The organism is Pseudomonas eucalypticola (genome assembly GCF_013374995.1).
In the GTDB taxonomy this organism is placed as follows: Bacteria; Pseudomonadota; Gammaproteobacteria; order Pseudomonadales; family Pseudomonadaceae; genus Aquipseudomonas; species Aquipseudomonas eucalypticola.
On record NZ_CP056030.1, the window covers coordinates 4,095,599 to 4,326,284 of the forward strand.

General features: G+C 64.3%; 185 protein-coding genes and 2 pseudogenes (2 of these 187 cut by a window edge). 83 read left to right on the forward strand and 104 right to left on the reverse strand.

The window, feature by feature from the left end; translation table 11 throughout:
- The 4 genes in view from HWQ56_RS18020 to gnd are tightly spaced (at most 27 nt apart) and all read right to left on the reverse strand, a layout consistent with a single transcriptional unit that may run on beyond the window.
- Window positions 1–596 carry the 5' portion of a glycoside hydrolase family 15 protein gene (locus HWQ56_RS18020; RefSeq protein ID WP_176571357.1) on the reverse strand. 1,198 nt of this gene lie to the left of the window's left edge, so only the first 596 of its 1,794 coding nucleotides appear in the window; it begins with the start codon at window positions 594–596; its stop codon lies beyond the left edge, outside the window.
- Window positions 597–623: 27 nt separating this feature from the next.
- The gene (locus HWQ56_RS18025) at window positions 624–1,457 is read right to left on the reverse strand and encodes a Cof-type HAD-IIB family hydrolase (RefSeq protein WP_158154644.1); all 834 of its coding nucleotides are present in this window, start codon (window positions 1,455–1,457) and stop codon (window positions 624–626) included.
- Window positions 1,454–2,962 (reverse strand): glucose-6-phosphate dehydrogenase, encoded by a 1,509-nt coding sequence (gene zwf, locus HWQ56_RS18030; RefSeq protein WP_176571358.1) that lies wholly within the window; start codon window positions 2,960–2,962, stop codon window positions 1,454–1,456. The genes HWQ56_RS18025 and zwf overlap by 4 nt, the downstream gene beginning before the upstream one ends.
- The gene (gene gnd, locus HWQ56_RS18035) at window positions 2,959–3,936 is read right to left on the reverse strand and encodes a phosphogluconate dehydrogenase (NAD(+)-dependent, decarboxylating) (RefSeq protein ID WP_158154646.1); all 978 of its coding nucleotides are present in this window, start codon (window positions 3,934–3,936) and stop codon (window positions 2,959–2,961) included. Before gnd ends, zwf begins: the two co-directional genes overlap by 4 nt.
- A 331-nt stretch (window positions 3,937–4,267) precedes the next feature.
- Here gnd and HWQ56_RS18040 point away from each other — a divergent pair, with 331 nt between their 5' ends.
- From HWQ56_RS18040 to HWQ56_RS18110, 15 genes are all read left to right on the forward strand, one after another.
- Entirely contained in the window at window positions 4,268–4,453 is a 186-nt protein-coding gene (locus HWQ56_RS18040; RefSeq protein WP_158154647.1) for a DUF6026 family protein, read from the forward strand.
- Window positions 4,454–4,599: 146 nt separating this feature from the next.
- Window positions 4,600–5,043 (forward strand): SgcJ/EcaC family oxidoreductase, encoded by a 444-nt coding sequence (locus HWQ56_RS18045; protein ID WP_176571359.1) that lies wholly within the window; start codon window positions 4,600–4,602, stop codon window positions 5,041–5,043.
- Between the two features lie 541 nt (window positions 5,044–5,584).
- Window positions 5,585–7,153, forward strand: a complete 1,569-nt coding sequence (gene glgA / locus HWQ56_RS18050) for a glycogen synthase GlgA (RefSeq protein ID WP_158154649.1) — start codon at window positions 5,585–5,587, stop codon at window positions 7,151–7,153.
- A gap of 18 nt (window positions 7,154–7,171) precedes the next feature.
- Window positions 7,172–8,941: a malto-oligosyltrehalose trehalohydrolase gene (gene treZ, locus HWQ56_RS18055; RefSeq protein ID WP_176571360.1), complete on the forward strand. Its 1,770-nt coding sequence runs from the start codon at window positions 7,172–7,174 to the stop codon at window positions 8,939–8,941.
- Window positions 8,938–11,019, forward strand: coding sequence for a 4-alpha-glucanotransferase (gene malQ / locus HWQ56_RS18060; RefSeq protein ID WP_176571361.1), 2,082 nt, complete (start codon window positions 8,938–8,940; stop codon window positions 11,017–11,019). Before treZ ends, malQ begins: the two co-directional genes overlap by 4 nt.
- A complete protein-coding gene (locus tag HWQ56_RS18065) occupies window positions 11,016–13,799 on the forward strand; it encodes a malto-oligosyltrehalose synthase (RefSeq protein WP_176571362.1) in 2,784 nt (927 codons plus the stop codon). The genes malQ and HWQ56_RS18065 overlap by 4 nt, the downstream gene beginning before the upstream one ends.
- A 14-nt stretch (window positions 13,800–13,813) precedes the next feature.
- Window positions 13,814–14,179 carry a DUF2934 domain-containing protein gene (locus HWQ56_RS18070; RefSeq protein WP_176571363.1) on the forward strand — a complete coding sequence of 122 codons (366 nt, stop codon included), beginning with the start codon at window positions 13,814–13,816 and terminating at the stop codon, window positions 14,177–14,179.
- A gap of 149 nt (window positions 14,180–14,328) precedes the next feature.
- Entirely contained in the window at window positions 14,329–16,488 is a 2,160-nt protein-coding gene (gene glgX, locus HWQ56_RS18075) for a glycogen debranching protein GlgX (RefSeq protein WP_176571364.1), read from the forward strand.
- Window positions 16,485–17,486 carry an acyl-CoA dehydrogenase family protein gene (locus HWQ56_RS18080; protein ID WP_176571365.1) on the forward strand — a complete coding sequence of 334 codons (1,002 nt, stop codon included), beginning with the start codon at window positions 16,485–16,487 and terminating at the stop codon, window positions 17,484–17,486. The genes glgX and HWQ56_RS18080 overlap by 4 nt, the downstream gene beginning before the upstream one ends.
- Window positions 17,483–18,241 (forward strand): PIG-L deacetylase family protein, encoded by a 759-nt coding sequence (locus HWQ56_RS18085; protein WP_158158212.1) that lies wholly within the window; start codon window positions 17,483–17,485, stop codon window positions 18,239–18,241. Before HWQ56_RS18080 ends, HWQ56_RS18085 begins: the two co-directional genes overlap by 4 nt.
- A complete protein-coding gene (locus HWQ56_RS18090) occupies window positions 18,238–18,837 on the forward strand; it encodes an SAM-dependent methyltransferase (RefSeq protein ID WP_158158211.1) in 600 nt (199 codons plus the stop codon). The genes HWQ56_RS18085 and HWQ56_RS18090 overlap by 4 nt, the downstream gene beginning before the upstream one ends.
- Before the next feature lie 227 nt (window positions 18,838–19,064).
- Window positions 19,065–19,796 carry an endonuclease/exonuclease/phosphatase family protein gene (locus HWQ56_RS18095; protein ID WP_233270946.1) on the forward strand — a complete coding sequence of 244 codons (732 nt, stop codon included), beginning with the start codon at window positions 19,065–19,067 and terminating at the stop codon, window positions 19,794–19,796.
- Between the two features lie 302 nt (window positions 19,797–20,098).
- Window positions 20,099–20,806, forward strand: a complete 708-nt coding sequence (locus tag HWQ56_RS18100) for an autotransporter domain-containing protein (protein WP_176571367.1) — start codon at window positions 20,099–20,101, stop codon at window positions 20,804–20,806.
- A gap of 150 nt (window positions 20,807–20,956) precedes the next feature.
- Entirely contained in the window at window positions 20,957–22,492 is a 1,536-nt protein-coding gene (locus HWQ56_RS18105; protein ID WP_176572427.1) for an EAL domain-containing protein, read from the forward strand.
- 58 nt (window positions 22,493–22,550) lie between these two features.
- Window positions 22,551–23,108, forward strand: coding sequence for a flavin reductase family protein (locus HWQ56_RS18110; RefSeq protein ID WP_176571368.1), 558 nt, complete (start codon window positions 22,551–22,553; stop codon window positions 23,106–23,108).
- Here HWQ56_RS18110 and HWQ56_RS18115 read toward each other — a convergent pair.
- Window positions 23,094–24,524: an ArnT family glycosyltransferase gene (locus HWQ56_RS18115; RefSeq protein WP_176571369.1), complete on the reverse strand. Its 1,431-nt coding sequence runs from the start codon at window positions 24,522–24,524 to the stop codon at window positions 23,094–23,096. The two genes, HWQ56_RS18110 and HWQ56_RS18115, sit on opposite strands and share 15 nt — an antisense overlap.
- A 225-nt stretch (window positions 24,525–24,749) precedes the next feature.
- Here HWQ56_RS18115 and HWQ56_RS18120 point away from each other — a divergent pair, with 225 nt between their 5' ends.
- A complete protein-coding gene (locus tag HWQ56_RS18120) occupies window positions 24,750–26,306 on the forward strand; it encodes an ArnT family glycosyltransferase (protein WP_176571370.1) in 1,557 nt (518 codons plus the stop codon).
- Between the two features lie 41 nt (window positions 26,307–26,347).
- Window positions 26,348–27,526, forward strand: coding sequence for an aminotransferase class V-fold PLP-dependent enzyme (locus HWQ56_RS18125; RefSeq protein ID WP_176571371.1), 1,179 nt, complete (start codon window positions 26,348–26,350; stop codon window positions 27,524–27,526).
- Window positions 27,527–27,541: 15 nt separating this feature from the next.
- On the opposite strand, the gene cycA is transcribed toward HWQ56_RS18125, so the two are convergent.
- From cycA to HWQ56_RS18165, 8 genes are all read right to left on the reverse strand, one after another.
- The gene (cycA, locus tag HWQ56_RS18130; RefSeq protein ID WP_245217776.1) at window positions 27,542–28,948 is read right to left on the reverse strand and encodes a D-serine/D-alanine/glycine transporter; all 1,407 of its coding nucleotides are present in this window, start codon (window positions 28,946–28,948) and stop codon (window positions 27,542–27,544) included.
- A 139-nt stretch (window positions 28,949–29,087) separates the two neighbouring features.
- Window positions 29,088–30,485, reverse strand: a complete 1,398-nt coding sequence (locus HWQ56_RS18135; protein WP_176571372.1) for an amino acid permease — start codon at window positions 30,483–30,485, stop codon at window positions 29,088–29,090.
- Between the two features lie 302 nt (window positions 30,486–30,787).
- A complete protein-coding gene (locus HWQ56_RS18140; protein WP_176571373.1) occupies window positions 30,788–33,178 on the reverse strand; it encodes a TonB-dependent receptor plug domain-containing protein in 2,391 nt (796 codons plus the stop codon).
- 218 nt (window positions 33,179–33,396) lie between these two features.
- A complete protein-coding gene (locus HWQ56_RS18145) occupies window positions 33,397–34,131 on the reverse strand; it encodes an amino acid ABC transporter ATP-binding protein (protein WP_176571374.1) in 735 nt (244 codons plus the stop codon).
- Window positions 34,128–34,817 carry an amino acid ABC transporter permease gene (locus HWQ56_RS18150; protein WP_176571375.1) on the reverse strand — a complete coding sequence of 230 codons (690 nt, stop codon included), beginning with the start codon at window positions 34,815–34,817 and terminating at the stop codon, window positions 34,128–34,130. The genes HWQ56_RS18145 and HWQ56_RS18150 overlap by 4 nt, the downstream gene beginning before the upstream one ends.
- A 3-nt stretch (window positions 34,818–34,820) precedes the next feature.
- On the reverse strand, window positions 34,821–35,549 hold the full coding sequence (locus tag HWQ56_RS18155; protein WP_176571376.1) for an amino acid ABC transporter permease: 729 nt from the start codon (window positions 35,547–35,549) through the stop codon (window positions 34,821–34,823).
- Window positions 35,550–35,629: 80 nt separating this feature from the next.
- A complete protein-coding gene (locus HWQ56_RS18160; protein WP_158155506.1) occupies window positions 35,630–36,436 on the reverse strand; it encodes an ABC transporter substrate-binding protein in 807 nt (268 codons plus the stop codon).
- A 140-nt stretch (window positions 36,437–36,576) separates the two neighbouring features.
- Entirely contained in the window at window positions 36,577–37,182 is a 606-nt protein-coding gene (locus tag HWQ56_RS18165; protein ID WP_176571377.1) for a sigma-70 family RNA polymerase sigma factor, read from the reverse strand.
- Between the two features lie 307 nt (window positions 37,183–37,489).
- Between HWQ56_RS18165 and HWQ56_RS18170 the strand changes: the two genes are divergently transcribed.
- The 8 genes from HWQ56_RS18170 (at window position 37,490) to HWQ56_RS18205 (ending at window position 48,569) form a co-directional block, all read left to right on the forward strand.
- Complete coding sequence (locus HWQ56_RS18170; protein ID WP_158155502.1) at window positions 37,490–39,817, forward strand: TonB-dependent receptor domain-containing protein; 2,328 nt, start codon at window positions 37,490–37,492, stop codon at window positions 39,815–39,817.
- A gap of 1 nt (window position 39,818) precedes the next feature.
- On the forward strand, window positions 39,819–41,033 hold the full coding sequence (locus HWQ56_RS18175) for a dipeptidase (protein ID WP_176571378.1): 1,215 nt from the start codon (window positions 39,819–39,821) through the stop codon (window positions 41,031–41,033).
- A 221-nt stretch (window positions 41,034–41,254) separates the two neighbouring features.
- On the forward strand, window positions 41,255–41,968 hold the full coding sequence (locus HWQ56_RS18180; RefSeq protein ID WP_176571379.1) for a GntR family transcriptional regulator: 714 nt from the start codon (window positions 41,255–41,257) through the stop codon (window positions 41,966–41,968).
- Window positions 41,965–42,831, forward strand: coding sequence for a sulfurtransferase (locus tag HWQ56_RS18185; protein WP_176571380.1), 867 nt, complete (start codon window positions 41,965–41,967; stop codon window positions 42,829–42,831). The genes HWQ56_RS18180 and HWQ56_RS18185 overlap by 4 nt, the downstream gene beginning before the upstream one ends.
- A 134-nt stretch (window positions 42,832–42,965) precedes the next feature.
- On the forward strand, window positions 42,966–45,434 hold the full coding sequence (locus HWQ56_RS18190; RefSeq protein WP_176571381.1) for a TonB-dependent receptor plug domain-containing protein: 2,469 nt from the start codon (window positions 42,966–42,968) through the stop codon (window positions 45,432–45,434).
- A 52-nt stretch (window positions 45,435–45,486) separates the two neighbouring features.
- Entirely contained in the window at window positions 45,487–46,623 is a 1,137-nt protein-coding gene (locus HWQ56_RS18195; RefSeq protein ID WP_176571382.1) for a MalY/PatB family protein, read from the forward strand.
- Window positions 46,624–47,610 (forward strand): ABC transporter ATP-binding protein, encoded by a 987-nt coding sequence (locus tag HWQ56_RS18200; RefSeq protein WP_176571383.1) that lies wholly within the window; start codon window positions 46,624–46,626, stop codon window positions 47,608–47,610. It begins immediately after the preceding gene.
- Entirely contained in the window at window positions 47,610–48,569 is a 960-nt protein-coding gene (locus HWQ56_RS18205) for an ABC transporter ATP-binding protein (protein WP_176571384.1), read from the forward strand. The genes HWQ56_RS18200 and HWQ56_RS18205 overlap by 1 nt, the downstream gene beginning before the upstream one ends.
- On the opposite strand, the gene HWQ56_RS18210 is transcribed toward HWQ56_RS18205, so the two are convergent.
- From HWQ56_RS18210 to HWQ56_RS18265, 12 genes are all read right to left on the reverse strand, one after another.
- On the reverse strand, window positions 48,570–50,462 hold the full coding sequence (locus tag HWQ56_RS18210) for a formylglycine-generating enzyme family protein (RefSeq protein WP_176571385.1): 1,893 nt from the start codon (window positions 50,460–50,462) through the stop codon (window positions 48,570–48,572).
- The gene (locus HWQ56_RS18215) at window positions 50,459–50,842 is read right to left on the reverse strand and encodes a VOC family protein (RefSeq protein WP_176571386.1); all 384 of its coding nucleotides are present in this window, start codon (window positions 50,840–50,842) and stop codon (window positions 50,459–50,461) included. The genes HWQ56_RS18210 and HWQ56_RS18215 overlap by 4 nt, the downstream gene beginning before the upstream one ends.
- 30 nt (window positions 50,843–50,872) lie before the next feature.
- On the reverse strand, window positions 50,873–52,279 hold the full coding sequence (locus tag HWQ56_RS18220) for an ABC transporter substrate-binding protein (RefSeq protein WP_176571387.1): 1,407 nt from the start codon (window positions 52,277–52,279) through the stop codon (window positions 50,873–50,875).
- On the reverse strand, window positions 52,276–53,112 hold the full coding sequence (locus tag HWQ56_RS18225; protein WP_176571388.1) for an ABC transporter permease: 837 nt from the start codon (window positions 53,110–53,112) through the stop codon (window positions 52,276–52,278). Before HWQ56_RS18225 ends, HWQ56_RS18220 begins: the two co-directional genes overlap by 4 nt.
- A complete protein-coding gene (locus tag HWQ56_RS18230) occupies window positions 53,112–54,122 on the reverse strand; it encodes an ABC transporter permease (protein ID WP_176571389.1) in 1,011 nt (336 codons plus the stop codon). The genes HWQ56_RS18225 and HWQ56_RS18230 overlap by 1 nt, the downstream gene beginning before the upstream one ends.
- Window positions 54,119–55,573 (reverse strand): ABC transporter substrate-binding protein, encoded by a 1,455-nt coding sequence (locus HWQ56_RS18235; RefSeq protein WP_176571390.1) that lies wholly within the window; start codon window positions 55,571–55,573, stop codon window positions 54,119–54,121. The genes HWQ56_RS18230 and HWQ56_RS18235 overlap by 4 nt, the downstream gene beginning before the upstream one ends.
- Window positions 55,574–57,332: 1,759 nt before the next feature.
- Complete coding sequence (locus HWQ56_RS18240) at window positions 57,333–58,739, reverse strand: MFS transporter (protein WP_176571391.1); 1,407 nt, start codon at window positions 58,737–58,739, stop codon at window positions 57,333–57,335.
- Window positions 58,740–58,785: 46 nt separating this feature from the next.
- Window positions 58,786–59,523, reverse strand: coding sequence for a tRNA-dependent cyclodipeptide synthase (locus HWQ56_RS18245; protein ID WP_158158151.1), 738 nt, complete (start codon window positions 59,521–59,523; stop codon window positions 58,786–58,788).
- 122 nt (window positions 59,524–59,645) lie between these two features.
- On the reverse strand, window positions 59,646–60,302 hold the full coding sequence (locus HWQ56_RS18250) for a 2OG-Fe(II)-dependent halogenase WelO5 family protein (protein WP_245217777.1): 657 nt from the start codon (window positions 60,300–60,302) through the stop codon (window positions 59,646–59,648).
- Window positions 60,303–60,345: 43 nt separating this feature from the next.
- Window positions 60,346–61,272 carry an ABC transporter substrate-binding protein gene (locus tag HWQ56_RS18255; RefSeq protein ID WP_176571392.1) on the reverse strand — a complete coding sequence of 309 codons (927 nt, stop codon included), beginning with the start codon at window positions 61,270–61,272 and terminating at the stop codon, window positions 60,346–60,348.
- Window positions 61,269–63,734 (reverse strand): TonB-dependent receptor plug domain-containing protein, encoded by a 2,466-nt coding sequence (locus HWQ56_RS18260; RefSeq protein ID WP_176571393.1) that lies wholly within the window; start codon window positions 63,732–63,734, stop codon window positions 61,269–61,271. Before HWQ56_RS18260 ends, HWQ56_RS18255 begins: the two co-directional genes overlap by 4 nt.
- 183 nt (window positions 63,735–63,917) lie before the next feature.
- Window positions 63,918–65,669 carry a sensor domain-containing diguanylate cyclase gene (locus HWQ56_RS18265; protein ID WP_176571394.1) on the reverse strand — a complete coding sequence of 584 codons (1,752 nt, stop codon included), beginning with the start codon at window positions 65,667–65,669 and terminating at the stop codon, window positions 63,918–63,920.
- Between the two features lie 245 nt (window positions 65,670–65,914).
- On the opposite strand from HWQ56_RS18265, the gene HWQ56_RS18270 reads away from it, so the two are divergent.
- Together HWQ56_RS18270 and HWQ56_RS18275 are read left to right on the forward strand one after the other, a co-directional pair.
- Window positions 65,915–66,709 carry a substrate-binding periplasmic protein gene (locus HWQ56_RS18270; RefSeq protein ID WP_176571395.1) on the forward strand — a complete coding sequence of 265 codons (795 nt, stop codon included), beginning with the start codon at window positions 65,915–65,917 and terminating at the stop codon, window positions 66,707–66,709.
- 54 nt (window positions 66,710–66,763) lie between these two features.
- On the forward strand, window positions 66,764–67,072 hold the full coding sequence (locus tag HWQ56_RS18275; RefSeq protein WP_176571396.1) for a DUF7693 family protein: 309 nt from the start codon (window positions 66,764–66,766) through the stop codon (window positions 67,070–67,072).
- A 26-nt stretch (window positions 67,073–67,098) separates the two neighbouring features.
- Here the strand turns inward: HWQ56_RS18275 and HWQ56_RS18280 are convergent, their stop codons facing one another.
- The gene (locus HWQ56_RS18280) at window positions 67,099–67,302 is read right to left on the reverse strand and encodes a hypothetical protein (protein WP_158158157.1); all 204 of its coding nucleotides are present in this window, start codon (window positions 67,300–67,302) and stop codon (window positions 67,099–67,101) included.
- A 259-nt stretch (window positions 67,303–67,561) separates the two neighbouring features.
- Here HWQ56_RS18280 and HWQ56_RS18285 point away from each other — a divergent pair, with 259 nt between their 5' ends.
- The 7 genes from HWQ56_RS18285 to HWQ56_RS18315 all read left to right on the forward strand — a co-directional run bounded on the left by HWQ56_RS18285 (window position 67,562) and on the right by HWQ56_RS18315 (window position 83,551).
- The gene (locus HWQ56_RS18285; RefSeq protein WP_176571397.1) at window positions 67,562–68,035 is read left to right on the forward strand and encodes a PA2171 family ribosome-binding persister protein; all 474 of its coding nucleotides are present in this window, start codon (window positions 67,562–67,564) and stop codon (window positions 68,033–68,035) included.
- Between the two features lie 362 nt (window positions 68,036–68,397).
- Complete coding sequence (locus HWQ56_RS18290) at window positions 68,398–69,282, forward strand: manganese catalase family protein (protein ID WP_176571398.1); 885 nt, start codon at window positions 68,398–68,400, stop codon at window positions 69,280–69,282.
- 267 nt (window positions 69,283–69,549) lie between these two features.
- Entirely contained in the window at window positions 69,550–78,132 is an 8,583-nt protein-coding gene (locus HWQ56_RS18295; RefSeq protein ID WP_176571399.1) for a GH36-type glycosyl hydrolase domain-containing protein, read from the forward strand.
- A 59-nt stretch (window positions 78,133–78,191) separates the two neighbouring features.
- Window positions 78,192–78,911, forward strand: coding sequence for a Crp/Fnr family transcriptional regulator (locus HWQ56_RS18300; RefSeq protein WP_176571400.1), 720 nt, complete (start codon window positions 78,192–78,194; stop codon window positions 78,909–78,911).
- Window positions 78,912–80,167: 1,256 nt separating this feature from the next.
- Window positions 80,168–81,589, forward strand: a complete 1,422-nt coding sequence (locus tag HWQ56_RS18305) for a sugar porter family MFS transporter (RefSeq protein WP_176571401.1) — start codon at window positions 80,168–80,170, stop codon at window positions 81,587–81,589.
- A gap of 131 nt (window positions 81,590–81,720) precedes the next feature.
- The gene (locus HWQ56_RS18310; protein WP_158154983.1) at window positions 81,721–82,194 is read left to right on the forward strand and encodes a nuclear transport factor 2 family protein; all 474 of its coding nucleotides are present in this window, start codon (window positions 81,721–81,723) and stop codon (window positions 82,192–82,194) included.
- A gap of 130 nt (window positions 82,195–82,324) precedes the next feature.
- Entirely contained in the window at window positions 82,325–83,551 is a 1,227-nt protein-coding gene (locus HWQ56_RS18315) for an EAL domain-containing protein (protein WP_176571402.1), read from the forward strand.
- A gap of 83 nt (window positions 83,552–83,634) precedes the next feature.
- Here the strand turns inward: HWQ56_RS18315 and HWQ56_RS18320 are convergent, their stop codons facing one another.
- Window positions 83,635–84,309 (reverse strand): HAD family hydrolase, encoded by a 675-nt coding sequence (locus tag HWQ56_RS18320; protein WP_158154985.1) that lies wholly within the window; start codon window positions 84,307–84,309, stop codon window positions 83,635–83,637.
- 228 nt (window positions 84,310–84,537) lie between these two features.
- Here HWQ56_RS18320 and HWQ56_RS18325 point away from each other — a divergent pair, with 228 nt between their 5' ends.
- The 3 genes from HWQ56_RS18325 to HWQ56_RS18335 all read left to right on the forward strand — a co-directional run bounded on the left by HWQ56_RS18325 (window position 84,538) and on the right by HWQ56_RS18335 (window position 85,587).
- The gene (locus HWQ56_RS18325) at window positions 84,538–84,702 is read left to right on the forward strand and encodes a hypothetical protein (RefSeq protein ID WP_176571403.1); all 165 of its coding nucleotides are present in this window, start codon (window positions 84,538–84,540) and stop codon (window positions 84,700–84,702) included.
- A gap of 3 nt (window positions 84,703–84,705) precedes the next feature.
- On the forward strand, window positions 84,706–85,029 hold the full coding sequence (locus HWQ56_RS18330) for a hypothetical protein (protein WP_176571404.1): 324 nt from the start codon (window positions 84,706–84,708) through the stop codon (window positions 85,027–85,029).
- Window positions 85,030–85,149: 120 nt separating this feature from the next.
- Complete coding sequence (locus HWQ56_RS18335; protein ID WP_158154989.1) at window positions 85,150–85,587, forward strand: GFA family protein; 438 nt, start codon at window positions 85,150–85,152, stop codon at window positions 85,585–85,587.
- Here HWQ56_RS18335 and HWQ56_RS18340 read toward each other — a convergent pair.
- The 9 genes from HWQ56_RS18340 to HWQ56_RS18375 form a co-directional block, all read right to left on the reverse strand.
- Window positions 85,574–86,092 carry a helix-turn-helix transcriptional regulator gene (locus tag HWQ56_RS18340; protein WP_158154991.1) on the reverse strand — a complete coding sequence of 173 codons (519 nt, stop codon included), beginning with the start codon at window positions 86,090–86,092 and terminating at the stop codon, window positions 85,574–85,576. The genes HWQ56_RS18335 and HWQ56_RS18340 overlap by 14 nt on opposite strands.
- A 2-nt stretch (window positions 86,093–86,094) precedes the next feature.
- On the reverse strand, window positions 86,095–86,376 hold the full coding sequence (locus tag HWQ56_RS29120; RefSeq protein ID WP_245217894.1) for a hypothetical protein: 282 nt from the start codon (window positions 86,374–86,376) through the stop codon (window positions 86,095–86,097).
- Between the two features lie 481 nt (window positions 86,377–86,857).
- Entirely contained in the window at window positions 86,858–87,850 is a 993-nt protein-coding gene (locus tag HWQ56_RS18345; protein ID WP_176571405.1) for a 5'-nucleotidase, read from the reverse strand.
- A 74-nt stretch (window positions 87,851–87,924) separates the two neighbouring features.
- Window positions 87,925–88,230, reverse strand: coding sequence for an NIPSNAP family protein (locus HWQ56_RS18350; RefSeq protein ID WP_176571406.1), 306 nt, complete (start codon window positions 88,228–88,230; stop codon window positions 87,925–87,927).
- 113 nt (window positions 88,231–88,343) lie between these two features.
- Window positions 88,344–90,068, reverse strand: a complete 1,725-nt coding sequence (locus tag HWQ56_RS18355; protein ID WP_176571407.1) for a nitrilase-related carbon-nitrogen hydrolase — start codon at window positions 90,066–90,068, stop codon at window positions 88,344–88,346.
- Window positions 90,069–90,079: 11 nt separating this feature from the next.
- The gene (locus tag HWQ56_RS18360) at window positions 90,080–91,561 is read right to left on the reverse strand and encodes a purine-cytosine permease family protein (RefSeq protein ID WP_176571408.1); all 1,482 of its coding nucleotides are present in this window, start codon (window positions 91,559–91,561) and stop codon (window positions 90,080–90,082) included.
- A 94-nt stretch (window positions 91,562–91,655) separates the two neighbouring features.
- Complete coding sequence (locus HWQ56_RS18365) at window positions 91,656–92,258, reverse strand: ANTAR domain-containing response regulator (protein ID WP_176571409.1); 603 nt, start codon at window positions 92,256–92,258, stop codon at window positions 91,656–91,658.
- A 7-nt stretch (window positions 92,259–92,265) separates the two neighbouring features.
- The gene (locus tag HWQ56_RS18370; protein ID WP_176571410.1) at window positions 92,266–93,402 is read right to left on the reverse strand and encodes a transporter substrate-binding domain-containing protein; all 1,137 of its coding nucleotides are present in this window, start codon (window positions 93,400–93,402) and stop codon (window positions 92,266–92,268) included.
- A 412-nt stretch (window positions 93,403–93,814) separates the two neighbouring features.
- Complete coding sequence (locus HWQ56_RS18375) at window positions 93,815–95,917, reverse strand: sensor domain-containing protein (RefSeq protein ID WP_245217778.1); 2,103 nt, start codon at window positions 95,915–95,917, stop codon at window positions 93,815–93,817.
- A 279-nt stretch (window positions 95,918–96,196) separates the two neighbouring features.
- Between HWQ56_RS18375 and HWQ56_RS18380 the strand changes: the two genes are divergently transcribed.
- Entirely contained in the window at window positions 96,197–97,117 is a 921-nt protein-coding gene (locus HWQ56_RS18380) for a cupin domain-containing protein (protein ID WP_158158094.1), read from the forward strand.
- Here HWQ56_RS18380 and HWQ56_RS18385 read toward each other — a convergent pair.
- The 4 genes from HWQ56_RS18385 to HWQ56_RS18400 form a co-directional block, all read right to left on the reverse strand.
- A complete protein-coding gene (locus tag HWQ56_RS18385; RefSeq protein WP_176571411.1) occupies window positions 97,110–98,012 on the reverse strand; it encodes a LysR family transcriptional regulator in 903 nt (300 codons plus the stop codon). The genes HWQ56_RS18380 and HWQ56_RS18385 overlap by 8 nt on opposite strands.
- A 75-nt stretch (window positions 98,013–98,087) precedes the next feature.
- A complete protein-coding gene (locus HWQ56_RS18390) occupies window positions 98,088–99,533 on the reverse strand; it encodes a cytochrome c (protein ID WP_176571412.1) in 1,446 nt (481 codons plus the stop codon).
- Between the two features lie 4 nt (window positions 99,534–99,537).
- Complete coding sequence (locus HWQ56_RS18395) at window positions 99,538–101,190, reverse strand: GMC family oxidoreductase (protein ID WP_176571413.1); 1,653 nt, start codon at window positions 101,188–101,190, stop codon at window positions 99,538–99,540.
- Window positions 101,187–101,768: a sugar dehydrogenase complex small subunit gene (locus HWQ56_RS18400; RefSeq protein WP_176571414.1), complete on the reverse strand. Its 582-nt coding sequence runs from the start codon at window positions 101,766–101,768 to the stop codon at window positions 101,187–101,189. The genes HWQ56_RS18395 and HWQ56_RS18400 overlap by 4 nt, the downstream gene beginning before the upstream one ends.
- Before the next feature lie 480 nt (window positions 101,769–102,248).
- Between HWQ56_RS18400 and HWQ56_RS18405 the strand changes: the two genes are divergently transcribed.
- The gene (locus HWQ56_RS18405) at window positions 102,249–102,878 is read left to right on the forward strand and encodes a hypothetical protein (protein ID WP_158158089.1); all 630 of its coding nucleotides are present in this window, start codon (window positions 102,249–102,251) and stop codon (window positions 102,876–102,878) included.
- 51 nt (window positions 102,879–102,929) lie between these two features.
- Here HWQ56_RS18405 and HWQ56_RS18410 read toward each other — a convergent pair whose 3' ends face one another.
- Window positions 102,930–104,267, reverse strand: coding sequence for an MFS transporter (locus tag HWQ56_RS18410; protein ID WP_158158088.1), 1,338 nt, complete (start codon window positions 104,265–104,267; stop codon window positions 102,930–102,932).
- A gap of 120 nt (window positions 104,268–104,387) precedes the next feature.
- Window positions 104,388–105,344 (reverse strand): LysR family transcriptional regulator, encoded by a 957-nt coding sequence (locus HWQ56_RS18415; RefSeq protein WP_176571415.1) that lies wholly within the window; start codon window positions 105,342–105,344, stop codon window positions 104,388–104,390.
- Between the two features lie 109 nt (window positions 105,345–105,453).
- Here HWQ56_RS18415 and HWQ56_RS18420 point away from each other — a divergent pair, with 109 nt between their 5' ends.
- The 8 genes from HWQ56_RS18420 (at window position 105,454) to HWQ56_RS18455 (ending at window position 114,251) form a co-directional block, all read left to right on the forward strand.
- Window positions 105,454–106,647: an MFS transporter gene (locus HWQ56_RS18420; protein ID WP_158158086.1), complete on the forward strand. Its 1,194-nt coding sequence runs from the start codon at window positions 105,454–105,456 to the stop codon at window positions 106,645–106,647.
- A 225-nt stretch (window positions 106,648–106,872) separates the two neighbouring features.
- Window positions 106,873–108,561 (forward strand): amidase, encoded by a 1,689-nt coding sequence (locus HWQ56_RS18425; protein ID WP_176571416.1) that lies wholly within the window; start codon window positions 106,873–106,875, stop codon window positions 108,559–108,561.
- Window positions 108,562–108,805: 244 nt separating this feature from the next.
- The gene (locus HWQ56_RS18430; protein ID WP_176571417.1) at window positions 108,806–109,657 is read left to right on the forward strand and encodes an STAS domain-containing protein; all 852 of its coding nucleotides are present in this window, start codon (window positions 108,806–108,808) and stop codon (window positions 109,655–109,657) included.
- A gap of 4 nt (window positions 109,658–109,661) precedes the next feature.
- Window positions 109,662–110,024, forward strand: a complete 363-nt coding sequence (locus tag HWQ56_RS18435) for an STAS domain-containing protein (protein WP_176571418.1) — start codon at window positions 109,662–109,664, stop codon at window positions 110,022–110,024.
- On the forward strand, window positions 110,021–110,425 hold the full coding sequence (locus HWQ56_RS18440) for an anti-sigma regulatory factor (protein ID WP_158158082.1): 405 nt from the start codon (window positions 110,021–110,023) through the stop codon (window positions 110,423–110,425). Before HWQ56_RS18435 ends, HWQ56_RS18440 begins: the two co-directional genes overlap by 4 nt.
- On the forward strand, window positions 110,416–111,432 hold the full coding sequence (locus HWQ56_RS18445; RefSeq protein WP_176571419.1) for an ATP-binding protein: 1,017 nt from the start codon (window positions 110,416–110,418) through the stop codon (window positions 111,430–111,432). The genes HWQ56_RS18440 and HWQ56_RS18445 overlap by 10 nt, the downstream gene beginning before the upstream one ends.
- Window positions 111,425–112,300 carry a sensor histidine kinase gene (locus tag HWQ56_RS18450; RefSeq protein ID WP_158158080.1) on the forward strand — a complete coding sequence of 292 codons (876 nt, stop codon included), beginning with the start codon at window positions 111,425–111,427 and terminating at the stop codon, window positions 112,298–112,300. The genes HWQ56_RS18445 and HWQ56_RS18450 overlap by 8 nt, the downstream gene beginning before the upstream one ends.
- Window positions 112,290–114,251 (forward strand): response regulator, encoded by a 1,962-nt coding sequence (locus HWQ56_RS18455; RefSeq protein WP_176571420.1) that lies wholly within the window; start codon window positions 112,290–112,292, stop codon window positions 114,249–114,251. Before HWQ56_RS18450 ends, HWQ56_RS18455 begins: the two co-directional genes overlap by 11 nt.
- Before the next feature lie 143 nt (window positions 114,252–114,394).
- Here the strand turns inward: HWQ56_RS18455 and gspD are convergent, their stop codons facing one another.
- From gspD to HWQ56_RS18515, 12 genes are read right to left on the reverse strand one after another with little or no spacing between them, the layout of a single operon-like run.
- Window positions 114,395–116,644: a type II secretion system secretin GspD gene (gspD, locus tag HWQ56_RS18460; RefSeq protein ID WP_176571421.1), complete on the reverse strand. Its 2,250-nt coding sequence runs from the start codon at window positions 116,642–116,644 to the stop codon at window positions 114,395–114,397.
- On the reverse strand, window positions 116,641–117,165 hold the full coding sequence (locus HWQ56_RS18465) for a general secretion pathway protein GspN (RefSeq protein WP_176571422.1): 525 nt from the start codon (window positions 117,163–117,165) through the stop codon (window positions 116,641–116,643). The genes gspD and HWQ56_RS18465 overlap by 4 nt, the downstream gene beginning before the upstream one ends.
- Entirely contained in the window at window positions 117,162–117,773 is a 612-nt protein-coding gene (gene gspM / locus HWQ56_RS18470; RefSeq protein ID WP_176571423.1) for a type II secretion system protein GspM, read from the reverse strand. Before gspM ends, HWQ56_RS18465 begins: the two co-directional genes overlap by 4 nt.
- Window positions 117,754–118,770, reverse strand: coding sequence for a PilN domain-containing protein (locus HWQ56_RS18475; RefSeq protein WP_176571424.1), 1,017 nt, complete (start codon window positions 118,768–118,770; stop codon window positions 117,754–117,756). Before HWQ56_RS18475 ends, gspM begins: the two co-directional genes overlap by 20 nt.
- Window positions 118,767–119,486 (reverse strand): general secretion pathway protein GspK, encoded by a 720-nt coding sequence (locus HWQ56_RS18480; protein ID WP_176571425.1) that lies wholly within the window; start codon window positions 119,484–119,486, stop codon window positions 118,767–118,769. The genes HWQ56_RS18475 and HWQ56_RS18480 overlap by 4 nt, the downstream gene beginning before the upstream one ends.
- Window positions 119,483–120,061, reverse strand: a complete 579-nt coding sequence (locus HWQ56_RS18485; protein WP_176571426.1) for a prepilin-type N-terminal cleavage/methylation domain-containing protein — start codon at window positions 120,059–120,061, stop codon at window positions 119,483–119,485. Before HWQ56_RS18485 ends, HWQ56_RS18480 begins: the two co-directional genes overlap by 4 nt.
- A complete protein-coding gene (locus HWQ56_RS18490; protein ID WP_176571427.1) occupies window positions 120,058–120,423 on the reverse strand; it encodes a type II secretion system protein in 366 nt (121 codons plus the stop codon). The genes HWQ56_RS18485 and HWQ56_RS18490 overlap by 4 nt, the downstream gene beginning before the upstream one ends.
- Complete coding sequence (locus tag HWQ56_RS18495; RefSeq protein WP_176571428.1) at window positions 120,420–120,848, reverse strand: prepilin-type N-terminal cleavage/methylation domain-containing protein; 429 nt, start codon at window positions 120,846–120,848, stop codon at window positions 120,420–120,422. The genes HWQ56_RS18490 and HWQ56_RS18495 overlap by 4 nt, the downstream gene beginning before the upstream one ends.
- Window positions 120,849–120,853: 5 nt before the next feature.
- Window positions 120,854–121,264 (reverse strand): type II secretion system major pseudopilin GspG, encoded by a 411-nt coding sequence (gene gspG, locus HWQ56_RS18500; protein WP_176572430.1) that lies wholly within the window; start codon window positions 121,262–121,264, stop codon window positions 120,854–120,856.
- A gap of 22 nt (window positions 121,265–121,286) precedes the next feature.
- A complete protein-coding gene (gspF, locus tag HWQ56_RS18505) occupies window positions 121,287–122,489 on the reverse strand; it encodes a type II secretion system inner membrane protein GspF (protein ID WP_176571429.1) in 1,203 nt (400 codons plus the stop codon).
- A 3-nt stretch (window positions 122,490–122,492) separates the two neighbouring features.
- Window positions 122,493–124,214, reverse strand: a complete 1,722-nt coding sequence (gene gspE, locus HWQ56_RS18510; RefSeq protein ID WP_176571430.1) for a type II secretion system ATPase GspE — start codon at window positions 124,212–124,214, stop codon at window positions 122,493–122,495.
- 57 nt (window positions 124,215–124,271) lie between these two features.
- On the reverse strand, window positions 124,272–124,490 hold the full coding sequence (locus HWQ56_RS18515) for a hypothetical protein (protein ID WP_158158570.1): 219 nt from the start codon (window positions 124,488–124,490) through the stop codon (window positions 124,272–124,274).
- 473 nt (window positions 124,491–124,963) lie between these two features.
- Between HWQ56_RS18515 and HWQ56_RS18520 the strand changes: the two genes are divergently transcribed.
- Together HWQ56_RS18520 and HWQ56_RS18525 are read left to right on the forward strand one after the other, a co-directional pair.
- On the forward strand, window positions 124,964–127,723 hold the full coding sequence (locus HWQ56_RS18520) for a beta-glucosidase (protein ID WP_176571431.1): 2,760 nt from the start codon (window positions 124,964–124,966) through the stop codon (window positions 127,721–127,723).
- 269 nt (window positions 127,724–127,992) lie between these two features.
- A complete protein-coding gene (locus tag HWQ56_RS18525; RefSeq protein ID WP_176571432.1) occupies window positions 127,993–129,006 on the forward strand; it encodes an alpha/beta hydrolase in 1,014 nt (337 codons plus the stop codon).
- Window positions 129,007–129,144: 138 nt separating this feature from the next.
- Here the strand turns inward: HWQ56_RS18525 and HWQ56_RS18530 are convergent, their stop codons facing one another.
- The 9 genes from HWQ56_RS18530 to HWQ56_RS18570 form a co-directional block, all read right to left on the reverse strand.
- Complete coding sequence (locus HWQ56_RS18530; protein ID WP_158154711.1) at window positions 129,145–129,780, reverse strand: TetR/AcrR family transcriptional regulator; 636 nt, start codon at window positions 129,778–129,780, stop codon at window positions 129,145–129,147.
- Between the two features lie 65 nt (window positions 129,781–129,845).
- Window positions 129,846–130,451, reverse strand: a complete 606-nt coding sequence (locus tag HWQ56_RS18535; protein WP_176571433.1) for a LysE family translocator — start codon at window positions 130,449–130,451, stop codon at window positions 129,846–129,848.
- A gap of 251 nt (window positions 130,452–130,702) precedes the next feature.
- On the reverse strand, window positions 130,703–133,030 hold the full coding sequence (locus HWQ56_RS18540; RefSeq protein ID WP_176571434.1) for a TonB-dependent receptor: 2,328 nt from the start codon (window positions 133,028–133,030) through the stop codon (window positions 130,703–130,705).
- A 136-nt stretch (window positions 133,031–133,166) separates the two neighbouring features.
- Complete coding sequence (locus HWQ56_RS18545) at window positions 133,167–134,492, reverse strand: LLM class flavin-dependent oxidoreductase (RefSeq protein WP_176571435.1); 1,326 nt, start codon at window positions 134,490–134,492, stop codon at window positions 133,167–133,169.
- Window positions 134,489–135,226 (reverse strand): ABC transporter ATP-binding protein, encoded by a 738-nt coding sequence (locus HWQ56_RS18550; protein WP_158154714.1) that lies wholly within the window; start codon window positions 135,224–135,226, stop codon window positions 134,489–134,491. Before HWQ56_RS18550 ends, HWQ56_RS18545 begins: the two co-directional genes overlap by 4 nt.
- The gene (locus HWQ56_RS18555) at window positions 135,223–136,032 is read right to left on the reverse strand and encodes an ABC transporter permease (protein WP_158154715.1); all 810 of its coding nucleotides are present in this window, start codon (window positions 136,030–136,032) and stop codon (window positions 135,223–135,225) included. The genes HWQ56_RS18550 and HWQ56_RS18555 overlap by 4 nt, the downstream gene beginning before the upstream one ends.
- On the reverse strand, window positions 136,022–137,011 hold the full coding sequence (locus HWQ56_RS18560) for an ABC transporter substrate-binding protein (RefSeq protein WP_176571436.1): 990 nt from the start codon (window positions 137,009–137,011) through the stop codon (window positions 136,022–136,024). Before HWQ56_RS18560 ends, HWQ56_RS18555 begins: the two co-directional genes overlap by 11 nt.
- Before the next feature lie 196 nt (window positions 137,012–137,207).
- Window positions 137,208–138,143 carry a LysR family transcriptional regulator gene (locus tag HWQ56_RS18565; RefSeq protein ID WP_176571437.1) on the reverse strand — a complete coding sequence of 312 codons (936 nt, stop codon included), beginning with the start codon at window positions 138,141–138,143 and terminating at the stop codon, window positions 137,208–137,210.
- 851 nt (window positions 138,144–138,994) lie between these two features.
- The gene (locus HWQ56_RS18570; RefSeq protein ID WP_176571438.1) at window positions 138,995–139,531 is read right to left on the reverse strand and encodes a hypothetical protein; all 537 of its coding nucleotides are present in this window, start codon (window positions 139,529–139,531) and stop codon (window positions 138,995–138,997) included.
- Window positions 139,532–139,822: 291 nt separating this feature from the next.
- Here HWQ56_RS18570 and HWQ56_RS18575 point away from each other — a divergent pair, with 291 nt between their 5' ends.
- The gene (locus tag HWQ56_RS18575; protein WP_176571439.1) at window positions 139,823–140,383 is read left to right on the forward strand and encodes a hypothetical protein; all 561 of its coding nucleotides are present in this window, start codon (window positions 139,823–139,825) and stop codon (window positions 140,381–140,383) included.
- 256 nt (window positions 140,384–140,639) lie between these two features.
- On the opposite strand, the gene HWQ56_RS18580 is transcribed toward HWQ56_RS18575, so the two are convergent.
- Entirely contained in the window at window positions 140,640–141,131 is a 492-nt protein-coding gene (locus HWQ56_RS18580) for a GNAT family N-acetyltransferase (protein ID WP_318533136.1), read from the reverse strand.
- Between the two features lie 630 nt (window positions 141,132–141,761).
- Between HWQ56_RS18580 and HWQ56_RS18585 the strand changes: the two genes are divergently transcribed.
- Window positions 141,762–142,958: an IS256 family transposase gene (locus HWQ56_RS18585; RefSeq protein WP_176570464.1), complete on the forward strand. Its 1,197-nt coding sequence runs from the start codon at window positions 141,762–141,764 to the stop codon at window positions 142,956–142,958.
- 48 nt (window positions 142,959–143,006) lie between these two features.
- On the opposite strand, the pseudogene HWQ56_RS18590 reads toward HWQ56_RS18585, so the two are convergent.
- Together HWQ56_RS18590 and HWQ56_RS18595 are read right to left on the reverse strand one after the other, a co-directional pair.
- A pseudogene (locus tag HWQ56_RS18590) lies at window positions 143,007–143,291 on the reverse strand (transposase); the annotation flags it as partial.
- A 90-nt stretch (window positions 143,292–143,381) separates the two neighbouring features.
- The gene (locus tag HWQ56_RS18595; RefSeq protein ID WP_176571440.1) at window positions 143,382–143,915 is read right to left on the reverse strand and encodes a GNAT family N-acetyltransferase; all 534 of its coding nucleotides are present in this window, start codon (window positions 143,913–143,915) and stop codon (window positions 143,382–143,384) included.
- 191 nt (window positions 143,916–144,106) lie between these two features.
- Between HWQ56_RS18595 and HWQ56_RS18600 the strand changes: the two genes are divergently transcribed.
- From HWQ56_RS18600 to HWQ56_RS18615, 4 genes are all read left to right on the forward strand, one after another.
- Window positions 144,107–144,595 carry an HIT family protein gene (locus HWQ56_RS18600; RefSeq protein WP_176571441.1) on the forward strand — a complete coding sequence of 163 codons (489 nt, stop codon included), beginning with the start codon at window positions 144,107–144,109 and terminating at the stop codon, window positions 144,593–144,595.
- 197 nt (window positions 144,596–144,792) lie between these two features.
- On the forward strand, window positions 144,793–145,203 hold the full coding sequence (locus HWQ56_RS29505; RefSeq protein WP_425331974.1) for a bifunctional diaminohydroxyphosphoribosylaminopyrimidine deaminase/5-amino-6-(5-phosphoribosylamino)uracil reductase RibD: 411 nt from the start codon (window positions 144,793–144,795) through the stop codon (window positions 145,201–145,203).
- 338 nt (window positions 145,204–145,541) lie between these two features.
- Window positions 145,542–147,698, forward strand: coding sequence for a TonB-dependent siderophore receptor (locus tag HWQ56_RS18610; RefSeq protein WP_176571443.1), 2,157 nt, complete (start codon window positions 145,542–145,544; stop codon window positions 147,696–147,698).
- Window positions 147,699–148,110: 412 nt separating this feature from the next.
- A complete protein-coding gene (locus tag HWQ56_RS18615; protein WP_158154729.1) occupies window positions 148,111–149,106 on the forward strand; it encodes a LysR substrate-binding domain-containing protein in 996 nt (331 codons plus the stop codon).
- Window positions 149,107–149,151: 45 nt separating this feature from the next.
- On the opposite strand, the gene HWQ56_RS18620 is transcribed toward HWQ56_RS18615, so the two are convergent.
- Together HWQ56_RS18620 and HWQ56_RS18625 are read right to left on the reverse strand one after the other, a co-directional pair.
- On the reverse strand, window positions 149,152–150,678 hold the full coding sequence (locus tag HWQ56_RS18620) for an aldehyde dehydrogenase (NADP(+)) (RefSeq protein WP_176571444.1): 1,527 nt from the start codon (window positions 150,676–150,678) through the stop codon (window positions 149,152–149,154).
- Window positions 150,679–150,821: 143 nt separating this feature from the next.
- Window positions 150,822–151,778 (reverse strand): LysR substrate-binding domain-containing protein, encoded by a 957-nt coding sequence (locus HWQ56_RS18625; protein WP_158154731.1) that lies wholly within the window; start codon window positions 151,776–151,778, stop codon window positions 150,822–150,824.
- A gap of 245 nt (window positions 151,779–152,023) precedes the next feature.
- Between HWQ56_RS18625 and HWQ56_RS18630 the strand changes: the two genes are divergently transcribed.
- From HWQ56_RS18630 to HWQ56_RS29125, 7 genes and pseudogenes are all read left to right on the forward strand, one after another.
- Complete coding sequence (locus HWQ56_RS18630; protein ID WP_158154732.1) at window positions 152,024–152,983, forward strand: PhnD/SsuA/transferrin family substrate-binding protein; 960 nt, start codon at window positions 152,024–152,026, stop codon at window positions 152,981–152,983.
- A gap of 17 nt (window positions 152,984–153,000) precedes the next feature.
- Window positions 153,001–154,026: an amidohydrolase family protein gene (locus HWQ56_RS18635; protein ID WP_176571445.1), complete on the forward strand. Its 1,026-nt coding sequence runs from the start codon at window positions 153,001–153,003 to the stop codon at window positions 154,024–154,026.
- 14 nt (window positions 154,027–154,040) lie between these two features.
- Complete coding sequence (locus HWQ56_RS18640) at window positions 154,041–154,886, forward strand: amidohydrolase family protein (RefSeq protein WP_176571446.1); 846 nt, start codon at window positions 154,041–154,043, stop codon at window positions 154,884–154,886.
- A gap of 29 nt (window positions 154,887–154,915) precedes the next feature.
- The gene (locus tag HWQ56_RS18645; protein WP_158154735.1) at window positions 154,916–155,773 is read left to right on the forward strand and encodes an HpcH/HpaI aldolase family protein; all 858 of its coding nucleotides are present in this window, start codon (window positions 154,916–154,918) and stop codon (window positions 155,771–155,773) included.
- A gap of 3 nt (window positions 155,774–155,776) precedes the next feature.
- Window positions 155,777–157,327 carry an acetolactate synthase large subunit gene (locus HWQ56_RS18650; RefSeq protein ID WP_158154736.1) on the forward strand — a complete coding sequence of 517 codons (1,551 nt, stop codon included), beginning with the start codon at window positions 155,777–155,779 and terminating at the stop codon, window positions 157,325–157,327.
- 27 nt (window positions 157,328–157,354) lie between these two features.
- On the forward strand, window positions 157,355–158,233 hold the full coding sequence (locus HWQ56_RS18655; protein WP_158154737.1) for a substrate-binding domain-containing protein: 879 nt from the start codon (window positions 157,355–157,357) through the stop codon (window positions 158,231–158,233).
- Between the two features lie 231 nt (window positions 158,234–158,464).
- Window positions 158,465–158,671 (forward strand): annotated as a pseudogene (locus HWQ56_RS29125) (phosphoenolpyruvate carboxykinase (ATP)); the annotation flags it as partial.
- An 82-nt stretch (window positions 158,672–158,753) separates the two neighbouring features.
- On the opposite strand, the gene HWQ56_RS18665 reads toward HWQ56_RS29125, so the two are convergent.
- Both HWQ56_RS18665 and HWQ56_RS18670 read right to left on the reverse strand, forming a co-directional pair.
- A complete protein-coding gene (locus HWQ56_RS18665) occupies window positions 158,754–159,905 on the reverse strand; it encodes a lactonase family protein (RefSeq protein WP_176571447.1) in 1,152 nt (383 codons plus the stop codon).
- 69 nt (window positions 159,906–159,974) lie between these two features.
- Window positions 159,975–161,282 (reverse strand): MFS transporter, encoded by a 1,308-nt coding sequence (locus HWQ56_RS18670; protein WP_209008683.1) that lies wholly within the window; start codon window positions 161,280–161,282, stop codon window positions 159,975–159,977.
- 290 nt (window positions 161,283–161,572) lie between these two features.
- Here HWQ56_RS18670 and HWQ56_RS18675 point away from each other — a divergent pair, with 290 nt between their 5' ends.
- Both HWQ56_RS18675 and HWQ56_RS18680 read left to right on the forward strand, forming a co-directional pair.
- Window positions 161,573–162,511, forward strand: coding sequence for a helix-turn-helix domain-containing protein (locus tag HWQ56_RS18675; RefSeq protein ID WP_158159239.1), 939 nt, complete (start codon window positions 161,573–161,575; stop codon window positions 162,509–162,511).
- 460 nt (window positions 162,512–162,971) lie between these two features.
- Window positions 162,972–163,961 carry a hypothetical protein gene (locus tag HWQ56_RS18680; protein ID WP_209008684.1) on the forward strand — a complete coding sequence of 330 codons (990 nt, stop codon included), beginning with the start codon at window positions 162,972–162,974 and terminating at the stop codon, window positions 163,959–163,961.
- A 284-nt stretch (window positions 163,962–164,245) separates the two neighbouring features.
- On the opposite strand, the gene HWQ56_RS18685 is transcribed toward HWQ56_RS18680, so the two are convergent.
- From HWQ56_RS18685 to HWQ56_RS18695, 3 genes are all read right to left on the reverse strand, one after another.
- The gene (locus HWQ56_RS18685; protein ID WP_176571448.1) at window positions 164,246–166,162 is read right to left on the reverse strand and encodes a PD40 domain-containing protein; all 1,917 of its coding nucleotides are present in this window, start codon (window positions 166,160–166,162) and stop codon (window positions 164,246–164,248) included.
- Between the two features lie 102 nt (window positions 166,163–166,264).
- Window positions 166,265–167,242: a DODA-type extradiol aromatic ring-opening family dioxygenase gene (locus HWQ56_RS18690; RefSeq protein WP_209008685.1), complete on the reverse strand. Its 978-nt coding sequence runs from the start codon at window positions 167,240–167,242 to the stop codon at window positions 166,265–166,267.
- A gap of 89 nt (window positions 167,243–167,331) precedes the next feature.
- Window positions 167,332–168,597, reverse strand: coding sequence for an MFS transporter (locus HWQ56_RS18695; protein WP_176571450.1), 1,266 nt, complete (start codon window positions 168,595–168,597; stop codon window positions 167,332–167,334).
- A 423-nt stretch (window positions 168,598–169,020) separates the two neighbouring features.
- Between HWQ56_RS18695 and HWQ56_RS18700 the strand changes: the two genes are divergently transcribed.
- From HWQ56_RS18700 to HWQ56_RS18730, 7 genes are all read left to right on the forward strand, one after another.
- On the forward strand, window positions 169,021–169,638 hold the full coding sequence (locus HWQ56_RS18700) for a TetR/AcrR family transcriptional regulator (RefSeq protein ID WP_158156500.1): 618 nt from the start codon (window positions 169,021–169,023) through the stop codon (window positions 169,636–169,638).
- A 545-nt stretch (window positions 169,639–170,183) separates the two neighbouring features.
- Entirely contained in the window at window positions 170,184–170,597 is a 414-nt protein-coding gene (locus tag HWQ56_RS18705; protein WP_158156502.1) for an acyl-CoA thioesterase, read from the forward strand.
- Between the two features lie 66 nt (window positions 170,598–170,663).
- Window positions 170,664–171,809 (forward strand): acyl-CoA dehydrogenase family protein, encoded by a 1,146-nt coding sequence (locus HWQ56_RS18710; protein ID WP_158156504.1) that lies wholly within the window; start codon window positions 170,664–170,666, stop codon window positions 171,807–171,809.
- Window positions 171,810–171,961: 152 nt separating this feature from the next.
- Window positions 171,962–173,332, forward strand: a complete 1,371-nt coding sequence (gene paaK, locus HWQ56_RS18715) for a phenylacetate--CoA ligase PaaK (RefSeq protein WP_176571451.1) — start codon at window positions 171,962–171,964, stop codon at window positions 173,330–173,332.
- 29 nt (window positions 173,333–173,361) lie between these two features.
- Window positions 173,362–173,988 carry a hypothetical protein gene (locus HWQ56_RS18720; protein WP_176571452.1) on the forward strand — a complete coding sequence of 209 codons (627 nt, stop codon included), beginning with the start codon at window positions 173,362–173,364 and terminating at the stop codon, window positions 173,986–173,988.
- Window positions 173,985–174,692, forward strand: coding sequence for a 1,2-phenylacetyl-CoA epoxidase subunit PaaC (locus tag HWQ56_RS18725; protein ID WP_176571453.1), 708 nt, complete (start codon window positions 173,985–173,987; stop codon window positions 174,690–174,692). The genes HWQ56_RS18720 and HWQ56_RS18725 overlap by 4 nt, the downstream gene beginning before the upstream one ends.
- A gap of 29 nt (window positions 174,693–174,721) precedes the next feature.
- Window positions 174,722–176,410, forward strand: a complete 1,689-nt coding sequence (locus HWQ56_RS18730; protein WP_158156512.1) for an alpha-keto acid decarboxylase family protein — start codon at window positions 174,722–174,724, stop codon at window positions 176,408–176,410.
- Between the two features lie 27 nt (window positions 176,411–176,437).
- Here the strand turns inward: HWQ56_RS18730 and HWQ56_RS18735 are convergent, their stop codons facing one another.
- The 5 genes from HWQ56_RS18735 to HWQ56_RS18755 all read right to left on the reverse strand — a co-directional run bounded on the left by HWQ56_RS18735 (window position 176,438) and on the right by HWQ56_RS18755 (window position 182,649).
- Window positions 176,438–177,232, reverse strand: coding sequence for an SDR family NAD(P)-dependent oxidoreductase (locus HWQ56_RS18735; protein WP_158156515.1), 795 nt, complete (start codon window positions 177,230–177,232; stop codon window positions 176,438–176,440).
- Window positions 177,233–177,371: 139 nt separating this feature from the next.
- On the reverse strand, window positions 177,372–178,835 hold the full coding sequence (locus HWQ56_RS18740; protein ID WP_158156517.1) for an efflux transporter outer membrane subunit: 1,464 nt from the start codon (window positions 178,833–178,835) through the stop codon (window positions 177,372–177,374).
- Window positions 178,832–179,902, reverse strand: coding sequence for an HlyD family secretion protein (locus HWQ56_RS18745; RefSeq protein ID WP_176572432.1), 1,071 nt, complete (start codon window positions 179,900–179,902; stop codon window positions 178,832–178,834). Before HWQ56_RS18745 ends, HWQ56_RS18740 begins: the two co-directional genes overlap by 4 nt.
- A gap of 27 nt (window positions 179,903–179,929) precedes the next feature.
- Window positions 179,930–181,492 carry an MFS transporter gene (locus HWQ56_RS18750; protein ID WP_158156519.1) on the reverse strand — a complete coding sequence of 521 codons (1,563 nt, stop codon included), beginning with the start codon at window positions 181,490–181,492 and terminating at the stop codon, window positions 179,930–179,932.
- 236 nt (window positions 181,493–181,728) lie between these two features.
- On the reverse strand, window positions 181,729–182,649 hold the full coding sequence (locus tag HWQ56_RS18755; RefSeq protein WP_158159183.1) for a LysR family transcriptional regulator: 921 nt from the start codon (window positions 182,647–182,649) through the stop codon (window positions 181,729–181,731).
- 175 nt (window positions 182,650–182,824) lie between these two features.
- Here HWQ56_RS18755 and HWQ56_RS18760 point away from each other — a divergent pair, with 175 nt between their 5' ends.
- Both HWQ56_RS18760 and HWQ56_RS18765 read left to right on the forward strand, forming a co-directional pair.
- Window positions 182,825–183,298 (forward strand): universal stress protein, encoded by a 474-nt coding sequence (locus HWQ56_RS18760; protein WP_158159184.1) that lies wholly within the window; start codon window positions 182,825–182,827, stop codon window positions 183,296–183,298.
- A 2-nt stretch (window positions 183,299–183,300) separates the two neighbouring features.
- Window positions 183,301–184,077 (forward strand): enoyl-CoA hydratase, encoded by a 777-nt coding sequence (locus HWQ56_RS18765; RefSeq protein ID WP_158159185.1) that lies wholly within the window; start codon window positions 183,301–183,303, stop codon window positions 184,075–184,077.
- Window positions 184,078–184,164: 87 nt separating this feature from the next.
- On the opposite strand, the gene HWQ56_RS18770 is transcribed toward HWQ56_RS18765, so the two are convergent.
- From HWQ56_RS18770 to HWQ56_RS18795, 6 genes are all read right to left on the reverse strand, one after another.
- Window positions 184,165–187,470 (reverse strand): autotransporter outer membrane beta-barrel domain-containing protein, encoded by a 3,306-nt coding sequence (locus HWQ56_RS18770; RefSeq protein ID WP_176571454.1) that lies wholly within the window; start codon window positions 187,468–187,470, stop codon window positions 184,165–184,167.
- A 175-nt stretch (window positions 187,471–187,645) separates the two neighbouring features.
- Window positions 187,646–190,159 (reverse strand): fimbria/pilus outer membrane usher protein, encoded by a 2,514-nt coding sequence (locus tag HWQ56_RS18775; protein ID WP_176571455.1) that lies wholly within the window; start codon window positions 190,157–190,159, stop codon window positions 187,646–187,648.
- Between the two features lie 245 nt (window positions 190,160–190,404).
- Entirely contained in the window at window positions 190,405–190,962 is a 558-nt protein-coding gene (locus HWQ56_RS18780; protein WP_176571456.1) for a fimbrial protein, read from the reverse strand.
- Window positions 190,963–191,183: 221 nt separating this feature from the next.
- Window positions 191,184–192,080 carry an AraC family transcriptional regulator gene (locus HWQ56_RS18785; RefSeq protein ID WP_176571457.1) on the reverse strand — a complete coding sequence of 299 codons (897 nt, stop codon included), beginning with the start codon at window positions 192,078–192,080 and terminating at the stop codon, window positions 191,184–191,186.
- Window positions 192,081–192,327: 247 nt separating this feature from the next.
- Complete coding sequence (locus tag HWQ56_RS18790; protein WP_176571458.1) at window positions 192,328–192,969, reverse strand: response regulator; 642 nt, start codon at window positions 192,967–192,969, stop codon at window positions 192,328–192,330.
- Complete coding sequence (locus HWQ56_RS18795; protein WP_176571459.1) at window positions 192,962–195,598, reverse strand: ATP-binding protein; 2,637 nt, start codon at window positions 195,596–195,598, stop codon at window positions 192,962–192,964. Before HWQ56_RS18795 ends, HWQ56_RS18790 begins: the two co-directional genes overlap by 8 nt.
- 285 nt (window positions 195,599–195,883) lie before the next feature.
- Here HWQ56_RS18795 and HWQ56_RS18800 point away from each other — a divergent pair, with 285 nt between their 5' ends.
- The 3 genes from HWQ56_RS18800 to HWQ56_RS18810 all read left to right on the forward strand — a co-directional run bounded on the left by HWQ56_RS18800 (window position 195,884) and on the right by HWQ56_RS18810 (window position 198,896).
- Window positions 195,884–196,276, forward strand: a complete 393-nt coding sequence (locus tag HWQ56_RS18800; protein WP_176571460.1) for a DUF2946 domain-containing protein — start codon at window positions 195,884–195,886, stop codon at window positions 196,274–196,276.
- 97 nt (window positions 196,277–196,373) lie between these two features.
- Window positions 196,374–198,449 carry a TonB-dependent receptor gene (locus tag HWQ56_RS18805; protein WP_176571461.1) on the forward strand — a complete coding sequence of 692 codons (2,076 nt, stop codon included), beginning with the start codon at window positions 196,374–196,376 and terminating at the stop codon, window positions 198,447–198,449.
- 60 nt (window positions 198,450–198,509) lie between these two features.
- The gene (locus tag HWQ56_RS18810) at window positions 198,510–198,896 is read left to right on the forward strand and encodes an ester cyclase (RefSeq protein ID WP_176571462.1); all 387 of its coding nucleotides are present in this window, start codon (window positions 198,510–198,512) and stop codon (window positions 198,894–198,896) included.
- A 377-nt stretch (window positions 198,897–199,273) separates the two neighbouring features.
- On the opposite strand, the gene HWQ56_RS18815 is transcribed toward HWQ56_RS18810, so the two are convergent.
- Window positions 199,274–200,773, reverse strand: coding sequence for a CoA-acylating methylmalonate-semialdehyde dehydrogenase (locus HWQ56_RS18815; RefSeq protein ID WP_158154312.1), 1,500 nt, complete (start codon window positions 200,771–200,773; stop codon window positions 199,274–199,276).
- 117 nt (window positions 200,774–200,890) lie between these two features.
- On the opposite strand from HWQ56_RS18815, the gene HWQ56_RS18820 reads away from it, so the two are divergent.
- A complete protein-coding gene (locus HWQ56_RS18820; RefSeq protein WP_158154313.1) occupies window positions 200,891–201,835 on the forward strand; it encodes a LysR family transcriptional regulator in 945 nt (314 codons plus the stop codon).
- Here the strand turns inward: HWQ56_RS18820 and iolE are convergent.
- Together iolE and iolD are read right to left on the reverse strand one after the other, a co-directional pair.
- Window positions 201,823–202,716 (reverse strand): myo-inosose-2 dehydratase, encoded by an 894-nt coding sequence (gene iolE, locus HWQ56_RS18825; RefSeq protein ID WP_199267077.1) that lies wholly within the window; start codon window positions 202,714–202,716, stop codon window positions 201,823–201,825. The two genes, HWQ56_RS18820 and iolE, sit on opposite strands and share 13 nt — an antisense overlap.
- The gene (gene iolD, locus HWQ56_RS18830; protein WP_176571463.1) at window positions 202,716–204,587 is read right to left on the reverse strand and encodes a 3D-(3,5/4)-trihydroxycyclohexane-1,2-dione acylhydrolase (decyclizing); all 1,872 of its coding nucleotides are present in this window, start codon (window positions 204,585–204,587) and stop codon (window positions 202,716–202,718) included. Before iolD ends, iolE begins: the two co-directional genes overlap by 1 nt.
- A gap of 193 nt (window positions 204,588–204,780) precedes the next feature.
- Between iolD and HWQ56_RS18835 the strand changes: the two genes are divergently transcribed.
- The 4 genes from HWQ56_RS18835 (at window position 204,781) to HWQ56_RS18850 (ending at window position 209,070) form a co-directional block, all read left to right on the forward strand.
- Window positions 204,781–206,211: an NAD-dependent succinate-semialdehyde dehydrogenase gene (locus HWQ56_RS18835; RefSeq protein ID WP_176571464.1), complete on the forward strand. Its 1,431-nt coding sequence runs from the start codon at window positions 204,781–204,783 to the stop codon at window positions 206,209–206,211.
- A 12-nt stretch (window positions 206,212–206,223) separates the two neighbouring features.
- Window positions 206,224–207,051 (forward strand): HpcH/HpaI aldolase family protein, encoded by an 828-nt coding sequence (locus HWQ56_RS18840; protein ID WP_158154316.1) that lies wholly within the window; start codon window positions 206,224–206,226, stop codon window positions 207,049–207,051.
- Entirely contained in the window at window positions 207,051–208,040 is a 990-nt protein-coding gene (locus HWQ56_RS18845) for a hydroxyacid dehydrogenase (protein ID WP_158154317.1), read from the forward strand. Before HWQ56_RS18840 ends, HWQ56_RS18845 begins: the two co-directional genes overlap by 1 nt.
- A 160-nt stretch (window positions 208,041–208,200) precedes the next feature.
- Window positions 208,201–209,070, forward strand: coding sequence for a MurR/RpiR family transcriptional regulator (locus HWQ56_RS18850; protein ID WP_199267078.1), 870 nt, complete (start codon window positions 208,201–208,203; stop codon window positions 209,068–209,070).
- A gap of 143 nt (window positions 209,071–209,213) precedes the next feature.
- Here HWQ56_RS18850 and HWQ56_RS18855 read toward each other — a convergent pair whose 3' ends face one another.
- The 4 genes from HWQ56_RS18855 to iolG (HWQ56_RS18870) all read right to left on the reverse strand — a co-directional run bounded on the left by HWQ56_RS18855 (window position 209,214) and on the right by iolG (HWQ56_RS18870) (window position 213,987).
- Complete coding sequence (locus tag HWQ56_RS18855) at window positions 209,214–210,260, reverse strand: ABC transporter permease (RefSeq protein WP_176571465.1); 1,047 nt, start codon at window positions 210,258–210,260, stop codon at window positions 209,214–209,216.
- Window positions 210,257–211,756, reverse strand: coding sequence for a sugar ABC transporter ATP-binding protein (locus tag HWQ56_RS18860; RefSeq protein ID WP_176571466.1), 1,500 nt, complete (start codon window positions 211,754–211,756; stop codon window positions 210,257–210,259). Before HWQ56_RS18860 ends, HWQ56_RS18855 begins: the two co-directional genes overlap by 4 nt.
- A gap of 10 nt (window positions 211,757–211,766) precedes the next feature.
- Window positions 211,767–212,831: a sugar ABC transporter substrate-binding protein gene (locus HWQ56_RS18865; RefSeq protein ID WP_158154321.1), complete on the reverse strand. Its 1,065-nt coding sequence runs from the start codon at window positions 212,829–212,831 to the stop codon at window positions 211,767–211,769.
- A gap of 145 nt (window positions 212,832–212,976) precedes the next feature.
- Window positions 212,977–213,987: an inositol 2-dehydrogenase gene (iolG, locus tag HWQ56_RS18870; RefSeq protein ID WP_158154322.1), complete on the reverse strand. Its 1,011-nt coding sequence runs from the start codon at window positions 213,985–213,987 to the stop codon at window positions 212,977–212,979.
- A gap of 144 nt (window positions 213,988–214,131) precedes the next feature.
- Between iolG (HWQ56_RS18870) and HWQ56_RS18875 the strand changes: the two genes are divergently transcribed.
- Together HWQ56_RS18875 and HWQ56_RS18880 are read left to right on the forward strand one after the other, a co-directional pair.
- A complete protein-coding gene (locus HWQ56_RS18875; RefSeq protein WP_176571467.1) occupies window positions 214,132–214,950 on the forward strand; it encodes an SDR family oxidoreductase in 819 nt (272 codons plus the stop codon).
- 130 nt (window positions 214,951–215,080) lie between these two features.
- Entirely contained in the window at window positions 215,081–216,331 is a 1,251-nt protein-coding gene (locus HWQ56_RS18880) for a sugar MFS transporter (protein WP_176571468.1), read from the forward strand.
- A gap of 6 nt (window positions 216,332–216,337) precedes the next feature.
- On the opposite strand, the gene HWQ56_RS18885 is transcribed toward HWQ56_RS18880, so the two are convergent.
- The 13 genes from HWQ56_RS18885 to HWQ56_RS18945 all read right to left on the reverse strand — a co-directional run.
- Window positions 216,338–217,621, reverse strand: a complete 1,284-nt coding sequence (locus tag HWQ56_RS18885) for a hypothetical protein (protein WP_176571469.1) — start codon at window positions 217,619–217,621, stop codon at window positions 216,338–216,340.
- Window positions 217,618–219,195, reverse strand: a complete 1,578-nt coding sequence (locus tag HWQ56_RS18890; protein WP_176571470.1) for a tannase/feruloyl esterase family alpha/beta hydrolase — start codon at window positions 219,193–219,195, stop codon at window positions 217,618–217,620. Before HWQ56_RS18890 ends, HWQ56_RS18885 begins: the two co-directional genes overlap by 4 nt.
- Window positions 219,196–219,213: 18 nt before the next feature.
- Window positions 219,214–220,515 carry a sensor histidine kinase gene (locus tag HWQ56_RS18895; RefSeq protein ID WP_158155416.1) on the reverse strand — a complete coding sequence of 434 codons (1,302 nt, stop codon included), beginning with the start codon at window positions 220,513–220,515 and terminating at the stop codon, window positions 219,214–219,216.
- Entirely contained in the window at window positions 220,512–221,231 is a 720-nt protein-coding gene (locus HWQ56_RS18900; protein WP_176571471.1) for a response regulator, read from the reverse strand. Before HWQ56_RS18900 ends, HWQ56_RS18895 begins: the two co-directional genes overlap by 4 nt.
- 238 nt (window positions 221,232–221,469) lie before the next feature.
- On the reverse strand, window positions 221,470–221,769 hold the full coding sequence (locus tag HWQ56_RS18905) for a Dabb family protein (protein ID WP_158155419.1): 300 nt from the start codon (window positions 221,767–221,769) through the stop codon (window positions 221,470–221,472).
- Window positions 221,770–221,805: 36 nt separating this feature from the next.
- The gene (mmsB, locus tag HWQ56_RS18910) at window positions 221,806–222,996 is read right to left on the reverse strand and encodes a multiple monosaccharide ABC transporter permease (protein WP_176571472.1); all 1,191 of its coding nucleotides are present in this window, start codon (window positions 222,994–222,996) and stop codon (window positions 221,806–221,808) included.
- Window positions 222,993–224,528: a multiple monosaccharide ABC transporter ATP-binding protein gene (gene mmsA, locus HWQ56_RS18915; protein WP_158155423.1), complete on the reverse strand. Its 1,536-nt coding sequence runs from the start codon at window positions 224,526–224,528 to the stop codon at window positions 222,993–222,995. Before mmsA ends, mmsB begins: the two co-directional genes overlap by 4 nt.
- Window positions 224,529–224,584: 56 nt before the next feature.
- Window positions 224,585–225,655: a multiple monosaccharide ABC transporter substrate-binding protein gene (chvE, locus tag HWQ56_RS18920; protein ID WP_158155425.1), complete on the reverse strand. Its 1,071-nt coding sequence runs from the start codon at window positions 225,653–225,655 to the stop codon at window positions 224,585–224,587.
- Window positions 225,656–225,763: 108 nt separating this feature from the next.
- Window positions 225,764–226,852: a Gfo/Idh/MocA family protein gene (locus HWQ56_RS18925; RefSeq protein WP_176571473.1), complete on the reverse strand. Its 1,089-nt coding sequence runs from the start codon at window positions 226,850–226,852 to the stop codon at window positions 225,764–225,766.
- A gap of 24 nt (window positions 226,853–226,876) precedes the next feature.
- Window positions 226,877–227,872, reverse strand: a complete 996-nt coding sequence (iolG, locus tag HWQ56_RS18930; RefSeq protein WP_158155429.1) for an inositol 2-dehydrogenase — start codon at window positions 227,870–227,872, stop codon at window positions 226,877–226,879.
- 52 nt (window positions 227,873–227,924) lie between these two features.
- Entirely contained in the window at window positions 227,925–228,791 is an 867-nt protein-coding gene (locus tag HWQ56_RS18935) for a sugar phosphate isomerase/epimerase family protein (RefSeq protein WP_176571474.1), read from the reverse strand.
- Window positions 228,792–228,832: 41 nt separating this feature from the next.
- The gene (locus HWQ56_RS18940) at window positions 228,833–229,729 is read right to left on the reverse strand and encodes an intradiol ring-cleavage dioxygenase (protein WP_158155433.1); all 897 of its coding nucleotides are present in this window, start codon (window positions 229,727–229,729) and stop codon (window positions 228,833–228,835) included.
- 45 nt (window positions 229,730–229,774) lie between these two features.
- On the reverse strand, window positions 229,775–230,686 hold the 3' portion of the coding sequence (locus HWQ56_RS18945) for a sugar porter family MFS transporter (RefSeq protein WP_158155435.1). 522 nt of this gene lie beyond the right edge of the window; the window shows 912 of its 1,434 coding nt (coding positions 523–1,434); the start codon falls outside the window, past its right edge; its stop codon occupies window positions 229,775–229,777.

The window sequence follows — 230,686 nt, forward strand, 5'->3', positions numbered from 1 at the left end:
TCGGTCTCCGCCAAGGCCTCCTCGCCATCGAAGGCCTCGCGCACCGCGAGGTTGGAGTCTTGATAGGTCAGCACGAACACCCGGCGCTCGCCCGGGGCCACGGTGAAACGGCTGCCCGTGGCATGGTCCACCGCCTCCAGCGGCGCGGCGCTATGCAGCACCAGCATTTCCGGGCCGGCCACGGCTGTGAGCACTTGGGAATGAGCCTGCTCCACCCACGGCACACTGCTGCCGTAATCGAAGCGGATGACCAGCTCCATGTCGAATTCGACGCTGCCGCTCACCCCCTCGACGATACGCACCACGCTGCTGTGCTCGCCCGGTGGCATGAAATCGATCAGCAAGGCCTCGCCCGTGGCCGTGGTGAAGGTGGTTTCGAGAATCAGCGTACCGTCACGGTAACACCGGCTGGTTTCAGCCGGCGCCACCGGTTGCAGTCGCCAGCGGCCGTTGTGTTCATCGCCCAGCAACGCGGCGAAACACGCCGGGGCGTCGAAACGGGGAAAACACAACCAGTCCAGCGAGCCCTGTTTGTCGACCAGCGCGGCAGTTCTGCAATTGCCGAGCAAGGCATAGTCTTCAATCAATGCGGCCATGGTGGGGTCAACCTTGTGCGGGGGAATTCAGGGGGTGTGCGGTGCCCTCGGCAAAATCAGGTCGCGGATAGCGTCCGCCACGCCCTGTTCGCGGTTGCTGGCGGTGACGTGGTCGGCATGAGCCTTGACCGCGTCGTCCGCCTGGCCCATGGCCACCGAAAGCCCGGCGCGTTTGAACATCGCCACGTCGTTGCCGCCGTCACCCAGCACGGCGGTCTGATCCAGGGGAATGTCCAGGTGCCCGGCCAGTGAAGCCAGGGCGTCGCCTTTGTTGGCCAGCAGCGCGGTGACGTCGAGGTAATAGGATTGAGAACGGGCCGCCAGGGCCTGGCCTTCGATCAGGCCGCCCAGTTCATGTTCCAGCCTTGCCAGCAACTCGAAGTCGCCGCAGGTCGCGACAATCTTGTCGACACGGTCCAGGTAGGGCGTGAAGTCTTCCACCTGCACATAGCTGTAGCCCAGCGCGTCGATCTCCTTTTGAAGGAATTGCGCATCGGGACTGGTCAGCAGCCATTGGTCATCGGCGAACAGCCAGATGGCCACCGGATGGCGAGCGAACAGCGCCAGGCTGGTGTCTACGGCACGCCGGTCGACACTGTGGCGCTCCAGCACACTACCATCGGGCCGGGCCAGGGTACCGCCATTGAAAGCGGCAAATGGCACATCGATACCCAACGTGCGGACGATATCCAGCATTGCCCGGGGCGGTCGAGCACTGGCCAGGCTAAACGCCACCCCGGCCTCGCGCAATTGCCCTACGGCGTCGAGCACGCGTGGGCCGATGCTGTGGTCGGGCAGCAACAGCGTGCCGTCCATGTCGCTGAGCACCAGGCGGATGAAGTCGTCCGGACGCTCACTCATCCCAGGCTGTGCCACGCGCGACCGTCGCGGGCGAGCAATTCGTCCGCCGACTCGGGACCGTCTTCGCCCGCGGCGTAGTGGTCGATCTTGCCACCGTCGCGCCAGGCATCCAGGAAAGGCTGTACCGCACGCCAGCCGTTCTCGATGTTGTCGGCGCGCTGGAACAGCGTCTGATCGCCCGTCAGGCAGTCATAGATCAGCGTTTCATAGCCGGTCGACGGCTGCATCTGGAAGAAGTCCTTGTAGGCAAAGCCCAGCTCGACGTTCTCCATCACCAGGGCCGGGCCCGGACGCTTGGCCATCAGGTCGAACCACATGCCCTCGTTGGGCTGGATCTGGATACGCAGGTAGTTGGGCTGCAGCCGCTCGACTTCGGTGTCGCGAAACTGCGCGTAGGGCGCCTGCTTGAAGCAGATGGCGATCTCGGTGTCGCGTACACTCATGCGCTTGCCGGTGCGCAGGTAGAACGGCACGCCCACCCACCGCCAGTTGTCGATCATCACCTTGAGCGCCACGAAGGTTTCGGTACGGCTGTCAGGGTCGACCTTGGGCTCCTGGCGGTAGCCGGGCTTGTCGCCCTCGCCGGCCGTATACTGGCCACGCACCGAATTCTTCAGGGCATCGGCCTTGGACCAGGGGCGGATGGCCCCCACCACCTTGGCCTTCTCGCCGCGCACGGCGTCGGCACCAAAGGCAGCCGGCGGCTCCATGGCAACCATGGCCAGCAACTGGAACAGGTGGTTGGGCACCATGTCGCGCAGGGCGCCGGTGCTGTCATAGAAATTGCCCCGTGTTTCCACACCCACGGTTTCCGCCGCGGTGATCTGCACGTGGTCAATGTAGTGATTGTTCCAGAACGCCTCGAAAATGCCGTTGGAAAAGCGGCTGATGAGGATGTTCTGGACGGTTTCCTTGCCCAGGTAGTGATCGATTCGGTAGATCTGCTTTTCATTCATGACACTCAACAGGCAGGCGTTGAGTGCCTCGGCGGTGGGCAGGTCGGAGCCGAAGGGTTTTTCGATCACCACGCGGCGGAAGGCATCGGGCTGCTCCTGGAGCAACCCGGCCTGGCCCAGGCGCTGCGCCACTTCACTGAAGAAGCGCGGCGAGGTGGCCAGGTAGAACACGGCATTGCCGGTGCGGTTGGCGGCGATGCGCTCGCCAATCGCCTGGTAGGTGCCATCGTCGAGGAAATCGCCACTGATGTAGCTGATGCGCTTGGCCAATTTAGCCCACAAGGCCGGGTCGAGGGCCTGGTCGGCCCCCTCCGGGTGCTTGCTGCGCGCCTGCTCGATGATGAAATCGTGCAGCTTGGCAGCGAAGTCAGCATCGCTGACCTCGTTGTGGTCGACACCGACGATGTGCAGGCCATTGTCCAGCAGACCGTCGCGACTCAGGTTGTACAGCGCCGGCATGAGCAGGCGCTTGACCAGGTCGCCATGGGCGCCAAAGAGAAACAGCGTGGTGGGGGGTGCTGCGTCTACCTTGGACTTTGCCCGTGTCATTTAGGAACCTCGATATGGCCGCCGAAACCAAAGCGCATCGCCGACAGCAACTTGTCGCCGTAGGTGCTTTCCTGGCGGGAACGGAAACGTGCGAACAGCGAACCTGCCAGCACCGGTACCGGTACGGCCTGCTCCACTGCAGCGTCAATGGTCCAGCGACCTTCACCGCTGTCGGACACCGAACCCGAGTAACCATCCAGCGCCGGGTCACCGACCAGCGCGTCGGCGGTCAGGTCCAGCAGCCAGGAGGAGACCACGCTGCCGCGGCGCCATACTTCGGCGATCTCGGCCAGGTTCAGGTCAAAGCGCTGGTCTTCCGGCAGCGCGGTGCTGTTCTTGGTCTTCAGAATGTCGAAGCCTTCGGCGAAGGCCTGCATCATGCCGTATTCGATACCGTTGTGGATCATCTTCACGAAGTGGCCGGAACCGGCCGGGCCTGCGTGGATGTAGCCGTTTTCGGCATTGTTGTGCTCGCCTTCGCGACCCTTGGTGCGCGGAATGTCACCCACGCCAGGAGCCAGGCAGGCAAACAGCGGGTCCAGGCGCTCGAAGATCTTGGCTTCGCCACCAATCATCATGCAGAAGCCGCGGTCCAGGCCCCACACGCCACCGGACGTACCGACGTCGACGTAGTGGATCTGGCGCTCAGCGAGCGCCTTGGCGCGACGGATGTCATCCTTGTAGAAGGTGTTGCCGCCGTCGATGATCACATCGTCCGGCTCCAGCAGGTCGGCCAGTTGCTGGATGGTGTCCTCGGTTGGCGCGCCGGCGGGCAGCATGACCCATACCGCGCGAGGTGCGTCCATCTGACGCACCAGGTCAGCGAGGTCGGCAGCCTTCACGGCCCCTTCTTCACCCAGTTTTGCCACGGAAGACTGATCGCGATCCCAGACCACGGTCTGGTGGCCTCCGCGCATCAGTCTTCTCGAAATATTGCCGCCCATGCGGCCCAGTCCCACGATTCCCAATTGCATGCCGGTGCTCCACTGATGCGTAAATAGGTGTGTCACACCTTCAAAGCGCTAATGGTCTCAAAGCTTAGTACAGGGTTGCTACAGTTAGTTTCGACTTTCGCCGTTCGTCGGTGGCTTTTTTTTACCTGGGGGGCTGTCATCAAGCGTTCTTCAACGCTGACGGGCACTTGCCGCCACATGGAGAAAAAGACACGTCGACCATGAAAAATAAAAAAGTTCCCTTCACCAGAAAAAGAAATCAGAATCCGCGCCGACAGAGGAACAGCCCCGACTGACAAACGCTCAAGGTCGGCTATCCTCACTGTGAGACATGCCATTTGCGAGGTGAGCAATGGGAACTTTACTGCCAGCAACACGCCCCCAAACCCTCTATGTCACGGTACGCCGCGACGAACTGCGCGAATTGAAAGAAGAACGCGACCAGTTGCAGAAGAAGGTCGCCCATTTGACCCTGATGCTCTTGCAGTCCCAGCAGGACACCGGTATCGCCGGTGGCGCCCAGGCGCAGATCGCCTGACCCTCCCCTGTCCCCGCCCGCCGGCAGGCCTTGGCCTGTCGGCACACGCTGTAACCTTTGCGAAGAACACCTGATACCGGATTGGCGCTAGATTGCCAGCCCTGAGCGTGCCGCATGCCGCGGCGCGCCGTCGCTGGAGTTCGACCGTGAAAGGAATCACGTTGCTTGCCCTGCTGGCCCTGCCATTCGCAGCCCATGCCACCCCCCAGTGTCCCGCGAAACCGGATGTCGCCAGCCTGTTCGACCGCTGGAACGCCGCCCTCTTGACGGGCGAGCCCGCCCAAGTGGCCGCCACCTACGGCGCCGATGCCGTGCTGCTGCCCACCTTGTCCAACCGCGTACGCATGACCCACGACGAACGCCTGGACTACTTTCAGCACTTTCTGGCCAACAAACCCTCGGGCCGCATCGTCAGCCGCACGTCACAGGCTGCGTGCGACAGCGCACTGGACGCCGGCATCTACGAATTCACCTTCGCCACCACCGGCGAGACCGTCCAGGCTCGCTACAGCTTCAATTACCGCTGGGACGGCCAGCAATGGCTGATCGCAAGCCATCATTCCTCGCTGATGCCTGAAGCTGCGCATTGAACAGCGTCCCTCTATAGCAGCTGACGCTGTGAGACCGGGCGCCAGCTCGGGAACTAGACGCCGCAGTGCAGCAGGTCAATCGCGGCGCGGCCTTCCCGAGCTTCGCCCGGTCCCACAGGGGAGATATCCCGGGATCGGCGCCCAATGCGCACACTTCTAGAAATCTCTCTCTAAACAGCAGCCCGCCCAACCCCTTGAAAACAAAGCCTTTGCCAACCCATGCCCGACCGCCAGCGTAGGGCATTACCATCCGTCAGTCGCACCATGACCACAGGGTCGCAAATATTTCCTACACTCAAAACTCAGCCCGCACACCGCTCGGAATCTTCGTTCGCAAAAAGTCGAAACTTCTGAAATCGCGGCAGGTCAGGTTAAAGGTAGGCCATGGAAATGCTGTTCGTCTCCGCGGCCAAACCACCCCACTCCGTCAATTCGCCACCGGCAGGATCGCCGGTAAGCGTTGCGCTTGCGCGCTTGACCGTGGGGCGCTGGATCACAAAACAGGTGCTTGCCACATTGCATTAATGCACGGGAGAGAACGATGATCAGTGCCGCTGTCGAAACCCATGGAGAGCGTTTTAACAAGCAGGAAAGCGAGCCGACACAACTGGCGCAGATCGCTTCGACAGGCAAGATCCATCACGCCGAAGCACGCGGTAACCCCAACCGCCAGAAAGTGCTGTTCGTAACGTCCGAGATCGCCGATCTGGTCAAGACCGGTGGGCTGGGCGACGTGTCACAGGCGCTGCCCCGGGCCATGAGCCCGCTGCACGATGTCAGGGTGCTGATTCCCGGCTACCCGCAAGTACTCAACAGTGACAACCCGATCCACATCGTCGGCGAACTGGGCGGCCACGCTGCGTTGCCGCCCTGCAAGATCGGGCGCATGGACCTCAAGGACGGCCTGGTCATCTACGTACTGATCTGCCCCGAGCTCTATGAGCGCGATGGCACCCCCTACGGCGCCAACAATGGCCGTGACTGGCCCGACAACCACATCCGTTTCGCCCGCCTGGGCCTGGCCGCCGCCGACATCGCCGCCGGCCTGGGCATGGTGCACTGGAAGCCCGACCTGGTTCACGCCCATGACTGGCCGGCCGGCATGGCCCCGGCCTACATGCACTGGCGCGGCCTGAGCACCCCGACCCTGTTCACCATCCACAACCTGGCCTACCAGGGCGTGGTCAGCCGCGCTTGCTGCCCGGAACTGGGCGTGCCGGAACATGCGCTGCAACAGGAAGGCATGGAGTTCTACGGCAAACTGTCGTTCCTCAAGGCCGGCATGGCGTATTCGAGCCATATCACCACGGTCAGCGCCACCTACGCCGAAGAGATCACCACCCCCGAGTTCGGCTGCGGCCTGGACGGGTTCCTCAGCAGCAAAGCCTACCAAGGCTTGCTGGGCGGCATTCCCAACGGTATTGACGACAGCTGGGATTCGGCTACCGACGCGCACCTGGTGTGCCCGTTCAGCCTCAATGACTGGGAAGGCAAGAAGGTCAACGCCGACCATGTACGCCAGCTATTCGAACTGGACGACTCCGATGGCCCGCTGTTCGCCGTGGTGTCGCGCCTGGTCTACCAGAAAGGCCTGGACCTGACCCAGGGCGTGGCCGAGTTCATCGTCAACAATGGCGGCCAGATTGCGATCATTGGCCGTGGCGAGCCCGAAGAAGAACAGGCCATGCGCGAACTGGCGGCCCGTTTCCCCGGCCGTATCAGCGTGCGCATCGGCTTTAACGAAACCGACGCACGGCGCATGTTCGCTGGCAGCGACTTCCTGCTGATGCCGTCGCGCTATGAGCCATGCGGCCTGAGCCAGATGTACGCGCAGCGCTACGGCTCATTGCCCGTGGCCCGCAACACCGGCGGCCTGGCCGACACCATCGAAGACGGCGTCACCGGCTTTCTGTTCAATGAATCCACCGTGGCCAGCTATGAAGAAGCCCTGCGCCGGGCCTTCTACGTGTACAGCAAACCCGAACTGCTGAACGCCATGCGCTGCCTGTCCATGACCCAGCCGTTCAATTGGAGCCAGGCGGTCGAACCCTACGCCAAACTTTACGAGGAACTCGTGCACAAATCGGTGGCCGTATCAGGTAGCCACTAAACGGAAGAGGTTTCACCGATGCCGCTACCGACACCTGAAACCTGGTCACATGGTGCACATCTGCTGGACTCGGGGTTGACCCGCTTCGCCCTCTGGGCGCCTGACGCATTCGCCGTCAGCGTCGAGCTGGGCGATGGCCAGTCCCTACCCATGCTGAGCCAGGACGACGGCTGGTTCGTGATCAACACGCCCTGCCCCCCCGGTACCCCGTACCGCTACCTCATCGACGGCGAACTGCTGGTGCCCGACCCTGCGTCGCGCGCCCAGCAAGGCGACGTCCACGGCCCAAGCCTGGTGGTCGACCCCAACACCTACCCATGGCAATTTCCCGATTGGCAGGGGCGCCCCTGGCACGAAGCGGTGATTCATGAACTGCACGTGGGCGTGCTCGGCGGCTTCGCTGCGGTGGAGAAACACCTAGGGCGCCTGGCCGACCTGGGCGTGACCGCCATCGAACTGATGCCCATCGCGCAATTCCCGGGCGATCGCAACTGGGGCTATGACGGGGTGCTGCCCTACGCCCCGCAGTCGTCCTACGGCACCCCGGAACAACTCAAGCACCTGATCGACTGCGCCCATGGCCACGGCCTGATGGTGATCCTCGACGTGGTGTACAACCACTTCGGGCCGGACGGCAATTACCTGGGGCGCTATGCCAAGGGTTTTTTCCGCCACGACCAGACCACGCCCTGGGGTGATGCCATCGATTTCCGCCGCCCGCAGGTACGCGACTTCTTCATCGACAACGCCCTGATGTGGCTGCTGGAGTACCGCTTCGATGGCCTGCGCTTCGACGCCGTGCACGCCATCGAAGACCCCGGCTTTCTCAAGCAGATGGCTGCCCGCATTCGTCAGCAGGTGGACAGCCCGCGGCACGTCTGGCTCAACCTGGAAAACGAGCTCAACCAGGCCCACCTGCTGGAAGAAGGCTTCGACGCCCAGTGGAACGACGATGGCCACAACGCCTTGCACGTGCTGCTGACCGGCGAGACCGAAGCCTACTACAGCGACTTCGCCGAGCAACCCACTGCCAAGCTCGCCCGTTGCCTGAGTGAAGGCTTCATCTACCAGGGCGAACGCAACCGCCACGGCGAGCCGCGGGGTGAGCCTAGCGCGCACCTGCCGCCCAATGCCTTTGTGCTGTTTCTGCAGAACCATGACCAGATCGGCAATCGTGCCTTCGGCGAACGCCTGACTCGGCTGTGCAGCCCTGAAGCGTTGCGCGCCGCCACCACCTTGTTGCTGCTGAGCCCCATGACCCCGCTGCTGTTCATGGGCGACGAAAGCGGCGCCGAGGAACCTTTCCTGTTTTTCACCAGCCACCACGGCGAGCTGGCTGAAGCCGTGCGTGAAGGCCGGCGTGCCGAGTTCAAGCACTTCGCCGTCTTCGCCGATGCCGAACAGCGCGAACGCATTCCCGACCCGAACGCCGAAACCACTTTCAGCGCCTCACGCCCCAGTGTGGCCGCCGACGACGCCCCTTGGCCCACCCTGTACCGCACCCTGCTGAGCCTGCGCCACCAGCACCTCACCGAACACCTGTCCGGCAGCCGTTCGCTGGGCGCCGAGGTGTTGGCATCAGGGGCCCTGTACGCCCGTTGGCAGTTGAACGATGGCAGCGTGTTGCGCATCGACCTCAACCTCAGCGATAGCCCGGTCTCGACCCGCCTACCGCACCCGCGTCACCGGCTGTTCGACAGCCGCCTGGCGCCGGCCGACAGCCCCGTTGATTCGCAGCCCCCTTTTAGCGCCTTGGTCAGCCTGACCCCTGCCGGAGATGATGCATGAGTGACGAACGCCTGCGGCAACTGGCGGAACAAGCCGGCCTTGCCGTGCAGTGGACGGATGCCAATGGACGGCCACAAACCGTGGCCGACCCCGTGTTGCGCAAAGTACTGGCCGGGCTCGGCCACCCTGCCGACGACGCCGATGCGGTAGAAGCCAGCCTCAAGGACCTGGACCAGGTCCGCCGCGACACCCACCTGCCGCCGCTGCTGACCGTCGACCACGGCCAGCCCCTGGACCTGGGCCACTATTTCGCGCCCCATACGCCCCTGCAAGTGCACCTTGAAAACAGCGCCGTGCTCGACCTACGCCTGGATGCCCGTGGCGCCCTGCCGGGCCTGGTACCGGTGGGCTACCAGGACGTGCGCATCGAAGGCCAGCAATTCACCCTGGCGGTGGCCCCCGCACGTTGCTACAGCGTGGCCGACGCCCTCGGCGAAGCCGCCCCGCGCGCCTGGGGGTTGAGCGCCCAACTGTACAGCCTGCGACGCAGCGGCGACGGTGGTTTTGGCGACACCCAGGCGCTGGAAGCCTTCGCCCGCAGCGCCGGCGAGCGCGGCTGCGATGCCCTGGCCATCAGCCCCATGCACGCCATGTTCAGCAGTGACGCCCACCGCTACAGCCCCTACTCACCCTCCAGCCGGCTGTTTCTCAACGTGCTGTATGCCGCCCCCGGCGCCATCCTCGGCGAACGCGCCCTGCGCGTGGCGCTTGATGACGCTGACCTGGGCGCCACCCTGGAGCAGCTGGAAAAGCTGCCGCTGGTGGACTGGCCTGCGGCGGCCGACGCCAAGTTCCGCCTGCTGCGCTCGCTGTACAATGGTTTTCGCCACGGCGACCATCCGCTGACCGCCGATTTCGCCAGTTTCCGCCACGCTGGCGGCGAAGCCCTGGAAAACCATTGCCGCTTCGAGGCCTTGCAAGCCGACTGTGCTGCCCGTGGTGCCAGCCAGGACTGGCGCCAGTGGCCGGCGCAGTGGCACGACCCCCGCCACCCGACCATCGCCGAGTTCGCCCGCGAGCACGCCGATGAAGTGAGCTTCTACGCCTTCTGCCAATGGCTGGTGGCCCGCAGCCTGGAACGCGCGCACCACGCGGCCAAGGGCAGTGGCATGCGCATCGGCCTGATTGCCGACCTGGCCGTGGGCGCCGACGGCGCTGGCAGCCAGGCCTGGAGTCGCCAGGACGAATTGCTGGCCGACCTCACCGTCGGCGCCCCGCCCGACATCCTCAACCGCGCCGGGCAAGGCTGGGGCATCTCCGCGTTTTCCCCTGAAGGGCTGGTGCGCAACGGCTTTCGTGCCTTCATCGAAATGCTGCGGGCCAATTTCGCCCACGCCGGCGGCCTGCGTATCGACCACGTGATGGGCTTGCAACGGCTGTGGGTCATTCCCATGGACTCGCCGCCCAGCGAAGGCGCCTACCTGCATTACCCCATCGACGACCTGCTGCGCTTGCTGACCCTCGAGTCCCACCGCCACAAGGCCATCGTCCTGGGCGAGGACCTGGGCACCGTGCCTGACGGCCTGCGGGAAAAACTCGCCGCACGGCACATGCTGGGCATGCGCGTGCTGCTGTTCGAACAAGCGCACACCGGGCAGTTCCACCCCGTGCTGCATTGGCCTGACAACGCCCTGGCCACCAGCACCACCCATGACTTGCCTACCCTGCACGGCTGGTGGAAAGCCCGTGACATCGACTGGAACCACAAACTCAGCCTGATCGACGCGCACACCGAGCAGCAATGGCGCGAAACCCGTGAGCATGAACGCCGTGGGCTGCGCCAGGCGCTGGCCCACGACAGCCAGAATTTCGTCGAAGCCGGCAGCGAGACCGACCAGGTCATCGACGCCTGTGTGCGCTTCCTGGGCCACACGCGCGCGCCCCTGGTGCTGCTGCCGCTGGAAGACGCCCTGGGTGTGGAAGAGCAACCCAACCTGCCCGGCACCACCGACAGCCACCCCAACTGGCGCCGCCGCTTCAACGGCGACAGCCAGACCCTGCTGGACGATGAAGACGCCGCGCGGCGCCTGGAACTCCTGGCCTGCGCCCGCCAACAAGCCAATGAGCGTGATCGATGAAGGCCATGACCGGCAGCCTGCGGCTGCAGTTTCACAAAGACTTCACCCTGGACGATGCCGCTGCCCGGGTGCCGTACTTCAAGCAACTGGGCATCAGCCACCTGTATGCCTCGCCCATTCTCAAGGCCCGCCCCGGTTCCATGCACGGTTACGATGTGGTCGACCCCACGCGCATCAACCCGGAACTGGGCGGCGAGCCTGCCCTGCGCCGGTTGGTCAAAACCCTGCGCGAACACGACATGGGCCTGGTGCTGGACATTGTCTCCAACCACATGGCGGTGGGCGGTGGGCACAACCCCTGGTGGCTGGACCTGCTGGAATGGGGCCGGCGCAGCCCCTACTCGGAGTTCTTCGACATTCAATGGCACTCCCCCGACCCACTGCTCGAAGGCCAGCTTCTGTTGCCATTCCTGGGCAATGACTACGGTGCCTGCCTGTCGGCCGGGGAGATTCCGCTGCGCCTGGACGCCGGCGAAGGGCGTTTGTTCATCGAGCACTACGAGCACCGTTTCCCCGTATCGCCCCCCGACTACGCCGACATCCTCAGCCCCTCCGATGACCCGGTGCTGAGCAAGCTGGGCGGGCGCTTCGGCGCACTGGAGCACGACCCCCACGCCTATGACAAAGCGGTGGAACTGCGCGCTGAACTGGCCGCCATCAGCCAGAGCCACACACCGGCCCTGGACGCCCTGTTGCAGCGCTTCGACAGCACCACGGCGCCAGGCTTCGAACGCTTGCACCGCTTGCTGGAGAAACAGCATTACCGCCTGGCCAGCTGGCGTACCGCCGGGGACGATATCAACTGGCGGCGCTTCTTCGACGTCAACGAACTGGGCGGCCTGCGCGTGGAGCGTGCCGCCGTGTTCGAGGCCACCCACGCCAAGATTTTCGAGTTGATCGAGCAAGGCTTGATCGATGGCCTGCGCATCGACCACGTGGACGGCCTGGCCGACCCGCGCGGTTACTGCCGCAAGCTGCGCCGTCGAGTCGAGCGGCTGCTTGACAAGCGTCCGGCCAACGCCGCGGTGGCCCATTTCCCCATCTACGTGGAGAAGATCCTGGGCGCCGATGAGCAACTGCACCGCGACTGGCAGGTGGACGGCACCACCGGTTACGAGTTCATGAACCAGGTGTCGCGCCTGCAACACGACCCCACCGGCGCCGAGCCCTTGGCCGAACTGTGGAGCAGTGTCAGTGGCCGCCCGGCGGTATTTGAGGAAGAAGCGCTGGCCGCCCGCCAACTGGTGATCAACGGCAGCCTGGCCGGGGACTTCGAATCCGTTGCCCAGGCCCTGCTGCAGGTGGCCCGTGGCGACCTGATGAGCCGTGACCTGACCCTCGGCGCCATTCGCCGGGCCCTGCAGGCGCTGGTGGTGCACTTCCCTGTTTACCGTACCTACATCAGCGCCTGCGGACGCCCGGCCGAGGACGAAGGCTACTTCCAGCAAGCCCTGGAAGGCGCCCGCGGCACCCTCGGCGAAGCCGACTGGCCGGTGCTCGACTACCTCGCCCGCTGGCTGGGCGGCGAACCCTGGCGTGACCTGCCGCCCGGGCGCCCACGCAAGCTGCTGCGCCATGCTTGCGTACGCTTCCAGCAACTGACCTCACCTACCGCCGCCAAGGCCGTGGAAGACACCGCTTTCTACCGCAGCGCGGTGCTGCTGTCGCGCAACGACGTCGGCTTCGATGCCGAGCATTTCAGCGCCCCGCCCGAGGTCTTTCACCGGGCCTGCGAAGAGCGTCTGGCGCACTTCCCCGACAACCTGCTGGCCACCGCCACCCACGATCACAAGCGCGGCGAAGACACCCGTGCACGTCTGGCTGTGCTCAGTGAACGCAGCAGTTGGTACCCGGGCCGGGTGAACCACTGGCAGGCGCTTGCCGAGCCGCTGCGCAGCCAGGTAGGGGACAACGTTGCCCCCAGCCCCGGCGACGAACTGATCCTGTTCCAGGCGCTGCTGGGCAGTTGGCCCCTGGGCCTGGCCAGCGATGACGCCCAGGGCCTTGAGGCTTACGCCGAGCGGCTGTTCCAATGGCAGCAGAAGGCCCTGCGCGAAGCCAAGCTCGCCAGCAGCTGGAGCGCGCCCAACGAGCCCTACGAACACGCCTGCAAAGCCTACCTGCAACGCCTGTTGCTGGACCCTCAATACCAGCAGCTGCGCGCCTCCCTGGTAGCGGCGGTGCAACGCCTGAGCGTGGCCGGCGCCCTCAACAGCCTGGTGCAGACCCTGCTGCGCATGACCGTGCCCGGCATTCCCGACCTGTACCAGGGTGCTGAATTCTGGGACTTGAGCCTGGTCGACCCAGACAACCGCCGCCCCGTCGACTACGCTGCTCGTGAGCAGGCGCTGGCCACACCCGCCAGCCCGGTGGAGTTGCTGGCACGCTGGCAGGACGGGCACATCAAGCAGCAACTGATCGCCCGTACCCTGAAGTGCCGTGCCGAGCACATGGCGCTGTTTGCCCGCGGCACGTATCAGCCCCTGCAGGTGCTGGGTGAACAGGCCGAACGGGTGGTGGCTTTCGCCCGCATCCACGACGATGAACTGGCCATCGTCATCGTGCCACGGCTGGCCAGCGACCTGTTGGGGGAGGCCAGCAGCCCGCTCATCGAGGCACCCAAGTGGGGAGACACCCGCATCGTGCTACCTTCTAACTACACTCTGCCTACATTTAAGGGACTTTTTTCAGACGTGGCAGTCACAGCCAATAAGGAACTGCGGCTCGATGCCGCCCTGAAGGATTTTCCCGTCAATCTCTTAGTACAAAGTGACTTGTGATCAGGAGCGTTGAAATGAGTGCCGACGACAAACGTATACGCGAATTCGCCTACCAGATCTGGGAATCGGAAGGCAAACCCGAGGGCCATGAAGAGCGCCACTGGGAGATGGCCCGCAAGCTGGCCGAAGCCGAAGCCCTGGCGCCCACCAAACCTGGCAAGGCCAAGGCTGCGGCCAAGCCCAAGGCCACTGTCAGCACCGCCGACAAGGCCAAGCCAGCAGCCAATAGCGCCGACGGCAGTGCCAAGCCAGCCGCCGCGGCGAAACCCGCCGCCACCAAGGCCGCCGCTGCCCCGAAACCCAAACCCGCCGCTGCCCCAGTGAAAGCGGCTGCTGAGAAGAAACCGCGCTCCAGCGCGAAAAAACCCCCGGCCAGCTGATCCCGGCAACGCTCCCGGTACTCCGGCCAGCCTGCCAGGGCTGCCCGGAGTACTCGTGCGCCGTCACTCGCTTTTAACCACCCGCCTTCCCGGCATCAGGCCGGCACGGCCCGCTATCGCCCTGAATTCGCAGTGCAAAGGACATCGCCATGAGCCGTCAAAAGAAGTTCACCCCCGCCCCCGGCACCGATCCAACCCGTATCCGCGAAGGCCTGCCCTTTCCGCTTGGGGCCACCTGGGACGGGCTAGGGGTCAATTTCGCGCTGTTTTCGGCCAACGCCACCAAGGTGGAGCTGTGCCTGTTCGACTCCACCGGCGAAACTGAGCTCGAACGCATCGAGCTGCCCGAGTACACCGACGAGATTTTCCACGGCTACCTGCCCGACGCCCACCCCGGGCTGACCTACGGCTACCGCGTGTATGGCCCCTACGACCCTGAGAACGGCCACCGTTTCAACCACAACAAATTGCTGATCGACCCTTACGCCAAGCAGATGGTTGGCCAGTTGAAGTGGTCCGAGGCGCTGTTCGGCTACACCATCGGCCACCCCGACGGAGACCTCAGCTTCGACGAGCGCGACAGCGCGCCCTTCGTGCCCAAGTGCCGCGTCATCGACCCCGCCTACACCTGGGGCCGCGACCAGCGGGTCAACGTGCCGTGGGACAAGACCATCTTCTACGAAACCCACGTACGCGGCATCAGTATGCGCCACCCGGCGGTCCCGGAAGATCAACGCGGCACCTTCGCCGGGCTGATGGTGCCGGAGGTGGTGGAGCACATCCGCAAGCTGGGGGTCACCTCCATCGAGCTGCTGCCCATCCACGGTTTCGTCAACGACCAGCACCTGCTGCAAAAAGGCCTGAACAACTACTGGGGCTACAACACCATCACCTTCTTCGCCCCGCACCCGCGCTACCTGGCCAACGGCAAGATCGCCGAGTTCAAGGAAATGGTCGCGCACCTGCACGACGCCGGCCTGGAAGTGATCCTGGACGTGGTCTACAACCACACGGCCGAAGGCAACGAGCAGGGCCCTACCCTGTCCATGCGTGGTATCGACAACGCCAGTTACTACCGGCTGATGCCTGACAACAAGCGGTTCTATATCAACGACTCCGGCACCGGCAACACCCTGGACCTCAGCCACCCTTGCGTGCTGCAAATGGTCACCGACTCGCTGCGCTACTGGGCCACGGAGATGCACGTGGACGGCTTCCGCTTCGACCTGGCGACCATCCTGGGCCGTTACCACGAGGGCTTCGACGAGCGCCACAGCTTCCTCGTCGCCTGCCGCCAGGACCCGGTACTGCGCCAGGTCAAACTGATCGCCGAACCCTGGGACTGCGGCCCGGGCGGTTACCAGGTGGGCGGCTTCGCCCCGGGGTGGGCGGAATGGAACGACCGCTTCCGCGATACCGCCCGGGCGTTCTGGAAAGGCGACGACGGCCAGCTGGCCGATTTCGCCGGGCGCCTGACCGGTTCGGGTGAGCTGTTCAACCAGCGCGGCCGGCGCCCGTACACCTCGGTGAACTTCATCACCGCCCACGACGGTTTCACCCTGCGTGACCTGGTGTCGTACAACGATAAGCACAACGAAGACAACGACGAGAACAACCAGGACGGCAGCAACAACAACCTGTCCTGGAACCACGGCGTCGAAGGCCCCACCGACGACCGCGAAATCGTCGAACTGCGCCTGCGCCAGATGCGCAACTTCATGGCCACGTTGCTGTTCTCCCAGGGTACGCCCATGATCGTCGCCGGGGACGAGTTCGCCCGCACCCAGAACGGCAACAACAACGCCTACTGCCAGGACAGTGAGATCGGTTGGGTCAACTGGGACCTGGACGAAGATGGCAAAGGCCTGCTGCGCTTCGTGCGGCGCCTGATCCGGCTGCGCAATTCCTACCCCATCCTGCGCCGCAACCGCTTCCTGGTAGGCACCTACAACGAAGACATCGGCGTCAAGGACGTCACCTGGCTGGCGCCCGATGCCAGCGAGATGACCACCGAGCAATGGCAGGACGGCAACGGTCGCTGCCTGGGCATGCTGCTCGATGGCCGGGCCCAGACCAGCGGCATCCGCAAGCCGGGCGCCGATGCGACCTTGCTGCTGATCGTCAACGCCCACCACGACGTGGTCAATTTCATCCTGCCCGAAGTACCCGAGGGCGAGTACTGGACGTGCCTGGTGGACACCAACCGCCCCGAGCTGCGCGACCACGAACCGCTGCCCTTCGGCAGTGATTTCCTGGTGACCGGCCGTTCGCTGTTGCTGTTCGAGCTGCACCGGGAAGTGGAAGAATGAACCGCGTGCTGACGGCGACCCTGCAACGCCCGGCGGCTGGCTACCCAGACGCTGCGGCGCTGCACCAAGCCTTGCAGGCGCTGGTGGCCGACGGTCTCGACCGCCTGGCACTGCCCGGCAGCGGCCGCACCCTGGAGCGTTGGCGCTGCCTGGCCGTGGTGGCTGGCCAGGACCTGGGGCTGTGCAAATTCTACGAAGGGCATACGGACGCCCTGGCGATCATGGCTGAACTGGCCGCCCCCAAGGTGGCCGTGGGCAGTACCTGGGGCACCTGGGCGGCCGAACCGCCCAACGCGCGGGTCACCGTCAAGCGCGACGGTGACCGCTACGTGTTGAACGGCCGCAAGGCCTGGTGTTCCGGCGCCGGCCAGCTCAGCCATGCGCTGCTCACCGCCTGGGACGAGCATGGCCAGCAGCAACTGGTGGCCGTGGCGTTGCGTCAGCCCGGCGTCACCGTGGTCAATGAAGGCTGGCAGGCGGTGGGCATGGGGGCCACCGCCAGCATTCAGGTGCAGTTCGACGACGCCGAAGGCACGCGCGTGGGTGGCCCGGGCGAGTACCTGGAACGTCCGGGCTTCTGGCAGGGCGCCATCGGCATTGCCGCGTGCTGGTATGGCGCGGCGCAGCAGCTGGCCCAGCGCCTGCAAGCCTACCCCCGTGACGAACCCCACGCACGGGCGCACCTGGGTGCCGTCGACAGCGCCCTGTTCGCCCTGCGTACCGTGCTGCGCCAGACCGCTGCCAGCGTGGACGCGGCCCCCGACGAATCCTGTGAATACCTGGCCCGGCGCGTGCGCGCCGTGGCCGAGCACGCCTGCGAGCAAACCCTCATTCATGTCGGCCATGCCCTGGGCGCGGGGCCCTACTGCCTGGACGCCCACTTCGCACGCCTGGCCGCCGACCTGCCGGTGTTCCTGCGCCAGAGCCACGCCGAGCGCGACCTGGCGCAACTGGGCGCCCTGGCCAGCCAGGCGAGCATCAGCGAGTTGAACCTATGAAAGCCAACCCGATTGTCGGCCAAGGCACAGCGCCTGAGGCCTGGCAGGCCTGCCCGCTCTTGGCCAGGCTGCCGTTCTGCGAGGTTGACCGCCTGGTACCGGCGGGCAGCCGCGCGGTGATCGTCGCGCCCCACCCTGACGACGAGGTGCTGGGGTGTGGCGGGCTGCTGCAACACCTGCTCGCCCTGGGCCGGCCCGTACAGTTGATATCCGTGACCGACGGTACCGCCAGCCACCCCGGCTCCCGGCAATGGCCGGCGGAGCGGCTGGCTGCCGAGCGGCCGCGGGAAAGCGCCGAGGCGTTGCGGCGCCTGGGCTTCCAGCCCGGGGAACTGCCGTGGCTGCGGGTCGGCCTGGCCGACAGCCAGGTGCCTGCCGGCCAGGCCAGGTTGCAGGCGTTCCTGGAAAGCCACCTGTTGCCCAGCGATGTGGTCTTCGCCACCTGGAGCCACGACGGCCACTGCGACCACGAAGCCGTGGGCCACGCCAGCCGCGCCGCCGCCGAGGTGGTAGGGGCCACCGTGCATGAACTGCCGATCTGGACTTGGCACTGGGCGACCCCTGGTGATACCCGGGTCCCGTGGCAACGAGCCCGCAAGGTCCCCCTGAGTGCAGAGATGCTGGCCCGCAAGCGTCACGCGGCGCAGGCCTTCACCAGCCAACTGCAAGGCGACCCTCAGGCCGGGCTGGACCCGGTATTGTCTGCCACGGTGCTTGAGCGCTTGATGCAACCTTACGAAGTGGTGTTGTTATGAGTGTCGCCGATACCGAGTTCGACCGCCTGTTTGCCAACAATGACGACCCTTGGGCCATGCGCCAGCGCTGGTATGAACAGCGCAAGCGGGCCCTGTTACTCGCAAGCCTGCCGCGGCCCGAGTACCAGTCCATCTTCGAGCCTGGCTGCGCCAATGGCGAGACCAGTGCAGTGCTCGCCCAGCGGTGCCGACGGCTATTGTGTTATGACACCGCCGAGCGCGCCGTGGCGCTGACCCGGGAAAAACTGGCCAGCGTTCCCCATGCCAGCGTCGAACAAGGCCGCTTGCCCGGCCAATGGCCCGTAGGGCCGTTCGACCTGGTGGTGATCAATGAACTGGGCTACTACCTGGACGCCGCCGACCTGGCAAGGCTGATCGAGGCATGCCGTGCCAGCCTCAGCGACGACGGCCAGGTACTGGCCTGCCACTGGCGTGCGCCCATCCAGGGCTGCAGCCTGAACGGCGACGCCGTGCACCAGCACTTGGGCGACGGCTTGGGAATGGCCTCGTTGCTGGAACACCGTGAAGCCGATTTCATCCTGCAATTGTGGGGCCGCGACCCGCGCTCGGTAGCCCAGCACGAAGGCCTGCGCTGACCAGCGGACCTGGCCGCGTCATGAACACCGCGTAGCATCAGCCGCACCGCATGTGCCGCCGACGCTTGCGCCGGCCAAACCACGCTCGTATCCCGGGGAACCGACCTACAGCACCGCCGGTCCCAACCAGTAAGCGCCCTTTCAACCAAGGAGCAACCGTGACCGCCAAAGCCCCCGGCCAGGCCAGCCGCCAGCATCCCCCCGAGCACCCCGTGGCGGTGCACCGCATGCGTATTCTGACCGTCAATACCCACAAAGGCTTCACCGCCTTCAACCGCCGCTTCATCCTCCCTGAGCTGCGCGAAGCGGTGCGCAGCACCGGCGCCGACCTGGTTTTCCTGCAGGAAGTACTGGGCGAGCACGACCGCCACGCCGAGCGCCACCACAATTGGCCGGCCATGTCCCAGTACGAATTTCTGGCCGACAGCATGTGGAGCGACTTCGCCTACGGCCGCAACGCGGTCTACCCTGATGGCCACCACGGCAATGCCTTGCTGTCCAAGTACCCGATCCTGCATTACCGCAACCTCGACGTGTCCATCACCGGCCCCGAGCGCCGCGGGCTGTTGCACTGCGTGCTGCAGGTGCCCGGCCACGAGGAGGTACACGCGATCTGCGTGCACCTGTCGTTGCTGGAAAGCCACCGCCAGCAGCAACTGGGCTTGCTGCGCCAGTTGCTCGACTCCCTGGCCGACGACGCCCCGGTGATCATCGCCGGCGACTTCAACGACTGGCAATTGCGCGGCAACACCACCCTGACCCGCGCCCGTGACCTGCACGAGGCCTTCGAGCACCATAACGGCAGCCTGGCCCGAACCTACCCCGCGCGCTTTCCCCTGCTGCGCCTGGACCGCGTGTACCTGCGCAACGCTACCAGCCACGCCCCCACTATCCTGGGCAACAAACCCTGGACCCATCTGTCCGACCACCTGCCATTGACCGTGGAAGTGCATCTGTAGGGAATGTTTTGGAATAGCCCTATCCCTGGATAGATGCGCAGCTGCTTACCGCGTGCAATTGCAGCGCTTTTTCAATCACTTGCAAGGTGTAAACGGCGCCTTGCACAGCGTTCCGGTTTCTTGACGCCCGGGCACGCATCTCCTTAGCTTCAGGTAACACAACACACAACAAGAAAACACCGACCCACCCCTCTGGCCCGCGTCTTTCAGCGCTTGGGCAAGAGCTGGGCCGCTGGCTTCGGCCGCCTTCGCTGCGACGCACATGGCGTGCTCCCTTGCCAGACCCACACCCGGAGCGCGCCATGAACACCCACCGTCACCCCCTGCTCTACGCCGCCTGCGCCTCGCTTTTGCTCAGCGCCCCCGCCCAGGCCATTGCCGCCGAAGCGACTGATGACCCCCTGGGCCCACTGGTCCTGGGTAACCGTGCCTTCGCCCTCCCTGACGCCACCCATGGCGCCGATCCGGTTGGCCAGTTCACCGTCTTTGCCCGCAGCATGGGCATCGCCTGGTCGGTCAGTTCCCAGGTACAGGACAGCGGCCGCCCCGACAATGCCCGCGCCAGCGCTGTGGCCTTGGGCGGCACCGTGGCGTTCGTGCTGGGGGAGAATTGGTCGTTCGAACCCCAGGCACAGTTGATCAATCAGCAGTGGCTACCGGGCCTCGGCGAGCAGGGCCCCCGGTTGCCCAGCGGCGATGCCCAGCCTGGCTGGAGCGGTCGTCTGGGGGCTCGTCTGGCTGGGCACTACCAGGTAGGCAACACCGCCGTCGAGCCCTTCCTGCGCACCAGCCTGACCTACAGTTTCAGCAACGACAGCCCCATTGCCCTGGCCCAGGTGGACAAGATCAACAGCAGCCGCAACCCCACCGCCGTCGCCGTCGGCCTGGGCCTGGTGGCGCGCATGACACCCACGGTGAGCCTGTTCGTGACGGCCGACTACAGCAGCCCCAGTGACGAGAATGACCTGAATGGGCTGATCGGCGATGTGGGGGTTCGGATGCGGTGGTGAACGGCCCGGCAGGCGGACACGGTGAGGGCAGGCCCGCTGTGCCTGTGACCTCACCCCATGCGCGTTGTGCCACCGAGCGAAGATCGTTCCACCATCGCCGCCCAGACCGTCTATGCTCCTTGGCATTATTCACCGGACCCCGCCCGCACGATGCCGTTTTTCCCCGACTCCCCCCGCCCACGCCGCCCCCTTCGCCTGCTCGCCCCGTGGCTTGCGGGGGCCCTGCCGCTGGTACTGGGCGTTGGCATCCTGTACTGGCAGGCCGAACGCGACCTGGAGGCCAGTGCCAGCAACACCGCCAACCAGGCGCTCGCCCAGTTCGACCTGATGCTGGACAACGTCGCCGCTGCGGCCAATGAGCTTGCGCCCCTGGCCGGCCAGCCCTGCGCCGAGGTGACCCTGGCGCTGCGCGAGCAGGTCACGCGCCGGCCTTTCGTGCGCTCCACCAACCTGGGATTGGACGACCACCTGTATTGCAGCTCGCTGTTCGGCGATATCAGCGAGCCGATCAACCCCGGCGATTACGCGGATGGCCGCCTGTGGCTGATGGACGGCAACCCGGTCACCCCTGGCCAGGCCCTGTTGGTGTACCGCGCCGCCCAGGATGAACAGACCGCCCTGGCCACCCTGGACGGCTACCACCTGGCCAACGCCCTGCGCATGATCGGCCGCGATCAGCCGGTGCTGCTGCAGGTGGGCAACAGCTGGCTGGCGCCCAATGGCAGCGTGCATGACGCGCCGTCACCGGCGTTCGCCGTGGCGCCGACGCAGCTGGCCTCCAGCCGCTACCCACTGAGCGTCAGCACCGGGTACCCGGCCGGTGCTACCTGGCAGTGGGTGGCTAGCCATCCGCTGCTGCTGGCCCTGGTGGTCTTCCTTGCCCTGGTGGCTGGCGGCGTGTGCCGCTGGCTGTTGCGCCGCGCCCATTCTCCCCGCGCGGAACTGGCGCGGGCCCTGGATGCCAATGAATTCATCCCCTACTACCAGCCCGTGGTGCGCGGCATCACGGGCCGGTGGGCCGGCGTGGAAGTACTGATGCGCTGGCAGCACCCTCGCGAAGGGCTGGTCCGGCCGGACCTGTTCATCCCCTTCGCCGAGCATTCAGGCCTCATCGTGCCCATGACCCGACACCTGATGCGCCAGGCCGCCAATGACCTTCGCGCCCACGCAGAACGCCTGGAAGACGACTTCCACGTGGGCATCAACATCACCGCCGAGCACTGCCAGGATCTGGCGCTGCTGGACGACTGCCGGGACTTCCTCGCCGGCTTCGCCCCTGGCCGGGTCACCCTGGTGCTGGAGTTGACCGAACGCGAATTGATCCGCCCCACGCCTATCACCCACCAGTTGTTCGAGGCCTTGCACAACCTGGGGGTCATGATCGCCATCGACGACTTCGGCACCGGCCATTCCAGCCTGGCGTACCTGCGCGAGTTCAAGGTGGACTTCCTGAAGATCGATCAGAGTTTCATCGCCACCATCGGCAAGGACGCGCTGTCAGGCCACATCGTCGACAGCATCATCGAGCTGTCGGGCAAACTGGACCTTGGCATCGTCGCCGAAGGGGTGGAAGACACGGTGCAGCGCGACTACCTGGTGGAACGCCGCGTGGAGTTCCTGCAAGGCTACCTGTTCGGCCGGCCCGTGCCCCTGCACGCACTGATCGACCAGTTGCCGGCGCCATGAGGGAATTTTCCGTGCGTGACAGCCACCAATGAAGTGAGCTCAACGCGCGGAGGCGGCAATGCCCAAGACCAAGCACTCCTTTCCGGTGTCCAACGTTCGACACTTCCTGGAACCCGGCCCCATCGTATTGTTGTCATCCCAGTGGCAAGGCCAGCACAACATCATGACCCTGGGCTGGCATATGGTGATGGAGTTCACCCCGTCGCTGATCGGCTGCGTGATCTCTAGCGCCAACCACTCGTTCGACCTGGTACGCAACAGCGGCGAATGCGTGATCAACCTGCCTGACGCGAGCATGGTCGATGTGGTGGTGGGCATCGGCAATTGCCGCGGCACCGAGGTCGACAAGTTCGAGCACTTTGGCCTCACGCCGGCCACGGCCAGCAGCGTGCAGGCGCCCATGATCGAGCAATGCCACGCCAATTTCGAATGCCGGTTGCATGACGATGCGATGATCGAAGGCTACAACCTGTTCATCTTCGAAGTGCTCAAGGCCCACGTCGCCGAACGTCCGGCACAGCCCGAGACCTTGCACTACCAGGGAATGGGCCAGTTCATGCTTTCAGGCAAGAGCATCGACCGGCGGCGACTGTTCAAGTCCTCAATGCTGACGTGAGCGGTCGGTGCCCACGCGGCCTTGCAGGAAATAATACACACGCGTACCCACCGCGAGCTTCTCCATGACCACCAGGCCGTTCCCCGGCTCATCCTGGCGCTCCATCACGGCCACATTGCCCTCCTGCTGCGCCAGGAAGTGTGTCAGCGCCTCTTCAGTGGGCAGAGCGGGTAGCAAACTGCGGCTGTAAAACACCCCTGCCCCGGCCAGCCGCTCGCTGGGGGTGGCCAGCGCCACGGTATGCCCCTGCGCCTGCAAAGCGCGTATGCGCTCGGTCAGTGGCAGGAATGACTCCGCCTGGTCCGCCTGGGGAATCACCCACACCGCCGCCAGGTACGCCAGCACGACCACCGCCATCAGTCCCGTGGCCGCCGCGCGCCAACCCTGCCAGCGGGCCAGCAGCACGTTGGCGTACTCAGCCGCGATGACCGCCGCAGGCGGCGCCAGGGCCATCAGGTAAACCATGCGCTTGCTCGACGCCAGCGTCAGCAGGGCAAACTGAGCCAGCAGCCACAGGCTGAAAAACATCAGGTGAGGCTGCACGCGCCATTGTTTGCGAAAGTGCCACAGGCCCAGGTAAACCAACAGGTTCCAAGGCAGGAATGCCTCGGGCAGCTTGCCCAGGTAGTAATGGAACGGCTCGAAATGCCCAGCTTCGCTGAACGAGCCGTTGAAGCGCCCGACGCTGTTGGCCCACAGCACGTCGTTGAGTGCCTGGGCACCGCCCTGTTGGTACAGCAGGGCCAACCAGACCGACAATGGCACCAGCCCCACCAGGGTCAGGCCTGCCGGCCACAGCCAGCGGCCCGGCGCCAAGCGCCGGTCGCGCAGGGTCTCGGCCAGCAGCCAGGCAAAGATCACCACCCCCGGCAGCGCCAACCCCAACACGCCCTTGCTCAGGGTGGCGACGGCGATGCCGGTGATGAACATCAGCGCGCTGGCCGCAGAGCGCTGGCGGCTGGCCAGATAGAAACCCAGCAGCGCCAGGCTCACCCCCAGGCTCAGCAATGAATCTTCGCCCACCTGGCGAACGTTACTCCAGAAACTGGCGCTGGTGGCCAGCATCAATGCCGCCGCCGTGGCCACCGCCATGGGGCGGTCCAGGCGGCGCAACGTGATGAACAGCAGCAGTACGCTGAACAGGCCGGCCAGCGCCGAGGCCAGCCTGACCGCCCAGGCACTGGGGCCGAACACGGTCATGGCGGCGCTGTCCAGCCACAGGCTCAGCGGCGGCTTTTCCAGAAAAGGCTCGCCATTGAGACGTGGGGTTACCCAGTCCCGGTGCAGGTACATTTCCATGGCAATGCCGCCCACCCGAGGCTCGGTGGAACCTTGCAGCGGGTGATTGCCCAGGCCTGCGAAAAACAGCAGCGCGGTGATCAACAGGAGCAGCGCGAAACAGCGTATCGACTTCATGCCTCGGTACCTGAACACAAAGAACTTCAGGGTACGGCAGCGCTGTGAAAAACCGGTGAAAACCTGGTCAAGGCGCGAGCGATCTGCGCGAAATGCTGTAACGCTTTTTTCTCGTTTCGCTGACGCAAAGCCAACGCCTGCCTCCCTAGGCTATGCCTGAAATACCGGTGGCCGGGCTCCCCGACACGCCTTCGGCCGGCACAATGGCACGCGGATACCTTCACCATGCATACCGTCCCTCGTTTCCTGCGCTCTGAGCGCGGGGCTCTGGCCCTGCTTCTAGGCTTCTCCGCCGTTGCCCTGCTGCTGGGGCTGGGCCAACGCGAGCTGTGGGGCGCGGAAACCCGCTGGGCCAACATTGCCTTGCAGATGCTGCAGACCGGCGACTACTTCGACCCCTACCTCAAGGGCACGGCCTACTACGACAAGCCCTTGCCCTCCTACTGGCTGATTACCTTCTGCGCCAGCCTGTTCGGTGGCCTGGGGCACTGGTCGCTGCGCCTGCCTTCGGTGATCGCGGCGTGGCTGAGCATCTGGCTGGTGTACCTGCTGGGCGAACGCCTGTTTCGCCGAGGCACGGGGTTGATCGCCGGTTGGCTACTGGCTACCACGTTCTACTTTCTGGTGTGGGCGCGAGTGGCCACTGCAGACGTCCTGACGGTGTTCGGCGTACTGGCGGCGGTCTGGTGGTACTGGCGGGGGCCGCTGGACACCCGGTTTTCCCGCTATGCGACGTTTTTCCTGATACTGGCCCTGACATCGCTGCTCAAGGGGCTGATCGGCTTCATCCTGCCGGTTCTAATGCTGCTGCCACATCTGCTCGGCGAAGGGCGCTGGAAAGCCCACCTCAACAGGCGCGTGCCGCTGGCCATGGCCTTGGCCGGGGCCTTGTACATGTTGCCGTTTCTGCTATCGCACCTGTACGGTCAGCCAACCTATGGTGAGAGTGGCCTGGCCCTGGTGGTACGGGAAAACCTGGTGCGGTTCTTCCAGCCGTTCGACAACTTCGGCCCGGTGTACACCTACGTGCTGTACCTGCCGGTCTATACCCTGCCCTGGGCACCTTGCTGGGTCATCGCCTTGTGGCTGGCCCTGCGCAACTGGCGCCACGCCGATATCAACGTGCGCTGGCTGGTGATGGGGCTGGGCCTGATGTTCCTGTTTTTCACTGCGTGCGGCAGCCGCCGCAGCTACTACGTGCTGCCACTGGTGCCCTTCGCGCAATTGCTGGGCGCTGCGTGGTTGAAGGAATACCTGGCGACCCATCCCCACCACGTGCCCCGCTGGCAGCGAGGCATCGGCGCCAGCGCGCTGGTGATGGTAGTGCTGGTGGGCGTCGCCTACCCATGGAGCAATGGCAACGGTGGCATCATCGCGTTCGGCCGCGAAGTCCAGGCCCGCGCCAGTCAGCAAGCGCCCTGGCAGCAATGGCATCTGGTGATGATCGAGGTGGACAACAAATTGCCCTTGTACGTGCAAAACCAGGGCGCGCCGTTCACCTACATCGGCGAAGACGAAGATTATCCCCGCCAGGGCACCAGTGCCGACTTCATGGCCTGGCTGGCCAAGCGCACCGGCCAGGCCTGGGACCCGGCGCGCACACTGATCTTCACCCAGTACCCAACGCTGAAGGACCTGCCCCTGCGTTACCTGGCCGAGGACCATGACCTGGTGCTGACCCGCCCGGACAACGGCGCGCGGCTACTGCGAGCCCACGATAACCAGAGCGTGGCGTTCATTCCCAGGCACGTAACGGCAACGGTGGCCGAGCGCCAACCCTGACTGTTAAGGTGGGCGCTCATCCCCCGCACAGATGAGCCCCCATGCTCGACATCAACCGCTTGCGCGCCGACACCCCGGGCTGCGACCCGCTCATTCACCTCAACAATGCTGGCGCCTCCTTGTCGGCTTCGGTCGTGGGCGCGGCGATGGCACGCCACCAGCAACGGGAGATCCGCCTGGGTGGCTACGAGGCCGCCGACGCCGCCCAGGCCGAAACCGCGGCGGTGTACGGGTCCGTGGCACGCCTGCTCAATGCGTGCACCGAAGAAATCGCCCTGGTCGACAACGCCACCCGCGCCTGGGACATGCTGTTCTACGCCCTGCCCCTCAAGGCCGGCGATGTGGTGCTGACCTCAGCCAGTGAATACGCCGGCAACTACATCCCTTACCTGCAGCTCAAGCGACGGCTGGGCATCCAGATCGAGGTACTGGCCAACGACGAGCACGGGCAGGTCTGCCTGGCCGCGCTGAGGGCGCGCTTGCAAGGCCCGCGCGTGGCCCTGGTGTCGCTGCCGATGATCGCCAGCAACGGCGGCGTGCTGCAGCCAGTACAAGCCATCGGCGCCCTGTGCCGCGCCGCCGGTGTGCTGTTTTTGCTCGACGCTTGCCAGGCCGCTGGGCAGGTGCCGCTGGATGTTCGCGCCATCGGCTGTCACATGCTCACCGCCACCAGTCGTAAGTACCTGCGCGGGCCGCGCGGGGTCGGTTTTCTCTACATCGAACAGGCCCTGTGTCAGCGCCTGGAACCCACCTTTCTGGACCTGCACGCGGCCACCCTGGTGAGCGCCGACGCCTTCGAGATGCGCGGGGATGCACGGCGCTTTGAAAGCTGGGAGTGCAACTTGGCGGTCCGGCTGGGCTTTGGCGCCGCGGTGGACTATGCCCTGGACCTGGGCATCGAGGCCTTGTGGGCCCGCATTCAGTACCTGGCGGGCTACTTGCGCGCGGCGCTGCACACCCTGCCCGGCTACCAGTGCCAGGACGTGGGCCAGCCGTTGACGGGGCTGGTGACCTTCACCGGCGAACGACACGCCCCTGCCGCCATCCAGCACTCCCTGGCCCAGCTGCCCCGGCGCATCAACGTCTCGGTGTCGGGTGCGAGCTCGACCTGGCTGGACATGCGACAGCGCGGCCTGGAGAGCGTGGTGCGCGCTTCGGTGCACGCCTACAACACCGAGGCCGAGCTCGATAGCCTGGTCGAAGCCCTGCGCAGGTTATAGGCCTGGCGTTCTACTTCACTGCCCCACGGCCACCGTCCCACGCCGGCGCACGAGCGGATAAGCCAGCGCCAGCACCACGAACCACAGCGGCGCCGCGCACAGCGCCTGGCGGGTGTCATCCTTAAGGGTCAGCAAACCCAGGATCACCACGAAAAACCCGAGCACCACCCAGCACATCGCTCGCCCACCCGGCATCCGGTATTCCGAAGCGGCGTGCAACGCCGGACGCTGCCTGCGATAGGCCAGGTACGACAGCAGAATGATCGACCAGACGAACATGAACAGCAGCGCCGACAAGGTCGTCACCAGGGTGAAGGCTTCCATCAGGTTGGGCACCAGGTAGATCACCACCACCCCGAACAACAGGCACAGGCAGGAAAACAGCAGGCCGTTGGACGGCACCGAGCGTTTGGACAGGCGCTTGAAAGCGCGCGGCGCATCCCCCTCCAGCGCCAGGCCGAACAGCATGCGGCTGGTGGAGAAAATACCGCTGTTGGCCGAGGATGCCGCCGACGTCAGAACCACGAAGTTCAGGCACGCGGCCGCGGCCGGGAAGCCCGCTATCAGGAACAGCTCGACGAAGGGGCTCTTGTCGGCCACCACTTCGCGCCATGGGGTCACCGCCATGATGGTCACCAGCGCCAGCACATAGAACAGAATGATGCGCACCGGGATCGAATTGATCGCCCGTGGCAGGGTATGGCGCGGGTCCCTGGTTTCGGCCGCAGTGGTGCCTACCAGTTCCAGACCGACGAAGGCAAAGATGGAGATCTGGAAGCCGGCGAAGAACCCCATCCAGCCGTGGGGGAACAGACCGTCGTCATTCCACAGGTTGGCCAGGGACGGCACGTGCCCGTCGGGCGAAGGCGATGCCGTGCCCACCAGATAAACCCCGGTGGCCACCAGCAAGGCAATCGCCACCAGCTTGATCATGGCGAACCAGAACTCGACCTCACCGAACAGCTTCACGGTAATCAGGTTGAGCGACAGCAACAGGCCCACGCATGCCAGCGCCGGCGCCCACTGGGGCAGGTCCGGAAACCAGAAATGGGCGTAGGAAGACACGGCGATCACGTCAGCGATGCCGGTGACGATCCAGCAGAACCAGTAGGTCCAACCGGTGAAGAAGCCCGCCCACGGCCCCAGGTAGTCCGTGGCGAAATCGATGAACGACTTGTACTGCAAGTTCGACAGCAGCAACTCACCCATGGCGCGCATGACGAAAAACAGCATGAAGCCGATGATCATGTACACGAAGATGATCGAGGGGCCGGCCAGGCTGATGCTCTTGCCCGAGCCCATGAACAGGCCGGTGCCGATGGCGCCGCCCAGGGCGATCAATTGAATGTGGCGGTTGGACAGGTTGCGTTTCAGGCCCGTCGAATCGTGGGGGCTGGGCGTAGTCGCCATGGGGTCGGTCATGGGGGATTTCCAGGCAGGTGCGGTACAGCGTGGTGGGTCAACGGCCAGATAGCTAGCCAATGTCAGCCGTGTACCATGCCACGGAAACCGTTCCAGCTCCAGCCATGCGGGCGCGGCGCACGGCCGCGCCCGGCGAAGCTCAATGGCCCTGCGGCACGAGTGGTGCGTAATCCTTGCCGCGAGGCTTGCGCCGCAACAGCCCGATCAGCAGCATCGCCCCTGCCACCCCGCCAGTCATCAGGGTTTCGTAGCGGTACGCTGGGCTGATCAGCATGTAGCCCAGCACCAGACTGATCAGCGCGATCACGAACCAGGTCAGCCACGGAAACAGCCACATCTTGAAGGCCAGGGGCTCGCCCCGCCCCTCGAGGATGCCGCGCATGCGCAACTGCGACACCGCGATCACCAGGTACACCAGCAGGGCAATGGCGCCGGTGGTGGACAACAGGAAGCTGAACACCGTGCCGGGGGCCGCATAGTTGACGAAACAGCCGACAAAACCGGCCAGGGTCGAGGCCAGCACCGCCACGGTGGGCACGCCACTGCGCGACACTCGGCGGACCAGGGCGTGTGCCTCGCCGCGAGCGCCCAGGGAGTAAAGCATGCGCGAGGCGGTGTATAGCCCCGAGTTCATGCAACTGGTGACGGCCACCAGCACCACGATGTCGACCATCAGTTTGGCCCCCGGTACGTTCAGTATTTCCAGCGCGCGTTGAAACGAGCCTACCTGTAGCAACCGAGGGTCGTTCCAGGCCACCAGTGAAACGATGAAGAATATCGAGAACAGATAGAAAATCGCGATGCGGTAGACCACCAGGTTGGTGGCCTTGCGAATTTTTTCCTTGGGGTCGGCGGTTTCGTCGGCGGCAATGGTGACGATCTCGGCGCCGAAGAACGAGAAAATGGTGACCAGCACCCCACCCAGCACGGCGCCAAAACCATTGGGCATGAACCCGCCGTTGCCCAGCAACTGGTCGACACCCGAGACTTGCGCCAACGGCCAGTGGCCGCTGATGCCCATCAGGCAGACGGCAATGAACGCGACGATGGCGATCACCTTGACCAGGGCGAACCAGTACTCGAACTCACCGTAATGCTTCACGCTGATCAGGTTGGTGCAGGACAGCACCAGCATGATCAGAAACGCAAACAACCAGGAAGGTACCGCTGGCATCCAGGCATGCAGGATGTCGGCGCCAGCGATGGCCTCCACGGGAATGATCAGCACCCAGAACCACCAGTACAGCCAGCCAATGGTAAACCCCGCCCACGGCCCGATGGCCTGCCCGGCATAGGTGGAAAACGAACCACTGTCGGGGTTGGCGATGGCCATTTCACCGAGCATGCGCATGACCAGCAGTACCAGCAGGCCGGCGATGCCATAGGAGACCAGGATGGCGGGCCCCGCGGTGGCGATGGCGTTGGAAGAACCGATGAACAGGCCGGCACCGATGATGCCGGCAATGGAGATCATGGACACCTGACGCGACGTCAGGCCCTGTTTGAGCGCACGCGGCTCGCGACGTGGACGGGCCATAGTTATTCCTTTTCATTGATTTCGGGCGGCAGCGAAAATGTAATGAGGCTTTTTGTTATGGGGCATGGCTTGAACGAACAACGCCCCCATACTCACTTAACTTTCGCAGGCCCGACAAACGATGTTTATGCACCAGGTGATTCCATGGCGGAATGATGACAGCGCAATAAATCCGTCAGGCATGAATGAATGGAATGTCGATAATCTTTTTATTCTTGAATGGCGGCTTCGCTGGATCACGCTGGCGAGCCAGGTCCCTTCGCGGGGGCCGGCTTGCCAGCGCGGTGGCCGAAAGTCTGGTATTACCAGCTATACCCCACTTTCGCGTAATAGAAAGCGCCACTGTAGCCAAAGGGTGAATAGGTGCTGTACGCCAGGTTGCCACCGCTGGAGGAATAATCGCTGAGTTTGGCCGGGTACTTATCGGTCACGTTGTCACCGCCCAGGGTAAACAGCCAGTTCTTGTAGCGATAGTCCACCGCCAGGTCCAATACCCACGCGGCCTGAAAGTGCTGGTCGTTGACGGCATCGGCCTGGTAACTGGTGTATTCGCCGTAACGCACCAGGGTACTGTGCAAGGCCCAATTGCCGTAGTTGAAGTCGTTGCCCAGGGTCAATTTATGCTCGGGCGTGGTGTCCCCTAGCAGGCCATTTTTCTCGCGGCGGTCAACGCGTTGCAAGTTCACCCCCAAGGCATCGAGCACCGCCGGGTTGGCTTTGACGTCGGTGACTTTGGTGTGGTTGTAGTTGTAGCCCAGGGTACTGTTCCAGCGAATACCGTTGTCGAACTGGTAGCGGTAGTTCGCTACCAGGTCGATGCCGTTGGTGCTGGTGTCCACCGCATTGGTGAAGTAACGGGCGCTGGTGTAGTTGATGTTCCCTACCCCATTGGCCTGCAGGTAGGCGATGGCGGCGTTGTTGAGCACCAGGTTGGACGACAACGTGATGCGGTCGTCGATGTCGATGCGGTACACGTCCGCCGTCACCGTCAGGTTGTCGGTGGGTTGCAGCACCAGGCCCAGGCTGTAATTGCGTGATTTCTCCGGTTTCAGGTCTTCGGCGCCCAGCAACTTGGCCACCTGGCTGTTCGCCGGGAAGGTACCGGCTTCCTGCACCGTGTTGCCGATCAACTGCGACGAGGTGTAGGTGAAGTTCTGCTGGGCCAGGGACGGCGCGCGGAAGCCCGTGGAGATACTGCCGCGCAACGCCACCTGAGGGGTGAAGGCGTAGCGCGCCGACAGGGCGCCCGTGGTGTTGGCGCCGAAGTCGCTGTAGTCCTCGCGGCGCACCGCCGCCGAGCCACTGAGCTTGTCGGTGAAGTCGGTCTCCAGGTCCAGGTACTCGGCGACGCTGTGGCGGTTGTAGCTGCCCGCGTCAGTGTCACGGAAGCCGCCCAGGCCGGAGCTGCCGGTCTGGTAGTACGAAGCCGGGTCGCCGGACTTGATCTGGTAGTCCTGGTCCAGGTACTCGGTACCCACCGACAGCGACACCGGGTTGGCCAGCCAGCCCAGGCGAAATTCCCGCGACAGGTCCAGGCTTAGCTGCTTCTGGTCGTTCTCCAGGGTGCCGTTGTAGAAGTGGGTGGGCGTCGCCAGGCCCAGCGAGGTGTTGATGGTCCGGGTATTGATCTCGTAGCTGTTCTTCCCATAGTTGGCCGACAGGTCGTAATGCCAGTCGTCCAGCCACTGGCCGCGCACGCCCACCACCAGCGACGTGTCTTCCAGGGTGCCGCGGATCAGCGGCAGGTAACCGTTGGGGTACAGCGCCGCCAGGTTGTTGGACGCGTTGCTGGCCCGGTAGAACGCCGCCGTCTCGCCGGTGCGGTGGCTGTAGCCGCCGAAGCTGTAGAGCTGGGCATTGTCGTTGAGGTCGAACTCGCTGTTGAAGAACAGCTTGCCGTCCTTGGTGGCCGGCTCGCCCTGGCGGAACACGTGCTGGCCATAGGTGGTGGAGCCGATGCTGGCGGTGCGGTAATCGTCGCCGGCACGGTCGGTGTAATCGTTGTTGTCGCCCTCCCCCGACAGGTTGAAGAAGCCACGATCGCCCAGGGCGAAACCGGCGTTGCCGTCCACCTCGCGTTGGATACCGTCGCCCTTTTTATAGCTGCCGTACTTGGTCGACACCGAACCACCGTGGTTGGCGTCCTTGAGGATGATGTTGATCACCCCGGCGATCGCGTCGGAGCCGTAGCGCGCCGACGCGCCGTCGCGCAGCACTTCGATGTGGTCGATGGCCGACATCGGAATGGCGTTCAAATCGGCCGGTGACGAACCACGGCCCACGGCCCCGCCCAGGTTGACGAAAGCCCCCGTGTGGCGGCGCTTGCCGTTGACCAGCACCAGCACCTGGTCGGGCGACAGCCCGCGCATCTGCGCCGGGCGCGCCAGTTCGGCGCCGTCCACCAGGCTCGGGCGCGGGAAGTTGATGGACGGGATCAGCCGCGCCAGCACCGTGCCCAGCTCGCTGGAGCCGCTGCTGCGCAGGGTGTCACCGGAAATCACATCGATGGGCGACAGCGACTGGCTGGCGGTGCGTTCCTGGGCACGGGTACCGGTGACGATGACCCTGTCCAGCGTGCTGTCCTTGCCGTCGCTGGCCTCGCCGTCGGCCAGGCTGGCGACGCTCCAGCCACCGCCCAGCACACTGGCTGAGACCAGCGCCGCCGTCAGGGTATTGAGTTGAAACCTGTGCATGTACCGCTCTCCTGTGATCCTCACCCGGGGCATCGAGTACCCAGGGCCGAACGAGCGATCCGTATGGCGAACGGTGGCGGTCATCCTTGACGTTGTTTGATGTGTGTCGGCAGTCCGATTGCCATATAGCATATGGCTACAATGTATAAATTTTAAATAACTTTATTGCATAGGTGAGGGCATATGGCTATCGCGCTGCCTCGTGGCACCCGAGCCAATCAATGCGCCAGGATGCGCGACAGGAACGCCTGCGCCCGCGGCGAACGCTGGCCCAGGTCACCGAAGAAAGCCTCGGCGCTGCAGTCTTCCAGAATCTGTCCCTGGTCCATGAACAGAATGCGGTCGGCCACCTTGCGTGCAAAGCCCATTTCGTGGGTCACACACAGCATGGTCATGCCGTCGCGGGCCAGTTCCACCATGACGTCCAGCACCTCTTGAACCATCTCCGGGTCCAGCGCCGAAGTGGGTTCGTCGAACAGCATGCACAGCGGGTCCAGGGTCAGCGCGCGAGCAATCGCCACTCGCTGCTGCTGGCCGCCAGACAACTGCGCCGGGTACTTGTGGGCATGGGCCGCCAGCCCTACCCGGTCCAGCAACGCCAGGGCACGCTGGCGGGCATCGACAGGCGAGCGCTTGAGCACCTTCTCCTGGGCCAGGGTGAGGTTGGCCAGCACCGACAGGTGCGGGAACAGCTCGAAATGCTGGAACAGCATGCCCACCCGCGCCCGCAGGGCCGGCAGGTCGGTGCCCCGGGCGCCGGGGTCGATACCGGCCACGGTCAGGCGCCCGCCATCGTAGGGTTCCAGGCCGTTGACCAGCTTGATCAGGGTGGACTTGCCCGAGCCTGACGGCCCACAGACCACCACGACCTCGCCTTTGGCCACCCGGGTGGTACAACCGTCGAGCACCTTGAAGGTACCGTAGTGCTTGCTGACGTTTTCAAACTCGATCATCGGTGACTCCGCGACGGAACGCGCCGGGCCAGCCGATGGGCCAACCCCTGCAGGGCGCTGCAAAACAGGAAATAGACCAGGGCCACGAACAGGAAGATCTGGACCGGGTGCACCATGACCCGGTTGCTGACCTGGGTGGCCACGTAGGACAACTCACCCACGCCGATCACATAGGCCAGCGAGGTGTCCTTGATCAGCGAGATCCACTGGTTGAGGAACGAGGGCAACATGATCGGCAGGGCCTGGGGCAAGATCACCAGGCGCAAGACCTGGCCTGGGCGCAGGCCCAGGGCCTTGGCCGCCGCCCACTGGCCCGCAGGCAGGCTGCCGATGCCCGCCGCCACGCCATGGGCCAGGTAGGCACCGCCGATCAGCGACAGGGCACATACCACGGTGGCCAGGGCCGGGACGTCGACGTGGAAAAGGATGGGCAGCAGGAAGTAGGCCCAGAACATCAGCATCAGTACCGGGATGGCCCGCAGGAAGCCCAGCACGCCCACCAGTACCCAGCGCAGCCAGCCGCGGCTGACCACCAGGGCAATGCCCCAGGCCAGGCCCAGCACCCCGGCGGCGATGCCTGATAACAGGCTCAGCAAGAGCGTCAACGCGGCGCCACCCAAGGGCCCGTCGGGATAAGCGCCCCAGGTGAAGTACCCGAGGTTATCGATGATGACCGAAAAGTCCATGGTTCACGCGACCCCGCGACGGTAGTGGCGGCTGTGCTGGATCAATTGCCCCACGGCCTCGATCACCGCGATGCTGAGCACATACAGCAAGGTGGCGAAGCCGAACGCCTGGAAGGTCTTGAAGGTTTCCGTCTCCACTTGGCGCGACGCATAGGACAGGTCGGCCAGACCGATGGCCATGGTCAGGGAGGAGTTTTTCACTGCATTCATGTACTGGCCCAGCAACGGCCCCAGCGCCGTGCGCAGGCCTTGAGGCAGAATCACGTGGCGCCATACCTGGGCGGGACGCAGCCCCAGGGCCAGGCCCGCCGCGCGTTGTTCCTGGCGTACCGAGTCGATACCGGCGCGCAGTTCCTCGGCGATGAACGCCGTGGTGTACAGGGTCAGGCCCCAGAAACCGGCGATGAACTCAAACGACGGCCAGTCCAGGCTGACCGCCCCCAGGGCCAGGCTGCGCGGGGTGTTGAGCCAGCTTACCCAGGCTTCCGGCAACAAGGCGGTGACGCCGAAATACCAGAAAAACAGTTGTACCAGCAGCGGCGTGTTGCGAATCACCAGTACATACAGCCGGGCAGGTGTCGACAGCCAGCGGGCCGGGGCAGTACGGGCCAGGTAGAGCAATGCGCCCAGGCCCGTGGCGACCACGCACACCAGCAACGACAGGCCCAGGGTCAATAGAAAACCATCGAACAACCAATGCAGATAACGGGGTGCGAGCAGTTCACCGAACATGAGGGTGCTTATCCAGATCAAGCAGAAACAGGCCCGCGCACCAAAGTGCGCAGGCCAATTGACGAACCGCGGGGGTCAACTCAGGACTTGTCGCCGATCTTGAACAGCCGCGCCAGCGGGGTGTTGGTCTGCGGCCCGAACCAAGTGTCGTAGATCTTCTGCGCCTGGCCGTCCTTCTCCAGCTCAACCAGGGTCTGGTTGACGAAATCGGTCAGCGCCGTCTCGCCCTTGGGCAGGCCCACGCCAATCAGGTCGTTGGAAATGGTGAACGGCGGTACTTCGTACTTGTCGCGGTCCGGCACGTTGGCCAGCAGCCCGATCAGCTTGGGGCCGTCCTGGGTAATGGCCTGGACGTTGCCGTTGCGCAGCGCGGTGAAGGCGAACGGGGTGTCGTCATAGGCCACCACCTTGGCGCCGGGGAATTTCTCCCGCAGCACGCCTTCGTTGGTGGTGCCTTTGTCGACGCCCACGCGCCAGGTGTTCAACTGATCCTGGGACGTGAGGGTGCCTTTCTTGACGATGAACTGCTGGCCCGACGCAAAGTACGGGGTACTGAAGTTGACCTGCTGGGCACGCTCAGGGGTGATGGTGAAGTTGGCCAGCACCAGGTCGACCTTGTTCGACACCAGCAATGGCACGCGGTTGGCCGGGTTGGTGGATTGCAGTTGCAGCTTGACGCCCAGCTTGGCGGCGATGGCCTTGGCGTAATCCACGTCCAGGCCTTCGATCTGGTGGGTCTTGGCATCGACGAAGCCGAAGGGCGGGTTGCTGTCGAAGGCAGCTACGCGCAACACACCGGCTTTCTTGATGTCTTCCAGGCGGTCGGCATGGGCGATGCCGGACAGCAACGCCAGGGACAGTGCAGCAAGGGCAGTCAGTTTTTTCATGGAGTGTCGACTTCCTGTATGGGCAGTTGGGCGAAGCGCCCGAGGCAGGAAGTCTTGCAGCACGGCAAAAAAACCAAAAGGAATATAATATTATTTGTTAATGCTAAAAAGTAATAACCGTAGCAGCGGACCTGGCCGCGTCATATACGCTGCGCAGCATCAGGCCTGCAATGCGCCAGCACGCCCCGCTGGACACGGCCGCAGCGGCCACGCTGCTGATCCACGGTCGCTGGACCAACAGAGGCCGCCGGCGAATTGAAACAGCCCAGCGCCAGGGTCTTCAGTTGGTGGATACGCCCCAGGGACAAGCCCAGGTGCAGGCTGATCTGCGCATAGGTCATGCCCTCCAGCTGGCTGTGCACGAACACCGCCTTGGCCTGCCCAGACAGGCCGTCGAGCCGGCGGTCTATGGCGATCAGGCTTTCCACCAGCATCAGGTGCTCCTGGGGCGAGGCCTGCAGGCATTCAGGGCCTTCGCCCACCTCGTCCAGCCAAGCCTTTTCCTGATCGCGGCGGCGCCAGCGCTCGTACATCAGGCGCTGGGCGATGGTGGTCAGCAGGGCGCGCGGCTCGCGAATGGCGCCGGGGTCGGGCAGCATCCAGACCTTGAGAAAGGTCTCCGCGGCCAGGTCTTCGGCGCTGTGGCTGCAGCCCGTACGGTAGGCAAGCCGGGTACACAGCCAGGCGTAGTGTTGCTGGAAAATCTGCCCGATCAGTCGGGTCTTCAGTACTGCGTTCGAATCCATAGGTCCATCGTCTTCATGGACTGCACACGCCAACGGACGAGAAGGTGGTGGGCCTGCCGGGTTGAGGTTGACCTGCGTCCTGCAGGTGCCGCCAGTCTGCCCCAGCCCGAGGCGCGGGATAAAAGAACAAAAAACCTGATAATGACGCTATTTGATTATAAAAAAATGTACATGTTCTAAGGGGCAAACGAAACAATCTAGAACACCACTGAAAACTTTCCCCTCTCGTTGCTCAAGGTGCTCGAGGAGCTCGCTCCCCGAGGCCACGCCAGGCCTTGTCCCCTATAGCCATTGCCAAGGACAGACAATGACCCTGCCCTCTCGTAAATTCCTGCCGTGGCCCACCCGCCAGGCCCCTCGCCTGCTCGGCGGCCTGTTGCTGGGCAGTCTGTTCGCCGACCCCGCGTGGGCCGCGGACGACAACACCACCGAACCCCGCCTGGACAAGGTGGAAGTGGTGGGCGCGCGCGTCACCGAGGCCAGCGCGGCCATCGGCGAAGACAAGATCAGCAATACCCTGGCCATTTCCCACCAGGCGCTGTTGTCAGCGCCGGCCGGCACCTCGGGGCTGAAGATGCTGGAGAACCTGCCGGGCTTCAACGTGCAGGTCAACGACGCCCTGGGCCTGTACGAATTCGGCAACTCGGTATTCGTGCGTGCCTTCAACCTGCAGCAGATCGGCTTCTCCATCGACGGTGTGCCCCTGGGGCGTACCGACCAGTTCGGCGGCAGCCCTATCTACCGCTACGTCGACAACGAGAACACCGAGCGGGTCACCGCCTCCACCGGGGCCGGTGACGTGTCCCAGGCGGGCTATGCCTCTCTGGGCCCGTACGTGGACTATCAGACCAGCAACCCCACCCCCACGCCCGGGGCCAACGTCTCCTATACCCTGGGCAGCGACAGCCTGCGGCGCAGTTTCGTCAAGCTGCAGAGCGGCGAGTACCAGGGCCTGTCGGCGTATGTCAGCCGTTCGAAAATCGACGGCGACCTGTGGCGCGGGCCGGGTACCATCGACCGCGAACACATCGAGGCCAAGGTGCGCTACCGCTTCGGCGACCATAACGAAGTGTGGCTGCGTTCGGTGTACAACTCGTTCTACGACTACGACTCGCCGTCCATCACCCTGGCCCAGTACCACGGCACCGCCAATGACCCGTTCGGGCGCTCGGGCCGCGACTTCGCCTACCTGGGCAGTGTACCCACCCTGGCCGAAACCGTGCCGGGGGTGCGCTACAGCAACCCCAACTACAACCAGTACTATAAGCAGGCGGTGAACCAGCGGCGCGATACCCTGACCAGCCTGGGCGGTACCTTCGAGATCAGCCCGGACCTGACGAACTACACCACCCTGTACTACGAAGCCAAGAAAGGCTTCGGCGTATCTCCCGAGTCCTATGCCACTTCACTGGCCTTGCACAACGCCGAAAGCAATGTCGCCGGGCTGTATGAGCCCAATGGCGTGCAATACGGCCTGTCGTCCCTGAGCGGCCACCGCTTCGGCGGGTTGACTGGCCTGCGCTGGAACGTCGGCCAGCACGAAATCGACACCGGCCTGTGGGCCGAGACCGACGTGTTCAACCGCCAGCAGGCGCGCTACAACCTCACGGATGGCAGCCCTGACGGCGAGCCGCTGCTGGATGAGCCCGTGCACTTGCAGGGGGACTTCACGTCCACCCGCAACTCGCTGCAGTTCCATGTGAAGGACACCTGGTCCCTGCTGGACGAACGCCTGCGCCTTCAATACGGGTTCAAGAGCCTGAACCTGGACTACCGCATCGAGGGCTACCGCAACGCCGGCGACTACATCAACGAGCGCCAGCCCCGGCTGAGCACCGAATGGAACGACGCGTTCCTGCCGCAGGTGGGCCTGGTCTACAACCTCACCGGTGACAGCCAGGTGTTTGCCTCGTACTCGGAAAACATGGCCCTGCCCCGCGGCGCCGATGACATCTACCGGGCCGGCAGCCCATCGGTACCGGCGCCCGAGGCGGAGCGCTCGAAAAACTACGAAGTGGGCTACCGCCTCAACCACCCCACCTTCAACGCGGCGTGGGCACTGTACCGCACCGACTTTGACAACCGCCTGCAGTCGTTCGCCTCGCCGGTGCCGGGCAGCAGCCAGGTTGAAACCTACTACCAGAACGTCGGCAAGGTGGTGGCCTACGGCAGTGAACTGAGCGGCCAGTGGAAACCCCCGGTGCTGGGCAGCAAGGTGGTGTTCAACGGCAGCGCCACGTACAACAAGTCCACGTTCAAGAACGATGCCGCGGGCCTGTCCCTGCGCGGCAACGACGTGCCCGACAGCCCGCGCTGGATGGCTCAAGCCGGGGTCACCTACGAGCTGGCGCCCTGGGCGTTGCTGAACTTCACCGGGCGTTTCACCGGCGAGCGCTACAGCAATTTCACCAACACCGAATCGGTGCCCGGCTACACCGTGTACAGCGCCTACCTGGACCTGGGCGGCCAACAAGTGCACTACGGCCCGCTGAAGAACGTCAAGCTGCGCTTCAACCTCGACAACCTCTTCGACAAGGACTACCTGGGCTACATCTACACCACCAGCGACGGCGCGGCGTCGTACCGCCCCGGCTCGCCACGCACCTTCCAGACCACCCTGAGCATGGAGTTCTGATATGCACCTGCGCCTTTGCGCCCTGACCCTGGCCTTGCTGCCCTGGCTGGCCCACGCCGATGACACGGTAGTGAGCCCCGCCACCCTGGCCTTGCACCAGCGCTTACTGGTGCTGGACAGCCACCTGGATACCCCCCTGGACCTGACCCGCCCCGGCTGGGACATCACCCAACGCCATGACTACCGCCAGGACGGTAGCCAGGTGGACGTGCCGCGCATGGTCGACGGCGGGCTGGACGGTGGCTTCTTCGCGGTGTACACGCCTCAGCAACCGCTGACCGATGAAGGCCGCGCGTACGCCAGCGCCTATGGGCTGGCGACGTTGACACGCATCCGCGACATGATCGACCGCAACCCGGACACCTTCGCCCTCGCGCTCACCCCCGAAGACGCCCGGCGCATCGCCGCTCAGGGCAAGCGCGTGGTGTTCATCAGCATGGAAAACGCCGAGCCGCTGGCCGCCGACCCGGCCCTGCTGAACACCTACTACCGCCAAGGCCTGCGCATGCTCGGCCTGGTGCACTTTGCCGACAATGAACTGGCCGACTCGGCCACCGCCCTGCCGCACTGGAAAGGCCTGAGCCCTGAAGGTCGGCAACTGGTGACCGAGGCCAACCGCCTCGGCATTCTGCTGGACGTGTCCCATGCCAGCGACGCGGTGTTCGACCAGATACTGGCGCAGTCCACCGCGCCCATCATTGCCTCGCACTCCAGCAGCCGCGCGGTCAACCCGCACCCGCGCAACCTCGATGACGGGCGCTTGCGCCAACTCGCCGCCAAAGGCGGCGTGGTGCAGGTCAATACCTACAGCGACTACCTGGTACCGCTCAAGCCCAACCCGGAGCGCAACAAGGCCCTGGCCGCCCTCGGCGCACGCTTCCACAACCTGGCCGCGCTGAGCCCGGAGCAGAGCCATGCGCTATACCAGGATTACCACGCGATCGACACGAAGTACCCGCAACCCAAGGCGGACCTGGACGTGTTCATGAAGCACCTGCTGCACATTCTGCAGGTGGTGGGGCCGGAGCATGTGGGCATTGGTGCCGACTGGGATGGCGGTGGTGGCGTGACGGGGCTGGAGGACGTCAGCCAGTTGCCGAAGATCAGCCAGCGCCTGCTGGACGCCGGCTATAGCGAGAAGGACCTGGCCAACATCTGGGGCGGCAACCTGCTGCGCGTGCTGCAGGCAGCGCAGGATGGGGCGGCCAAGGGGTGACAGTGGCCCGGCCGCTACTGGGGCGTGTGTGCCGCGTCGGTGGCCTGCGCGTTCGGGATGCGGCCAGGTCCGCTGGTGTCTGCGGCCGGATCAGGGATAACCCCGGTAGCCTCGCCATTGAGCTCGATCTAACCATAGAACCACACGTTCCAAGCCCCACCGTGCCTTAGATATTTTCCGTGATATATTACGAAAAATATCTACCAGGAATGGATCTGTTCATGGCCAGGCACGCCACCCCACCCCTCGACAAACAGGCCGTTACCGCGCGCTCAGGCAAGTCGCTGACTGAGCAGGCGTACGCCGCACTGCGCAGCCAGATCATCACTTGCCAGATGCCGCCCGGGCTGGAAGTGTCTGAGCAAGAGCTGTCCGAACGCCTGGAGATGAGCAAGACCCCTGTTCGCGAGGCGCTGATGCGACTGTGCCTGGAAGGCCTGGTGGAGAGCTACCCGCGCCGGGGCTACCGGATTGCTCCGGTGACCATCAAGGCCATCAACGACCTGTTCCACATTCGCGCGGTGCTGGAAGGCGATGCCGCGGCGCTGGCCGCCCGCCATCTCAAACCCGACGATTTCGCCGCGCTGGAAACCCTGGCCGATGCGTCCTACCGGCTGGAGGAAAACAAGAGCCGTGAAGATTTCGTCGACGCCAACCGCGAGTTTCACCTGGCCATCAGCCAGGCTTCCGGCAACCCGCGCCTGCATGCGCTGGTGGTCAGCCACCTGGAGGAAGGCGAGCGCTTCTTCCACCTGGGCGCCCAGGCCCGCGACATCAATTCCGAGACCAACCGCGAGCACAACGACCTGCTCGATGTACTGCGCTCGGGCGACCCCGATCAGGCCCGCGCCGTGATGAGCCAGCACATTGAAAGCACCCGCAAGGGCCTGCTGCAGTCATTGATGGCCGCCGAATACCCGGACATCTCCCTATGACCACTACCGCCCTTTCACGCCACCACGTACTGATCAGCGCCGCGCAACTGGCCGCCGAGCTGGCCAGCGTCCAGCCGCCAATCGTGCTCGCCGTGCACAGCGCGGACACCGACAGCGTGGTGCCCCGCGCCGAGCGTCAACGCATCCCCACGGCGCAGGACAGTGACCTGGCCAAAGACTTCGCTGCCCCCGGTGGCGGACGCCTGGGCTCGCGCCCTCTGCCCACCCTCGTCGAGCTGGAACAGAAGGCGCGCGCCTGGGGCATTGGCCACAGCAGCACCGTGGTGGTGTATGACCACGATGGTGGGCTGCAGGCGGCGCGCGCCTGGTGGACCCTGCGCTGGGCCGGGCTGACTCGGGTACGCCTGCTCGATGGTGGCTTCGACGCCTGGCAGGCCGCCGGCCTGTCCACTGAAAACCTTGCCGGGCCGGCACCCGCCCGGGGCGATGTCACCCTCAGCGCCGGCCACCTGGCGCAACTGACCGCCGCCCAAAGCCGCCTGCTGGCCCGCGACGGTGTACTGCTGGACACCCGCATCGCGCCCAACTACCAGGGCGGCCCCAGCGTGGACGGGCAGCCACCGCGCGGGCACATTCCCGGGGCGCTCAACCTCCCGGCCGCCGAGCTGCTGCAGGCCGACCGCACGTTCCTGGACAACGACGCCCTGCGCGCCCGCTTCCTCGCCCTGGGCGTGGATGGCACGCGCCCGGCGGGGGTGTACTGCGGCGCCGGTGTATCGGCCGCGCACGCCATTCTTGCGCTGGCCTGCATCGGTGTTCAGGCACCGCTGTACGTCGGTTCCTGGTCGGCCTGGAGCGCCGACCCCGAGCTACCTGTTGCACAGGGCTCGCAGCCCGGCTAGGGGCTGAACCTTGCTGTACCACCCAACCCGCGCGGCAACCACGACGCGGGACGGGTTTCTGCGCCCAGATGACCCTACACAGGAAAAGGGAGCTTTTAAACGTTCCGTTGCACCTTTAGGGGAGTTACACCTTCATGAAGCCAACCGGCTCCGGTCTTTCCAGGACCACCACACTGGGCTTGCTGCTGTGCGCCATCAACAACCCGGCCGCGGCACTCGCCGCCCAGGCGAGCAGTGACGACAGCACCAGCAGCGCCGACACGCAACTGCAGAAAGTCGTGGTCACCGGCACCCGCCAGACCGGCCGCACCGTGGCCGAGTCCCTGGCACCGATCCAGGTCATTTCCAGCAAGGAGCTGCAGTCCAGCGGCTACTCGGACATTGGCAGCGCCCTGAGCGCGCTGCTGCCCGCGGTGACCTTCCCGCGCTTCAACCAGGGCGCCGCCGGCCTGCAGCGGCCGTTCATCCTGCGCGGGCTGTCGCCCAACCAGGTGGTGGTGCTGGTGGACGGGGTGCGTTACCACACCTCCGCCACCGTCAACCTCAACAGTGACCTGGCCCGCGGCTCGGCGCCTGTTGACGTGGCGTCGATCCCGACGTCGGCCATTGACCACATCGAGGTGCTCACCGACGGCGCCTCGGCCCAGTACGGCTCCGACGCCATCGCCGGGGTGGTCAACATTATCCTCAAGCACGGTGCCACCCCTGGCGCCAACAGTATCGAAGCCGAGTTCGGCAAGACCAAGGAAGGCGACGGTATCCACCGCAGCCTGGCAGGCAGCTACGGCCTGGACATCGGCACCGACGAACACCCCGGCTGGGCACGGTTCTCGTTCAATGCAGCGAACCTCGACGGCACCAACCGCGCCCAGTTCGGCGACCAGAACGCCCAGACCGCGGCGGCCGATGGTGGCTATGCCTACCAGAACCGCGGCGATTCACCGGAAACCGACTACCAGGGCGCGCTGAACTTCCATTACCAGCTGTCCCCGGACATCACCACTTACGGGAACGTGATTCTGGGCCAGCGTGAAGAAACCACCTACGGTAACTACCGCACCCAGAACAACAGCCGCAACATCAAGGCCATCTACCCCAACGGCTATCTACCCGAACAGGTGGTGACCAGCAACGACCTGCAGACCACCCTGGGCTTCAAGGGCCACAACGCCGCCGACTGGGACTGGAAAACCTACGCCAGCTACGGCGAGAACGAGGTGAAACTCAACGCCTGGAACACCCTCAACGTTTCCTACTACAACAGTTACGGCTACAGCCCTACCCACTTCTACCTGGGTAAATACACCTCCACCGACGCCCAGGTGGGCACCGAATGGAGCAAGGAATTCAAGCTAGGCTTTCTGCCCAACCCGTTGTCCTTCACCTGGGGCGCCGGCGTGCACCGCGAGGGCTACAAGATCGGGGCCGGCGAGCCGTCGTCCTATTACGCGCTCAACGGCTCGGCGGCTGGTGCGCAGATCCGCACCGGTACCACCCCGGACCAGACCGGCAGTTGGAGCCGCGACAGCCTGAACACCTTCGTGGACCTGGAAACCGACCTCACCGACAAGCTGTCCGTAGGGCTGGCGGGGCGTTACGAGGACTACAACGAAGGCGTGGGTTCCACCTCTTCGGGCAAGCTCTCGCTGCGCTACCAGTTGACCAATACCCTGGCCCTGCGCGGCACCCTGTCCAATGGTTTCCGCGCCCCGTCCCTGGCTCAACAGCATTACCAGTCCATCAACACCAGCATCGTCAACCAGCAGTTGACCCAGTCGGGCACCTACGCGGTGGACAGCGCCGCCGCGCGCGCCCTGGGCGCACAGGACCTGAAGCCGGAGAAATCCAATAACCTGAGCCTGGGCCTGGTGTGGTCGCCGACCCAGGACTGGGACCTGACCGTCGACGCTTACCAGATCACCATCGACAACCAGATCCTCTATTCCGACAAGATCCTGATGCCTACCGGTTCCGCCCTGTCCGACTACTTCAACGGTACCGTGCCGGGCCAGCAGGTGACCGCCGCGCAGTTCTTCGTCAACGCGGCCAAGACCCAGACCCGCGGCATCGACCTGGTCAGCAGCCACCGTTTCGACCTGCAGGAATTCGGCAAGCTGAACCTGTCGGCCAGCGCCAACTACAACAAGACCCGGGTGCTGTCGATCAACAACAGCAACAGTGTGCTCAGCCAGTACTCGCCCTCGTCCCAGCTGTTCGGGCCGGGTAGCCAGAGCCTGCTGACCGACGCCACACCACGCACCAAGTACTCGCTGACCGCCGACTGGAGCTATGACCGCTGGAGCGTGATGGTCAACCAGACTCGCTATGGCGCCGTGACCCGCTCGCCCTCCTCCTACCCCTACGCGGCCGGGATCGAGCCACAGCGCTATGCCGCACGCTGGATCACCAACGCGTCGGTCAGCTACCGCCTGGGCAACTGGACCCTCACCGCCGGAGCCGACAACCTGTTCGACCAGTACCCCAGCAAAGTCAAATCCAGCAACGACCAGTACCTGCGCAACGAGCTACCCTACGACACCGGCCTGTCGCCCTACGGCGCCAATGGTGCGTTCTACTATACCAAGCTGAACTACACGTTCTGACCCCACCGGGGGTGGTGGCCAAGCCGCCGCCCCCGCCGACGAGATTGCCCGCATGACTCACGATTTTGACCGCCTGTGGGACCGCTACCACACCGGTAGCCGCAAATGGGCGCAGTACGGTCCGCAGGTGCTGCCCCTGTGGCTGGCCGACATGGACTTCGCCGTGGCGCCAGCCATTGTCCAGGCCCTGGGCGAACGCCTGCAGCATCCGCTGCTGGGCTACAGCGTGGCCCAGGACGAGCTGCGCCAGACCCTGGTTCGCCACATGGCCCAGGCCTATGACTGGACCATCGACGCCCAGGACCTGGTGTTCCTGCCTGGCGTCGAACCCGGCATCAGCATGGCCCTCAAGGGCCTGGTGGCTCCGGGCGCGGGGGTGGTGGTGCAAACCCCCAACCATCAGCCGCTGCTGTCGTCCCCCGGGTATTGGCAACAGACGCCGGTGCAACTGCCATTCGAAGCCGACGGTAGCGTCGACCCGGCGCGCCTGGCCAGCGCCACCCGCGGCGCCGGCGCGTTCCTGCTGAGCAACCCGCACAACCCGCTGGGCAAGGTCTTCGAGCGCGCTGAGTTGCACGCCATCGCCGACGCCTGCGTGGCCAACGACCTGGTGCTGATCAGCGACGAGATCCATGCCGACATCCTCTTCGACGGCCGTCGGCATACCCCCATCGCCGCCCTGGGGCCGCAGATCGCCCGGCGCACGGTCACCCTGATGTCAGCCAGCAAGGCCTACAACATTGCCGGGCTGAAGACCGCCTTCGCGATCATCCAGGACCCCGAGCTGCGCCAGCGCTTCAACGCCAGCCGCCAAGGCATGGTCGACAGCGTCAACGTGCTGGGCCTGGTGGCCACCCAGGCCGCCTACGCCCAGGCCGGCGACTGGTTGCAACAGGCCAATGCCTACCTGCAAGGCAACCGTGACTTCCTCGTCGCACAACTGGCCCGGTGCTTTCCCGGCATCCACTTGCACAGCCCCCAGGGCACCTTCCTGGCCTGGCTCGATTGCCGGGCGCTGGAGCTGGGTAACCCGCAGCAGTTCTTCCTGCAGCAGGCCAAGGTTGCCCTCAGTGACGGCCGGGACTTCGGCCCAGCCGGCGCTGGCTTCGTGCGGCTGAATTTCGGCTGCCCGCGGGCCCTGCTCGCCGAGGGCCTGGACCGCCTGCAGGCCAGCCTGCAGGGCCGCTGAATGAACGCCCCTGCCCCGTTGCTGCAGGTCAGCGACCTGCACACCTGCTTCCACAGCCGTCGCGGTCCCCTCACCGTGGTGGCCGGGGTCGACCTGGCCGTGTACCCTGGCGAAGTGGTGGCGCTGCTGGGTGAGTCCGGCTGCGGCAAGAGCGCCACTGCGTTGTCGCTGATGGGCCTGATCCCACTCCGCAGCGGCCAGGTGAGCCAGGGCCAGATCCTGTTCAATGGCCAGGATTTGCGCCAACTGCGCCGTCGCCAGCTCGACGAGGTGCGCGGTCGCGACCTGGCGATGATTTTTCAGGACCCCATGAGCGCCCTCAACCCGGTGCTTAGCATCGGCCGGCAACTGCGCGAAACCCTGTGCCGGCACCTGCCGCTGGATGCCCGGGAGGCCGACCAGGAGGCTTTGCGCTTGCTCGCGGAGGTGGGCATTCCCCACCCCGCCGATTGCCTCAAGGCCTACCCTCACCAATTGTCCGGCGGCCTGTGCCAGCGGGTAATGATTGCCATGGCCGTCAGTTGCAACCCGCGCCTGCTGATCGCCGATGAGCCCACCACCGCCCTGGACGTGACCGTGCAGCGCCAGGTCATGCACCTGCTGGACGGCCTGCGCCGGCGCCGGGCCATGGCGTTGCTGTTGATTACCCATGACCTGGGGGTGGTGGCCCAGTATGCCGACCGGGCCCTGGTGATGTACCTGGGCCAAGTGGTTGAACAGGGCCCGGTGCAACGGCTGTTCGAACGCCCGGCCCACCCCTACACCCGTGCCCTGCTGGCGTCGATGCCCGACATCGATGCCAGCCCCGCACGCCTCCCGGGCCTGGCCGGGCAGGTGCCCGACCTGCACCAGCGCCCGGTGGGCTGCGCCTTCGCCGCGCGCTGCGGCCACGCCGATGACCGCTGTCGGGCCGAACGCCCGGCGCTGGCCGCGCTGACGGCCACGCGCCAGGTGCGCTGCTGGCACCCCTTGACCGAGTCCGCCTGATGAGCAATCCCCCCCTGTTGCAGGTCCGCAACCTGCGTAAACACTACACGCGCCCAAGCCGTGGCTGGCTGGCGCCCCCCGTGCACCACCGGGTGGTCGACGGCCTGGACTTCGACCTGGGGGCCGGCGAGACCCTGGGCCTGGTGGGCGAGTCAGGATGTGGCAAATCCACCACCGGCAAACTGGTGATGCGCCTCACACCCGCCAATGGCGGCCAGGTACACCTGGACGGCGTCGATCTGCTGGGCCTGCCACTGAAACAGTTCAACGCCTGGCGCCCGCAGTTGCAGATGGTGTTCCAGGACCCCGGCGGCTCGCTGAATCCGGTCTATACCGTAGCCCAGTCCCTGGAAGAACCACTCAAGGTGCATGCTCCGCACCTGAGCGCCAGCGATCGCCGCGACCGGGTGGCCGAGTTGCTGCAGCAGGTCGGCCTGGCCAGCAGCCACGGGCTACGCTACCCCCATGAGTTTTCCGGTGGCCAGCGCCAACGCATCGCCATTGCCCGCGCCCTGGCCCTGCAACCGCGAGTGATCGTGGCCGATGAGCCCGTGTCGGCACTGGATGTGTCGGTACAGGCCCAGGTGCTCAACCTCATGCAGGACCTCAAGGAACGCCACGGCCTGGCCTACCTGTTCATCGCCCACGACCTGGCGGTGGTACGGCACATGAGCCAGCGGGTCGCAGTGATGTACCGCGGCCGTATCGTCGAGAGCGCCCCGTGCGAGGCGTTGTACCGCACGCCCCTGCACCCCTATACCCGCTTGCTGCTGGAGTCGGTGCCCCGGCTGCGGGGAACGCCGACCACCGCCGTCGTGGCGATGCCCCAGGTACCGAGCGGGCCGGAGGCCTGCGCCTTTCACGACCGCTGCCCACGGCGCACCGCCCGCTGCGCCGAAGCCGCCCCGCTACTGCGCGAGGCAGCGCCGGCCCATAGCGTGGCGTGCCACCACCTGTGATCAGCCGGCGTTGACCACCACGCGGAAACCGTTGCCACGCCAGTAACCCTCAGGTTCCAGGCTGCCACGGTAGGTGCAGCAGGCCTTCCACGCCGGGCTGGAGAAACAGCCGCCGCGCAGTACCCGGCGCACCTCGGCCGGGGCATCCGGGGCTTCGCGGCCATCTTCCGCGTAAGGGTAGGCAAACCGGGGCGTGGCCATGTCCTCGCCCCACAACGTGGTAGTCCATTCCCAGACCTGCCCGCACAAGTCATCGCAGCCCCACGGCGAACGGCCAGCGGGGAACAGCCCCACCGCGCAAGTATCGTTGAGCGCCGCTTCTTCGCCATTGCCATGGTCGGGTGCCCAAGGGCCAGCCCAGGGATAGACATCGGCCTCTACCGACTCGGGCTGCGGGCCGCGGGCCGCGTATTCCCACTGCGGCTCACTGGGCAGGCACACCGTGTCGGTGGCAGCGATACGCCCTTGCGCCCGCCACTGCGCCGTCAACCAGGCGCAGTAGGCCATGGCGTCATGCCAGGTCAGGTCGACGGCCGGGGCATTGGCGCGCTCAGGCAAGCGGCCCTGCTCGCTGCGCCAGGGGCGGCCGGTGGCGGCGACAAAAGCCAGGTAATCCCGGTTGCACACCGGGGAGCGGCCGATCCTGTACGCGGCCATGGGCATCTGGCTCACCGGGGCCGAGTTGGCATGGCGCAGCGAGCCCAGGGTCAGGGTGCCCGCGGGCACTTCGACCAGTGCCTGCAAGTCGCGTGGGTCGCCCCAGCGCGCCAGCCATTGGGCAGCACTGACCCGCGACGCCAGGGGCTCGCGAGCGGTTTCAACCATGACCCGCAGCGCTGCCAGCAGCGTCTGGCGCGCAGCTGCCGAGGGTGCTGGCACCTGCTGGTGCAAGGCGCAGGCCAGCAACAACCCGGCCGCGCCGGCGGCAGGCAAGGCGCTGATCAGGTCATCAACCGGCACACCGGCCCTCAACCGCTCCTGGGCCAGATACAGCAGCGGCTCGGCCCAGCGCTGTGGTTCGCGGCGCAGGTGTGCGGCCAACACCGGGCCATCAGCCCCACGCCAGCGCCCCACCGAGAGCAGGTCCTGAACGTAGCGGCTGCGCAGCAGAGTGGTATCGCCAGCGGCCCGGGCGCCACGTTCGGCCAGGGCCAGTTCGCCAGGCGCGTCGCCCACCCCCAGCGCCAGGGCAAACGCTGCCGGCCGCGACAGCAGATGGGCGTCGCCGCGGGCCGCGAAGGATTCGGCCAGGGCCGGCCAGCGCTGGGCGATGAACGCCCGGCGCTGCTCGGCCTGCAATGGCAACAACCCGTGCCGTTGCCACTGCGCCGCCAACCCCCACTCGCGGCACGGCTCGCTGCGGCCCAGCAACAGCATGCGCAGCCGCGGAAAAGCCATCACATAAGGGGCTGCCTGGTTGAAGAACGTCTCGGCTTGCCAATGTTCTGCGCCGTCGATGATCAAGGTAACGGTGTACCCGGCCTCCAGGGCCGCCAGCGCCAGGCCACCCTCCTCGGCCAGCAGGCTGCTCAGCGTCACGGGGGCAGTGACCTGGTGGTACACCGGCAACACCGCCTCATCCCTCGCCAGATGGCGGAGCAGATGCCGGGCAAGGGTGCTCTTGCCACTCCCGGCCGGGCCGTGCAACAGCAACAGCGGCGCCTCGTCCACCAGTTGCGCGGCGCTGAAGTACACGGGCGGGCCCTTCTGCTGGTCGGCGACGAACGCACGCAAGCCCTTGGCCGCGCGGTCCTCATGGGTGTAGTCGAGCAGCAGCGGTACGTACCCGTCGGCCAGCGCCACCGGCTGCCCGGCCACCCGGTAAAGCGCCTCGTCAGCGCCCCGTGCCTGGCAGCGCGCGCGCCACAGGCACAGCCGTTGAGCCAGGTTCATCGGAACAGCTCGGCCACGGCCGGGTTGTGAAAGCGCTGGATCTCCAGGGCATACCCAGCCGGGTCCTCAAAGAAGAAATGCTCACAGTACGTCCCTCGCAGGATCGGCGACAGCCCCGCCACGCCCTTGGCCTGCAAGCGCTGGTGCCAGCCTTCGACGTCCTCGTCCACCAGGGTCAGCAATACTGCGCTACGGGGTTGAGCCTTGAGGTGGCCACGCTGGCCGTCGACGATGCCGAAGTAACTGTGCTCGCCCAGGCGGTAGATGCGGGCCACGCCCTGGTCCAGCACCAGCTCCAGGCCCAGCACCTGCTCGTAGAACTGGCTGATGGGCGCAAGGTCGTCGTAGTAGAAAAAGGTGATCGGGTAACGCGATGCCATGGTCGTCAACTCGTGTGCGGGAAGGGTTGGTCAGGGATGAATCAGCAGGTCGCCCTTGGCCCCCAGGGCCAGGCCAGCCAAGCCTGGGCGAACCCCGGCCACCACCACCGGGTGGAACAGGTACAGCCACGGCGGGTTGTGGTTCAGGCGGCGCAGGCACTGGCCGTAGGCCTGGGCACGCAGCCGCGCATCCAGGCACTGGTTGGCCTTGAGGATCAGGGGTTCGAGGGCCGGATCGTGGTAGCCCTGCCACCAGCTGCCGCGCACCTGGCTGGAAATCTTGTCGTTGAGCACCCGGAAAGTGCTGTGGGGCGAGGAGTCGAAGATAGCCACGTCGCCCATCTGCTTGCGGCCGATCTGACGGGCGTACTCGGGGCGGTCGGTCTGAACCTCGATGCGCCCGCGCAGGCCCACGGCCTGCAAGGCGTGCAGCACCTGTTCGGTGATCTGCAGGGCTTTTTCCGGCATGTATTCGGGGCTGCGCAACACGATCTCGGCGTTGCCGCCCACCTGGTCGAGCAAGGCCCGGGCCTTGGCCGGGTCATGGCTGATGGGCGCGATGCCGGCCTCGACGAAGCCGTTGTGCCAGGGGCTGACCACCGTGGCGGCCGGCTGGCCCAGGCCCTGGAACAGATCATCGATGATCGCCTGCGCGTTGACCGCGTGGTTTACCGCCAGCCTTGCCAGGGGGTGCTGGAACAAGCCGTCCGCGGCGTTCAGGTACTGCATCACCGACAGCGTATTGAGCTGGCGCAGCCAGGTCCAGGGCGCCCGGAAGTCCAAGGGCCGCTCACAGCGTTCCAGGTGGGTGGCGACGTCCACATCGCCTGTGGTCAGCCATTCATGGCGGGCCTGCGCGTCGGCGCAGGCGCGCAGTACCAGATACCGAGGCCCCTCGCCCGCGGCCACCCGTTGCAGGCATGCCTGCTGGCCGGCGGTGAACGCCGTGACCCGGTAAGGCCCGGTGCCCAGCACCGGTGCCTGCTGCTCATCGAAGCGGCAAATGAAGAACTCCGAGAATATCTCCAGAATATCCGCCACCGGCGTCTCGCACTGCATGCCCAGGGTGGTATCGCCCAAGGCGCTGAACCGAACCTCGCTCAGGTAGCGGGCATACGCCCATGGCATGCCGAAGGTATCGGTGGACTGCAGGATACCCTCGATGAAGGCCAGGATATGCTCGGCGCGGCAGGCCACGCCGTCGTGAAACCGCGCACCTGGGCGAATCTTGAAACGCCACTGACGGCCATCCGCCGATACCTGCCAACTGCCCAGCAGGCCGGGCGCCACCTGCCCGTTCTGCCAGCGGCACAGTGGCTCCATCACCAGGTTCTTCAGGGTCAGGATGCTGGTGTCGTCGGTGACACGGTGGGGTGGGAAGAAATCGACCTTTTCCAGGGCAATGGTCAGGGTCTCGGGGGCGGAACGTGCACTCATCGTGAACTCCGTGTCTTGGGGTTCGACCAGCTGGCCAGGGCGTCGCCGATCAGGTTGAAAGCCAGCACCGTGGCCAGGATTGCCAGCCCCGGCGCCAGGGCGATCCACGGCGAGCGGTCGAGGTATTGCAGGTTGGCGGCCAGGTCCGCCCCCCATTCGGCCTGCGGTGCCTGGGCGCCCAGGCCCAGGTAGCCGAGGCTGGCGGTCTGCAGGATGGCGCTGCCCACGGCCAGGGATGCCTGCACCAACAGCGGCCCCAGGCCATTGCGCACCACGTAGTGCCAGAGAATGTGAGGGTGAGGCAGGCCCATGGAGATCGCCGCGTCCACATAGGGCCGCGCACTGATGCTCAGCGCCTGGCCGCGCGCCACCCGGGCGAAACCGGGGGCCAGGCTGATGGCCACGGCCAGCATGGCATTGACCAGGCTGGGGCCCAGGCAGGCGGCCAGGGCAATGGCCAGCACCAGCGAAGGGAACGACAGCAGCGCATCCACCAGGCGCATCATCAGCGCGTCAACCCAGCCACCGCAGTAGCCGGCCAGGGTGCCGAACGTGGCGCCCACGGTGAACGCCAGGGCCACCACCGCGCAGCCGACCGCCAGGGTATAGCGCCCGCCGTACAGCAAGCGGCTGAGCACATCGCGGCCAAACAGGTCGGTGCCCAGCCAGTGCCGGGCGTCGGGGGCGACGAAGCGCTCGCTGACCGCCAGGGTATTGGGCCCATAGGCCAGCCACAGCGGCACCACGGCGATGCCGACGAGAATGGCCAGCAGCATCAGCGCCCCGACGACCGCCAGGCGGTTGGTGCGGGCGAAGTAAACCAGTTCGTGCATCAGTGCCCCCTGTGGCGCAAGCGCGGGTCCGCCACGCCGTAAAGCAGGTCGACCAGCAACGACACCAGCATGTACAGCAACGCGAACACCAGGGTGGTGCCCTGCAGCACCGGGTAGTCGCGGTTATGAATGGCATCGAGCATGAAGCGCCCTACCCCCGGCCAGGCGAACACGGTCTCGGTAAGGATGGCGCCGCCGAGCATGTCGGCGAAATGCAGGCCTATGACGGTAATGGCCGGCAGCAAGGCGTTGCGCAGGGCATGCACGCCCACCACCCGCCATTCGCCCAGGCCCTTGGCCCGCGCGGTACGCACGAAAGGTTCGCCCAGTGCTTCGAGCAGGCTGTTGCGCACATAGCGCGCCACCACCGCGGCCAGGAACGAGCCCAGCACCAGGGTGGGCATCAGCAGGTGCAGGCAGGCGTCCCAGGCTGCGGCAGGCTGGCCAGCCAGAAGGAAGTCGAGCGTGGCCAGGCCGGTGACCGGCTCGGTGATGTAATAAGGGCTGGTGCGCCCTGAAATGGGCAGCCAGCCCAAGTGAATGCTGAACAGTGTCTGCAGCATCAGCGCCAGCACGAAGGCTGGCATCGACACGCCCGCCAACGACAGCACGCGCAAGGCCTGGTCCAGCAGGCTGTCGACCCGCATGGCGGCCACCATCCCCACGGGGATCCCCACCAGTAGCGCCAGCAGCGTGGCCAGCACGGTCAACTCCAGGGTAGCCGGTAGACGCCGGGCGACCTCGGTCAGCACGGGCTGCCCGGTCTTCAACGACATGCCCAGGTCACCGTGCGCCAGGCGCCCCAGGTAGGCGCCGAATTGCACGTACAGCGGCTGGTCCAGCTGCAACTGGCTGCGCAGTGCGCTGATCTGCTGCTCGCTGGCATCGGGCCCCAGCAGCGCCACCGCGGGGTCGCCAGGCAGGTTGCGGGCCAGGGTGAAGATCATCAGCAACACCAGCACCAGCACTGGCACGGCGGTCAACAGGCGACGGCCGAGAAAACTGTTCACGGTGCGGGGCCCTCCTTGTACACCGACCAGTACTCAACCAGCGGCGGTGCGCTGTTGAGCGCCAGGCCCTGCACCTGGGGGCGCTTGAACAGGATGAGGTTGTTGCTGAACAGGTACACTGCCGGCACCCGCGCCATCAGCTGCTGCTGCAGCTGGCTGTACAGTTGCTTGCGCAGGCTGGCGTCGGCAACGCTGCGGGCCTGCACGATCAGGCCATCCAGCGCCGGGTCGGGCGGCATGCGAAATGTCATGGCCGAGCGCGCCAGGCTCGACATATAGCCCTGGGTAATATGGGCATCGGGGTCGTTGTACCAGGGCTGGCGACCGTCCAGCGCGATATCGAAATGACCAGCCACGTGACGGGCGCGCAACAGCGAGAATTCGCTCTGCTCGATGCGCACGTCAATGCCCACTTCAGCGAAGTTGGCCTGCAGGAAGGTGGCCACGCTGGTCCACATCGCGCCCTGGAAACCATACAGGGTCAACTTCAGCCTGCCCGGCGGGTAACCCGCTTCGGCCAGCAGTTGCCGGGCCTTGGCCGGGTCATGGTGAAAGGCCGTGGCCTGCATGGCTGGGTCGAACGCCCAACTGGCCGTGGGCAGCGGCCCGTACACACGCTCCACGACACCACCGAGAATGCCGTTGACCAGGCCGTCGTAGTCCACCGCCCAGGCCATGGCCTGGCGCACCCGCAGGTCGTGCACGGGGCTGTCAGGGTTGTCGTTGTTGAAGTCCAGTTGGCGGATGATCTGGCTGCGCGCCTGCACGACCTGCACTTTGTGGTCTTCGGCGAAGGCCTGGATGTCATCCGTGGGAATGGTAGCGAGTTGGCTGATGGGTGGGCTGACATCGACCCCGCCGTAGCGCAATTCCAGGCGCCGGGTGGAGGCATCGGGAATGACTCGGTAGACGAGCCGCTGCAAGCGCGCAGGGCCGCGGAAATAGTCGTCGTTACGCTCCAGGATCAACTCGTTGTCCGGGCTGTAGCGGCGCAGCCGGAAGGCCCCGGTACCGCTGGGCTGCTGGCCGGGGCGCAGGCCGGCGACCTTGACGACCGCCGCCTGGGGCTGGGCCAGCAGCGCCGCGAAGGTGGGCATGGGTTCAGCCAGGTCAATGCGCAGGGCCAGCGGGCCGGTCACCTCGATACGCTCGATGGCCCTGAAGCTGGCGGCCAGGAACGGGTTAAGCCGCGCGGCCCGGTTCAGGGATTGTTGCACCGCCTGTGCGTCCAGTGCCGTGCCGTCCTGAAACCGCACGCCGGGGCGCAGGGTCAGGCTCAGTTGACGGCCATCGGCGCTCAGCGCCCACTGGCTGGCCAGCCGGCCTTCCAAATGATCGAACGCCGGCGGCGCCCACGCCAGCAGAGTATCGAACAGGTTGAGGATGACTTCACTGCCCACCGGTTCCGCCTTGTTGGTGGCCGGATCCAGCCCCACCGGGTCGGAGGGCACGGCTATGACCAGAGTCTGCAGTTGCGCCTTATCGTCCGGGGCCTGGCACGAGGCCAGACATAGCAAGGCAAGAAATAACGCTAGACGGCGCAAGCAGAGAACCTCGGAAGGCGTGATATTCCTTGTAATATATCAGTGGGTGTGGGTGAAGGTTAAAGAGCAATAAGTGCTTAAGTTATAACGGAAATGGTTTTTTTGGGGGGGTGCATGGCTTGATTGTTCTGGCGCCCTTGAGACCGAGCGCCGCCCGCGCAGCGCTTCGCGAGCAAGGGCGCCAGAAGAGTCAAGCCATGCACCTATCAGCCCCAACCCGGGTGTAAGACAGGCCCATCGGAGGTTCTTCGATATTCCTCGCTGGGGATTGCATCAGGGCGTCCATGCGCTAGGCGATGGTGTTGTGGCGTTCTTGAGATCGAGCGCCGCCCGCGCGGCGCTTCCCGGCCAAGGCCGGTCCCACATCTGTTTCGGGCCAATTTTGCCTGTGAGATCACCGCGACCGCCTTATTGGCACCCACACAGATCTGCGGTGAACCTACAAAGCGGACCAAGTGATGCCACAGACATAACTGGCCCGAAACAGATGTGGGACCGGGTTTACCCGGGAAGCGCCGCGCGGGCGGCGCTCGGTCTCAAGGGCGCTAGAAGAATCAAGCCATGCACCTATCAGCCCCGACCCGGGTGGAAGACAGGCCCATCGGAGGTTCTTCGATATTCCTCGCTGGGGATTGCATCAGGGCGTCCATGCGCCAGGCGATGGTGTTGTGGGGTTCTTGAGATCGAGCGCCGCCCGCGCGGCGCTTCCCGGCCAAGGCCGGTCCCACATCTGTTTCGGGCCAATTTTGCCTGTGAGATCACCGCGACCGCCTTGTTGGCACCCACACAGATCTGCAGTGAACCAACAAAGCGGACCAGGTGATCTCAAAGGCATAACTGGCCCGAAACAGATGTGGGACCGGGTTTACCCGGGAAGCGCCGCGCGGGCGGCGCTCGGTCTCAAGGGCGCTAGAAGAATCAAGCCATGCACCTATCAGCCCCGACCCGGGTGGAAGACAGGCCCATCGGAGGTTCTTCGATATTCCTCGCTGGGGATTGCATCAGGGCGTCCATGCGACAGGCGATGGTGTTGTGGCGCTCTTGAGATCGAGCGCCGCCCGCGCGGCGCTTCCCGGCCAAGGCCGGTCCCACATCTGTTTCGGGCCAATTTTGCCTGTGAGATCACCGCGACCGCCTTGTTGGCACCCACACAGATCTGCAGTGAACCAACAAAGCGGACCAGGTGATCTCAAAGGCATAACTGGCCCGAAACAGATGTGGGACCGGGTTTACCCGGGAAGCGCCGCGCGGGCGGCGCTCGGTCTCAAGGGCGCTAGAAGAATCAAGCCATGCACCTATCAGCCCCGACCCGGGTGGAAGACAGGCCCATCGGAGGTTCTTCGATATTCCTCGCTGGGGATTGCATCAGGGCGTCCATGCGCCAGGCGATGGTGTTGTGGGGTTCTTGAGATCGAGCGCCGTCCGCACGGCGCTTCCCGGCCAAGGCCGGTCCCACATCTGTTTCGGGCCAATTTTGCCTGTGAGATCACCGCGACCGCCTTATTGGCACTCACACAGATCTGCAGTGAACCTACAAAGCGGACCAAGTGATGCCACAGACATAACTGGCCCGAAACAGATGTGGGACCGGGTTTACCCGGGAAGCGCCGCGCGGGCGGCGCTAGATCTGAAGAGCAACACAACACCATCGCCCAACACCCAAGCCCTACACCGAAGCAGCCCGCAGCGCCCCCGCCCGCAGCAACCATCGTTGCCCCACCCACGACAGCAGCATGGCCACCGCCAGGGCAACCATCACCGCCTGGTAGCCCTGCAACAACGCCCCCGGCGCCGCCACCTGGGCGGGGCCTGTGTAGTGGTGCAACAGGCTGACGCCCAACGCCAGGCCCAGGCCACCCCCTACGTTGTGCAAGGTCATCAGCGACCCGACCGCCACTGAACCGAACTGCTCGGGCACGGAACTCACCCCCAGCACGGTCGAAGGTCCCAGCAGGCACGCCCAGCCCAGGCCCATCACGGCAAACGCCGCCAGCACATACGCCAGTGATGTCTCGGCGCTGAAGGCGATCTGCAACAAGGCCGATACGGCGAACAGCAGCAGCCCAGTCTGGATCAGCACCGCCGGGCCCTTGCGGTCTACCAGGCGGCCGACCCACGGCGACAGCAGCGCCACGCCCAGCGTGGTGGGCAATAGCAGCAGGCCGCTGGCCTGGGTGTCGGCACCGCGCACATGGGTGAGGTACAACGGCATGACGAAAAACGCCACGCAGTAAAACACCGCCAAGGTGAAGCTGGCAGCCACCGCCGCCACAAAGCGCCGGTTGACGAACAGGTGCAGGTTGATCACCGGCGAAGCCACACGCAATTCCACCCACACGAACAGCCCCAGCACCACCACCGCCACGGCCAGCAGCCCAAGGCTCAGGGGCGACCCCCAGCCCCAGGTGCCGCCCTGCACGATCAGCAGCACCAGGCTGGGCAAGCCAATCAGCAGCAAGGCCGCACCGGCCCAGTCCAGCCGGGCGTCCTGCTCATCGGCACGGGACTCGTCGACGTTGAGGGCGATCACCACCAAGCTGAGCAGCACGAACGGCACGTTGATGAGGAAAATCCACGGCCAGCCGAATGCCTGGGTCAGCACGCCGCCCAGCACCGGCCCCACGGCCAGGCCCACGCCGTTGAAACCGAACAGCACGCCAAACGCCTTGCCCTGTTCCTGTGGGGCGAAGGCCTGGGCGACGATGGCCCCCGATGCCGTGTACAGCACCGCGCATGCCAGGCCCTGGGCCACGCGCGCACCGATCAGCAGCCACGGCCCCGACGCCAGTCCCGCCACCAGCGAAGCCAGCCCGAACACCACCAGCCCCAGGGATAGCACGCGCTTGCGGCCATGCAGGTCGGCCAGGCGGCCCACCAGTACCATGAAGCTGGACATGGCCAGCAGGAAGGCATTGATCACCCATTGCAAGGTATCGACCGACACGTCCAAATGCGCTTGCAGCGCCGGCAACGCGGTGTTGACGATGGTAAAGTCCACGCACCCCAGGAAGCTGGCGATGCTCACACCCGCCAGCGCCCACCACTTGCGGTGCCCGTTTGTTGAATGACTCATGGTTAACTCCAGACAAGGCCGGGGCGACGTGCCGCCTCAGCGCTATTCAAATGGCAAACGCGGCAGTGGCCCAGATCGGCCGGCTCACTGCGGGCACTGGCTGGTCAACCACGGCAGCGCGTTTCTTGAATTTCAACGACAGCCAGTGGCCGTGCGCCGGGTGGTGCGGTTCGACGAACAACTGCCGCGTGGCCGCCATGGCGCGGGTCATGGGCTGGGGGTAGACGACGAAGTCGATGCCCTGGGACGCCCACAGCGGCATGATGATCGGGCATTCCTCGATCAGGTAGTTCAGGCAGCGAAACCGTGCCTCTTCAAGGTCAGCCTCGGGGTCGCGCTTGTGCAGGCGGTCGAGGAACAGGCCAATGGTGCCGTTGACCTCGGCACGGTAATCGCGGTTGTTCTCGTACTCGAACTGCACCCGGTCCAGCAGCGGCCGGTAACCGGGGTCGAGCAAGCATTCCTCCCAGCGCAGAATCCTGGTCACCGTGGCCAGGCGATTGATCGCCCCCTGGTTGCGTGCCAGCCACTGCTCGCCCGAGGCGGCGCTGACCTTGTACACCTCCTCGTAGCTGTAATTGCTGAGGTTATGGCGCTGCAGGATATCGGCCACGGCAATGGTGCAGGAGGCAAAGCCCTGGCGGTTGACCAGGTCGATGGTGGCTTCGAACTTGCCACCCTCGTGGTAGTCCTGGCCGACGCTGATCAGCAACAGGGCGTGCTTGCCCCGGTAGTCATGGGTCAGGTCCGTCTCGAAGGCCGCTTTATAAGTAGCGCTGCTCATGGTCTAGCTCCAGAAGATCAAGGGGGATTGCTCGCCGAAATAACCGATGAAGCTGGACAGGGTTATGCGCGGCGACGTGTGCACGGGGCGTACAGCGTGGATGAAGCGTGGGTTGATGATGATCAGGTCGCCGTCCTCGGGCGGGTGGTGAAATCCGCGGGCCGCAGGCGGTCGCGGTCGATGCCGTAATGGCGGTCACTCTTGAGGGCCAGGTATTCGGGCGCCGTGGGGCGGATGTCCCATACCTCCAGCTCGCCGCCCTGCTGGGGTACCTGCAGGTAGATGTTCACCGACAATTGCGCCTGCAGGTTCACCTGCAAGTGCGCGGGCAGGTTCCACTCCAGCTTGTCGATGTGCGGGCACAGGTCGATGCCCGGTTCCTGGTAGCGACACACGCCGGTGAAGCATTTCTGGCCGTCCACATCCAGCAGGTGCGCGCCCCGCGGCCAGGCTTCGTCCAGGCGCAGGCGAAACTCGTCGATAGGCGACACATAGGGTTTGAACGCGTTGCGCACGCGCTGGATATTGGCCCGCGCAGCCTCGTGGTAGGCCTGGCGTACCTCGTCGGTCTTGACCTCGGCATAGGCGATACCCAACCGGGTGAACTCCCGGGCATGGCCCAGGGCTCCGCGCTCCGGATGGTCGAACAGCTGCGCGCGGGCCGCCTCCAGGCTCGGCTGGCTGACGAAGCCAGGAATGCGAATGCCATAGACGCGGTGCGCCAGCAGGTCCTGGATCAGTTGCGGTGCAAGCGCATCGGCGCTGATGGTAGCGAGCATTTACCTTCCTCCTTGGCAGTCGAACCAAGCCCCAATGCCGGGCTCAGTGGTCAAAACGGTTGTCGAAATACGCCGGGGCGTCGACGCGCCGGTTGATGATGTGTTCGTCCAGGTACAGGTCCGCTGCGGCCTGCAACTGGCTGACGACCGTCGCGTCGATGGCGATGCGGTGCGGTTTGGATTCCAACGTGGACAGCCGGTGAAACTCGGCCGGCAACCCCGTGTGCGCCGATTGCTGGCCGGCGTAGGCGTCGACATTGCGGTTGGCCCACTGGTAGGCGCGGTCGATGCGCGCCAGCAGGTCGGCGATCAGCGCCTGCTTGCTGGCGATGGCCTTGTCGTTGGCGACGATCAGCACGTTGCCGGCGAACAGCTTCTCGCCGCTGGCGAGCACGCGGGCATGGTCCTGCAACTGCACCATGCTGGTGTAGGGGTCCCAGGTGGCCCAGGCGTCGGCGCGACCATTGTCCAGCAGCAGCCGCGACTCCCCTGGGGGCAGGAAAATGAACTGCGCATCGCGGCTGTGCAGCCCGGCCTGACGCATGGCCGCCAGCGCCAGGAAATGGCCGATGGAACCCCGGGTGGTGACGATCCGCTTACCGGCCAGGTCGGCGACCTGATGCAACGGCGAATCCTGCTTGACCACCACCGCGACCATGGTCGGGGTCACCTGCAGCTTGATCACCGCCACGGTGTGAATCGGCGCCTTGGCCGCCACCGCGAAAATGAACGGCGCATCCCCCAACGCCCCTACGTCAGCGGCGTCGGCGCCCAGCGCCTCGGCGATCGGCGGCGCGGCCGGGAATGAGGAAAACTCGATGCGGTACGGCAGGTCGTCGAGTTCACCCGCTGCCTGTAGCAAGATCTTCAGCGAGTCTTTCTGGCTGCACACCCGCAGTACGTCCTGGCCCTGGGCCGACCCGGCCAGCAACAGCCCGGTCAGCAGCACCCACTGCCAGACGCGGTTCAAAACGCCACGCTCACGCGGCCGTAGTAGAAACCACCGCCGAAGCCGTAAGGAGAAAACATGCCGTACTCATAGGTACCGGCCCAGGTGCGAATGCCCTTCTTGTCGGGGTACACGTCGAACAGGTTGTTGGCCCCCAACGCCACGGTGACGTGATCGGTAAGGTCATAGGCCACGTCCAGGTCGGTGATCCACTTGGCGCTGTAGGTACGGTCGTTCTCCGGCAAGTTAGAGCCTTCGGTGTACTGCCCGTAGCGAGTCAGGGTCAAGTTGACGTTCCAGGCCGCCACCCGATAACGGGTGTTGGCGATCCACTTGTCCTTGGGGGTGGCGCGCGTAAGGTCAATCTGTTGCTGGCGGTCGAACAGCACGTAGCCGGCGCCCAGGCTGGACAGTTGCGCAGGGTTGTCCGCCAGGCTGCGGATGCTGTTCTTGTTGTGGTTGTAGGCTAGGCTGAATTTAGCCTCGCCGTAGGCTTCCAGCGGCTGGGTGTACTCGGCTACCACGTCGACGCCCTGGGTGCGGGTGTCGGCGGCATTGGCGTAGTACTGCCCGGCCAGGTTGGCGGGCAAGCCATTGGCGACCAGGATGCTGGACACGGCGGAGCCGCTGAGTACGCCGGTCTGCAGGATGCGGTCATCGATGTCGATCAGGTACCAGTCGGCGGTCATGCGCAGCCGCGGCATAGGCTCGGCGGTCAGGCCCAGACTGTAGCTCATGGAGGTTTCCGGCTTCAGTGCCTTGGCGCCCAGGGCGATGGCTTCCGCCGAGTCGGGGCGCATCTGCTTGGTGCGGACCACGCTGGTGGCACCGCCCGCACCGAACTGGGTGATGCTGCTGGTGGTGGAAAACTCTTCCTGGGCCAGGGACGGCGCGCGAAAGCCCTTGCTGACGGCAGCGCGCACGGCATAACCGGGGAGGAATTCGTAGCGGGTAGTGAACTTGCCACTCGTGGTTTCACCGATGCCCTGGTTGTAGCTTTCATGGCGCACCGCGGTCCCCACGTACCAGTTCGGGGTCAGGTTCAAGCCCAGGTCCAGGTAGCCTGCCGTGCTGTGTCGGTCGGCGCGCCCGGCGTCCTCGGGGCTGGTGCCAGCCACGGAAAACAACCCCGGGTCGGGCACACGGCCGGCGAAGGGGCCCGTGGGTATCACGTAGCTGCCCTGGTTATAGGAGCTGGGCTCGCCCTCCTCCAGGGTGAATTGCTCCCAGCGGTATTCGACGCCGACCGAGGTCTGCAGCGGGCTGCTCCAGCCGATGTCCAGGGCGCGGGTGAAATCCAGGTTGTTGGTCCACTGGTCGAAGATCTCGTTGCCCAGGTGAAAGCGCTGCTGGCTGAAGTCGGGCCCGTTGGAGATGTTCAGGTTGTTGTCGGTATACAACTGCGCGCGGTCGCGACCGTAGCTGCTGGACAGGTCCCAGTCCCAGCCGCTGACCAACCCCTTGAGCCCGGCAGTGGCCTGGTAGTCCACTTCCTCGATTTCCCGGCGGGCCTGGCCGCCATTGCCGTACGGCGCGCCCTCCACGCCGGCCAGGCTGGTGATGTCGGTGGGCTTGCGGTGGCCCAGGTCCTTGTTGCTGTTGCGGTAGCTGAGGGTGGAGAACGAGTACAGCTTGAGAGCGTCCTGCAACGGCAGCTCCAGGTTGTAGGCGGTGCTGGCCGTGCGGTCGCGGCCCAGACCGTATTCGTTGCCCCAGCCATGACGGTTGCTTTCGCGCGGGTCCGGGGTGCCGTCGGCCTGGTTGAAATACAGCTGGCCCGTGGCCCCTGCATCGCGGATATAGGGCTCCTGCACCTTGCCATCCAGCGACAGGTTGAAGAAGCCGCCGTCGCCCAGTGGGCTGCCAATATTGGCGGCCTGGTGGCCGGTGGTGCCATCGCCATCGTAGTACTGGCCGAGGGACGTGTCGGAACTGGCGCCCTGTGCATCGCGCTTGAGAATGATGTTGATCACCCCGGCGATGGCGTCGGAGCCGTATTGCGCCGCAGCACCATCGCGCAGCACTTCGATACGCTCGACCGCGGCCGTGGGGATGAGATCCAGGTCCACGGGGGCCGAAGCGTTGCCGACGCGGGCGTTGTTGTTGATCATCGCCGTGTTGTGGCGGCGCTTGCCGTTGACCAGGATCAGCACCTGGTCACCTCCCAGGCCGCGCATGCTGATGCCGCGAACCAGAAAACCGGTACCGCCGCCGTTGAAGGTGGGCACGTTCATGGAGGGAATCAGGCGCGCCAGGATTTCCTTCAAGCCACTCTTGCCGGTGGCCGTCAGTTGTTCGCTGGTATAGACATCGATGGGGACCGGGCTGTCGGTCAGGGTGCGCTGCTGGGTACCGCGCACCCCGGTGACCACCACGGTATCAAGGGCATCCTCTGCCTTGATCGGGACGCTGAGGGCGCTGGCCGCCAGCAGCAGGCCGGCGGCGGGCAAAGGACGAAACAACACACGGGCAGTTTGGCTCATCAGTGGCAATCCGTTTGATCATTCTTTTTATCCTTGACGCCCTGAGGCGCCGACTGTGATCCCGTGGTTGGGTGGAATGATCTTAGGATCCAACTCTTAATGAGAGAAATACATAAAGCTCATAAGCTAATATTAATTTTCAGATACGTTGTTTTACTTGACATTCAGCTGCCAACTGAATGCTCAGCCAACCAACTTGAAGGTCAAGGCATTGTCTTCGCACTGGCGGGTGAAATGCTCCACCCCCAGCGGCCGGCTGAGGAAAAACCCTTGGGCTTCCTGGCAGCCGTACTCGCGCAGCAGGCTCAGGCAACGAAAAGTCTCGATGCCTTCGGCCACCGTGCGGTACCCCAGCTCGGCCGCCAATTGCAGCACCGAGCGGGCGATGACGCGGTTGCGCGGGCTGGTTTCAAGGTCGGTGACCAGTGACTTGTCCAGCTTCAGGATATTGGCGGGGATTTCATGCAGGTAGGCGAAATTGCTGTAGCCAGTGCCAAAATCGTCAATCGCGACATCAACGCCCAGCTCGCGGATCTCGGTCAACTGCGCGATGACCCGTTTGTCCGCCCTGATCCATTCGCCCTCGGTGATCTCTACCTCCAGGCGGCGGGGGGCGATCCGGTGCCGACGGCACCCATCGGCCAGCACCGCGGCGATGTCCAGCCCCTGGAAGTCCTGGGGTGAAAGGTTGAGCGACAACCGAATATCGCGGTCAGCCCAGCCGCTGAGGTCCGCCAGCGCCCGGTCCACGACCCAGCGGGTGACCGCGCTGATCTTCCCGGCACCTTCGAGCAGCGGAATGAACTCTGCCGGCGACAGCCGCCCCAGCCTGGGATGGCACCAGCGGATCAATGCCTCGGCGCTGAGCACCGCACCATCCTGCAGGCTGAAGCGCGGCTGGTAATCCAGGTAGACATCACCATTGGCCAGCGCCTGGGGGAAGTCGTTGAGCAGATCCAGGGCGCGGCGCTGGGCCCCGTCCTGTGCTTCGTCATACACCGCCCAAGCCCGTTGACGGTTGGCGTCGATGGCCAGGGACTGGCTGGCTTTGCCCATCAGGCTGACCACCGTCTGGCTGCCGGTATCGCACGTGGCCAGGCCCACCCGCAGCACCTGGTCGCCAAAGGGCTCGGTCACCAGGACCAGCAGCGCGCGAAACAGCTCCTGGTGTCGGCGCGCGGTACAGCTCAACTGCAGGCAAAAATCCCGTTCGCCCACGTGATACAGCTCAGCGACCCCCTCCAGGCGCCGCCGCAAACGCTCGGCGACGTCGCGACGCCATTGCTGCAGCGCCAGGCTGTCAACGTCTTCAAGTGACCGGGTGACGGGCAGGTCCTGCACCTGAATCACCACCACCAGGCGCACGCAGTCGAGGCTCAGCGGCAGCTCGCGGGTGTCCAGCAACATCTGATGCACGTTAGGCAGACCGCTGACGGCGTCACGGTACTTGAGCAACTGGCGCTGCTCGATCTGTACCATGACCAGCTCGGCGAAATCCTCGAGCGCCGCCACCTCCTCGGGTTCCAGCTCGCGCGAGGCTTTGTCCACCAGGCACAGGCTGCCCAGCACCAGGCCCTGGCGGTTGCGCAACGGCGCACCGGCGTAGAAGCAGATACCCTCGGCGGCGGTGACCAGGGCGTTATCGACGAAACGGGGGTCGCGCCGGGCGTCCGGCACCTGCATCACGCCTCGTTGGGCGATGGTGTAGCGGCAGAACGATTGCTCGATAGGCGTCTGGCTGGGGTCGAAACCCACCCGCCCGGCGAACCACTGACGGTCTTTTTCCACCAGCGAGATCAACACCGTGGGCACACGGAAATGCGCGGCCGCCAGCCGGCACAGGCGGTCGAAGTTTTCCGTGCCTGCGGTTTCCAGCCATTGCAGGGCATGGACGGCGGCGAGGCGGGTCTTCTCGGGGTCTGACCAACTGCTCATGACAACGTGTTCCTGAAACGGGCGTGAAGTAGATGATAGCCAAATGATATCTATCTGTGTGTGCCTTCAGAGTACCGTTGGGCCGGAAGGTTTCCAGCGGCCCCTGCGCTTCGTAGAAAAACCCGCCATTTGGTCTGCACGCCCTGACACAGACCTTAGGCGCATTGACATGGACGCAGGCGAATTTCGACCTATGCTGGCAGAAACCAAAAACACACGTGTCACGGTATCTTCGAGTGACTGCCATGATTCATCCGAGCCGACCGCGCCGCCGCCCAGGCCCGCACGCCCTGCTGCTCTTCTGCGCCGGGTGGCTGACGGCCGTGCTCGGCGGCACGTGCCAGGCGGCCGCCGCCAACCCGGTCGACCTGTACCTGCCCGACGCCCCGCCCCTGAGCATGCCCGGTCCGGCCACCGGGCATGGCATCGTCGGCGATGCCACGCTCAAGGCGGCAGCGCTGGCAGGCGTGGACGTGAACCTGATCCTCCAACCCTGGCCGCGGGCGCAGCTGAGCGTGCGCGACGGCAGCAACCACCTGATCATCCCCCTGTCCCGCACCCCGGATCGGGAAGCGCATTACACCTGGATCGCCCCCATCATGAGCATGGACCGAGCGTTCTTCAGCCTTGGGGCGCCCGTGGACAGCTTCGAGCAAGCGCGCAAAACCTATCGGCGCATCGCCGTGGGCATGGGCAGCGCCCAAGAGCAGAAACTGCGCGACGAGGGCTTCGCGGATGGCCAGATCTACCCGGTGAAGATCGGCGAGAACCCCGCCCAACTGCTGTTGCTGGGCCGCGTGGATGCCTGGTTCAACGGCGTTCCGGAAACCCGCTACATCTGGCGCGGTGTGTCTGATCGCCCCTTGCAGATGAGCCCGCCACTGATGAACACCGACCTGTACCTGGCCTGCTCCAGAGTGTGTGACGCAGCACTTGTGCAGCGCCTGCGACGGGTGATCGAGGATTTGCGCAACGACGGCACCCTCAAGCGCATCGCCGATGCGTACCTGGACGAAACCTCAGGGTCGCTGGCGAAATGAACGGCGCTGAACACTGATATTCTGTCGCCCCTGCCCCCGACACTGAACGCCATCATGACGATCGAACCACCCGCCCTCACCGCACGGGATGTCGCGCAACTGCTCAGGGAAGCCGTCTTCGGGCGGCTGGCGATGAGCGCGGCTCACGAGCCCCCACGCGACGACCGTGTACTGGTCACCATTGAAGGCTGGCGCCTGACGCTCGACTGGGCCGGCGATGAAGTGGGCGTCTGCACCGAATGCCTGGGCGCCGATGGACGCAGGTGGCAACTGGCGGGCGGTGATCGGTATGGCACCGATCCGGTGGCGTTGTTATCGACGTGGGAGCATGGAGCGCTGGGCCGGCTGCTGAAGGCGTTGTGAGGACTCACTCCACTACCCTGGCATGATCAGCCTTCAACAATCACGATAAAGTCCATTCCCGGCACATCCTGCAACTGGATCTTCACCGGCACCCCCGCAAACTCTTCACCTGCGTATTCCTTGGCCCGTGTCACTGCGTCCACGGCCGCTTTGGACCACAGGTGTAACTCCACGACCTTCTCGCCATCGCGGCGGTGTTGCGCGATCTCATCAACGATACGTTGCTTCATGCTGTTTCCTTTGAGTGAAGGGCCGCGACATGCCGGCCCTCATTGGGTGGTGATGATACCACCGCCGCTATCTGCACTTCCTGGCACCGTCAATCATGCATTGTGCACGGTAGCGTCATCCTGTGTGCTCGTGTAACAGGTTGATAATCATGGGTATTGGCATGTGCACAAGGGTGGAACGAGATATGCACGACCTCAAGTCCTGCAGCGCCAGACCACCCAAGCGTCTGGCCTGCCACCCGTGAGAGAGGACGTGACAATGAATGCAATCGACCTGCTGAAGGCTGACCATGAGCGAGTGAAGGCCATCCTCAATGAACTGAGCGAGTCCACCGAGCGCGGCGTGAAGAAGCGCACTGACCTGCTGGCAAAACTGGAAAGGGAAATCACGCTGCACACCCAGCTCGAAGAAGAGATCCTGTACCCGGCGTTCAAGGCTGCCGGCAGCAAGGAGCAGGACGTGATGTACTACGAGGCCAAGGAAGAGCACCGCACCGTCGACTCGTTGGTACTGCCCGACCTCAAGAACACCGACCCCGCCACGCCCGAGTTTTCCGGACGGGTAAAAGTCGTGAAAGAGCTCCTCGAACACCATATCGAAGAGGAAGAGTCGGAAATGTTTCCACAGGCCCGCAAGTTGCTGGGTAAAGCCCTGCTGGACGAGATGGGCAAGCAGATGGAGGCTGCCCAGACGGCGTTCAAGAAAGGTTCACGCCACGACGCCGCCGCTTGACCCCTGCCCCTGCCCGGCGCCGCGCCGGGCAGCACCCACCGGCTGCCCCGAGTCGGCAGTATTCCGCTGAGTTCCATACGCCCCCGCCTTGCCCCTCTGCGCAACACAATCAATGACGCTATTCACCCACGTTGCTTATTGCTGAAACCATGGGAAAACGACCGCCAGTCCGATTTCCCTGCCGGGCGTGACCGACAGTCAGCCCAAAGGGATTAACTGTAACGGCAGGTATCGTTCCCGTCGGTCTCGTCGCGCCAAGATAAATGTAATACCCGGCAACTTTGCCCACTCGGACTTAGTGTGAACAGGGTATTTGCCATTTCGGCGAGGCCCGGGTTCACCCGGCCTGAGAGGTTCCGACCATGTTCCTGCACAATAAAAGACTGCAATACACCGTACGCGTCGCCCAACCCAACCCTGGCCTCGCCAACCTGCTGCTTGAGCAGTTCGGTGGCGCCCAGGGTGAATTGGGGGCCGCCGCTCGCTACTTCACCCAAGCGCTGGCCGAGGATGATCCAGGCCGCAAAGACATGCTGCTGGACATCGCCACCGAGGAGCTCAGCCACCTTGAGATCGTCGGTTCGATCATCGTCATGCTCAACAAGGGCGCCAAAGGCCATCTGGCTGAAGGTGTGGATAAAGAAGGCGAGCTATACCGCGCCATCAACGGGGCGGGCAACGACTCGCACATTACCGCCCTGCTGTATGGCTGCGGCGCACCGCTGACCAATTCCGCCGGAGTGCCCTGGACCGCGGCCTACGTCGACACCATCGGCGAGCCCACCGCCGACCTGCGTTCCAATATCGCCGCCGAGTCGCGGGCCAAGATCGTGTATGAGCGGCTGATGAACGTGACGGACGATCCTGGCGTGAAAGAGGCGCTGGGTTTTCTGATGACCCGTGAGATTGCCCACCAGTTGTCCTTCGAAAAAGCCCTGCACGCCATCCAGCCGAACTTCCCCCAAGGCAAGCTGCCCGGCATGCCGGAGTTCACCCAGGTGTACTTCAACTTCTCCCAGGGCGAGGGCGACATGCGTGGCCCATGGAACCAGGGTGAAGAATGGGAATTCGTGGAAAGCCCTGAACCTGCCGTGGACGGCGGTGACGGCGGCGCCTCGGTGCAATTGGACGAAGAGGACGCCGCGCTGTTGTCGCAGCTCAGCGACCGCACCCAGTCCGACCCCACCAGCGACCCGATTACCGGCGCCGACCTGGGCTCCGGCGGGCAACCCGAGCCCGAGCTGTAAAAGCGCCTTGGTGCCCGCCGACCTCTGTAGCTGACACCGCATGCGCCGCCGACGCGGCCTTGCGGCCAACGCTGAAGGCCGGCGCGAGGTCTGTCAGGTGCACCGCTTTCGGTGCGCGTCGAGCCGCTTCATATGTTCGCCAGCGCACAGACAGCCAAGCCCTTCCCCACCCACACTCAACGCTGAAGAGCGGCGCCCGGCCCTGGGCCAGTGACGCCCCCTCCCACCCGGCGCCAGGGCCTGCCCGCGCCCCAGGCCGAAAAGTGTATGAGCATAAGGACCGGCGTACAGCGGCTGTTTTCCCTCGCCATCAGCGCGTGGCGCAGCGATGGTTTCTTCAAACCCCGATTCGAATACGAACCTCTTCTGCGCGCCGAACTGTTCAGCGCCGAGCAAATGGCCAACCATGGCATCAGCCTCGCCGGCCAGCACCGGCTCACCCCCTCGCGTGGCCACGACGCTTTGCTGCGCCGGCTGGTGGACAACGAGGTTGTGCTCAAGCGCAGCTGCGCGGCGTTGGCGCAGGCGCAATTGTCGCTGCGCCGGGCCACACCGGCCGCCGAATGGCTGCTGGACAATTTTTTCCTGGTGGAAGACCACATCCGCACCGCCCGTTCGCACCTGCCCAAAGGCTACAGCCGCGAACTGCCGCGCCTGGCCTCGGGGCCGTCCGCCGGCTTGCCCCGGGTGTACGATATCGCCCTGGAAACCATCTCCCATGGTGACGGCTGGGTCGACGAAAAAAGCCTGAGCCGTTTCATTGTCGCCTACCAGACCGTGATCCCCCTGGCGCTGGGTGAGCTCTGGGCGGTGCCGATCATGTTGCGCCTGGCGCTGATCGAAAACCTGCGCCGCGTGGCGTCACGGGTCATGGCCAATGCCAATGACCGCAACCTGGCCGATGACTGGGCCGAGCGCCTGATCGAGACCTGCGAAAAAGACATCAAGAACGTGGTGCTGACCGTGGCTGACATGGCCCGCTCGGCCCCGCCCATGACCAGCGCCTTCGTCGCCGAGTTCACTCGCCGCCTGCAAGGCCAGAGCGCGGCGCTGGCGTTGCCGCTGAACTGGATCGAGCAGATGCTCGCCGAAAGCGGCTCCAGCATCGAACGCCAGGTGCAGCTGGATGCGCAGCAACAGGCCGCCGACCAGGTGTCCATCGGCAACAGCATCAGAAGCCTGCGGCTGTTGTCGGCGACCGACTGGCGCGAGTTCGTCGAAGCCTTGAGCCTGGTGGAAGAGGTGCTCGTCCAGGACCCGGCGGCGGTGTACCCGGCCATGGACTTCAGCACCCGCGACAGCTACCGCCATGTGGTCGAGCGCCTGGCCCGCCGCGCCCCGGCGCACACGGAAATCCAGGTGGCCCAGGCGGCCATCGGGCTGGCGTCGCAAGGCGCGGGCAGCGATGTGGCCCGGCACGTCGGGCACTTCCTGATCGGCGCCGGCCTGCCCCTGCTGGAGCAACGGCTGGGGGCCAGGGTGCCCTACAACGAACGCTGGAAACGCCTGCTGCAGCAGTCACCGCTGCTGTTCTACCTGGTGCCGGTGGGTTTTCTCACCGGGCTGTTCGCCTGGCCACTGCTGGCGGCTGCGCACCGCGAAGGCACGGCCCTGGCAGCCATGGCAGGGCTGGCCATTGCCAGCCTGATCATGACCAGCAGGCTGGCCATCAGCCTGATCAACTGGCTGGTCAACCACAGCCTGGCGCCGTTGACGCTGCCGAAAATGGACTACGCCCACGGCATCCCCGCTGACGCTCGCACCCTGGTGGTGGTGCCTACCCTGTTTGCCAGTTGCGCCGACGTGGACGAACTGGTGGAAAGCCTGGAAGTGCGCTTCCTGGCCAACCGCGACGCCAACCTGTATTTCGCCCTGCTCAGCGATTTTTCCGATGCCGCCAACGCCCATGAGGCCGGTGATACGGCATTGCTGGCCCATGCCGCAGCGGCCATCGGCACCCTCAACCAGCGCTACGACGCGGGCCGCTTCTTTCTGCTGCACCGCCCCCGCCTGTGGAACCCCGGCGAAGGGGTATGGATGGGCCACGAGCGCAAGCGCGGCAAGCTCAACGAGCTCAATGCAATACTGCGCGGCGGCGCCACGGCCGCCTTCCAGCTGATTGTCGGCGACCTGGCGCCCCTGCAAAGCGTGCGCTATGTGATCACCCTGGACACGGACACGCTGCTGCCGCGCGACGTTGGCCGCCAGTGCGTGGCCGCCATGATGCACCCCTTGAACCGGCCCGTGTTCGCCGCCGGCACCCAGCAGATCATCGCCGGCTACGCCATGCTGCAACCTCGGGTGGGCATCAGCCTGCCCAACGGCACACGTTCGCTGTATGCCCGGCTGTTTGGCAGTGACGCCGGGGTCGACCCTTACACCCGGGCCGTTTCCGACGTGTATCAGGACCTGTTCCACCAGGGCTCGTTCATCGGCAAGGGCATCTACGAGGTGGACGCCTTCACCCATGCCCTGGAAGGCAGCCTGCCCGACAACCGCATTCTGAGCCACGACCTGATCGAAGGCTGCTACGCCCGCGCGGGCCTGCTCAGCGACGTGCAACTGTACGAGCAATACCCGTCGCGCTACAGCGCCGATGCCCGGCGCCGCCACCGCTGGATACGCGGCGACTGGCAACTGCTGCCCTGGACCTTGCCCTGGGTGCGCGATCCCCGAGGCGCCTGGGCTGCCAACCGGCTGAACGTGATGGCACGCTGGAAAATCTTCGACAACCTGCGGCGCAGCCTTGAGCCCCTGGCCCTGTGGCTGATGTTCACCTGGGGCTGGTTCGCCAGCAGCCAGCCCCTGGCCTGGACCCTGGCCGTGGTAGGGCTGATGGTGGTGCAACCCCTGCTGCGGGCCCTCACCGATGCGCTACAGCCCGCCGAGGACGTCCCCTACCGCCATTACCTGCGCGCCCTGCTGGCCGACCTGGGCCGCGAACTGGCACGCGCCGGGCTGACCCTGGCGTGGTTGCCTCACGAGATGTACTACAGCGTCGACGCGCTGCTGCGCTCGCTGTGGCGCATCGGCATCAGCCACCTGCGGCTGCTGCAGTGGCAGCCCTCCCGCGAGGTGGAACGCAGCACGGCCCGCAGTTCGCTACCTGCCTTGTATGGGCAATTGTGGGTCGGTCCGGCCCTGGCCTTGGCCTGCGCGGCCTTGTTGCTGAACGACCCGCAGCGCCTGGCGATCAGCGCACCGCTGCTGCTGGCCTGGTGCCTGGGGCCGTGGCTGGCCTGGTGGCTGAGCGCGGCCCCTGCCGCCAAGGTGTTCGCACCTTCGGCCGAAGAGTGGCGCCTGCTCAAGGTGCTGGCCCGCAAGACCTGGGGTTTCTTCGACCACTACGTGGGCCCCGAGGACAATTGGCTACCGCCGGATAATGTCCAGGAAGCGCCCAAGGCCGCCATCGCCCACCGCACCTCCCCCACCAACATGGGCATGGCCCTGCTCGCCCACTTGGCCGCCCACGACTTCGGCTACCTGAGCACCGACCGCCTGCTCGCGCGGCTGGCGGCCTCGCTGGACAGCATGGCCGGGCTGGAACGCCACCGCCGGCACTTCTACAACTGGTACGACACCCGCACCCGCGCGCCGTTGGCGCCCCGCTATGTGTCCACCGTGGACAGCGGTAACCTGGCCGGGCTGCTGCTCACCCTGCGCGGCGGCCTGGTGCAACTGGCGGACGCCCCGCTGTTCGGGCCGCCGCTGCTGGCTGGCCTGCGCGACACCCTCGACTGCCTCACCGACGACCACCTGGAGCCACTGCGCCCGCAGCTGGAGCAGACCGCCATCACCCCAGCCGCCCTGCTGACCTTGCTTGCGGACATCCGCGCCCGAGCCAACGGCGGCAGTACCGATGACGACCGTTACTGGCGCGCGGCGCTGGCCCGCCAATGCGACGATTGGACCGACGCCCTGCAAGGCTATGGCTTGCCGCCCACCCTGGCCGTCGCCCCTTCCCCGCCTGCCACGTTACGCCAACTGGCCCACCTGAGCCTGACGGACTGGGCGCCCGAACACCACCAGCAGGTCAGCCGGGTGCAAGCCAGCGCCCGGGCCCGCCTGGCCACGGTGGCGCGCCTGGTGGCCCTGGTGGATGACTTGGCCGTGATGGATTACAGCCTGCTGTATGACACCGACCGCGACCTGTTCGTGATCGGTTACAACGTCGACGAACACCGCCGCGACAGCGGTTACTATGACCTGCTGGCCTCGGAAGCCCGCCTGACCCACTTTATCGCCATCGCCCAGGGCCAGGTGCCGCAACGCGCCTGGTTCACCCTGGGCCGGCTATTGGGGGAAAACGCCGGCGTGCCGACCTTGCTGTCCTGGACCGGCTCGATGTTCGAATACCTGATGCCCTTGCTGGTCATGCCCCACTACCCCGGCAGCCTGCTGGACCAGACCTGCCGCGCGGCAGTGGCTGTGCAGATCCGCCATGGCCACGCCCTGGGTGTGCCCTGGGGGGTATCGGAGTCGGGTTATTACAGCCTCGACGCGCACCTGAACTACCAGTACCGCGCCTTCGGCGTTCAAGGCCTGGGGCTCAAGCGGGGGTTGAGCAACGACATCGTCATCGCGCCCTATGCCAGCGTGCTGGCGCTGATGGTCGACGCCCCTGCTGCCAGCCGCAATGTGCAGCTGCTGGCCCGTCAGGGCCTGGCCGGGCGGTTCGGACTGTATGAAGCGCTGGACTACACCGAAGCGCGCTTGCCGCGCGGCCAGCGTTTCGCCGTGGTGCAGTCGTTCATGGCCCACCACCAGGGCATGAGCCTGCTGGCGCTCACCAGCCTGCTGCTGGGCCAGCCCATGCAACGGCGCTTCGAGGCCGACCCGGCCTTGCAGTCGGCCCTGCTGCTGTTGCAGGAGCGCGTACCGCGCGCCACGGTCCCCTATCTGCAGACCGCCCATTCTCCCGTGCTGGGTGAGAGCGGCCCGGCCCAGGACAACGGCGTTCGCCTGTTCGTCGAACCTGGCCACAAACGACCCGCCGTGCAACTGTTGTCCAACGGCCGTTACCACGTGATGCTCACCAGCGCCGGGGGTGGCTACAGCCGGCGTCACGACATGGCCGTGACCCGCTGGCAGGAGGACGTGACCCAGGACAACTGGGGGACGTTCTGCTACCTGCGTGATGTGCGCAGCGGCGCGTTCTGGTCCACCAGCCACCAACCCACGCTCAGCAACACCGACCACCACGAAGCGATCTTCAGCGATTCGCGCGCAGAGTTCCGCACCCGCAACCTGGGCGTCGACAGCCACCTGGAAATCGTCGTGTCACCGGAAGACGACATCGAGCTGCGGCGCCTGCACCTGACCAACCGCGGCACCAGCGCGCGCACCCTGGAAATCACCACCTACGCCGAGGTGGTGCTTGCGCCCGCCGCCAGTGACGCCATGCACCCGGCCTTCAGCAAACTCTTCGTGCAGACTGAATTGCTGCCTGCGTTGCAGGCCATCGTCTGCAGCCGCCGGCCACGTGACAGTGGCGAAGCCCAGCCTTGGCTGTGTCACCTGTTGGCAGCCCATGGGGTGGACATCGAGGCGATCTCCTACGAAACCGACCGTGCCCGTTTCATCGGCCGCCAACGTACCCTGGATGCACCAGCAGTGCTGGATGCACACTGCGAACGGCTGTCGGGCACCGCAGGCGCCGTGCTCGACCCGGTGGTCGCGATACGCTGCCGCATCACCCTGGAACCGGAGCAGAAAGCAACCATCGACCTGGTCACAGGCATGGCCGACAGCCGCGATGGCTGTCTGTACCTGATCAACAAGTATCGCGACCGCCACTTGGCAGACCGAGTCTTCGACCTGTGCTGGACCCACAGCCAGGTGTTGTTGCGCCAACTCAACGCCACGTTGGCCGACGCCCGGCTGTTTGAACAGATGGCCTCGTCCGTGCTGTACGCCAACGCTGCCATGCGCGCTGACAGCACCGTGCTGGCCGCCAACCGACGCAACCAGCCCGGCCTGTGGGGCCAGTCGATTTCCGGTGACCTGCCCATCGTGCTGCTTCAGGTTCACAGCCTGGACAATATCGAGCTGGTGCGCCAGGCCATCCAGGCCCATGCCTACTGGCGGCAGAAAGGCGTGGCGGTGGACCTGGTGATCTGGAACGAGGACCAGGCCGGCTACCGCCAGCAACTGCAGGACGGCATCATGGGCCTGATTACTTCCGGCAGCGAGGCCAGCCTGCTGGACCGCCCGGGCGGCATCTTCGTGCGCCCGGCGCAACTGATGGCCAGCGAGGACCGCCTGCTGGTGCTGTCGGTGGCGCGGCTGATGCTCAGCGATGGGTTGGGCACCCTGGCCGAACAAGTGCACCGGCGCCGGGTATCACCGGTGCATGCCCCCTTCACCGCCAACCGCAGCGAGCGTGCGCGGCCCCAGGCCGCGAGGCCGGTCACCGTACCGGTGCTGCTGGGCAATGCATACGGCGGCTTCAGCCTGGACGGCAGCGAGTACCTGATCACCACCACGGCCGATGCGCCCACGCCTGCGCCGTGGGCCAACGTGCTGGCCAACCCCTACCTGGGCACCGTGGTGTCGGAAGCCGGGAGCGCCTACACCTGGGCGGAAAACGCCCACGAATTTCGTCTCACGCCGTGGCACAACGACCCGGTCACCGACCGCAGCGGCGAGGCCCTCTACCTGCGCGACGAGGAGAGCGGACACTGCTGGTCGCCCACGCCGCTGCCGTGCCCCGGCATCGGCCCTTACCGCACCCGCCACGGCTTCGGCTACAGCGTGTTCGAGCATGAGGAAGATGGCCTCTACAGCGAGCTGTGGGTGTATGTCGCACTGGACGCACCGGTGAAATTCTCGCGCCTGCTGTTGACCAACCGCTCCGGCCGCCCACGCTCGGTCTCGGTCACTGGCTATGTGGAATGGGTGCTCGGCGACCTGCGCGGGCGCTCGGCCATGCACGTGGTGACCGAATCCGACCCGGTCAGCGGCGCGCTGTTCGCCCGCAATGCCTTCTCGGTGGAGTTCAGCGAGCGGGTGGCCTTCTTCGACTGCGATACGCCTGAGGCCGGCGTCACCGCAGACCGCACTGAATTCATCGGCCGCAACGGCACCTTGGCGGCCCCCGCGGCCATGCGCCATGCCGGCCTGTCCGGGCGCCGCGGCGCAGGCCTGGACCCTTGCGCTGCGCTCCAGATCCAGGTGGAACTGGCACCCGACAGCAGCCAGGAAGTGGTGCTGCGCCTGGGCGCGGAACGTTCCACCCAGGCCGCCAGCCAATTGGTGCAGCGCTACCGCGGCCGGCACACTGCGGCAGCCGAGCTGCTCAAGGTGCGCGAGCACTGGCGCGAGGTGCTGGGCGCGATTCAGGTCGACACCGGCGTGGCCTCGGTGGACGTCATGGTCAACGGCTGGCTGATGTACCAGGTGATCGCCTGCCGGTTCCAGGCCCGCAGTGGCTACTACCAGTCAGGTGGCGCCATCGGCTACCGCGACCAATTGCAGGACAGCATGGCGATGGTGCACGCCGACCCGCAGGCGGTGCGCGCGCACCTGTTGCTGTGCGCCAGCCGCCAATACGTGGAAGGCGATGTACAGCATTGGTGGCACCCGCCCCTGAACCGGGGCGTGCGGACCGGTTGCTCGGATGACTACCTGTGGTTGGTGGAAGCCACCTGTCGCTACGTGGAGGTCACCGCCGACCTGGGCGTGCTCGATGCCCCGGCCGGGTACCTGGAAGGCCGCGCCCTGGGGGCCGGCGAGGAGTCCTACTACGACCTGCCCGGCAGCGCGCCGCTGAGCGAGTCCTTGTATCAGCACTGCGTGCGGGCCATCGAGCACAGCCTGCCGCGCGGCGTACACGGCTTGCCGCTGATGGGCTGCGGCGATTGGAACGACGGCATGAACCGCGTCGGCCACCTGGGGGCCGGGGAAAGCGTGTGGCTGGGCTTTTTCAGCTACCGGTTGCTGGAGCAGTTCGCCGTCCTCGCCCGCCGCCACGGGGACCCTGCCTTCGCCCAGCGTTGCCGCGATACCGCTGGGGCATTGGCGCACCACCTGGAACTCAACGCCTGGGATGGCGCCTGGTACCGCCGCGCCTGGTTCGACAACGGCCAGGTGCTGGGCGCGGCCGGCAATGCGCAATGCCGTATCGACTCCATCGCCCAAAGCTGGGCGGTGTTGTCCGGGGCCGGGGCCGCGAGCCGCCAGGTGCAGGCGATGCAATCTCTGGATGAGCACCTGGTCAAGCGTGACATCCGGGCGGTGCTGCTGCTGGACCCTGCGTTCGACGGCGGTGACCTGGACCCCGGCTACATCAAGGGTTATGTCCCCGGGGTGCGCGAGAACGGCGGGCAGTACACCCATGCGGCCGTGTGGGCCGCCATGGCGTTCGCACAGCTGGGCGATGCGCCCCGGGCCTGGGAACTGCTGAACCTGATCAACCCCGCCAACGCGACGCGCCTGGATGTCTACAAGGTCGAGCCCTACGTCATGGCCGCCGATGTCTATGGCTGCGCCCCCCATGCCGGGCGTGGCGGCTGGACCTGGTACACCGGCTCGGCCGGCTGGATGTACCGGTTGCTGGTCGAGTCGCTGCTGGGCGTGCAGCGCACCGGCACGCTGCTGCGCCTGGAGCCGCTGCTGCCCGAAGGCTGGCCGGGCTTCACCCTGCACTACCGCTTCGGCGCGGCGCTGTACCATTTCCAGGTGCTGGCGGGCAGCGCTGCCACGACTACGATGACCCTGGATGGCACGGCACTGGGCAGTGGCGCGCTGCCCCTGGTCGACGATGGCGCCGAGCACTGGGTTCAGGTCGACTGCCGTGCCCGCTCGGCTTGCCCGCAGCCGCTGGCCCTGGCTCCGACCTTCGACGAATGACCCGCCGGGGGGCACAAAGGAGTACCCTGAACCCTCCACTGTTGCCAGGGTGCCCTGCCATGCCCGAGCCACGCGACAACCGCCTGCTGGCCGCGCTGCCTGCCGCTGACCTGCAGCGGCTGGCCCCGCACCTGGAGGTATTCACCCTCGGGCTGGGCGAGGTGTTGTATGAACCGGGCGACACCCTTCGCCATGTGTACTTTCCCGTGGACGCCATCGTCTCGTTATTGCACGTCACCGAGAGCGGCGCTTCGGCGGAAATCGCCGTGGTCGGCAACGAAGGCATGATCGGCATCGCTCTGTTCATGGGGGGCGAAAGCACCTCCAGCCGCGCCGTGGTGCAAAGCGCCGGTGCCGCCTTGCGCCTGCCGGGGCCTACCCTGAAGAAAGAATTCAACCGCCACGGCGACCTGCTGCTGTTGATGCTGCGCTACACCCAGGCCTTGATTACCCAAATGTCCCAGACTGCCCTGTGCAACCGCCACCACTCCATCGACCAGCAACTGTGCCGCTGGTTGCTTCTGTCGTTGGACCGGCTGCCGGGAAACCGCCTGACCATGACCCAGGAACTGATCGCCAACATGCTGGGCGTGCGCCGCGAAGGCGTGACCGAAGCGGCGGGAAAGCTGCAGCGCCTGGGCGTCATCGAGTACAGCCGCGGGCAGATCACCGTCCTGGACCGCACACGGCTCGAAGGGTTGAGCTGCGAGTGCTACAGCGTGGTCAAGACCGAGACCGACCGCCTGCTGGGCCAGCCTCCCACACCGCCCACCCTGTAGGACCAGGCGACGCGAACCTCCAGATCCTGCGCGGTGCCCTTTTCCCGAACTTCGCCCGGTCCCACAGTGAAAAAGCCCACTCCCGCAGCCCACCCTGTGGGGCCGGGCGCCAGCTCGGGAAGCCGGCGACGCGAACCTCCAGACCCTGCGCGGTGCCCTTTTCCCGAGCTTCGCCCGGTCCCACAGTGAAAAACCCTACTCCCGCAGCCCACCCTGTGGGACCGGGCGCCAGCTCGGGAAGCCGGCGACGCGCACCTCCAGGCCGTGCGCGGTGCCCTTTTCCCGAGCTTCGCCCGGTCCCACAGTGAAAAACCCTACTCCCGCAGCCCACCCTGTGGGACCGGGCGCCAGCTCGGGAAGCCGGCGACGCGAACCTCCAGGCCGTGCGCGGTGCCCTTTTCCCGAGCTTCGCCCGGTCCCACAGTGAAAAACCCCACTCCCGCGGCCCACCCTGTGGGACCGGGCGCCAGCTCGGGAAGCCGGCGACGCGAACCTCCAGGCCGTGCGCGGTGCCCTTTTCCCGAGCTTCGCCCAGTCCCACAGTGAAAAAGCCCACTCCTGCAGCCCACCCTGTGGGGCCGGGCGCCAGCTCGGGAAGCCGGCGACGCGAACCTCCAGGCCGTGCGCGGTGCCCTTTTCCCGAGCTTCGCCCGGTCCCACAGTGAAAAACCCCACTCCCGCGGCCCACCCTGTGGGACCGGGCGCCAGCTCGGGAAGCCGGCGACGCGAACCTCCAGGCCGTGCGCGGTGCCCTTTTCCCGAGCTTCGCCCAGTCCCACAGTGAAAAAGCCCACTCCTGCAGCCCACCCTGTGGGGCCGGGCGCCAGCTCGGGAAGCCGGCGACGCGCACCTCCAGGCCGTGCGCGGTGCCCTTTTCCCGAGCTTCGCCCGGTCCCACAGTGAAAAAACCCACTCCCGCGGCCTACCCTGTGGGACCGGGCGCCAGCTCGGGAAGCCGGCGACGCGAACCTCCAGACCCTGCGCGGTGCCCTTTTCCCGAGCTTCGCCCGGTCCCACAGTGAAAAACCCCACTCCCGCAGCCCACCCTGTGGGACCGGGCGCCAGCTCGGGAAGCCGGCGACGCGAACCTCCAGGCCCTGCGCGGTGCCCTTTTCCCGAGCTTCGCCCGGTCACCCCCCCCAAACTGGCAACACGCCACTTTCCACACCAAGGCACGGAACTCCCAGCGCCGCCATCGCCCTAACCTCGAAGCCGGTAAAACTGGCACAACGCCGATTCCAGAGAGGTTGCACTGCATGTCATCCACCACCACGCCCTACGCCGCAGGTGAAGTCAGCGAGCAGAAAAGCGCTGCTCGCCGCCTGATATTCATCTCGGTACTCGTGGCCACCATGGGCGCACTCGCCTTCGGCTATGACACCGGCATCATCGCCGGTGCCTTGCCCTTCATGACCCTGCCGGTCGATCAGGGTGGCCTTGGCCTGAACCCCGTCAGCGAAGGCTTGATCACCGCGTCGCTGATCGTGGGCGCGGCCTTCGGTTCCTTGGCCAGCGGTTACCTGTCCGACCGCTTTGGCCGCCGCCTGACCTTGCGCGTACTGGCAGTACTGTTCATCGTCGGCGCCCTGGGCACCGCCGTGGCCCCGTCAATTGCGTTCATGGTCGCCGCCCGCTTCGTGCTGGGCATCGCCGTGGGCGGCGGTTCCGCCACCGTACCGGTGTTCATCGCCGAGATCGCCGGCCCTTCCAAACGCGCACGGCTGGTCAGCCGCAACGAACTGATGATCGTCAGCGGCCAGCTCCTGGCCTACGTGCTGAGCGCCGTGCTCGCCGCGCTGCTGCACACCCCGGGCATCTGGCGCTACATGCTGGCGATCGCCACCGTGCCAGGCCTGTTTCTGCTGATTGGCACTTTCTTCGTGCCGGCCTCGCCACGCTGGCTGGCCTCCAAGGGCCGCTTCGATGACGCCCAGCATGTCCTGGAACAACTGCGCGACAGCCACGCCGAGGCCCACCGCGAAGTCGAAGAGATGAAAACCCAAGCCAAGCAGGCGCATAAACGCGTGCCCGTGGGCGAGTTGCTGCGCCAGCGCTGGGTGGTGAAATTGCTGTTCATCGGCGTGGGCCTGGGCTTCACCGCCCAGTTCACTGGCGTCAACGCGTTCATGTACTACACCCCCATCATCCTCAAGCACACCGGCATGGGCACCAACGCCGCGCTGACCGCCACCATTGGCAACGGCGTGGTGTCGGTGATCGCCACCTTGCTGGGCATCTGGGCCATCGCCCATTACGGGCGCCGCAAGTTGCTGATGACTGGCCTGGTCATCGTCATTCTCGCCCAGGCCAGCCTAGGTTCGGTGTTGCAGTTCATGCCGCAGAACCTCACCCAGAGTTACGCCGCGCTGGCCTGTATCCTGGTGTTCCTGCTGTTCATGCAAATGTGCATCGCGCCGGTGTATTGGCTGCTGATGTCTGAACTGTTCCCCATGCAGGTACGCGGGTTGCTGACCGGCGTGGCCGTGTCCATGCAGTGGCTGTTCAACGCGACCGTCGCGTTCCTGTTCCCGATCGCCATCAGCTCCCTGGGCAACCCTACGTTCTACGTATTCGCGGCCATCAACCTGGGCTCACTGCTGTTCGTGGCACTGTGCCTGCCGGAAACCCGTGGTAAATCGCTGGAGCAGATTGAAAAGCACATGAAGAAGGAGCTGTAAGGTCTCGGGCGGTATGGGCCTGCCATCGTCAAGCGGTCAGACCCGCTGACACAACCCGCTTGACGATGGCATCATCAGGGCGGTCAACCAACTCCCCCGTTGATCCCTGCCCGCCCGCCGAGGCCCTTGCCATGACCGATACACAGCGTCCACCCCTGCCCCCCTTCACCCGGGAAACCGCCATCCAGAAAGTCCGTGCCGCCGAGGACGGCTGGAACACCCGCGACGCGGCCAAGGTTGCCTTGGCCTATACCGAAGACACCTCTTGGCGCAACCGCGCCGAGTTCATCGAAGGGCGCGCCCAGGCGCAGCAGTTCCTGGAGCGCAAGTGGCGCAAGGAATTGGACTACCGGTTGATCAAGGAGCTGTGGGCGTTTACCGACAACCGTATCGCCGTGCGCTATGCCTACGAATGGCATGACGACTCGGGGAACTGGTTCCGCTCGTACGGCAACGAGAACTGGGAGTTTGCCGCCAATGGCCTGATGCAACGTCGCTATGCGTGCATCAATGACCTGCCCATTACCGAGGCCGAGCGCAAATACCGCTGGCCATTGGGCCGCCGGCCCGATGACCACCCGGGGTTGAGTGAACTGGGGCTCTGACGGCGCGGGGACGTTTTTACAAACCCGGACGTTTATTCAAGACGCAGGGCATGCAGGGCGGCCACAGTCAACGCGCCCCCTGTGCCTGCACCTTGAACGCCATGGCGCAGGGCTTCGCCAGGAGCCGCCCATGTACGTTGTCGAAAGACACCCCGATTTGCCCTCTTCCCGGCCATCGGCCCTGAACCGCCATCACGCTTATCTGCACGTGGCCATCATCAACCATTTCCACCTGCGTTGCGCCTACGGGCCAGACGTCGGGTGCGCAGCCATGCAACAGCTCGCCGAACGGCTGGGTGCCTGGGGACACGTGACGCACCTGTCAGCTGGCCATTGCCTGCTCAGGGTTGCGGCCAGTGAAACACTGCGCCTAGCCGAGGACATTCTGGTGCAATGCTCCTTCAGCCCCATCGAGCACCTGGGCATCACCTGCCTGCTGGCGCTGGCCGTTGGCCCGGTGGACTACGACGGCCACCCCGACGCGCTGCTGACCATCGAGTCCAGTACCCTGGGATGGTGCCCATCACTACCTGCCGTGCAATACACCGAGCAATGGCGTGCCAGTTACCAGGCCCATATGCAGATCGCTCTGGACTTTGTACAGGCCCTGCGCGGCGGCCACGTGGGCCTGGCTTTCCAGCCGGTCAAACAACCCCATGACACCCGCACCGACTGCTACCGGGAAGCCTTGTTACGCATAGGCGCGCCGTCAAGTTGCCAGGAGGCGGGCCCGGCGGACGTCATCACCAGTTTGGAGACGCTGGGGCTGGTGCGCCTGCTGGATTACTGCGTAATCAGCAAAGCCATCGCGTTGTTGCAGGCCGACCCTACCGTGAAAATAGGCTGCAACCTCTCGGCTAAAAGCGCAGTCAACGACAGCTGGTGGCTGAGCACAGTGGCCGCCCTCAGCGACCAACCCAAGCTGGCCAAGCGCCTGGTGCTGGAGCTGACCGAAACGGTGGCACCCGACGCGCTACCATTGACCGCCCGTTTCCTCTCCCGCCTGAAAGCACTGGGCGCGCACCTGGCGCTGGATGATTTCGGCACCGGGGCCAGCGGATTCGCGCTGGTACAATGCATCCCCTTCGACATCATCAAGTTGGACCAGCGCTACCTGCAGAACGCCCGCCTGAGCCTGGATGGCAAGGAAATGCTGCACAGCCTGGTCAACATCTGCAAGCGCCTGGCGCCCGAGGTGGTCATTGAAGGCGTGGAAACCATCAGCGACCTCATGCAACTGAAACCGTACCGTGACAACGTGTGGACACAGGGCTTCTTCACCGGCAAACCGCTGGGGTGGGTGCAACTCGAGGATCCGACACAGGCGGCCGAGCAAGGACGTTTGAACAGCCCATGACCCGAGGGGGGGCTGGCAGCGTGATTGTCCAGGCAATGCGCGATGAACCCTCCCACGCTTCACCCGGCCCGGCGCGGCATGCCTTATGGCCGCGACGCCACCTCTTCCAGGCGGTTCAGCAAATCCAGCGCATCTTCATAAACCCGCAGCGCCCCCGCCCGCTCAAGCTCCGAGATGTCATAGCCACCCGAGAGCACACCAATCCCGGTGGCCTTGCAGCGCCGGGCCGCGAGCATGTCCCAGATCGCATCCCCCACCACCAGGCACTGGTCGATCGGCACCCCCATCCGCTCAGCGGCCGCGAGAAACAGCGCAGGGTCCGGCTTGCCGTACTTCACCTCATCACGGGTGATGAGCGTCACCTCGTCCAGCGCCAGGCCCAGGGCCTTCAGGTTGATGGTGGCAGTGTCACTGCCACCGCTGGTGGCGATGCACCATTTGAACCCACCCTGGGTCAACGCCTGCAACAACTCGACGGCACCTGGCAGCGCAATGATCTGGCCCTGCAGCCGCTCGTAGGCCTTGGCGTGGTGTTCGCTCAGGCGCTTGGCCTGGGCGTCATCGATCTGCAGGCCTGTCTCGCGGCACAGGGACTTGAGCATCAAACCACCGCTCATGCCGATCTTGCGATGGATGCGCCACATCGCCAACGGGATCTTCTCAGCGTCCAGCGCTTCCTTCCAGGCGGCCACGTTCTGGTAGACGCTGTCGGTCAGCGTGCCGTCGAGGTCGAAGATGAATGACGTTTCCAACTGCATGGTCAACACTCCAGCATTCAGGGGGCCGCTGGCGGATCGGGTTTGACCCGCCATGGCGGCGCTACTGGATTCGAAACCCCAGGGCGGCAGGCGTTCAGTCTTTCGCGCCAGCGGGTTAGGCACGAGCAGTAACGCATCTGGCAACATTGGAATCCGATTGAATCCCCGGCAACGACGGCGGTCGGTTACTAGGAGAGCATGACGACGATAACCCAAAGGAGGCGCCCAATGAGCCTATCGATGACTATCTTCAGCATGATTGCCGCCTGGTTGGCGATTGCCTTTGCCATGTTGTGGGGCATCCTGCGCATCGCCCGCCGGCATGCACCCGCCGTGCCTGTGCCAGTGCGCCGTGAGCGTACGCCGCTGGTGCCCCGCCACGCGACGGCCTAGGACATGGCGTGCGCCCACCCCACCACGCCTGATGGACGTTATTTCGTGGTGAAAGGGCAACTGTGGCGGTGCTCCAACCCGGCGTTGGATGAAGCGACTCGCTCGGGGCTGGTCACGCAATTGATGGCCGCGCGGCGGGCGGTGCGGGCTGCCAAGGCGGCCCAGGATTCGGCAGGTTTGCGTATCGCACGCGCTGCGGTACAGGAGGCCAAGGTCGCACTGGGAGAGCGTGGCGCGCCGTGGTGGAGCGATGGAAGTCCGGACTTCAATCGCAAACGGATAATGAACACGCCCTACGCACTGTGGTGGCAGGCGCTGGAAGCTTGATGTGCACCCACGGCTCCAGCGCGACGTTCTCTCGGCGCAGCGGTATAGCATCACTCAGTGCGCCGCCCCCCTTCGCCCCTGCCGGAGTATGATTGGCGGGAACCCGCCAGGAATATGGACATGCCCACCGGACAATGCCTTTGCGCCAGCGTCAGATTTTCCCTTGAGACCGCGCCGCTGTTTTTCTACCGATGCCACTGCTCCCTGTGCCGCCGACAGACCGGCACCGGTTACAACTGTGCGACCATCGTCACTGCCGCCAACTTTCACTGGCTGGCCGGGCAGGCCGACATCAACCGTTGGCAGAAGCCCAGCGGCTACCGCAATGACTTCTGCAAGCAGTGCGGTACGACAGTACCCAATCCCTTGCGCGGCTTGCCGTACGTGTGGGTGCCACTGGGCTTGCTGGACCCGCAGAGCCATTCCATGACCTGCATTGGCGACTATTGCCTGAACGATGCGATGCCATGGGATACCTTGCGCTCAGACGTTTGCCTGGAGGGCGCCCCGGCATCGGTGGAGTCGCTGATCGCTGCCCTGGGGGTCAGCCCGCTGTAGCAAGTGCAACGGATTCGGGAGAAATTCGATCGAGCTCCTTCCTGATATTCACCTGCATGGCGACGCGGGCGACTTCAAGCATTCCCTGAGAAACAGAATACCCTCCCTTTCCCTGAAACCAGGCCAGCACTTCCGCAAGGTGCCAGATTGAGGCCCTGCCCTCATGGACAGGAGAGGGAAAGCTGATCGAATGAACGCTAACCAGCTTGCGCATCCCTTGTCGTGACATTCCGACGACCTCGGCCATGTCAGTCAATCCCACAAGATCCGGGGTGGCCTCAATCAAAGTAGCGCCCGGTACTGCACGGCGGACCGCCGCAAGAGCGCTAGCGACAGCTTCGTTCGCCGAGCATGCCTCACGAATGAACGCCAATGCCAAACGTCCGGGTTGCCCGAGCCCGACTATTGCGTCGTCGCAGCCTTCCACGGCCAAGCGCTCCAACATATCGTCGTCTCCCCCGGCCTGCGTTGAAAGCTGATACTTAAGCGTGAATGTAAATTCCATCTCTATCCCTCCGAATCGGCACCCTCTGGACCTGACTCGCTATCGCAGCGCGCAGTGCAGTTGTCTACCACCCGGATCAATTGTCTGGCGTGGTTGGTGGGGTTTTTAGGCGTGCACCACACGCTGACGATGCAAAACTCGCCACACCGGCACTCAGCGTCGTTGTAAGGGCAATAAATCTTTCCCCAGCAATGTCCCCCACTTTCATGGATTCGCCATCCCCGAGACTCGGCATACCGTAACGCGTCTTCCACTTCTTTTTTCAAATGCCTGGAACGGCTCATCATCTGCTCTCCAGTGTGGCCACACCGCCAAAGGTTGTCAATCGACAACCTCCGGTAACACCGCCCGGCAAACGTTAGGCCGTTGTTACAGGGTTTCAAAAGTGGCCGAGAGATTAAGCCTCTTTGAGTCGAGCAGTCAGCAACTCCCGCTCAGATTTGTGTTACGAGAAATCTGAAACTCGATCTCGACGGCTGCATAGCCATTATTGAGTATCCGTGAATCCGGCCAGCGCCCAAATGTCGGCAAAAGTAGCGTATCGGGATGTTCCCGAAGGACGCGTTCTCACCACCTTCCCGGCCCTGGTCCAAGCGATCAAGACCTTGGAGGTGCAGGCAGCCGACACCGTCGGAGATACTCGGGAACGGCACTGCGCGGTGTGACTGGAAGAACGCAGCGCCTGCTTCCCGAGCTTCGCCCGGTCCCACAGAGGGAATCCCGCTACCGCATTCACCCTTGCGGGCCCTCAGCGCACTTCAGCTATCAGGCCAGCCCTGCCCCCGCGTCTGACGCGGGAACCGCCACCTCATCCGAAGCCGGCGGCGCAACAGCCTTGTTGGCTACCCCGAACGGTACATGCACCATCGGCAAATTACCGGCGGGCGACTGCAGGTGGCTGCGCTGGTCGTCGAAGAACATGTGCGGCCTGAGAATGGACAATACCCTGGCCTTTTCCATCCCCCCGAGGAAAAACGACTCGTCGGGCGACACGCCCCAGTTTTTCAGGGTGGTCACTACCCGCTCGTGGGAGGGCGCGTTGCGGGCTGTGACGATGGCAATGCGCAGGATGCGCTGGTAGTCCGGGCACTGGGCGATTTTTTCATCCTCCAGGGTGCGGATCAGCGACAGCTTGCGGAACAGGTCTGCCAAGGGCCCGGGCTGATGCGGGATGGCCTGGTGCGCGCGCTCGTAATCCTGGAAGTCGTCGAGGTTGTCGTTCCGCTTGTACACGCTTTCGGCTTCGTCGTCGGCGATCACGCCGTCGAAGTCGAAAGCCACGCGCAGCTCGGTGTCTATTTCGTCATCGACAATGCGCGTGGGCAGCACCAGGCCTGCCGGGTAACTGGCATCGATGGCGCGCTGCACGTCCGGTTCGTGGGCACTGAGAAACAGCGACGCGTTGAATGCCGGGATGTATTCGTAGGGCGAACGGCCAGACATGAACGCGGCACGGGTGATATCCAGCCCGTAGTGGTTGATGGAACGGAACACCCGCAAGCCGGTTTCAGGCGAGTTGCGTGATAACAGCACCACTTCCACCGGCAACTGCTCGGGAAATGCCTTGTTGATGCTCAGGAAGCGGCGAATGAACGGAAACGCCACGCCTTTGGCAAAAGGCGCGTCGATGTTCTGTTCCTGATGCTGACGGTATGCTTCCACCCCCTGGTTTTCGTAGATGTCGTCGGAAACGGCAAGGTCGAACAATGCGCTGGAGGCAACGCCGACGACCAGTTTTTTCTCGATGGGGTAAGGCATGGTAGGTTCCTGAATGGCAGACGTCCCTCAACCCTGCAGCGGCCGCCAGGCCGCGACCCACGCGTGTAGCTTGACTACTCAAGTACAGGGCGCAAGAAGCTTCGCTCATAGCTCACGATGAATTTCAGCTCAGTGGCTTCCTCCACCAGCTGTATGCATTCCGGGTCCTGCGCCGCCTGCTGGCGATACTGCTCGTAGTCCGCCAGGCTGGCAAAGCTGAACACACAGTAAGCGATGTTGTTGGCGCCCTCAGCCGGCAGGAAATAGCCATGGTGCTGGCCCCCAAAGCGTACCACCAAGCTGATCCACCGGCGCGAATAGCGCTCGAAGGCTGGCAGTTGATAGGGGTCGATGATGTATTTGACGTGGCAGGTGATCATGGGGTCATTCCTTTGATGTGAATGACATTATGCCGTCCTGCGCGCTGGTTTGGCAGACTCGCCCAACACCTCGCTGACCCGGTGCAGGGCCGAAGCCCTGCACCCGACGGTTCTCAACGCGCTACTTGCCACAACACTCCGTACTGGTGCGCCTGGCGCATCAGCACCAGGTCTTTGCGTCGCACCACGCTGGTGGGGTACGGCGTGTCCAGGTTGCTGGTGTCCATCCGCGCCACCGCATGGCCCCGCTCGCCGGTGACAATCACCTCCTGGCGCGGAAACGCGAAGGTGTCCGGGCCGAATACGCCGCTGGCGCCAAAGCTTCCCACCGCCGGGTCGAGGCTGTTGGCGAAAGCCAGGAACAGGTTGTTTTCACCGGCCCGCACCCGGCCCAGGTGCCAGTGGTACGGGTCCGCGCCCGTGGGGATCGGCGCCGGATGGGCGATGGCCGTGCCGGAATGGGCACCCGGCAAGGGCGCCGACAGCGCCGCCGGGCAGGCGACCAGGTCGCAGCCGCGCAGGGCCAGCACCCTGCCTGCTTCGGGTACCAGGCAATCGTCACCAATCAGCAGGCCGACCCGCCCCAGCGGCAGGTCGAGGGTTTTCCACGCGGTTCCGGGCGTGGCCCAGGCCTTGTCGCCCTCGCTCAGGTGCAGTTTGTGGTAATGACCCACCACCCCTTCAGGCCCCACCACCACGGCACTGTTGTACAGTGCCTGCCCTTCGGCGAGCACCAGGCCCGCTACCAGGTGGACTCGCAGCTCTATGGCCAGGTTCAGCAACGCGCGGACCTCGTGGCCATCCAGTGCCAGAGCGCTGGTGTGGTCGACATAACCGCCACTGAGCGACAGCTCTGGAAAGACGACCAACTCAGCACCCTGGGCCTTGGCGGCCCGAGCCTGCTCGGTGATGGCACGCAGATTCGCCGCGGTATCGCGGCCCGGTGCGAACTGCCCCACTGCAACAGCGGACACCTTGCCCTTGGCCCGCGGCGACAGGCCGTACAGACCGAAGAAATCCAGCGGGTTCCAAGCGTAGGCCGGCTGCGCCAGCTCCTTGTACAACGCTGGCCGACGCGCTGCCATGACCGTGGGCTGGCGATCACGCACGCGCGCCAGGTCCAGCTTGCCAAACAGCAAACCGTCGCCTTTATCGAGGATGCCCTGCACGTGACCATCCGGCTCGATCACACAGGTGCCACCACTGAACTGCACACCGCGCTCCTGGCCCCAGCGGTTGCTTTCCACCAGGTAGCAACCGTTTTCGAATGCCCGGTTGATCCAATACGGCGCCGGCGTGCGCTCGGCCAGCCAGTTGCTGACGTGGCAGATCACGTCCGCACCGCCCAGGCCTGCCAGCCGGGCGGTTTCCAGGAAGTGGATGTCCATGCAGATCAGCAGCGCGATGCGGCCAATGGGGGTGTCGAACACCTGGTGGCCCAGGTCACCGGACGCGGCCCATTTCGGTTCGCTGATGTAGGGGTGGGTCTTGCGGTGCTTGCCCACCACGCCCTGGGGGCCGATCAGCACGGCGGTGTTGTAGTAGAGGTCGTCCACCGGGTCGACCTCGGGCATGCCGATGACGAGGTGGCATCCGTACTGCCGCGCCAGCCGGGCAAAGCGTTCGGTGGTAGGGCCTGGGATGGTTTCCACATAGGGCGCTACTTCTTCGCGGTCCTGCCAGCAGTAGCCGGTGGTGCCCATTTCCGGGGTGACGATCAGTTGCGCGCCGGCGCGGGCGGCCTCCTCCACCCATTCGCTGAGGCGGTCCAGGTTGCGCGATTTCTCGAACAGGGTGGGTTCGAATTGCACGGCAGCGACATTGAGCAGGTTATTCATGGTTGGCTTCCTCAGGCGGCAGTCGAACGGGTGAGCGGCTGCGGGCCGCTGTAGGTGTGGGACGGTTGCCACTGGGTGGCCATGTCCTGGGGAAAGTTGCTGAAGTAGTAGCGGCCACGGGTTAGCAGGCTGAGCGCTACGTGCAGGACCGGGCCCACCAGCATGGCGATGAAGGAGGCGTAGTACATGGGGTAGGCGCCAAGGATGCCCGCCGCGCCGATGGCCACGGCGATCAGCAGGCTGAACACGCCGCAGGGGTTCCAGGAACGCAGGTGCTCGCGGCGGAACTCGACGAAATCACTGGGGGCCAGGTTCAGCACTTTGCGGCACACCAGGTAGTCGGCGAGGATGATGAACACCCAGGTGTTGGTGAGAATGCCGGTGATGGCCAGGAAGGTACCGGTGTATTGCAGCACGTTGAACACGTAGAACACCACGCCCACCAACCACACCACCAGCATCCACCACTGGCGGCCCGGGCGGTAGTTCAGGGTCATGTCCATGGTGTTGGACAGGGCGATGGAGCCGGAGTAGAGGTTCATCACGTTGATGCGGATTTGCGTGACGATGGCGAAGATCACCCCGATCAGGCCCAGCACGGTGGGGAAGATGAAGCCGGGGTCCATGGCCTGGGCGAAGGCGTCGCCCTGGGTGATGTGTGGAATCAGGGTATACGCCAGGTAGGCACCACTGAGCATCACCGCGACGATGGGCAGCAACATGCCCAGCATGATGGTGGCCGTGCCCTTGTGGCTGATGGTCGGCTTGGCGAAACGGCCGTAATCGGTGGCCATCAGGCCCTGGAACACGATCTGCCCGTTGGCCATGTTCATGACCATCCACAACGCAGTCGCGCTGTCCTGGCTATGGGGCATCCAGCCGGCCGGGCCCACGGCGTCATAGTTGTGGGTGAGCTGGTACAGGCAGAAGGCGAACAGGGCGATGAAGATCGGCCCCCCCCAGGTCTGCAGGAACTGCATGGACGACATGCCCTTCCAGGCGAACAGCACGGTCACCAGGCCAATGCCGGCGAAAATCGCCACGCCGGCCAGCGAGCCCACCTCCACCCCCGCATAATGGGCGATGGCATGGGAAACAATGGTGCCCTCGAACAGGAAGTAGAAAATGAAGTTCACCGCATAGATCAGCGAGGTGAACGCCGAGCCCATGTAGCCAAACCCCAGCCCTCGGGTCAGCAGGCTCAGGGACAGCCCTTCCTTGGCCGCCAGTTTCATCACGCAGGCGCCGATGAGGGTGGCGAACACCACCATGTACAGGATGGGAATGAGGATCTTCGGCCAGCCCACCTGGTAGCTCATGTCGGCGCCCAGGCTGAACCAGAACATGGCGGTGGAATTGCCCAGCAACACCAGGATGATCGCCGGGATGGGCCAGCGGTAACGGCTGGGCACACGGCCCACCGCGTAGTCTTCCACCGCTTCGGCTTCGGTGATGTCCTGGGGGCCCTGGAACCAGTCTTTCAATTTGCTCATGGGGTAAACCTCGTTTTTCGGGCGTGCGAAGGCCCGGACCGCGGCTGGCCGCGATAGCGTGTGTGGGGTCAATCAAAGGGGTGACGCGGGGGTATCAGGGAGGCGCGCGTTCGGGGCTGTCGTTGTCGATGATCTGCTGCGCGACCACGTCCATGCTGCAGCGCTGGGCCATGGCGTCACGCTGGATGCGCTGGTGGGCCTGGGGCTCGCTGAAACCGTGGCGGGCCATCAACAGCGTCTTGGCCATGGAGATGCGCGACACGGCGGACTGGCGAATTTCCAGCTTGCGGATCTCCGCCAGCATGGCCACGCGCCGGCGCCAGAACGAGCGCGCGATCAGCAGCTGGGTGAGCAGGCCGAAGGGTCTCAGCGGCCGCTCGATCACCGCCGCGGGCTGGCTGAGCAGCACCAGTTGCAGCATCGAGGGGTTTTCATAGCCGACGATGGCGATGATCGGCGGGGCCTGTTCATCCAGGTTGTCCACCAGGCGCTCGATGGCCGGGCGCTGGTCCAGTTCGATGGACAGCAGCACGACGTCGACGCCCTGGGGCAGACGCTCGGGCACCGGCCATCGTTGCTGCACCTCGCAGCCGATGCGTTGCAAGTGGCCCAGCACGATCTGCGCTTCGGCGTCCTGCGGATGCAGCACCAGCACGCGCAGGCCCTTGAGTTCACTCAGCAGGTTGGCAGTGGTCATGGCCGCCTCACTCGTTGCTGTCGAGCAACAGTTCGATCAGGTACGGGCTGGGGTGCTCCTGCTGCTCAGCCTGTTCCAGTATTTCGAAGCGGCCGTTGGCATCAATGCGTGCCAGCCGTGGCCACAGCCAGGTGTGGTGGTTCTCGGCGTCGATGCGCACCGGGCCCTGGGGCGCCTCGAAGGTCGAGCCAGCCAGGGCCGCGCGCAACGCATCAAGGTCATTGGGCGCCGCCTTGCGGGCCGCCTGGGCGTACAGGTGCACCTGGAAGTACGCTGCCTCCGCCCCCGCGGTGATCGGTGCATCGGCGCCGTAGCGATGGCGGTAACGGCTCACGAAACGGCGGCTCAGCGGAGTGTCCACGGTATCGAACCAGGGCGCGGCGCAGATGTGCCCGGCGCTGACGTGCGCGGGCATCATCGCCACTTCCGCTTCGGTGGTGGACAGGCTGATGATGGGCCGCTGCGCCGGGTCGAAACCGGCTTCGTGGTACGCCCCATACAACGCGGGAATATCGCCGCCCACCACCGTCGAGTAGATCACATCGGGTCGGGTTTCACGCACCCTTGCCATGACGCTGCGGCACGCGTCGATACCGGCGCCGAACGGCAGGTAGATTTCGTCGACCACTTCACCGCCCGCCTGCTCGAACAAGTCACGCATGATGCGGTTGGACTCCACCGGGTACACATAGGGCACGCCGACGAACAGCACCCGGCGGCCGAAATGCTTCAACGCATGGCGGGCCAGCTGCAGGGAATTCTGGTTGGGTGCAGCACCGGTGTAGTAGACAAAAGGGGAATATTCGAAACCTTCATACAGGGTTGGGTAGAACAGCAACCGGCGGCGGCTCTCCACCACCGGTAACACTGCCTTGCGGGTACTGGACATGTGCGTGCCGAACAGCACCTGCACACCGTGCCGGTCACACAGCTCCAGGGCGGCCTGGCGATAGCTTTCCGGAGTAGTGCCGATGGGCAGGCTGACGGCTTCAAGCGGCACACCGTTGATGCCGCCCTGTTCGTTGACTTCATCAATGGCCAGCAGCGTCGCCTGGGCCTGGGTGGCCTCCACGGCGGCGGTCATGCAGGTGCTGGAAAACAGCAGGCCGACCTTCAGGGTCGCGGGTTGCGGGAATGTGGGCATCGGGGGTCTCCGTCATACCAGTCAACGCTGCCGGGGCGTGGCGCAACAGGCGCACGCAGGCGGAACACGACCAGTATGGGGAATGGAACCGGGCAGGGACATGCCTGATTCAGCACCGACGACGTTGTCGGCAAAGCGAGGTGTCGGCACCTGCGAGGAATATCTGCATCGTTGGAGATATTCAGCCTGTCGGAGCAGGCCGGGTGCGTCGATGGGATATTAGACAGCAAATTGCGGGCCAATTCCCCCTCCACCCGGGCGCAGCATGCCGAGGCGCCTAGGGCAAGGCTATCCGGCCGCGCACCAACGGTGGCCGGCCACGCTTCCCCCACCAGCAGACACCGCCCTACGCATCAACGTGGTGCGTGAACACATGAACATGCCCTCCCCTGAATCACCGTGACCTGATTGTTCACAGGTAAAAGGCGGCGCCCGGGTCCTGGCAACGCTTACTGGCCGGTACCGGGCGGCCAAAATAGTACCCCTGGAAGTGCGAACAGCCTTCCTGGATCAGCTGCTGCATCTGCTCAGCGGTCTCGACCCCCTCGGCCGTGGTCTTGATCAACAGGCTGTTGCTCATGCCCGTGATAGCCCGAATGATGGCCAGCGCCTCCTTGCTGTTCTTCATTTCACGCACAAACGACATGTCGATCTTGATCCGGTCGAACGGAAACGAACGCAAATACCCCAGCGACGAGTAGCCTGTGCCAAAGTCATCCAGGGAAATGGCGACCCCCAGTGCCTTCAGCGCCCGCAGGGTGTCGACGTTACTCTCGTTGTCCTCGAGCAAGACCGACTCGGTAATCTCCAGCTCCAGCCGTGCAGGCTCAAGACCCGCGTCACTGAGCGCCAGCGCTACGGCATCCACCAGGCCCGGGTTCTTGAACTGCACCGGCGACAGGTTCACGGCCACGGTCTGGCGCGTGCCCCAGCTGGCGGCTTCCTTGCAGGCCAGGTTGAGGGCGCGGTTACCAACTTCATGGATCAAACCGGTTTCTTCGGCCATGGGAATGAAGTCCATGGGCATGATGGTGCCCTTGGTGGGGTGCTGCCAACGCAGCAGTGCTTCATACCCGCTGACCTCGGCACCGCCGTGGGTGACGATGGGCTGATAGTGCAAATGCAAGTGCCCCAGGTGCAGCGCCGTGCGCAGGTCAGTCTCCAGGGTGCGGCGGTGACGGGCTGCCTCGTCGAGTTGAAACTTGAAGCGCTCGAAGCGGTTGCGCCCGTTGCGCTTGGCTTCATACAACGCCATGTCGGCATAGCCCATCAGTTGCTCGGGCTTGTCGTGGTCCTGTGGCGCCAAGGCGATACCCACGCTTACCCCCACCGTGCAGCTATGCCCGTCAATCAGGAACGGTGGGCGAACGGCCTGAATCAGGCGCTGGGCCATCAGTTCGGCGGCTTCCGCTGTCTCCAGCTCCGGGAGGATCACGGCGTATTCGTCGCCGCCCAGCCGGGCCAGGGTGTCGGCTTCGCGCAGCTCCATTTCCAGACGGCTGCTCAATGCCCGCAGCAACTTGTCGCCGATACCGTGGCCAAGCGAGTCGTTGACGTTCTTGAAGTCGTCCAGGTCCAGGCACAGGGTCGCAGTCATCCGCCCCGAACCCTGGGCCTGCACCAGCGCATCCTTGAGTTTCTGGTGAAACAACACGCGGTTGGGCAACCCGGTAAGCGCGTCATGGTGCGCCATGTGGTGAATCCTGGCATTGGCCTCCAGTTCCACCGTGACGTCTTCCGCCACGAACAGCACATACTCCGCGCCGGTGCCGGGGTCCTGGTTGAGGACCGTGCGGCTTCTGAGCGTGCGGGGGCCGCGGTTAGTGCTGACCCGAGTTTCCACCGTCTTGATGGCGCCGATGTTCAGGTCCTGGCCCATTTGCTGTTCGATGTACGCGGCGGTGTCCGCCGCCAGCGCCTCGCTCATCCGCAGCCCCACCATGCTGGCGCCATTAGGCACGAACAGCGCCTCGGCCTGATGGTTGGCCAGCAGGACCTTGTGGCTCTGCACGTCCTTGACGATAACGCTGGCCGGAATGTTGGATATCACCGAATCCAGGAACCGCGACAACGACGCCATTTCGGCGCTGTATTGCTCTGCACGGACATTGGCCTCCAGCAGTTGCAGTTCCTTGTCGCGCCGCTCGGTGATGTCCCGGGTCACCTTGGCGAAACCGATGACCTGGCCGTCGTCATCGTACACCGCATCAATGACCACACTGGTCCAGAAATGCGAGCCGTCCTTGCGCTGGCGCACCCCCTCGGCCTGGAAGCGCCCTTCTCGGCGGGCCGTTTCCAGGTTGTGCAGCGGCAGCCCGGCGGCGCGGTCCTGGGGGGTATAGAACAGCGAAAAATGCTGGCCGATGATCTCGGCGGCCTTGTAGCCTTTCGCACGTTCGGCGCCGGGGTTCCAGTTCGTGACAATGCCTTGCGGGGAAAGCATGTAGATCGCGTAGTCCACGACACTCTGCACAAGCAGGCGGTACATGGCATCGGAGGCGTCGGTGAACTGCATTTACGGGTCTCGAGCGGGTGGTGGGGCGCTATGGCGTGGGGGGTTGGGAGAAACGGGACTGGCCTGAGCGGTTGATGGCATTATGCCGGCTGACGTGACCTCGGGGTATAGCCCGAAAGTACCGGTTACGGCACGGTCCGATGGCGTCGATCGCGCAAGCCTCGGCATGGGCTGGGCCTTTAGCGTGCCCTTTGCACACAACAGCTGTGCCCACCGGGGCATTAATGCCGCGCGCGCTCCTTCGTATAGTGGCTGCACCACCGACAAAGGAGCCTGACCATGAACAGTGCCTTCACCCCCACCACGACCGTGGACGCCGAATACTTCGAATACAGCAAGGCCGCCAACCCCATCAGCGCCAAGCTGATCAGCCGTGTGCCTTACCACAGCTTCGCGGCCGCGCTCTGCGCCGACGGCCCGTCGCGGGTGGTGCCCCTGGACCTCAGCGAACACCTGGGCTGCGCCGGGCCCGCCACTGGCCCGGGGCTGTGCGCCAACTTCATTCGCTTGAATGCCGGCGAGCGCCTGCGCCTGTCGCCCAACGCCACCTCACAGGTGGTGTACGTGATCGCGGGCGCCGGCAGCCTGCGCCAAGGGGACAGTCAATTGGACTGGTACCAGGGTTGCTTCATCGCACTGCCCGGCCTGCACGCCACCGAGCTGAGCGCCAGTGCCGACAGCCGCTTCTATTACGTGCACGACGAACCGCTGCTGCGCTACCTGGGCGTGACGCCCAGCGAGGATCGTTTCAGCGCCACGCTCTACCCCGCCGAAGTCGCCAATGCCAAGTTGCGCGAGGCTGCCGACGACCCGCGAGCCCAGGACCGCAGCCGCATCAGCATCCTGCTGGGCAACCGGCATTTCCCCCAGACCCGCACCGTGACCCACGTATTGTGGGCCATGTACGGGATCCTGCCGCCAGGCTCGGTGCAAAAACCTCACCGACACCAGTCCATCGCCCTGGATTTCATCATCGATGCACCCCAGGGCTGTTACACCCTGGTGGGCACCGAACTGGACGACGCCGGGCAGATCCGCAACCCCACTCGCGTTGACTGGGCCCCCGGCCTGGCCTTCGTCACGCCCCCCGGGTACTGGCATGCCCACTACAACGAATCGGATCGCGAAGCGTTTCTTATCCCCATTCAGGACGCCGGGCTGCAAACCCACCTGCGCGCCCTGGACATCCGCTTCAGTTGAGCCAGTACGGCGGCGTGCCGATGCGTTCGACCATGAAGTCGATGAAGCTGCGCACCTTGGACGAAACGATCCGTTTGGGCGGGTAGACGAACCACAGCGCCGCTTCGCCCGAGGGCACCTGCCAGTCCGCCAGCCAGCGTTGCAGGCGGCCACTGCCCAGGCCGTCAGCGGCCAACCAGCAGGGCAACAGCGCCACGCCCAGGCCCTGCTCCACGGCCAGCCGGCGGGCGTCCAGGTCATTGATGCGCAGCGCACCCTGCAGGGTCACTGTCACACGGGCGTGTTCACGGCAGAACACCACCTCGTCGGCAGCTGGCGCGCCCAGGATCGCCGGGTAGTCCGCCAAGCGTTGTGGCGCCTCGGGCGCGGCATGCCCCGCAGCGAAGGCCGTGCCCACGCACAGCACCCACTGTTCACTCGCCAGCTTGCGTGCCTTGAGGCCGGAGTCGGGCAAGGTACCGCGACGGATCGCCAGGTCCATGCCGCTCTCGATCAGGTTCACCCGCGCGTCATCCAGCACCAGCTCCACCTGGATATCCGGGTAGCGCCGCTGGAAATCCCCGAGCCAGGGCAGTACGTGGTGGCGGCAAAAGGCCGGTGGCACGCTGACCTTGAGCAGGCCGCGCGGGTGCTGGTTCAAGGCGCCCGTAGCGGCGCGCGCCTGTTCCAGTTCCGCCAGCACCCGCCTGGCGTGGTGCAGAAACGTCTGCCCGCCTTCGGTCAGGTGCAGGGTGCGGGTCGAGCGGTTGAACAGGGCGATGCCCAGGTCCTGTTCCAGGTCCTTCACGTAACGCGACACCGTCGAGGCCTTGATTCCCAGGCGCTCGGCGGCGCGGGAAAAGTTGTTGCCGTCGGCGGCCTCGATGAAGGCAGTCAGTGCGGCGAAATAATCCACGGGAAAGCTCCATTGGCCGGGGTCCCGCCATGATGGCATGCATCGCACGATGTTGGCGGGACCGAAGGGGGCCGGTCAGGCCGACCCGGGCACGCGCCGGCGGCGCAGCCACCAGCCCAGCAACGCCAGCACCGCCACCCCACCCACCACCATGGCCGGCACGATGTACGGCTGCACCACCGCCAGCAATGGTTTCTCGCCCCCTTGGCGAGCGATCATCACATCATGGGCGCTGACGGCATGGGACGGGTTGCCGAAGTTGCGCAGCACGTAATTGGCGATGTCGGCGATCTGCTGGTCGTTCAACTGCGCCACATAGCTGACCTCGTCGAAACGTGGCATCAGCACATGATGCCCAGCTTCCTGGCGGTCCACGCCATACAGGATGGCGGCCACCAGGTTGGCGGAATTGGCCATGCCGGTGGCGGTGTTGTGGAATAGCGACGGGTAGGCCTGGTTGGCACTGCCCTGCCCGCCCGGCTGGTGGCAGCTGGCGCAGTAGCCGCTGTACAGCTGGGCGCCAGTACGCACGCTGTCGTGGGCATTGGACGGCGCCATGCCGCGCACCTGATCTTCACCGCTATGGGCCGAGCCGTACTCGTACGCTGGGCGCACCTCACCTTCACTGCGCACAGACGCGGTGCTCTTGAGGTACGCCGCGATGGCCTGAAGGTCGGTATCCGGCAGGAATTGCAGGCTGTTCTGCACCGCCTCGGCCATGCCGCCGCCCGCCTGGTTCTTGCCCTCGGCATGGCCGGTGCGCAGGTACTGCACCAGCTCCGCGTCGCTCCAGCCACCAATGCCGCTGACCTTGTCGGAGGTGATATTGGGCGCGTACCACGGCCCCACCATGCCGCCGGACAGGGCTTTGTCCTTGATCTCCGCCATCAGCGGGTTGCGCGGCGTGTGGCAAGCGCCACAGTGTTCAAGGGTGTTGGTCAGGTATTCGCCGCGCACCAGCTCCGGGGTTGGCAACGGCGCTGCCCGGGTGGTGCGGCTGTCGAGGAACAGCAGGTTCCAGCCGGCCATGGACAGGCGAATATTGAAGGGAAAGTTCAGCGCCGTGGTCGGCGCCGGGGTGTCGATAGGCGCCACCGCGTGCATGAAGTAGGCATACAGCGCCGCCACATCACTGTCACTCATGTGCACGTACGAGGTGTAGGGCATCGCCGGATACAGGTAACTGCCGTCGGCGCGCACGCCATCGCGCACCGCGTGGGCAAACTGCGCCTCGGTGTAGTGGCCGATGCCGGCGATTTTCGACGGGGTGATGTTGGTGGAATAGATCGACCCGAACGGCGAGTTGATCGCATAGCCGCCGGCGAAGGACTGGCCGCTGTCAGGCACCGTATGGCACGCCATGCAATCGGCCGCCACCGCCAGCCGGCGGCCCTGCTCTTCCTGGGACAGCACGCCGCCAACGGGCGTCACCGCCGGAGCCGGCACGGTGTCCTGGGCACGGGCCAGGCCCGCGACCGCCAGCATCGCCACCAGCAGGTGGGCTTTGAAGGTAAAGGTCATGTGCTCAACCCCGCGCCAGTGCTTTGCTCATGTCGTCGGCGGCCTTGATCGCCAGCGCCGCCATGGTCAGGGTGGTATTGACGACGCTGGCCGAGGCCATGGCGCCGCCACCGGGCAGCCACAGGTTGGCATGGTCGTGGGTACGGCAATCGCCGTTGACCACCGAATCACGCGGGTCGTTGCCCATGATGGTGCCGCCCATGATGTGGTTGTTGGCGTTCAGGCTGGTGGTGATGACCAACTCGGTGGCGCCGAACAGGCTGCCAATGTGCTCCAACTGCGCATGGGCCGCCTCGGCGCCCTTGCGCACGTAGTCGCCCACGTCGTAGTAGATATCCGGGCACGCCAGGCCATGGGGGTCCTTGCGGGTGGCGCTCAGGGTCAGGCGGTTGTTGGGGTCCGGCAACGGCTCCAGGCTGATGGAGAGGTCGACGCCGTGGGTGGAGCGACGGCGGATCTCGGCCTCCAGCGCCTTGCCCACCAGGCCCATGGCCAGGGCTTGTTCGGTGGCCTTGGCGACCTGGGTGATGTTGTTGAGGATCATCTTGTTGGCCGAGTACTTGGCGCGGAAGTCACCATCACGCGGGCCGACGATGCAGCTGCTCTGGGCCGGGCCGCGGCCAATCCACAGCGGTTCGTTGGCCAGGAACGAACAGTGGAAGCCGGAGTGGTCCATCATGTTGCGCCCCACCTGGTCGGACGAGTTGGCGATACCGTGGGGGTTGCGCTCGTTGGCCGCCAGCAACAGCAGGCGCGGGGTTTCCAGGCTGTTGCAGGCCAGGGCGAAAACCTTGCCGCTGGCCTTGTGCGACGTGCCATCAGGGCTCAGCCAGTGCACCGCGGTCACCCGGTTGCCTGCATCGGTGTCGATCTTGTAGACCACCGCTTCGGTCAGGGCCAAGGCACCGTTGCGCTCGGCTTCCTCCACGGTGTGGATGGCGTTGTACATGGCGCCGATCGGGCAGATAGGCTGGCAGTTGTTGTTGCCACAGCAGGTCGGCCGGCCTTTCCACGGACGCGTGCTACGGCCCTGGGGAATGGGGATGTGCTTGTAGCCGTGGGCATTGACCACTTCCGCGAAGCGCTTGTCACCGTAGCCCCACGGCACCATGTCCATGGGGTACGGCTGGCTGCGCTCGCGCGGGCTTTGCATGTCCGGGTCGCTGGGACCGGCCACGCCCATGGCTTGCTCGGCGCGGCAATAGTAGGGTTCCAGTTCGTCGTAGCTGATCGGCCAGTCACGGCCCACGCCGTATTCGGACTGCATGCGCAGGTCCACCGGCAAGTGCCGCCAGCACGAGGCAGCCCAGTGCCAGGTGGTGCCGCCCAGGGTGCGCAGGTAACCCTGCTGGAAGCTGCTGCCGCTGGGGCCGCTGAGCCCCACGTAGTTGTTCTTCGGAAAGTACAGCGGCGCGGGTGCGTGTTCGGCTTGCGGGTACAGGCCCTGGAAGTCCGAACCGATGCGGTTGTCGAACGGCATGTTGCGCCAGTTCTCCACCGCCTGGGCGCGCTGAATGCGCAGGCCCGCTTCGAGAATCAGCACCGAGTGCCCCTCGGCCACCAACTGGTTGGCGATCAACGCCCCGGCCACGCCGGAACCCACCACGACCACGTCAGCGGTCACGTCGCCATTGGCGTCAAATACCGGCTTTCTCATGCTGCGCTCCTCGGGCCGTAGATCGATGCACTGGCATCGGGAATGGCGGCGGTCCACCACAGCGGGCCATTGCCGCAATAGGTGGGCACGATCAATCCATCGCTGGCGGGGCGGTACATGAGCGCATCCTTGTAAGTAATCAGCACCGCGTCCTGGCCGTGGCCGACGGTGCCCTTGAACCACGCCGCCACCAGGGCCAGGGCGGCATCTGCTTCATTGATCTGCCGCGCGGCAGCCAACAGCGCCTCGGCGCTCTCGCGGTTGGCCGGCACGGCGGCCAGCGTGCTCAGGTTGGCCAGGGACGCAGCCATGGTCGGCTGCCTGGCTACCAACGCCTGGGCGATGCGCCCGGCGATCAGCGGGTCGAGGTCGTCGTAGCCCGTCAGCACCTGGGACACCAGGAAAAAGCCGTGCGCGTCCACCTGCGGGCCGGCGGCCTGGGCCAACGGCGACCAGCCCAGGCTGCTGGCCATGGCAGCCTGGAGGGCGGCCACGGCAAAAGCGGTCAGCACCGTGCGGCGTTTGAGCGGTGCGTGCCACGGGGAGGGTTGGGAAGCATCAGGTTCAGGGGCTTGCATGGGTATTCTCTCGGTCAGGCAAGGCGTGGCCACGGGGGTCCGGGCGCTGTTATTACTGGACTGAAACCGGTTTCAGAGGCACGCCAAAAAAAACCTGCTCGGGGCTCCGGGCAGGTCTTCCATGGGTGTCGAGGGTGGCTTCCAGCCAGCGGCCGCAAACGTGTGCGGCAGAGTGTCGCGCAGGGTATACCAAAGCGCTGGCGACGCAAGATTAAATTGCTTACATCTTTGGTAAATCACTGTTTCGAAAAGGGTAATGATCCGCTGTGGGCATCGAGCGCGCCAGCCTACCGGCGCGTGCGCCAGGCCTGATGCGGCAAAGACTGGCGTCAAGCGGCGACCTTCTGCCGCTTTCTTGACCGGGTACGCAGCCTCGGCAACGGCTGCTCCCCGTGAACACTGGCCCAAACCCCATGCCCCCATCCTTGGCACTCATCTTGCTGCACGTGACCACCACCCGACACACTCAGGAGGTGAAGGATGTTCATCACCAACAGCACGACACAGCACATCGCTGTGAAAACCCCTGCCGCGGCGACGTTGACCGCCGCGGACAAGGACCAGTACACCACGGTCGCCACCTCGGCGACGCCGCTGACCGCGACGACGTCCAGCAGCACCGACGATTCGGCGCAGACCAGCAGCGACAGTTCGAGCTACGACGAAGCCTTTGCCAGGATGATGGTCAACCTCAAGGCTGCGACCGCCAACACCACTGACGACACCACCGAGGCCCAGGCCGCGACGGCGTCGGTAGCCTCGGCGGTGGCCGCCGCTGACAACAGCGGCGTGCAGACCACGACTGCGGCGGCATCGGACTCGCAAGCCAATGCCGCGAGCCTGGCCGTGGCCGCGTCGGATTTGACCGGCAGCACCAGCAGCACTGCCAGCTCGGCCAGCGATCAGTTCCAGCAGTACATGAGCGAGAGCGACGCCGAGAAAATGCGCCAGGAACTGACGGGTGTCAGCAAGGACGAGTATGACGCCATGACGCCTGATCAACAGGCCGCCGTGGACAAGAAAGTCGCCGACCTGACCAAGGAAAAGACCCAGGTAGCGCAGGACACCATCAACACCAAGATCGCCATGCTCAAGGCCGAGATGGCCTGATCACGGTAGCGCACTGCCCCCTGCCCGGTTTTACCGGGCAGGGGTAGTCGTTCAGCCTCGCAGCAGGCGCTCTGCCGCCACCGGCTTGAGCCGCGGCGTCAGCAGGTGAATGACCACGATCGCCACCAGGTAGGCACTGCCGGCCACGATGAAAATCGGCTGGTAGGACTTGAACACGTCCAGGATATAGCCGTTGTAGGTGGTCATCAGCATGCCGCCCATGGCGCCCGCCGTGCCGCCGATACCGATCACCGACGCCACCGCCTGTTTCGGGAACAGGTCGGAAGGCAAGGTCATCAGGTTGGCCGACCACGCCTGGTGCGAAGCCGCCGCCAGGCCAATGATGGCCACCACCAACCACAGGCTTGAGACGAACTGGGCGGTGACAATAGGGATCACCGCCAACGCGCAGAGCAGCATGGTGGTCTTGCGCGCCGCGTTGGCGCTCCGCCCGTTCTTCAACTGCCGGGACGAACCCCAGCCACCCAGTACCGACCCCACGTCAGCCAGCAGGTACACCGCGATCAGCGGCGGGCCGAAGGACTTCAGGTCCAGGCCATAGGTCTTGCCCAGGAAGTCCGGCAGCCAGAACAGGTACAGCCACCAGATGGGGTCGGTGAGAAATTTGCCGGCCGCGTAGGCCCAGGTTTCGCGAAAGGTCAGCAGCTTGAACCAGGAGAATTTCGCCGGTGTAGCGTCGACCGGCAGCGATGGGTCGGTGTCGCTCTGGATGTAGGCCAGCTCCTTGGCACTGACCTTCTCGTGCTGTTGCGGGCTGCGATACATCAGCATCCAGGCGATCAGCCACAGCGCGGTGACCACGCCAATGGAGATGAACGCCGCGCGCCAGCCCCAGGCCAACGTGATGGCCGGCACCAGCAGCGGGGTCACGATGGGGCCGAAGGCGGTGCCGGCGTTGAAGATCCCGGTGGCCTGGGCCCGTTCCTTCTGCGGAAACCATTCCGACACGGCTTTCAGGCTGGCGGGAAAACTGCCCGATTCGCCAAAGCCCAGGGCAAAGCGCGCCAGAGCGAACTGCGTCACTCCCTGCACCAGCCCGTGGCCGATGCTGGCCAAGGTCCACAAGGTGAACGCCAGGGCATAACCGATGCGCACACCGACCTTGTCGATGATGCGCCCGAATGTCAGAAAACCAATGGCATAGGCGCACTGGAACCAGAACACGATGGTGGCGTAGTCGGTCTCCGACCATTTCAGGTCGGCGGTGAGGGTAGGCTTGAGGATGCCGATCATCTGCCGGTCGATGTAGTTGATGCCGATGGCGACGAACAACAGCGCACAGATGGTCCAGCGGTAACGGCTGGTGAGGGGGCGTGACGCGGACGGGGCGGCCTGCGACTGGGGCGCAGGCCCGATATCGATGGTCATGCTGCGGCTTCCTGTTTTTGTTTTTATGGGTCCACTCGACAGCAGGGCGGTGGATTTGTATGACATCGTATGACGAGCATTGCAGGGTGTCAAATGTCCGCTCTGGGCGCCTGTGCGGCTTCAAATCTTCGCTGGCAAACCGGCGCCAATAGTATGACCGTGACTGCCCCAGGGGGTCAGCCGCTCGCCAAGGTACGACAACAGCGCCTGCACCTTGGGCAGGTTCTCGCGGCTTTTCAGCCATACCAGGTTCATGGGCAAGCCATCGGTGGCCAAGTGCGGCAGCACTTCCACCATCGCGCCGCTGTCCAGGTGTTTCTGCGCCAGCCAGGTAGGCAACTGGGCGATACCCAGGCCCGCGAGCACCGCCATGACCTCGCCTTCGCCATCGCCCACCGCCACGTGGGGGTGCATGATGCGTCGCTCCAGGTCCCCCGGTTGGCTGCCCTTGAAATACCAGGGGTTGACCATGCCGTCGTTCTGGCCGTAGCCCACGCATTGGTGGTGCTCCAGGTCAGGCGCCGACAGCGGCGTGCCGTGCTCGCGCAGGTACTGGGCCGAGGCACAGAAGATCAGCCGTTGGGTGCCGAAGAAACGGTGGCCCACGGCCGATGACCAGGCATCCGACCCCCCCAGGCGCACGACGATGTCGATCCCTTCGTGCACCGGGTCCACAAAGCGGTCGGAGAATGAAACGTGAGGCTGCAAGCGAGGGTGCTGGCGGACGAACTTGAGAATCAGCGGCAGCACATGCAGGCGCCCATACGACGCTGGCAGGTCGATGCGCACCTTGCCGTGGGGCTCCGTCTGTTCCAGGGCCAGCACGCCCTCCACCTCTTCCAGGTCCGACAATACGGTGGCGCAGGTGCGGTAAAAGGTCTGGCCGGCTTCGGTCAACGCCAGGCGCCGCGTGGTGCGTTGGAACAGCCGCGTGCCCAGGCGCGCCTCAAGGCGCGCGACGCTTTTGCTCACTGCCGAACCCGTGAGGTTCAGGCGCTCGGCGGCGGCGGTGAAACTGCCCAGGTCCGCCACGGTGACGAACACATCCAGGCCCTTGAGGCGTTCAGAAGAATACATCGGCACCCTCATTGATGAATTTGATTCAGATCAGATAGTCGTAAATGCCAAAGATGAACATGAATTTCTCCAATAGCCTAGTCGCATCTATTATTGGAGCACCCTGTTCATGTCCTCGCCCACGCTGGCCCACGCCACGCCCACCGCCCCTGCCACTGCGCACACGGGGGTACCGATCCTGATCATGATGGTGGCCGCGTTCATCATCGTGACCACCGAATTCCTCATCGTCGGCCTGCTGCCCGCCCTGGCCCGCGACCTGAACATCTCCATCGCCCTGGCCGGCCAGGTGGTGACCTTGTTTGCCTTCACGGTGATGCTATTCGGACCGGTGCTGACCGCACGTCTGGCCCACGTGCCACGCAAGCAGCTGTTCACGGCGATCCTGCTGATATTCGCGGCCTCGAATGTGTTGGCGGCGTTGTCCACCAACATCTGGATGATGGCGGTTGCCCGCTTCATACCCGCCCTGGGGCTGCCGGTATTCTGGGGCACGGCCAGCGAAACGGCCGGGCAATTGGCCGGGCCGGGCAATGAAGGCAAGGCCGTGTCGAAGGTGTACCTGGGTATTTCCGCGGCGCTGGTGTTCGGTGTGCCGCTGGGCACCGTGGCGGCCGATAGCATCGGCTGGCGCGGCAGCTTCTGGGTATTGGCCGGCGTGTCGCTGCTGATCGCGCTGCTGATGCACTGGCGCATGCCAACCCTGCCCGCCTCGCCCAAGGCTGACCAGGCAGCGCCGCAGACTGCCATCCTGCGCCAGCCACGTTTCCTTGCGCACGTGCTGCTGTCGGTCGTGGCGTTCACGGCCATGTTTACCGCCTACACCTACCTGGCCGACCTGCTCGAACGCCTGGCCGGCATTCCCCCCAGCCAGGTGGGGTGGTGGCTGATGGGCTTCGGCGCGGTGGGCATGCTGGGCAACCAGTGGGGCGGCAGCCTGGTGGACCGGCGGCCGCTGGGGGCGATGGTGCTGTTCTTGCTGGTGATGGGCGCAGGCATGCTGGCCGTGGTGCCCCTGGCAGCGAACCACCTGGGCCTGGTGGCCGCGCTGGTGGCCTGGGGCATCGGCTACACCGCACTGTTCCCGGTGTGCCAGGTGCGGGTCATGCAGGCCGGCGGCAGCGCCCAGGCACTGGCGGCGTCGCTGAACATCTCGGCCGCCAACGCCGGGATTGGTCTGGGGGCCATCGTCGGTGGCGTGGGCATTCGTGATTATGGCGTGGGTTCGGTGGGGGTGATCGCCACCGCACTGGCAGCCGTGGCCGTGGTCATCGCCCTGTTGATGATGCGCCGCAAGGGCTGACGTCGGCACGATGCTGCCCGACATCGCGACGGGCTGGCGGGTTTACAGACTTGCGACACTCTACCCTGCCAGACCGCCGCTGGAGCCTCGCCCCCGGTGCCCCGGGGAGCAACATGGTGTTAAATAGTCGTTCAGGTTGTCTGTACCCAACCTGTGGCCCACGCCCCAGCGACGAGAATTGTCTATGAACACCCACATCCCCGCCTTCCTGCCAGTGGTGCCCGCATGATCGAGGTCACCGAAGTGTCCATCGCCCACTTGCGAACCGCCCTGGAATCAGGCCAGACCACCGCCGTGGAACTGGTGCAGGCGTACCTGGCCCGCATCGACACCTACGATGGCGAGCTCAATGCCGTGGTAGTGCGCAACCCCCAGGCGCTGGCCGAAGCCCAGGCTTCGGACGCCCGCCGCGCCCGTGGCGAAACCCTCGGCCCGCTGGACGGCATCCCCTACACCGCCAAGGACAGTTACTTGGTGAAGGGCCTGACGGCCGCTTCAGGCAGCCCGGCCTTCGCGGATCTTGTCGCCTACCGTGACGCTTTCACCATCGAGCGCCTGCGGGCCGCCGGCGCCATCTGCCTGGGCAAGACCAACATGCCGCCCATGGCCAATGGCGGCATGCAGCGTGGCGTTTATGGCCGCGCCGAAAGCCCCTATAACGCGGGTTACCTGACCGCGCCGTTCGCCTCGGGCTCCTCCAACGGCGCCGGCACCGCCACCGCCACCAGCTTCGCCGCCTTCGGCCTGGCCGAGGAAACCTGGTCCAGCGGCCGTGGCCCGGCTTCCAACAACGGCTTGTGCGCCTACACGCCCTCACGCGGGGTGATCTCGGTGCGCGGCAACTGGCCGCTCACGCCGACCATGGACGTGGTCGTGCCCTACGCCCGCACCATGGCCGACCTGCTGGAGGTCCTGGACGTGGTGGTGGCCGAGGACCCGGACACCCGCGGCGACCTCTGGCGCCTGCAACCCTGGGTACCTATTCCCAGCGTCAGCTCGGTGCGCCCGCCCAGCTACCCGGCCCTGGCCGCGCAGCCGGCGGCGTTGGCGGGCAAGCGCCTGGGCGTGCCACGCATGTTCATCAACGCTGACCCCGAGGCCGGCACCGCTGAAACGCCCGGCATCGGCGGGCCCACCGGCCAGCGCATCCATACCCGCGCCAGTGTCATCGACCTGTGGCAGCAGGCACGCCAAGCCCTGGAAGCCGCCGGCGCCGAGGTGGTGGAGGTCGACTTCCCCCTGGTGTCCAATTGCGAAGGCGACCGCCCCGGTGCGCCGACGGTGTTCACCCGTGGGCTAGTGTCGCCCGAGTTCATGCACCATGAACTATGGGACCTGAGCGCCTGGGCCTTCGATGACTTCCTGCAGGCCAATGGCGACCCACACCTCAACCGTCTCAAGGACGTGGACGGTCCGAAGATTTTCCCCCACGACCCCGGCACCTTGCCCAACCGTGAAGGCGACCTGGCGGCCGGCATGGACGAGTACGTGCGCATGGCTGAGCGCGGCATCACCCCGTGGGACCAGATCCCGACGTTGCCAGACGGCCTGCGCGGCCTGGAACAGACCCGGCGCATCGACCTGGAAGACTGGATGACCGCCCTGAAGCTCGACGCCGTGCTGTTTCCCACCGTGGCCGACGTGGGCCCGGCCGACGCCGACGTCAACCCGGCCTCGGCGGACATCGCCTGGAGCAATGGCGTGTGGGTGGCCAACGGCAACCTTGCGATCCGCCACCTGGGTGTGCCCACGGTCACCGTGCCCATGGGCGTGATGGCCGACATCGGCATGCCGGTGGGCCTGACGTTCGCCGGCCGTGCCTATGACGACTCGGCGCTGCTGCGCCTGGCGTCGGCGTTCGAAGCCACTGGCAACAAACGCCAGGTCCCTCCGCGCACACCGCCGCTGGGCTGAGGCCGCATGGTCGCGTGGTGTCAGGCATACACCACGCGACATGGCGCGGCCAAGTCCGCGGCGTGCGCGTAATGTGCCTATTCGACCGAGACTCCAGAACACCCCCCTGCGCGACCCGCTGCGCCGCAAGAAATTAAGTTTCACCCGCACAACTAATTTCCCCCCCTATTGTCACTGTTTGACTAATAATCAGTGCGGCGCGAAAGCGCCCCACCGAGTAGAAAACACCGAGGAGCACACGCACATGGCAGCACTGCAGCAACGTACCCTGGACGCCCTGAACAAAGCGCACGCCGATCTGGTCGCCCAGTGGTTCAAGGATCTGGAAAACACCGGTGCCACCCGCAACCTCAAGGACGACGAAGTGCGCAAGCAGTGCGGCGAATTCCTGGGCCTGGTCACCCAGGGTTCGCAGAACGGTGATTCCAAGAACCTGGCCAGCAGCAACTGGGAGCCCGCCCGCCAGTTCCTCGAAAAGCTGTCCCATAGCCGCGCCATGGCCGGCCAGGACTCGCAGCAGACCGCCGCGTTCATCTTCTCCCTCAAGGGCCCGTTGTTCGGCCTGCTGCAACGTAAATTCGAAGCCAGCCCTGCGACCTTGGCCGACCAGCTCTGGGAAATCTCCGAGCTGCTGGACGGGTTGGGTATGCACACCATCCGCACCTTCCAGAAATCCCGTGAAGCGGTGATCAAGCGTCAGCAGGAAGAACTGCTGGAGCTGTCCACCCCGGTGGTCAAACTGTGGGAAGGCGTGCTGGCCCTGCCAATGATCGGCACCCTGGACTCCCAGCGCACCCAGGTGGTGATGGAGTCGCTGCTGCAGCGCATCGTCGACACCGGTTCGGAAATCGCCATCATCGACATCACCGGCGTGCCCACCGTGGACACCCTGGTCGCCCAGCACCTGCTCAAGACCGTGACCGCCATCCGCCTGATGGGTGCCGACTGCATCATCAGCGGCGTGCGCCCACAGATCGCCCAGACCATCGTGCACCTGGGCCTCGACCTGCAGGGCGTGGTCACCAAGGCCAACCTGGCCGACGCCCTGGCCCTGGCCCTGCGCCGCCTGGGCGTGACCGTCGGCAAGGCGGTCTGAGCCTATGGATCGCATCCCTATTCTGCAGATGGGCAGCTTCCTGCTCGTCACCATTCAGGTCGACATGCATGACCAGCTGGCGCTGACCTTGCAGGACGACCTGTCCGAGCGCATCAGCCGCACCTCGGCGCGCGGTGTGTTGATCGATATCTCTGCCCTGGACATCGTCGATTCGTTCATCGGCCGCATGATCGGCACCATCTCGGGCCTGTCACGGATCATGGACGCCGAGACCGTGCTGGTCGGCATGCAGCCTGCCGTGGCCATTACCCTGGTGGAGCTGGGCCTGACGTTGCCAGGCGTCAGCACCGCCCTCAATGTCGAGCGCGGCATGAAACTGCTGCAAGACCGAGTGGCTACGCAATGACCGTCCTCTCCAGCGGCACCCAACCGGTACGCATCGAGCAGGACGTGGTGCTGGCCCGCCAGACCGCCCGCAAGCTGTGCACCGACTGTGGCATGCGCCTGATCGACCTGACCAAGCTGGTGACGGCAGTCAGCGAGCTGGCGCGCAACACCATGGTGTATGGCGGCGGTGGCGACATGGACTGGCAGATCGTCGAGCAGAACGGCCGCACCGGCCTGCGCCTGACCTTCCGCGACGAAGGCCCCGGCATCCCCGACATCAAGCTGGCCCTCACCGATGGCTGGACCTCGGGCGGCGGCCTGGGCCTGGGCCTGACCGGGGCGCGCCGGCTGGTGGACGACTTCGAGCTGGACACCGCACCGGGCGCGGGCACACGGGTGACCATTACGCGATGGACATGACGTTCCCGAGTGCCCTCACCCAGGTGCTGGTGATGGAAGACAGCAGCCAGATCGGCCATGCCCGGCGCACGGCGCAGAAGCTGGCCGAACGCCTGGGCTTCGACGAAACCGATGCCGGCCGGGTGGCTCTGGTGGTCACCGAGCTGTGCAGCAACATCCTCAAGCACGCCGGCCATGGCGAACTGCACCTGCGCACCCTGCCCCGGCCCGACGGCGCCGGGGTGGAGGTCATCGCCGTGGACCGCGGCGCTGGCTTTGACCGCAGCGCCTGCCTGGCCGACGGATTTTCCACCGGCGGTACCCAAGGCATCGGCCTGGGTGCCATCGACCGCCAGGCCCAGGTGTTCGACCTGTACGCCGACGAGCGCGGCGCCGTGGTGCTGGCGCGCTTCTGGCGCCGGGGTGACAAGGCCCCGGACCTGGCCATTGGCGTCAGCCAGCATTCGCTGCACGACGACCCGGCCTGCGGTGATGCCTTCCAGGTGCACGTCAGCGACCAGGGCATCAGCGCCGTGGTCATCGACGGCCTGGGCCATGGCGAAGACGCCGAACATGCGGCCCGCGCTGGCACCCGGGCCTTTGCCCTGGCGCCGTTCAGCAACCCCGTGGGGTTGATGGAGGACATGCACCAGGCCATGAACGGCAGCCGCGGCGGCGCGGTGGCGGTGGCCCAGTTCGACGCCAGGGCCGACCGTCTGGAATTCGTCGGTATCGGCAACATCGGCGCCACCCTGCTGGCCGCCGACCGCAGCCGCGGGCTGGCCTCGCACCCGGGCATCGTCGGCGGCCAATACCGCAAGGCCCAGGGCTTCGACTATGCTCAGGTCAGCGGCCAGTGCCTGATTCTCTACAGCGACGGCCTGCAATCGCGCTGGAACCTGCGCGAGTACCCAGGCCTGATTTTCCGCCACCCCGCGGTGATCGCCACGGTGCTGCACCGCGACTTCTGTCGCGGGCGCGACGATGTTACCGTGCTGGTCATTACCCTGGAGCTGCCCAATGCCTGAACTTCCCACCCTTTCCAACGCCGCCTACGAGGCGCGCATTGCCCAATTGGAAAGCGAAGCACAGGCCCTGCGGGTCGAACTGGAAGAAACCAACCAGGGCGTGCTGGCCCTGTATGGCGAACTGGACAACCAAGCCGAGGAACTGCGCCAGGCCTCGGACCTCAAGAGCCGCTTCCTGTCCTACATGAGCCATGAATTTCGCACCCCGCTGGGCTCGATCCTGAGCATCGCCAGCCTGCTCAGCGACGAGCTCGACGGGCCGCTGAGCCCCGAGCAGCACAAGCAGGTGGCGTTCGTCAGCGGGGCAGCGCGCGAGCTCAGCGACATGGTCGACGACCTGCTGGACCTGGCCAAGATCGAAGCCGGGCGCATCAGCATTTCGCCGGCCTGGTTCGACATGTTCGACCTGTTCTCGGCGCTGCGCGGCATGTTCCGGCCCATTGTCGACATGTCCCAGGTGGACCTGATCTTCGAAGAGCCGGTGGGCCTGCCGCGGCTGTACAGCGATGACAAGAAGCTGGCGCAGATCCTGCGCAACTTCATTTCCAACTCGCTGAAGTTTACCCAGCGCGGCTACGTGCGTATTTCGGCCAGCCTGGAGAACGAACGCGAGGTACGCTTCGCCGTCAGTGACACTGGCATCGGTATCCCCCCCGAGCTCCACGACACCCTGTTCGAAGACTTCAGCCAGGTGGACTCGCCGCTGCAGAAACGCTTGCGCGGCACCGGCCTGGGCCTGTCGCTGTGCAAGCGCTTCGCTGCGCTGCTGGGCGGCCAGGTGGGGGTTACCAGCGAGCCGGGCGTGGGCTCGACCTTCTATGTGATCATTCCGCTGGCCATGGCCCAGGACACTGCTGATGAAGGATGAACCCAGCCTGCTGATCGTCGATGACAACAGCGCCACTCGCTATGCCCTGCGCCGGCGCCTGGAGCGGCATGGCTACCGCTTGCAGGAGGCTGGCACCGGTACCGAAGGGCTGGCGCTGATCGCCGCGCAGAGCTTCGACGCACTGATCCTGGACGTCAACCTGCCGGACATGAGTGGCTTCGACATCGTCCGCCAGCTGCGCGCCGACCCGCGCACGGCGCTGCTGCCGGTGATTCATGTGTCGGCGGCGTCGATCCAGACCGGTGACATCATCACCGGCCTGGACAACGGTGCCGATGCCTATCTGATTCACCCCGTGGACCCGGACGTGCTGCTGGCCACCCTGCGCACGTTGCTGCGGGTGCGCGACACCGAACACGCGCTGCGCGAGAGCGAAGCGCGGTTCCGGGAAATCTTCGTCAACATCGCCGCCCCCATCGCGGTAATGGACGCCACCCTCGATGTGGTGGAATGCAACCAGGCCTTCACCGACCTGATTCAGGACAACCTGGGTAGCGAGCGGCTGCAGCACTGCTTCGCCGCCGACCAGGACGACGTGCTGAACGAACTGCGCCTGCGCCTGGCCATCGGCGAGCGCTGGCGCGGCACCCTGAACATGCGCGTCGACGGGCAGCTGCGCGAGACCGAGTGGCAGATCAGCCCCTACCGCACCCCGGGGCACAGCCTGGTGTTCGTCGAGGACGTCACCGAGCACCGCCAGCGCGAGCGCTCGCACCGTCAGGAGCTGGACAGCGCCAACGACCAGCTGGCCAAAGAAGTGGCCGAGCGCGCCCGTACCGAAGCGCAGTTGCTGCAAGCGCAGAAAATGGACGCCCTGGGCAAACTGACCGGCGGCATCGCCCACGACTTCAACAACCTGCTCACTGGCATCATCACGGGCCTGGAGCTGATCAAGAAACGTATCAGCGAAGGTCGTAACGATGCCGTGCTGCGCTATACCGACGCGGCCCTGGGCTCGGCCACCAGTGCCGCGGCGCTGACCCACCGGTTGCTGGCCTTCGCCCGCCAACAACCGCTGGACACCCGCGCCACCGACGTCAACGAACATATCCTGTCGCTGGAAGACCTGCTGCGACGTACCATCGGCGAGCACATTCAGCTTGAGCTGGACCTGACCAGCAAGGCGGCCATCGCGCTGGTCGATCCGATCCAGCTGGAAAGCGCGGTATTGAACCTGGTCATCAACGCCCGCGACGCCCTGCCCAGCGGCGGCCACGTTCGCGTGAGCACCTTCGCTGCCCGCTCCCACGGCGACCTGAAACTGGCCGACGGCGCTTACGTGGTACTGAGCGTGCAGGATGACGGCGTGGGCATCGAGCATGGTGTGATCGGCAAGGTATTCGACCCTTTCTTCACCACCAAGCCACTGGGCCAGGGTACAGGCCTCGGGTTGTCGACCATTTACGGCTTCGCCCACCAGTCGGGCGGTGACGTGCGCATTCGCAGCGTGGTCGGCCATGGCACGGAAGTCACCTTGCTGCTGCCCGCCGGGCAGGACGCCGACCTGCAAGATAGCGTGCCCCTGCCCCAGGCCCACAACGGCCATGGCGAACACATCCTGGTGGTGGAAGACATGGCCGCGGTGCGCCTGTTCGTCACCGAAGTGCTGGTGGACAGCGGCTACCGCTGCACCCAGGCCGAGGATGTGCACCACGCCGTGCAATTGCTGCACAGCGACCCCAGCATCGACCTGCTGCTGACCGACGTTGGCTTGCCGCACATGAGCGGCCGCGACCTGGCCGACATCGCCCGCCACCACCGTGCCGAACTGCCGGTGCTGTTCATGACCGGCTATGCCGAAAACGCCGTCAGCCGCCAGCACTTCCTTGGCCAGGGCATGGACATGGTCATCAAGCCGTTCCAGATCACCGAGCTGGTCAACAAAGTGCGCCGCATGCTCGACACCGCCCCGCAAATCCCACAGGTGTAGCGGCCTCGCGCCGCAGCCTGCTTGTAGCGCGTAGCAGCGGACCTGGCCGCGTCACGATCACCGCGCAGTGTCAGGCACACCGCGTGTACCGCCGGCGCGGCCCATGCAGCACCGTAACGACGTAGCCAGCAAGCGCCCAGGGGTCAAGGCTTGATCAGTTGCATCTGCTGGCGATAGTCATCGGTCACCTGCCGCGCCTGGCTGTTGCTGGTGACCACCCGTGGCGTGATCAGCACCAGCAACTCGGTACGGTCCTTGGACTTGGTGGTGCTGCCGAACAACCAGCGCAGGCCCGGGATGCGCCCCAGGTAGGGCACGCTGGAGGCGGTTTCGCTGTTGTCCTGCTTGATCAACCCGCCCAGCAACACGGTCTGACCACTCTGCACCGCCACTTGGGTCGACACCGACCGGGTAGAAATATTTGGGTTGGTCTGGGTGGTGGTTTCACTGCTGGTGTCCGCATCACTGACCTGCTGCTGCACATCCAGGTATACCAGGCCACCCGGGTTGATACGCGGGGTGACGTCGAGGATTACGCCGGTCTGCACGTATTCGACGCTGCTCAGGGTGGTGTCGGAGGTACTGGTATTGACCGTGGTCTGGCTGATGGGAATGTTGTCGCCCACTTGAATCTGCGCTTGCTGGTTGTTCATGACCACCAGCGACGGCGCCGACAGCACCTGGGTGCGGCCGGTGGTCTCCAGCGCATGCAGCGCCACTTGCAGGTTGCTGCTGACGAACGAGTAGAACAGCGAATCGGTCGACCCCAACCCTGCCCCGCCACCGCCCAATGCGCCTTGGCTGCCGCTGGTGTTGGCCACCGTGGTGCTGGAAGAGTTGCCGGCCAGCTTGCCCAGGTACCACTGCACCCCCAGGTCCAGTTCACCGCTGAGCTTCACTTCCAGAATGCGTGTTTCGATCTGCACCTGCATGGGCGGGTTGTCGAGACGCTTGATGGCCGACTCGATCTCTTTCCACTGCGCCGGCCGCGTGCGCACCAGCAACTGGTTGCTGGCTTTCTGCGCGGTGATGCGGGTGCTGTCGTCCAGGCTCTTCTGCTGGCCGCCGGTCGTGGCGCTGGCGGCGCTGTCGTCCTGCTGGTCGTCGCCGTCGCTGTCGTCGTCGCCGTTCTGCATCGAGTTGTTGTTCAGCGAATTGCCGCCACTGAGCCCTTGGGTCCCGGTGCTGGTCAGCCCCGAGGTGCCGGTTGAACCGATCCCTGAACTGTTGCTGCCATTGAGCGATGACAAGGTCGTGGTGCGCAGGCCAGGGGCGACCTTGGCCGCGCTGTCGTCCTTGATCTGGCCGTTGCCGTAGATCTGGCGCAGGTACTTGGCCAGGTCGGTGGCCTTCATGTTGCGCACGTCGTACACATACATCTGCGGCTCGTTGCCGCCCCCTTCGTCGATGGTCTTGATCCAGTCGCCCACTTCGCGCAGGTACTCAGGCTGGGCCGAGATGGCCACCACCGAGTTGGTGCGTTCGTTGGGCAGGAACTTGACCATGCCCGCCAGTGGCATGCCGCTGTCGGGGCCGAACATTTTCTGCAGTTGCGGCATCAACTCGGCCACCGAGGCGCGCTGCAGGCCGTAGACGCCGATGGACATGCCCTTGAGCCAGTCGACATCGAACGTGTCGATGGTGTCCTGGTAGTTGGCCAGCTCTTGCGGGGTGCCGGCCAGGCTCAGCACGTTGCGCGAGGGGTCCACCAACAGGAAGGCGTTGTCGCGGGCGAACGGCTTGAGCAGTTTCTGCATCTCGGTGGCCGAGATGTACTTGAGCGGGTACAGCCGCGCCGACAGGCCGTCGGACGGCTGCGACACGGTCATTTCCGGCACCAGCTTGCCGGCCACGGCCTGGGCGGCTGGCAAGATCACGTAGCGGTTGCCCTGGCGGATCATGGCGTTGTTGGTCCAGGACAGCAGGGTTTCCAGAATCGACAGCGCTTCTTTCTTGTTCACCGGCTTGGACGTGGAAAAGCTGACGTCACCGGTCACGCCCTGGGCGATGCTGTAGTTCTCGTGCAGCAGGTCGCCCATCACCGTGTTGATCACCGCCTCGATGGGCTGGTTGGTGAAGTTGAACACGATGTCGCCACCGCCCTCCTCGCTAGCGCCCCTTGCCGCCACAGGTGGGCGCACGAAGCGCTGGCTGCCGTTGAAGAGCTGCCGTTGCGGCGCCACCGGGCCGCTGTTGCTGGCGGGCATGGCCGGCGCCTGATCGACCACGGGCTGACGCTGGTCGCCGGTGCCGTTGAGCGCCTCATGCATCAGGCCTGGGTCATTTTCAAAGGGGTGGTTGGGCGAGGTTGCACAGCCGCCGAGGGCGACGGCGGTGGCCAGGCAAAGCAAAGGGGTGCGCAACGGGGTGACTCCAGTGGCAAGCAATTTCATGGTGCGGTTACCGGCGGCAGCGTGAGCATGGCCGCGCGTGAAGGGGCTGGGAGACGCGGCGCCGGCAAGCGCAGGCTGCGGGTTTGGCCCTGGCGGCCGAACTGCGCCGCCAGGGGGGAAAGCTGTTGCAAGGTCCAGCCATTGGGCAAGGCCTGGCCTTCGGCGACTTTCAGGCCGTGGCCGCTGGCGTCGCGCAGCAAGGCCAGCTTGAGGTCGCCATTGATCATTACCCCGGTGAGCACCAGGCCGGCCAGGTCGGCGCCAGGCCCCTGGACGGTCTGATCGGGGCTGCGATCGGTGCTGAAAAGGGGTTTTTGCCAGGCGTCTGCCAGGCTGTTCAGTTCAACCACGGGCAATGCCTGGGCCGTGGTGTGCTTGCTGGCAACCGGGGGCCGGGCCGCGGCTGGCGGCAACCAACCCGGGTCGCGACCGGCGCCACTGAGCACTGCCCCTGTGGCCAAAGCAAGGCCGCCAACAACCAGCAACAACCCCGCACGCACCAGGCTCACGGTCAGTTTCATGGGGCCTCCTGGGCGGCGGCGGCCTTGGGCAGGTAGCCGCGCACCAGCAGGTGCACGGTCAGGCGCCCGGCACCCCCGGTGGCCGGCGCGTTGCTGGCACGACGCACGCTGAGGGCATCGACGAACAGGAACGGCCGGTGGAATTCCAGGGTGTGCAACAGGGCCATCAACGGTTCGATACCGCACTCCAACGTCAGGCTGACCTTCACCTGGCGGTACGGCTGGGCGCTGTCCTGCTCCGGGGTGATGGGCATGCGCTGGGTCAGGGTGCAGCCGGCACCCTGGGTGGCCTTGGCCTTGATCAGGTCGGCGATGCGCTGCATCAGGTCGGCCGCTACGGCGCTGGGGTCATCGCCGGGCAGCAGGCTGGTGCTGCTGGCCGGATCCTGGCGGGCACGCTGCAACTGTTTATCCAGCAGCGGGCGCAGCGCCAATTGCCCGGCATAGCGTTGCTGCTGTTCACGCAGTTGCTGGATCTGCCCATCGATATCACTCAATGGGCCGGTGAACCAGCTCTGCACCAGCAGCCAATACAACCCGGCCAGCACCACACCCAGGGCGATCAAGGCCGCGCCGCGGCGTTCACGTTCAGTCAGCGCGCGCTTCATGGGCAGCCTCCTGATGCAAGTGCGCGCGCAAGGCGAAATGGTCCTTGCCGCTGTCGCTGTCGGGCTGTATGACGCCCTGGAACTGTGGGTCATCCAAGGTGTGGCACTGCTTCAACTGGCCGATCAGGGCACTGGCACGGGTGCTCTGGCCGGACAGCGCCACTTCGCCGCTGTCGTTGATTTCCAACTGTTCAAGCCAGGTGCCGTCAGGCAGGCAGTGGCTGAGGTCGGCGATGACACTGGCCAGCGCCGGCTGCGCGGCCTTGCGCTCAATCAGGTACTGGGCCGCGCCCTGGGTGTTGGCCAGGGTCTGGCGCACTTGCTGCAATTGGCTGATCTGCGCCTGTTGCTGGTGCACCTGCGCCTGCATCTCGATCAACAGGGCTTCGCGCGATTGCAGCCACAGCACCATCAGCGTCAGCAACAACGCGGCACAGGCCAGCAGCAGGCCCTGATTGAAGCGCCCACCGCGGGCCCGCCGCGGGCGCTGGGCCTCGGGCAGCAGGTCGACACCCAGGCGTTCGCCGTCGCGGACGTCGATGCCGTGCAGGTTGATGCCGGCGCAGGTTGCCAGAATCTGCTCCAGGCGCTCACGCACCATCACCACAAGACGCACCTTGACGCTGGTACCGCCCTGCCCCAGCACCTGGGCGCAGAAGTGCACCTGGTCGGCCCGATAGGGGGTGTACCTGTCCAACTCGAAACCCAGCACCGTCTGCAGGTCACGGGCGGCCCCCAGGGGCAGGCTCAGGGTCTGCACCAGCACCTCGCCGCGCGGCAGCACCAGCAGCCGCGGCACGCTGTCAGTGACCGGTTGTTCCAGCGGCCAGTGCAGCACCTGCAAGGGTGCGCTGCCCGACAACCGCGCGCGCCAGGCAGGGGGCAGCACGCCCAGCAGTTCATCGCGCCAGGCTTGCCACAGGCGCTGGGCGGGGCTGGCGTGCCAGCGGCGATGCAGCGCGGCGCGCCCATCGGCGTAGAGCGTGTTCAGGTTCATTCTTGCCAATGCAGGACCCGATACGGTCGGGCCCCCTCCGTGGACGGGTTGAGTAACAGGGTCACGACCAGTGCCGCGCTGAAGCCACCGGGCAACTGTGCGACGCTGGTCAAGGTCAGGATCGGGCCGGGCTCGGCGCCGCTGATGTTCAGGCTGGGCAGGCCAAGGGCACGCCGCAGCCAGGGTGTGGCGAGGGCCGGGTCGGGGCTTTCCTGGCCACTCCACAGCGTCACCTGAGGGGCCGCGCAAGCGAACAACGCCTGGCTCATGCCCGGCAACTGGCGCAGCTCTTCCAGCACCCGCAACGGCGGCTGGCCGTTGCCCCGGCGCTGGTCCAGGGCCGCCCCCAGCGCACGTGCCTGAACCGCGCCGCCGCAGGCCTGCAGCAAGCGCACCACATCGGCCGTGCTGGCGGCATTGAGGTCGAGTTTGCCGCGCTCGCTGACCACGCTGACCTGCACCCGTGCGCGCTCGAAGGCCAGTTCATGGGCACGGCCATCGGCGGCCCAGGCACGCTGCTGCGCCGGGTCGGTCAGGCTGACCACGGCCAGGTTGACTCCGGCCTCGGCGGCCAGCAGCGCTTCGGTGTGCTGGCGCTGCCACAGGGCCTGGCGGCTTTCCAGTTGCACCCAGCCCGCGAGCCCGGCGAGCAGAAGACTCAGCAGCGCCAGCACCCACAGCACCAGCAACAGCGCCACGCCCTTCTGTCGCGTCATTGCCCGGCCACCGTCGACAGGTCCAGGCGCAGGGTCACGCTTTCGACGGTCCACGGCACCGGGCCGGCCAGTTGCGCATCGATACGCACGGCGCGGGGCAAGCGCCCTGGCCATGGCCAGGTGGACAGCCAGTCGCTCAACTGCCCCTTGGGTGAATAGCCGCGGTAACTCAAGTGCAGCCCGCGCACCTGGTGCAGCAACACCTGGGGCTCGCCCCAGGCTTGACCGCCCTGGGTGATGGCCACTTCCAGGCGTTGGCCGTGCAGGCTCAGGGTGTGCCAATAAATGCCCCCACCCAGGTTCGCGGACAGGGGCGCCATGAACGCCATGGCTTGCTCGCTGCCGACGAACACCCGCTGCTGGCCATCGTCCAGGGGCAAGGCCTGGCCAACCGCGCAGCGCAAGAAGGCCTGAGCCGCGCGCACCTCGTCCAGGCGCTCGGTGTAATGTTCCGCCTTGGCCACGGCGCGGTTGGCGCCCAGGATCGCCCCGGCCACCAGCGCCAGCAGCACCCCCAGCAGGCTCAATACCAGCAGTATTTCCAGCAAGGTGAAACCCCGTTGCCGCGCCTTCATTGCGCCGCCTCCGGGCCGAGCACCTTGAGGGTACCGAAGCGCGCCTGGCGCTGGCCTTCGCGCACCCGCACGTCGAGCTGAAACAGGCGCAAGCGGTTCGCCGCCACCGGCAACCCGCGAATATCCAGGTGCCAGCGGATGCCACCCGCCCAGGTGCCGTCGCGGCTGCCGGGCTGCAATGGCCCGTCAGCTTCTTCGTCGAGAATCGAGCGTGCCGCGGCACTCAGACGGTCACTGGCCTGCACCTGCTTGAGCGACCGTGCGGCCTGCCCGAAGGCCACCAGCAACACGGCGCTGCACAGCGCAAGTACCGTCAGCGCCGCGAGCATTTCCAGCAGCGTGAAGCCCTGCTGCAGCTTCATCGCACTGCCTGCAATTGCACGGTACCGGTCAGCCAGGACACATCGATGCGCCAGCGCCGGGCGCCGTCATTGAGCAACAGGTGGCCGCCGCTGGCACCGCCGTCGGGGTAGAACTCAAACGCAGCGCCCAGGTCGGCAGCGGTGTGCAGTTGCAGGTTGAGGTCCGCAGGCCATGCGGCTGCGGGTTTGCCGGGTGCTTCAAACACACGCTGCTGAAGGTCGAAGCGCGTGCGTGCCGGCTGCCCCGTGACGATGGCGCGCACGCGGGTAGCGCGCAGGGCTTCGACGATCTGCACCACGGCCTTGCGCTCACTGGCACTGTGCAACCCGCGCTGCAGGCCATAGCCCACCAACCCCGCGGCCACGCCGATCAGCACGATCACCACCAGCATTTCCAGCAGCGTGAAGCCCCGGGCCCTGTGCATCAGCGTTATTCCCAGTTGCCCAGGTCAGCGCTGTAGCCGTCGCCGCCGGGTTGGCCGTCCTGGCCATAGAAGATCAGGTCGAAGCTGCCGTGCTCACCGGGAAAGCGGTAGCCGAAGGCATGGCCGAACGGGTCTTTGAGGTCCGACGGCTTGGCGTACGGGCCGGCCCAGTTGCCGCCGTTGCTCGGCTTGGTCACCAACTGGTTGAGGTTGGCCGGCGGCGAACCCACGTCCAGCGCGTAGCTTTCCACCTTCATGCTCAGGCTGGCCAGTTGCGCCTTGCCGGCGCCGTACTTGCCCTTGTCGACGTTGCCGCCCACCTGGCGCACGACGATGGTGGCGACGATGCCCAGCAGCACGATCACCGCGAGCATTTCCAGCAAGGTAAAACCGCCCTGGCGACGGGCCGACTTCATGGTTTTCATGGGGTTGGTTCCTTTAAATGTTACTGGTGAGGCTCATCAGCGGCAGCATGATGGCGAGCATGATCACGGCGACCATCACGGCCATGACCACGGTAAGGCTGGGCACCAGAGCAGCGAGCAGGCGGTCGATGCCGCGCTTGGCTTCGACGTCGAACACCTCGGCGACTTTCAGCAGCATGCTGTCCAGCTCGCCGGCCTGTTCGCCGACGTCGATCATCTGGATCGCCAGTTCCGGCAGCAGCGGTTGCTGGCCGAACGCACTGGACAACGTGCCGCCACCCTTGACCCACTCGGTGGCGTGTTCGACCTGGGCGACGACGGCGCGGTTGCTGCACACCTGGCGCACGATCTGCAGCGCCTGCAACAGCGCCACGCCGTTGCTGAGCAAGGTGCCGAGGGTGCGCGCCAGGCGGGCGGCTTCGATGCGTTGCAGCAACGGGCCGATGACCTTGATGCGCAACAGACGCCGGTCGTTGCGCTGGCGCCGGGCCGGGTCGCGCAGGGCGATCGCCGTGCCCCAGACGACCACGATGAACCCGGCAAGCACCATCAGGCCCCAGGCGCTGAGGAACTCGCCCAGCGCCAGAATCACCTGGGTAATCAGCGGAATCGGCACGCCCAGGTCGCGGAAAATCGGCACGAACTGCGGCACCACGTAAGCCAGCAGCAGGGCCAGGGAACCCAGCACGCCGACGATCAGGAAGGCCGGGTAGATCAGCGCGTTGATCACTTCGCCGCGCAGGGTCTGGCTGCGCTCCAGGTAATCGCTGAGCTGGCGCAGGGTGTTTTCCAGGGCGCCGCCGGCCTCGCCGGCACGGACCATGCTGATGTACAGGGTGGAGAACTGCCCGCCCTCCTCTTCCAGCGCCTGGGACAAGGGCTTGCCGGCTTTCACCTGTTCGCGGATGCGCTCGATCAGGGCGTGGGCCTTGGGCGCCTGGGTCTGCTTGAGCAGGATGCCCAGCGAGCGTTCCAGGGGTTGGCCGGCGCCCAGCAGGGTCGCCAGTTGCTGGGTGAAGCTGACCAGTGCCGCGCCATTCAACGCGCCGCGGTTCAGGGCCCGGCGCAGGCCAGGTCCGCCCAAGGCATCGACCTGCACTACCAGCAGTCCACGTTTTTGCAACAGCGCCACGGCGCCCTGCTGGTCGGGCGCTTCAATGCTGCCCTGCTGGCTGGCGCCATCGTTATCCAGGGCGCGGTACTTGAAATGAGCCATGGCTTATTCGCCGCGCGTTACGCGCAGCACCTCCTCCAGCGAGGTGATGCCCGCCACGGCCTGGCGCAGGCCTTCTTCATACAGTGTGCGCAGCCCGCCGCGACGGGCGGCCTGCTCCAGCGTCGCAGCATCGGCCTGGCGCATCAGCAGGCTGCGCAGCTCTTCATTCATCACGAGCAATTCGGTGATGGCGCTACGGCCGAAGTAACCACTGCCGGTCGCCGACACGGCGGGTTTGTAGAGCAGGATGGGGCGCTGGTCGGTGAAACGGTCCAGGCCATGTTCGGCCACCAGCTCGGCCGGCGCTTCGAACGGGATGCGCGTGGCCGGGTCCAGGCGGCGCACCAGGCGCTGGGCCAGAATGCCCTTCACGGTCGAGGCAATCAGGTAGCTCTCCACGCCCATGTCCAGCAGGCGGGTGATACTCGCCGCGGCGCTGTTGGTGTGCAGGGTGGAAAGCACCAGGTGGCCGGTCAGGGACGATTGAATGGCGATGCGGCAGGTTTCCAGGTCGCGCATTTCGCCGATCATGATCACGTCCGGGTCCTGGCGCACGATGGAGCGCAGCGCCCCGGCGAAGTCCAGGCCGATGGCCGGCTTCACCTGAATCTGGTTGATGCCTTCCAGTTGATACTCCACCGGGTCTTCCACGGTGATGATCTTGCGTTCGGCCGTGTTGAGGCGCGACAGCGCGGTGTACAAGGTGGTGGTCTTGCCCGAGCCAGTGGGGCCGGTCACCAGCAGGATGCCGTGGGGGTTTTCCAGCACATCGAGGAAGCCTTCCAGGCGCTCGCCATCGAACCCCAGGCTCTGGAAATCGAAGCTCACCGTTTGGCGATCGAGCAAACGCATCACCACGGACTCGCCAAAGCTGGTGGGCACCGTCGACACCCGCAGATCCAGCTCCTTGCCCTGGATGCGCAGCATGATGCGCCCGTCCTGAGGCAAGCGGCGCTCGGCGATGTCCAGGCGGGCCATGATCTTTACCCGGCTGATCACCGCCGCCGAGGAACTGGACGGCGGCGCCTCGGCTTCGTGCAACACACCGTCGATGCGGTAACGCACCTTGAGCTGGCTTTCGAACGGTTCGATATGAATGTCCGATGCGCGCTGCTCCACGGCCCGCTGCATGATCAGGTTGACCAGGCGGATGACCGGGGCCTCGCTGGCCAGGTCTTTCAAATGCTCGATGTCTTCCAGCGCCCCGCTGTCTTCGTCCAGCGTCTCGATCAGCGAGCCCATGGCCGAGCGCCCCTGACCGTAGTAACGCTCGATCAGGCTGTCGATCTCGTTGCCGGGGCCAATGGCCAGGCGCACTGGCGCCGCACAGGCGTGGGCCACGGCTTCGAACGGGTACGGGTTGCCGGGGTGGGCCACCAACAGCTCGACGCCCTGTTCGTCCCAGGCCACCGGCACCACACGGTAGTGGCGCAGGAAACGTTCAGTGAGCGGCGGCACGCGTTCCAGCGTGCCAGGCGCCTGTTCGGCGAGCATCAACGGCACGGCGAGCAAGGCTGACCAGGCCCGCGCCAGTTCCAGCTCCGACACCAGCCCCAGCCGCGTCAGCAACGCTGGCAATTCGCTGTCGTCGTCTTCGGCGGCCAGGCGGCGGGCACGCTCCAGGTCGACGGCCTTGAGGCCGGAATGGCGCATCAGCCATTGGCACACCTGAGCATCGTCGGGGGCGGCGGGAAGGGTCGGGGAAGTGTCAGGCACGGTGGGCAACTGTATCTGGGGGCCAGGGCATCAGCGACGATGCCCGGCCGGATGAAACGCGGAGGGTCAGTTGGCGGTTTTCTTCGCCGTGGTGTTCAGCGGACGGCCGCCTTTCTTCGACTCGTTCTTGTGTTTCTGGGTGGCCTTGGTGTCGTGGCTCTGGGTCATGACGGTGGAGTCGGAAGCGCCGGAGGCGGTGGACGCGTCAGTGGAATCTGCAGCGAAGGTGGCGCCGGCGAACGACAGGCTCAGGGCTGCGCAGGCCGCCACGAAAGACAGTTTCATAACAAGTAACTCCATTGAGCGGAAAATAAGAAAGTTCAAATAGCCATCACTGAAAGTTGAACTGCGACAATAGCGCACAGTGCCAGCTTGAAGAACTAGCGAACCGAGACAAGCACCCTCGAAATCGCTAAACCCATCGACCAGTAGGTTTTGCAATGGTTCACACATCCGGACACAAAATCACGAAAATCGACGAAAAAAACCTTTCGATTGACAAGAGACGACAACAATTGTCTTAATTTCGCCGCTATCGGGGCTGATTCAGGCTACAAACGATAGCGTAATAATGGCACCTCCTATATAGACAGAAAGCATGACAAGTTGATTTAACTTGTTTGAAAACATGGTCCGCACAGCGCCCTTTTTTGCAACTTGGCAATCAGGGCGATGGCCGCGTTTTGTCTGGAGAAAGTGCTCAGCCCACCCGGGCAGGCACCGCCGTATATGGACACCACTGGCCGTTGGAGTAACACATGAACAAACGTAGAACCTTGGGCGCGCAATCGGCGCTGGCTCTGCTGGCCTTGGCCATTTCACAGGTACACGCCGCCGACCCTGCCCAGCAGCAAGCGCGTGAAGCACGAGCCGACAAGGCAGCGCAGCAGACCCTGGCGAAAATGACCCAGGAAGAAAAGCTCAACTACCTGGCCGGCACCGGTGGCTGGGACGTCAAGCCGCTGACCCAGTACGGCATCCCGCAAATCTACGGTGCCGACGGCGGCGCTGGCATTCGCTACACCAGCAACGGCAATGACCAGGGCGTGGTCTACCCCGCCGGCCCGAACATCGCCGCCACCTGGAACCCGCGTCGCGCCATCGACTTCGGCCGCGCCCTGGGCTATGACGCCGCTACCGGCGGCTACCAGTACGTGACCGGCCCAGGCATGAACCTGTACCGCACCCCCTACGGCGGCCGTGCGTTCGAATACCTGTCCGGTGAAGATCCGTTCCTGGGCGCCAGCCTGGGCCCTGCGGTGATCAACGGCATCCAGGCCCGTGGCGTGTGGGCTGAAGCCAAGCACTTCGCCGCCAACGACCAGGAGACCAACCGTTTCACCCTCAACGAAACCATCCCCGAGCGCGTGCTGCGCGAGATGACCCTGCCCACCTTCGAATCGGCGTCGAAGAACGGTAACGTGGCCATGATGATGTGCTCGTTCCAGAAGGTGAACGGCGACTACGCCTGCGAAAGCAAGCACATGATCGGCGAAATCCTGAAAAAGGAATGGGGCTACAAGGGCTTCGTGCAGAGTGACTACAACGCCATCATCACCGGGATCACCGCGGCCAACGCCGGCACCGACCTGGACATGATGGGCTACCAGATGAACGCCACCGCCCTGACCCCGTACGTGGAAAACGGCCAGCTCAGCGCCGCCACCATCGACGACAAGGTGCGCCGCATCCTGCGCCAGATCTACCTGTTCAAGTTCGACAGCAAGACCCCGTCCACCGTGCACAACATGAACAGCGCCACCAGCAACAAGACGGCACTGAACGTGGCCCGTGAAGGCATCGTGCTGCTGAAGAACAAAGGCGACGTGCTGCCGCTGGACGCCAAGAAAGTCAAGAAAATCGCCGTGGTCGGTAATCTGGCCAAGTACGCGCCGCCGACCGGCTTTGGCAGTGCCAACGTCGAGGCCACCCAGTACATCAGCGAGCTGTCGGGCATCGCCCAGACTGCGCCGAACGCCAAGGTCGACTTCATCGACGGCCTGTCCCTGGACCCGACCGTGTCCACCTGGAGCCACACCGACAGCAGCACCGGCAAGAACGTGGCCGGCCTGACCGCGGAGTTCTTCACCAACGCCACGTGGTCCGGCGACCCTGCCGCCACCCGCACCGACACCCACGTGAACATGGACTGGTCCAGCGACACCGACCTGCCCACCAATGGGGATACGTCCAACACCTCGGTACGCTGGACCGGCCAGGTCACCCCGACCACCAGCGGCGACCAGGTGTTCAAGGTGCGTGCCGACGGCGCCGTGCGCCTGTGGGTCAACGGCCAGGAAATCATCAACAACGGCGACGGTGAGCACTTGCCCACCAACAGCATCCCGCCGACCATCCCCGTGTCGGGCAAGATCAAGCTGGAAGCGGGCAAGGCCTACGACATCAAGCTGGAATACTCGCGCCGCGACGGCTACCTCTCCACCATGGGCGGCATGGTCGGCGTGCAGATGAGCTGGGCGTCCCTGGCCGCGCCACAAGACCTGTCCAAGTACGACGCGGTCGTGGTCGCCGTGGGCAACAGCAACGAATACGAAGGTGAAGGTTTCGACCACGGCTTCGACCTGCCTGAATACCAGAACGAGCTGATCAACAGCATCGCCAAGGTCAACCGCAACACCGTGGTGGCCATGCACGGCGGCACCGGCCTGAAGATGAGCGACTGGATCGACAACGTGCCGGCCGCGCTGCATGCCTTCTTCCCTGGCCAGAACGGTGGCCAGGCAGTGGGCGAGATTTTGTTCGGCAAGGTCAACCCGTCGGGCAAGCTGCCGATCAGCATCGAGCGCAACATCGAAGACAACCCGCTGTACGCCGACTTTCCGAACTACGACAACAGCGGCGCGCTGACCGAAACCAGCTACAAGGACGACCTGTTCCTGGGCTACCGCGGTTACGAGAAGAAGCACACCAAGCCGCTTTATCCGTTCGGTTACGGCCTCTCGTACACCACCTTCGGCTACAGCAACATCAAGGTCACCCCGGGGACCGCAGTGGGCAACGTGCCGATCAAGGTGTCGTTCGACCTCACCAACACCGGCAAGCGTGCCGGCGCCGAAGTGGCCGAGCTGTACGTGGGCCAGCAGCACCCGAAAGTCGAGCGCGCCCTCAAAGAGCTGAAAGGCTACAAGAAGGTGTTCCTCAAGCCGGGTGAAAGCAAGCGCGTGACCATCGAGCTCAACGACCGCTCGCTGGCCTACTACGACGAGAAGAGCAAGCAGTGGGTGGTCGACGCCGACACCTTCGACCTGTCGCTGGGTGCTTCGTCCCAGGACATCAAGCTGCACGCCAAACTGGTCAACCCGTTCCGCCAGGAACTGTCGACCACCACCAGCAACCCGTTGCCACGCGCAGCGCTGAAGGCCACCCAGGTGACCTTGCCAGCGATCAACACCGGCGGCCTGTACGACCAGACCGACAGTGAGGACGCCGACACCAGCGACAGCGGTGACTACGACACCACCTCGACCACCACCCAGGGTTCGGCCAGCGGTAACTGATACACCTGCCGGTCCGGGTGCTCGCCGCCCGGACCGTAGCAGCGGACCTGGCCGCGTCCGGCCGCCACGCGGTGCATCAGGCAGTGAGCGGCGGCTGGGACGCGGCCAGGTCCGCTGCTACGGCGCCTATTATCCCCACAATAGAATCAATGATTTCCTTTTTCGGCTAATTGTCCCCTCAAGGGCAACTTCGTACAGTGTCCCCCATGCCGCGCACCCACCCCTCGGGTCGCCGCCAACACCGACCGAACCCTTGAAGGAACATCACCATGACCCTGCGCGCCACCCTCACCGCTTCCCTGCTGGCCCTGTCCATCGGCAACGCTGTCGCCGCCGACAACCAGGCCGAACATCACACCCAAGCCTTCCTCGACGCCCTGAACAGCAGCGGCGGCAAGCCACTGGAGCAACTGAGCCCCAAGGATGCCCGCGCGGTACTCACCGGTGCGCAGCAATCGGTGAAGGTCGACCTGTCGGGCACCGAGGTCAGCGACAAGACCATCCAGGCCGACGGCCAGGCCATCCAGTTGACCATCGTGCGCCCCGCCCATACCAAGGGTGACCTGCCGGTGTTCATGTTCTTCCACGGCGGCGGCTGGGTACTGGGGGACTACCCTACCCACGCACGGTTGATTCACGACCTAGTGGTGAATTCCGGCGCCGTGGCCGTCTACGTGGACTATACGCCTTCACCTGAAGCCCACTACCCCACCGCCATCAACCAGGCCTACGCCGCGACCCGCTGGGTGGCCGAGCATGGCCAGCAGATCGGTGTGGACGGCAAGCGCCTGGCCGTGGCCGGCAACAGCGTGGGCGGCAACATGGCCGCGGTGGTCAGCCTGATGGCCAAGGAACAAGGCACGCCCGCGCTGCGCTTCCAGCTGTTGCTGTGGCCGGTGACCGACGCCAGCTTCGATGACGCCTCGTACCAGCAATACGCCGAAGGGCACTTCCTGACCCGGAACATGATGACCTGGTTCTGGGACAGCTACACCACCGACGCCGCCCAGCGCGCCGACATCCACGCCTCGCCGCTGCGTGCCAGTGCCGAACAGCTCAAAGGCCTGCCACCGGCCCTGGTGCAGACCGCCGGCCTGGACGTATTGCGCGACGAAGGCGAAGCCTATGCCCGCCACCTGGACGCCGCCGGTGTCGAGGTCACGGCAGTGCGCTACAACGGCATGATCCACGACTATGGCCTGCTCAACCCACTGAGCACGATTCCCGAAGTAAAGGCCGCCATGCGTCAGGCCGGTCAGGAGTTGAAGGTGCACCTGAACTGAGCCCGCTCCCGCGGCCAACCCTGCCTGTAGCAGCGGACCTGGCCGCGTCCCATCCGCCGCGCAGTACCAGGCACCCCGCATGAATACTGCCGAGGCCTGCGAGCAACCCCACCAATAGGTCCCACAGCCATAGTGTGGCTATCCCGCGCGAATGGACGCGTCCAGGTGCGCCAGGTACTCATCAAACCGCGCCACCAGGTCCAGCCCTTCGGGAAAGCGCAACCACTGCAACTGCAACCCGTCCATCATCGCCAGGCATTCCTGCACCACCCCGCCCAGGTCGACATCGGCACGCACCTCGCCCAATACAACCAACGCCTGCAACTGGCCCACCATGCGCGCCTGAATGGTCGCGTAACGCGCCTGGAACCAGGCCCACGCCGGGTGGCCCTCCACCAGGCTTTCGGCGTTGAGCATGCTGAAGGCACGAATCACCCCCGGTGCGGTGGCGTTGGAACGGTTGATGGCGCTTAGGCTGCCGAGCAACCCGCTCAGGGTGGCCTCGCCGCGCACTTCATCGGCGATTTTCTGGCTGACCTCGTCGCGACGGTCCAGCACCGCCATCAGCAGCGCACTCTTGTTGGGGAAATGGTGCAACACGCCGGCCACGGAGATGCCGACCAGCTCGGCGATACGCGCAATCGACGCGCCACCGTAGCCCTCCAGGGAAAACATTTGCAGGGCAGCGTCGAGCAGTTCCTCGCGGCGCTTCTCGCCCTTGGGGGCGCGCCGCTGGCGCGGCGCGGGCTTGGCAGGTTGAGAATCTGAAGTCATGAACAGCATCTTGAGTTCTTTTTCGAGCCGACACCGTAACGTGATCGGCCTGCCCACGGCAAATCTCAGGCCTTGAGCAACGGGTACAACGAAGCCACCAGCATCAACGCCATGGCCCAATTGAACAGGCGCAGCCAGCGCGGCTCACTGAGCACATTGCGCAGCGCACTGCCGCAACTGACCCACACGCACACACTGGGCAAGTTGATCAACGCGAACAGCGAAGCAATCACCAGTACGTTGCTCACATACCCCTGGGACGGCACATAGGTGGTGATGGCGCCGATAGCCATGATCCATGCCTTGGGGTTCACCCACTGAAACGCCGCAGCCCCCAGAAAGCTCATGGGCCGGGGCGCCTCGCTGCTGTCGCCCGAGGGCGGACCGGAGTGGGCGATCTTCCACGCCAGGTACAACAGGTAACTCGCCCCCGCCCAGCGCAACAGGGTGTAGGCCCACGGCAGCACCTTGAACACTTCCGCCAGGCCCATGCCCACCGCAACCACCATCACCATGAACCCGATGCTTACGCCCAGGGCATGGGGAATGGAGCGGCGGAAACCGAAGTTCACGCCGGAGGCCAGCAACATGGTGTTGTTGGGGCCCGGGGTGATGGACGACACGAAGGCGAACAGGGCGGATGCGTACAGCAGGTCGAGGGAGGACAGCATGGCGGCGAACTCGGGTGGTTGGGCCGTGTGACAGTAAAGCATTGCAGGTTGGGGGCTGAGGTACAGCCAAATTAAATTGCACCTGTACAGTTTTATTTTTTTTTGTTAACGGCATAACAGATGTGCGGTGGGTGAACGCTGCGCGCTGACTTGCAGCGCTTTGGCCATCAGGGCGCGCGCAAGTGCTACCTATCCAAGATCCGGCTGCAGGTATTGCACGGCTGACAATGTATGAACTGGGCGCGGTGCTATCAGAAGTCATATCGTAACGTCACCCCGGCGGTTCTGGGGCTGCCGATGGAGCCGCTGTAGGCGCCGTTGGACACTGCCGATGCGGTCAGGTAGTAATCCTTGTCGGTAAGGTTGCGTACCCATAGCGACACGTCTGCCTGCCCATCGCCCACATCGAAACGCACGCCGGTGGACGCATTGACCAAGCCGTAGGCGTCGATTTTCGAAAGCGCCGAATTGTCCAGCGTGCCTTCTGCCGCTGAGCGGTAACTGTACGAGAGGTTCGCGTAGGGCTGCAGGCCGTTCGCCAGGTTCCACTGGTAATGCCCGCTGGCGTTGGCGATCCATTTCGACGCCCCGACCACGGCGTGTCCCGACAGGTCGCAGGTGGCCGCTGCGTTGACGGTACTGACTTCGCCTGGGCAAGGGGCGTTTTTGAACGACAGGTAGGTGGTGTCGTTGTACGAGCCGTTCAGGTTCAGGGTCAGGCCTCGCACCGGCAGCCAGGTCAGATCCAGTTCGGCGCCGCGCGAGCGCACGGTACCGGCGTTGGCCAGTACGGTAACCGGCGTCGCCGAGGCGGCGGTGATGACACGCGTGGAGGCCTGGTAGCCGTTGACGCCCATCCAAAACAGGTTGGCATTGACCAGCAGGCTGCGGTCGAACCAGGTGCTCTTGAAGCCCACCTCGGCGTCATTGAGGCGTTCGGGGCCAATCACGAGGCTGTCGCTATCCATGCCGCTGGACGGCACCGCCAGGTTGATGCCGCCGGACTTTTCGCCGTGGGCCAGCGAAGCATACGTCATCAGGTTGTCGCTGAGGTGATAGCTCAGGCTCAGCAAGCCGGAGGGCGATGCGCTGTGCAAACCGAATTCGCCGGACTGATACCCGCCCATCTGGGCTTGGCGACTGGCTTGCAGCGCGGTGCTGAGCGTTGCGCCGCCGGTAGGATCAAAGCGATGCACGTCGGCGGTTTTTTCCTCATAAGTGCCGCGGATGCCCGCGGTCAGATCCAGGCGATCGGTGAGGTGCCAGTTGCCCTGGGCGAACAGTGCATAGCTATCGGTGGTGACTTTGCCATTGGTCTGCGTACTGACATTGTTGTAGATGTCGCGGTTGACGCCGGTCAGGAACAGGTCGGCATCGGGGCCATAATCGGCGAAGTTGCGGTTGCCGGTGTCCTGCCGGTAAAGGTAAGCACCCAGCACGTAGTCAAAGGTCTCGCCCACGGGCGAAGCCAGGCGGATTTCCTGGGAATACTGGCGCGTGGTGACCTCGGTGCCGCTGTCCAGAATTGCCGGCTGGTCAGTGAGGTCGGCGTCGTTGTGCGGCAGGAAGTGCCAATAGCGGTAGGCGGTAATGGACGTCAGGCGATAACCGCCGTCCAGATTCCAGTTGGCCTCCAGCGAGCTGCCGCCCTGGAACACCGCGAGCGACTGCGGCGAGTCGATGTTCACGTTGCCGTCGCGAGCATAGTCGGGGTTGGCGCCGATCAGGGTGGCGCGCTGGCGGAAGCGGTCCGAGGCACCGTATAGGGTCAGGACGCCATTGGTGGATTTTTCCTGGTTGTAGTCGGTGATCCAGCGCAGGCTGAAATCATCATCGGGCTGGAACAGCAGTTGCCCGCGCAGGCCTTCGCGCTCACCGCCATTGAAACTACGCCCATCGTGTTGGTTGTCCACGTATCCATCGTCGCGGGTGCGATAGAACGACACGCGCCCGGCCAGAGTGTCGGTTAGCGGGCCCGACACGGTGCCCTTGGTTTGCGCGTAGCCGTATTCGCCACCGCTCACCTCCAGGCTGCGCTCGGGGGTAAACGTGGGTGCGCGGGTGCTGATGTTAAGCACGCCGGCGGTGGTGTTCTTGCCGAACAGCGTACCTTGCGGGCCGCGCAGCAGCTCGATCTGGTCCAGGTCCAGCAGATCGAAGCTGGCCATTCCAGGGCGCGACAGATAGACGTTGTCGATGTACAGCCCAGTGCTGCCCTCCAGCCCCTCGCCCACCTGGTTGTTGCCGATGCCGCGCACGGCGATGTTGGAGACTCGGGACTGGCTATAGGCGATGTTGACGCTGGGCAGCGCCTGTTGCAGGTCCTGCAGGCGGTACAAGCGCTGATTTTCAAGTGCCTGGCCGCTGAGGGTGGTCATGGGCGTGGGAATGTCCTGGGCGTTTTCCTCGCGACGGCGGGCGCTGACCGTGACAGTTTCCAGGTGGGTATCGGCCTGGGCATCGCCCGTAGCCGGGGTGTCCGCCCAGGCCGGCAGTTGAATCAGGGCCAGCAGCAAGGCTGCGCCGGGACGACGCGCAAACGGCGCGGCAAAACGTGGGTTGACCTTCAAGCGAAACATCCTTTGCGCCCAATGGCGCTATCGGGAATGGACAGGGGCTGGCCGAATGCCGGGCAGCCGACATCACTTTCCCAGGGCGAGGGTCAAGCGTGGTGGAAGTGCCCGTGAACCAGGCCACGGGCAGCCTGTGCGGCGGCTAGCCGAAGAAACGACTGGCCGGCCTGGCCAGGCCGTAGCGCTGGCGCAGGGTGTGTTGCTGATAAGCGGTGCGGAACAGCCCGCGCTGTTGCAGCAACGGGATGACTTCGTCGATGAAGGTTGCCAGCATCGCCGGCATGATCGGCGGCATCAGGTTGAAGCCATCGGCAGCGCCATTCTGGAACCATGTCTGCATGGCGTCGGCGATCTGTTCGGGGGTACCGGCCAGGGTGTAGTGACCGCGGGCGCCGGCCAATCGTGTCAACAACTGGCGCAAGGTGGGCCGCTGGCTGCGCACCAGTTCCACCACCACCCGCGCACGGCTTTGGGCGGCCTGCACGCCGTCGGGATTGGGCAGGTCATCGACGCTCAGCGGCAAGTCCAGGGGCAGGCGCGAAAAGTCATGCCCGCCGAAGCGCGCCGACAACCGAGCAAGACCGGTTTCCAGTGCGGTCAGGGCGTTGAGCTCTTCCAGCAACTGCCCGGCCTGCTGGTCGCTTTCAGCGACAACAGCGCTCAGGCCCGGCAGCACCAGCAGCTCATGGGGCTGACGCCCGACCTCGTGCACCTGTTGCTTGAGCGAGCGGTAGAAGGCCTGGGCCGTCGGCAAATCGGGCTGGGCGGTAAACACTGCTTCGGCATACTGGGCGGCAAAGCGCTGACCGTCCGCCGAGGAGCCTGCCTGGAACAGTACCGGATGACGCTGCGGCGAGGCGGGAATGTTCAAGGGCCCACGTACCTGGAAATGCGCGCCGCGATGATTCAGGGCAGCAATCCGTTCAGGCTGCAGGTACTGGCCCGCGCTGCGGTCATCCAGCACGGCGTCGTCGGCCCAAGTGTCCCACAGCCCTTTCACCACCTCCATGAACTCGAAGGCGCGGGCGTAGCGTTCAGCGTGCGGTGGCTGGTGGTCGTGGCCGAAATTGGCCTCTACGCCGTTGACCCACGAGGTGACGATGTTCCAGCCGATGCGGCCCCGTGACAGGTGGTCCAGCGCCGCGAACTGCCTGGCCAGGTTGAACGGCTCCATATAGGTGGTCGACGCCGTGCCGATCAGACCGATATGGCGGGTGGTCGCGCTGAGCGCCGCCAGCAGGGTGATCGGCTCCAGTGGCGTGATGGGTGAATGGCCCTGGGTATCGCCGACCGCCAGCACGTCGGCCAGGAACAGTGAGTCGAGCAAGCCCTTCTCCGCCATGGCGGCCAGCGCCTGGTAGTGTTCGACGTCGGTGAGCGAAGTGGACGGCGCCAGCGGATGGCGCCAGGCCCCCTCGTGGTGGCCACGGCCGAAGACAAACAGGTTCAAATGCAGTTGACGGTTCATGGTTGGATTACCTGAAGGGAAGCTTCATCAACGCCCAGGCTTTGCAGCAGTGCGTCACGGCACAGCGCAAGCTGGGGGTGTGCGGTACTACGGGGGTGGGCCAGCGTCACCGGCTTGTCGTCAACAATGCGCCCGCCATCGAGCACCACCACGCGGTCGGCCAGCAGCAACGCTTCGTCGATATCGTGGGTGACCATCAGCACGGTCAGTTGCTGGCGCTGTACCACTTGGCGCAGCAGGGCCTGCATCTTCAGGCGGGTCAGCGCATCCAGCGCGCCGAAAGGCTCGTCGGCCAGTAGCAGGCGAGGCCGGCGCACCAATGACCTGGCCAGCGCCACGCGCTGTTGCTCGCCGCCGGACAACTCGCCCGGCCAGGCACCTTCGCGCCCAGCAAGGCCGACCATGGCCAGCGCCTGGCGCCCGGCCAGTGCCGCGCCCGTGCCTGGCAAGCCCAGGGTGACGTTGGCCAGCACGCTCTCCCAAGGCAGCAGGCGCGAGTCCTGAAAGAGCACGGCCCTGGGCGTGGGTGCGGTGATGCTGCCCTGCCCCTGCACCTCGCCGTCCAGGCCGGCCAAGGCGCGCAACAACGTGCTTTTGCCCGAGCCGCTGCGGCCCAGAATGGCGACGAACTGGCCAGCCGGAATCTGCAGGTTCAACTGGTCCAGCACCCGGCATGTACCGAACGCACGGGTCAGGCGGTCGATGCTGACCGGCAAGGGCGTGAAGGAGGTCATGAGCCGATCACCTTGCGGTAGCGCAACACACGGTATTCCACCACCCGCACCAGCCGGTCACACACCAGGCCCAGCACCATGTACGTCACCAGCCCGACGACGATCACATCAGTCTGGCCGTAGTCGCGGGCACGGTTCATCAAATAACCGATGCCCTGGGTGGTGTTGATCTGCTCCAGCACCACCAGGGCGCCCCAGCAAATCGTCACCGCAAAGCGCAGGCCGACAAAGAACCCCGGTAGCGCGCCCGGCACCGCCACCTTGCGGATGAAAGTCCAGCGGTCAAGGTCCAGCGTGTGCGCCAGCTCCACGTAACGCAGGTCGATGCCCTTGAGCGCCGCGTGGGTGCCCAGGTACACCGGCAGGCAGACACCGCCTGCGATAAGCGTGATTTTCATGCCGTCGCCAATGCCCAGCCACAGAATGGCCAAGGGGATCAGCGATAGCGTGGGGATGGCGCGCTTGATCTGCACCACGCCATCGATCAGCGCATCGCCGAGGCGCGTCAGCCCTGCGACCAGCGCCAGTACCAGGCCCAAGGTGACGCCAATGGCCAGCCCGGACAGCGCACGCCGTGCCGAGGCCAGCAGGTGCGGCCATAGCACGCCATCGGCCAGCAGACGGTAGCCAGTGGTCAGGGCAGTGGACGGTGGCGCCAGCACCTTGGGCGATAGCCAGCCCAGCTGGGCGGCCAGCTCCCAGGCCACCAACAGCAGGCAGGGGCCCAACAACGAAGCGCCTTTGCCCAGGGGCGCGGGCACCAGCCGACGTGGCCGGTGAACGGCTTGCGCGCGGTCAACGGGCATTGACTGCCTCCTGCTGTTCAGCTTCCCGGGCAAACTCCAGATCAAATTCGTCGCGAGCCTGCAGATGTGCCGGCAAGTCGCCTGCCGCATAAATCAGATCGATCACCGCCTGCTGTGTGGGGATAAGCTCGGCCAGCGTCGGCACAGTGAGGTTGCCTTGGGACTCGACGATGCGCTGCGCATCCGCGGGGTCCAATTGCTGGCGCTTGACGTAGTACGCCTGGGCCCACGCGTCAGGGTGGGCCTGGGCCCATTGGTTGGCCGCGATCCAGGCTCGGCGCAGTTGCAGCAAGGCCTGGCGTTTGGCCGGGTCCTTGAGTGCCGATTCGCTGGCGTACAGGTAGTTGATGTCACTGGGCAGTCCCTGAAGGTGCTGCTCGGGGACAAAGCGCGCCAGGTGGTCGGCGCCCGTGCCCACATAGCGGCTGAAGTGCGGCTCGATCAGTGGTGCCACGTCCACCTGCCCACTGCGCAGGGCATCGGGAAAGTCACTGACGCGCAGTGGCACCAAGTGCACATCCTGGGGCGTGAGCCCAGCCTTGCGCAACGCGGCCAGCACGAAGGTCTGCCGTGCAGTGCCTTCGGCGTAGGCGATTTTCAAGCCTTTGAGGGCCTCCAGGCGCGGCACTTCCAACCCGGCGCGAACGGCCAGTTGGTAAGCCGGGCGGTCGTGGCTGACAGCGGCTATGATGCGCACCGCCTCCCCTGCGGCCTGGGCTTGGACGGGAGGGGTGCTGCCAGCGATACCGACGTCGATTACCCCGGCGCGGAAGGCTTCGAGTATCGCCGGGCCACCGGCGAAATTGGCATAGCTGAGTGCTGGCGGCTGCGATTGGGTTTCACCCCAACGCTCGAGCAAGGCTTGGGTGGCCTCGTTCTGGTCGGCCAGGGTGAGCGCTGGCGCGGCCTGAGCGGCGGCACACGCAAGCGCCAGCAGCAGCCCGGCGGTGGCCGGCCACAAGGGAAGGGAAACATGCATCGGTGCGCTCCTGCTCCAGACCGCCCACGGCACGGGCAGTCGAAGAAAACATCAGGGGCAAATCCAGCGTAGGGTATTGTCCGCGGCCTGCCGGGTGACAGGTGGGAGCACTCTAGCGATCAGTTTCGCTTATGTGAAATTCGAATAACTACTAAACCAATAACCATTAAAAATTATATATGGAATAACCTAATCGTTATGCCATCCCGCGCGCCGCTTCCCGCGCGCATTCCACCACTGCGCGTACAGCCGAGGTAGCCTCGGTGCGCGTATGGAACATCCACACCGACGGCAGAAAACGCGCGCCGGGCAATGCCAGCACGGCAAAATCCGCCGTGATTTCCGGCGCCAGCGCCGCGCCAAGGCTCATCATGCCCAACCGGGTACCGCCTGCCAGCATCGAGCGGTAGACCTCCCGGGAGGTCGTGCGCACACTCCCAGGTCCTTGGCTCAGGCTATTTTCCTGCATCCAGGTGTTCAAGGCTTCGAAGGCCGGGGACTCGGTGGGCGGCAATACCCAAGGCTGTCGATCCAGGTCCTGAGGCAGCAGGTGCTGCTTGTGGGCCAGCGGATGAGTGCGACTGCAGATGATCACCAGAGGATCTTCGTAGAGCAGTTCCCCCGCCACAGCCGGGTCGGCGAACTGCGGCGGCACGGCGCGGCTGAACAACACGTGCAGGGTGCGGTTGACCAGTGACGTATAAAGCTTGTCGCTGGTCTCGCTGAGCAGATTGATCGACACCCCGGGTGCGCGCTCCTGCAGCAGCGTCAATAGCGGCGTGGCCAGGCTTTGCATCACGCTGGGCACCGCGCCGATAGTGATCTCGCCCCGCAGGCCCGCCGACATGCTGCCCAGCTCCTGCCGGGCCTGCTCCAGCTGGAACATCACCTCCCGCGCCCGGCCAAGCAAAATCTGACCCGCTTCGGTGAACACCAGGCCATTGCTGACCCGCCGTACCACGTCCAGGCCCAGCCCTTCCTCAAGTTCCGCCAACTGACGGGACACCGCCGGCTGCGTGACGCCCAGCTTCTGCGCAACCAGACGTACCTGGCCCCATTGGCCGAGCATCACCAGCACGCGCAGGTGGTGGAGTTTGAGGCCACGGCTGAAAAAACGCTCGAGTAAGTCCATGCTATGTCCAGAATCACCGGTGGGAATCGCTTGAAATGCAGATAACAAACATTAGGTCCAGAACAATGACTTGTGCCTTACCCCTGGACACCGGTCTGAGGCTGCTCGGAAGCAGGCCGACATGAGCCAGGCCAAAGGCGGCGACAACCCAGCAGATGCTGAACCACCTCTGCTGTATTCTCCAGCGTTACGATCGTCGGAACCGAGCCTGGCCAGATCCGCAGGTGTCGAACATCGTCGGCGTTGGTAAGTTCACCCTTCAATCCCCGAAAATTATAAAAAGCACGCCCAACAATTCAATAAGAAGCAATGGATACGCGACACACAGCACCCATCGCACCATAACCTGAAGCGCCCTCCCCTTAGACTTACCGTACAACTCATACGATGTTATAAACATAACTAAAGCGGGCAGCACCCCAAGTAAAAGCAACGAAGCCATCACCTACCCTCCAAACATTATCCCCAAGCCCAGCATCACAGACACCCAAAATCACCAAAATGGCAAAACTGATGAAACGCAGGATGCACCTGGATAGCGAGTCAGCAGAATCGTCTTCGCTATGGCCAATGCTTCCGCTGGAGAAGGGTATCCTGGGTTAATCATCTGAATGCATCCTTGCCATCGTCGTGCCTGGATCATCTCATGCGTCGAGTTTGGGTCAAGCAGCATGCCATGTCTGCTAAGATAAAGCGTTCAGCATCCACAAAAAGAAATTACCGGAGCCAAACGCCACCAGCGCAACGATGTGAACGACCACCCTGGTGATTATCGCCGTATTGTAGTTGAGGTGCTGATGTCCGATGGCAGCAGCCAGCATCGGGCACAAACTGCTGCTCCAGTTCTTTTTCTAAAAATCGAAACGCTGGTCAAACACTAACTGTTCACCCACCATCACGGTGCATTGGCGGGCCACTTCAATCGGCATCACCTTGCCCAGCAACGGCGCCAGCGCCTTATTGAATACTTTCTCGCAGGCGGCGTCTTCGCTGAAGGCTTGGGAGTTACCGGCCGCGTCGGCGGTAATCCGGCAGGCTGTCACCAATTCGGTGGGCAACTCGTTCAATGGCACCTTCCTGGCGCCGACGCCGTGCAACTCGATCAGCTCGCTGCACGCACCTTGGGCCGGACCTTCCTTGATGGTTTTGGTGAAGGCGACGCGTTGGTAGTCATCGCCGGCGAACAGCACCTGATCGTTGACCGTTACGCGGTACTGTGAGGGTTTGAAGGCAATGGTCTTGATACAGAACTGTGTGGCGACCGGTTTGCCATCAATCTCAGTTGTGGTCGCTTTGCAGCCTGGGGTGGCATGGGTGAAGGTGGTATCGGGCGAACTGACGCAACCGGCCAGAGATAGCAGGCACACACCGAACAGCATTGTTTTCATGAGACTTCCTGTGCTCAAACATACATACCGCCTCCAGCAGGCGGCTCCGGAGACGGATCTTACCAGCGACAGGGGCAAAAAGCAGTCTCACGCGAAGGGCAGCCACAGGCAGGAGCGGTCGGTCATGACAGCAGAAAACCGGCTGGATTCACGTTGCGTGATTTGGCGATCAGGACCTGCCATACCTCACGCACTCCTCGCCAATACGGCACAGCCCGCAACTGCTATTCAATGCTTCCGTATAACTAATTGGGTCTACGCTTGACTGATCATTAGCCGGCAGGTGGCCTCATGAGTAACTTTCCTATCGTTGCAACAGTGCTTTCGATGTTGTTGGGTCTTTCTGTCACCCGCCTGCTTCTTGGTGCATTGACGGTTTTCCGCATCCGTCGAACAGCGGCTACCGATTGGGTTGCTCTGGTTTGGGCCGTAATGCTTTTTACGACACAGCTAGATTTCTGGTGGGCTGTAAATGCACTACCTAGCGTAAAAGAGTCATACTCATTTCCAGAGTTTTTATTACTGGTCTTATTAGCGCTCTCGCTATTCGTCTCTGCCGCCCTACTGCTACCGAGCCGCAGTGAGGACGAGCAAAATGGCCTCCGCATTTACTTTGAACAAGATGGCAGATATGCACTACTTTCTCTATCAACTTATCTATTTCTCGGCCTTATTGTAAATATTCTCCTATTCAAAGCATCTCCCCTATCGCTTTGGGCTGCCTTGGATGTAATGATGATTGCCCTTCCCGTCTGTGCTTTTTATGCCAAATCACGAAAATGGTACTCTCTTATCGCCATTGTTTATGTGCCACTTAACGCGATAGACATGGCCATATCACTTGCAAATTAAGCTCGCATTGAGTGTTCGGAATTAACGGTAGCACCCAGAATTCCGTCGGACTGAGCTGTGGGCTCCTAGTGACAGACAGGGGGCGACCGCCGCAGTTGATTCGAACCGTGCCGACTGCACTCACCGTACAACGCGTGGTGTAGGCCAGCTGTGTGACTGGTCGACTGCTGCCGTCTGCGTAGGGCAGCAAAGGGTCGGTCGCAGCATTTCGTAACAGGCAGAAATCGGCCGGAAGCGAACCCCCATCGAACGCCCCTCATGCGTGACGCTTATACGTCAGGTAATCATGGGCACCGATACCGGTGCATGAAAACCCCGCCTTCTCGTACATCCTCCTCGCGGGGTTATCAGGTCGCACACTCAACCGCAGCTGCGTGAATCCGTGCCGTGCCGCGTCCTGTACATAGGCCTCCAACAGGGCCATTCCCACCCCGCTACGCCGATGTTCTGGACTAACATGGATAGTGCAAAGTTCTGCGTAACTCTGATCAGGTATCCAGAGTGAGTAACCCGCGAAGGCATTACCCATGAACGCGACGTTCAGACGGTCAAAATTCTCTACCCAACGCGTCAGGTGCCGTTCCAGTTGGGCTCGCCACGATGCTTCATGCTCGGGCTCCCAACAGCGGATATAGCTCTCCTCACCTCTGTAGATGGCCGGAAGATCGGTAACACGTGCTTGTCTGAGTTGTAGTGCCATTCCATTAGCCTTTGATGACGTGAAGGTATGGTATGGCCTTCCTGACATTTCGCAAAGCCTCACGGTGGGTCCCACCAGTGGCTACCAGGCAGTCGTGAAAGGCAACTAACGGTCAATAGCAACCCTTCGACCCAACCCCCAAGTCCATGCAATTACGCACAGGTTACCTTCCAATGGTAGCTAGCTTGAAATCAAGCCGGGGCTCTCGCCGATAAAGCTATAGCCAGTGCGAACACACCAGAATTTCGGTGACACCATAAATCGGGAATGAGTGTGAACCAGCCCCATGCATGTATGCCTCTTTTCCGAGCAAAAAAGCTAGGTTGACGATGAATACCACTACACCAAGCCAGCAGCCCAAGCCAGGTTGAAGGCGTCCTGACTTGAAGTAGAAGAAGAGCCTGCACATGGAGGCCTCTGGCAGATGAACTCAGACGAGAAAGCAAGAAAAACCGTGTCCGATATGTTCGAACACGGTGCGAGACTCCCGGCGATGAAGTGGGTAGAGTAACTCAGCCGATATCGACCTTCATGGCAATGTCCCAGCTCGCGATCGTGTCCCAGGAAGTGGTGTAACTAAACCAATCGAAGGCGCCCTGCGGGCGAAAGAGGTTGGTCATCGTGGTTTTTGGCTAACGTTGAGTTTGCGAAGACCTAACACTCACCAGGGAAACCACGATGACCAAACCTACTATCGCATTGACCGAGTTGGTTGAGAAAGGGGCAGATGCTGATCTGCTCAAGCAAATGATCCAGTTCGTTGCCCAGCGCATGATGGAATTCGACGTCGAGAGCCTGTGCGGTGCCGGGTTCGATGTCAAAAGTCCTGACAGGCTAAACAGCCGCAACGGCTACCGTGATCGCCTCTGGCAAACCCGCGCCGGCGATGTTGATCTGAAGATCCCCAAGCTGCGCCAAGGCAGCTACTTTCCAGGCTTTCTGGAACCACGGCGTACTGCCGAAAAAGCCATGGCAGCGGTGATCCAGGAGGCGTACATCCAGGGCGTCTCGACGCGCTCAGTGGACGAGCTGGTCAAGGCGATGGGGATGTCCGGCATCTCAAAAAGCCAAGTGTCACGGCTGGCCGGCGAGATCGATGAGCGCGTACACGCCTTCCTTGATCGCCCGCTTGAGGGCGACTGGCCTTACCTATGGATCGACGCCACCTACGTCAAGGTCAGGGAGGCCGGCCGTATCGTGTCGGTCGCCGTCATAATCGCCGTGGCTGTGAACACCAACGGCGGCCGTGAAGTACTGGGCATGAGGGTTGGGCCTTCGGAAGCCGAGCCGTTCTGGACAGACTTCCTGCGAAGCCTGATGCGGCGTGGGCTCCGAGGCGTGAAGCTGGTCATCTCTGATGCTCACGAAGGGCTCAAGGCCGCAGTTTCCAAGGTATTCCATGCGACTTGGCAGCGCTGCCGCGTGCATTTCATGCGCAATGCCATGGCCCACGTCGGCAAGGGTCAGCGGACGATGGTGGCGGCGCTACTTCGCACGGTGTTTGCCCAGGACAGCCGTCAGGAATGCCACCAGCAATGGCGCCTGGTAGCTGACCAGTTACGTGAGAAATACCCAAAGATCGCGACGCTTATGGATGGCTGCGAGGATGAAGTGCTGGCGCACATGGCCTTCCCCAAGGCGCACCGGCAGCAGCTGCACAGTACTAATCCGTTGGAACGGTTAAATGCTGAAATCAAGCGCCGCACCGAGGTCGTGGGTATCTTCCCGAACGATCCAGCCATCACTCGCCTAGTCGGGGCGATGCTGCTGGAACAGAACGACGAGTGGTGCCTGCAAAGGCGCTACATGCAGTTGGAGGCCTTCGAGGCGGTCAGCGATAATCCACAGGCCAAGCTGTCGGCCGTGATCAACTAAACGGCAAACTCAGTGGCTCAAGCCTTGATGAGTTACACCACTTCCTGGGACACGATCGAACCAGCGATACGCCAGGTTCAAATGGGCCTCTTCACACAAGCGCCGTTCGGAGCGAATGCCATAGCAATAGCCCACGACTAGCATGCGGATCATCAGCTCAGGATCAATCGAAGGACGCCCAATCGGGCTGTAAAAATCGGTGAGATAATGGCGCAGTTCGCTCAAGTCGAGGCACTGATCAATGCTGCGCAGAAGGTGATTGGCGGGGATGTGATCTTCAAGGTTGAACGAGTAAAACAGCCGATCCTGCCCACTCGATAACTGTCCCATCATGCTGCGTATTCTCCCGCTGGCCGACGGGTATATTTTGCCGCAAGCCAGACAGGAGCGATACGAGCCAATCAAGAATGACCCGAATGGGCGTTAATTTTCGCAGGTATCGTTTCGTAGATCGTGCCACATATGGACTTTCGAAACGAATTGCTGCCCTACTGCTACCGCCAAAGGCTCTATTCCAAATGGCTTGAATCCCATTCGCTCATAGAGCCCTTGTGCACCTCGATTGCCCTCGGTGACGGTGAGCTGAACGAGCAAAAGCTGAGACTGGGATTTCGCATAGGCCAGGACGCTGCGCAGCAGTTTATATCCGATGCCTTTCTCTCGATGAGCGAGTGGAACGTACATTCCGAAGAGCGTGGATTTGTGGCTGGCCTTCTTTCTTCTTTCAACAGAAAGTCCAGCGACTCCAAGCAAATCCTCACCCTCAAACGCAGCGAACACCACATCGGCAGCATCAGATCCACTATTAAGCCTTTTCTCCCACCAGTCGATGGGTAAGGCTTCGCGCTCGCCGACATCGGAAGTAAAAGCGTCGGGATGAAGGCGATAAGCCTCAAGCATTAGCGCTCGATACGACGAGGCATGATCCGGGGTCAATCGTTTAATTATCGTGGTCATCGAAATCACATTTCATGGTTGTGCACTGATTATGTTCTTTCTAGGCCCACGGCGACAGGGACGGAGATGCTTGAGTTTTTCAACAGAATCGGTTGACAGCAGACGCTCCAACACAGCGGATCTTGCACAAAAGTTGAAGCTGCAGAGTACACGAGTGATACCCTGCATTGATCCAGCTTCAGGACCGTCACATGGATATACCGCCGCGCTTCATCATTCATGAGTCCCCCCATTGGGTTGTCAATCACCGTTTAGACAGCGCTCTGCCGGGCTATGTAATGCTCAGTGCAAAGCAGATGACAAACTCGCTGGCCGCCCTTGGGGCTCAAGCGCTGGCGGAGCTGGGAGCCTTTCAGGCCAGCATCCAGCACGCCATCGAAACCCTCCTGCATCCACAGCGTTTGTATATCAGCCGTTTTGGTCATGAGGCGGGCTACTCCATCCATTTTCATTTCATCCCGATTTACCCTTGGGTTGAGACACTGTTCTGGCAGAAAGAGAGATACAGGACGCTCCAGGCGTTTGGATCCCGTGATAACGCGGAATCTCAAACGGACGGTGCAGAATTAACACTATTCGTATGGCGCGAGTTTTGCGAGCGTCCTGAGCCACCCATGGCGCAGGGCCCGTCTGTTGATCAAGCCATCAACATGCTACGCGGTGCGTTAGGGGCTGTATGAGATGTATTCCAGCGAAGGCCAGGCAAGGCGAAAACAGGCGAGGAAGCGGAGTTTATGTGTTGTAAATGAGCATTCCTAGCCTGTTTTCCACGCAGCATGGCCGAGCTGGGATGCGCTTCGTACAGAGCCTGGCAAACCCGGGGCGGAGCATTCACATCTAGGTGAGGCGAAGGATGACAATGGATCACTCAGCTTACATGCTGCAAGCGCTTGAAGTGTCACAACAGGCACGGCCCAAGTGCAGTCCGAATCCGCCTGTCGGGTGTGTGATCGTACAAGGCGGCCAGGTCGTTGCCACGGGGTACACGCAGTCGCCCGGCCATGCGCATGCAGAGATCGATGCCATGAGCAAGCTGACAGGTTCACTCGAGCATTGCACATTGTATGTGACTCTCGAACCCTGCTCTTTTCACGGACGCACACCCGCCTGCGCACTCCAACTGATAGAGCGGGGGGTCAAGAAAGTGTACGTGGCAATGGTGGACCCCCACGTCAAAAACCAGGGAAAAGGCATTGCACTGCTCAGGGCCGCGGGGGTTGAAGTACAGGTTGGGCTGGAGCAAACCGAGGTGTCGAAGTACCTTAGGCCTTATCTTTTATCCGTGTGAATGTCGAACACACCTCTCGGATAGCGGACGATTTGACCTCTGGCTACGGGGCTTCCGCCTTACAAGTCCGCCATTGCTGGCTCCTTGTAGCCGATTTCTGTCCTCCTCGAACGGCCATTACGGATCGAACCGAGCCTCAGGACTTCGCGTCAGCTTCTGAAGGCACTGCGCGCACTGCATTTAAATCGTCCCTACGCATTTTCGCTCGTTTCATTTGATTAAAATCAATTACAATTGCGAATTATTCGCACTATCAATTGTTTTAAGGATGAACGGCCATGGCGGTTTCGGTTTTCCCCTCAACCCTTCCGATTCTGGCGCAGTGCTTGTGCCGCCCCATGCAAATGGCCGGAGTCGGCCTGTTACTGGCCAGTTCACCAGCCTGGGTAATGGCGGCCGACGCCAGCGCTGGTCAATCTGCCGATGCCGGCCTGACCCTGGACAACATCGAAATCAAGGCGGCCCCGCAGGTTGAAACCGGCGACGGCCCGATCAAGGGTTACGTGGCCAAGCGCACTACCACCGGCACCAAGACCGATACCCCGATCAACGAAATTCCGCAGACCATCTCGGTGATTACCCGCGACGAAATGGACCAGCGCGGCGTTCAGGACTTCAATAGCGCCGTGGCCTATACCCCCGGCATTCGCGCCATCGACTATGCCGGGGGCCAGGGCGCGCCCGACATTTTCCTGCGTGGCTTCCGCGCGTTCAACCTGTTCGGTATCTACCAGGACGGCCTGCGCACTGGCTTCAACCAGTACGACACCAATTTCGAAACGTTCGGCCTAGAGCGCATCGATGTGGTCAAAGGCCCGGCGTCGGTACTCTACGGACAGATGTCGCCCGGTGGTGTGGTCAACCTGACTAGCAAGCGGCCCCAGGACGAAGCGATCCATCACATTGAGTACCAGGCCGGCAGCTATGGTCGCCAGCAGTTCGGCATCGACCTCAACGATCGATTAACGGACGACGGCAGCCTTATCGGCCGCCTGGTCATGCTGCGCCGCGACAGCGGCACCCAGGTCGATCACTCGCCGGACAACCGCACCTACATCGCCCCGTCGATCACCTGGAAGCCCAACGACAGTGACACCCTGACCGTTCTGGCGGCCTACAACAAGACCGTGACCGGCGGTTCGGAACAGAGCTTTCCGTACATCGGCACGGTCCAGCGCAGCCCCAGCGGCCACATCGACTCCGACACCCACCTGGGCTGGCTGGGCAGCTACTACCACGTCGAGACCACATCGATCGGCTCGATCTACGCGCACGATTTCGCCAATGGCTGGAAATTCCAACAGAACCTGCGCTACATGCATTCGGTGGTGGGCTTCCTCTCCAGCGGCCCGGACGTGGTGCTCAACCCCGATGGCCGCACCCAGGACATCGGCCTGCAATACCGGCCTAAAAGTAGCAATACCTTGCTGATGGACAACAACATCCAGGGCAGCTTCAACACCGGAGCGATCCGCCACACGCTGATCACCGGGATCGATTATTCCCATTACAGGGCCGAGGAAACCCGGCTCAACGGAGACCCTGAAGACGCTTTCAACAACCTCGACCTGTACAACCCGGTCTACGGCGGTGCGCCGGTATGGTTCGACTCGCTGCAACGTGACACCCGCTCGAAAATGCAGCAGGTGGGCATCTACGTGCAGGACCAGATGAAAATCGATCGCTGGGCGCTGACCATCGGCGGCCGCCAGGATTACGCCCGTGACCACGAAGAGGATGCGGTCAGCCAGTCCAGCGGTACCCAGAACGACCATAAATTCACCGGCCGCATCGGCCTGGCTTACCTGTTCGACAACGGCGTGACCCCGTACGTCAGCTACAGCACCTCCTTCCAGCCAAACCCGGACACCGACATCAACAATAAATTGTTCAAACCCACCACCGGCAAGCAATTCGAAGTGGGGGTGAAGTACCAGCCCGAGGGCTACAACGCCTCGGTCACGCTGTCGGCTTTCGACCTGACCCAACGCAACGTCTCCACCGCCGACCCGGTCAACACGGGCTTTTCAGTGCAGACCGGGGAGATCGAATCCAAGGGCCTGGAACTCGAAGGCAAGGCCAGCCTGAACGAAAACCTCAACATGATCGCGTCCTACGCCTACACCCACACCGAGATCACCCAGGACAACACCTACGAGGGCAACACCCCACGCAACATCCCGCGCCATACCGCCAGCCTGTGGCTCGACTACAGCGTTCTCAGCGGCCCGCTGGACGGCCTGGGCATAGGCGCCGGCGAGCGCTATGTCGGCTCCTCGCAGAACCAGCAGAACACCTTGCGTACCCCGCAGTACTTCCTCACCGACGCGACCCTGCGCTACGACCTGGGCAAACTCGGGCTGACCGGAACGAAAATCTCGGTGACCGCCAATAACCTGTTCGACAAGCACTACTTTGAACCGGGCTACTACGAGGATTCGGTGTTCTACGGCAACCGCCGCAATGTGATAGCGACCCTGGGTTACGATTTCTGATTGGCCGCCACCCCTGGAAAAGCCCGCGCCGGATTACCGGCCCGGGCTTTTTTATTTATGGTGACCCGCAGCCGGCCTCGGTGTGGGCATCAGGCATCAAGCGGCCGCGGCCCTCATAAGCGCAGGTCTCTGATCAAGGTAATAAAGCAAACCTCCCCCCTCAGGAAAAACCTTCAAACCGAGGCAGTAGCTATACGCCCTTAACCATTGCCTCAAACCCACCGACTTTTTTCTCAATGGTGACCGCAACGATACACGCGCAAGATGCCAGCGCACCTTCTTGCTTGGAAAAACCCCGAAAAGCGTGCAAGCAAGCCAAGCATCCCCCCTGACACCTTCAACCGCTCGGTACGCTTCCAGGCGTAGACGCGTTTCGCTTTCGGAGCACCTTGAAACAGCTGAGGTACACATTGTGAAACGTCTCGACTGGTATCTGCAGATCAACCTGAAGGCGCGACACTTGCGCCTGCTCATGGCGATCGACACCTACCGCAACCTGACCCAGGTCGCGGAGGTCACGCATGTCACCGTGCCTGCGGTGTCCAAGTCACTGGCGGAGCTGGAGCGTGGCCTCGGCTTGGCTTTGTTTTCACGTACGACACGGGGCTTGATGCCCACGCCGTATGGCGAATGCCTCATTCGCCATGCCCGCACGATGCTGGGGATACTGCACCAGGTTCGCGATGAACTGAAGGCCCTGAGCTCGGGTGCCGAAGGCAAGGTGCGCATCGGCATGCTGCCTGCGTCCGCTTCGGTGCTGGTGCCGCAGGCGCTGGGTTTCCTCAAGCAGCAATCGCCGGGTACCAATGTGACGGTGATCGAAGGCACCACCGAGTCGCTGCTGCCGGACCTTTGGCAGGGCCGTCTCGACCTGGTCGTGGGTCGCCTGCCGCCGCCGGACACGCTCGGCAGTTTCGAGGAAAAGGAACTGCTCGAAGAGCCGGTCGTGCTGATGACGGGCCGTGACCATCCGCTCGCCCAAAGGAAGACCCTGGAATGGTCGGACCTGTGCGACTACCCCTGGATCCTGCCGCCACCGGGCTCGATCCTTCGCGATCCGCTGGAGCGGGCCTTGGAAGCGAATGATGTCCCGTTGAGCAACAACTACATCGAGACGCTATCCATTCACGTTGTACGCGCCCATTTGCAAGTGTCGGATTTCATCGCGGTCATGGCCGAGTCGCTGGGCAATGATCCTGTGCAGCCTTTTCACAAGCTGCCATTGAGCTTGCCGCGGCTGCTGCGCCCCACGGGCGTGTTGTGGAACCGCAACCGTGGCCTGACGCCCAGCGCGCAACTCATGGTTTCGTGCCTGCAAGCGGCGGCCGAGTCCCTGCTCATGGACCTCGCTGCCACGCCCTCCCCGACCAGAGCCAAGCGCCCCCGTCCAGCAGCGGGCGCAAGCTGAGTGATTGAAGGGGCGCCGCTAAGCGCCAGGGTACGTTGCCGGTGCTTACTGCAGATCCTTCGGCAATACGCTGTCCGGGAGGTTCTGGTAGCAGACGGGCCGCAACCAACGCCGAATCGACAGCGTGCCGACCGAGCTAGCACCGAAGTTGGTGGACGCCGGGTAGGGGCCGCCATGGACCATGGCATCGCAGACCTCGACCCCCGTGGGGAAACCGTTGACCAACAGACGCCCGGCCTTGCGTTCCAGGATCGGCAGCAAGTCCCTGGCTATCGCAGCATCCGCTTCGTCCATGTGGAGGGTGGCGGTCAGTTGCCCGGTCAGGAACTGGGCGACTTCGCGCATTTCTTCGAGGCTTTCCACGGTCACGATCATGCCGAGCGGACCGAAAACCTCTTCGGCGAGCAGGTGATTGCCCAGCCATTCCCGGGCGGTCACGCAGAAGAGGTTCGGCGTGGCGTCGCGCACGTCGCAGGATGAGTTCAGCAGCGACTGCACGCCGGTTTGTGCGCCAATGCGGTCGCGCCCGCTGCGGTAGGCCGCCGCGATACCGGGGGTAAGCATCGCCTGCGGCGGGGTGTGGCTGAGGGCCGAGCGGGCGGCCTCGGCAAAGGTAACGCCATCGGCGCCACGCATGACCACGGCGATGCCAGGGTTGGTGCAGAACTGCCCGGCCCCCAGGGTCAGCGACGCGGCCCAGCCCGCACCGATTTCCTCGCTGCGCGCAGCAAGCGCGGCCGGCAGCAAGAACATCGGATTGACCGACCCCAGCTCACCGAAAAACGGGATCGGGTCGGGACGCGCCATGCACAGGTCGAACAGCGCACGGCCACCGCCCAGCGATCCGGTAAAGCCCACGGCCCGAATCAACGGATGCTGGACCAGTGCTTCGCCCACGTCGCGCCGCCCGCCTTGAACCAGCGAGAAAACGCCTGGGTGAACACCGCAGCGAGTGATGGCGGCGACCACCGCCTGCGCGACGATTTCGCCAGTACCGGGGTGCGCGGAATGCCCCTTGACCACGACGGGGCAGCCCGCGGCGAGCGCCGACGCGGTATCGCCCCCTGCCACCGAGAACGCCAGCGGGAAGTTCGAGGCACCGAACACCGCGACCGGGCCAATGGGACGCTGCATCAAGCGCAGCTTCGGGTTGGAAGCGGACTGAGGGTGGGTCAGGTCGCTGTCGGTGCGGCGATCCAGGTAGTCGCCTTGACGGATGTGGGCCGCGAATAAACGCAACTGCAGCACGGTTCGTCCGCGCTCGCCGATGAGCCGGGCCGTCGGCAACCCGGTCTCCTGGGTGCCGATCTCGGTAATGAGCTCGGCCCGAGCCTCGATCTCCTCGGCAATAGCCTCCAGCAAGCGCGCGCGTTCTTCGCGGCTGCTGTAGCCGAAGGAGTGGAAAGCCGCTTCGGCGGCCCGGCAGGCCTGGTCGACCAGCGCCGGCGTGCCGACGGAGAATGAATGCGCCGGGCCGTGGGCCGGGACAGAACTGAACTGGGCTGGCGTTGCGATTTGCGCACCCGCGATGAAGTGCTCCCCGTGGGGGACGAAAGACGATACGACGCTCATGGGGCATCCTTTATCCAGGTATCTGATGAGGGACCTGGTACACGCTGACCAGGCGTGCCGATAGTGTCGGTGCGCCCGCCAGGGGTCCATTGAAAAAAGCCACCCAGGGTTTGAGCGCCTGGTTAACGCCTGGCGCAGCGCTGCTACGCGTGCGCCATGTCGCCCAGACGCGCCGATTGCTGGCGGGCTGCCTCCTCCAGGCACCGGACCATCTGCTCGGCGCTGGGTGTCAGGCCACGGTCGCGATTCCACAGTACGCCGACCGGGCGAACCAGGCGCGGCAGGCTCAATGGCAAGACATGCAGCGGCTGCACCGGATCACTGGCGATCGACACCGCCATGATCGCAATGGAATCGGAGACCCGCAGCTGGGCGCGAACCACATGAATCGAGAGCGTCTCGATGTAGTCGCTGCTCAGCGGGACGTCATTGGCTTCCAGCACCCGCTCCAGCGGATCGCGCAGCAGCGAGCCCGGGGGCGGCAATATCCAGGCGTAGTCGCACAGGTCCGACCACGCCAAGCTCTTCTTGCGGGCCAGGGGATGATGCAAACCTGTCATCAGTACCACCGGCTCCTCGAGCAATTCCCGCTCCTCGAAGCTGCCGAGGGTGCCCGGGGCAGGCAAGCGGCCGACCACCAGGTCCAGGCGGCCCTGCCAGAGTTCGGGCAGCAGCGCCTCGGTCGTGCCCTCGATGATCGTCACGTTGGTACTGGGCGAGCGTTGCTTGAGGAGGCTCAGCGCCTGGGGCAGCAGCACCGAGGCCGAGGCCGGTAGCATGCCAATGCGGATCTTGCCCTCGGCCCCGGAACTCAAAGCCTTGAGCTGGTCGCGGGCGTCATGCAGCACGGTCAGCATCGACCGCGCGTGCCGGATCAGGCAGTCACCATAGGGGGTGGGCATCAAGCCCTGCGGGGTGCGGGAAAACAACGCGAGCCCAAGGCCGCGCTCGAGTTCGGTCAACGACTTCGACACCGCCGGCACGGTCACATGGGTGACTTCGGCCACCTGGGTCAAGTTGCGGTACGTGTCGATGGCCACGAGCAGGCGCAGGTGCCGCGCCTTCAGGTTGACCTGCAGGTACCAGTCGAACTCTGCCATGCGGTGCTCCTCAGTAGCTTTACCATTTCGTTAAGCCTAACCCATTTTTACTCAATCGACCGGTGCGCAACTCGCGCGCACCATACGAACGCGTCCACCGCCAAGCAGATAGCGACGAGGTAAAACCCGGTGGATGCCCTGTTGCCCTTCAAGGCCCGCAGAGACCTTGGCGCTACTCCCGGCAGAGGCACAACCGCACCGTTGCGAGTAGTCGTTTGACAACAATCACCACTCAGGAAAGATCAATGTCAGTTCATCTCAAGATTGCTATCGCCGACCATCCCCACACCGCCGCGATCCGCAGCGGCGCGATCAAGATCGAAGGCGTGGATGCCGAGTTCGTCACGGTCAAGCCACAGATCGCCGCTTTCCGTCGCATGGTCCGCGATGTCGAATTCGATGTCTGCGAAATCGCCCCGACCACCTACATCATCGCTCGCGCCCATGGTGCTCCCTTCGTCGCGTTGCCGATCTTCGTCGTGCGTCGCTTCCACCATTCGGGGCTGTTGGTGCGCCCGGATGCTGGTATCAAGGCGCCGAAAGATCTGGAAGGCAAGAAGGTCGGCGTGCGCGCCTACTCGGTGACCACCGGCGTGTGGACTCGCCAGGTGCTGATGGACGAGTTCGGCCTCGACGCGAGCAAGGTCACCTGGGTGGTCGACGACGAAGAGCATGTGACCCAGCTCAAGCTGCCCGCCAACGTTATCCACGCCACCCGTCCATTGGCGGACATGATGGCTGACGGCGAACTGGCTGCGGGGTTTGGCGGCGCAGCGGGTATTGGCCGTACCGGCAACCCTACGGACGGCTGGAAGGAAGTGGCCGCCGACTATCCCGATCTGTTCCCGAACGCGGCTGAAATCGAGGCTGAATACTACGCCCGGACCGGCGTCTACCCCATGCACGGCACCATCGTGGTCAAGGACTCGATCCTCGCCGAGCACCCCTGGGTGGCCACGTCACTCTACAACGCCTTCGAGCAGGCCAAGCAGGACTACCTTGCCCGCCTCGACAGTGGCGATGCCACCAGCGAGACCGATAAAAAATACCTCGAACTGCGCAACGTGGTTGGCCACGACCCGCTGCCCTACGGCATCGAAGCCAACCGCAAGACCATCGAGGCACTGGAGTCGACCGCCTTCGAACAAGGCCTGACGCCCCGCCGCATGTCCATGGGCGAGCTGTTCGTCGATCCTCAGGCCTGAATTTTCCGGAGCAGATTATGATCATTGATTGCCACGGTCATTTCACCACCGTACCCGCTTCGTTCCGAGAGTGGCGCGCCAAGCAGATCGAGTTCGCCGACGACCCGCTCAACGCACCGCCACTGTCTGGCGCCCATGTGACCGATGAACAGATCCGCGAGGGCGTCGGCAACGGTCAGTTGCGCCTGCAGAAAGAACGCGGTGGCGACCTCACACTGTTCTCGCCGATCGCCGGCCTGATGAGCCACCACCTGGGTAACGAGCGCACCAGCCTGGAATGGGCGGAAGTCTCCAACGATCTCGTGCGCCGTGTCTGCGACATCTACCCGGACAACTTCGTGCCGGTCTGCCAGCTACCCCAGTCGCCACTGGCGCCGCCGAAAAACTCCATTGCCGAGTTGCGCCGTTGCGTAGAGGAGATGGGCTTCGTCGGCTGCAACCTCAACCCTGACCCGAGCGGCGGCTACTGGACCGGCACGCCGATCACCGACCGCGAGTGGTACCCGCTCTACGAAGCCATGTGCGACCTGGACGTGCCTGCCATGGTTCACGTGGCCGCCTCATGCAACCCCTGCCACCACGGTACCGGTGCGCACTACCTGAACGCCGACACTTCGGTGTTCATGCAACTGCTGCAAAGCGACCTGTTCAAGGACTTCCCGACCTTGCGCCTGGTCATTCCCCACGGTGGCGGCGCCGTGCCCTACCACTGGGGTCGCTACCGCGGTATGTCGCTGGAGATCGCCAAGCGCCCGCTCGAAGGCCTGCTGGACAACATCTTCTTCGACACCTGCGTCTACCACCACCCGGGCGTCGAGTTGCTGACCAAGGTCATCCCCACCAGCAACGTCCTGTTCGGCTCGGAAATGGTCGGCGCCGTACGCGGCAGGGACCCGGACACCGATCAGTACTTCGACGACACCAAGCGTTATCTGGATGCCTGCACGGCGCTTTCCGATACCGACCGTCACGCCATCTTCGAAGGCAACGTACGGCGCGTCTATCCGCGTCTCGACAAGCATCTGAAGGCCAAAGGCAAGTAAGGCAGGGACAGAGCATGAACATTATCGATATCCACCCACACATCATCTCCGACGACGAGAAGCGCTACCCGCCTGCCCCGCTGTTCGGCAAGCGGTCGGACTGGTCGCAGGAGCGCCCCAGCACCGTCGAGACACTGGTCCAGGCCATGGACGACGCCGGCGTGGCCAAGGCCGCCATCGTGCACTCGTCGACCACCTACGGATTCGACAACAGCTACGTGGTCGACGGCTGCAACCAGTACAAGGGGCGGCTCGTCGCCGTTGGCTCGGTGGACATGCTGGCTGACGACGTGCCGGCCGTCATCACCTCCTGGGTCAACAGGGGCCTCGCTGGCCTGCGCATCTTCACCGGAGGCTCGACCAAAGACTTCGACCCCAGCGAGCTCGATAACCCCAAGTCGTTCAAGGCCTGGGAAATGCTCGCGGAACTGAAGCTGCCGATGTGCATCCAGACCGGCCCCACTGGCCTGCCCTATGTACGGATGCTGGCCGAGAAATTCCCCGGGGTAAACATCATCCTCGACCACCTCGGCCGCCCGGACGTGCTCGATGGCCCGCCCTACGCCAATGCCGCCGGCCTGTTCGCGCTCGCCGACCTGCCCAACGTCTACCTGAAGCTGACGCCGCGCATCTTCGGCGATGTGGAAAAGGACAAGGCCAGCGCCGAGACCTTCTTCCCCCGGGTCGTCGAAGCCTTCGGTGCACAACGCATGGCCTGGGGCTCCAATTTCCCCACCTCGCCAGGCACCCTCAAGGACATCCTTGCGACAGCCAAGAAGGGCCTGGCCTGCCTCACGGACGAAGATCGCGCGTGGATCTTCGGCAAGACCGCGCTAACCCTGTACCCGGCCTTGCGCTGAGCCTGACCCCATTGGATGAGGAAGTGAACATGAGCAACACACGTCTCAACAGCATCATCGGTGCGTTCGAGGCCGGCAAGCCGGCCTACATGGCCTTCGCCAAGCTGGACAAGCAGACCGCCATGGAAATGAGCGACTCCCCGTACGACGGCATCGTCTACGAGATGGAGCACAACCCGTACGATGTCAGCGCCCTCGGCGATTCATTGCAATACATGCTGAGCCGCAAGCAGATCGCCGAATCGGGTTCGGTGGCGCCACGGGTGACCCCGATCGCCCGCATCCCCGCCAACGGCATCGAGATGAACCAGACGTTCGCCAAGCAGGTCCTGGATCGCGGTTGCTATGGCGTGATCTGGCCGCACGTGGCCACCGTCGAGCAGGCCTACAACGCCGTCGCCTCCTGCCGTTACGCCCGGCCCAAGGGCGCGGCGCTTTATGAGCCAAAGGGCGTACGCGGTGACGGCCCGGCCAACGCCGCGCGCTACTGGGGCCTGACCATGGCCGAGTACTACGAGAAGGCCGACGTCTGGCCTCTGGCGCCCCAGGGCGAAATCCTGGTGGGGCTGATGTGCGAGAGTACCCAGGCCATCGACAACCTGGACGATATCCTCGCCAACGTGCCCGGCATCGGCTTCATCCTGATCGGCGAAGGCGACCTCAGCCAGGAACTGGGCTTCCCGCGCCAGTACGAGCACCCGCAGGTCCAGGATGCGATGCGCCGTATCGTCGAGACCTGCCGCAAGCACGACGTCATCGTCGGCAACCCGCATGTGACGGCCACCAACCATCGGCGCCTGCTGGACGAGGGTTACCGCGTGCTGCTGTCGGCCCCCAAGCGTTCCTACGGTGTCGTTGGCCAGGCTCGCGAACTGGCGGGGTACTGACCGATGAATGGCGCAGAGACGCTCGTCTCGACCCTGACCGACCAGGACGTGGACATTTGCTTTGCCAACCCGGGTACGTCGGAGATGCATTTCCTCGCCGCGCTCGGTGGCAACCCGCGGATGCGCAGCGTGCTGTGCCTGTTCGAAGGGGTAGCCACCGGCGCTGCCGACGGCTGGTACCGGATGAAGGACAAGCCAGCCTCGACGCTTTTGCATCTGGGGCCTGGCCTGGCCAACGGCCTGGCGAACATCCACAACGCCAAGCGCGCCTCGTCGGGCATGGTCAACATCATCGGCGAACATTCCACGTCACACCTCAAGTACGACCCGCCGTTGACCTCTGACATCGAAGGCCTGGCACGCCCGCTGAGTCACTGGGTACGCCGCGCGGAATCAGCGGAGTCCATCGCCTGGGACACCACCCAGGCGGTGGCCAAGGCCAGTGAGCATCCCGGCCAGATCGCCACCCTGATCCTGCCGGGCGACTCGTCGTGGCAGCAGGTCAGCGCAGCGCCTGTGCTGCCGGCACCTGTGGCCGCCCGGCGCAAGGCCCCGAGCAGCGAACGCGTCGAGCATGTCGCGCGTGTACTGCGCTCGGGCGAGCCGACCTTGATCATTCTCGCCAACAAGGCTACCCGTGGCGGCGCACTGGAAAAGGCCGGGCGTGTGGCCGCGGCCACCGGGGCTCGATTGGGCTCGCAGTTCTTCACCGCGCGTATCGAGCGCGGCGCGGGGTTCGTACCGCTCTTGCGCATTCCCTACGCGGTGCCACAGGCCATGGCGTTCCTCAAGGACTTCAAGCACATCATCACCGTCGAGACGCGCGAGCCCGTGGCGTTCTTCGCCTACCCGGACAAGCCGAGCCTGCTCAAGGCCGAGGGCACGATGGTGCATGAACTGGTAGAAGCGGACGAGGACAGCGAACTGGCGTTCGACATGCTGTTGCAGGCGCTGGGGGCCACTGGCGTGTCCGCGATCGTCCAGCCGCGCATCCGCACTGAAGTGCCCACCGGCGCGCTCAACCCCACCAGCATTGCCCACGCACTGGCCGCGGCCATGCCCGAGCAGTGCATCCTGGTGGACGAGTCGCTGACCACCGGCCGCGAGTCCATCGGGCTGACCCTCGGCGCGCAGCCCCATGACCTCATCAACAACATGGGCGGCTCCATCGGCTACGCCACGCCCGTGGCCACCGGCGCGGCGCTGGCCTGCCCGGACCGGCGGGTGTTCTGCATGGTCGGTGATGGCAGCGCGATGTACACCATCCAGTCGCTGTGGACCCAGGCGCGGGAAAACCTCAACGTCACCACGATCATCTTCGCCAACAACACCTACGCCATTCTCAAGGCCGAGTACGCCAACATGGGCGCCGGAACCCCCGGGGAGCGCGCGCTTTCGATGATCGACATCGACCGCCCGCGCATCGACTGGCAGGCGATGGCGAAAAGCATGGGTGTCCCCAGCGTCGCCGTGGATAGCGCTGAAGGTTTCTACCGGGCCATAGCCAATTCCACCCGCGAGCCGGGCCCCTGCCTGATCGAAGTCAAACTCTGAACCCGTGCACATTCCAAGGAGATTCCCATGGCGCTGACCTTGCGCACCAACCTGGCTGATTATCCGGTCACCAAGGCGATGAAGGACGGGCGAGTGAAGTCCGACCTCGTCACACTCGACTACTGCGGCCCTACCCCGGCGCACAACGGCTTCAAGGCCATGGTGCGCGAGAACCAGTTCGATGCCGGTGAACTGGCCATCGTCACGTTCCTGCAGGCCAAGGCCTATGGCAAACCCTATGTCCTGCTGCCTGCGCCGATTTCGGGGCGGTTCCAGCATCACTGCGCCGGATTCAACATCGACTTCGGCCACCTTGACCCCAAGGACATCGAAGGCAAGCGCGTGGGTGTGCGCACCTATTCGCAGACCACCGCGCTGTGGATTCGCGGCGTACTGCGCCATGAGTACGGCGTCGACCTCGACAAGGTCACCTGGATGACCCTCGGCGACGGCCACCTGGCCGAATACCATGACCCGGCAAACTGCGTCCGCCTGCCGGCAGGCTCCAGCATCCCGCAGATGATGCTCGACGGTGAGCTCGACGCAGCGCTGCTCGGCGAAGACATGCCCAAGGACCCACGGGTACGCACCCTGGTACCCGATGCCCATGACGCCGCCAAGGCCTGGTACCAGCGCGAAGGTTTCGTGCCCATCAACCATATGTTCGCCATTCACCAGGACATCTCCCGGCAACACCCCGAGGCCGTGAAAGAGATCTACCGAATGATTGCCGAGAGCCGCGCGCTCACCGAGGGCGGCGCGCCTGCGGTGTTCCCGCCGCTGGGTCTGGAGGCCAACCGCAAGGGCCTGCAGACAGCGATCGACTGGGCACTCGACCAGAAGATCATCCCGCGCGCCCTGTCGGTTGACGAACTGTTCGACGACGTTACCGGCAGTCTGGGCTAAACGCCGCCGAGCTTACCCTCCATCGACCCAAGCGCAGTGCCGGAGCACTGCGCCTCCACACCCCTCGACCGAGGGCACGGGGGGCGCAGTGTTCCGGCGTGCCTGTTGGTCCCCCCCCCGCTGGCGCCCTGCCAAGACCTGTTCATTCACCCCGGGGCTTATACCCCCGGCACAAGGACGAATGGCAAGATCCTCAACGTGGTGGGGTTTCACTGTGTTCCCCAGCGGCACTGGGGCGAGGGTGCGGTGTTCAACCTGGGAGGTGGGTGGTGCACAAAGACCATTGACTAGAGCCAGAAGAACGAACGGATCATCTGGGACGCGATCCGTTTTGGCGCCCTCGTCGAGAACGTCGTCCTGGGCGAAACCTGCACAGCCGATTACGCCGATACCCGCCTGACGAAAAATGGCCGGTGCGCGTATACGCTGGCGCACGTCTGACTGAATGCATCCCGGCGACGCTCAGGCGCGGCGGTTTTCACTGCCGCCTGAACAAGCGGGGAGGCAGTTCGTACCACGCCTAGGGTTTGCCCACGCTGCCGAAATGGGCAAATACCGGCTCAGGAATGTGCGCCTCGAAACCGCTTGGCGCGAGCTTGCCTGATCGGCCATCGATCTTGAAGGACGTCACATTGTCGGATTTCAGGTTGGCCACCACCAGCCAGTGCCCGGCAGGGCCGATAGCCAATTCCCACGGGTATTTGCCACCCGAGCTGATCCGTTGGATGGGTTTCAGGCATGAGCCTTGATCGATGCGATAGACCACCAGCGTGTCCGTGCTTCGATCGGCGACGTACAGGTATTTCTCGTTGGCGCTCAGTTTCATCGATGAGGCGCTTTTCGGCCCGGTAAAGCCTGAGGGGAAGGTATCGACCGAGGCGCCGTAACTCAGCGTATGCGTCTCAGGTTTCCACGTCACGCAGCGCACCTGCGCTGAGAGCTCGGACAGCAGGAACCCGTGGCGTCCATCCCGTTGAAACTCGATCCCTCTGGGCCCGGTGCCGGGTGCCATCTGAACGAAGGGCGTGGCGCCTTTGCTCAATTGGTTGTCTTTGCCTTTTACCTGGTAGATGAACACTCTGTCGGCGCCCAGATCAGGCACCAGTATGTCGTGTGTCTGTTGCACCAGCGTGATGCTGTGAGCATGGGCCTGTGTCTGCCGGGGGCTTGGCCCGTTTCCAACGTCCGCAAGCACCGAGCTCGCCGGTTGAAGACTACCGTCGGCGGCAAGCGGCAAGACCGCCACCTGCCCGCCTCCGTAATTGGCCACGATAAGGCTGTCATGGAACGGGCTGTAGACCATGTGCGTAGGCCCACTGCCGCCCGAGCCGACGCGGTTGAGTTCCGTCAACCCACCGGACGCCTGATCCACCTTGAAGGCGACTACCTCGCCATTCGCCTCGCCGTTGTTCCCGACTTCGCTGACGCTATAGAGATGGCGCCCGGAAGGGTCTTGAACAAACCAGGTGGGCCGAACCACTTTCGCCGTTTTTCGTAGGTCCGAGAAGCTGCCGTTTTCAGGGTTGAACACGGCGTCATAGATGTAATCACCATGGGTGCCAACATAGACCCGTGCCTGGCTGTTGCTGTCCGGCGCCGCAGACGCGGAAGAAAGACTCAGCGCGAACAACAGCCCGCTGAAGATCTGTTTTTTCAGGATGTCCGTACCCATGATCGTTGTCTCCTACTCGTTATAGTTATCAGTGGCCAGGAAAACGCCGCGCCAGGCTGAAGCTCAGGTTCAACCTGGGGTACGGGCGATGGGATGGGGGACGGCAACGGCGCCGCCGACGTCGGGGTCGTTGATCTTCGGTGCCCACTCGCGCCTCATCAGGACCAGGGTGCTGACGGCCCCCAGGAACAGGAAAACGAAAATCGCCACCATCGGCAGGGTGTAGCTGTGGCCGATATGCAACAGCCAGCCTGACAGGCTGGCAGACACACCGCCGGCCAGGCTCGTCGCCACCTGTTGAAGCCCGGTGTTCAAGCCAGTGGCCTGCTTTGGGATCAGCGTCAGCTTCACCAGGGCGAGGTTGTTCGTCGTGACCAGGCCGACCAGGGTCAGGGAGAGCACGTTCCAGAACAGTGCCATCGATACCGTCGACGCATAAGCGCCGAACAGGGCGGTCATTCCACCGGTGAAGCCCACCACCATGAAGGACTTTCGCACCGTCACCGCGTCATGCCCGCGCAAGATCAAGCGGTCAGCCGCCCACCCGCTGAGCCCGGCCGCGATCGCGACGCCACAAAAGCTCAGCGCGGTATAAAAGCCCGCCTGGTTCAATGACAGCCCCCTTTGTTCGACGAGGTAGGCCGGCATCCATGTCATGCAGAAAAATGCAAAATAGGCGTAACAGAAGTTCGTGATCAACCCGCCCCATACCACCGGGCTGACGAGCAGGTTGCGCAGTGGCACCGTTGCCGCGTAGTGGGTTCTTTTCGCTAACTCGGCGCGGTCCGGGAAGTCGTTGCGAACCAGCATGAACCAGGGCATCAGCCACACCAGGCCGGCCAGCCCCGTCACGATGAACATGACATTCCAGGAGGTTCCGGCAATGAGCCAGGCCGCCAGCGGCGCGCCCAGTGCCGGCCCCATCTTGCCGCCAATCGCATAGATGGCCAACGCAGAGCCCTTCTGCGCTTCTTCGAAGCGGTTGGCTATGTACCGATAGGTCGCCGGGACCACCACGGCCTCGGCTGCGCCAATGACGACGCGCACGACAACCAGCGCGCCGAGCGAATCCACAAGGCCGGTGGCCGCTGCCGCGACGCACCAGAGAAAAAAGCAGACGGCGTATGGCCATTTCACGCCATAGCGGTCAACCAACCAGCCCATGGGCAGTTGCAGAACACCGTACGCCCAAAAGACTGATGAACCTATCCAGCCTCTCTGGACATGGGTCAGGGTAAAGTCCTGGATGAATCGAGGGTCGGCTATCGCCGCCGACATGCTGGTCCGGTCTGTCCAGGCAATCATCAATCCCACTGCCAGCAGAACGACCACGGCCCAGCGGTTTTCCAGGCGCTCTGGTTTCTGGATACTCTCCACTGCTTCCTCTCAGACCTGTTTTTATTGTTGTCAGGCAAGACGTCCCGCGACCTGCTCGAACCACGGCTGCAGGGAGGTTTGGCGAAGATCATCAACCTGGCCCACTGTGCGGTCCAGTGAGTTTTGCGGCACTTGTGTTAACCAAACGGTAGACACCGCAACGCGTGTTCGCGTGGTGGAAGGGCATCGGCCATCCGACCGTTCAGAGAGGGTTTACTTTCTGCGCAAGGCTATGATTTGCTAATTGGCATTCCCCGGGTCGGCACGTTGATCTTCGCCAAGGAGACGTTATGACGCACAGTTCGAAAACACACTATCGACGCGAGGCAGACACCCAAGTCACGCTCAAGACGGTGCCGAAGGTTCGTTTGTACGTTGAGCCCCGGGAGGAGAAAGAGAAATGGTTCGTCAACATCGGCCACGTCACCGACCGGGGCCGCTGGCGGACTGAACCCCACGCGCACCCGGGGTACGGCCAGCTCATCTTCGTTCGCAGCGGCCACGGTGTCATGAACCTCGAAGGTGCGAGTGTCCCGTTCGAGGGTCCGTGCGTGCTGCTGCTGCCAACGGAATGCGTGCATGGCCTCGATTATGAAAGCGACGTGGACAGATGGGTCGTGACCATCGAGGTGTCTTTCCTGACCCAGCTCTACGCCCGCCTGCACGAGTTCATCCAGTTGTGGTCCCTGCCCCGGATGATCACGTTGCCGACCACGGCTGGCGCGGCAACCGAGTTCCTCTTCCTGATCACGCGGCTGGCGCAGGAACTGGAGGCCAGGACATTCGGTCACGTGGTGGGCGCCGAGGCCCTGTTGACCCAATTGTTCCTGATGCTGGTGCGGCGCACCCGGCTCGATCAGCCTGATGACGGCGGTGCCTCTCGCAACGAGATCTGCCTGGCAGAACGTTATCGTGAACTCATCGATCAGCATTACTGGCAAAACCTGCCTTTGCAGGACTATGCATCGATGATGGGCGTGTCGGTGGTGCAGTTGCGCGCCGCGTGCGTGGCTGCCACGGGGCAAAGCCCGACGAAGATGATTCACGCGCGTATCGTCACCGAAGCCAAGCGGAACCTGATTTTCGGCGAAATGGCCATTGAACAGATCGCCTTTGGGCTGGGGTTTTCAGACGCCGCGTACTTCACGCGCTTTTTCCGTCGGGAAGTGGGGCAGGCGCCCAGCCAGTTCCGCGCGATGACACGAGAGCAATCCCAACGGACGCAATAGGTCTGCAACGCGAGGGAGTGGCTTCGGGTTCTACCTTCGGGTGGATCGCGAAGCCGCCCTTTCATTAGCGTCGTTCTGCTACGCCCCACCTGCCCTCGCCGCCTTCACATGCCGCGCGCAAATCCATCTTTAGTTGCACACGATATCCCCACGCAAAAAATGCCAGCGAATCTCACTTTTGTGTAAAGGCATACGCGGGGTCACCCAATAGTATTCCTCCCTAGCACCCCACAATAATCATCCCGTACCGGACTGATCAGCTAGTTGCACTTGCCGCGACCGTATCCTGCGTCGAAAACAACCCTGTCTGGCCGATCAATACACGTCCCTTTCAATGGAGACAGACTATTACCTTCCTATAAAAACCGCTATTCGCCGCTAATCCGGCTTTTATTGCACCGACAATAAAGTCGAACGAAACGTGTTCTATAAAAATAACAAAATCTATACGGATGGCTACATGAAGAATATTTTCAAACCCTTGCCCACGCTGTGTCTCGGCGTGGCCATGTACTGTTGTCATAGCGAGTTTGGTTTTGCTCAAGAGGTGATGGACGCACCGACGCTGACCACTTCGCCGCAAGCGCAACCCCCTCAACAGACGCCGGACGCTACTAACGCACCGCACACTTTTCCGGACCTTGCGAAGTTGAATGAACAGGTCGGCAAGCCTCCAGTGTCGTGGAACGACACCTTTATCGGCTATCGCGTCGGCAACAACTTCCACTTCCCGGGTGTTCCTGACAAGATCAAACAGAATATCGGCTACCTCACCACGACCGGTGGCTTCAGGTATGGCAGCTACGCGTTCAACGTCGATTACCGCGTATCTGACTCGGCGAACCCGGAAGCCGGCGGTCCGAACAACGGAGGCGCGCAGGAGGTATATAGCGTCGGGCGTGTCACGGCGAGCGCCAGCAAGATCTTTGGCCGACAGGTGGGTGCTGGGGTGATCAGCGACGTCGGCCTGACCGGTGGGTATGAGTTCGGCACCAAAAACGATGCCTACGCCCAGCGGGCCCGTATGCTTGTCCTGGGGGGGACGGTGGAGTTCGCCCTGCCACGCGGGTACTGGAACCTGACGGCCGGTGTGCGGACCGAGAGCAACCACAACGGGATCGTCGGCGTGGACGTGGATTACGACACCGCCTGGCACCTTGAGAGTTCATGGCTGTATCCGTTCCGCCTGGGCCCGGTGCCGTTGATATTCCGCGGTTTTGCAAGCAGCACGGGCCCCAAAGGCAAGGATGGTTTTGGCGTTCAAACCAAGACCGAATACCTGACGCGCGCTTCGTTGCTGGCCGACGTCGGCTCATTCGCCGGTTATCCACGCACGGTCTATGCCGGCGTCGGTTACGAGTACTGGAAGAACATGTTCGGCACGCCGAGCGATGAAGCAGTCAACACCAGGACGTCGACACCGATGCTGCAGTTCGAAGTCCATTTCTGATCGATTGCTGCGGCGGGCCAGCCCTCCAAAAAAGGTTCTTCACGGAATCCCGGGAAGGTTGTCGCGCCACGGCAGATTCACAGTGAGCAAACAGAGCGGACCAGGTGATGTCCCAGGCATAACTGGCCCGAAACAGATGTGCCTGGGACATCACCTGGTACTCTCTGTTTGTTCACTACAGATCTTCGAAGGCACAACCCACTTCCCCTTCAATCCCTGAAGTACCCCAAAAAAAACGCCGTGCTTTCGCACGGCGTCGTCATTATCGCTCACCCAAACCCGGCTTATGGATTCGGCACGTACAGCGGCATCGAGTCTTCCCACAACGTATCGGAAGTAGCGTGCTGATCGGAGCCATCGGCGTTCATCACCCAGTTCTGGCCGTCAGGCTGGAACGTGTTGTCGTACAGCGCCAGTTCATCTCGAAAGCCATAGACCCCCGAGCTATAGGCAATGCGACCGTCATACAACCACACCGCGTGTCCCTGGTTCGCACCCGGGGTGGTCAGGCGGGTGACATCGGTGCCATCGGGTTTGATCGTGTACACGTCGTAATGAAACTGGTTCGGGTCGGTCGGGTTGACTTCCTTGCGGGTAAAGACAATTTTGCTGCCATCCGGCGACCAGCCTGGCAGGTTGTCCGGCTCGGTCGTCAGCACCGTCGTCTGGCGTGTAGCCACATCCAGAATGCGCAACCCCTGGACCTTGGGGCTCCACACGCGGTACACGATCCGCTTGCCGTCCGGCGAGTAGCTCGGGAAACCTGCGTTGATCGAACCGTCGGTCAGGATTTCCGGCTTGCCGTCCATGCTGCCGTCGGCCTTGATTCGGGCAATGCGGCCCGGCCCCATGCCTCGCGTGAAGAACCAGTCGCCAATGCCGAACGCCACCCATTCGCGATTTGGCGACCACGTGGGCTGGAACGCACCGGCCAGGCCCTTCTGCACCATGTCGGCGGCCAAGCCGCTGTTCGCCGGGTCGTAGATGCGCTGGTACCCGCTGAAGTCCGGGTTGATGACGGCAATCGACGAGCCCATCGCCTTCTCGGTGTACACCAGCTTCTTGCGATCCGCCGACAATTGCGGGAACACATCGATGTAGCGATAGGTCCACGCCGGGTCGAAACTGAACATCGGCGTGCCATTGGGATGGGCCGGCCGCATGGTGATCTTTTCGTAGACCACCTTGGTACCGTCAGCCGAATAGTGCGGCGAGCGGATCCCCGTGTTCGCGGTCGTGCGGGATGTCCCTGCCGTGGTGTAGAGACCTTCCGCATCGCCGCCCTTGACGTGATAAGCCAGGTTGGTGGCCGAAAGATACTGCGGGAACACCTTGAGACCGGGCGTCGACGTCAACGTGGCCCGCGTCAGCGTGGACAACTCCACCGACTCGATCTGCGAGCTGACCTTATTGATCAACTCCGGGCGGTGCGCGCCCCAGGTGGATTCCACGGGCGTTTCATAAAAGGCGACGCGTTTGCCATCCGGCGACCAGGTGGGCGACCCTTCGTCAAAACCCGGGTTGCTGGCAATCTTTTTCCAGCTCGAGCCATCGGGATGGATGATATAGATGCTGCTTTCCTGGGTGCGCTCCCAGCCGACCGGCAGATTGTGGCCGCGCCATTGCGAGCCGATATCGGACGCCAGGGCGATCCACTTGCCGTCCGGTGACCAGGTCGGGCGGAAGAAGCTGTGCGGCTTGCTCGGGTCGAACGGGATATCGCCGGTGACGTTCTTCAACGCGCCGGTGGCGATGTTCAGCGTCCAGATGTTGGTGGTGCCGAACGCGTCCTTGCCGCGACGCGAGGAAACGAATGCGATGACGTCGGGGTTGGTGGGCGAAAAGGCCGCTGCGTCGTCGATGGCGATGTGATCGGTCAATTTCTTCAGCTCGGTACCGTCGACTTTCACGCGATACAGATTGGCTTCGCCAAGACCGTCCCGCTCCGACGTAAAGACGACCCACTGACCATCTTTCGAGAAAGAAGCGTGGTAATCGAAGCCTGGTGTCTGCAGCAGTTTATGCTCGTCGGTACCGTCGGCATTCGCCACGTACAGGTCGGACGTCACCGGGCCCAGCCGGTTGACCAACGCCGTGCCTTGCGGGGTAGTCGCCGCGTGCGCGCCCGCCGAGATGACAATACAGGTGCTCCAAATCGCTGAACAAGCCGCGAGCGTTTTTACAGGCGATTTCAAATACACAGCCAATGCCTCCGTTATTATGCTTGGTTGAGCGGTGTGTACGACACCCGCCCAACGGCCTCCTGCGTCGCTATCCAGACAACGCGCGGTGTTTGCTTTTCCTTACTGCAACGCCTCGGATTCAGGCTGCCAGTACATGAAGCCCATGCCTTCACCCGTTCCCGCGGGGGTTCGCCAGCACGGCACGTAATCCACCAGGGTCATCTGGGCGCCGGTCTCCTCCAGGGCTTTCATCACGCTCACGTACAACTTGATTTCCGAAGTGCCCGACTGATACGAACGCTCGTCCACCGACGCCAGCCCTTCGTAGTCGTACTCGGCCAGCATGTTCATGATGCGTCGGTCGAACGCTTCGTCATTGACGAAGTGCGACAGGCCGCCGGAGGCAAAGATGCCCACGCGAACGTCTTCGGGCCACGCAGTGATGGCGTCGCGCAGCACACGGCCGAATTCAATGCAGCGCGACATCGATGGCTGGGTCGGCGGGTAGAAGCAGTTCATGATGATCGGCACATTGGGCGGTGGGTTGTCCGACATGATCTGGTGGTAGACGAAACTGTAGGCATGCGGCACCACCGGGTATTCCGGCGCGGGCTTCATCCACACGTTGGTGGGCCAGGCGAACAGATCGGTGAGGTCGAAGTGCTCGCCCTGGAAATACTTGATCAGGTACGTTGCCAGCTCCGGGTGACACGCGTGGGTCACCGGGTGATCGGGGGCGTAGACCGAACGCTGCGGCGGCCCGTTATGCACTTCTGCGCCGGTGTAGATGGCGATCGATGGCGAAAAATCAGTGAAGATTTCCTTCTGGTCCTTGCCCAGGATGATGGCCACGTCGATGTTCGCATCGCGATAAGCCTGCGCCATGACGTCCAGCGCGGTGCGGCAGCGAGCGGCGCGCTGGGTACGTTCCTCCAGGGTCAGGAATGGCGCGAAAGCCGCGCCGCGATGCGCCTCCAGTTCCGGGTAGGTCCACGTGCGATTGCGGTACCACAGTTCCGGGTTATTGCGATCACGCTCACCATTGTTCAACCAGTCCTCTGGCGCCTGGCCCAGCATGCCGCTGTGTGGCACTGCCATTCCGAATACGATTTTTGCCATGCAATCAATACCCCATTCTGTGTGCCGGCCCACCGGGCCGGTAGTGGATTCGCTAACGATGACGAGTGCTACGCGCTACGCAGTTGCCCGCGTGGTTCGCTGATTTTGGGTGCCCATTCGGGGCGATACAGGACGAGGGTCGCGAACGCGCCGATCAGCAGAAACGCCAGAATCACTTTCATCGGCAGGTCGTAGCTGCCACTCGATTGCAGTAGCCATCCTGAGAGACCGGCCGCCACGCCGCCGGCAAGGCTTGTCGCGAGCTGCTGCACGCCCGTCACCAGCCCGACCATCTGCTTGGGGATCAAGGTCATGCGCGACAGCACCAGGTTGTTGGCTGTCGTCAAGCCGAGGCACGAGAGAGAAAAGGTGTTCCAGAACAGTGCCATGTTCTGCGAGGGCGCATAGGCGCCGAGCAACACGGTGCCGGCGAGGGTAAACCCTGTGACAACGAAGGCCTTGCGGACCCGCACGGCGTTGTAGCCCCGGGCGATGATCCGGTCCGCTGCCCAGCCCGCCAGCACCGCGAACACGGCGATGCCAGCAAAGCTGAAGAACGTGTACAGCCCCGACTTGGAGATCGACAGGCCCCGTTGCTCGACCAGATAAGCGGGCATCCAGGTCATGCAGTAGAAAGCAAAGTAGCCATAGCAGAAGTTGGTGATCAGCCCACCCCAGATGACCGGGCTGCTCAGGATGCCGTGCAGGCTTACCGTCCGTGCATGACTCGGCACCTTCGCCAGTTCGTGCCTGGACGGCAAATCGTTGCTTACGGTCAGCAGCCAAGGGATCAGCCACACCAAGCCGACCAGGCCCGTGGCGATGAACATCACCTTCCAGGAATAACTCACGATCAGCAAAGCGGCCACGGGCGCACCAACGGCCGGGCCCAGCTTGTTGCCCATGGCGAGGAGGCCCGCAGCGAGGCCGAGGCGGCCCTCATCGAAATGGTTGCGTATCCAGCGGTAACTGGCGGGAATCACGATGGCCTCGGACACGCCGATCAGTAACCGCAGCGCGATCAGGCTTTCCAGTGCATGGACCACGCCCAGCAATATCGTGAAAATGCACCACGCCGCGAAGGACACGGCATACGGCCATTTCACGCCATAGCGGTCGGCCACCCAGCCCATCGGAACCTGGAACAGGCCGTATGACCAGAAGAAGGCCGAGTTGAGCCAACCACGGTCGAGGCTGGTCAACTGAAAATATTGAATGAAGGAGGGATCCGCCAGCGCCGACGAAATACTGGTGCGGTCGACGTAGGAAATAAGGACGCCCAGCGCAAGCAGTGCGAGCACTGCCCAGCGGGATCTACTTGTCAGGGTTTGCATTGTTTTTATTAACCTGTAAGCGATTGTGTCGACCATTATTTCCCGAATCAATATCCGCGGCCCTACACAAAAGTCACTTTCACCGGTACTTTTCATGTGCAGCGCCGCCTCCCGCGCCCGGGCTCAGGATGAAAATCCAGGTAACGGTGGATGGAAGCGCTTTCCCCCAGTGACAAACGAACGTGATGACGCGATCCACAACAATAAATTGCGTCCCAGGCCATTTCAAAACACCCCCTCCCCAGCAAAGAATCCCCTTGTGCGGCACGCCTTGCCCAGGCCGTCGCGCGCAGAGATTGTGCCGGCACAGGTGCCCAATGACGGGCCCGGCACGATCGCCACCCATGCGTATAGCTACTATCGGAGATAATTGTGAAACGCATCCCCACACCCCGCAAAATTCCGACTCAAGCGCGGTCCAGAATGATGGTCGAAGCCATACTCACGGCCACCGCCCACATCATCGTCAAACACGGTTACCAAGGCACCAACACCAACCTGGTGGCGCAACTGGCAGGCGTCAGCGTCGGCTCGCTGTACCAGTATTTCCCCAACAAGGATTCGCTGATCGCGGCGTTGCATCAGCGGGAGGCGCAAACGCTGGCGGAGATGATCCGCGACATCACCGCCCAGTACCCGCAGGTCAACAGCCTGCATGAGCACCTGTCGCTGCTGGTTCGCACCCTGCTCAGCCATTACCGCGAGGAAACGCAGTTGCTGCGGGTGCTGGAGAAGCACTTTTCAGCGCTGATCGACCAGCCTTGCGAGCAGTTCTACAAAACCGAGATCCCCAACTTGCTGCAGACCATGCTCCAGCGCTGGCAGGATTCGCTATGGCGGCCCAACCTGCCGATGGCTGCCTGGATGACCGCGCACATGATTCGCTCGATGCTGCAGGCCTACGTCGTGGAGACGCCGCAAATCGCCCCTCGGGATATGGAGCAGGCGATCGTCCGCTCATTGATGGCGCTGCTGTGTGGCACCGAAGGCGACGTCCGCGAGCCGGGTTCCGAGCCTGCAGCCCGTTTCGCAATGCCCTGAAATACCGCAACCCGTTAACAACAAGACCATCGAATTCGGCTCGGGCCCCTTATGCCCCGCCTGCCCGACGGCATAGGCCGACGGCACGCTCGACGACAGCCAACGATGGCGTCAGATAACGGTTAGCCCGGCCCAGTGGGCCTGGCTGACCACCCCTATGGCCTGGGGCCGAAGGATTGGGCAACTGCCTGCCTACCTCGGCCCCGGCGCCATCGCCGCGGGCGGCTATCCGTGGCAGCCCGTCCTGGATGAAAACGCGAGTAATCCCCCCCGTTTCGCCGTTGCGCGCCCCCGACTGGAAAGTTTTCATCTTTGCCCGTCATTGCGCGGACCGCCGCCGCACGGGCCCGCCAGAGGTTGCCGGGGTAGGCATTGGCCCCCTCGTTTGCATGCCTTGCCGCCTGAATGCGAGTAGCTATCATCCGGCGCACTCCCTAGCATTTAACACAAGCCTGGCGCTGACAACGCAGCGGGCCAAACGTTCTTCCTGTGTCGGCGCCTGCCCTTTCAGACCTTCCGGTCATTTCGCCAAGAGGATACATGCGATGGGTAACAAAGGATTCGATACGGTCATCGAAGTGAAATACCGCGATACCGACTCCATGGGCCACGTGAGCAGCCCGGTGTACTACGACTACCTGCAGCATGCTTACCTGAGCTACATGCACAACCTGCTGAACCTGCCCAAGGATCAGAAGCTGCCGCACATCATGATCAAGACATCGTGCGAATACGTGCAGCCCGCCATTTACGGCGACACGCTGACCGTGGCCAGCCGCGTGGTGAAGTTCGGCACCAAGAGCTTCGAGATGGAACACATCATGCACCGCCACGACGCGGAAAAGACCGTCGTTGCCAAGGGCCAGTCCATCCACGTGATGTTCGACTACGAGCAGAACCGCAGCACGGTGGTACCGGAACACTTCAAGCACCAGGTGGCGACCTTCCAGGAAGCCTGACGCGCACGGCTGCGCCCCTTCGCCGGCCAATGCCGGCGAAGCCCTACCCCAAGAAGGACTTTGCACATGAATCTATCCTGGAGCGACGCCTCCCGCGCCGTGATCGAACGTTATCGGACCCTGGGCGCGGAACTGGCCGCGGCGCGCGCCGGCACCCCCGAGGGGTTCGACTATGCAGGCTGGAAGCGCCTGACCGACAGCGGCCTGTGGAAGCTGGTCATCCCGCAAGCCTACGGCGGCCAGGGTGAAGACTGGTGGGCCTTCACGGCCGCGCTGGAAGGGCTGGCAACCTCCATCCGCACCCCCGAACTGCTGTTGTCGGTGATCGCCCAGGCCGGCATGGTCCGGGCGTTGATGCTATACGGTAGCGAAGAGCAGAAAGACCGCTACCTGGCGGCCATCCTCAACGGCGCCATCAGCGCCACCGGTATCGCCGAACCCGGCACCGGCACCGACGTACGCAGCATCGCCACACAGATCACCGCCGAAGGCGATGGCTACCGCCTGGTGGGCAGCAAGTACAACATCGCCCACGCGCCCATCGCCGACTTCACCCTGGTGGTGACCAAGGTGGCCGGCGCCGAAAAACAGAACATCGCCCTGGTGCTGATCGACAAGGACACCCCCGGCCTGCGCCGTGGTGAACCCGACAGCAAACTGGGTAACCGCAACCTGCCCACCGGCGCACTGTTCTTCGACAACGTGCCTGTGCCGGCCAGCCAGGTATTGGGCCAGGTGGGCAAAGGCCTGCAGCAGTTGATCAATATCATCTCGCTGGGCCGGGCTTACTACGGCCTGGTGGCCGTCAACCTGCCCGCCCCCTTCATTGGTGAAGCCCTTGACTATGCGGCGAACCGCCAAAGCTTCAAGAGCGCGATCGATACCCACCAATACGTGCAGAAGCGCCTGGTGGACCTCACCATCGGCATGGAGCGCAACCGCTGGATGGTCTATGCCGCGCTGCATCAGTTGCTGACCCGGGACCCGCAAGCCCTGCTCAGTTGTTCGATCGCCAAACTGGGCGCCTCCCAGGACTTCATCGACAGCGCCCTGAGCCTGCTCAAGCTGTATGGCAGCCTGGGCTACCACGAAGGGCCGGTGTCCCAGCTGGTCAAGGATGCACTGGGCTTCGCGGCCGTCGGCGGCACGGAAGAGATGCACCAGAAGAACATCTTCAACCAGATCCTGCGGCTTCACGGCACCCACGCCTGAGCACACCCCTGCGAGGACGCGACCCGACGAGGTAGCGCCCGCCGTTCATTTTAATAAGACCCACCCTGCCTGTGTACACCAGCCCGCCTGCGCCCGCGCAGCGCAGGCTGCTGCGTGCGCGGCGGGGTGGGTCATTGACTGGGTACGAGACGATGAACGAACCACTCAAGCAACCAGGCGCGGCAACCACGCTGATTCCCCAGGCGCTGCAACGGTCGGTTATTTCAACCCCCTACGGCGACGAGCTGGAGCATGCCAGCATCGACCAGTTGCGTGACTTCCAGCTCCAGCGCCTACGCTGGACCCTGGACCATGCCTATACCCACGTGCCCTGGTACCGCGACCGTTTCCACCACCTGGGCGTGCACCCCTACGACCTGCATGACGCCGCCGACCTGGCGCAGTTCCCATTGACCACCAAGGCCGACCTGCGGGCCCACTACCCCTTTGGCCTGTTCGCCGTGCCGATGGATGAAGTGGTGCGCCTGCACGCCTCCAGCGGTACCACGGGGCAACCGACCGTGGTCGGCTATACCCGCAACGACATCGACGTCTGGTCGTCGCTGGTGGCCCGTTCCATCCGCGCCGCCGGCGGCAAACGCGGTGACCGCATGCACATCGCCTATGGCTACGGCCTGTTCACCGGCGGCCTGGGCGCCCACTACGGTGCGGAGAAACTCGGCTGCACCGTCATTCCCATGTCGGGTGGGCAAACCGCTCGCCAGGTGCAACTGATCCAGGACTTTCGCCCGGACCTGATCATGGTGACGCCGTCCTACATGCTCAACATCGCCGAGGAAATCGAGCGCCAGGGCATCTCGCCCGAAGCATTGTCGCTGCGCGTGGGCATCTTCGGCGCCGAACCGTGGAGCGCCACCATGCGCCAGGAACTGGAAACCCGCCTTGGCATCCAGGCGCTGGACATCTACGGGCTCTCGGAACTGATGGGGCCCGGGGTCGCCATGGAACACCTGGACACCAAGGACGGCCCGACGCTGTGGGAAGACCACTTCTACCCCGAGATCATCGACCCCGACACTGGCGAAGTATTGCCCGATGGCCAGTTCGGCGAACTGGTGCTGACCACCTTGAGCAAGGAAGCCCTGCCGATGGTGCGCTACCGCACCCGTGACCTCACGCGCCTGCTGCCGGGCAACGGCCGGGCCATGCGCCGGCTGGACAAGATCACCGGGCGCAGCGATGACATGCTGATCATCCGCGGCGTGAACGTGTTCCCCACCCAGATCGAAGAGCAACTGCTGAAAATAGCCGCCCTGAGCCCCGTGCACGAACTGCATGTACGCCGCGATGGCCACCTGGACACCCTCACCGTAAACGTCGAACTGCGCGCCGAACACGCCGGCTGGACGCCCTCCCAGCAACAGGCCGTGTCCAAGGACCTGGCGCACCGCATCAAGGTACACGTGGGTATCAGTACCCACGTGGTCGTGCACCCATGCCAGGCCCTCAAGCGTTCGGAGGGTAAATCCAGCCACGTGCTGGACTATCGTCAGCCCGCGTGAATGCGCAGCCGCCCGCAGGAAGATGCCCGATGCCAAACTCCTCTCCCATGCAACTACGCCCTGCCTTGCCCGTTGGCCCAGGCGTGATCGAACAGGCGCTTGAACATCAGCTTCAGCGCCTGCTGCCCACCCACCACTGGTTGTGCCGTGCGCCCAGTTTCAAGCGCAAGCAACAATGGTTTCGCCGGCTGCTGGACGAAACCAGCCATGCCGTGCAGTTGCAGGACAGTGTCGACAACCCGCCCGCCCGGGCGTCTGTGGCCACACCCTGGGCGCGACACCTGGCAGCACCGCCACCGGGTACGCTGGCCGATTTTGCCGTGAGCAGTTGGTTGCTCGACAGCGTGAATCCGGCACTGCAACCCGATCACCAGGCCCACCCCGGCTTCGCCAGCGCCTGCGAGCGCATCGAACGCCGGGCTATTTTCCATCGCCGCCAGGCATTCGAGCTGTTGCTGACCATGACCCGGCAACAGCAGACGGGCCTGGGCGGGCAGGTGCAGGCTGCCATCGACCGGCAGTGGCCCCACCTGTTGGAACGCCTGGCAGGCTGGCCCCAGGAAGAGCGTCAGCGGTTCATGGCCCGCACCCTGGAACAACTGCACTTTCTTGGCTGCCGCGCCGGCACGGCGCAGGCCGGGGAGCCTAGCCCATGACTGAAACCACATCCGTGCTCGACACCCTGTTGCAGCTGGGCGACAGCGCACTGATCGCCAGCCAGCGGCTATGTGAGCGCTTCGGCCAGGCGCCCACCCTCGCCCAGGACCAGCAATGGCTGAGCATCGGCCTGGAATTGCTGGAGCAATCGCGCCAATGGCTGGAATACGCCGCCGAACTGCTCAATGACGGCCGCAATGCCGACCAGCTGGCGTTCCTGCGCGACGCCCGGCAGTTCCACAACCTGGTGATGCTCGAGCAGCCCCAGGACAACCCACTGCAGGCGGGCCTGTGCCACTGGCTCTACGACGGCTGGCACCAGGCACGGCTAATCACGTTGCAAGGGTCGCCGCTGCCGTTGCTGGCCATTACCGCGCGCCGTGCCCTGCCCCAGGTGCGCGGCCACTGGGAGCATTCCAACCAATGGCTGCTGGACGCCAGCACCCAGGACCGACCCGGCCTGCAGCAGGCGCTCGACCAGCTCTGGCCCTTGTGCCGGGGCGTGCCACCGGACAGCCATGACCGCGATGAAAAGGGCATCGACCGCAGTTGGCGCATGCCGCTCAAGGCTGCCCTGGCCCGCGCCGGCCTTACCCCGCCACGCCGGGTGCCGGCCGCCCCATCGCGTGACCACGCCCATTTGCAGGCCGTGCTGCAACCCCTGCAAGGCGTAGCGCGCACTGCCCCCCATCACCGTTGGTGAGCTGAACCCACCACTCAGGACTATCGATCATGGACATGACCATTGGCGACTTTCTATTGCGCCGCTTGCGCGAACTCGGCATCAACCACCTGTTCGGCGTACCGGGGGATTACAACCTGGCGTTTCTGGAACAGGTGGAAGCCCGGGACGACATTCACTTCATCGGCAACTGCAACGAACTCAATGCCGCCTACGCCGCCGACGGCTATGCCCGTACCCGCGGTTTCGGCTGCCTGCTGACCACCTATGGCGTGGGTGACCTCAGTGCCCTCAATGGCGTGGCCGGTGCCTACGCCGAACGTGTGCCGGTGGTGCTGGTCTCGGGCGCCCCGCCCCTGCACGCCATCCTCAACCGCGCCCTGCTGCACCACACCCTGGTGGATGGCAACTATGACAACGTGATGGTTGCCGTGCGCCAGTTCACCGTGGCCCAGGCGCGCATCACCGTGGAAAACGCCACCGCGGAAATCGACCGCGTGCTGCTGACCTGTTTCCGCGAACGCCGCCCGGTGTACCTGCAGTTGCCCTCGGACCTTGCCACCCTGCAGGTCGAGGTCCCCGGCACCCCGCTGGCACTGCGCGAAACCCGCAGCGATCCTCAGCAACTGGGCGAAGTGCTGGAACGCTTGCAACAGCGGCTGGCCAAGGCGGCCAACCCGGTGCTGCTGGTGGACGTCGATGTGGCGCGCTTTGGCCTGACCGAACAAGTGCTGTCGCTGATCGAGGCCCGCGGGCTACCGTTCGCCAGCATGGTGCCGGCCAAGGCCGTGCTGGATGAACACCACCCTCTGTTCCTGGGCACTTACGTGGGCGCCGGCTCCGCCCCCGCCGTACGCACGGCTGTGGAAGGCTCGGATTGCGTGATCGGCCTGGGGGCGTGTTTCGCCGACGTCAGCACCGGCTTGTTCTCCCAGCAACTGCAGGCCGATGCGTTGATCCAGCTGCACCCCTACAGCGCCTCCCTGGACGGCCTGAATTTCAATGCCGTGGCCGTCGGCCAGGTGCTGGACGGGCTGATCACCACGACCGTCAAGCGCACTGACACCCCGGCCACCCCGGCCGTCGCGCCGGCCCCCGCGTGGCAAGCCGAGGCCGACAGCCCCCTGAGCCAGGCGCGGTTCTGGACGCGCATGGGCAGTTTCATCCGCTCCGGTGATGTGATCATCGCCGAGAACGGCACCTCGGCCTCCGGCCTGGGGGGGCTGCGCATGCCAGCGGCGGTCACGTATATCAGCCAGCCGCTGTGGGGCGCCATTGGCTACACCTTGCCGGCCCTGCTGGGCACACAGTTGGCACAACCCTCGCGCCGCCAGTTGCTGTTCATTGGCGATGGCTCGTTGCAGGTGACCGTGCAGGAACTGTCGAGCCTGCTGCGCCTGAACCTCAAGCCGATCATCTTCGTCATCAACAACGATGGCTACACCATCGAACGGCTGATACTGGGGGAAAACTCCAGCTACAACGACATCAACCCGTGGCGCTACGCCGAGCTGCCGAAAGTGCTCGACACGCGCCAGCGGGCGCGCTGCTTCACGGTGCATACCGAGGCGCAACTGGAGGCCGTGTTGAACGACCCCCAGGGGCCTGATGAGTTGCTGTTCATCGAGGTGGTGATGGAGCGCATGGACGCCCCCGATTCACTGCGGCGCTTCGCCAAGCTGTTCGCCGACTTCGATTACGGTGTGCGCCCCGCACGGCAGGGTGTGCCGGTGAACTGAAGGGGGAGTTCCCCCCCTGTCATCGCGTCAGGCAATCGCCCGCACCACGCCGCCGTCCACCCGCAGCGCTGCCCCCGTGGTAGCGCTGGCCTGGCGCGAAGCCAGGTAGACCACCATGTTGGCCACCTCTTCGACCGTCGCCAGGCGACGGATGATCGAGGTGGGCCGGTTTTCGGTGATGAAGTCACGCTCCAGCGCTTCGCTGCCCACGCCTTTTTCCTCCGCCATCTGCTGGAAGAAACTGCCGACGCCTTCGGAACGCGTGGGCCCTGGCAGCACGGCGTTGACCGTCACGCCGGTCCCGGCCAGGGTTTCGGCCAGCCCGCGGGACACCGCCAGCAAGGCAGTCTTGGTGGTACCGTAATGGACCATTTCGGTGGGAATCTGCAAGGCCGACTCACTGGACAGGAACATCACCCGGCCCCATTGCGCCGTGACCATCTGCGGCGCGTAATGGCGCGACAAGCGCACCGCACTCATCACGTTGACATCGAAGAAGTGCTGCCACTCCTCATCACTGATATCGAAAAAGGCTTTGGGGGCGAAGATGCCCAGGTTGTTGACTAGGATATCGGCCCTGGTCACCCGCGCAAACAGCCGGCTGGCGCCGTCAAGGGTGCTCAGATCCGCAGCCACGCCAATCAGCTTGGCGCCCGGCAGCTTGCTCTGGATGTGCTTGATGGCCTGCAGGACCCGCCCTTCGGTACGGCCGTTGATCACCACCTCGGCGCCGGCCTCGGCCAGCCCGGCGGCAATGGCAAGGCCGATGCCGGCGGTGGAGCCACTGACGATCGCACGCTTGCCGTGGAGAGAAATATTCATGGTTACCTCGCTGGGGTGGGAAATCGCTGGAAAGGGCCCGCGGCACGCACGTCAACGCACGTAGCAGCGGACCTGGCCGGGTCACAAAGACCGCGCCGCGCCCGGCCCACCGCATGCGCCGCCGACGCGGCCATGGCCGCTACAAGGGCTTGGACGCCTGGCCGTTGGTGGCCACCGGCAGCATCGATTGCCAACCGCCGCCCAATGCCTTGTAAAGGTTCACCCGTGCCAGGGAGACGCTGGCCGAGCTGTCGACCAGTTGCTCCTGGTTGCTCAGCAATGTCGCCTGCACGGTCAGCACGTTGAGGAAATCCACCGCCCCGGAAACGTATTGGTGCTGCACGGTATCCAGGGCAACCTGGCTCTGGCTGACCGCCTCCGCCAGACGGTCACGGCGCAGTTGCTCGGCGTTATAGGCGACCATCACGTCATCGATGTCATGCCAGGCCTTGAGCACCGTCTGCTGGTACTCGATCGCCGCTTGCTGTTGCTGTGCTTCACGCAGCTTCAACATGCCACGCAGCCGCCCACCCTCGAAAATCGGCAAGGTGAACTGCGGGCCGAACGCAAAGGCATGGGAACTCCAGGAGCCGAAGTTGGACAGTTGCAAGGCCTGGAAACCCACACTGCCGGAGAGGCTGATGCGCGGGTAGAAGTCGGCCTTGGCCACGCCAATCATGGCCGTGGCTTCATGCAGGGCGGCTTCGGCCTGGAGAATATCCGGGCGCCGCTGCGCCAATTCCGAAGGCAGGCCCATGCCCAGGCGCTCGGTACTCACCGGTACGGGCGCGGACTTTTCCAGCTGCGCCTGCAACGCCCGTGGCGCCTGGCCCAACAACAGGCTCAAGGCATTGATCAGGCGCGCCTGCTGTTCCTCCAGGGTCGGCAGGCGGGCTTCGATAGCGGCCACCTGCGCTGAAGCCTGGGCGATGTCCAGGTGGGTGGCGACGCCGTCGTCGAAGCGCATCTGCGACAGTTTCAGGCTGTGCTGCGACACGCCCAGGTTATCGCGTATCACGGCCAGGGTTGCCTGGGTGGCGCGCAACCGGATGTAGTCGGCAGCGGTCTCGCTCAACACACTGAGCAGCACCCCGCGCCGGGCATTTTCCGACACCTGCACGTTGGCGTTGGCTGCCTCGACTTCACGCCGGATACCGCCCCAGAAGTCCGGCTCCCAGGAGGTCTGCAGGTCGGTCTGCCACAGGTTGAAGGCTGAATGCCCCTCCTCGTAGGAAGGGTCGTTGAGGCCCACGGCGCTGTTGCGGGCGCGGCTGTATTGGCCGCTGAGGCCCACCGAAGGGTAGCGGTCGCCACTGACCACTTGCCGCGTGGCACGGCTTTGCAGCAAGCGGCTCGCGGCCACTTTCAGGTCCAGATTCTGCTCCACCGCCTGCTGGATCAGCGCACTGAGCTGGGGGTCGTTGAAGCTGTCCCACCAGCGTTCACCCAGGCTTGCATCCACCGCCTGGCTGGGCGCGCGCGGGCCTTCGACCGGCAGCCACTGCACTTCGCTGGTGGGCACCGGCCGCTTGAAATCGGGGCCAAGGGTGCAGGCACACAGGCTCGCCGCCGAGATCATCAGCACCATCGTTTTCAGACTCATCGTGCGGTGACCTCTTTGGCCCGGGCTTGATCGTCATGGGCGCTGATGCGAATCCGCGCTTCCACCGACATGCCCACCCGCAGCCGGCTGGACAGCGCCTGGTCGGCGTCCAGCACGATCTTCACCGGGATGCGCTGCACCACCTTGGTGAAGTTGCCGGTGGCGTTGTCCGGCTTGACCTGGGCAAAGGTCACGCCGGTGGCCGGTGCCAGGCTGTCCACGTGGCCTGTGAGGTGCTGGTCGCCAAAGGTGTCGACGCTGATATCGACCTGTTGCCCGGGCACCACGTGGGTCAGTTGGGTTTCCTGGAAATTGGCCACCACATAGGCCTGCTGCAACGGCACCACCGCCAGCATCCGCGCGCCGGGTTCGACGAACGCGCCGACACGCACGGCGCGCTGGCCAACGATGCCATCGATGGGCGCCACGACTCGCGTGTAGGACAGGTTCAGGCGCGCAATGTCCTCCGCGGCCTTGGCATGCTTGAGGCCGCCTTCGGCGCCGTCGACCTGGGCGGTGAGAATTTCCACCTGCTTGCGCGCGGCCGCCAGTGCCGCCGTGGAGTTGGCCAGGCGGGCCCGGCCCTGGTCGACCTGGCTGCGCGATTGCTGGGCGTTCTGCACGGTGCCGGCACCCTGCCCCGCCAGGTGGTTGTAGCGCACCCACTCATGCTCGGCGAAGGCCAGTGCCGCCTGGTCGGCCTGCACGCTGGCCTGGGCCTGGGCAATGATCGAGGCCTGGCGTTCCAGCGTCGCCTTGGCGTTCTGGAACTGAGCCTGGGAGATCAGGGTCTGGGCCTGGGCCGCCAGCAGCGCTGCCTGGTAGTCGCGGTCATCGATATGGGCCACTTCCTGCCCGGCCTTGACCCATTGGTTGTCTTCCACCAGCACTTGGGTAATGAACCCCGAGACCTTTGGGGCGACCACTGTGTAGTCGGCCAGCACGTAGGCGTCGTTGGTGCTCTGCGAGCCCGAGGCACCGAACACCGCGGGCCAGGCCAGGTAAAGAATCCCGGCCACCGCGGCCACGGCCACGGTGATCAGAATGACGGTTGGCTTCTTGGTCATCATCACGACTTCTCTCTTGAAGGTTGACTACGCCACCGCGCGCGGTGGGTAGATACGGGTAGGCACGAAAGGGATCAGCACAATCAGCACAGCCGCCACCATGCCCATGTACAGATACAGGTCGGCGCTGGTCAGCACCTGGGCCTGGGCATGCAGGCGCCCGGCCAGGGTAGGATCGTTGAGGTCGGCCAGGGGCGAGTTGCCCAGGCTGTCCACCAGCATCGTCGAGTGAAAGTGCTGGCGCGTGGTGGTCAGCCACTCGATCAAGCCGCTGGCCACCACCGAAGCCAGGCCTTTGACGGTGTTGAACCACGAGGACGCCAATGGCCCTTCAGGCGGGGTCATGCCATTGGTGGCCAGCATCAGCAGGGGAATCACCGCCATCGGCTGGCCGAAGATCTGCAGGCATTGCATCAGGTAGAAATTGTCGCGAATCCACTGCGAAGTCATCAGGCTGCCGACCATGCACGCCGCGCACAGCAGCGCCAGGCCGACGGCCAGTACCCAGCGGCAATCGACCCGGCGGATGTTGCACAGGGCCGCCACCAATGGCAGTGCCAGCAACTGCGGCAAGGCCACCACCAACAACACCGGCGCCGTCTGCGCCGGACGGTAGCCTTGGATGTGCGCCAGGAAGCTGTAGGGGATGATGATGACGCCGGAAAGCACTACCAGCACGCCGCCCAAGGTGATCAGCGAATGGGTGAGGTTGCGGTTGCTGAGCATCTGCAGCTTGAAGAACGGCAGCGGGTGGGACCATTCGTTGATCATGAACAGCACCATCAGCACCGCGCCGCCACCCAGCAACCAGCAAATGAGGGTGGACTCGAACCAGTCCATGCGGTCGCCCAGGGAAATGCCTATGACCAGGGAACAGATCGCCGGCAGGCCGAGCATCAGGCCGCGATAATCGAACTGCTTGAGCCGCTCCAGGCGCAAGGGATCCTGGGGCAAGCCGTAGGCCACGCAGGCCATGGCCACCAGCGCCGGTGGAATGATTTGCCAGAAGATGGCCTGCCAGGGTGCGTATTCGGTCCACAACCCGGCCAGTGGCAAGCCGATGCTGGGGCCGAAGGTGGCCGTCAACGCGTACCCCGCCAGCCCATAGAGCTTGATGTTGGGGGGCAGGAAACGCAGCGCCACGCTCATGAGCATCGGCGGCAAGGCACCGCTGGCCGCCCCTTGCAGGGTGCGCAACACCATCAGGCATGCCAGGTTGGGCGCCAGCGGGCACAGCACGCCCAATACCGCGAAGGCGCCGATGGCGCACAGGGTGAAGCGGCGCAGGGTGAAGGTGACCGCGCACCAGGGCGCGAACGCCATGGCCGAGACCGAGGTGGCTGAATACAAGGCGACCAGCCACGTGCCTTCATCCGACCCGATGTGCATGGCGCCCCGAATGTCGGCCATGGCCAGCTTGGTGACCATTTCGTTGACCCCGGCCAGCAGCACGGCCAGCAACACCCCCACCAGCCCGATGACGATACGCAGGCCGAATGGCTGGGCCACCGGCGGTGCAGCCGGCTTGGGCGGCGCCACGGGTGCAGCGGCCGCAGGAATCTCAAGCGCCTGGGCGCCGAGCGCAGTCATGGTCCCACCCGGGTCGGGCGGCGGCGAACAATGGCAAGGGGCATGGCTTCATGGCTCCGGAAAAAGGTTCCGGTGGATTCTATGAAGCGCCAATGCTGACGAAAACTGACATATCGGAAGGTTACTACTGCACCAGACGCACGTATGGCCAGGGTGCCTTAATGTGCGAGGCGGTTCGCGGGGCAGAACCACTGCCCCAGCGGCTCGCCCCCTCCGTCGCCCCCCGCCCCAGGGGCTCAGTCAGGCTGATGCCCGGGCAATTGCAGCTCACACGCCTGCTTGAGGGTGCGGCGCAGCCAGCGGTGCGCGGGGTCATTGTCGAACCGGGGGTGCCAGGCCTGAATGATGACCACGCTGGCCAGCGACATGGGCAGGTGGAACGAGCGCAAGGGCAGCCCAAGCCGGGCGACGCTCCATTGCACATGCTCGGGCAGCGGCAAGATCAGGTCGGAGCCCGGCAGCGAGAACATCGCCGAGTGGAAGCTGGGCGTGATCAGCGTCACCCGCCGCTCCAGGCCCATGGCGGCCAATGCCGTGTCGATCGGGCCGGTGGCGCGGCCACGCCGCGACACGCTGACCTGGTCATAGGCGGCGAAGCGCTCGGGGGTGATTTCGTCGTCGAACAGGGGATGGTCCACCCGCGCCAGGCCCACGAACGAGGTGGTGAACAGGTTCTGTACCTTGATCTCCGGGCCAAAGGGCCGCATGGCGCTGATGTACAGGTCGATGCGCCCCTCGCGCAGCGCGTCGTCTTCGCCCTCGCCTTCCGGCACGAAGCGCAGCACCGTATTGGGGGCGTGCTCGCGCATGATTTCCATCAGCTGGCCACCGAAGGCGGCGATGAACACATCGTTGGCGCGCAGGTTGAAACAGCGCCGCAAGGTGGACAGGTCGACCTCTTCGCGTGAACTGAACACCACCGCAGCCTGCTCCACCAGGCTGCGCACCCGCCCGCGCAGGGCCAAGGCCCGCGGGGTGGGGACCAGGCCGCGGCCGGCACGCACCAGGATGGGGTCGTCCACGGCCTGGCGTATGCGCGTCAGCGTGCGGCTCATGGCCGCCGGGCTCAGGTTCATGCGCCGCGCCGCGCCCACCACGCTGCCCTCATCCAGCAAGGCGTCCAGCGCGATCAACAAGTTCATGTCCGGCAGTTGCATGGCCCATATCCTCCAGGCGTTGCTTCAATAGTGGCATTGCGCTCCTCGCGTGGCGGGACCTTACACTTTTTGCAACGGATTGCAAAACACGCAACTAGTCATTGTTCAGCACGCCATTTACCAGCCGGGTTTTTTCTCTGAACAATGCGCCCATCGCTGACAGCCCGGACACACCATGACCACGAATGTATTGATCGCCATCGATGGCAGCGACCAGCGCCACGCCGTGATTGACCTGGCGGGCCGGTACCTCTCGCCCTCGCGGCATGCCCTGAAGGTGTTGCTGGCGGTGGACCCGTCCTTCTCGCTGACAAGCGAAAACGACCACATTGCCCGCGCCGATGAAGTGGAATACCCGGCGGCCAGTGAACAGCAGCATGCCGCCAACCGCTTGATCCAATCCGCGTGCGACGCCTTCCAAGCCGCAGGTTTCCAGGTGCAGGGCGCGTTGGTCCAGGGCGAGCCAGCCGACGTCATCGTCAACCGCGCACACGCCCTGGCCTGCGACCTGATCGTCATGGGCCACCGCCACCTGAGCTGGTTCGGCAAGGTCGTCGACCCATCCGTCAGCGCCCGGGTCCTGGATGCCGCGCGCTGCCCGGTACTGATTCAAACACGCTCCACAGCCGACGCCACAGCGGAGAAATGATCATGCCCCTGCACTACCTCGAACTGGAAACCCACGAAGCCGTCGCCCTGATTCGCTTCAACCGGCCCCAGGTGCTCAACGCGCTGTGCGCCGCGATGATGGCCGAGTTGGCGGGTGTACTCGACCAGCTGGAGCAGGACCACGCCATTCGTGCCGTGGTGCTGACCGGCACCGCCGAAGCATTTGCCGCCGGTGCCGACATCAAGGAGATGCGCGACCTGACGTACATGGATGTATACCGCGCCGACTTCGTCACCGTGGACTGGGAACGCATCGCCAGCTTCCGAAAACCCATCATCGCCGCCGTCGCCGGCTTCGCGCTGGGTGGCGGGTGTGAAATGGCGTTGATGTGCGACTTCATCCTGGCGGCCGACAATGCCCGCTTCGGCCAACCGGAAATCAAGTTGGGCACCATCCCCGGCGCCGGTGGCAGCCAGCGCCTGGCACGCTTCGTGGGCAAGTCCAAAGCCATGGACATGGTGCTGACGGGCCGCACCCTGGACGCCCAGGAGGCCGAGCGCTGTGGCCTGGTCAGCCGTGTGGTCAAGGCCGATGAGCTGGTGGATGAAGCGCTGCTGACCGCTTCACGCATCGCCAGTTATTCGGGCCCGGTCTGCATGCTGGCCAAGGAAGCGGTGAACGCAGCGTTCGAGACGACGCTGGCCGAAGGGGTTCGCCAGGAGCGCCGCCTGTTCCACTCCACCTTCGCCATCGACGACCAGAAAGAAGGCATGGCCGCCTTCAGCGAAAAACGCCGGGCGCAATTCAGTCATCGCTGATCGGTAGCAGGCGGCGGGCACTTCAGGTCCAGCGCGTGCGCCCACGGCGCGGCCATGGCCGCTGCGAGAGCAACGGTGGGACGCCTGTTACCACTGGTATCGGTACCCGGCGTTCAGTGCCCACGGGCGCTTGAGGGCCGGGCTATCGCTGGTTTCGATGTCGGCGTACACCTGATGGCCGGCCCCCAGGGACCCGGTCAGCCCGGCACCGGCGTACCAGCCCCCACCATTGCCATCAGGGTGGCTGGCGACCGTGTTGGTCCTGATGCGGTTGCGTGCCGTGAGGTCCTGGGTCCAGCCAAATGCAAGGTAGGGTTGCCATGCGGCATCACCCCGCAGCTGGCGCCCGATGCGTGTGCCAGCGCGCAACTGGGTGGCGACTCCCGAACTGGCGTCAACGTGCAGGCCATTGCTCAAGGCGTAACGATCGCCACTGGCATACAGCGCGGAAAACTGCACCTGCGGTTCGATGAACCAGTCGTGGGCGAGCGCCCACCGCTTGCCTGTTTCCAGCGAAACCCCGGCACCGTGGCTGCGCGAGTGGCCGGTGACCCTGGCGCCGTCACTGGCGCGCACGTCGAGACGCGTGGACCAGCGGTTGAGGGTCACCAGGCTATCGGTGTACCAGCCCGAGTCGTCCAGGTAGGTGGCATAGGTACCCACGTAGGCACTGTCCAGCTTGCCGCTGCCTTCGCCGCTGAAACGGCGATCGGCCTGGCTATGGCCGAGCAGCGCCCCCAGTACCCAGGTGCCACTGGCCGTGCTCAGCCGGGCGTCGGCGCCCAGCTGAACGCCGTTGATGTGCTGGGAAAAGTCACGGCCCACGCCATTGTCCAAACGCTGATGCTGGCCGTAGCTGCGCAGCCACAGGCCCTGCCCCGCGCCGCCGTTGCGTAGGTCACCCACGCGCTGAATCAGGCTACCGCGTTCCGCGTCCCAGGTGTCGCGCAATGTAGCCAGGGCACTGCTGTTGATGGCCGCGCTGGCCGCCGTGGACAGGTTAACCGGTGTCGGCGGTGTCGGCGTGGGCGGCGTGGGCGGTGTCGGCGTGGTCGGTGTCGGCGTGGGCGTCGGCGTCGGCGTCGGCGTCGGTGGCACAGGGGGCAACAGAGCTTCAGGGGGCTCGACAGGCACGGTCGGTTCAGGCGGTACGGGCACGCCCGGGTCAGTCGGTTCACCTGGCTCAGGCGTCGGTAAGAGCTGCCCAACGTTGACCAGGTTCCAGTTCACCCCGGCTATGCCCTCCTCCTTGCGCAAGGCATAGCGATACGTGCCGGCGTCCACCAGCGCGCCGCGGTTGGCCAGGGTAAAACGCCCGGGACCGCCCTGACTTTGCACCAGGGTCAATCGCTGGCCACCGGCGGTGGGCTCGGCGCCGCTGTTGCGCACCAGCAACTGATTGCTGCCCATGATCTGGCCGCCTACCTCCACGCGGTCGCCACGCTGTTCGCCCAGGTCGGTGTTCATGGCGTAATAGCCATCGCCCGTCAGGTTACCGGCCACACGCAGGTTCATGAAACCCCCGCTCGGGGCCGCGGCGAATGCCACCACGCCATCGTTGTTCAGGGCGGCCAGGGCGGAGTCGCCGCGCAGCCGCCAGGCACTGGTGGCATCGATGTCCACGCCGCTGGCCTGTGGACTGTCGCGCACCGCGCCGTCCAGTGTCGACGCGTCACGCAGGTTCATTTCCAGGGCGCCGGCGTCCACTTGCACGTCGCCCTGCAGCCACGACGCGCTGCTGTCGAGGGTGACCTTGCCAGCGGCGACCCCGTTCGCGGCGTCGGTGAGCCACAACACGCTGCCCCCATCGCCCGCGCTGCGCCCTGTGAGCTGGCTGTTGGTGAGGCTGGCCACCAGGCTGCCGCCGGACACCCGCACGGCGCTGGCGTCTTGCGTGCCCACCACGCTATCGGTGAGGGCCAGGTGGTTGGTCACCCCTGCCTCGGTGGCTTGGCTGACAATGCCATAGGCTTTCGCGCCCTGGGTGCGAAGCGACGAGGCCTGCAGGCTCATGCTGGCGTCATTGCTGATCGCCAGGCCATAGGCAGATGCCCCTTGAGTGACTACCTCGGTGCGCGTCGCCTGCAGCGTTGCTTCGCGACCCGCGGCGAACAGGCCATGGGCCAGATCGCCGTGGGTCAGTACCTGGCTGTCCTCCAGGCTGATATGCGCCCCCGGCAAACGCGCCACCGCCCCCATGGCACCCTTGCCGTACGTTTCCACGGCCACATCGCGTACATCGAAGGTGGCGCGGGGATCGGTGCCGGGGTCCTGGTTACCCACCATATCGGTCGAGGCGTACAGGGCATAGGCCGAGTCCCCGTGGGTGGTGAGGCTGCCGCCGTTCATGGTGAACGCCCCGGCGCGGTTATCGACGCCGGTCGCCAGGCGCCCCCAGGTTTCCAGATCGCTGCCTTGCACATCGGCCCGACTGCCGCTGCCCGGCATCCAGATCGCGGAGCCGGAGTCACCCCGGGTGGTGACCTGGGCGTCGGTCATGTGCAGCACCGATTCCCTGGCGTTGAGGTTCACGCCGTTGCCCGTCTGCGAGGCAATGCGCGAATGGCTGACCGTCGCTTGGCCGCCGGGCTTGAGGCCCACGGGCCGGATCAGGATGCCATCGCCCATGGCCTTGAGGCTGCCATTGCTGAAGGTGAACACGCCCTCCTGCATGTCCACACCTTGGGCCTTGTGGGACTCGGCGGTAACGCCGTCGGCCCGGATCACGGTACCGGCGTCGGTCATGCCAAACACCGGCGCATACTGGCCATAGGTGATCGCCGTGGTGTCGTGCAACTGCACCTGGGCGCCGTCCTGGGCGCGGATGGCATAGGCAACGTTGCCGGTACTGGACACGGTGGCGCCGTCGGCGCTGATCGTGGTGCCAGCGCCCATAACCGACACCCCATCCGCCATCATGCCGGTGGTACTGACGACGCCACCGGTGAGTTGCGCCGCGCCCCCGTTCGCCACCACCACGCCCCGGCCACGCGCACCGTTGGTGATGACGCTGGTGGCCTGCAACCGCAGCATGCTGCCGGCACCGCTGGCGCTGGCACCGTCGCCGAAGTAGCCATTGGCGATCAGGGTCGAGCGCTCCAGCGCCGCCTTGCCGCCGTTCAGGGCCTGCACGGCCACCACGGCGTCGTTGTTGGTGGCGGCTGTAGCCCTGACATCCAGGCCCAGGCCGAGAAAATCATTGGGCGCGCCGCTGACATTGATGGTTGGACCCGCGCCGCTGTGGGTAACGTGGTCGCCATCCAGGACCAGGGATTGCCCCGCGCTGGAAGAGAGATCTATCTGGTCATATTCGGCAGCCGATGCCGAGATCATCACGGCCAACATTGCGTGGCCGACTGCCACGCTGCTGAACCTGCGTTGGAACAGGGTCATTCATTGACTCCTCAAGACGGTACGTCTGCATTGACGACCAGCGTCGCCAGGTGAATCGAGCAGGACAATCTTGCGGACAGGGCCAATGAACGGTCTTTGATAAACGGCCGCGCTTGTTCAAAAGTGCGGCTGATGTTGCGCCAGGGAGCCTTGCGCCAAGCTGCTCATGGGCTGCTCATCGGCTACTCAAACCCGAGCCTGCGGCATGAATGCACGGCGCCTGGGCGCTCACCATGGGGTGACCTGCCCCGCGTTCGCCCAGGCGGTAGGCAATCTGGCAACTGGAGCCCCCCTGCAGGTTGACCGACAGGGTGCCGGCATCGGCGATACCTTGTACGAAGGCATTGTTGCCCTGGCCCACCACGCCTACCACATTGCCACCGGCATCACGTACGTCAGCCCCGAACGGCAAGGCAATATGCCCACCGTTGGTGATATGGATCACGGCCGATTGTCCGACGCGCGTCTTGAAGTCCAGCTTCACGATGGCGCCGGCGTAGGGGGCGACCTGCTGTGTGGTGTTTTGGAAAGTAACGTCCATGGAGCTGCCCTTGGGGTCCAGGTTGATGGTATTCATGCGGTACGGGGACAGGTAAGGCATTACCCCATAGCCACGCTTGTCCAGCTCCAGGCCGGACAGCCCGCCAATGGTCGCGCCCTCGCCGCCCGGCGCCGATACCACGGCAATGGTCTCGCCGGTGGTGGGCGACAGGGTCACCCCACCGCTATGCACCACCATGCTGCCATCGCTACCCAGGGAATATGCCTTGTAGTCGCTGCCTTGCTCGTAAGAGCCGCGCACCGTGCTGCGGCGGCCGCGGTACTGGGCATTCACACTGCCAGAGCTGGAGGTGTTGCTATCGCTGGCCTGGGCCACGCCATAGCTCAGGCGCCCCGCCTCATCGGCCGTGCCGCTGAGGTAGTTGCGCAACGTGCTGCCCTGCCCCGGCGCTGTGGTGTACTGGGTGCTCAAGCTCGGCGACCGGGTGCTGCTGCCCAGTGGCAAGGTCAGGCTGAGAAAATACTGGGTTTGCGCGCCGGCGAATTGATCATCGTCTCGGCTGGCCGACAGGCTGTAGCTGACATCGCCCAGGTGCCCGTTGAAACCCACCTGGAATTGCCGGCTGGATGTGTCCATGCCGCTCCAGCGTTTGCTGCTGGAGCCGGTCAGGAACACCGAACCATAGCTGCCCACGGGCTGGTCGATGCTGATGTCGAAGCGATCGCGTTCGTTGCCGTTCCACAACCAGTCCTGCCGAAAAGCCGGGTCTTTGACCTGCGCGCGGGCATCGACCGCCTGCGACAGGGTCATGTACCTGGATGAGGAGTAGCGGTACGCGGCCAGGGTGACATTGGTCTTGGTATCGGTGAGCATCTTGCTGTAGGCCAGCTTCACGCTGCGCCCGGACGCCGAGCCCTGGCCATTGCCCAGGTCGGTGTGTTCCTGCGTCAGGTCCAGGGAGAATGCCCCCATCGGCGTGTTCAGGCCAGCGCCGAGCAGCCCGGCGTGAAAGCCCTCACTGGCCTGGAGACCGCCGTAACCGGTCAGGTAGTTATTGAAGCCGTAGTGCACCGTGCCCTGTAGCAGGTGGGCGTCGGAAGACAGGGCCTGGTTATACAGTTTACCGGCCACCAGTTCATATTGGCTGCGCCCCGGACGCAGCAGGTTGGTCACCGACGAATACGGCACGGCGAACCGCCGCTCGCCGCCGTCCGCCTCGGTGACCACCACATTGAGGTCACCGCCATAGCCAGTGGGGTACAGGTCGTCGATCACGAAGTTACCCGGGGTCACGGTGGTCTGGTAGATCTTGATATCGTTCTGCCAAACCTCGACCCGCGCGTTGGTGCGGGCAAAGCTGCGAATGGTGGGCGCGAAGCCGATCTGCGAGTCCGGGAACATGCGCTCGTCCGATGCCAGGCTGGCACCGCGCACGGCCACGCTGTCAAAGCCCACGCCCTTGGTATTGATCTCGCCCAGGGTGACCAGGCTTTTAAGCCCCGCCACCGGGCGCTGCACGTAGGTCGACAACCGGTTCCACTGTGCCTTGGTGCCATTGGTCCAGGTGACATTGGCATTGTGCCTGAACTGCCACAGGCCCAGGTTGAACCCGCCGCGCAACCCCAGGTAGGCAGAATCGGTGCTGCCGAAGTCATCATTCTGGGTGCCGAAGTAGTTCAGGTTGTAGTCCAGCTTCGCCGCAGTCACGCCCGGGTCCCAGTATTGCGCCTCCACGTACCCACGGGGCACGCGGCGCAAGCTTGCCTGGGGAACCTGCAGGTAGAGTTTCTGCTCCGACAGGTCGGCGTAGGCGATGGCGTTGGGGATGGCCGCGGCCACGGTGCGGCACCCCTGGCCCTCGGCCTGGGGTGGAGTGTCGATGCCGATGCGGCGCATTTCGGCCATGGTGAAGCAGGCTTCGGCAATGTTGCCGTGGCCCACATCGACGAATTCGATGCGTGCCCGGGAGGCCTGCTTGCCGTTCAAGTAGATGTCCAGGTCATAGTGCCCTGGCAACACGGGATTACCTTGCTGGTAGCGCGACATGTCCAGGTGCTTGGCATTGCCCACCAGGAATGAGCTGTCGAATTGCGCGTCCGGATGGACCGTCTGCGCGGCTGCCGGTGGCAGTGCCGATTGCGCCGCCCAAGCGGGCTTGGCTGGCCAGTGGAACACGAGACACAGCACGGCCCAGAATCGCAGGGTCGAACCGGAAGTCGAGGCGCGCGGAAACCTTCCGCCCACGCCAGGAGAGCGAGCTAAACAGTTCATATTCATCACAACAACGTGGCGGGGGTTTGCAAGCATTTGACGGCGTTGTTACCGACGCGTATGACTCGACCGTTTCGTGTGGGGTCAAGCAGCCAGCCATTGAGGAAAGCGAGGCGCACTGCCGGGATACCCCTGCATGGAGCGCACGCAGGGGTATTGGCTCAGTTGTAGCTCAGTTGATATTTAACCTGGCTCTTGACCAGGCCCGCCGTCGATGCACCGGTGGCGTAGTACTGCACGCCGTAGGTCATTTCCGCGGCTTTGTTGATCAGCGCAAAGCTCTTCGCCGCGCCGGCATCACCGGGTTTGATCACGCTGTTATCATCGATGTTGAACAATTGCAGGCCCACTTGCGTGGCAGCGGTGGCACCGCTCAGCTGGTTCTTCAACAGGCCGGTGCTCAAGTCCACCAGGCTGGCGTCGTAGAGGAACTGCGCGCGTACGTTCTGTACCGACGCCGAGCAATTATTCACGGCGATGCGAAAGTTCAACGGCACAGCGGTATCACCGGCCTGCGCCAGATCAGCCACTTTAGCGGTGGCCAGGTCTACCGTGAAGTCACCGTTGGAGCCGGTGGTGACTTCACAGGTTTCGTCGGTCACCTTGCCATTGAAGGTAATGGTTCCCGCATCTGCCGCAACAGCGGCTTGCGACATCAGGCCAAGCCCGACCAGGCTCAATACCGCGCTGCCCAAAGACACTTTAAACTGCTTCTTCATCACGTCTATATCCATCCAGAAAGTTTCAGACAAACGCCATCCGCGTTCCGCGTGAAGTGCACCCCTTATTGCCATCGGCCTCAGGCTGCATTCATGACGGCACGACAATTATCGGTACTGGGTCTTTATCGGTCTTTTAGAAAATGCCGCACTTTGTAGAAACAGCGCTTTATTTTTTCAATCGGTACAACACTGTATTTCAAGTTGCACAACAAGCCCGTTCAACGGCGCTCGTCCCGATAACTTGACGGGGTTATTCCCATCAGGCTCTTGAAACTTGCGCACATATGCGCGTGGTCCGAGAAGCCGCACTCGTGGGCGATATCGCTGAGGGTCGACGCCTGGCTTCTGAGTAACTCGCAAGCCTTGGTCACCCGCTCCAGCATCACGTATTGATGAGGCGTCTGGCCCAGGGTGGCCCTGAACTGGCGGATGAACGCCGAACGGCCGAGGCCGGCGATGGCAGCCAGTTCCTCCACCCGCAGCGGCGCACTCAGGTTGGCGCGCAAATGCGCGATGACAGGGTCGAATGCCTGCATCCGCCGGGCGCTGCCCACCTGGCCGCGCCAGGCATCGCGCAACTCCAGTGTATGAAAAGCAATGGCCCGTGCCAGGTGCTCGGTCTTCATGGCCGCCACACTGCCGGAGTGGTCCATGGCCCGCTTGATGCTGCGCAGCATCAGGCTCAGGCCGCGGTCCTGCAGGCCGAACATGGAGATCAACGGCAGGCGCAACCGCTCACCGGGATAAACCGGACTGCTGGCCACTTCTTCGAAGACTTCGGCGCGGATGAACACATGCAGCACGCGGGTGGCATTGGCCAGCTCCACCTGCAGGATTTCCTTGGGCCCGGTGACCACGATGCTGTCGGGGCGCAGCAATCCGTGCTGGCGTCGAAAGTTGTTGTGCAGGGTGATCTTCAAGGGCCGCAATGGCACCACGAACCACAGGTCGCGGGTTCTTTTGTAGGTGGCCTGGTGGGGCATTTCATCCGTGACTTCGGCATAGACCGTCTTCCACCCCAAGCCTGCGCTGGACTTGAGCAAGGACATGCCAGGGTGAAGCGCGAGGGGCGTATCGCTGCGGCGGTACTCATGTTGAAGGGGGTATTGGGGCATGGCAGGGGTCCTGAGTAAGCGGGTGCCATCCCACCGGTCCAGACTCGTTGCATTCGCAATGGCAACCGCGCGAACGGGTTCTGCGTCGTGGCGCCGATGACGCTGGCGGCGTTATCCGGTCAATTCTGCGGTTCAGGGTGAAGGGCGTCTTTAAGATAAATCTGAAAGTGCCCGTCAAGGGGCCGGGCCTGGGGCTGACACCTGCCGAAGGACAGCGAGCGCCGGGTGATGCAGCCCGCCAGAGCCGTCAAGGGAACAGGCTGGCATTGGCGCAGAACGTCAGCAGCGCCTGGTCATTGTCCACCGCCAGCTTGCGCATGGCCGAGATCTTCTGGGCGCTGACGGTCTTGGTACTGCGGTTGAGCAACAAGGCAATCTCCCGGCCACTCATGCCGGACACGAAGTGGCGCAGTACTTCATACTCCTTCACCGATAACCGCGCGACCCGCGCCTGCACGTCAGCGGTATCCGACCCCGCCGGCGAGGTACCTGGTCCGCGGTACACACGCCCGCGCGACAAGGCGCGCAGGGCCACCATGATTTCGTTGAGGTCGCCACTTTTCGAGATCACCCCGGACACCCCCAGGTCATAGAGGCTGGACAGTATCAGCGGGTTGGATTGCATGGTCAGGATGAGGATGCGCGTGTCCGGAAACTGGCGGCGCAGGTAGTCGATGAGCTTCAGGCCGTCGCCGTAGGTGTCGTCACCCGGCATGGTGTAATCGGTGATGACCACCTGGGGCGCATGCGCCTGGTAGAGCCTGACCAACTCGCTGGGCCCATGGGCAGTGCCCACGACCTTGAAGCGGCCGTCCCGCTCGATGATTTCCTGCACCCCCATGACCACGATCGGGTGGTCATCGGCTATCACGACACTCATTCTATTCATGACTTTCAAATCCATTACCAGTGATCGAAGGCGTGGGCTCACCGTTTGCCCCAGGCGTGCCATCGCCCGGCGCTTTGACCAGCAGCCGTTCAATACGCTCCACCAGCACGGCGAAAGCGGGCGGCAAGGGCTGCTGTTCAGGCCATTGGGCCAGTTGCCTTTCAAGCGCTTCGCAGGCTTGGCTCAGGGCATGCGCCTTGACCACGGCCAAAGCACCGCACAGGCGGTGCAACTGTTGCCCCAGCGCAACCCGGTCGAGGCGCAGCGCGGCATCACGCAGCACCTGGATATCGGCGCGCAGGGTGTGGTCGAACAGGGCGCGCAGGGCTGGGGACAACTCGACGCGGTCCACAGGTGGGGCAGACGGGACCGGGGCTGGCATTGAACCATCGCCTGGGGGACACAGCCGCAGCAGTAGCTGATGCAGGTCACCCAGGCTCACCGGCTTGACCAACCAGGCGTCCATGCCGGCTGCGGCGACCAGCGCGGTCCCTTCATGCCCGGTACCGGCCGTGAGGCCCACCATGGGCAGCGCGGCGCCTTGGCGGCGCAGTTCATTGGCCAACTGGTAGCCCGTCATCAGCGGCATGTTGACGTCGGTCAACAGCACGTCGAACGCCCCTGGCGCCCACTGCGCCAACGCCACGCGGCCGTTCTCGGCCAGGGTCACCCGACAGCCCAGCGTCTGTAATTGCTCCTGAAGCAGTGCCCGATTCAGCGGGTTGTCCTCGGCGACCAGCACCCGCAACCCAAGCGGGGTGAATGTGTCGCCCTCCGAGGCTCCGGGTGCGGCCAATGGGCGTTGCCGGTTCAGCACGGCCTGGGTGACGCTGAAGGTGAAGGTACTGCCCACGCCTGGCTGACTGGCAACCTGCAGACGCCCGCCCATCAAGCTGGCCAGGCTCGCGCAAATGGACAACCCCAGCCCCGTGCCGCTGATGGTGTGTTCGGGAGCATGGGCCTGGTAGAACGGTTCGAACAGCCGGCGCTGTTGCTCGGGGGCGATGCCCACGCCGGTGTCGGTGACCTGCCAGTGCAGGACCGCGCTGTCAGCCACCACGTCCGCCTTCACCTGCAAGGCCACGCTACCGGCCTCGGTGAATTTCAGACCGTTACTGATCAGGTTGTTGAGGACCTGTCGGGTACGCAGCACATCGCCCTGCACCAGGCCAGGCACATTGTCGTCGACACGCAGCTGCAGGTGCACGCCCCTGCCCTTGGCCATGCCCGCGTAGCCGGCCACTACTTCTTCGGCCAGTGCATGGGGGTCGAACGCCGCATACGCCAGGGTCATCTCGCCGGCCTCGATCTTGGACACGTCCAGCGCATCGCTGACCAGGTGAAGCAATGTGGTGCAGGATTGCTCGACGACCTTGAGATGGTGGTGTTGGCGAGGGTTCAGTGCGCTTCGCCCCAGCAGCTCCAGGGTACCCAAGGCGCCATAGAGCGGCGTGCGGATTTCATGGCTCATGGTCGCCAGAAACCGGGACTTGGCGGCGCTGGCGGCATCGGCGCTGCGCTTCGCTTCGGCGACCATCTGGTTGGCCTGGCGCGCAGGCCAGACGACCTTGCGCGAGTACCAGCGCGTGGCCGCCCAACTGCCGAAAAGGCTCATCAGCAGCAATAGCGCACCGCCCAGCAACTGCCATTTGGCATAGCCGAAGAAATGCTGGTAACCCAGCTGGTACAGCGCTACCCAGCCGCCAGCCGCCGCGCCGCCGACCTTGAACACAATGCCCTGCGCAGCGAAGTTCAAGCCCTGCGCATAGTCATCCGCCCGCCCCACCGCGTCCATCAGCGAATTACCCCGGGGGGATTGCAGCTGCAATTGGTCGTACAGCGGGCGCTCCCACACCTGCTCGGGGTTGTTCAGGCGTTCCAGGTCCAGCAGGGTCACGGCCACCACGCGGCGCTTGAGGTCCGGCGCCCACCACAGGGCGTCAGGCAGCTTGAACGCAATGTAACCCAGCAGCTCGCCAGGCGTGTGCGAGCGCCCCCAGCTTACCCCTTGGTTCACCGCCGAAGGCGCCTGGGTCTGAAGCCCGGCGTGGATCTGCGCCACGGTCGGCAGGTAGCTGCCCAGGGTCAAGGGCGGGCGACCGGCGAAATGCCCCAGTGCCGGCACCGCCAGGCTGGTGTTGCCCTGCGCGCCCATGACGAGCAGCTGCGGCGCCGGATACGCCGAGGTGCTCCAAAAACTGCTGTAGAAGGTGGCCAGCAGCATCCCCAACGTGAAGTTGCCCGGGTTCGGTTCATTGCGGGCATGCTGCTGGGCCAGGGTGAAGGGCATGGAAAAGGTGAACTGCCGCCCTTCGTAGACACGCGCGTCGCTGGTTTCGGCCACCAGGGCGTGCTGGGTTTGCAGCCCCTGGGCGGGCTGGCGGCTTGGCGCGTGGTCGCCGTGCTGCGCGATCTGGGTCAGGAAGTCTTCGTGCTGGCGGATGTCGCCCATCAACCGGTTGAAATGCAGCGATACCTTGTTGCGTTCCTCGGACACCACCCGGCTCAGGGCCCAGGTGCAGGCTGCCAGCATCAACAGGTTCAGGAACACCGCGCAGAGCAGCACGGTGTTGAGGCGCAGCGAGGTGGTGGCCAGCTTGCGAATCAAGCGGTAATTGTATTCCGGCATGGGGTTACATCCGTTCAGAGGGAAGGGGCTGCCGACCCTGTACGGATTTTCAAGCGCGGGGGCGGTTGGACGGTCTGACTGGGCACGTGGGGAGGGCCAGCCCGCCGTCAACGAATGGCCATTGGAGTTTATGCGGCTTTTGCGACCGGCGCCTGCTTCCCGGGTGAGGCGATTTTCAGGTGCGATTATATCGCGGGTTGCGCCGCAGGCATCCAAACACCGCAAACCGCTGTCTTACCACACCCACCTGCGGCTAGAATGCGTCCCCCGATGACGGACGCCCGCATGCTCTCACGTCGACACCTCAGCCACTGGCTGGCCTGCATGGCCGTGCTGGTCAACCTGCTGGCCATGCCCCTGCATGCCCGGCAGATGCAGCTGATGGAGGGGATGCCCACGGCAATGATGGGCGATAACTGTGCCATGCACGGCATGCCCGCGATGCACGATGAGGGTCGCCGGCTCATCGATGTGCTGGACCCGCACCCGCACAAGATGCAACACGGCGACTGCTGTTGCTGCGGTGCCTCGGGCATGGCCGGGCCGCCGCCCAGCCACTGGCGCGCGCCACCGCCCCATTACCTGGCCCAAGCCCCCCTCACCCACCCCACGGTGCCCGCGCTGGCGCCGCGTTTTCGCTGGACCAGCCTCAACCCCCGCGCTTCCCCGCTGTCCTGAGCGGTACCGACCTTCATTCAGCCATGTGACGCCAGCCCGGTGCGGGCCTGCGCGCACGTGTGCGACTCATCAATTGGCTCACCAGGAACTGTGAACCATGGCTTTACAGCGCAACCGTAAAAAAGCGCGGCGTTCGCCTGCCCGTCCGTTTCATGCGTCGATGCTGGCCTGCGGCGCCCTCGCCGCCCTGCCCGCTGCCCACGCCTTCGCCGGCACCGCCCAGGACTCGACGCTGACGCTGGGCACCGTTACCGTCAACAGCGCGCCGGGGGGCCCCCTGTCCACCACCAGCGTGCTCAGTTCAGTGGACATTCTGGGCGGCGACGTGGTCGAGAAAATGCCGGTCACCTATAGCTGGGAGCTCTTCAGCCGGCTACCCGGCGTGGAGCTCACCGAGTTCAACCAGGGCACCACCTCCGGCAAGCTTTCCTTTCGCGGTTTCAATGGCGAGGGTGAAGTGAATGCCGTGAAGCTGCTGATCGATGGTATCCCCAGCAACAGCAACGACGGCAACATGCCGTTCATGGACATGGTGTTCCCGCTGGACATCGACACCATCGAAGTGGTGCGCGGCACCAGCGACCCACGCTATGGGCTGAACAACATCGCCGGCAACGTCAACATCAACACCCGCATCGGTGGCGACTACACCAAGGCGCGGGTGCGCTACGGCAGCTACGGCACCCGCGAGACCCAGCTGGCCAAGGGCATCGAGAGCGCCAACTGGACCCAGAACTATTTCCTCGCCTACCAGAAGTCCGACGGCTACCGCGATCACGCTGATCAGGACCGCGTGTCAGTGGCCGGCAAGTGGTTCTACACCCCGGACGACCAGGCGTATCGCATCGGTCTGATCTTGCGACATTACGAAGGTCAGGCCGACGAGCCCGGCTACCTCACCGGCGCCAACGCCCATAGCCACCCAACCATGACCAACAGCTACAACGACACCGACCAGGGCACGCGACGCATGAACAGCGCCAGCGTGCACTTCGACACGGACCTTGCCGACGACCTGTCGCTAGCCGCCAAGACCTACCTCAACACCTTCGACGACCGCCGCTGGACCCGCTACTGGAGCGCCAGTACCCAACAGGAACGCGACGCCTATGAAACCCAGTACGGCGCCATGAGCACCCTGACCTGGCGCCCCCAGGTGGACTGGTTGCATGCGCTGGCACTGGAAGGTGGCCTGGACACCCAGCGCCAGCAGAACATCAGCGAGCGCTACAGCACCGTGGAGCGGGTGCGCACGGCCCAGACCCGTGACCAGCACTTCGACTTCAACACCGTGGGTGGCTATGTGCAGGCGGTGATCGAACCCACCGACACCCTCAAAGTCATTCCGGCGTATCGGGTGGACAAGCTCAGCGGTGACTTCACCAACCACATGACCGGGGTGCACTACGACATGAACGACTACGGGCTGATCAAACAGCCCAAGTTGAGCGTGGTCTACTCGCCCTGGTCGGTGGCCAGCCTGTACGCCAACTGGGGCCGTACCTTCCAGGTGGGCACGGGATCGTCCAGCTACAAGATCCCGCCGCAAACCGATGACCTGGCGCCGTCGATCAACGACGGCTGGGAAACCGGGGTCAAGTTCACTCCGGCCAGCTGGATCGACGGCCGCCTGGCCTACTGGCAACAGAAGGCCTCGGGTGAAGTCAGCCGCCGGCTCAACGACCCCACCGGCGCCTCCGACAACGTCGGCCAGACCCGGCGCTGGGGCTACGACCTGCAAGTCAACCTGCACGCCGGCGCGCGCACGGAGGCCTGGCTGGCCTACTCCTGGCAGTACTCGAAAATCCTCAAGGCCGGCGCCACCTACCCCGACAGCGAAGGCAACGAGATCGACCACATTCCCCACCACGTGTACAACGCCGGCGCCAGCTACCAGCTGACACCGACCGTGCAACTGACGGGGTGGATGAATGGGCAGAGCGACTATTACCTGGAGAAGAACAACGTGGAGGGCAAGTATGGCGCCTACGTGCTGTTCAACCTGGGCGCCACCTGGAAAGTCAGTGAGCACGTGAGCCTGGACCTGCAGCTCAAGAACCTCGCCAACCGTTACTACGAGTATGTGTGGTACGACGCGGACGGCGCCCTGGCACCGCTGCATTCGCCGGGCGATGGCCGGGCGCTGTACACCGGCATCAGCCTGGACTTCTAGCGGTCCGCTGCGGGGTCGGGCAGGTGCTACGCTGGTGCTGTGATTCATCGGAGCCCGGCCATGCACCCCACCGACCTCGCCAGCGCCTACCGGCACTACATCGCCTGCCTGAACCAGCAGGACTGGCCCCACCTGGGCCGCTTCGTGGCTCCGCAAGTCCGGCACAACGGCAAGCCTCTAGGCCTGGCGGGTTACCAGGCCATGCTGGAGGGCAATTACCGGGACATACCGGACCTGCGCTTCCACATCGAACAACTGGCCTGCGACCCGCCCTGGGTCGCCAGCCGCCTGATCTTTCGCTGCACCCCGGCAGGCTCGTTCCTGGGACTGCCGGTAAACGGCAAGCACGTCGTTTTCAGCGAAAATGTCTTCTACCGGTTTGATGACGGCCGGATCGTGGAGGTGTGGTCCGTGGTCGACCGCGCCGCCATCGAACAGCAGCTCTAGCCGCGCGCCGCTTCACCCACCGGGCTTTTTGAAGATTCTTAACGGAGTACCAGGGAAGTGGGGGGTGCCTACGAAGTTCTGTAGTGAACACACAAGGCGGAACAGGCGATTTCCCAGGCATAACTGGCCCGAAACAGATGTGGGACCGGGCTCCGCCCGGGAAGCGCCGCGCGGGCGGCGCTCGATTTCAAAGGCGCAGTAATAACCAGGACATGTGCCTGGTGGCCTTGGCGCGATTGCAAGACGAGCCGACAGAATGCTCATCAGCGTTCCTGCCTGGGGATTGCACCAGGGCTACCAGCCGCCCGGCGATGTTGTTGTGCCGCTCTCAAGATCGAGCGCCGCCTGCGCGGCGCTTTCCGGGCAAACACCGCCCCTTATCTGGAAACCGGCATGCTGAACTCGGCGCCCTTTTCGATGCTCTCCGACCAGCGCTGCATGATCGATTTCTGCTTGGTGTAAAAGCGCACGCCCTCGGTGCCGTAGGCATGCATGTCGCCGAACAGGCTTTTCTTCCAACCGCCGAAGCCATGCCAGGCCATGGGCACCGGAATCGGCACGTTGATGCCGACCATGCCCACCTCGATGCGCCGCGAGAACTCTCGGGCCACGTTGCCGTCGCGGGTAAAGCAACTGACGCCGTTGCCGAACTCATGCTCATTGACCAGCGTCAGCGCCTCGGTGAAGTCACTGACCCGCACGCACGCCAGCACCGGGCCGAAGATTTCCTCGCGGTAAATGCTCATGTCGGCGGTGACGTGGTCGAACAGCGTCGCCCCCAGCCAGAAGCCATCGCGCAGGTCGGCTTCGGCGGGCGTGTAGTCGCGGCCATCGAGCAGCAGTTGCGCCCCGGCCTCGACGCCTTGGGCGATGTAGCCATTGATGCGTTGCAATGCGGCGCGCGAGACGATAGGCCCCATTTCCGCTTTCAGGTCACGGCCATCGGTGATGCGCAGTTCGCTCGCGCGGCGCACCAGGGCGGGAACGATCTTGTCCGCCACATCGCCCACCAGCACCGCCACGGAGATGGCCATGCAACGCTCGCCTGCACTGCCGTAGGCCGCACCGATCAAGGCGTCGACGGTGCGCTCGATATCGGCATCGGGCATCACCACCATGTGGTTCTTCGCTCCGCCCAGGCCCTGCACGCGCTTGCCGTGGCGAGCGCCGGTCTCATAGATATGCTGGGCGATGGGGGTGGAGCCGACGAAGCTGATGGCCTTCACATCAGGGTGCTCCAGCAGCGCATCGACCGCTACCTTGTCGCCCTGCACCACGTTGAACACGCCCGCTGGCAAGCCGGCCTCGCGCAGCAGCTCTGCCATGAACAGCGAGGCGCTCGGGTCGGTAGGGCTGGGCTTGAGGATGAAGGTGTTGCCGGCGGCGATGGCCAGTGGGTACATCCACATCGGCACCATTACCGGGAAGTTGAACGGTGTGATGCCCGCCACCACGCCCAGGGGCTGGCGCAGGGTCCAGTTGTCCATGCCGCGGGAGACCTGGTCGGTGTGCTCGCCCTTGAGCAGGTGGGGAATGCCGCACGCGAATTCAAGAATATCGATGCCGCGGTCCACTTCGCCCTGGGCGTCGGTGAACACCTTGCCGTGCTCGGCGGTAATGATGCGCGCCAGTTCGTCCTTGCGTTCGCGCAGCAGGTGCAGGTACTCGAACAGCACCCGCGCGCGGCGAATGGGTGGGGTATCGCTCCAGCCGCTGAAGGCCACCTTGGCGGCAGCCACGGCTTCGGCCACGGTCTGCTGGCTGGCCAGGGCAACGCGCCCGGTCACTTGCCCGGTGGCCGGGTTGAACACGTCCTGGTAGCGGTCGTCGCGTGAAACGCGCTGGTCGTTGATGTAATGCTCGATGGTAGTGGTCATGGCGAATTCCCTGATGGCAATCGAATGGGGCGTGTGGGCACCACCTTAGGCTTTCGCTTTGTTCCTATCCAGAGCAGAATACAAAACTGATTGTCTTGCACAGCGAACAATAAGCCGATGGAAAAATCCGAGATCGAAGGTTTGTGGAGCCACATCCACTGGCTCTCCGTGCTGGAGGAACAAGGCACTTACACGGCGGCGGCCATACGCCTGGGGGTCAGCAAATCCGCAGTCAGCCAGCGTATCTCGGACTTGGAGAAGGCCACCGGCACGCGCCTGGTGACCCGTACCACCCGCAGTGTGCGCCTGACCGATGCCGGCCAGTCGCTGACCCGCGAGGTACGCAGCGCCTATGAACACATTGCCCGCAGTTTTTCCTCGGTGCGCGACTCGGCCGGGGAAATACGGGGGCTGGTACGCTTGACCGCGCCCGTGGCTTTCGCCCGCCAGCACCTGGTGCCGCACTTGTCCGAATTCCTGCAGGTGTACCCTGCAGTGCGCGTGCAGCTGGACGTCTCCGACGCCCTCAGTTCGTTGGCGGCCGAAGGCTACGACCTGGCCGTGCGCCACGGCTTCCAGGTGCCGGAAACCCATGTGGCGTGGAAACTGTGCGATACCACGTCGCTGCTGGTGGCCACCCGCGGCTACCTGGACCGCCACGGCGAGCCCCGTGAGCCCGGCGACCTGACTACGCACAATTGCCTGTACTACCCACGCGGCAACGACCAGCCGGCCTGGACGTTCGAACGCCCCCGCCGGGGCCAGAAGGAGCCCGACCGTCAGACGGTGCCCATCGCGGGCAGCTTCGCCACCAACAACAGCGAAGCCTTGCGCGATTCGGCCTTGCACCACCTGGGCATCGCCCTGCTGCCCGACTTCAGCGCCCAGGCGGCGCTGGCCAGCGGGCACCTGGTGCGCGTGCTCAAGGACTGGACGCTGAAGGGGGTATTCGCCGATGAAATCTACCTGATTCGGCCGTACTCCCCCCATGTGCCCAAGGCCGTGACGGCCTTGGTCAACTACCTCAAGCAGCAACTGGGGCGGTCTTTTCAGGCCACTTGATAGCCCGCGGCCGCCATCACCCGCAGCAACTCCCGATGGCCCTTGCGGGCCATTTCCAACGGCGGGTTGAGGTGCGGGTCCTGCTCGGCTTCCACCACGAACCAGCCTTCATAGCCCTTGGCCGCCAGGGCCTTGACCAGCGTCTGGAAGTCGAGGCTGCCGTCACCGGGCACGGTGAAAGCGCCCCGGATCACCGAGTCGAGGAAGCTGTCGCGCGAACGGTCAAGGCCGTCCACCACCGCACGCCGGATGTCCTTGGTGTGCACATGGTTGATGCGGGCATGGTGGTTGTCGATGACCCGCAACAGGTCACCCCCGGCGTAGGCCATGTGGCCGGCGTCGAACAGCAGCGGCACCGACGAATGCTTCATGAACAGGTCCAGTTCCGTTTCGGTCTCTACTACCGCGCCCATGTGGTGGTGATAGCTCAGGGGCATGCCCTGGGCCGCGCACCAGTCAGCGAAGTCCGACACCTTGCGGCCATAGGCAGCCATTTCCGTTTCCGAGATCACCGGCTTGGAACGCAGCGGCGCCGAACGCACACCCTGGATCGAACGGGCGGTTTCGCCGTACACCAGGCACGGGGCCTGGGCGGCCACGAAGAACGCCAGTTGCTGGGAAATGCGGTCTTTCTCGGCCTCCAGGTCACCGTCGAGCAGCAACCCGGAGAACCAGCCACCACACACCGACATACCGTGCCGAGCCAGTACCGGGCCCAGTTCCTTCATGTCCATGGGGAAGCGGCGGCCGGTTTCCATGCCGGTGAACCCGGCGACCGAGGCCTGGCGCAGGCATTCGTCCAGGCTGACGTCGTCGGAGAGCTCCTCCAGGTCGTCGTTCCACCACGCGATGGGGGCAATACCCAGTCGTGCTTTCATCATCACACCCCCAACCGTTGCGCTTCGCGGATTTTTTCCTGCGCGGCACGGGCGGCCCGCACGCTTTCAAAGGTCGAGACCTCGGGCACCCCCACATCCCAGTCGGCGTCGCCCGGCACCCACTTCCAGGCATCGGAGACAATGGAGATCAGCGTCACCCCGTCATTGCCCTGGGCCCACTTCATGGCCTGCTCCAGTTCGGCCAGGTTGTTGGCGTGGCGGGCTTTCGCGCCCATGGCCTCGGCGTGCTTGACGAAATCCACGTGCAGCGGGGCGTGGCGGTTCTGCACACGGCAGTCGGTGAGCAGGTTGTTGAAACCGGGCACACCCTTGGCCTGTTGCAGCCGGTTGATGACGGCGTAGCCACCGTTGTCGCATACCACCACGATCATCTTGTGGCCGGTGAGCGCGGCGGAATAGATGTCGGAGTTCATCATCATGTAGGTGCCGTCACCGAGCATGACGATGGGTGTGCCGCCCGTGGCGCCTGGTCCTTCCTGGGCCATGGCACAGCCCCAGCCGGCGGCGATTTCGTAGCCCATGCACGAGAAGCCGAATTCGCAATCGAAGGTGTGCGGGCTCTTTACCCGCCAGCCCTTGGTTACCTCCCCCGGGGTACCGCCGGCGGCCGAAATCAGGGTATCGCCAGGGGCCGCGACCTTGTTCAACACGCCCACCACCTGGGCATAGGATGGCACGGGCGCATCGCTGACCTGCTGGTGATGGTCCAGCAAGGCGTTCCATTCCACGAACAGTGCCTTGGCCCGCTCCATCAGTGTGGCGTCGGCCTTGAAGCTGCCCAGGGCGGCGTCCAGTTCGGTTACGCTTTCCAGGGCATCGCCCACCACCGACAAGGCACGGTGCTTGATGGCATCGTGGCGCGCGGTATTGAGGGAAATGAACTGGGCGTCAGGGGCAAATGCCGTCCAGGAACCGGTGGTGAAATCCTGCAGGCGCGTGCCGATGGCCAGGATCACGTCGGCTTCCTTGGCCAGGCTGTTGGCCGAGGTAGAGCCGACAATGCCGATGGGGCCGGCATGCACCGGGTGGTCGTGGGTCAGCGCGCCCTTGCCGGCGATGGTTTCCACCACCGGAATGCCGCGCTCGGCAGCGAATTTCGCCAGTTGCTCTTCGGCCCCGGAATAGCGCACGCCGCCGCCGGAAATGATCAACGGCCGCTTGGCGCCCTTGAGCAGCGCCGCAGCGGCAGCGACGGCTTCACGGTCTGGGCGCGGGCGCGGGATCTTCCATACCTTGGGTTCAAAGAACACTTCGGGGTAGTCGAAGGCAACCTGCTGGGTGTCCTGGGCCAGGCCGATGAACACCGGGCCGCAATCGGCAGGGTCGAGCAAGGTGGCCACAGCCTGGGGCAGCGACTGCAGCAGTTGCTCGGGGTGAACGATACGGTCCCAGTAACGCACCACCGCCTTGAACGCATCGTTGGCGGTAATGGATGGGTCGGAAAAATGCTCCACCTGTTGCAGCACCGGGTCAGGCAAGCGGCTGGCGAAGGTGTCGCCGGCCAGCAACAGCACAGGCAAGCGGTTGGCCATGGCCACGCCGGCGGCGGTCACCATGTTCAAGGCACCGGGGCCGATGGAGGTCGCGGCCACCATGACCTGGCGGCGGCGCTTGGCCTTGGCGAAGCCGATGGCGGCCAATGCCATGGACTGCTCGTTCTGGCCGCGCCACGTGGGCAATACGTCCTGGACAGTCTCCAAGGCTTCGGAAAGGCAGGTCACGTTGCCGTGGCCAAAAATACCGAACACACCAGCAAACAGCGGAACACGCTGCCCGTCGATCTCGGTGAACTGATTGCAGAGGTAGCGTACCAGGGCCTGGGCCATGGTCATGCGCACAGTCTCGCGGGTCATTTCATTTCCTCCAGAAGCACTGCCATTGTTGTTTTAGGAATACATATTGACAATATGAGCATCTCGCAATGATTATTGCAAACGTATCTTCACGAGGGAATACCGCGGTTCGATTCTTTTCCATGACAGCCACGCCGCCACAGGAGTCCCCGCCCCGGGACGCACCACGAAACCAACGAAGCCGAATAAAACCATGTACGAACAATACGGACTTTTCATCAGTGGGCGCTGGACCTCCAGCTCCAGAACCGCCGACGTCATTTCCCCGGTGACCGAGCAGCCGCTGGGCCAGGTGCCCCTGGCCAGCCGCGAAGACACCTTGGCCGCCCTGGACGCTGCCCATAATGCGTTGCCCGCGCTGCGAGCCATGGGCGGCTACGCCCGTGCCGAGGCTCTGCACAAGGTAGCGGACGAAATGGTGCGGCGCAGCGACGAGGCGGCGCGCATGATCTGCGCGGAAACAGGCAAGCCCATCGCCCAGGCTGGCCGTGAGTGGGTACTGGCCTACGAACAGTTCCGCTGGTGCGCCGAGGAAGCGCGGCGCATTTATGGCCGCATCATCGACAGCCGCGTGCCGGGCGGGCGCTTTGAGGTCACCCGCGAAGCGGTGGGCGTCGTCGGCGCCTTTTCCGCCTGGAACTTCCCCGCTGCCCTGCCCGCGCGCAAGTTGGCGCCAGCGCTGGCCGCGGGGTGCGCGGTGGTCCTGCGCCCGTCCTCGCAAACCCCGGGGGTGGCCATGATCATGGTCGACTGCCTGCGCGCCGGGCAGTTGCCGGAAGGTGCGGTGAACCTGGTCACCGGTTCAACCGCCGACACCTACGCGCCCATCATGGCAGACCCCCGCGTGCGCAAGGTCTCGCTGACCGGCTCCACCCGCATCGGCCAGCAGATGATCCGCGACGCCGCCGCCACCGTGAAGAAAGTCTCCATGGAACTGGGTGGCAACGCGCCCCTGATCATTTACCCGGACGCCGACCTTGAGAACGCCCTGGACCTGACCGTGGCGACCAAGTTCGCCAACTGTGGCCAGGTGTGCGTCACCCCTGACCGTATTTTCGTGCACGACAGCCTTTATGACGCGTTCGTCGAAGGCTTTGTCAGCCGCACCCGCAAGATCAAACTGGGCGACGGCTTCGAGGCGGACACCGGCATGGGGCCGCTGATCAATGCAAGCCGCCTGGATGAGGTGCAGTCGGTGGTCGCGGCCGCCGTGCAGGCTGGCGCGAGAATCGCCTTGGGTGGCCAGCGCCCGGCCCACCTTGAACGTGGGTATTTCTTCGAACCCACGGTGCTGGTGGATGTGCGCGACGACATGCAGGTGTTCGCCGAGGAAAACTTCGGCCCCATTGCCGCCATTACCCGCTTTACCACCGAAGACGAGGTGCTGGCCCGCGCCAATGCTTCGACGATGGGCCTGTCGGCCTATGCCTTCACCCGCTCGCCGGACGTGGCGCGGCGGACCGTGGCCGCGCTGAAGGCAGGCATGGTGGGCATCAACAGTTTTGCCATGGCCGCCGCCGAAGCCCCCTTCGGCGGCACCCATTACTCCGGCATGGGCCGCGAAGGCGGCACCGAGGGCATCAACGACTACCTGGATACCAAGCTCGCTCAACTTGTGTTCTAAGAGAGGCCAACGATGAAAAAAAATAAATTGCGCCAGATCTGGGCTGAAGGACGTCCCGTGCTGCACGGCTGGCTGTCCATCCCTTGCAGTTTCAGCGCCGAGATCATGGCTGCCCAGGCATACGACGCCATTTCCATCGACATCCAGCATGGCGCCGTGGATTACAAGGACGTGCTGGGCATGTTCCAGGCCATGCGCGCGTCCGACGTGGTGATCATGGCGCGGGTGCCCTGGCTCGACCCCAGCTGGATCATGAAAGTGCTGGATGCCGGCGCCTACGGCATCATCTGCCCGATGATCAACACCCGCGCCCAGGCCGAGCAGTTCGTGCGCTACCTGCGCTACCCACCGTTGGGCGAGCGCAGCTTCGGCCCCACCCGCGCGGCCTACCCGGCGGGCGCCAACTATGCCGCCGAAGCCAATGACGAGATTCTCGGTTTCGCCATGATCGAGACCGCCGAAGCCATGGCCAACCTCGAGGAAATCGCCTCCACCCCGGGCCTTGACGGCATCTACGTAGGGCCCGCGGACCTGGCGTTTTCCCTGTCCCGTGGCGAGCTGACGCCGGCCTTCGACCGCGAGGAGCCGGAAGTCATCGAGGCCATCAAGACCATTCTTGCCGCGTGCCACCGCCATGGCAAAAAGGCCGCCCTGCATTGCGGCACGCCCGAATACGCGGCACGGGCCATCGAATGGGGGTTCGACATGACCACCGTGTCCGGTGACACCCGCCTGCTGGCCGCGGCCAGCGCCCAGTCGGTGGCCACCTGGCGCAACCTCACGGCCGGGGCCGTGGAACCGAAAGCCACCGCGCAGAACGTCAAGAAGGAGGCCTACTGATGGCTCGTCTACTGGTAGCAGGCAAGATGCACCCCTCGGGAGTGGCGTTGCTCAAGGCGTATGAAAGCCGGGGCGTGATCGTGGATTACGTCGAGGAAGTCTCCGAAGCGTCCTATGCGCCGCTGATCGCCGAAGCCGATGCCCTGGTCATTCGTACGCAGCCGTTGTCGGCGGCGACCATCGCCAAGGCCAGGAAGCTCAAGGTGGTGTCACGCCACGGGGTGGGCTACGACTCCGTGGACCTAGCAGCACTGAACGCGCGGGGTATTGGCCTGACGGTGGTGGGCGACGTGAACTCCATTTCGGTGGCCGAGCATGCCATGACCCAACTGCTGGCCTGTGCCAAGCGCGCCCTGCGTGCCGACCGTGCGGTACGGGAAATCGGCCAGTGGGGCTGGCGCAATCGCCTTGAGCCACAAGAGGTCTTCAACCGTCACCTGCTGATCATCGGCTATGGCCGTATCGGCCGGCACCTGGCCAAGATGGCCGCGGGTTTCAACATGCAGGTGCGCGCCTACGACCCTTACCTGGAGCGAACTGGCTGGCCGGAGGGCTCGGTGCGCCCGGTGTCGCTGGAAGAAGGCCTGGCCTGGGCCGATTTCATTTCCATTCATACCCCCCGGGGCGACCGCCCGACCCTGGGTGCCGAGGAGTTCGCGCGCATGAAACCTGGGGTGATCATCGCCAACACCGCCCGGGGCGGCGTGGTGTGCGAACGGGCCCTGGCCGAGGGCTTGGCCAGCGGGCATGTGGCGGGCGCAGGCCTGGACGTGTTCGACGAGGAGCCGCCCACCCGCATCAACCCGCTGTTCACCCATGACAACGCCGTTCTGTCACCGCACATCGCCGGGCTGACCGCCGAGTGCAGCGAGCGCATGGCGTTGTCCTCCATTGAAAATGCGATGAACTTCCTTGAGGGCACGGTGGATTCCAGCCTGGTGGTCAACCCCGAACACCTGGACCCGGCCACGGTGCCCCTGCCCGCCTGAGCCGCGCGACACCCCCTACGCCCGGCCCCGTGCCGGGCGTTTCAGTTGGCACGCGGGTGCCAGCGGTGGCTTGATATTCGGGCCGCAGGCTGTAAGGTAAAGGGTATTGTATACAACCGCTGGGCCGTCCTTTGCGAGCGGCCCCAAGATGAGGCAGTACATGCAAGCAGTTGATCCACCCAAGGATTACGAAGAGCTGATTCGCCTGATCCATGAGCGCCATGATCAGATGAGCAAGACTTACCAGCGTATCTCCGTGTACCTGACGCAAAACCCCAACGAGGTGGCGGTGCAATCGGTCAACAGCATTGCCGAGCGCTGCCAGATCCACGCGTCGAGCTTCGTGCGCTTCGCCCAGGCGCTGGGGTACAAGGGCTTCAAGGAGTTGCAGGTGTTGTTCCAGCGCCGCCTGGAAACCGCGGCGCCGGGTTTCGAAGCACGGCTGCGGGTGCTCAACAGCGAGCTGCAGAACCGCGAGGACACGTCCGAATACAGCTTTCTGCACGAACTGGTGCTACGCGACATCGCTTCATTGCAGGACATGCTGGAGCGCACCAGTACCGCGGACCTGTCCACGGCCGTGAACCTCATCGAAAAAGCCGATACGGTGTACCTGATAGGCCAGTTGCGGTCCTCGCCTGTGGTGGAGCTGTTGCGCTATGGCCTGACCATGCTCGGCAAGCGCTGCCTGCTGCTGGATGCCGGCGGCGGCCTGGCCACCCACATTGCCCGTACCATGCGGCCCGAGGATCTGCTGATCGCGGTGTCGTTCCGGTTCTATGCCACCGAAGTGGTGAATGTCGCCGAGGAAGCGAAGACCGCCGGGGTACCCATCGTGGCCATCTCCGACAGCACCCTGTCGCCTATCGCCAAGACCGCCTCGGTGCTCTTCGCCGTGCCTGAGCACGACTACACCTTCTCTCGCTCCCTGGCCGCGCCCATGTGCCTGGTGCAAGCCCTGACCGTGGCCGTGGCCTCGCGCCTCAAGCAGGCCGACCCACCCCGCATCCCCACCGTCACAGGCGCCTGACGTCCACGCGCACCGGGTTCCCGCGGGCTACCCCTGTGGGACCGGGCGCCAGCTCGGGAAGCGGACGCCGCGAACACGCCGGCAAACCGCGGCGCCTGCTTCCCGAGCTGCGCCCGGTGCCACAGAGGCCGCGGCGGGTTTCATCAGGTGCGGGTGCGCACGCCGCTGGAGCGGCGGCTGGCCAGGGTGGTGAGGACGGCGGCGACGATGATGACCGCGCCGGTGGAGGCCTGGACGTAGAAGGACGGCACCTGGGCCAGGGTGAGCAGGTTGTTGATGACGCCAATCAGCAGCACGCCGCTGACCACGCCGACGATGGTTCCGCGCCCACCCCCCAGGCTGACGCCACCGATCACCGCGGCGGCGAACGCCGAGAAGATGATGCCCTGGCCCTGGGTGGTGACCGCCGAGTCCAGGCGGCCGGTCATCATCACCCCCGCCAACCCGGCCAGCAGGGCCGCGAAGATGAACGCCGACCAGATCACCCGGTTGACGTTGATGCCCGCCGCCCGTGCCGCTTCTTCATTGCCACCGATGGCATACAACGCCCGGCCATACCGGTGGTATTTGAATACCAGCCCGACCAACACGGCGATGACCATGAACACCACCACCGACAACGGCAACCCGGCCACCTTTTGCGAACCCAGGAACGTCAAGGCCTTGCCCGGCGAGTAGATCGAGCGACCATTGGAAATGATCAGCACGCCACCGCGCAGCAACACCAGCAGGCCCAACGTCGAGATGAACGGGTTGAGCCCGACCTTGACCACCATGAAACCGTTGAACCAGCCAATCAGGCCTGCCATCCCCAGGGCCACGAACAGCCCTGCCCAACCGGGCAACTCAATACCGAAACCACCCGCCACTGCCGGCACCAGGGTGCACGCGGCGAACATCGGCGCAAACCCCACCACGCCCTCCAGCGACAGGTCCAGGCGTCCGATCAGCACCACGAACGTCAGGCCGATGGTGGTCAGGCCCAGCACGCTGATCTGCTCCAGGATGTTGACCAGGTTGGTGGCGGTGGCGAACCGCGGCGCCACGATCGAACCGATGATGACCAGCAACAGGATCACCGGGTACATCGTGTAGCCGTCGGCTACGAAAGAACTGCCGAACGCCGCCCAGCGCGACCGGCCTGGGGCATGTTTCGTCAGCTTCGCGGGGCTAATCATCTCAATGCTCATAGGACACCTTCCATCCGCAATACCAGGTCTCTGATTGTGTAGTCACCCACCAGCTCGTCCTTGACTTCACCGTCGAAGACGATGACCACACGGTTGGCCAACTGGGCAATTTCATCTTCTTCGTCGGACACCACGACCACGCCCAACCCCTTGCGGGCCAGGTCGCGCAGCAACCCATACAGCTGCTCCTTGGCCCCCACATCCACGCCACGGGTGGGGCTCAATGCCACCACCACATGGGGGTCCCGGCACAAGGCGCGGGCGAACACCACCTTTTGCTGGTTCCCGCCACTGAGCTGGCCCACGGGCTGTTCCAGGGACGAAGCCACCACATGGGTCTCCTGGGTCAGGCGGTCGACATAAGCCGCTTCGCTGCGCTTACTGATGAAGCCCAGGCCATTGGAAAGCATATCCAGCCCGCCAATGACCACGTTTTCACGCACCCCCAGCATGCCCACGTAGCCGCTGACATGGCGGTCGGTGGGCACCAGGCCGATCTTCGGCAAGGCGCCGCGGGGGCTGCACACCTGCCCCTTGAACGGCGCCTGCTGGCCCGCCAGGATCATCGCCAGGTCCTCCTTGCCGCCGCCCACGGGCCCGGCCAGGGCGACGATTTCGCCCGGGCGCACGGCGAAGTCGATGTCCTTCTCCGAACGGGCGTCGATGCGCACGCCTTGCACTTCGATCAGGTGCGCCTCGTTGCCGCGGGTGAAATCCTCGCGAAGGCTGCGCACGGTCTTCTTGCCCATCATCAGGTCGGCGATGGTGTCCACGTCGAGCCCGGCCACGGGCTCACGGGCCTTGACCACCTGGCCATCGCGCAGAATGGTGACGATGTCGGCGATCTCGAAAATCTCGTCCAGATGGTGGGAGATGTAGATGAACGACACGCCCTGGGCCTTGAGCGCCCGCACCTGTTCGAACAGCATTTTCTTCTCGGCATTGCTCAAGGCCGCCGTCGGCTCGTCGAGGATCATCACCGGCACGCCACGGCTCAAGGCCTTGATGATCTCCAGCAATTGCCGGGTGCCAGCCCCCAGCTCGGCCACCAGGGCATCGGCACGAATGTCGATGCCCCAGGTGGCCAGCAGCTCCTCGGCCAGGGCCAGGGTGCGGCGGCGGCTGACTACCCCGAACGGGCCGCGGACCTTGGGGTGTTCCAGAAACAGGTTTTCGGCCACGGTCAGCAGGTTGAACAACTGCGGCGTCTGCTGCACGTGGGCAATGGCCTCGCGCAGGCTGGCGGCGTAGTTCTGCGCATTGGCGGTCACCTGGGCATCGGCGATGCGCAGGGTGCCGGAGTCGGCTGGGGTGAAGCCGCTCATGGTCGACACTAGGGTGCTCTTGCCGGCGCCATTGCGGCCCAGCAGGGCATGCACTTCGCCGCGCATCACGGTGAAGTCCACGCCGCGCAGGGCGCGTGTCGAACCAAAGGTTTTGGCGATGTCACGCATTTCGACAATGGGCCGCAGGGCCTCGCTGATAATCGCGTTCATGGTTTCAACCCTATTTTTTCACCAGGTTGGCCCACAACAGGGGCGAGTCCACGTTCTGGGCCGTCACCAGCGTAGCCTTCAGCTGGTACTGCGGCCCCACGGGGGTATCGACCACCTGGCCGTCGTCCCGGGGCCCGATGTCCACCTTGCCGCCCTTGGACACCCACTCGATCAGGTCAGCGGTTTTCGACGCATAGGCGTTCAGCGGTTGCGAGATGGTGGCGTCCAGCGCGTGGCTGCGGATCAACTGCAAGCCTTGCGGGGTACCGTCCACGGCGATGCGGATGATCGCCCCCGGTGCGCCCACCGCCGCCCCCCTGCCGGCGGCGCCGACCTGGGCGTTGACGGCCGTGGCCATCAGTTCCGAAGCCATGAAGATGCCGTCCAGGGTGGGTACTTGGGTCAGTACGTTCTGCGTGGCGTCGGCGGCCTGGTCGGCGGTCCACTCGGTGGGCCGCTGGATCAGCTTCACGTCGGGCGCCTGACTGTGCAGGGTCTGGGAGAAGCCCTTGGAGCGGTCCAGGCCGTTGGGCGTTGTCAGCGCGCCCTGCAGCTCCAGCACGGTGCAGCGCTTCTCGGCCCAGCAAGCGCCTTGCTTGAGCCGGCTGACCATTTCCGTGGCGGCCTGGGCCCCCGCGTCGACGTTATCGGCCCGAATCGAGGCCGTGACCTTGCCGCCCGAGGGTACATCGTCGATGGAGAACACCAGCACATGGGCGTCGTTGGCTTGCTTGATCACCGGCACGATGCCCGCGGCGTCGATGGGCGCGAAGACAATCGCAGTGGCACCGTTGGCAATCAGGTTCTGCAGGGCGTCGACCTGGGCGGCCACGTCGCCGTTCGGGTCGGGGGCGCCCAACAGGGTGAAACCCTTGGCCTGGAAGGCCTTTTTCGAAAGATCCAGCATCAAGGTCTGGAAGTCGTCCTTGAGGAACTTGGGCGTGAAGCCCACCCGCACCTCGGGGCCGTCCTGGGCCTGGGCGGCCCCTGCTCCGAGGGCCAGCACCATGAGGCTGGCGGCAACAGTACGCAGTGCGCCGATGTGCGGCCACTGTTTGCGCATGATCAATTTCATTTTTCCTACTCTTTTATTGTTATTGGAAGCGGCTGCCGTGCAGGCGGGGTCCGCTGCACAGGCAGTGTTCTCTTTCGGATAAAAATCTATCGACTGGCCTTGTGGGGCCCGGCACGGCTTTGCGCCATGCCGGCTGACGTCACTGTCAGTCTGAAATTTCCGAGACGCGGACCAGGCGGCGTTCACGCAAGGACAGGTACGCCGCCTCGGCCAGGATCAGCGCCTGACGGCCGTCCTCGAAACTGGCGAGCGGAGCCGCGCCCTTTTCCACGCAATCGACGAAACCGTCGATCTCGGCCATGAACGCCTCGTGGTAACGCTCCAGGAAGAAGAACTGATAAGGCTGGCCGGTCTCCACGCTGTTGCTGGTGAAACGGCGCAGTTCATGGGGTTTGCGGTTGTCGGAAATCAGCATGCCCTGATTGCCCAGCAGCTCCACGCGCTGGTCATAGCCATACACCGCGGCGCGGGAGTTGTTGATGATGCATTGCTTGCCCGAGTCGGTGCGCAAGATGAACATGGCGCTGTCCACCTCGTTCAACTCGGCGCCCAGGGCGGGGTCGACCAGGGCGTTGGCCACGGCGAAGACTTCGGTGGGTTCCTCACCGAGCATGAAGCGCGCCAGGTCGAAGTCGTGGATGGTCATGTCACGGAACAGGCCACCGGCCGCTTCCAGGTAGGCACGGGGCGGCAGCCCAGGGTCGCGGGAGGTGATGATTACCTGGTGCAAGTCACCGATCTCACCGTTGAGCACGGCGGCACGAGCGGCGCTGTGGCCTGGGTCATAGCGGCGGTTGAAACCGATCTGGATCGGCAGCCGGGTGTTGCCGATCTTCGCCGCGCAGGCGTTGACCCGGGCCAGGCTGAGGTCGATGGGTTTTTCGCACAGCACCGCCTTGCCCGCGGCGATGGCCTGCTCGATGTAGTCCGCGTGGGTAGGGGTGGCGGTGGCGATCAGCACCGCGTCCACCTCAGGCGAAGCGAAGATTTCCTCTGCCGAGGCGGCGGCGGGAACGCCTTGGGCCAGGGCGACTTTTTCCGCCGAAGGCCGGTGCACATCATAAACCGATACCAACTGGGCACGCGGGTGTTTGGCGACGTTGTCGGCGTGCATCTGACCGATACGACCACAACCCAAGACGGCAATGCGAAGCATAGGTTTTCTCCCTGGCGCGGCGCATTTCTGCGCCTGTTTTTTGTTGTTGAGTGGATCGAAATATGTTGCATCGCCAGGCCGATGTCAATATAAATTCCATACCAACAACAAACGCAATTTTCATTGCAGAAAGAGGAAGGGAAGATGAAGCGATTCGAGGGCAAGGTCGTCGTCGTGACCGGCGGTACCCAAGGCCTGGGGGCCGCGGTGGCCACCCACTTGGCCGCCGAGGGCGCCGCGGGCATCGTCACCTGCGGGCGCAGCAGCGGCAAAGGTGAGGCCGTGGCGCGACGCATTGCCGAACAGACCGGCTGCGCGGTGCATTTCGTCCAGGCCGACCTGACCAAAGTGGCCGACTGCCGGCAAGTGATCGAAGCCGCCGACGAAATCTTTGGCCGTGTCGATGTGCTGGTCAACGCCGCCGGGCTTACCGAGCGCGGCAATATCCTGACCACTGACGAAGACCTGTTCGACCGCATGTTCGCGGTCAACACCCGCGCGCCATTCTTCCTCATGCAGGAAGTGATCAAGCGCATGATCAGAGACGATATCGAAGGCACGATCATTAACATCGGCTCCATCGTCGAGCACGCCGGCCAACCCTTCAACGCGTCCTATTGCGGCTCGAAGGCGGCCCTGGCCACCCTCACCCGCAACACCGCGTTCGCCGCCATGCGCAACCGCATCCGGGTCAACCAGTTGAACATCGGCTGGATGGCTTCCGACGGTGAAGACCGTATCCAGCGCGAATTCCACGGCGCCGACGACAACTGGCTGGAAACCGTTGCCGCGCAGCAACCGTTCGGCCGCCTGCTGGCACCGGCCGAAGTGGCCAAGGCCGTGGCGTTCCTGGGCTGCGATGACTCGGGAATGATGACCGGCTCGGTGATCAACTTCGATCAGTCGGTGTGGGGCGGTTACCAGTACGGCCCGCCCACCCCGGAAGCCAAGCTGGCCCTCTGAGCCACGGCCGGTGGTTCGGTACCCCTCACCGGTGATGGGTACCGATGGCCTTCACCGCGCAGCACGCCGCCTGTGAGCAGGCGTGGGATCGCAGCAATGAACGGACTATAAATCGAACAAGGAACCGGTCATGTCCTCATCCAGTGAAACCCTCGGCACCCGCACGTCCGCCCGAATTCTCGGCACCAAGCAACTGGCCTTCATTCTCATCACCAGCCTGTTCTTCATGTGGGGCTTGTCCCACGGGCTGCTGGACGTGCTGAACAAGCACTTCCAGGACTCGCTGAACATTTCCCACACCCAGTCGGCACTGATCCAGACCTCCTATTTCGGCGCCTACTTCTTCGTCGCCTTCCCGGTCGGCGTGCTGATCGAACGCTTCAGTTACCGCGCTGCCATTCTGGTGGGCCTGGGCCTGTTCGCCGCCGGCGCGCTCCTGTTCCTGCCGGCCTCGTGGGCCGGTAGCCTGACGCCGTTCCTGGTGGCCCTGTTCGTGCTGGCCAGCGGCCTGGCCTGCCTGGAGACGGCTGCCAACCTCTACGCGGCGACGCTGGGCGATCCGGCGCGGGCTGAACAGCGCTTGACGCTGGCGCAGTCCTTCAATGGCCTGGGGGCATTCGTGGGCCCGATCATCGGTGGTTCGGTGTTCTTCCTGCCCTCCTTCAAGCTGGCAGGTTTCAACGTTGAACCGGTCTCGTTGACCTACGTGGCCCTGGCGGCAGTGGTGGTGTTGATGATGCTGGTGTTCGCTGCCTGTGACTTGCCAGAAGGCCAGGTCGAGTTGGCCAAGGCCAGCCACGCCGCTGAACCGCCTATCGCGTTGTGGCGCACGCGCAGTTTCACCGGGGCGCTGGTGGCGCAGTTTTTCTTCGTGGGCAACTACGTAGGCATCGGCGCGTTCTTCATCAATTTCGCCATCGACCACTGGCAGGGCATGACCCCGCGCGATGCCGCCTACCTGCTGTCGGGTGGCATGCTGGCCTACATGGTGGGGCGCTTCGCCGGCATTGTGATCCTACGCTACATCGCCGCACGCAATCTGTTGATCCTCAACAGCGTGGCGGCCGCAGTCCTGTGCGCGGTGGCCATCCTGGGCGTGCCCAAGGTGTCGCCCCTGTGCGTGGCCGCCATCTACCTGTTCATGTCCACGCTGTACCCCACCCTCTTCGCCATGGGCACTCGTGGCCTGGGGGCACGCACCAAGCGCGCCGGCTCCATCCTGGTGATGACCCTGGTGGGCGGCGCCCTGCTGCCGCTGGTGATGGGCGTGCTGGGTGATCGCTTCGGCACCCAGTGGGCGTTCGTGGTGCCCTTGCTGGGGTTCGCGGTGATCGGGCTGTACGGCCTAAGCCAACAGCCGATCACTGTGCGAAACGCGTAAGGCCGTTCAATGCAGCGCTACGTCACGGACAATGGCCTCGACCAGGGTGTGTACGCTGCCTTTGGCATACGGCGAGCTCATGGCTTCGTAGGTGATGCGCTCGTAGGCACTGGCGTCGGGCATGTACTTGGCGGCGCCATTGACCATGGTCGCCACCAGGGTGCCGCGCAGTGCCGAACGCTGTTTGATTTGCACACCGGTCTGGCTCGACAGTTCAGCCTGCACGCCCACAACACCGATATCGCCCAGGCGCACGATCCAGTAAGGCACCGCCACCGGCCCGCTGGCCTGGAACCGGTAGTCGCGGCTGGGTTTCTTCGGCGAAGCCTGGGGCGATGACGCCTGAGCCGTGACGGTCACGCTGCCCTGGGTCACGCTCAATGTTTCGCTGGTTGCTGCCGCGGTGTGGATACCCTCGGCCACGCGTACCACTTCACCGCCCAGGCGCTCCCCAAGCAGGCGCAACAATGGGGCACCGTTCTGGTGGCCACCGAGCGCCGTCATGCGGGGTGCCTGGTCAGCCGCCGCCCCCACCAGCCATAGCGCCACGGGCTTGTTACCGTACTGGCGTTCGACATGTCCCATTGCCGCGCCCGCCAGGTCGGCGCTGATCTGAGGGCCACCGGTGGGCACTGCCGAGGCTTCCATCACCGACGATTGCACGGCGTAATTGACCACCAACGCAATAGGCTGGTGGTCCGGGCCATCCAGCCTGACCACACCCACGGCCTTGTCGGAAGGGCCGTCTTCGTTGGCCCCCAGCCACCAGCCATTGGCGGTGGGCACATCACGGTTGACGTTGACGTCGCTGACGCCGCTGGCGAAGCCCAGCGTGGCCGGCTGCAGGCTATGCGCCGCCTGGGCGCTGGCCTGGGCAACCGCCTGCTCGATCGCCTGGACGAGGCGCGACTTGCGCGCCTGTTCCGCGGCAGTGGCCCCCGGCCCCTGCACGTGCGGCGTGGAAAAGGTGTGGCTGGCCGAGACCACGACATCCGCGGCCTTGGCCTGGGTAGCCTGCTGGACAATGGCCTGCACCCGGGCGATCAGGTCCTGGGACAGGGATGTCAGGTCGATGGTCACCAGGGCGATGCGCCGTACGTCATTGCCCAGCAGGATGACCCGGGCATACAGCGGGTCATGGACGCCGACGAAACCATCCACCGGCAAGTCGGCGGCACCGATGGCGATCGGCGCCTTGCCGGCCCCGGCGCTCAACCCCGCCGCACTGGTGTGCAGCGCCGCCAGCAGCAAGCCCAGCAGCCACCACGGGCACCGACGCGCGTGCCTCATGGCGTAGCCGCCTGGCGTGCTGTGCAAGCGAAACTGCCAGCATCGTTCATGGCGCCTTTGCCATCGTACTGCGCCACCTGGGGGTAGGCGCAGAGCGGCCGGGTGCGCACGACCTGACCCTCCTCCACGCGTGAAGCGATAATGCGCTGCGGTGCCATGCCCTTGTCCACCCAGGTGTCGAGCGTACCCAGCTTGTCGAAGGTGTCGCAGCCTTGCCCGCCGAAACAGTGGCCCATGCCTGGTACCGTGAACAAGCGCGCCGAGGCATGCGCAGGGTCACCGGCCTTGCGCATCAAGGCCTGGTAGTAGCCGATCAGTTCCTCGGGGTTGTGGAAGTCGTTCCAGCCCACGTACATCAGCAGCTTGCCGCCACGGGCGAAAAACGGCTTCAGGTCGGTGTCCACATGCATCAGCGGACCCAGCTTGGCCGCGGCGGCATTGACGGTCGTGTCCCAGTCCAGGCTGGTCCAGTCCCAGGTCGGGTCCTGGAAGGCAGCGTACTGGAAGAGGTCCAACGCTACCGGGAAAGGCTTGCCGTCGGCGAATTCGCCCAACTGGCTTTCACTGCCCTTGGCCGGCCCTGGGAAGATCACCTCGTGAGTGCGGGGGTTGATGGGCCCGGCGTAGATCTGCTGCATCAGGCGCACCTGGCCTGCGGTCAGGCAATCGGCGGTCTCGGCGCCCTTGCACAACAGCTGCGCGGGGGTGAACCCGCAGCGCTCGGGTTCCTCGATAAAGCCCTGCTCGAGGCCTACCGGGGTGGCGCACGCCTTGAGCGCTGCCTGGGCGACGGTATCGAATTTAGCCTGGGTCATGTGCAGGCTGGGGTCGCGGCTGATCAACCAACTGGTCCACAACTGCGCGGCGTTGAACTTGACGATGGGGTTGGACGGGGCGCCGGCGACGATACCGTCGTAATCCTCAGGGAAGCGTTTGGCTTCGATCAGGCCCTCGAGGCCGCCCGGCGAGCACCCCACCCAATAGGAGCGCGACGGTTGGCGCCCGTAGTAGGCCTGGATCAGCGCCTTGGCATCGACCGTCATCAGGTGGTCGGCGCGCCAGGCATAGTCAACCAGCTTTTGCGGGTGGCCGTAGGCGAAACGCCCGCCCTTGCCCGCCTCGGTGGTGCCATCGTGACCGGTGTCGTTGGCGGCCACGGCGTAGCCCTGTTCCAGGCCACTGAGCATGCCCGGGTACATCAATGCACCGCCCCAGCCAAAGCTGCCGACGCCGAGGAACTTGCCGTTCCAGCCGGTGACCGGTAACCACACCTCGACGTTGATCGCCGAGTCGCTGCTGGGCTTGAGGGTAGCGGCAATTCGGCAAAACGCGGGATTGGGACCATTGGCCAGGCGGCCGGCCGGGTTCATGCCGGGCACGGCACCCAGGCGCGACAGCGGGTTCTGGGGCATCACGTAGCGCCCGGCGGCCACCACCTGGGCGCTGGTGATGGTCGCATCCGGCAGTGCCTGGCTGGCCAAGGCCTGGCAGGCGTCATCGGCCTGGGCGCCGGCCGCCATGGCCAAGGCCAGCAGGCCGGCGGCCAGGGTGGTACCGCGAATCGTCGGAATCATGGGGCTACCTTTCTGAATTCAACAAAAGACCAGCCGCGCGATCAGCCCATGGGGCACGCGGTTGGACAGGGTCAGGGTGCCGTTGTGGGCCTGCACGATGTCATTGACGATCGACAGCCCCAGCCCGACGCTGCCGGGTCGGTCGCTACGCGAGGGGTCGAGGCGGAAGAACGGCTCGATGACATCCTTGAGGCGCTCGGGGGCAATGCCTGGGCCGTCATCGGCCACTTCGACGGTGATGACCCCGTCCTCTACGGTGGCGTTGACCGTGACGTGGGCGGCGAAGCCCAGGGCATTGTCGATCAGGTTGCACATCACCCGCTGGATGGCTTCGGGGCGGCACAGGAACGGCAGGTGCAGCGGGCCTTCATAGGCGATGTGCGCGCCGGCATCTTCGTAGTCGTCACACAGCGTGGACAGCAGTGCGCCCAGGTCCAGCCATTCTTTTTTTTCGGTCTGCGAGCTGCTGCTCAGGTAGGCCAGCGCCGAGGACACCATGGTTTGCAGCAGGCTGATGTCGCGAATCAGTTTTTCCCGAGAGATTTCCTTGCGGTCGGTTTCCAGTTGCAGGCGCATGCGTGTCAATGGCGTGCGCAAATCGTGGCTGACGGCCGCGAGCATCCGGGTTCGGCCTTCGATCGACGCCGTGATGCGCTCTTGCATCAGGTTGAAGGCATGGGCGGCGCGGCGGATTTCGAGCGGTCCCTCTTCCTGGATCGGCGCCACGACGATGTCACGCCCGAAGGCTTCGGCCTGGTCTGACAACCGCCGCAACGGGCGTACCACCCGCCACGCGGCCCATGCCGAGAGGGCGGTCACGCCCACGCACAAAAACAGCAGCGCACCGAAGAACGGAAAGGATAACCGCGGCGGCTCGTGTTCGATGCGCGCCGTGCGCACCTCCAAGGTGCTGTCGCCCATGGGCACCAGCACCTGGATAGCTGGGCGTTCATCGGCGCCACAGGCATGGGCGCTGACGGGCTGGCCCTGCCCCAGCTCTGCCTGCAACGCGGTTTGCAGGTCGCGGGCATTCAGGCTGCTGCCAGCGCAGGGCACGGCCGTGGCCGCGGGCACCAGCTTGATGCCTAGCCCCAGGCCCTGCGTGCTGTCGAGCAAGCGGGCACGCTGGTCGACCGGGGTGGCGCGCAACATCTGCACCACCCCGGCCACCCGGTAGGTGGTCTGCCAGGGCCAGGGCGGACTCGGCGGCCCGCCCGGAATGAACAGCAGCAGCAAAAACAACAGGAAGGTCAGCACCGAAGAGCCCGCGACAATCGCCAGGATCTGGCCGCGGATAGTGCCGAAATGGCGCAGTATCATAAAACCGTCACTTCGCACTGGAAGGCATAGCCATCGGCGCGCATGGTGCGGATAGGGTCGTCCAGGCGCTGGCTACCCGTGAGTTTGCGCCGCAGGCGGCTGACCAGCAAGTCCACCGACCGTTCGGCGATGGGGAAATTCTGGCCTCGGGTAAGGCTGATCAGCGCCTCCCGCGACAGGACCTGGCGCGGGTTCTGGCACAGCACCAGCAGCAGGTCGGTCTCGGCACCGGTCAAGGGTACGCGCAAGCCCGCGGCCGAGCGCAGCAAGCGGCGGTACGGGTAGAAGGTGAACTCGCCGAAGCGCAGCACCAACTCAGCCGCGGTTGGGCGGTGGGCGGCGGGGGTGGCAGCCGGCCGGCGCAACACTGCGCGCACCCGCGCCAGCAGTTCACGCAGGTCGAAGGGCTTTGCCACGTAGTCATCGGCGCCCAGCTCAAGGCCGACCACCTTGTCGGTTGGCTCCGACAGCGCCGTGAGCATGATGATACGCGGGCCATGGGCCGCGCGCAGGCGCCGGCAAATCTCGAAACCATCCTCCCCGGGCAGCATCACGTCCAGCAACACCAGATCGATGTCATGCGCCTTGAGCACCGCGTCGGCCTCCTCGGCGTGGGCGGCGATGTGCATCATATAGCCCTTGTCGCCAAGGTAGTCAGCCAGCGGCTCGCGGATGTCCGGGTCATCTTCTACGAGAAGGATCTGGGTCTGGCTCAAGGGGGCACTACCGCTGCAAAAAAATGGGATGGGGAAATTTTCCAACAAAACTCCCGCCAGGGGGACTGTTATCGCATGTCAATCCAGACATATTGTGTTGATGGCTTCCCGAGCTGGCGCCCGGTCCCACAGAGGAGGCCGCGAGGCTGAGGTGTACCCTGTGGCACCGGGCGAAGCTCGGGAACGGCGCGCCGCGGTCTGCTTGATGCACCGCGCCGCCCGCCTCCCTCTCGGCGCCCTACGCCTGGTAGTCCACCTGGTGCCGAGCGATGCGCGTGTCCCCCAGTTCGCGCTTGACCCGCAGGTGCTCGGGGTGAGTGGCGTAGGCGGCCAGGGCTTCGGCCGTGGCGAATTCGCTGTAGAGCACTACGTCACAGGCGTAGTCGATACGGCTGATGTCCACCCCCACTTCTATCTTCAGCAACCCCGGGATCAACCCGGCCAACCCTTCGAATCGTTCCTTGAGAAACAGGCAGGCTTCGCGGTTGCGTTCCGGCGTGTCTGCGGCAAGGTTCCACATCACTATATGCTTGATCATCGTTGCCCCTCGGCTGCGTCTTCCCTGCGCCACATATCAATTCCTGGTTTTCTGGTAAACATCCACGAACACGGCCGCCAACAGCACCGCGCCCTTGATCATCTGCTGGTAGTCGATGCCGATGCCCATGATCGACATGCCGTTGTTCAGCACACCCATGATGAACGCACCAATCACTACGCCCACTACCTTGCCCACCCCACCGGATGCCGAAGCGCCACCGATGAACACCGCGGCAATCACGTCCAGCTCGAAGCCGGTGCCCCCACGGGGGGTAGCGCTGTTGAGGCGGGCGACGAAGATCAACCCCGCCACGGCCGCCAGCACGCCCATGTTGACGAAGGCGAAGAAGGTCACGCGTCCGGTGTTGATACCCGACAGCCGCGCGGCCTTGAGGTTGCCACCCACCGCGTACACCCAGCGGCCGATCACCGTGCGGTTCATGATGAAGGTGTATACCCCGATCAAGACGCTCATGATCACCAGCACCGTGGGGATGCCGCGGTACGTGGACAACAGGTAGCAGAAGTACACGATGAGCCCGGCGACCACACCGTTCTTCAAGGCAAACACCACCATGGGCGCTACATGGCCACCACTTTTCAGGGTGCGCAGGCGGCTGCGGTACTCCACTACCCAGAAGGCCAACGCCACCGCGATACCCAACAGCAACGAGGTGATGCGCAGGTTTTCATTGGCGAACAGGTCCGGAATGAACCCCGAGCTGATGGCCGAGAACGCTGGCGGGAATGGCCCGATGGACTGCCCCTGGGAAATGGCGATGGTGGCGCCGCGGAAGATCAGCATGCCCGCCAGCGTGACGATGAACGACGGCATGCCCCACACCGCGACCCAATAGCCCTGAGCCGCGCCGATCAGCGCGCCGGCCAGCAGGCAGATCAGGGTCACGGTGAAGAAATCCAGCCGGTATTGCACCATTAGCACCGCAGCGATGGAGCCGATGACGCCCACCACCGAGCCGACCGACAGGTCGATATGGCCGCAGACGATGACCATCAACATGCCCAGGGCCATGACCACGATGTAGCTGTTCTGCAACAGCAGGTTGGTCAGGTTCAGCGGCTGCATCAGCGCCCCACCGGTAGCCACCTGAAAGAACAGCATGATGACGATCAGCGACACCAGCAGGCCGTATTCACGGGCACCGCGCTTGAAGGTGGTGAAGGCGCTGGGTTTGGATGAGAGAGGCATGCTGACTTCGCTCACTGGATCACCTCGTTTTTCATGATTGCGTGCATGATTTTTTCCTGCGACGCCTCGGCGATGGGAAATTCGCCCACGAAGCGCCCTTCGTTCATCACATAGATGCGGTCGCAGGTGCCGAGCAGTTCGGGCATTTCCGAAGAGATCATCACCACGCCGCGGCCTTCGCTGACCACCTGGTTCACCACCCCGTAGATCTCGTACTTGGCCCCCACGTCGATGCCGCGGGTGGGCTCGTCGAGGATCAGCACCTTGGGGTCGGAGAACAGCCACTTGCCCAGCACCACTTTCTGCTGGTTGCCACCGGACAGTTTTTCCACCGACTGGGTCACGTCGGAGCTGCGAATGCGCAGGCGGCTGCGATAATCGCCAGCCACCGCGGTCTCCCCCAGCTCGTTCATGACCCAGCGCCGCGACACCGCCGCCAGGTTGGCCATGCTGGTGTTGTGGGTGATGCTGTCCCCCAGCACCAGGCCGGCACCCTTGCGGTCTTCGGTGGCGTAGGCCAGGCCTTGCTTGATGGCCTTGCGCACCGTGCCCAGGTCGACCTCCTGACCTTCCAGGCGCGCGGTGCCGCGCACGTTTACGCCATAGGAACGGCCAAACACGCTCATGGCGAATTCGGTGCGGCCGGCGCCCATCAGCCCGGCAATGCCCACCACTTCACCGCGGCGCACATGGAAGTTGATGTTGCGAATGCGGTCACGCTCAGGCCGCTCGGGGTCACCCACCGACCAGTCGCGAATCTCCAGCAGGGTTTCACCAATGTTCGGCACGCGCGTGGGGTAACGGTCGGACAGCTCGCGACCCACCATGGAACGCACCACCCTGCCCTCGTCGATGCCGTCGGCCCGGCAGTCGATGACGTCGACGGTACTGCCGTCGCGAATCACCGTGATCTCGTCGGCCACCCGACCAATCTCGTTGAGCTTGTGGGAAATGATGATCGAGGTGATGCCGCGCCCCTTGAGCTCCAGCATCAGCTTGAGCAGGGTATCGCTGTCCTTTTCATTGAGGCTGGCGGTGGGCTCATCGAGAATCAACAGGCGCACATCCTTGGCCAGGGCCTTGGCGATCTCGACCATTTGCTGCTGGCCGACGCCCAGGTTGCCCACCAGGGTCTGCGGCCGCGCGTTCAAGCCCACGCGTTCGAGCAGCGCGCGGGCCCGCAGGTGCGCCTGGTCCCAGTCGATCACGCCATAACGCGATAGCTCGTTGCCCAGGAACAGGTTTTCCGTGATCGACAGCGTCGGCACCAGCGCCAGTTCCTGGTGAATGATGCAGATGCCCAAGGCTTCACTGTCACGCAGGTTCTGGAAGGTGCGCACACTGCCGTCGAAGTGGATTTCGCCTTCGTAGCTGCCGTGGGGGTAAACGCCGCTGAGGATCTTCATCAGGGTGGATTTGCCCGCGCCGTTTTCACCGCAGATGGCGTGGATCTCGCCTTCACCCACCTTGAGGTTGACCCCGCTCAGGGCCTTGACCGGGCCGAAGGTCTTGCGGATGTCGCGCATGTCGAGAATCGTTTTTGTCATTTTTTCTCTCCCGTGCGAGGGGACCGCCACCCTGGGGTGGCAGCCACGCTGCTCGACTATTGCAACTGCGCCTGGGTGTAGAACCGGGTGTCATCGACCAGCACTTTCTGCCAGTTCTTGCCATCGACCAGTTGCGGGGTCAGCAACTGGGTGGGCACCACCATCGAACCGTTGTCGTAGGACGTGGTGTCGTTGACGCTGACCGCCTTGCCGGTGAGTTCGGCGTCCATCATCTGCGCCGCGGCGCCCGCCAGGGCACGGGTGTCCTTGAAGATGGTGGAGGTCTGGTCACCGCGGATGATCGACTTGACGCTGGACACTTCGGCGTCCTGGCCGGTGACGATCGGCATGGCCGACTTGCCGCTGCCATAGCCCACACCTTTGAGGGACGAGACCACGCCGGTGGCGATCTGGTCGTTCATGGCCAGCACGGCGTCCAGGTGGGTGGTGCTGTAGAAGGCACTGAGCAGGTTGTCCATGCGGGCCTGGGCCTGGGCCCCGTCCCAGTTAGGCGTGGCGACCTTGTCCATCGCCACCTGGCCGCTGCGTACCACCAGCTTGCCGCTGTCGATGTACGGCTTGAGCTGCGACATCACCCCGGCGTACACCACGTGGGCGTTGTTGTCGTCGGTTGAGCCGGCGAAGATCTCCAGGTTGAAAGGCCCCTTGCCGTCCTTGAGGTCCAGGGCATCGACGATGGATTGGCCCTGCAGCACGCCGGTGCGGTAGTTGTCGAAGGTGACGTAGTAATCGAAGTCCTTGGAATTGCGGATCAGGCGGTCATAGGAGATGACCTTGATGCCCTTTTCCTTGGCCTGCTTGAGCACATCGGCCATGGTGGTGCCATCGATGGGCGCCACGATCAGGCCCTTGATGCCCTTGACCATCATGTTCTCGATTTGCGAGAGCTGGGTGGGCGCCTCGTACTGGGCGTACTGCAGATCGGTGTCGTAACCCATCTTCTTCAGCGAGTCGACGATGTTGGCACCGTCGGACACCCAGCGGGCCTCGGTCTTGGAGGGCATGGCGATGCCGATGGTGCCCTTGGTGTTGGTGTCGTTCTTGGAGCAGGCGCTGATGGCCATGCCCAGTACCAGTGCGGCGGCAACCTTGATGATCGTGTGCATGATGTCCTCTGCTTTGTTGTTGTTTTCATTTCACAGGGACGCAAAGGCCCAGGCGGCTCGACAACAGTCGAGCCGACGGGGGCGCTTGGCGTACCGGGACGGCGGGGGTCAGCCCAGTTGCACTTCCTGGCCGTTGGCATCAGCGGACTCGAACAATGCTTCGAGGATCACGTTGATGTCGTGGGCCTGGGTGGCCGGGACGTTGGAGGGAGCGCCGGTGTGCAGCGAGTGCGTGAACGCGGCGGCCTCGCGGTCGAAATAGACCGGGTTGCCGATTTCGGCGATTTCCGGGGAGTACACGGTTTTGCGCACCGCCCAGATCTCCGGGAAGCTGTTTTCGTTCCAGTGGGTCCAGCCTTGCTGGTGGCCGTTCTTGCCATCGTGGTACAGCTTGTACGAGGCAGGCATGGGTGTGGAGTGCATCACGCCATGGGTGCCGTAGGCGGTGATGTCCCAGCTCTCGGTCCAGGGCATGGGGTCCCAGGACATGAAGTCGATGGTCACCAATTTGTCGTCGTAGTTGAGCACCGCACCCACCGCGTCTTCACGGGCCGAGTCGCTCATCTGGCCGGCGAACTTGGTGATGCGCGCATTCACCGACTTCGGCTTGCCGAAGTGCAGCAGGATGCGGTCGATGGTGTGGCAGCCAATCACGTAGAACGCGCCGCCGCGGTCACCCGGCTGCTTCATGTGGTTGGTGTCGGCCTCGTCATGGGAGCAACCGGCGTGAGCGCGGACCTGCAAGACCTTGCCGATCTCCCCGCTCTGCAGCACTTGCTGCATTTTTTCCACCGACGGCGCGTAGCGCCAGCAGTAACCGACCTGGAACAGGCCACCGGTGCGCTCAACCGCTTCGACGATACGCTGGGTGTCCTGGGTGCCACGGCCAGCAGGTTTCTCGCACAGCACGGCCTTGCCGGCTTCCAGGGCTTCGATGGCCCAATCGGCCATCAGGTAGCTCTTGGGGTGCACCAGCACCACGTGCACATTCGGGTCGGCGAGGATTTCTTCCTTGCTGCGCGGCTGCAACTCCATGGCGTCGCAGAACGGTTGCAGCAACGGGCTGTCGTCGTAGGCACCGAGGAACTGCACGTCGGCCAGGCGCTTGAACGCCTTGACCCGGCCGGAGGTGTGCGGGTGGGTGATACCCAGGCACGCCACGCCGAGGGTGGTACCGCGCTCACGTTGGTAAGACATGATGATTCTCCTTTGTTCGGCGGCTCAGAGCTTGATGGTGCGGCCGGTGGCCACGGATTCCACGGCGGCGTCTGCCAGCTTCAGGGCCTTGAGGCCGTCCTGCACGGTGGTCGGCAGCGGTTTCTTGTTCACCAGCGCGTCGATGTAGGCATCCAGTTCCGACTTGTAGGCCTGCTGGTAGCGCTCCAGGAAGAAGTTCAGCAGCGGCTCGCGGGCGTCGGTGACGTCAGCACTCCAGCGGCGGATGGTGGTGGGGCGCAGGTTGTCCATCTGCAGCATGCCCTTGGAGCCGAACACCTCGATGCGCTGGTCGTAGCCGTACACGGCATTGCGGCAGTTGTTGATATGGCACTGCTTGCCCGACGCGGTCTGCATCTGCACCATGGCGGTGTCGTAGTCGTCGTACTTTTGCATCATGGCCGAGTCGATCAGGCGGCTGCCGATGGCGTTGATTTCCACCGGCTCCTCGCCCAGCAGCCAGCGGCCGATGTCCAGGTCGTGGATGGTCATGTCGCGGAAAATGCCGCCCGAGTGCTGGATGTAGTCTTCCGGGGCCAGGCCGGGGTCACGGCTGGTGATGATGACCTGGCGCACCTCGCCGATGTCACCGGCTTCGATGGCCGCACGCATCTCGGCGAAGGTGCTTTCGAAGCGACGGTTGAACGCCAGCATCACCCGGCCGTTGAGGCGCTCCACTTCTTCCACCGCGGCCAGGCTCTTGGCCATGTCCAGGTCGATGGGCTTCTCGCACAGCACGGCCTTGCCTTGGCGCACGGCGCGCAACATCAGGTTAATGTGGGTGTGGGTGGGGGTGCCGATGACGATGGCGTCCACGTCGGCACGGTCGATGGCTGCTTCACAGTCGGTCATGGACTCGGCGCCCAGTTCATCGGCCAGGCGCGAGGCGGCTTCAGCGAAAGGGTCGGCGACTACCACCAGTTTGGCGAATTTGCTGGCGGCCACGTTGGCCGCGTGGATCTTGCCGATGCGACCGGCGCCGAGCACTGCGATACCTACCATTTTATCTCTCCTGAAACGCTGTTATGTGGCGCTGGATAGCCAGCGGCCTTTTTTAGAATTTGATGTGTTCGAACTGAGCCATGGTGGTGTCGAAGGCCTTCTTGGCGGCCACTTCCAGCGGCAGCTTGCGCAGCTCGGCGCTGATCAGTTCCACGCCCCACGGGCCGCGGTAACCGACGTTGACCACTTGCTGGATGAAGTCCGGCACGTCCAGCTCGCCCTCGCCGCAGAATTTGCGGTGGTGGGTGGAGTCGTTGAAGAACGACTCGACGATGGCGTGGTTGGCGTCGTCCAGTTCGATGGACTTGATCAGTTCCAGCGGGATCTTGCCGATCTCGTCGAACGTCATGCCGCCGCGCGCCACGTGCCAGGTGTCGATCAGCAGGCCGCCGTTGGGGCGTACGCCCTCCGTCACGGCGATGGCGCGGTCGATGGTGTTGACGCTGGAGAACGGCAGGAACTCGATGACGATGTTGGCGCCATAGGGTTCGGCACGGTCACACAGAATGGCGAACGCGTCGCGCATGCGGGGTACGTCGGGCGGGCCTTCCTCGAACAGGCCGCCAGCCACTTTCAGGCTGCGGGCGCCCAGCTCGCCGGCGATCTCCAGCAGCTCGTCGCGGATGGCGTGGGACGCGGTGAGCAGGTCGCCTTCCAGGTGCCAGTCGGTGAGAAACTCGACCTCCACGTGCTTGATGCCATTGTCACGCAGGATGTTGCGCACGGTGGAAATGCCCAGCTTGGCCACGTTGTGCACCAAGTCCGCGTGCACCAGGCCCATGCCGCGCCAGCCCGCCTTGGCGGCCGCTTCGGCGCGTGCCTGCAGGGAGAACGGGCTGATCTCGCTGGGGGCGCCCGGGTAGGTGTCACCGGCCAGGGTCCAGTAGGCTGCAAGCAGTTCAACATTTTTATCGGGCATGTCGATCACTTTTTATGTCGTTGAAGATCGGGGTCGATGGATCAGGCCGGGTTCAGGACGAAGTCCCAGTTCACGGCCAGGTAAGGCACTTGCAGGTCGTAGCGCTGGGCGGTGGCCGCGTCGTCCTGGGTGGTGAATTCGGCAATCAGTTCTTTCTTCACGCCAAACACCGTGTCCTCGTGCAGGTAGGGGCAGTCGGGGGTGAAGATGTGGGTAATGACCTGGTCATAACCGGGCGCGGTGACGATGAAGTGCATGTGCGCGGCGCGGTTGGGGTGGCGCCCCAACTGGCCCAGCAATTTGCCCACGGGGCCATCGGCCGGAACCGGGTAGTGGCGTGGCTTGACGGTACGGAACGCGTAGAAACCGTCGGCATCGGTGGTGAACAGGCCGCGCAGGTTGTACTCCGGTTGCAGGCCTTTTTGCTGCACGTCGTAGAAGCCGTCGTCGTTGGTCTGCCAGATATCCAGGGTGGCCCCGGCGATCGGGTTGCCATGGGTGTCCAGCACCCGGCCGCTGACCAGCGTCGGTTCACCCTTGCCGTCCAGGCAGATGTTGGCGCCGTTTTCATAATGCGGGGCATCAGCCACGTAGAACGGCCCCAGGATGGTGTTGGGGGTCGCGCCACTGGGGCGGCGATGGTTGATGGCGTCCACCAGCATGGTCACGCCCAGCACGTCCGACAGCAGAATGTATTCCTGACGCCAGTCGGTGCACATGTGGCCGGTCTGGGTCAGGAACTCGATGGCCTTGAACCACTCCTCGTGGGTGGGCTCGATTTCCTTGATGGCCGCGTGCAGGTGGCGGGTCAGCACCGACATCACCTCGCGCAGGCGCGGGTCGGCGTCGGCGGTGATACGGGCGTTGACGATCTCGGCGGAACGTTCCTCTTCGAACAATCCCCCAACCGGGCTCTCGGTGTTCAGGTGCGCAGTCATGGCGTGGTGTCCTTGATCTTTATTGTGGAAGGCGGCTGGCCGCCATCAGCAGGCATTGACCTGGGCCGCGCGCCATTTGCGGCCACCCAGGCGCTGCTGCATGAACTGTTCGATCTCTTCCAGGCTCATGCCCTTGGTCTCGGGCAGCCACAAGGTGCAGAACACGATCGAACCGATGTTGATGACAGCGAACAGGAAGAAAGTCATGCCACCCATCACACTGAGCATCACCGGGAAAGCGAAGGCGACGATGGCGTTGAAGATCCAGAAAATGCCCACGCTGATGCCATTCATCAAGCCCCGCACATGGGTGGGGAACAGTTCGGACATCAGCAGCCAGTACACCGGGCCGATGCACATCTGCATGAAGAACAGGAACGTCAGCACACCGCCCAGGGCCAGGTAACTTTGCAGCAGCGAGTGGGGCATGAAGTTCATGACCACGCCGAGGAAGATCTGCGCCAGTACCACCACGGTCAGGCCCATGAGCAGGATCGTGCGCCGCCCCATGCGGTTGATCAACCACATGCCGATCAGCGTGGCGACCACTGCCACTACCCCGTTGCCGATGGTGGCGATCAGCGCCGCACTGGTGCCCAGGCCGGTTTCCTTGAGGATCATGGGGGTGTAGTACATGAACGCGTTGACGCCGGTGAACTGGATGATGAAGCCCAGGGCGATACCGATGCCCAGCAGCTTGAGCAACCAGGGTTCGTTGAGCTTGGCCAGGACGCCACCGTGGCGGCGCTCCACTTCACACTGGGCGATGATTTCCTTGAGCTCGCGGTCGACTTCGCGCTGGGTGTCGCGGATGCCGGTGAGGGTGGTCTTGGCCTCGTCGATACGGCCCTTGCTGACCAGCCAGCGTGGCGAGGTGGGCACGAAGTGCATGCCCAGGTACAGCAGCGCCGCCGGGATCAGGGCAATGGCGAGCATGTAGCGCCACACCGAGGGGCT

Excerpts from the sequence above, each read along its gene's own strand:
- HWQ56_RS18025 (WP_158154644.1), bottom strand. The coding sequence starts at position 1,457 with ATGAGTGAGCGTCCGGACGACTTCATCCGCCTGGTGCTCAGCGACATG.
- zwf (WP_176571358.1), bottom strand. The coding sequence starts at position 2,962 with ATGACACGGGCAAAGTCCAAGGTAGACGCAGCACCCCCCACCACGCTG.
- gnd (WP_158154646.1), bottom strand. The coding sequence starts at position 3,936 with ATGCAATTGGGAATCGTGGGACTGGGCCGCATGGGCGGCAATATTTCG.
- HWQ56_RS18040 (WP_158154647.1), top strand. The coding sequence starts at position 4,268 with ATGGGAACTTTACTGCCAGCAACACGCCCCCAAACCCTCTATGTCACG.
- glgA (WP_158154649.1), top strand. The coding sequence starts at position 5,585 with ATGATCAGTGCCGCTGTCGAAACCCATGGAGAGCGTTTTAACAAGCAG.
- treZ (WP_176571360.1), top strand. The coding sequence starts at position 7,172 with ATGCCGCTACCGACACCTGAAACCTGGTCACATGGTGCACATCTGCTG.
- malQ (WP_176571361.1), top strand. The coding sequence starts at position 8,938 with ATGAGTGACGAACGCCTGCGGCAACTGGCGGAACAAGCCGGCCTTGCC.
- HWQ56_RS18065 (WP_176571362.1), top strand. The coding sequence starts at position 11,016 with ATGAAGGCCATGACCGGCAGCCTGCGGCTGCAGTTTCACAAAGACTTC.
- HWQ56_RS18070 (WP_176571363.1), top strand. The coding sequence starts at position 13,814 with ATGAGTGCCGACGACAAACGTATACGCGAATTCGCCTACCAGATCTGG.
- glgX (WP_176571364.1), top strand. The coding sequence starts at position 14,329 with ATGAGCCGTCAAAAGAAGTTCACCCCCGCCCCCGGCACCGATCCAACC.
- HWQ56_RS18080 (WP_176571365.1), top strand. The coding sequence starts at position 16,485 with ATGAACCGCGTGCTGACGGCGACCCTGCAACGCCCGGCGGCTGGCTAC.
- HWQ56_RS18085 (WP_158158212.1), top strand. The coding sequence starts at position 17,483 with ATGAAAGCCAACCCGATTGTCGGCCAAGGCACAGCGCCTGAGGCCTGG.
- HWQ56_RS18090 (WP_158158211.1), top strand. The coding sequence starts at position 18,238 with ATGAGTGTCGCCGATACCGAGTTCGACCGCCTGTTTGCCAACAATGAC.
- HWQ56_RS18095 (WP_233270946.1), top strand. The coding sequence starts at position 19,065 with ATGCGTATTCTGACCGTCAATACCCACAAAGGCTTCACCGCCTTCAAC.
- HWQ56_RS18100 (WP_176571367.1), top strand. The coding sequence starts at position 20,099 with ATGAACACCCACCGTCACCCCCTGCTCTACGCCGCCTGCGCCTCGCTT.
- HWQ56_RS18105 (WP_176572427.1), top strand. The coding sequence starts at position 20,957 with ATGCCGTTTTTCCCCGACTCCCCCCGCCCACGCCGCCCCCTTCGCCTG.
- HWQ56_RS18110 (WP_176571368.1), top strand. The coding sequence starts at position 22,551 with ATGCCCAAGACCAAGCACTCCTTTCCGGTGTCCAACGTTCGACACTTC.
- HWQ56_RS18115 (WP_176571369.1), bottom strand. The coding sequence starts at position 24,524 with ATGAAGTCGATACGCTGTTTCGCGCTGCTCCTGTTGATCACCGCGCTG.
- HWQ56_RS18120 (WP_176571370.1), top strand. The coding sequence starts at position 24,750 with ATGCATACCGTCCCTCGTTTCCTGCGCTCTGAGCGCGGGGCTCTGGCC.
- HWQ56_RS18125 (WP_176571371.1), top strand. The coding sequence starts at position 26,348 with ATGCTCGACATCAACCGCTTGCGCGCCGACACCCCGGGCTGCGACCCG.
- cycA (WP_245217776.1), bottom strand. The coding sequence starts at position 28,948 with ATGACCGACCCCATGGCGACTACGCCCAGCCCCCACGATTCGACGGGC.
- HWQ56_RS18135 (WP_176571372.1), bottom strand. The coding sequence starts at position 30,485 with ATGGCCCGTCCACGTCGCGAGCCGCGTGCGCTCAAACAGGGCCTGACG.
- HWQ56_RS18140 (WP_176571373.1), bottom strand. The coding sequence starts at position 33,178 with ATGCACAGGTTTCAACTCAATACCCTGACGGCGGCGCTGGTCTCAGCC.
- HWQ56_RS18145 (WP_176571374.1), bottom strand. The coding sequence starts at position 34,131 with ATGATCGAGTTTGAAAACGTCAGCAAGCACTACGGTACCTTCAAGGTG.
- HWQ56_RS18150 (WP_176571375.1), bottom strand. The coding sequence starts at position 34,817 with ATGGACTTTTCGGTCATCATCGATAACCTCGGGTACTTCACCTGGGGC.
- HWQ56_RS18155 (WP_176571376.1), bottom strand. The coding sequence starts at position 35,549 with ATGTTCGGTGAACTGCTCGCACCCCGTTATCTGCATTGGTTGTTCGAT.
- HWQ56_RS18160 (WP_158155506.1), bottom strand. The coding sequence starts at position 36,436 with ATGAAAAAACTGACTGCCCTTGCTGCACTGTCCCTGGCGTTGCTGTCC.
- HWQ56_RS18165 (WP_176571377.1), bottom strand. The coding sequence starts at position 37,182 with ATGGATTCGAACGCAGTACTGAAGACCCGACTGATCGGGCAGATTTTC.
- HWQ56_RS18170 (WP_158155502.1), top strand. The coding sequence starts at position 37,490 with ATGACCCTGCCCTCTCGTAAATTCCTGCCGTGGCCCACCCGCCAGGCC.
- HWQ56_RS18175 (WP_176571378.1), top strand. The coding sequence starts at position 39,819 with ATGCACCTGCGCCTTTGCGCCCTGACCCTGGCCTTGCTGCCCTGGCTG.
- HWQ56_RS18180 (WP_176571379.1), top strand. The coding sequence starts at position 41,255 with ATGGCCAGGCACGCCACCCCACCCCTCGACAAACAGGCCGTTACCGCG.
- HWQ56_RS18185 (WP_176571380.1), top strand. The coding sequence starts at position 41,965 with ATGACCACTACCGCCCTTTCACGCCACCACGTACTGATCAGCGCCGCG.
- HWQ56_RS18190 (WP_176571381.1), top strand. The coding sequence starts at position 42,966 with ATGAAGCCAACCGGCTCCGGTCTTTCCAGGACCACCACACTGGGCTTG.
- HWQ56_RS18195 (WP_176571382.1), top strand. The coding sequence starts at position 45,487 with ATGACTCACGATTTTGACCGCCTGTGGGACCGCTACCACACCGGTAGC.
- HWQ56_RS18200 (WP_176571383.1), top strand. The coding sequence starts at position 46,624 with ATGAACGCCCCTGCCCCGTTGCTGCAGGTCAGCGACCTGCACACCTGC.
- HWQ56_RS18205 (WP_176571384.1), top strand. The coding sequence starts at position 47,610 with ATGAGCAATCCCCCCCTGTTGCAGGTCCGCAACCTGCGTAAACACTAC.
- HWQ56_RS18210 (WP_176571385.1), bottom strand. The coding sequence starts at position 50,462 with ATGAACCTGGCTCAACGGCTGTGCCTGTGGCGCGCGCGCTGCCAGGCA.
- HWQ56_RS18215 (WP_176571386.1), bottom strand. The coding sequence starts at position 50,842 with ATGGCATCGCGTTACCCGATCACCTTTTTCTACTACGACGACCTTGCG.
- HWQ56_RS18220 (WP_176571387.1), bottom strand. The coding sequence starts at position 52,279 with ATGAGTGCACGTTCCGCCCCCGAGACCCTGACCATTGCCCTGGAAAAG.
- HWQ56_RS18225 (WP_176571388.1), bottom strand. The coding sequence starts at position 53,112 with ATGCACGAACTGGTTTACTTCGCCCGCACCAACCGCCTGGCGGTCGTC.
- HWQ56_RS18240 (WP_176571391.1), bottom strand. The coding sequence starts at position 58,739 with ATGAGTCATTCAACAAACGGGCACCGCAAGTGGTGGGCGCTGGCGGGT.
- HWQ56_RS18245 (WP_158158151.1), bottom strand. The coding sequence starts at position 59,523 with ATGAGCAGCGCTACTTATAAAGCGGCCTTCGAGACGGACCTGACCCAT.
- HWQ56_RS18250 (WP_245217777.1), bottom strand. The coding sequence starts at position 60,302 with ATGCTCGCTACCATCAGCGCCGATGCGCTTGCACCGCAACTGATCCAG.
- HWQ56_RS18260 (WP_176571393.1), bottom strand. The coding sequence starts at position 63,734 with ATGAGCCAAACTGCCCGTGTGTTGTTTCGTCCTTTGCCCGCCGCCGGC.
- HWQ56_RS18265 (WP_176571394.1), bottom strand. The coding sequence starts at position 65,669 with ATGAGCAGTTGGTCAGACCCCGAGAAGACCCGCCTCGCCGCCGTCCAT.
- HWQ56_RS18270 (WP_176571395.1), top strand. The coding sequence starts at position 65,915 with ATGATTCATCCGAGCCGACCGCGCCGCCGCCCAGGCCCGCACGCCCTG.
- HWQ56_RS18275 (WP_176571396.1), top strand. The coding sequence starts at position 66,764 with ATGACGATCGAACCACCCGCCCTCACCGCACGGGATGTCGCGCAACTG.
- HWQ56_RS18280 (WP_158158157.1), bottom strand. The coding sequence starts at position 67,302 with ATGAAGCAACGTATCGTTGATGAGATCGCGCAACACCGCCGCGATGGC.
- HWQ56_RS18285 (WP_176571397.1), top strand. The coding sequence starts at position 67,562 with ATGAATGCAATCGACCTGCTGAAGGCTGACCATGAGCGAGTGAAGGCC.
- HWQ56_RS18290 (WP_176571398.1), top strand. The coding sequence starts at position 68,398 with ATGTTCCTGCACAATAAAAGACTGCAATACACCGTACGCGTCGCCCAA.
- HWQ56_RS18295 (WP_176571399.1), top strand. The coding sequence starts at position 69,550 with ATGAGCATAAGGACCGGCGTACAGCGGCTGTTTTCCCTCGCCATCAGC.
- HWQ56_RS18300 (WP_176571400.1), top strand. The coding sequence starts at position 78,192 with ATGCCCGAGCCACGCGACAACCGCCTGCTGGCCGCGCTGCCTGCCGCT.
- HWQ56_RS18305 (WP_176571401.1), top strand. The coding sequence starts at position 80,168 with ATGTCATCCACCACCACGCCCTACGCCGCAGGTGAAGTCAGCGAGCAG.
- HWQ56_RS18310 (WP_158154983.1), top strand. The coding sequence starts at position 81,721 with ATGACCGATACACAGCGTCCACCCCTGCCCCCCTTCACCCGGGAAACC.
- HWQ56_RS18315 (WP_176571402.1), top strand. The coding sequence starts at position 82,325 with ATGTACGTTGTCGAAAGACACCCCGATTTGCCCTCTTCCCGGCCATCG.
- HWQ56_RS18320 (WP_158154985.1), bottom strand. The coding sequence starts at position 84,309 with ATGCAGTTGGAAACGTCATTCATCTTCGACCTCGACGGCACGCTGACC.
- HWQ56_RS18325 (WP_176571403.1), top strand. The coding sequence starts at position 84,538 with ATGAGCCTATCGATGACTATCTTCAGCATGATTGCCGCCTGGTTGGCG.
- HWQ56_RS18330 (WP_176571404.1), top strand. The coding sequence starts at position 84,706 with ATGGCGTGCGCCCACCCCACCACGCCTGATGGACGTTATTTCGTGGTG.
- HWQ56_RS18335 (WP_158154989.1), top strand. The coding sequence starts at position 85,150 with ATGCCCACCGGACAATGCCTTTGCGCCAGCGTCAGATTTTCCCTTGAG.
- HWQ56_RS18340 (WP_158154991.1), bottom strand. The coding sequence starts at position 86,092 with ATGGAATTTACATTCACGCTTAAGTATCAGCTTTCAACGCAGGCCGGG.
- HWQ56_RS29120 (WP_245217894.1), bottom strand. The coding sequence starts at position 86,376 with ATGAGCCGTTCCAGGCATTTGAAAAAAGAAGTGGAAGACGCGTTACGG.
- HWQ56_RS18345 (WP_176571405.1), bottom strand. The coding sequence starts at position 87,850 with ATGCCTTACCCCATCGAGAAAAAACTGGTCGTCGGCGTTGCCTCCAGC.
- HWQ56_RS18350 (WP_176571406.1), bottom strand. The coding sequence starts at position 88,230 with ATGATCACCTGCCACGTCAAATACATCATCGACCCCTATCAACTGCCA.
- HWQ56_RS18355 (WP_176571407.1), bottom strand. The coding sequence starts at position 90,068 with ATGAATAACCTGCTCAATGTCGCTGCCGTGCAATTCGAACCCACCCTG.
- HWQ56_RS18360 (WP_176571408.1), bottom strand. The coding sequence starts at position 91,561 with ATGAGCAAATTGAAAGACTGGTTCCAGGGCCCCCAGGACATCACCGAA.
- HWQ56_RS18365 (WP_176571409.1), bottom strand. The coding sequence starts at position 92,258 with ATGACCACTGCCAACCTGCTGAGTGAACTCAAGGGCCTGCGCGTGCTG.
- HWQ56_RS18370 (WP_176571410.1), bottom strand. The coding sequence starts at position 93,402 with ATGCCCACATTCCCGCAACCCGCGACCCTGAAGGTCGGCCTGCTGTTT.
- HWQ56_RS18375 (WP_245217778.1), bottom strand. The coding sequence starts at position 95,917 with ATGCAGTTCACCGACGCCTCCGATGCCATGTACCGCCTGCTTGTGCAG.
- HWQ56_RS18380 (WP_158158094.1), top strand. The coding sequence starts at position 96,197 with ATGAACAGTGCCTTCACCCCCACCACGACCGTGGACGCCGAATACTTC.
- HWQ56_RS18390 (WP_176571412.1), bottom strand. The coding sequence starts at position 99,533 with ATGACCTTTACCTTCAAAGCCCACCTGCTGGTGGCGATGCTGGCGGTC.
- HWQ56_RS18395 (WP_176571413.1), bottom strand. The coding sequence starts at position 101,190 with ATGAGAAAGCCGGTATTTGACGCCAATGGCGACGTGACCGCTGACGTG.
- HWQ56_RS18400 (WP_176571414.1), bottom strand. The coding sequence starts at position 101,768 with ATGCAAGCCCCTGAACCTGATGCTTCCCAACCCTCCCCGTGGCACGCA.
- HWQ56_RS18405 (WP_158158089.1), top strand. The coding sequence starts at position 102,249 with ATGTTCATCACCAACAGCACGACACAGCACATCGCTGTGAAAACCCCT.
- HWQ56_RS18410 (WP_158158088.1), bottom strand. The coding sequence starts at position 104,267 with ATGACCATCGATATCGGGCCTGCGCCCCAGTCGCAGGCCGCCCCGTCC.
- HWQ56_RS18415 (WP_176571415.1), bottom strand. The coding sequence starts at position 105,344 with ATGTATTCTTCTGAACGCCTCAAGGGCCTGGATGTGTTCGTCACCGTG.
- HWQ56_RS18420 (WP_158158086.1), top strand. The coding sequence starts at position 105,454 with ATGTCCTCGCCCACGCTGGCCCACGCCACGCCCACCGCCCCTGCCACT.
- HWQ56_RS18425 (WP_176571416.1), top strand. The coding sequence starts at position 106,873 with ATGATCGAGGTCACCGAAGTGTCCATCGCCCACTTGCGAACCGCCCTG.
- HWQ56_RS18430 (WP_176571417.1), top strand. The coding sequence starts at position 108,806 with ATGGCAGCACTGCAGCAACGTACCCTGGACGCCCTGAACAAAGCGCAC.
- HWQ56_RS18435 (WP_176571418.1), top strand. The coding sequence starts at position 109,662 with ATGGATCGCATCCCTATTCTGCAGATGGGCAGCTTCCTGCTCGTCACC.
- HWQ56_RS18440 (WP_158158082.1), top strand. The coding sequence starts at position 110,021 with ATGACCGTCCTCTCCAGCGGCACCCAACCGGTACGCATCGAGCAGGAC.
- HWQ56_RS18445 (WP_176571419.1), top strand. The coding sequence starts at position 110,416 with ATGGACATGACGTTCCCGAGTGCCCTCACCCAGGTGCTGGTGATGGAA.
- HWQ56_RS18450 (WP_158158080.1), top strand. The coding sequence starts at position 111,425 with ATGCCTGAACTTCCCACCCTTTCCAACGCCGCCTACGAGGCGCGCATT.
- HWQ56_RS18455 (WP_176571420.1), top strand. The coding sequence starts at position 112,290 with ATGAAGGATGAACCCAGCCTGCTGATCGTCGATGACAACAGCGCCACT.
- gspD (WP_176571421.1), bottom strand. The coding sequence starts at position 116,644 with ATGAAATTGCTTGCCACTGGAGTCACCCCGTTGCGCACCCCTTTGCTT.
- HWQ56_RS18465 (WP_176571422.1), bottom strand. The coding sequence starts at position 117,165 with ATGAAACTGACCGTGAGCCTGGTGCGTGCGGGGTTGTTGCTGGTTGTT.
- gspM (WP_176571423.1), bottom strand. The coding sequence starts at position 117,773 with ATGAAGCGCGCGCTGACTGAACGTGAACGCCGCGGCGCGGCCTTGATC.
- HWQ56_RS18475 (WP_176571424.1), bottom strand. The coding sequence starts at position 118,770 with ATGAACCTGAACACGCTCTACGCCGATGGGCGCGCCGCGCTGCATCGC.
- HWQ56_RS18480 (WP_176571425.1), bottom strand. The coding sequence starts at position 119,486 with ATGACGCGACAGAAGGGCGTGGCGCTGTTGCTGGTGCTGTGGGTGCTG.
- HWQ56_RS18485 (WP_176571426.1), bottom strand. The coding sequence starts at position 120,061 with ATGAAGGCGCGGCAACGGGGTTTCACCTTGCTGGAAATACTGCTGGTA.
- HWQ56_RS18490 (WP_176571427.1), bottom strand. The coding sequence starts at position 120,423 with ATGAAGCTGCAGCAGGGCTTCACGCTGCTGGAAATGCTCGCGGCGCTG.
- HWQ56_RS18495 (WP_176571428.1), bottom strand. The coding sequence starts at position 120,848 with ATGCACAGGGCCCGGGGCTTCACGCTGCTGGAAATGCTGGTGGTGATC.
- gspG (WP_176572430.1), bottom strand. The coding sequence starts at position 121,264 with ATGAAGTCGGCCCGTCGCCAGGGCGGTTTTACCTTGCTGGAAATGCTC.
- gspF (WP_176571429.1), bottom strand. The coding sequence starts at position 122,489 with ATGGCTCATTTCAAGTACCGCGCCCTGGATAACGATGGCGCCAGCCAG.
- HWQ56_RS18515 (WP_158158570.1), bottom strand. The coding sequence starts at position 124,490 with ATGAAACTGTCTTTCGTGGCGGCCTGCGCAGCCCTGAGCCTGTCGTTC.
- HWQ56_RS18520 (WP_176571431.1), top strand. The coding sequence starts at position 124,964 with ATGAACAAACGTAGAACCTTGGGCGCGCAATCGGCGCTGGCTCTGCTG.
- HWQ56_RS18525 (WP_176571432.1), top strand. The coding sequence starts at position 127,993 with ATGACCCTGCGCGCCACCCTCACCGCTTCCCTGCTGGCCCTGTCCATC.
- HWQ56_RS18530 (WP_158154711.1), bottom strand. The coding sequence starts at position 129,780 with ATGACTTCAGATTCTCAACCTGCCAAGCCCGCGCCGCGCCAGCGGCGC.
- HWQ56_RS18535 (WP_176571433.1), bottom strand. The coding sequence starts at position 130,451 with ATGCTGTCCTCCCTCGACCTGCTGTACGCATCCGCCCTGTTCGCCTTC.
- HWQ56_RS18540 (WP_176571434.1), bottom strand. The coding sequence starts at position 133,030 with ATGTTTCGCTTGAAGGTCAACCCACGTTTTGCCGCGCCGTTTGCGCGT.
- HWQ56_RS18545 (WP_176571435.1), bottom strand. The coding sequence starts at position 134,492 with ATGAACCGTCAACTGCATTTGAACCTGTTTGTCTTCGGCCGTGGCCAC.
- HWQ56_RS18550 (WP_158154714.1), bottom strand. The coding sequence starts at position 135,226 with ATGACCTCCTTCACGCCCTTGCCGGTCAGCATCGACCGCCTGACCCGT.
- HWQ56_RS18555 (WP_158154715.1), bottom strand. The coding sequence starts at position 136,032 with ATGCCCGTTGACCGCGCGCAAGCCGTTCACCGGCCACGTCGGCTGGTG.
- HWQ56_RS18560 (WP_176571436.1), bottom strand. The coding sequence starts at position 137,011 with ATGCATGTTTCCCTTCCCTTGTGGCCGGCCACCGCCGGGCTGCTGCTG.
- HWQ56_RS18565 (WP_176571437.1), bottom strand. The coding sequence starts at position 138,143 with ATGGACTTACTCGAGCGTTTTTTCAGCCGTGGCCTCAAACTCCACCAC.
- HWQ56_RS18570 (WP_176571438.1), bottom strand. The coding sequence starts at position 139,531 with ATGAAAACAATGCTGTTCGGTGTGTGCCTGCTATCTCTGGCCGGTTGC.
- HWQ56_RS18575 (WP_176571439.1), top strand. The coding sequence starts at position 139,823 with ATGAGTAACTTTCCTATCGTTGCAACAGTGCTTTCGATGTTGTTGGGT.
- HWQ56_RS18580 (WP_318533136.1), bottom strand. The coding sequence starts at position 141,131 with ATGTCAGGAAGGCCATACCATACCTTCACGTCATCAAAGGCTAATGGA.
- HWQ56_RS18585 (WP_176570464.1), top strand. The coding sequence starts at position 141,762 with ATGACCAAACCTACTATCGCATTGACCGAGTTGGTTGAGAAAGGGGCA.
- HWQ56_RS18595 (WP_176571440.1), bottom strand. The coding sequence starts at position 143,915 with ATGACCACGATAATTAAACGATTGACCCCGGATCATGCCTCGTCGTAT.
- HWQ56_RS18600 (WP_176571441.1), top strand. The coding sequence starts at position 144,107 with ATGGATATACCGCCGCGCTTCATCATTCATGAGTCCCCCCATTGGGTT.
- HWQ56_RS29505 (WP_425331974.1), top strand. The coding sequence starts at position 144,793 with ATGCTGCAAGCGCTTGAAGTGTCACAACAGGCACGGCCCAAGTGCAGT.
- HWQ56_RS18610 (WP_176571443.1), top strand. The coding sequence starts at position 145,542 with ATGCAAATGGCCGGAGTCGGCCTGTTACTGGCCAGTTCACCAGCCTGG.
- HWQ56_RS18620 (WP_176571444.1), bottom strand. The coding sequence starts at position 150,678 with ATGAGCGTCGTATCGTCTTTCGTCCCCCACGGGGAGCACTTCATCGCG.
- HWQ56_RS18625 (WP_158154731.1), bottom strand. The coding sequence starts at position 151,778 with ATGGCAGAGTTCGACTGGTACCTGCAGGTCAACCTGAAGGCGCGGCAC.
- HWQ56_RS18630 (WP_158154732.1), top strand. The coding sequence starts at position 152,024 with ATGTCAGTTCATCTCAAGATTGCTATCGCCGACCATCCCCACACCGCC.
- HWQ56_RS18635 (WP_176571445.1), top strand. The coding sequence starts at position 153,001 with ATGATCATTGATTGCCACGGTCATTTCACCACCGTACCCGCTTCGTTC.
- HWQ56_RS18640 (WP_176571446.1), top strand. The coding sequence starts at position 154,041 with ATGAACATTATCGATATCCACCCACACATCATCTCCGACGACGAGAAG.
- HWQ56_RS18645 (WP_158154735.1), top strand. The coding sequence starts at position 154,916 with ATGAGCAACACACGTCTCAACAGCATCATCGGTGCGTTCGAGGCCGGC.
- HWQ56_RS18650 (WP_158154736.1), top strand. The coding sequence starts at position 155,777 with ATGAATGGCGCAGAGACGCTCGTCTCGACCCTGACCGACCAGGACGTG.
- HWQ56_RS18655 (WP_158154737.1), top strand. The coding sequence starts at position 157,355 with ATGGCGCTGACCTTGCGCACCAACCTGGCTGATTATCCGGTCACCAAG.
- HWQ56_RS18665 (WP_176571447.1), bottom strand. The coding sequence starts at position 159,905 with ATGGGTACGGACATCCTGAAAAAACAGATCTTCAGCGGGCTGTTGTTC.
- HWQ56_RS18675 (WP_158159239.1), top strand. The coding sequence starts at position 161,573 with ATGACGCACAGTTCGAAAACACACTATCGACGCGAGGCAGACACCCAA.
- HWQ56_RS18680 (WP_209008684.1), top strand. The coding sequence starts at position 162,972 with ATGAAGAATATTTTCAAACCCTTGCCCACGCTGTGTCTCGGCGTGGCC.
- HWQ56_RS18690 (WP_209008685.1), bottom strand. The coding sequence starts at position 167,242 with ATGGCAGTGCCACACAGCGGCATGCTGGGCCAGGCGCCAGAGGACTGG.
- HWQ56_RS18695 (WP_176571450.1), bottom strand. The coding sequence starts at position 168,597 with ATGCAAACCCTGACAAGTAGATCCCGCTGGGCAGTGCTCGCACTGCTT.
- HWQ56_RS18700 (WP_158156500.1), top strand. The coding sequence starts at position 169,021 with ATGATGGTCGAAGCCATACTCACGGCCACCGCCCACATCATCGTCAAA.
- HWQ56_RS18705 (WP_158156502.1), top strand. The coding sequence starts at position 170,184 with ATGGGTAACAAAGGATTCGATACGGTCATCGAAGTGAAATACCGCGAT.
- HWQ56_RS18710 (WP_158156504.1), top strand. The coding sequence starts at position 170,664 with ATGAATCTATCCTGGAGCGACGCCTCCCGCGCCGTGATCGAACGTTAT.
- paaK (WP_176571451.1), top strand. The coding sequence starts at position 171,962 with ATGAACGAACCACTCAAGCAACCAGGCGCGGCAACCACGCTGATTCCC.
- HWQ56_RS18720 (WP_176571452.1), top strand. The coding sequence starts at position 173,362 with ATGCCAAACTCCTCTCCCATGCAACTACGCCCTGCCTTGCCCGTTGGC.
- HWQ56_RS18725 (WP_176571453.1), top strand. The coding sequence starts at position 173,985 with ATGACTGAAACCACATCCGTGCTCGACACCCTGTTGCAGCTGGGCGAC.
- HWQ56_RS18730 (WP_158156512.1), top strand. The coding sequence starts at position 174,722 with ATGGACATGACCATTGGCGACTTTCTATTGCGCCGCTTGCGCGAACTC.
- HWQ56_RS18735 (WP_158156515.1), bottom strand. The coding sequence starts at position 177,232 with ATGAATATTTCTCTCCACGGCAAGCGTGCGATCGTCAGTGGCTCCACC.
- HWQ56_RS18740 (WP_158156517.1), bottom strand. The coding sequence starts at position 178,835 with ATGAGTCTGAAAACGATGGTGCTGATGATCTCGGCGGCGAGCCTGTGT.
- HWQ56_RS18745 (WP_176572432.1), bottom strand. The coding sequence starts at position 179,902 with ATGACCAAGAAGCCAACCGTCATTCTGATCACCGTGGCCGTGGCCGCG.
- HWQ56_RS18750 (WP_158156519.1), bottom strand. The coding sequence starts at position 181,492 with ATGACTGCGCTCGGCGCCCAGGCGCTTGAGATTCCTGCGGCCGCTGCA.
- HWQ56_RS18755 (WP_158159183.1), bottom strand. The coding sequence starts at position 182,649 with ATGCAACTGCCGGACATGAACTTGTTGATCGCGCTGGACGCCTTGCTG.
- HWQ56_RS18760 (WP_158159184.1), top strand. The coding sequence starts at position 182,825 with ATGACCACGAATGTATTGATCGCCATCGATGGCAGCGACCAGCGCCAC.
- HWQ56_RS18765 (WP_158159185.1), top strand. The coding sequence starts at position 183,301 with ATGCCCCTGCACTACCTCGAACTGGAAACCCACGAAGCCGTCGCCCTG.
- HWQ56_RS18770 (WP_176571454.1), bottom strand. The coding sequence starts at position 187,470 with ATGACCCTGTTCCAACGCAGGTTCAGCAGCGTGGCAGTCGGCCACGCA.
- HWQ56_RS18780 (WP_176571456.1), bottom strand. The coding sequence starts at position 190,962 with ATGAAGAAGCAGTTTAAAGTGTCTTTGGGCAGCGCGGTATTGAGCCTG.
- HWQ56_RS18785 (WP_176571457.1), bottom strand. The coding sequence starts at position 192,080 with ATGCCCCAATACCCCCTTCAACATGAGTACCGCCGCAGCGATACGCCC.
- HWQ56_RS18790 (WP_176571458.1), bottom strand. The coding sequence starts at position 192,969 with ATGAATAGAATGAGTGTCGTGATAGCCGATGACCACCCGATCGTGGTC.
- HWQ56_RS18795 (WP_176571459.1), bottom strand. The coding sequence starts at position 195,598 with ATGCCGGAATACAATTACCGCTTGATTCGCAAGCTGGCCACCACCTCG.
- HWQ56_RS18800 (WP_176571460.1), top strand. The coding sequence starts at position 195,884 with ATGCTCTCACGTCGACACCTCAGCCACTGGCTGGCCTGCATGGCCGTG.
- HWQ56_RS18805 (WP_176571461.1), top strand. The coding sequence starts at position 196,374 with ATGGCTTTACAGCGCAACCGTAAAAAAGCGCGGCGTTCGCCTGCCCGT.
- HWQ56_RS18810 (WP_176571462.1), top strand. The coding sequence starts at position 198,510 with ATGCACCCCACCGACCTCGCCAGCGCCTACCGGCACTACATCGCCTGC.
- HWQ56_RS18815 (WP_158154312.1), bottom strand. The coding sequence starts at position 200,773 with ATGACCACTACCATCGAGCATTACATCAACGACCAGCGCGTTTCACGC.
- HWQ56_RS18820 (WP_158154313.1), top strand. The coding sequence starts at position 200,891 with ATGGAAAAATCCGAGATCGAAGGTTTGTGGAGCCACATCCACTGGCTC.
- iolE (WP_199267077.1), bottom strand. The coding sequence starts at position 202,716 with ATGATGAAAGCACGACTGGGTATTGCCCCCATCGCGTGGTGGAACGAC.
- iolD (WP_176571463.1), bottom strand. The coding sequence starts at position 204,587 with ATGACCCGCGAGACTGTGCGCATGACCATGGCCCAGGCCCTGGTACGC.
- HWQ56_RS18835 (WP_176571464.1), top strand. The coding sequence starts at position 204,781 with ATGTACGAACAATACGGACTTTTCATCAGTGGGCGCTGGACCTCCAGC.
- HWQ56_RS18840 (WP_158154316.1), top strand. The coding sequence starts at position 206,224 with ATGAAAAAAAATAAATTGCGCCAGATCTGGGCTGAAGGACGTCCCGTG.
- HWQ56_RS18845 (WP_158154317.1), top strand. The coding sequence starts at position 207,051 with ATGGCTCGTCTACTGGTAGCAGGCAAGATGCACCCCTCGGGAGTGGCG.
- HWQ56_RS18850 (WP_199267078.1), top strand. The coding sequence starts at position 208,201 with ATGCAAGCAGTTGATCCACCCAAGGATTACGAAGAGCTGATTCGCCTG.
- HWQ56_RS18855 (WP_176571465.1), bottom strand. The coding sequence starts at position 210,260 with ATGAGCATTGAGATGATTAGCCCCGCGAAGCTGACGAAACATGCCCCA.
- HWQ56_RS18860 (WP_176571466.1), bottom strand. The coding sequence starts at position 211,756 with ATGAACGCGATTATCAGCGAGGCCCTGCGGCCCATTGTCGAAATGCGT.
- HWQ56_RS18865 (WP_158154321.1), bottom strand. The coding sequence starts at position 212,831 with ATGAAATTGATCATGCGCAAACAGTGGCCGCACATCGGCGCACTGCGT.
- iolG (WP_158154322.1), bottom strand. The coding sequence starts at position 213,987 with ATGCTTCGCATTGCCGTCTTGGGTTGTGGTCGTATCGGTCAGATGCAC.
- HWQ56_RS18875 (WP_176571467.1), top strand. The coding sequence starts at position 214,132 with ATGAAGCGATTCGAGGGCAAGGTCGTCGTCGTGACCGGCGGTACCCAA.
- HWQ56_RS18880 (WP_176571468.1), top strand. The coding sequence starts at position 215,081 with ATGTCCTCATCCAGTGAAACCCTCGGCACCCGCACGTCCGCCCGAATT.
- HWQ56_RS18885 (WP_176571469.1), bottom strand. The coding sequence starts at position 217,621 with ATGAGGCACGCGCGTCGGTGCCCGTGGTGGCTGCTGGGCTTGCTGCTG.
- HWQ56_RS18890 (WP_176571470.1), bottom strand. The coding sequence starts at position 219,195 with ATGATTCCGACGATTCGCGGTACCACCCTGGCCGCCGGCCTGCTGGCC.
- HWQ56_RS18895 (WP_158155416.1), bottom strand. The coding sequence starts at position 220,515 with ATGATACTGCGCCATTTCGGCACTATCCGCGGCCAGATCCTGGCGATT.
- HWQ56_RS18905 (WP_158155419.1), bottom strand. The coding sequence starts at position 221,769 with ATGATCAAGCATATAGTGATGTGGAACCTTGCCGCAGACACGCCGGAA.
- mmsA (WP_158155423.1), bottom strand. The coding sequence starts at position 224,528 with ATGACAAAAACGATTCTCGACATGCGCGACATCCGCAAGACCTTCGGC.
- chvE (WP_158155425.1), bottom strand. The coding sequence starts at position 225,655 with ATGCACACGATCATCAAGGTTGCCGCCGCACTGGTACTGGGCATGGCC.
- HWQ56_RS18925 (WP_176571473.1), bottom strand. The coding sequence starts at position 226,852 with ATGTCTTACCAACGTGAGCGCGGTACCACCCTCGGCGTGGCGTGCCTG.
- iolG (WP_158155429.1), bottom strand. The coding sequence starts at position 227,872 with ATGGTAGGTATCGCAGTGCTCGGCGCCGGTCGCATCGGCAAGATCCAC.
- HWQ56_RS18935 (WP_176571474.1), bottom strand. The coding sequence starts at position 228,791 with ATGCCCGATAAAAATGTTGAACTGCTTGCAGCCTACTGGACCCTGGCC.
- HWQ56_RS18940 (WP_158155433.1), bottom strand. The coding sequence starts at position 229,729 with ATGACTGCGCACCTGAACACCGAGAGCCCGGTTGGGGGATTGTTCGAA.